This is a genomic window from Comamonas sp. 7D-2, assembly GCF_022749555.1.
Lineage (GTDB): Bacteria > Pseudomonadota > Gammaproteobacteria > Burkholderiales > Burkholderiaceae_C > Comamonas > Comamonas thiooxydans.
Genome location: NZ_CP094238.1, coordinates 2,973,415 through 3,200,629 on the forward strand (window position 1 = coordinate 2,973,415; position 227,215 = coordinate 3,200,629).

Annotated in this window: 206 protein-coding genes, 2 tRNA genes and 9 pseudogenes (1 of these 217 cut by a window edge); 120 read left to right on the forward strand and 97 right to left on the reverse strand. The window is 59.7% G+C overall.

Annotated elements, in window-relative coordinates:
- From MPZ60_RS13660 to MPZ60_RS13675, 4 genes are all read left to right on the forward strand, one after another.
- Positions 1 to 1,939 carry the 3' portion of a relaxase/mobilization nuclease and DUF3363 domain-containing protein gene (locus tag MPZ60_RS13660; RefSeq protein WP_242882075.1) on the forward strand. The gene continues 56 nt to the left of window position 1, outside the view, so the window shows 1,939 of its 1,995 coding nt (coding positions 57–1,995); its start codon lies beyond the left edge, outside the window; the stop codon is at positions 1,937 to 1,939.
- Between the two features lie 215 nt (positions 1,940 to 2,154).
- Positions 2,155 to 3,498, forward strand: a complete 1,344-nt coding sequence (locus MPZ60_RS13665; RefSeq protein WP_242882074.1) for a ferric reductase-like transmembrane domain-containing protein — start codon at positions 2,155 to 2,157, stop codon at positions 3,496 to 3,498.
- A gap of 14 nt (positions 3,499 to 3,512) precedes the next feature.
- A complete protein-coding gene (locus tag MPZ60_RS13670; RefSeq protein WP_242882073.1) occupies positions 3,513 to 4,178 on the forward strand; it encodes a response regulator transcription factor in 666 nt (221 codons plus the stop codon).
- Positions 4,179 to 4,181: 3 nt separating this feature from the next.
- Positions 4,182 to 5,594 (forward strand): HAMP domain-containing sensor histidine kinase, encoded by a 1,413-nt coding sequence (locus MPZ60_RS13675; RefSeq protein WP_242882072.1) that lies wholly within the window; start codon positions 4,182 to 4,184, stop codon positions 5,592 to 5,594.
- Between the two features lie 13 nt (positions 5,595 to 5,607).
- On the opposite strand, the gene MPZ60_RS13680 is transcribed toward MPZ60_RS13675, so the two are convergent.
- Together MPZ60_RS13680 and MPZ60_RS13685 are read right to left on the reverse strand one after the other, a co-directional pair.
- Complete coding sequence (locus tag MPZ60_RS13680; RefSeq protein WP_242882071.1) at positions 5,608 to 6,315, reverse strand: VIT family protein; 708 nt, start codon at positions 6,313 to 6,315, stop codon at positions 5,608 to 5,610.
- A gap of 41 nt (positions 6,316 to 6,356) precedes the next feature.
- On the reverse strand, positions 6,357 to 6,911 hold the full coding sequence (locus MPZ60_RS13685) for a cytochrome b (RefSeq protein WP_242882070.1): 555 nt from the start codon (positions 6,909 to 6,911) through the stop codon (positions 6,357 to 6,359).
- Positions 6,912 to 7,221: 310 nt separating this feature from the next.
- Between MPZ60_RS13685 and MPZ60_RS13690 the strand changes: the two genes are divergently transcribed.
- From MPZ60_RS13690 to MPZ60_RS13800, 23 genes and pseudogenes are all read left to right on the forward strand, one after another.
- Positions 7,222 to 8,445 (forward strand): efflux RND transporter periplasmic adaptor subunit, encoded by a 1,224-nt coding sequence (locus tag MPZ60_RS13690; RefSeq protein ID WP_370688575.1) that lies wholly within the window; start codon positions 7,222 to 7,224, stop codon positions 8,443 to 8,445.
- 13 nt (positions 8,446 to 8,458) lie between these two features.
- The gene (locus MPZ60_RS13695; protein WP_242882068.1) at positions 8,459 to 11,554 is read left to right on the forward strand and encodes an efflux RND transporter permease subunit; all 3,096 of its coding nucleotides are present in this window, start codon (positions 8,459 to 8,461) and stop codon (positions 11,552 to 11,554) included.
- Positions 11,551 to 11,871 (forward strand): DUF3240 family protein, encoded by a 321-nt coding sequence (locus MPZ60_RS13700; protein WP_003056157.1) that lies wholly within the window; start codon positions 11,551 to 11,553, stop codon positions 11,869 to 11,871. Before MPZ60_RS13695 ends, MPZ60_RS13700 begins: the two co-directional genes overlap by 4 nt.
- A 47-nt stretch (positions 11,872 to 11,918) precedes the next feature.
- The gene (locus MPZ60_RS13705) at positions 11,919 to 13,166 is read left to right on the forward strand and encodes a TolC family protein (protein ID WP_242882067.1); all 1,248 of its coding nucleotides are present in this window, start codon (positions 11,919 to 11,921) and stop codon (positions 13,164 to 13,166) included.
- Positions 13,147 to 13,935 (forward strand): phosphatase PAP2 family protein, encoded by a 789-nt coding sequence (locus MPZ60_RS13710; protein ID WP_227472611.1) that lies wholly within the window; start codon positions 13,147 to 13,149, stop codon positions 13,933 to 13,935. Before MPZ60_RS13705 ends, MPZ60_RS13710 begins: the two co-directional genes overlap by 20 nt.
- A gap of 26 nt (positions 13,936 to 13,961) precedes the next feature.
- Entirely contained in the window at positions 13,962 to 15,605 is a 1,644-nt protein-coding gene (locus MPZ60_RS13715) for a phosphoethanolamine transferase (RefSeq protein WP_046984619.1), read from the forward strand.
- A gap of 11 nt (positions 15,606 to 15,616) precedes the next feature.
- Entirely contained in the window at positions 15,617 to 16,039 is a 423-nt protein-coding gene (locus MPZ60_RS13720; RefSeq protein WP_012204569.1) for a diacylglycerol kinase, read from the forward strand.
- A 42-nt stretch (positions 16,040 to 16,081) separates the two neighbouring features.
- Entirely contained in the window at positions 16,082 to 16,996 is a 915-nt protein-coding gene (locus tag MPZ60_RS13725) for a LysR family transcriptional regulator (RefSeq protein ID WP_012204568.1), read from the forward strand.
- 25 nt (positions 16,997 to 17,021) lie between these two features.
- On the forward strand, positions 17,022 to 17,249 hold the full coding sequence (locus MPZ60_RS13730) for an EexN family lipoprotein (RefSeq protein WP_049405256.1): 228 nt from the start codon (positions 17,022 to 17,024) through the stop codon (positions 17,247 to 17,249).
- A 216-nt stretch (positions 17,250 to 17,465) separates the two neighbouring features.
- The gene (locus MPZ60_RS13735; protein WP_242882066.1) at positions 17,466 to 19,472 is read left to right on the forward strand and encodes a conjugal transfer protein TraG; all 2,007 of its coding nucleotides are present in this window, start codon (positions 17,466 to 17,468) and stop codon (positions 19,470 to 19,472) included.
- Positions 19,469 to 19,933 (forward strand): CopG family transcriptional regulator, encoded by a 465-nt coding sequence (locus MPZ60_RS13740; protein WP_242882065.1) that lies wholly within the window; start codon positions 19,469 to 19,471, stop codon positions 19,931 to 19,933. Before MPZ60_RS13735 ends, MPZ60_RS13740 begins: the two co-directional genes overlap by 4 nt.
- Complete coding sequence (trbB, locus tag MPZ60_RS13745; protein WP_242882064.1) at positions 19,930 to 20,964, forward strand: P-type conjugative transfer ATPase TrbB; 1,035 nt, start codon at positions 19,930 to 19,932, stop codon at positions 20,962 to 20,964. Before MPZ60_RS13740 ends, trbB begins: the two co-directional genes overlap by 4 nt.
- Positions 20,961 to 21,338, forward strand: coding sequence for a TrbC/VirB2 family protein (locus MPZ60_RS13750; RefSeq protein WP_087080991.1), 378 nt, complete (start codon positions 20,961 to 20,963; stop codon positions 21,336 to 21,338). The genes trbB and MPZ60_RS13750 overlap by 4 nt, the downstream gene beginning before the upstream one ends.
- Positions 21,335 to 21,607 carry a VirB3 family type IV secretion system protein gene (locus MPZ60_RS13755; RefSeq protein WP_020230337.1) on the forward strand — a complete coding sequence of 91 codons (273 nt, stop codon included), beginning with the start codon at positions 21,335 to 21,337 and terminating at the stop codon, positions 21,605 to 21,607. The genes MPZ60_RS13750 and MPZ60_RS13755 overlap by 4 nt, the downstream gene beginning before the upstream one ends.
- Positions 21,608 to 21,621: 14 nt before the next feature.
- Positions 21,622 to 24,093: a conjugal transfer protein TrbE gene (gene trbE / locus MPZ60_RS13760; protein WP_242882063.1), complete on the forward strand. Its 2,472-nt coding sequence runs from the start codon at positions 21,622 to 21,624 to the stop codon at positions 24,091 to 24,093.
- The gene (gene trbJ, locus MPZ60_RS13765; protein WP_242882062.1) at positions 24,090 to 24,845 is read left to right on the forward strand and encodes a P-type conjugative transfer protein TrbJ; all 756 of its coding nucleotides are present in this window, start codon (positions 24,090 to 24,092) and stop codon (positions 24,843 to 24,845) included. Before trbE ends, trbJ begins: the two co-directional genes overlap by 4 nt.
- Before the next feature lie 11 nt (positions 24,846 to 24,856).
- Complete coding sequence (locus MPZ60_RS13770; RefSeq protein WP_242882061.1) at positions 24,857 to 25,183, forward strand: hypothetical protein; 327 nt, start codon at positions 24,857 to 24,859, stop codon at positions 25,181 to 25,183.
- On the forward strand, positions 25,180 to 26,532 hold the full coding sequence (gene trbL / locus MPZ60_RS13775; RefSeq protein WP_242882060.1) for a P-type conjugative transfer protein TrbL: 1,353 nt from the start codon (positions 25,180 to 25,182) through the stop codon (positions 26,530 to 26,532). Before MPZ60_RS13770 ends, trbL begins: the two co-directional genes overlap by 4 nt.
- Before the next feature lie 30 nt (positions 26,533 to 26,562).
- Positions 26,563 to 27,267 (forward strand): conjugal transfer protein TrbF, encoded by a 705-nt coding sequence (gene trbF / locus MPZ60_RS13780; protein WP_242882059.1) that lies wholly within the window; start codon positions 26,563 to 26,565, stop codon positions 27,265 to 27,267.
- Positions 27,264 to 28,256: a P-type conjugative transfer protein TrbG gene (trbG, locus tag MPZ60_RS13785; protein ID WP_242882058.1), complete on the forward strand. Its 993-nt coding sequence runs from the start codon at positions 27,264 to 27,266 to the stop codon at positions 28,254 to 28,256. Before trbF ends, trbG begins: the two co-directional genes overlap by 4 nt.
- Before the next feature lie 2 nt (positions 28,257 to 28,258).
- Complete coding sequence (locus MPZ60_RS13790; protein WP_242882057.1) at positions 28,259 to 29,527, forward strand: TrbI/VirB10 family protein; 1,269 nt, start codon at positions 28,259 to 28,261, stop codon at positions 29,525 to 29,527.
- Entirely contained in the window at positions 29,524 to 29,769 is a 246-nt protein-coding gene (locus MPZ60_RS13795) for a DUF2274 domain-containing protein (RefSeq protein WP_189353467.1), read from the forward strand. Before MPZ60_RS13790 ends, MPZ60_RS13795 begins: the two co-directional genes overlap by 4 nt.
- Before the next feature lie 1,183 nt (positions 29,770 to 30,952).
- Positions 30,953 to 31,048 (forward strand): annotated as a pseudogene (locus MPZ60_RS13800) (thermonuclease family protein); the annotation flags it as partial.
- A gap of 159 nt (positions 31,049 to 31,207) precedes the next feature.
- On the opposite strand, the gene MPZ60_RS13805 reads toward MPZ60_RS13800, so the two are convergent.
- Entirely contained in the window at positions 31,208 to 31,894 is a 687-nt protein-coding gene (locus MPZ60_RS13805; protein WP_034355569.1) for a pyridoxal 5'-phosphate synthase, read from the reverse strand.
- Positions 31,895 to 31,961: 67 nt separating this feature from the next.
- Positions 31,962 to 32,315 (reverse strand): hypothetical protein, encoded by a 354-nt coding sequence (locus MPZ60_RS13810; RefSeq protein WP_034355572.1) that lies wholly within the window; start codon positions 32,313 to 32,315, stop codon positions 31,962 to 31,964.
- A gap of 349 nt (positions 32,316 to 32,664) precedes the next feature.
- Between MPZ60_RS13810 and MPZ60_RS13815 the strand changes: the two genes are divergently transcribed.
- Together MPZ60_RS13815 and MPZ60_RS13820 are read left to right on the forward strand one after the other, a co-directional pair.
- Positions 32,665 to 33,267, forward strand: coding sequence for a DUF1326 domain-containing protein (locus tag MPZ60_RS13815; protein ID WP_034355609.1), 603 nt, complete (start codon positions 32,665 to 32,667; stop codon positions 33,265 to 33,267).
- A gap of 57 nt (positions 33,268 to 33,324) precedes the next feature.
- Entirely contained in the window at positions 33,325 to 34,143 is an 819-nt protein-coding gene (locus tag MPZ60_RS13820) for a DUF2182 domain-containing protein (protein WP_034355575.1), read from the forward strand.
- A gap of 358 nt (positions 34,144 to 34,501) precedes the next feature.
- On the opposite strand, the gene MPZ60_RS13825 is transcribed toward MPZ60_RS13820, so the two are convergent.
- Positions 34,502 to 34,942, reverse strand: a complete 441-nt coding sequence (locus MPZ60_RS13825; protein ID WP_034355577.1) for a hypothetical protein — start codon at positions 34,940 to 34,942, stop codon at positions 34,502 to 34,504.
- 953 nt (positions 34,943 to 35,895) lie between these two features.
- Here MPZ60_RS13825 and MPZ60_RS13830 point away from each other — a divergent pair.
- From MPZ60_RS13830 to MPZ60_RS13840, 3 genes are all read left to right on the forward strand, one after another.
- A protein-coding gene (locus MPZ60_RS13830; RefSeq protein WP_122974783.1) for an IS3 family transposase occupies positions 35,896 to 36,983 on the forward strand; the annotation gives its coding sequence in 2 pieces (ribosomal slippage) (positions 35,896 to 36,148 and positions 36,148 to 36,983; 1,089 coding nt in all).
- A 39-nt stretch (positions 36,984 to 37,022) separates the two neighbouring features.
- Entirely contained in the window at positions 37,023 to 38,516 is a 1,494-nt protein-coding gene (locus tag MPZ60_RS13835) for an EAL domain-containing protein (protein WP_255777545.1), read from the forward strand.
- Positions 38,517 to 39,297: 781 nt separating this feature from the next.
- Positions 39,298 to 40,218 carry a DUF4010 domain-containing protein gene (locus MPZ60_RS13840; protein WP_242607086.1) on the forward strand — a complete coding sequence of 307 codons (921 nt, stop codon included), beginning with the start codon at positions 39,298 to 39,300 and terminating at the stop codon, positions 40,216 to 40,218.
- Between the two features lie 182 nt (positions 40,219 to 40,400).
- Here the strand turns inward: MPZ60_RS13840 and MPZ60_RS13845 are convergent, their stop codons facing one another.
- Together MPZ60_RS13845 and MPZ60_RS13850 are read right to left on the reverse strand one after the other, a co-directional pair.
- Positions 40,401 to 40,949 carry a hypothetical protein gene (locus MPZ60_RS13845; protein ID WP_165571926.1) on the reverse strand — a complete coding sequence of 183 codons (549 nt, stop codon included), beginning with the start codon at positions 40,947 to 40,949 and terminating at the stop codon, positions 40,401 to 40,403.
- A gap of 27 nt (positions 40,950 to 40,976) precedes the next feature.
- Positions 40,977 to 41,240 carry a hypothetical protein gene (locus tag MPZ60_RS13850; RefSeq protein WP_052087157.1) on the reverse strand — a complete coding sequence of 88 codons (264 nt, stop codon included), beginning with the start codon at positions 41,238 to 41,240 and terminating at the stop codon, positions 40,977 to 40,979.
- Positions 41,241 to 41,430: 190 nt separating this feature from the next.
- Between MPZ60_RS13850 and MPZ60_RS13855 the strand changes: the two genes are divergently transcribed.
- From MPZ60_RS13855 to MPZ60_RS13875, 5 genes are all read left to right on the forward strand, one after another.
- Positions 41,431 to 41,754, forward strand: a complete 324-nt coding sequence (locus tag MPZ60_RS13855; RefSeq protein WP_034360571.1) for a helix-turn-helix transcriptional regulator — start codon at positions 41,431 to 41,433, stop codon at positions 41,752 to 41,754.
- 27 nt (positions 41,755 to 41,781) lie between these two features.
- The gene (locus tag MPZ60_RS13860; RefSeq protein WP_034385278.1) at positions 41,782 to 43,071 is read left to right on the forward strand and encodes an arsenic transporter; all 1,290 of its coding nucleotides are present in this window, start codon (positions 41,782 to 41,784) and stop codon (positions 43,069 to 43,071) included.
- Positions 43,072 to 43,096: 25 nt separating this feature from the next.
- Positions 43,097 to 43,528: an arsenate reductase (glutaredoxin) gene (gene arsC / locus MPZ60_RS13865; RefSeq protein ID WP_034360082.1), complete on the forward strand. Its 432-nt coding sequence runs from the start codon at positions 43,097 to 43,099 to the stop codon at positions 43,526 to 43,528.
- Complete coding sequence (arsH, locus tag MPZ60_RS13870) at positions 43,515 to 44,231, forward strand: arsenical resistance protein ArsH (RefSeq protein ID WP_034360080.1); 717 nt, start codon at positions 43,515 to 43,517, stop codon at positions 44,229 to 44,231. Before arsC ends, arsH begins: the two co-directional genes overlap by 14 nt.
- A 201-nt stretch (positions 44,232 to 44,432) precedes the next feature.
- Positions 44,433 to 44,687 (forward strand): hypothetical protein, encoded by a 255-nt coding sequence (locus tag MPZ60_RS13875; RefSeq protein ID WP_034385280.1) that lies wholly within the window; start codon positions 44,433 to 44,435, stop codon positions 44,685 to 44,687.
- A gap of 123 nt (positions 44,688 to 44,810) precedes the next feature.
- Here MPZ60_RS13875 and MPZ60_RS13880 read toward each other — a convergent pair whose 3' ends face one another.
- Entirely contained in the window at positions 44,811 to 45,056 is a 246-nt protein-coding gene (locus MPZ60_RS13880; RefSeq protein ID WP_034359089.1) for a hypothetical protein, read from the reverse strand.
- Positions 45,057 to 45,068: 12 nt separating this feature from the next.
- On the opposite strand from MPZ60_RS13880, the gene MPZ60_RS13885 reads away from it, so the two are divergent.
- From MPZ60_RS13885 to MPZ60_RS13920, 8 genes and pseudogenes are all read left to right on the forward strand, one after another.
- Positions 45,069 to 45,425 carry a hypothetical protein gene (locus tag MPZ60_RS13885; protein WP_165571724.1) on the forward strand — a complete coding sequence of 119 codons (357 nt, stop codon included), beginning with the start codon at positions 45,069 to 45,071 and terminating at the stop codon, positions 45,423 to 45,425.
- Positions 45,426 to 46,729: 1,304 nt separating this feature from the next.
- Positions 46,730 to 47,817 (forward strand): IS3 family transposase gene (locus MPZ60_RS13890; RefSeq protein WP_122974783.1). Its coding sequence is split into 2 segments (ribosomal slippage): positions 46,730 to 46,982 and positions 46,982 to 47,817, totalling 1,089 coding nucleotides; the frame shifts between segments, so codons are not numbered across the junction.
- Between the two features lie 133 nt (positions 47,818 to 47,950).
- Positions 47,951 to 48,247, forward strand: coding sequence for a hypothetical protein (locus MPZ60_RS13895; RefSeq protein WP_034359091.1), 297 nt, complete (start codon positions 47,951 to 47,953; stop codon positions 48,245 to 48,247).
- Positions 48,248 to 48,523: 276 nt separating this feature from the next.
- On the forward strand, positions 48,524 to 49,009 hold the full coding sequence (locus MPZ60_RS13900) for a hypothetical protein (RefSeq protein WP_034359093.1): 486 nt from the start codon (positions 48,524 to 48,526) through the stop codon (positions 49,007 to 49,009).
- Between the two features lie 97 nt (positions 49,010 to 49,106).
- Complete coding sequence (locus MPZ60_RS13905; protein ID WP_242882055.1) at positions 49,107 to 49,349, forward strand: hypothetical protein; 243 nt, start codon at positions 49,107 to 49,109, stop codon at positions 49,347 to 49,349.
- Positions 49,350 to 49,380: 31 nt separating this feature from the next.
- Positions 49,381 to 50,933 (forward strand): annotated as a pseudogene (locus MPZ60_RS13910) (IS3 family transposase).
- Positions 50,934 to 51,008: 75 nt separating this feature from the next.
- A complete protein-coding gene (locus MPZ60_RS13915) occupies positions 51,009 to 51,695 on the forward strand; it encodes a hypothetical protein (RefSeq protein WP_255777544.1) in 687 nt (228 codons plus the stop codon).
- A gap of 69 nt (positions 51,696 to 51,764) precedes the next feature.
- A complete protein-coding gene (locus MPZ60_RS13920; RefSeq protein ID WP_034359098.1) occupies positions 51,765 to 52,487 on the forward strand; it encodes a HEPN domain-containing protein in 723 nt (240 codons plus the stop codon).
- 13 nt (positions 52,488 to 52,500) lie between these two features.
- Here MPZ60_RS13920 and MPZ60_RS13925 read toward each other — a convergent pair whose 3' ends face one another.
- Genes MPZ60_RS13925 through MPZ60_RS13940 form a run of 4 tightly spaced genes read right to left on the reverse strand, consistent with a single transcriptional unit; the run spans position 52,501 to position 66,181 of the window.
- Positions 52,501 to 52,671, reverse strand: coding sequence for a hypothetical protein (locus tag MPZ60_RS13925; RefSeq protein WP_165571725.1), 171 nt, complete (start codon positions 52,669 to 52,671; stop codon positions 52,501 to 52,503).
- Positions 52,668 to 53,252: a hypothetical protein gene (locus tag MPZ60_RS13930; RefSeq protein ID WP_034359100.1), complete on the reverse strand. Its 585-nt coding sequence runs from the start codon at positions 53,250 to 53,252 to the stop codon at positions 52,668 to 52,670. Before MPZ60_RS13930 ends, MPZ60_RS13925 begins: the two co-directional genes overlap by 4 nt.
- A gap of 2 nt (positions 53,253 to 53,254) precedes the next feature.
- Positions 53,255 to 64,528, reverse strand: a complete 11,274-nt coding sequence (locus MPZ60_RS13935) for a hemagglutinin repeat-containing protein (protein ID WP_242882053.1) — start codon at positions 64,526 to 64,528, stop codon at positions 53,255 to 53,257.
- 9 nt (positions 64,529 to 64,537) lie between these two features.
- Entirely contained in the window at positions 64,538 to 66,181 is a 1,644-nt protein-coding gene (locus MPZ60_RS13940) for a ShlB/FhaC/HecB family hemolysin secretion/activation protein (protein ID WP_316249330.1), read from the reverse strand.
- Between the two features lie 798 nt (positions 66,182 to 66,979).
- On the opposite strand from MPZ60_RS13940, the gene MPZ60_RS13945 reads away from it, so the two are divergent.
- Positions 66,980 to 67,516: an isoprenylcysteine carboxylmethyltransferase family protein gene (locus MPZ60_RS13945; RefSeq protein WP_034359106.1), complete on the forward strand. Its 537-nt coding sequence runs from the start codon at positions 66,980 to 66,982 to the stop codon at positions 67,514 to 67,516.
- 714 nt (positions 67,517 to 68,230) lie between these two features.
- Here the strand turns inward: MPZ60_RS13945 and MPZ60_RS13950 are convergent.
- Positions 68,231 to 68,449 (reverse strand): hypothetical protein, encoded by a 219-nt coding sequence (locus MPZ60_RS13950; protein ID WP_034359109.1) that lies wholly within the window; start codon positions 68,447 to 68,449, stop codon positions 68,231 to 68,233.
- A gap of 285 nt (positions 68,450 to 68,734) precedes the next feature.
- Here MPZ60_RS13950 and MPZ60_RS13955 point away from each other — a divergent pair, with 285 nt between their 5' ends.
- On the forward strand, positions 68,735 to 68,917 hold the full coding sequence (locus MPZ60_RS13955; protein WP_034359111.1) for a hypothetical protein: 183 nt from the start codon (positions 68,735 to 68,737) through the stop codon (positions 68,915 to 68,917).
- A gap of 202 nt (positions 68,918 to 69,119) precedes the next feature.
- Entirely contained in the window at positions 69,120 to 69,872 is a 753-nt protein-coding gene (locus MPZ60_RS13960; RefSeq protein WP_012838488.1) for an SDR family oxidoreductase, read from the forward strand.
- A gap of 115 nt (positions 69,873 to 69,987) precedes the next feature.
- Here the strand turns inward: MPZ60_RS13960 and MPZ60_RS13965 are convergent, their stop codons facing one another.
- The 3 genes from MPZ60_RS13965 to MPZ60_RS13975 all read right to left on the reverse strand — a co-directional run bounded on the left by MPZ60_RS13965 (position 69,988) and on the right by MPZ60_RS13975 (position 72,015).
- On the reverse strand, positions 69,988 to 70,155 hold the full coding sequence (locus MPZ60_RS13965; RefSeq protein WP_165571726.1) for a hypothetical protein: 168 nt from the start codon (positions 70,153 to 70,155) through the stop codon (positions 69,988 to 69,990).
- Positions 70,156 to 70,629: 474 nt separating this feature from the next.
- Positions 70,630 to 70,938 carry a hypothetical protein gene (locus tag MPZ60_RS13970; RefSeq protein ID WP_034395478.1) on the reverse strand — a complete coding sequence of 103 codons (309 nt, stop codon included), beginning with the start codon at positions 70,936 to 70,938 and terminating at the stop codon, positions 70,630 to 70,632.
- 213 nt (positions 70,939 to 71,151) lie between these two features.
- Complete coding sequence (locus MPZ60_RS13975) at positions 71,152 to 72,015, reverse strand: DMT family transporter (protein WP_034359139.1); 864 nt, start codon at positions 72,013 to 72,015, stop codon at positions 71,152 to 71,154.
- Positions 72,016 to 72,411: 396 nt separating this feature from the next.
- Here MPZ60_RS13975 and MPZ60_RS13980 point away from each other — a divergent pair, with 396 nt between their 5' ends.
- The gene (locus MPZ60_RS13980) at positions 72,412 to 72,663 is read left to right on the forward strand and encodes a hypothetical protein (protein ID WP_034359117.1); all 252 of its coding nucleotides are present in this window, start codon (positions 72,412 to 72,414) and stop codon (positions 72,661 to 72,663) included.
- A gap of 247 nt (positions 72,664 to 72,910) precedes the next feature.
- Here MPZ60_RS13980 and MPZ60_RS13985 read toward each other — a convergent pair whose 3' ends face one another.
- Both MPZ60_RS13985 and MPZ60_RS13990 read right to left on the reverse strand, forming a co-directional pair.
- A complete protein-coding gene (locus tag MPZ60_RS13985) occupies positions 72,911 to 73,648 on the reverse strand; it encodes a siderophore-interacting protein (RefSeq protein ID WP_034359119.1) in 738 nt (245 codons plus the stop codon).
- Entirely contained in the window at positions 73,641 to 73,877 is a 237-nt protein-coding gene (locus tag MPZ60_RS13990; protein WP_034359120.1) for a hypothetical protein, read from the reverse strand. The genes MPZ60_RS13985 and MPZ60_RS13990 overlap by 8 nt, the downstream gene beginning before the upstream one ends.
- An 86-nt stretch (positions 73,878 to 73,963) precedes the next feature.
- On the opposite strand from MPZ60_RS13990, the gene MPZ60_RS13995 reads away from it, so the two are divergent.
- Entirely contained in the window at positions 73,964 to 74,593 is a 630-nt protein-coding gene (locus MPZ60_RS13995; RefSeq protein WP_187771879.1) for a TetR/AcrR family transcriptional regulator, read from the forward strand.
- Positions 74,594 to 74,705: 112 nt separating this feature from the next.
- On the opposite strand, the gene MPZ60_RS14000 is transcribed toward MPZ60_RS13995, so the two are convergent.
- From MPZ60_RS14000 to MPZ60_RS14015, 4 genes are all read right to left on the reverse strand, one after another.
- Positions 74,706 to 76,223: a PepSY domain-containing protein gene (locus tag MPZ60_RS14000; RefSeq protein ID WP_034359125.1), complete on the reverse strand. Its 1,518-nt coding sequence runs from the start codon at positions 76,221 to 76,223 to the stop codon at positions 74,706 to 74,708.
- 11 nt (positions 76,224 to 76,234) lie between these two features.
- Positions 76,235 to 78,421: a TonB-dependent siderophore receptor gene (locus tag MPZ60_RS14005; protein WP_034359127.1), complete on the reverse strand. Its 2,187-nt coding sequence runs from the start codon at positions 78,419 to 78,421 to the stop codon at positions 76,235 to 76,237.
- 90 nt (positions 78,422 to 78,511) lie between these two features.
- The gene (locus MPZ60_RS14010) at positions 78,512 to 78,871 is read right to left on the reverse strand and encodes a DUF2946 family protein (protein ID WP_034398669.1); all 360 of its coding nucleotides are present in this window, start codon (positions 78,869 to 78,871) and stop codon (positions 78,512 to 78,514) included.
- 290 nt (positions 78,872 to 79,161) lie between these two features.
- Complete coding sequence (locus tag MPZ60_RS14015) at positions 79,162 to 80,121, reverse strand: alpha/beta hydrolase (protein WP_080746167.1); 960 nt, start codon at positions 80,119 to 80,121, stop codon at positions 79,162 to 79,164.
- Positions 80,122 to 80,253: 132 nt separating this feature from the next.
- On the opposite strand from MPZ60_RS14015, the gene MPZ60_RS14020 reads away from it, so the two are divergent.
- The 5 genes from MPZ60_RS14020 (at position 80,254) to MPZ60_RS14035 (ending at position 83,568) form a co-directional block, all read left to right on the forward strand.
- Positions 80,254 to 81,294, forward strand: a complete 1,041-nt coding sequence (locus MPZ60_RS14020; protein WP_034359132.1) for an AraC family transcriptional regulator — start codon at positions 80,254 to 80,256, stop codon at positions 81,292 to 81,294.
- A gap of 29 nt (positions 81,295 to 81,323) precedes the next feature.
- Positions 81,324 to 81,623, forward strand: a complete 300-nt coding sequence (locus MPZ60_RS25240) for a hypothetical protein (protein WP_370689381.1) — start codon at positions 81,324 to 81,326, stop codon at positions 81,621 to 81,623.
- A 168-nt stretch (positions 81,624 to 81,791) separates the two neighbouring features.
- Positions 81,792 to 81,959 carry a DUF6500 family protein gene (locus tag MPZ60_RS14025; RefSeq protein WP_231879666.1) on the forward strand — a complete coding sequence of 56 codons (168 nt, stop codon included), beginning with the start codon at positions 81,792 to 81,794 and terminating at the stop codon, positions 81,957 to 81,959.
- Positions 81,960 to 82,183: 224 nt separating this feature from the next.
- A complete protein-coding gene (locus tag MPZ60_RS14030) occupies positions 82,184 to 82,564 on the forward strand; it encodes a GNAT family N-acetyltransferase (RefSeq protein WP_242607087.1) in 381 nt (126 codons plus the stop codon).
- 92 nt (positions 82,565 to 82,656) lie between these two features.
- A complete protein-coding gene (locus MPZ60_RS14035) occupies positions 82,657 to 83,568 on the forward strand; it encodes a polysaccharide deacetylase family protein (RefSeq protein WP_052057679.1) in 912 nt (303 codons plus the stop codon).
- 78 nt (positions 83,569 to 83,646) lie between these two features.
- On the opposite strand, the gene MPZ60_RS14040 is transcribed toward MPZ60_RS14035, so the two are convergent.
- The gene (locus MPZ60_RS14040) at positions 83,647 to 83,955 is read right to left on the reverse strand and encodes a methyl-accepting chemotaxis protein (RefSeq protein WP_242882052.1); all 309 of its coding nucleotides are present in this window, start codon (positions 83,953 to 83,955) and stop codon (positions 83,647 to 83,649) included.
- A 40-nt stretch (positions 83,956 to 83,995) separates the two neighbouring features.
- Between MPZ60_RS14040 and MPZ60_RS14045 the strand changes: the two genes are divergently transcribed.
- A protein-coding gene (locus tag MPZ60_RS14045; protein WP_122974783.1) for an IS3 family transposase occupies positions 83,996 to 85,083 on the forward strand; the annotation gives its coding sequence in 2 pieces (ribosomal slippage) (positions 83,996 to 84,248 and positions 84,248 to 85,083; 1,089 coding nt in all).
- A gap of 22 nt (positions 85,084 to 85,105) precedes the next feature.
- On the opposite strand, the gene MPZ60_RS14050 is transcribed toward MPZ60_RS14045, so the two are convergent.
- Positions 85,106 to 86,383 (reverse strand): methyl-accepting chemotaxis protein, encoded by a 1,278-nt coding sequence (locus MPZ60_RS14050; RefSeq protein ID WP_370688571.1) that lies wholly within the window; start codon positions 86,381 to 86,383, stop codon positions 85,106 to 85,108.
- Positions 86,384 to 86,670: 287 nt separating this feature from the next.
- Here MPZ60_RS14050 and MPZ60_RS14055 point away from each other — a divergent pair, with 287 nt between their 5' ends.
- A complete protein-coding gene (locus tag MPZ60_RS14055) occupies positions 86,671 to 87,444 on the forward strand; it encodes an MHYT domain-containing protein (RefSeq protein ID WP_034359519.1) in 774 nt (257 codons plus the stop codon).
- Between the two features lie 226 nt (positions 87,445 to 87,670).
- A complete protein-coding gene (locus tag MPZ60_RS14060; RefSeq protein ID WP_034359506.1) occupies positions 87,671 to 88,069 on the forward strand; it encodes a BLUF domain-containing protein in 399 nt (132 codons plus the stop codon).
- Positions 88,070 to 88,152: 83 nt separating this feature from the next.
- Here MPZ60_RS14060 and MPZ60_RS14065 read toward each other — a convergent pair whose 3' ends face one another.
- Both MPZ60_RS14065 and MPZ60_RS14070 read right to left on the reverse strand, forming a co-directional pair.
- Positions 88,153 to 88,575: an Imm10 family immunity protein gene (locus tag MPZ60_RS14065; RefSeq protein ID WP_034359508.1), complete on the reverse strand. Its 423-nt coding sequence runs from the start codon at positions 88,573 to 88,575 to the stop codon at positions 88,153 to 88,155.
- 531 nt (positions 88,576 to 89,106) lie between these two features.
- Entirely contained in the window at positions 89,107 to 90,000 is an 894-nt protein-coding gene (locus tag MPZ60_RS14070) for a LysR family transcriptional regulator (protein WP_034359521.1), read from the reverse strand.
- Between the two features lie 90 nt (positions 90,001 to 90,090).
- Between MPZ60_RS14070 and MPZ60_RS14075 the strand changes: the two genes are divergently transcribed.
- Positions 90,091 to 91,383 (forward strand): Zn-dependent hydrolase, encoded by a 1,293-nt coding sequence (locus tag MPZ60_RS14075; RefSeq protein WP_034359509.1) that lies wholly within the window; start codon positions 90,091 to 90,093, stop codon positions 91,381 to 91,383.
- Between the two features lie 165 nt (positions 91,384 to 91,548).
- On the opposite strand, the gene MPZ60_RS14080 is transcribed toward MPZ60_RS14075, so the two are convergent.
- Complete coding sequence (locus tag MPZ60_RS14080) at positions 91,549 to 92,079, reverse strand: O-acetyl-ADP-ribose deacetylase (RefSeq protein ID WP_034359511.1); 531 nt, start codon at positions 92,077 to 92,079, stop codon at positions 91,549 to 91,551.
- A gap of 251 nt (positions 92,080 to 92,330) precedes the next feature.
- Between MPZ60_RS14080 and MPZ60_RS14085 the strand changes: the two genes are divergently transcribed.
- Positions 92,331 to 93,110 carry an alpha/beta fold hydrolase gene (locus MPZ60_RS14085; protein WP_080746194.1) on the forward strand — a complete coding sequence of 260 codons (780 nt, stop codon included), beginning with the start codon at positions 92,331 to 92,333 and terminating at the stop codon, positions 93,108 to 93,110.
- A 124-nt stretch (positions 93,111 to 93,234) separates the two neighbouring features.
- Here MPZ60_RS14085 and MPZ60_RS14090 read toward each other — a convergent pair whose 3' ends face one another.
- Positions 93,235 to 93,807, reverse strand: a complete 573-nt coding sequence (locus tag MPZ60_RS14090) for a DinB family protein (protein WP_052057699.1) — start codon at positions 93,805 to 93,807, stop codon at positions 93,235 to 93,237.
- Positions 93,808 to 94,052: 245 nt separating this feature from the next.
- Positions 94,053 to 94,457 carry a VOC family protein gene (locus MPZ60_RS14095; RefSeq protein ID WP_034359529.1) on the reverse strand — a complete coding sequence of 135 codons (405 nt, stop codon included), beginning with the start codon at positions 94,455 to 94,457 and terminating at the stop codon, positions 94,053 to 94,055.
- 139 nt (positions 94,458 to 94,596) lie between these two features.
- Here MPZ60_RS14095 and MPZ60_RS14100 point away from each other — a divergent pair, with 139 nt between their 5' ends.
- Positions 94,597 to 95,943 (forward strand): PLP-dependent aminotransferase family protein, encoded by a 1,347-nt coding sequence (locus MPZ60_RS14100; protein ID WP_034359513.1) that lies wholly within the window; start codon positions 94,597 to 94,599, stop codon positions 95,941 to 95,943.
- 143 nt (positions 95,944 to 96,086) lie between these two features.
- Here the strand turns inward: MPZ60_RS14100 and MPZ60_RS14105 are convergent, their stop codons facing one another.
- A complete protein-coding gene (locus MPZ60_RS14105; RefSeq protein WP_034359515.1) occupies positions 96,087 to 97,259 on the reverse strand; it encodes an MFS transporter in 1,173 nt (390 codons plus the stop codon).
- Complete coding sequence (locus MPZ60_RS14110; protein ID WP_034359518.1) at positions 97,256 to 98,449, reverse strand: serine hydrolase; 1,194 nt, start codon at positions 98,447 to 98,449, stop codon at positions 97,256 to 97,258. Before MPZ60_RS14110 ends, MPZ60_RS14105 begins: the two co-directional genes overlap by 4 nt.
- Positions 98,450 to 98,565: 116 nt before the next feature.
- Here MPZ60_RS14110 and MPZ60_RS14115 point away from each other — a divergent pair, with 116 nt between their 5' ends.
- Positions 98,566 to 99,456, forward strand: coding sequence for a LysR family transcriptional regulator (locus MPZ60_RS14115; protein ID WP_034385371.1), 891 nt, complete (start codon positions 98,566 to 98,568; stop codon positions 99,454 to 99,456).
- A 99-nt stretch (positions 99,457 to 99,555) separates the two neighbouring features.
- Here MPZ60_RS14115 and MPZ60_RS14120 read toward each other — a convergent pair whose 3' ends face one another.
- Positions 99,556 to 100,458 carry a LysR family transcriptional regulator gene (locus tag MPZ60_RS14120; protein WP_034359256.1) on the reverse strand — a complete coding sequence of 301 codons (903 nt, stop codon included), beginning with the start codon at positions 100,456 to 100,458 and terminating at the stop codon, positions 99,556 to 99,558.
- Between the two features lie 97 nt (positions 100,459 to 100,555).
- On the opposite strand from MPZ60_RS14120, the gene MPZ60_RS14125 reads away from it, so the two are divergent.
- The 3 genes from MPZ60_RS14125 to MPZ60_RS14135 all read left to right on the forward strand — a co-directional run bounded on the left by MPZ60_RS14125 (position 100,556) and on the right by MPZ60_RS14135 (position 103,263).
- Positions 100,556 to 101,539: an NAD-dependent epimerase/dehydratase family protein gene (locus tag MPZ60_RS14125; RefSeq protein ID WP_034359260.1), complete on the forward strand. Its 984-nt coding sequence runs from the start codon at positions 100,556 to 100,558 to the stop codon at positions 101,537 to 101,539.
- A 613-nt stretch (positions 101,540 to 102,152) separates the two neighbouring features.
- Positions 102,153 to 102,548: a YkvA family protein gene (locus tag MPZ60_RS14130; protein ID WP_034359273.1), complete on the forward strand. Its 396-nt coding sequence runs from the start codon at positions 102,153 to 102,155 to the stop codon at positions 102,546 to 102,548.
- Positions 102,549 to 102,660: 112 nt separating this feature from the next.
- Positions 102,661 to 103,263, forward strand: coding sequence for a histidine phosphatase family protein (locus tag MPZ60_RS14135; protein WP_052057689.1), 603 nt, complete (start codon positions 102,661 to 102,663; stop codon positions 103,261 to 103,263).
- A gap of 224 nt (positions 103,264 to 103,487) precedes the next feature.
- On the opposite strand, the gene MPZ60_RS14140 is transcribed toward MPZ60_RS14135, so the two are convergent.
- Complete coding sequence (locus MPZ60_RS14140) at positions 103,488 to 103,664, reverse strand: hypothetical protein (RefSeq protein WP_164091529.1); 177 nt, start codon at positions 103,662 to 103,664, stop codon at positions 103,488 to 103,490.
- 402 nt (positions 103,665 to 104,066) lie between these two features.
- Between MPZ60_RS14140 and MPZ60_RS14145 the strand changes: the two genes are divergently transcribed.
- Complete coding sequence (locus MPZ60_RS14145; protein WP_034359262.1) at positions 104,067 to 104,603, forward strand: toxin; 537 nt, start codon at positions 104,067 to 104,069, stop codon at positions 104,601 to 104,603.
- Positions 104,604 to 104,697: 94 nt separating this feature from the next.
- Here MPZ60_RS14145 and MPZ60_RS14150 read toward each other — a convergent pair whose 3' ends face one another.
- Together MPZ60_RS14150 and MPZ60_RS14155 are read right to left on the reverse strand one after the other, a co-directional pair.
- Positions 104,698 to 105,174 carry a GNAT family N-acetyltransferase gene (locus tag MPZ60_RS14150; protein WP_242607101.1) on the reverse strand — a complete coding sequence of 159 codons (477 nt, stop codon included), beginning with the start codon at positions 105,172 to 105,174 and terminating at the stop codon, positions 104,698 to 104,700.
- Between the two features lie 42 nt (positions 105,175 to 105,216).
- Positions 105,217 to 105,507, reverse strand: a pseudogene (locus MPZ60_RS14155) (LLM class flavin-dependent oxidoreductase); the annotation flags it as partial.
- On the opposite strand from MPZ60_RS14155, the pseudogene MPZ60_RS14160 reads away from it, so the two are divergent.
- From MPZ60_RS14160 to MPZ60_RS14170, 3 genes and pseudogenes are all read left to right on the forward strand, one after another.
- Positions 105,502 to 105,612 (forward strand): annotated as a pseudogene (locus MPZ60_RS14160) (transcriptional regulator); the annotation flags it as partial. The pseudogenes MPZ60_RS14155 and MPZ60_RS14160 overlap by 6 nt on opposite strands.
- 932 nt (positions 105,613 to 106,544) lie before the next feature.
- The gene (locus MPZ60_RS14165; protein ID WP_034359278.1) at positions 106,545 to 107,216 is read left to right on the forward strand and encodes a response regulator transcription factor; all 672 of its coding nucleotides are present in this window, start codon (positions 106,545 to 106,547) and stop codon (positions 107,214 to 107,216) included.
- Positions 107,217 to 107,401: 185 nt separating this feature from the next.
- The gene (locus MPZ60_RS14170) at positions 107,402 to 108,139 is read left to right on the forward strand and encodes a sensor histidine kinase (protein WP_242607102.1); all 738 of its coding nucleotides are present in this window, start codon (positions 107,402 to 107,404) and stop codon (positions 108,137 to 108,139) included.
- A 103-nt stretch (positions 108,140 to 108,242) separates the two neighbouring features.
- On the opposite strand, the gene MPZ60_RS14175 is transcribed toward MPZ60_RS14170, so the two are convergent.
- A complete protein-coding gene (locus tag MPZ60_RS14175) occupies positions 108,243 to 108,890 on the reverse strand; it encodes a response regulator transcription factor (RefSeq protein WP_034359270.1) in 648 nt (215 codons plus the stop codon).
- Between the two features lie 431 nt (positions 108,891 to 109,321).
- Between MPZ60_RS14175 and MPZ60_RS14180 the strand changes: the two genes are divergently transcribed.
- The 4 genes and pseudogenes from MPZ60_RS14180 to MPZ60_RS14195 all read left to right on the forward strand — a co-directional run.
- Complete coding sequence (locus MPZ60_RS14180; protein ID WP_187771883.1) at positions 109,322 to 109,810, forward strand: fimbrial protein; 489 nt, start codon at positions 109,322 to 109,324, stop codon at positions 109,808 to 109,810.
- 102 nt (positions 109,811 to 109,912) lie between these two features.
- Entirely contained in the window at positions 109,913 to 111,439 is a 1,527-nt protein-coding gene (gene istA / locus MPZ60_RS14185) for an IS21 family transposase (protein WP_034410946.1), read from the forward strand.
- Complete coding sequence (gene istB / locus MPZ60_RS14190) at positions 111,429 to 112,214, forward strand: IS21-like element helper ATPase IstB (protein ID WP_034359664.1); 786 nt, start codon at positions 111,429 to 111,431, stop codon at positions 112,212 to 112,214. Before istA ends, istB begins: the two co-directional genes overlap by 11 nt.
- Positions 112,215 to 112,301: 87 nt before the next feature.
- Positions 112,302 to 112,775: pseudogene (locus tag MPZ60_RS14195) on the forward strand (LysR family transcriptional regulator substrate-binding protein); the annotation flags it as partial.
- Positions 112,776 to 112,940: 165 nt separating this feature from the next.
- On the opposite strand, the gene MPZ60_RS14200 reads toward MPZ60_RS14195, so the two are convergent.
- Positions 112,941 to 113,174, reverse strand: a complete 234-nt coding sequence (locus tag MPZ60_RS14200; RefSeq protein WP_034359866.1) for a hypothetical protein — start codon at positions 113,172 to 113,174, stop codon at positions 112,941 to 112,943.
- Between the two features lie 169 nt (positions 113,175 to 113,343).
- On the opposite strand from MPZ60_RS14200, the gene MPZ60_RS14205 reads away from it, so the two are divergent.
- Both MPZ60_RS14205 and MPZ60_RS14210 read left to right on the forward strand, forming a co-directional pair.
- Positions 113,344 to 114,744 (forward strand): PLP-dependent aminotransferase family protein, encoded by a 1,401-nt coding sequence (locus MPZ60_RS14205; RefSeq protein ID WP_242882051.1) that lies wholly within the window; start codon positions 113,344 to 113,346, stop codon positions 114,742 to 114,744.
- 239 nt (positions 114,745 to 114,983) lie between these two features.
- Positions 114,984 to 115,331, forward strand: a pseudogene (locus MPZ60_RS14210) (GGDEF domain-containing protein); the annotation flags it as partial.
- Positions 115,332 to 115,621: 290 nt separating this feature from the next.
- Here the strand turns inward: MPZ60_RS14210 and MPZ60_RS14215 are convergent.
- Positions 115,622 to 116,653 (reverse strand): IS110 family transposase, encoded by a 1,032-nt coding sequence (locus MPZ60_RS14215; RefSeq protein WP_242899888.1) that lies wholly within the window; start codon positions 116,651 to 116,653, stop codon positions 115,622 to 115,624.
- 202 nt (positions 116,654 to 116,855) lie between these two features.
- On the opposite strand from MPZ60_RS14215, the pseudogene MPZ60_RS14220 reads away from it, so the two are divergent.
- From MPZ60_RS14220 to MPZ60_RS14230, 3 genes and pseudogenes are all read left to right on the forward strand, one after another.
- Positions 116,856 to 118,181, forward strand: a pseudogene (locus tag MPZ60_RS14220) (diguanylate cyclase domain-containing protein); the annotation flags it as partial.
- Between the two features lie 119 nt (positions 118,182 to 118,300).
- The gene (gene hchA, locus MPZ60_RS14225; protein WP_034354042.1) at positions 118,301 to 119,149 is read left to right on the forward strand and encodes a glyoxalase III HchA; all 849 of its coding nucleotides are present in this window, start codon (positions 118,301 to 118,303) and stop codon (positions 119,147 to 119,149) included.
- A gap of 1 nt (position 119,150) precedes the next feature.
- A complete protein-coding gene (locus MPZ60_RS14230; RefSeq protein WP_034354045.1) occupies positions 119,151 to 119,870 on the forward strand; it encodes a PA1136 family autoinducer-binding transcriptional regulator in 720 nt (239 codons plus the stop codon).
- 117 nt (positions 119,871 to 119,987) lie between these two features.
- Here MPZ60_RS14230 and blaOXA read toward each other — a convergent pair whose 3' ends face one another.
- From blaOXA to MPZ60_RS14245, 3 genes are all read right to left on the reverse strand, one after another.
- Positions 119,988 to 120,788, reverse strand: coding sequence for a class D beta-lactamase (gene blaOXA, locus MPZ60_RS14235; RefSeq protein WP_034354048.1), 801 nt, complete (start codon positions 120,786 to 120,788; stop codon positions 119,988 to 119,990).
- A 200-nt stretch (positions 120,789 to 120,988) separates the two neighbouring features.
- Positions 120,989 to 121,405 carry a VOC family protein gene (locus MPZ60_RS14240; protein ID WP_034354052.1) on the reverse strand — a complete coding sequence of 139 codons (417 nt, stop codon included), beginning with the start codon at positions 121,403 to 121,405 and terminating at the stop codon, positions 120,989 to 120,991.
- Positions 121,406 to 121,605: 200 nt separating this feature from the next.
- A complete protein-coding gene (locus tag MPZ60_RS14245; protein WP_034354055.1) occupies positions 121,606 to 122,127 on the reverse strand; it encodes a DMT family transporter in 522 nt (173 codons plus the stop codon).
- A 98-nt stretch (positions 122,128 to 122,225) separates the two neighbouring features.
- Between MPZ60_RS14245 and MPZ60_RS14250 the strand changes: the two genes are divergently transcribed.
- The 3 genes from MPZ60_RS14250 (at position 122,226) to MPZ60_RS14260 (ending at position 124,047) form a co-directional block, all read left to right on the forward strand.
- Complete coding sequence (locus MPZ60_RS14250) at positions 122,226 to 123,149, forward strand: LysR family transcriptional regulator (protein WP_034354058.1); 924 nt, start codon at positions 122,226 to 122,228, stop codon at positions 123,147 to 123,149.
- A gap of 75 nt (positions 123,150 to 123,224) precedes the next feature.
- A complete protein-coding gene (locus MPZ60_RS14255; protein WP_034354244.1) occupies positions 123,225 to 123,566 on the forward strand; it encodes a hypothetical protein in 342 nt (113 codons plus the stop codon).
- A gap of 148 nt (positions 123,567 to 123,714) precedes the next feature.
- Positions 123,715 to 124,047, forward strand: a complete 333-nt coding sequence (locus tag MPZ60_RS14260) for a hypothetical protein (RefSeq protein WP_034354061.1) — start codon at positions 123,715 to 123,717, stop codon at positions 124,045 to 124,047.
- Between the two features lie 221 nt (positions 124,048 to 124,268).
- On the opposite strand, the gene MPZ60_RS14265 is transcribed toward MPZ60_RS14260, so the two are convergent.
- Positions 124,269 to 124,517, reverse strand: a complete 249-nt coding sequence (locus MPZ60_RS14265) for a molybdopterin-binding protein (RefSeq protein WP_308487356.1) — start codon at positions 124,515 to 124,517, stop codon at positions 124,269 to 124,271.
- A 251-nt stretch (positions 124,518 to 124,768) separates the two neighbouring features.
- Between MPZ60_RS14265 and MPZ60_RS14270 the strand changes: the two genes are divergently transcribed.
- A complete protein-coding gene (locus tag MPZ60_RS14270) occupies positions 124,769 to 125,194 on the forward strand; it encodes a nuclear transport factor 2 family protein (protein WP_003062329.1) in 426 nt (141 codons plus the stop codon).
- 241 nt (positions 125,195 to 125,435) lie between these two features.
- Here MPZ60_RS14270 and MPZ60_RS14275 read toward each other — a convergent pair whose 3' ends face one another.
- On the reverse strand, positions 125,436 to 125,690 hold the full coding sequence (locus MPZ60_RS14275; protein WP_080745982.1) for a hypothetical protein: 255 nt from the start codon (positions 125,688 to 125,690) through the stop codon (positions 125,436 to 125,438).
- A gap of 565 nt (positions 125,691 to 126,255) precedes the next feature.
- Positions 126,256 to 126,732 (reverse strand): N-acetyltransferase, encoded by a 477-nt coding sequence (locus MPZ60_RS14280; RefSeq protein WP_034354065.1) that lies wholly within the window; start codon positions 126,730 to 126,732, stop codon positions 126,256 to 126,258.
- Positions 126,733 to 127,704: 972 nt separating this feature from the next.
- Here MPZ60_RS14280 and MPZ60_RS14285 point away from each other — a divergent pair.
- Complete coding sequence (locus MPZ60_RS14285) at positions 127,705 to 128,385, forward strand: hypothetical protein (RefSeq protein WP_034354072.1); 681 nt, start codon at positions 127,705 to 127,707, stop codon at positions 128,383 to 128,385.
- 60 nt (positions 128,386 to 128,445) lie between these two features.
- Here the strand turns inward: MPZ60_RS14285 and MPZ60_RS14290 are convergent, their stop codons facing one another.
- A complete protein-coding gene (locus tag MPZ60_RS14290; RefSeq protein ID WP_131324644.1) occupies positions 128,446 to 129,867 on the reverse strand; it encodes a PD-(D/E)XK nuclease family protein in 1,422 nt (473 codons plus the stop codon).
- Between the two features lie 642 nt (positions 129,868 to 130,509).
- On the opposite strand from MPZ60_RS14290, the gene MPZ60_RS14295 reads away from it, so the two are divergent.
- The 6 genes from MPZ60_RS14295 to MPZ60_RS14320 all read left to right on the forward strand — a co-directional run bounded on the left by MPZ60_RS14295 (position 130,510) and on the right by MPZ60_RS14320 (position 135,106).
- The gene (locus tag MPZ60_RS14295; RefSeq protein ID WP_034354075.1) at positions 130,510 to 131,004 is read left to right on the forward strand and encodes a MarR family winged helix-turn-helix transcriptional regulator; all 495 of its coding nucleotides are present in this window, start codon (positions 130,510 to 130,512) and stop codon (positions 131,002 to 131,004) included.
- Entirely contained in the window at positions 131,001 to 131,774 is a 774-nt protein-coding gene (locus tag MPZ60_RS14300) for a DNA alkylation repair protein (protein WP_034354078.1), read from the forward strand. Before MPZ60_RS14295 ends, MPZ60_RS14300 begins: the two co-directional genes overlap by 4 nt.
- A 10-nt stretch (positions 131,775 to 131,784) precedes the next feature.
- Positions 131,785 to 132,123: a DUF6616 family protein gene (locus MPZ60_RS14305; RefSeq protein WP_003062340.1), complete on the forward strand. Its 339-nt coding sequence runs from the start codon at positions 131,785 to 131,787 to the stop codon at positions 132,121 to 132,123.
- Positions 132,124 to 132,410: 287 nt separating this feature from the next.
- On the forward strand, positions 132,411 to 132,821 hold the full coding sequence (locus MPZ60_RS14310; protein ID WP_080746094.1) for a LexA family transcriptional regulator: 411 nt from the start codon (positions 132,411 to 132,413) through the stop codon (positions 132,819 to 132,821).
- A 248-nt stretch (positions 132,822 to 133,069) separates the two neighbouring features.
- Positions 133,070 to 133,558, forward strand: coding sequence for a hypothetical protein (locus MPZ60_RS14315; protein WP_242607034.1), 489 nt, complete (start codon positions 133,070 to 133,072; stop codon positions 133,556 to 133,558).
- Positions 133,559 to 133,585: 27 nt separating this feature from the next.
- The gene (locus tag MPZ60_RS14320) at positions 133,586 to 135,106 is read left to right on the forward strand and encodes an ATP-binding protein (protein WP_080746095.1); all 1,521 of its coding nucleotides are present in this window, start codon (positions 133,586 to 133,588) and stop codon (positions 135,104 to 135,106) included.
- Between the two features lie 353 nt (positions 135,107 to 135,459).
- Here MPZ60_RS14320 and MPZ60_RS14325 read toward each other — a convergent pair whose 3' ends face one another.
- Positions 135,460 to 135,885 (reverse strand): hypothetical protein, encoded by a 426-nt coding sequence (locus tag MPZ60_RS14325; RefSeq protein ID WP_034354087.1) that lies wholly within the window; start codon positions 135,883 to 135,885, stop codon positions 135,460 to 135,462.
- A 381-nt stretch (positions 135,886 to 136,266) separates the two neighbouring features.
- Between MPZ60_RS14325 and MPZ60_RS14330 the strand changes: the two genes are divergently transcribed.
- A complete protein-coding gene (locus MPZ60_RS14330) occupies positions 136,267 to 136,722 on the forward strand; it encodes a universal stress protein (RefSeq protein ID WP_034354090.1) in 456 nt (151 codons plus the stop codon).
- Between the two features lie 6 nt (positions 136,723 to 136,728).
- Here MPZ60_RS14330 and MPZ60_RS14335 read toward each other — a convergent pair whose 3' ends face one another.
- Together MPZ60_RS14335 and MPZ60_RS25245 are read right to left on the reverse strand one after the other, a co-directional pair.
- On the reverse strand, positions 136,729 to 136,881 hold the full coding sequence (locus MPZ60_RS14335; protein WP_165571701.1) for a hypothetical protein: 153 nt from the start codon (positions 136,879 to 136,881) through the stop codon (positions 136,729 to 136,731).
- A 91-nt stretch (positions 136,882 to 136,972) separates the two neighbouring features.
- Positions 136,973 to 137,245, reverse strand: a complete 273-nt coding sequence (locus MPZ60_RS25245; protein ID WP_034385024.1) for a hypothetical protein — start codon at positions 137,243 to 137,245, stop codon at positions 136,973 to 136,975.
- 535 nt (positions 137,246 to 137,780) lie between these two features.
- Here MPZ60_RS25245 and MPZ60_RS14345 point away from each other — a divergent pair.
- Positions 137,781 to 138,239 (forward strand): fimbrial protein, encoded by a 459-nt coding sequence (locus MPZ60_RS14345; protein ID WP_242607035.1) that lies wholly within the window; start codon positions 137,781 to 137,783, stop codon positions 138,237 to 138,239.
- Between the two features lie 124 nt (positions 138,240 to 138,363).
- Here MPZ60_RS14345 and MPZ60_RS14350 read toward each other — a convergent pair.
- Positions 138,364 to 138,559 (reverse strand): annotated as a pseudogene (locus tag MPZ60_RS14350) (IS3 family transposase); the annotation flags it as partial.
- Positions 138,560 to 138,886: 327 nt separating this feature from the next.
- Between MPZ60_RS14350 and MPZ60_RS14355 the strand changes: the two are divergent.
- On the forward strand, positions 138,887 to 139,705 hold the full coding sequence (locus MPZ60_RS14355) for a fimbrial protein (protein WP_242607036.1): 819 nt from the start codon (positions 138,887 to 138,889) through the stop codon (positions 139,703 to 139,705).
- 42 nt (positions 139,706 to 139,747) lie between these two features.
- Here the strand turns inward: MPZ60_RS14355 and MPZ60_RS14360 are convergent.
- Positions 139,748 to 140,017 (reverse strand): annotated as a pseudogene (locus tag MPZ60_RS14360) (IS3 family transposase); the annotation flags it as partial.
- 75 nt (positions 140,018 to 140,092) lie between these two features.
- Complete coding sequence (locus MPZ60_RS14365) at positions 140,093 to 140,965, reverse strand: LysR family transcriptional regulator (RefSeq protein WP_034354101.1); 873 nt, start codon at positions 140,963 to 140,965, stop codon at positions 140,093 to 140,095.
- A 108-nt stretch (positions 140,966 to 141,073) separates the two neighbouring features.
- Between MPZ60_RS14365 and speG the strand changes: the two genes are divergently transcribed.
- The 5 genes from speG to MPZ60_RS14390 all read left to right on the forward strand — a co-directional run bounded on the left by speG (position 141,074) and on the right by MPZ60_RS14390 (position 146,228).
- Positions 141,074 to 141,589 carry a spermidine N1-acetyltransferase gene (gene speG / locus MPZ60_RS14370; RefSeq protein ID WP_034354104.1) on the forward strand — a complete coding sequence of 172 codons (516 nt, stop codon included), beginning with the start codon at positions 141,074 to 141,076 and terminating at the stop codon, positions 141,587 to 141,589.
- Between the two features lie 518 nt (positions 141,590 to 142,107).
- On the forward strand, positions 142,108 to 142,635 hold the full coding sequence (locus tag MPZ60_RS14375) for a helix-turn-helix transcriptional regulator (RefSeq protein ID WP_034354108.1): 528 nt from the start codon (positions 142,108 to 142,110) through the stop codon (positions 142,633 to 142,635).
- The gene (locus MPZ60_RS14380) at positions 142,632 to 143,900 is read left to right on the forward strand and encodes a type II toxin-antitoxin system HipA family toxin (protein WP_034354110.1); all 1,269 of its coding nucleotides are present in this window, start codon (positions 142,632 to 142,634) and stop codon (positions 143,898 to 143,900) included. Before MPZ60_RS14375 ends, MPZ60_RS14380 begins: the two co-directional genes overlap by 4 nt.
- A gap of 241 nt (positions 143,901 to 144,141) precedes the next feature.
- The gene (locus MPZ60_RS14385; protein WP_034354250.1) at positions 144,142 to 145,626 is read left to right on the forward strand and encodes a Fic family protein; all 1,485 of its coding nucleotides are present in this window, start codon (positions 144,142 to 144,144) and stop codon (positions 145,624 to 145,626) included.
- A 56-nt stretch (positions 145,627 to 145,682) separates the two neighbouring features.
- Positions 145,683 to 146,228: a tyrosine-type recombinase/integrase gene (locus MPZ60_RS14390; protein WP_242608126.1), complete on the forward strand. Its 546-nt coding sequence runs from the start codon at positions 145,683 to 145,685 to the stop codon at positions 146,226 to 146,228.
- A 308-nt stretch (positions 146,229 to 146,536) separates the two neighbouring features.
- Here the strand turns inward: MPZ60_RS14390 and MPZ60_RS14395 are convergent.
- A tRNA-Gly gene (locus MPZ60_RS14395) sits at positions 146,537 to 146,610 on the reverse strand.
- 508 nt (positions 146,611 to 147,118) lie between these two features.
- Between MPZ60_RS14395 and MPZ60_RS14400 the strand changes: the two genes are divergently transcribed.
- Entirely contained in the window at positions 147,119 to 148,297 is a 1,179-nt protein-coding gene (locus MPZ60_RS14400) for a heme A synthase (RefSeq protein ID WP_034354253.1), read from the forward strand.
- 24 nt (positions 148,298 to 148,321) lie between these two features.
- Positions 148,322 to 149,227 (forward strand): heme o synthase, encoded by a 906-nt coding sequence (cyoE, locus tag MPZ60_RS14405; RefSeq protein ID WP_003062379.1) that lies wholly within the window; start codon positions 148,322 to 148,324, stop codon positions 149,225 to 149,227.
- A 287-nt stretch (positions 149,228 to 149,514) separates the two neighbouring features.
- Here the strand turns inward: cyoE and MPZ60_RS14410 are convergent, their stop codons facing one another.
- The 4 genes from MPZ60_RS14410 to MPZ60_RS14425 all read right to left on the reverse strand — a co-directional run bounded on the left by MPZ60_RS14410 (position 149,515) and on the right by MPZ60_RS14425 (position 153,903).
- Entirely contained in the window at positions 149,515 to 150,492 is a 978-nt protein-coding gene (locus tag MPZ60_RS14410) for a c-type cytochrome (RefSeq protein WP_012838687.1), read from the reverse strand.
- Between the two features lie 17 nt (positions 150,493 to 150,509).
- Positions 150,510 to 151,229, reverse strand: coding sequence for a c-type cytochrome (locus tag MPZ60_RS14415; RefSeq protein ID WP_034354112.1), 720 nt, complete (start codon positions 151,227 to 151,229; stop codon positions 150,510 to 150,512).
- Positions 151,230 to 151,411: 182 nt separating this feature from the next.
- Positions 151,412 to 153,229, reverse strand: a complete 1,818-nt coding sequence (locus tag MPZ60_RS14420; protein ID WP_080746097.1) for an ATP-binding protein — start codon at positions 153,227 to 153,229, stop codon at positions 151,412 to 151,414.
- Positions 153,229 to 153,903 carry a response regulator gene (locus tag MPZ60_RS14425; RefSeq protein WP_003062385.1) on the reverse strand — a complete coding sequence of 225 codons (675 nt, stop codon included), beginning with the start codon at positions 153,901 to 153,903 and terminating at the stop codon, positions 153,229 to 153,231. The genes MPZ60_RS14420 and MPZ60_RS14425 overlap by 1 nt, the downstream gene beginning before the upstream one ends.
- A gap of 238 nt (positions 153,904 to 154,141) precedes the next feature.
- Between MPZ60_RS14425 and MPZ60_RS14430 the strand changes: the two genes are divergently transcribed.
- The 3 genes from MPZ60_RS14430 to MPZ60_RS14440 all read left to right on the forward strand — a co-directional run bounded on the left by MPZ60_RS14430 (position 154,142) and on the right by MPZ60_RS14440 (position 156,838).
- Complete coding sequence (locus tag MPZ60_RS14430) at positions 154,142 to 155,509, forward strand: prolipoprotein diacylglyceryl transferase family protein (RefSeq protein WP_034354116.1); 1,368 nt, start codon at positions 154,142 to 154,144, stop codon at positions 155,507 to 155,509.
- 56 nt (positions 155,510 to 155,565) lie between these two features.
- Complete coding sequence (gene dsbG, locus MPZ60_RS14435) at positions 155,566 to 156,411, forward strand: thiol:disulfide interchange protein DsbG (RefSeq protein WP_034354118.1); 846 nt, start codon at positions 155,566 to 155,568, stop codon at positions 156,409 to 156,411.
- A 76-nt stretch (positions 156,412 to 156,487) separates the two neighbouring features.
- A complete protein-coding gene (locus tag MPZ60_RS14440) occupies positions 156,488 to 156,838 on the forward strand; it encodes a hypothetical protein (RefSeq protein ID WP_034354121.1) in 351 nt (116 codons plus the stop codon).
- A 41-nt stretch (positions 156,839 to 156,879) separates the two neighbouring features.
- Here MPZ60_RS14440 and MPZ60_RS14445 read toward each other — a convergent pair whose 3' ends face one another.
- The 6 genes from MPZ60_RS14445 to MPZ60_RS14470 form a co-directional block, all read right to left on the reverse strand.
- Positions 156,880 to 157,926, reverse strand: coding sequence for a patatin-like phospholipase family protein (locus tag MPZ60_RS14445; RefSeq protein ID WP_034354125.1), 1,047 nt, complete (start codon positions 157,924 to 157,926; stop codon positions 156,880 to 156,882).
- A 29-nt stretch (positions 157,927 to 157,955) separates the two neighbouring features.
- Positions 157,956 to 160,082, reverse strand: coding sequence for an NAD-dependent DNA ligase LigA (gene ligA / locus MPZ60_RS14450; protein ID WP_034354129.1), 2,127 nt, complete (start codon positions 160,080 to 160,082; stop codon positions 157,956 to 157,958).
- Positions 160,083 to 160,145: 63 nt separating this feature from the next.
- On the reverse strand, positions 160,146 to 161,495 hold the full coding sequence (locus MPZ60_RS14455; RefSeq protein WP_034354132.1) for a cell division protein FtsZ: 1,350 nt from the start codon (positions 161,493 to 161,495) through the stop codon (positions 160,146 to 160,148).
- A gap of 36 nt (positions 161,496 to 161,531) precedes the next feature.
- The gene (gene smc / locus MPZ60_RS14460) at positions 161,532 to 165,059 is read right to left on the reverse strand and encodes a chromosome segregation protein SMC (protein ID WP_034354136.1); all 3,528 of its coding nucleotides are present in this window, start codon (positions 165,057 to 165,059) and stop codon (positions 161,532 to 161,534) included.
- 252 nt (positions 165,060 to 165,311) lie between these two features.
- Positions 165,312 to 165,641 carry a YnfA family protein gene (locus tag MPZ60_RS14465; RefSeq protein ID WP_034354139.1) on the reverse strand — a complete coding sequence of 110 codons (330 nt, stop codon included), beginning with the start codon at positions 165,639 to 165,641 and terminating at the stop codon, positions 165,312 to 165,314.
- 51 nt (positions 165,642 to 165,692) lie between these two features.
- A complete protein-coding gene (locus tag MPZ60_RS14470) occupies positions 165,693 to 168,824 on the reverse strand; it encodes an EAL domain-containing protein (protein WP_034354258.1) in 3,132 nt (1,043 codons plus the stop codon).
- A gap of 552 nt (positions 168,825 to 169,376) precedes the next feature.
- Between MPZ60_RS14470 and MPZ60_RS14475 the strand changes: the two genes are divergently transcribed.
- Entirely contained in the window at positions 169,377 to 169,877 is a 501-nt protein-coding gene (locus MPZ60_RS14475) for a flavodoxin family protein (RefSeq protein WP_034354143.1), read from the forward strand.
- Between the two features lie 169 nt (positions 169,878 to 170,046).
- A complete protein-coding gene (locus MPZ60_RS14480; protein ID WP_034354146.1) occupies positions 170,047 to 170,685 on the forward strand; it encodes a TetR/AcrR family transcriptional regulator in 639 nt (212 codons plus the stop codon).
- A 125-nt stretch (positions 170,686 to 170,810) separates the two neighbouring features.
- Here MPZ60_RS14480 and MPZ60_RS14485 read toward each other — a convergent pair whose 3' ends face one another.
- From MPZ60_RS14485 to MPZ60_RS14505, 5 genes are all read right to left on the reverse strand, one after another.
- Complete coding sequence (locus tag MPZ60_RS14485; RefSeq protein ID WP_034354149.1) at positions 170,811 to 172,253, reverse strand: efflux transporter outer membrane subunit; 1,443 nt, start codon at positions 172,251 to 172,253, stop codon at positions 170,811 to 170,813.
- Positions 172,250 to 175,417 carry an efflux RND transporter permease subunit gene (locus tag MPZ60_RS14490; RefSeq protein WP_034354150.1) on the reverse strand — a complete coding sequence of 1,056 codons (3,168 nt, stop codon included), beginning with the start codon at positions 175,415 to 175,417 and terminating at the stop codon, positions 172,250 to 172,252. Before MPZ60_RS14490 ends, MPZ60_RS14485 begins: the two co-directional genes overlap by 4 nt.
- An 18-nt stretch (positions 175,418 to 175,435) precedes the next feature.
- On the reverse strand, positions 175,436 to 176,734 hold the full coding sequence (locus tag MPZ60_RS14495; RefSeq protein WP_034354154.1) for an efflux RND transporter periplasmic adaptor subunit: 1,299 nt from the start codon (positions 176,732 to 176,734) through the stop codon (positions 175,436 to 175,438).
- 288 nt (positions 176,735 to 177,022) lie between these two features.
- Positions 177,023 to 178,456 (reverse strand): MFS transporter, encoded by a 1,434-nt coding sequence (locus MPZ60_RS14500; protein WP_034354158.1) that lies wholly within the window; start codon positions 178,454 to 178,456, stop codon positions 177,023 to 177,025.
- Positions 178,449 to 179,648 (reverse strand): multidrug effflux MFS transporter, encoded by a 1,200-nt coding sequence (locus MPZ60_RS14505; RefSeq protein WP_034354161.1) that lies wholly within the window; start codon positions 179,646 to 179,648, stop codon positions 178,449 to 178,451. The genes MPZ60_RS14500 and MPZ60_RS14505 overlap by 8 nt, the downstream gene beginning before the upstream one ends.
- A 338-nt stretch (positions 179,649 to 179,986) precedes the next feature.
- Here MPZ60_RS14505 and MPZ60_RS14510 point away from each other — a divergent pair, with 338 nt between their 5' ends.
- Entirely contained in the window at positions 179,987 to 180,472 is a 486-nt protein-coding gene (locus MPZ60_RS14510; RefSeq protein ID WP_034354261.1) for a DUF1566 domain-containing protein, read from the forward strand.
- A gap of 45 nt (positions 180,473 to 180,517) precedes the next feature.
- Here MPZ60_RS14510 and MPZ60_RS14515 read toward each other — a convergent pair whose 3' ends face one another.
- From MPZ60_RS14515 to MPZ60_RS14535, 5 genes are all read right to left on the reverse strand, one after another.
- On the reverse strand, positions 180,518 to 181,423 hold the full coding sequence (locus tag MPZ60_RS14515; protein ID WP_034354164.1) for an SDR family oxidoreductase: 906 nt from the start codon (positions 181,421 to 181,423) through the stop codon (positions 180,518 to 180,520).
- A 198-nt stretch (positions 181,424 to 181,621) separates the two neighbouring features.
- Positions 181,622 to 182,638, reverse strand: a complete 1,017-nt coding sequence (locus tag MPZ60_RS14520) for an NADP-dependent oxidoreductase (RefSeq protein ID WP_012838707.1) — start codon at positions 182,636 to 182,638, stop codon at positions 181,622 to 181,624.
- A 135-nt stretch (positions 182,639 to 182,773) separates the two neighbouring features.
- A complete protein-coding gene (locus MPZ60_RS14525; RefSeq protein WP_034354168.1) occupies positions 182,774 to 183,196 on the reverse strand; it encodes a PaaI family thioesterase in 423 nt (140 codons plus the stop codon).
- A gap of 126 nt (positions 183,197 to 183,322) precedes the next feature.
- A complete protein-coding gene (locus MPZ60_RS14530) occupies positions 183,323 to 184,114 on the reverse strand; it encodes an SDR family oxidoreductase (RefSeq protein ID WP_003062433.1) in 792 nt (263 codons plus the stop codon).
- Positions 184,115 to 184,332: 218 nt separating this feature from the next.
- Positions 184,333 to 185,049: a methylated-DNA--[protein]-cysteine S-methyltransferase gene (locus MPZ60_RS14535; RefSeq protein WP_034354171.1), complete on the reverse strand. Its 717-nt coding sequence runs from the start codon at positions 185,047 to 185,049 to the stop codon at positions 184,333 to 184,335.
- Between the two features lie 117 nt (positions 185,050 to 185,166).
- Here MPZ60_RS14535 and MPZ60_RS14540 point away from each other — a divergent pair, with 117 nt between their 5' ends.
- From MPZ60_RS14540 to MPZ60_RS14560, 5 genes are all read left to right on the forward strand, one after another.
- The gene (locus tag MPZ60_RS14540; protein ID WP_034354174.1) at positions 185,167 to 185,472 is read left to right on the forward strand and encodes a hypothetical protein; all 306 of its coding nucleotides are present in this window, start codon (positions 185,167 to 185,169) and stop codon (positions 185,470 to 185,472) included.
- Between the two features lie 150 nt (positions 185,473 to 185,622).
- Positions 185,623 to 186,579, forward strand: coding sequence for a class I SAM-dependent methyltransferase (locus MPZ60_RS14545; RefSeq protein ID WP_034354177.1), 957 nt, complete (start codon positions 185,623 to 185,625; stop codon positions 186,577 to 186,579).
- Positions 186,576 to 187,577 carry an alpha/beta hydrolase fold domain-containing protein gene (locus tag MPZ60_RS14550; protein WP_034354179.1) on the forward strand — a complete coding sequence of 334 codons (1,002 nt, stop codon included), beginning with the start codon at positions 186,576 to 186,578 and terminating at the stop codon, positions 187,575 to 187,577. The genes MPZ60_RS14545 and MPZ60_RS14550 overlap by 4 nt, the downstream gene beginning before the upstream one ends.
- 175 nt (positions 187,578 to 187,752) lie before the next feature.
- Complete coding sequence (locus MPZ60_RS14555; protein ID WP_034354182.1) at positions 187,753 to 188,193, forward strand: nucleoside deaminase; 441 nt, start codon at positions 187,753 to 187,755, stop codon at positions 188,191 to 188,193.
- A gap of 96 nt (positions 188,194 to 188,289) precedes the next feature.
- Positions 188,290 to 189,522: a cyanate transporter gene (locus tag MPZ60_RS14560; protein ID WP_034354185.1), complete on the forward strand. Its 1,233-nt coding sequence runs from the start codon at positions 188,290 to 188,292 to the stop codon at positions 189,520 to 189,522.
- Positions 189,523 to 189,594: 72 nt separating this feature from the next.
- Here the strand turns inward: MPZ60_RS14560 and MPZ60_RS14565 are convergent, their stop codons facing one another.
- Complete coding sequence (locus MPZ60_RS14565) at positions 189,595 to 190,740, reverse strand: AAA family ATPase (RefSeq protein ID WP_034354188.1); 1,146 nt, start codon at positions 190,738 to 190,740, stop codon at positions 189,595 to 189,597.
- 73 nt (positions 190,741 to 190,813) lie between these two features.
- Entirely contained in the window at positions 190,814 to 191,650 is an 837-nt protein-coding gene (locus tag MPZ60_RS14570; protein WP_034354191.1) for an RNA ligase family protein, read from the reverse strand.
- Positions 191,651 to 192,138: 488 nt separating this feature from the next.
- Here MPZ60_RS14570 and MPZ60_RS14575 point away from each other — a divergent pair, with 488 nt between their 5' ends.
- The 4 genes from MPZ60_RS14575 to phnE all read left to right on the forward strand — a co-directional run bounded on the left by MPZ60_RS14575 (position 192,139) and on the right by phnE (position 197,704).
- Entirely contained in the window at positions 192,139 to 194,115 is a 1,977-nt protein-coding gene (locus tag MPZ60_RS14575) for a choice-of-anchor I family protein (RefSeq protein WP_034354194.1), read from the forward strand.
- Positions 194,116 to 194,339: 224 nt separating this feature from the next.
- Positions 194,340 to 195,221, forward strand: a complete 882-nt coding sequence (locus MPZ60_RS14580; RefSeq protein WP_034354197.1) for a putative selenate ABC transporter substrate-binding protein — start codon at positions 194,340 to 194,342, stop codon at positions 195,219 to 195,221.
- A gap of 75 nt (positions 195,222 to 195,296) precedes the next feature.
- On the forward strand, positions 195,297 to 196,139 hold the full coding sequence (locus MPZ60_RS14585; protein ID WP_034354201.1) for a phosphonate ABC transporter ATP-binding protein: 843 nt from the start codon (positions 195,297 to 195,299) through the stop codon (positions 196,137 to 196,139).
- Complete coding sequence (gene phnE, locus MPZ60_RS14590; protein WP_034354203.1) at positions 196,130 to 197,704, forward strand: phosphonate ABC transporter, permease protein PhnE; 1,575 nt, start codon at positions 196,130 to 196,132, stop codon at positions 197,702 to 197,704. The genes MPZ60_RS14585 and phnE overlap by 10 nt, the downstream gene beginning before the upstream one ends.
- 177 nt (positions 197,705 to 197,881) lie before the next feature.
- On the opposite strand, the gene MPZ60_RS14595 is transcribed toward phnE, so the two are convergent.
- The 6 genes from MPZ60_RS14595 to MPZ60_RS14620 all read right to left on the reverse strand — a co-directional run bounded on the left by MPZ60_RS14595 (position 197,882) and on the right by MPZ60_RS14620 (position 205,206).
- Complete coding sequence (locus MPZ60_RS14595) at positions 197,882 to 198,337, reverse strand: Lrp/AsnC family transcriptional regulator (RefSeq protein ID WP_003062481.1); 456 nt, start codon at positions 198,335 to 198,337, stop codon at positions 197,882 to 197,884.
- 370 nt (positions 198,338 to 198,707) lie between these two features.
- A complete protein-coding gene (locus tag MPZ60_RS14600; RefSeq protein ID WP_034354205.1) occupies positions 198,708 to 200,087 on the reverse strand; it encodes a cytochrome c in 1,380 nt (459 codons plus the stop codon).
- Between the two features lie 12 nt (positions 200,088 to 200,099).
- Positions 200,100 to 201,869, reverse strand: a complete 1,770-nt coding sequence (locus tag MPZ60_RS14605; protein ID WP_034354208.1) for a GMC family oxidoreductase — start codon at positions 201,867 to 201,869, stop codon at positions 200,100 to 200,102.
- Between the two features lie 3 nt (positions 201,870 to 201,872).
- Entirely contained in the window at positions 201,873 to 202,571 is a 699-nt protein-coding gene (locus MPZ60_RS14610; protein ID WP_034354211.1) for a gluconate 2-dehydrogenase subunit 3 family protein, read from the reverse strand.
- A gap of 455 nt (positions 202,572 to 203,026) precedes the next feature.
- Positions 203,027 to 204,493, reverse strand: coding sequence for a HAMP domain-containing sensor histidine kinase (locus MPZ60_RS14615; protein ID WP_034354214.1), 1,467 nt, complete (start codon positions 204,491 to 204,493; stop codon positions 203,027 to 203,029).
- On the reverse strand, positions 204,490 to 205,206 hold the full coding sequence (locus MPZ60_RS14620) for a response regulator transcription factor (protein WP_034354217.1): 717 nt from the start codon (positions 205,204 to 205,206) through the stop codon (positions 204,490 to 204,492). Before MPZ60_RS14620 ends, MPZ60_RS14615 begins: the two co-directional genes overlap by 4 nt.
- A 177-nt stretch (positions 205,207 to 205,383) precedes the next feature.
- Between MPZ60_RS14620 and msrB the strand changes: the two genes are divergently transcribed.
- From msrB to MPZ60_RS14640, 4 genes are all read left to right on the forward strand, one after another.
- Positions 205,384 to 205,875, forward strand: a complete 492-nt coding sequence (gene msrB / locus MPZ60_RS14625; RefSeq protein WP_034354221.1) for a peptide-methionine (R)-S-oxide reductase MsrB — start codon at positions 205,384 to 205,386, stop codon at positions 205,873 to 205,875.
- Between the two features lie 13 nt (positions 205,876 to 205,888).
- Positions 205,889 to 207,721, forward strand: coding sequence for a cytochrome c biogenesis protein DipZ (locus MPZ60_RS14630; protein WP_034354224.1), 1,833 nt, complete (start codon positions 205,889 to 205,891; stop codon positions 207,719 to 207,721).
- Positions 207,722 to 207,725: 4 nt separating this feature from the next.
- Positions 207,726 to 208,466, forward strand: a complete 741-nt coding sequence (gene msrA / locus MPZ60_RS14635) for a peptide-methionine (S)-S-oxide reductase MsrA (protein ID WP_052057593.1) — start codon at positions 207,726 to 207,728, stop codon at positions 208,464 to 208,466.
- A gap of 129 nt (positions 208,467 to 208,595) precedes the next feature.
- Complete coding sequence (locus MPZ60_RS14640) at positions 208,596 to 208,952, forward strand: hypothetical protein (protein WP_052057594.1); 357 nt, start codon at positions 208,596 to 208,598, stop codon at positions 208,950 to 208,952.
- A 27-nt stretch (positions 208,953 to 208,979) separates the two neighbouring features.
- Here MPZ60_RS14640 and MPZ60_RS14645 read toward each other — a convergent pair.
- From MPZ60_RS14645 to uvrB, 10 genes are all read right to left on the reverse strand, one after another.
- Positions 208,980 to 209,054: transfer RNA gene (locus tag MPZ60_RS14645), tRNA-Val, on the reverse strand.
- A gap of 16 nt (positions 209,055 to 209,070) precedes the next feature.
- Positions 209,071 to 209,802 (reverse strand): DNA polymerase III subunit epsilon, encoded by a 732-nt coding sequence (gene dnaQ / locus MPZ60_RS14650; RefSeq protein WP_003067586.1) that lies wholly within the window; start codon positions 209,800 to 209,802, stop codon positions 209,071 to 209,073.
- A 172-nt stretch (positions 209,803 to 209,974) separates the two neighbouring features.
- A complete protein-coding gene (gene fdx, locus MPZ60_RS14655) occupies positions 209,975 to 210,313 on the reverse strand; it encodes an ISC system 2Fe-2S type ferredoxin (RefSeq protein WP_003054218.1) in 339 nt (112 codons plus the stop codon).
- Between the two features lie 15 nt (positions 210,314 to 210,328).
- Positions 210,329 to 212,188, reverse strand: a complete 1,860-nt coding sequence (hscA, locus tag MPZ60_RS14660) for a Fe-S protein assembly chaperone HscA (RefSeq protein WP_003067582.1) — start codon at positions 212,186 to 212,188, stop codon at positions 210,329 to 210,331.
- Positions 212,189 to 212,282: 94 nt separating this feature from the next.
- Entirely contained in the window at positions 212,283 to 212,801 is a 519-nt protein-coding gene (gene hscB, locus MPZ60_RS14665; protein ID WP_034354228.1) for a Fe-S protein assembly co-chaperone HscB, read from the reverse strand.
- A gap of 147 nt (positions 212,802 to 212,948) precedes the next feature.
- A complete protein-coding gene (gene iscA, locus MPZ60_RS14670) occupies positions 212,949 to 213,272 on the reverse strand; it encodes an iron-sulfur cluster assembly protein IscA (RefSeq protein ID WP_003054214.1) in 324 nt (107 codons plus the stop codon).
- 4 nt (positions 213,273 to 213,276) lie between these two features.
- Positions 213,277 to 213,672, reverse strand: a complete 396-nt coding sequence (gene iscU / locus MPZ60_RS14675; RefSeq protein ID WP_003054213.1) for a Fe-S cluster assembly scaffold IscU — start codon at positions 213,670 to 213,672, stop codon at positions 213,277 to 213,279.
- A 34-nt stretch (positions 213,673 to 213,706) separates the two neighbouring features.
- The gene (locus tag MPZ60_RS14680; protein WP_034354231.1) at positions 213,707 to 214,927 is read right to left on the reverse strand and encodes an IscS subfamily cysteine desulfurase; all 1,221 of its coding nucleotides are present in this window, start codon (positions 214,925 to 214,927) and stop codon (positions 213,707 to 213,709) included.
- A 173-nt stretch (positions 214,928 to 215,100) separates the two neighbouring features.
- Complete coding sequence (iscR, locus tag MPZ60_RS14685) at positions 215,101 to 215,637, reverse strand: Fe-S cluster assembly transcriptional regulator IscR (RefSeq protein ID WP_003054211.1); 537 nt, start codon at positions 215,635 to 215,637, stop codon at positions 215,101 to 215,103.
- A gap of 228 nt (positions 215,638 to 215,865) precedes the next feature.
- On the reverse strand, positions 215,866 to 217,932 hold the full coding sequence (gene uvrB, locus MPZ60_RS14690; RefSeq protein ID WP_304654347.1) for an excinuclease ABC subunit UvrB: 2,067 nt from the start codon (positions 217,930 to 217,932) through the stop codon (positions 215,866 to 215,868).
- Positions 217,933 to 218,107: 175 nt separating this feature from the next.
- On the opposite strand from uvrB, the gene MPZ60_RS14695 reads away from it, so the two are divergent.
- Positions 218,108 to 219,304, forward strand: coding sequence for an amino acid aminotransferase (locus tag MPZ60_RS14695; RefSeq protein ID WP_003067573.1), 1,197 nt, complete (start codon positions 218,108 to 218,110; stop codon positions 219,302 to 219,304).
- A 190-nt stretch (positions 219,305 to 219,494) separates the two neighbouring features.
- On the opposite strand, the gene ygiD is transcribed toward MPZ60_RS14695, so the two are convergent.
- A complete protein-coding gene (ygiD, locus tag MPZ60_RS14700; protein ID WP_080746098.1) occupies positions 219,495 to 220,421 on the reverse strand; it encodes a 4,5-DOPA dioxygenase extradiol in 927 nt (308 codons plus the stop codon).
- Positions 220,422 to 220,696: 275 nt separating this feature from the next.
- Here ygiD and MPZ60_RS14705 point away from each other — a divergent pair, with 275 nt between their 5' ends.
- Positions 220,697 to 221,590 (forward strand): CoA transferase, encoded by an 894-nt coding sequence (locus MPZ60_RS14705; protein ID WP_034354234.1) that lies wholly within the window; start codon positions 220,697 to 220,699, stop codon positions 221,588 to 221,590.
- 174 nt (positions 221,591 to 221,764) lie between these two features.
- Here the strand turns inward: MPZ60_RS14705 and MPZ60_RS14710 are convergent, their stop codons facing one another.
- The 6 genes from MPZ60_RS14710 to ligK all read right to left on the reverse strand — a co-directional run bounded on the left by MPZ60_RS14710 (position 221,765) and on the right by ligK (position 227,158).
- Entirely contained in the window at positions 221,765 to 222,787 is a 1,023-nt protein-coding gene (locus MPZ60_RS14710; RefSeq protein WP_034354237.1) for an aldo/keto reductase, read from the reverse strand.
- 146 nt (positions 222,788 to 222,933) lie between these two features.
- A complete protein-coding gene (locus tag MPZ60_RS14715) occupies positions 222,934 to 223,893 on the reverse strand; it encodes a Gfo/Idh/MocA family oxidoreductase (protein ID WP_034354241.1) in 960 nt (319 codons plus the stop codon).
- Between the two features lie 88 nt (positions 223,894 to 223,981).
- A complete protein-coding gene (locus MPZ60_RS14720; RefSeq protein WP_149353966.1) occupies positions 223,982 to 224,851 on the reverse strand; it encodes a class III extradiol dioxygenase subunit beta in 870 nt (289 codons plus the stop codon).
- A gap of 3 nt (positions 224,852 to 224,854) precedes the next feature.
- A complete protein-coding gene (gene ligA, locus MPZ60_RS14725; RefSeq protein WP_012838737.1) occupies positions 224,855 to 225,304 on the reverse strand; it encodes a protocatechuate 4,5-dioxygenase subunit alpha in 450 nt (149 codons plus the stop codon).
- Between the two features lie 81 nt (positions 225,305 to 225,385).
- Positions 225,386 to 226,303, reverse strand: a complete 918-nt coding sequence (locus tag MPZ60_RS14730; protein ID WP_034358164.1) for an amidohydrolase family protein — start codon at positions 226,301 to 226,303, stop codon at positions 225,386 to 225,388.
- A gap of 171 nt (positions 226,304 to 226,474) precedes the next feature.
- Positions 226,475 to 227,158: a 4-carboxy-4-hydroxy-2-oxoadipate aldolase/oxaloacetate decarboxylase gene (ligK, locus tag MPZ60_RS14735; RefSeq protein WP_012838739.1), complete on the reverse strand. Its 684-nt coding sequence runs from the start codon at positions 227,156 to 227,158 to the stop codon at positions 226,475 to 226,477.
- Positions 227,159 to 227,215 lie beyond the last annotated feature (57 nt).

The following is a 227,215-nucleotide window of genomic DNA, read 5'->3' on the forward strand; positions in this document are numbered from 1 at the left end:
GGGCCAGGGCTTCATCGCCAAGGTACTCAAGCAGACTGGCAAGGCCAGCAGCGGCAAGTCCTCGGTGCGCCGTCCGGCATCAGCTAGAAGCGGCAAGACCGACAGCCAGCGGCCCGGCTCGCGCCTGGGGCGCGGCCATACGGCGGCGCGGTTCGCGGGGGCGAAGCTCACGCCCATGTCGCGGCGCGTGACCATCAAGACCTTGCTGGTCAACCAGCAGCGGGCCAGCCCGCAGTCGCTCGCCAAGCACCTGCGCTACATCGAGCGCGACGGCGTGGGTCGCGATGGCGAGCCGGGCCGGGCCTACGGGCCGCAGACCGATGAAGCCGACCTTGACGCCTTCAAGGAACGCTGCGCCGATGACCGGCATCATTTCCGATTCATCGTCTCACCCGAGGATGGGGCCGAGCTGGAAGACCTGCGCACCTACACGCGGCACCTCATGGGCCGCATGGAAGCCGACCTGGGCACGCGGCTGGAATGGGTGGCGGTCGATCACTGGAACACCGATAACCCGCACACGCACCTGATCGTGCGCGGGCGTGACGACACGGGCAAAGACCTCATCATCGCGGGCGATTACATCGCCGATGGCTTTCGCGACCGCGCTGCCGAGCTGGTGACCGAATGGCTGGGGCCGCGCACCGAGTTGGAGATCCAGCAGACCTTGACGCGCGAGGTGGATCAGGAACGGTGGACGAGCCTGGATCGCACTTTGAAGCGCGAGCTTGGCGACGACGGCCGGGTGCAGATCGAACGCTTCAACGAACCCCGGCTGCAACGCCAGCGCCTGCTGCTGATCGGCCGCCTGCAGCGTTTGCAGCGCCTGGGCCTGGCCGATGAAGTGCAGCCCGGCACCTGGACCGTTCATGCCGATGCCGAGAAGACCTTGCGCGCCCTGGGCGAGCGCGGCGACATCATCCGTACCATGCAGCGGGCCATGAGCGGCCAACCGCGTGAATTGGCGGTGTTCGAGCCGGGCCAGGATGCCGATGGAAGCGGCCGAACCATCCTCGGCCGCGTGGCCGCGAAGGGTCTGGCCGACGAACTGCACGACCGGGGCTATCTGGTCATCGACGACGTGGACGGCAAGGCCCACTATGTCGCACTCAATGCCCGCGACGAGCTGGCGAACTATCCGACCGGCGCCGTGGTGGAGGTCAAGGGTTCGGCCGACGTGCGCGCGGCTGACCGCAGTATCGCCGCACTGGCGAGCGGTGGCCTGTACCGCACCGACCACCACCTTGCCATCGCCCAGGGCCAGGCCGTGCCGGGCCGCGATCCGCAAGAGGTTGTAGCTGCCCACGTCCGCCGGCTGGAAGCTCTGCGCCGCGCCGGCATCGTGGAGCACGTGGCCGAAGGGCTATGGAAGGTGCCGAGCGACCTGCCCGAGCAGGGCCGTCAGTATGACGCGCAGCGCCTGGGCGGCGTGGCCGTGGAGCTGAAATCGCACCTGCCCATCGAGAGGCAGGCCCGCGTAATTGGCGCGACCTGGCTGGATCAGCAATTGATCGGCGGCGGCAAGGGGCTGGGCGACCTGGGCTTTGGCGGCGAGGCCAAACAGGCCATACAGCAGCGCGCCGACTTCCTGGCCGAACAGGGGTTGGCCGAGCGGCGCGGGCAGCGCGTGATCCTGGCGCGCAACCTGCTGGGCACGCTGCGCAACCGGGAGCTGGCGCAGGCCGCGAAGGACATTGCAGGCGAAACGGGCCTGGAGCATCGGCCCGTGGCCGACGGGCAGCGCGTGGCCGGCATCTACCGGCGCAGCGTCATGCTCGCCAGCGGGCGCTACGCGATGCTTGATGACGGCATGGGCTTCTCGCTGGTGCCGTGGAAGCCGGTGATCGAACAGCGATTGGGGCAGCAGCTTTCCGCGACGGTTCGCGGCGGCGGGGCGTCCTGGGAGATTGGGCGGCATCGGGGGCCAACCATTTCTTGAGTCAAGGTAAAGCCACAAGCCGGTGGGCAAAATTAGATTTTATCCATAGATGGGTGATCAATCCAAAGCGTTACCAAAGGTTGGGATGCCAAAATTAGAATTATCTGTAATTTCGGATACACGGCCACATTCAAAGGCACGCTATCGCGTATATGGATTGATGGTTTCCGACCAGTGCCGCATGCGCCTTCCGCAGAATTTGGGGCAAATCCACGATGAAGAGAATAATTTGGACGTTCTGGTTTTTTGCGCTGGCATTGAGCGCTTTATGGCTTTTTACCGATACGCTCTGGCCTGCACAGTCCAACTACTTCGCCCTGCGAACGGTATGGATTCAATACAGCGGCGTACTGGCCATCGGCGCGATGTCCGTGGCGATGATGTTGGCCACGCGCCCGGCGTGGCTGGAGCCCAGCTTGAACGGACTGGACAAGATATACCGCCTGCACAAGTGGCTCGGCATCGCTGCTCTGGCCGCTGCAACAGTACACTGGCTGTGGGCGCAGGGTACTAAATGGGCCGTAGGCTGGGGCTGGCTGACGCGCCCCGCGCGCAAGCCCCGCGCAACGGCTGATTCAATGGGCTCCATTGAATCGGCGCTGCGTGGCTGGCGTGGACTGGCCGAGGACTTGGGCGAATGGGCCTTCTACGCCGTCGCCGTGCTACTGGTGCTGGCTTTGGTTAAGCGCTTTCCCTACCGGCTGTTCGCCAAGACGCACCACTGGATGGCAGCGATCTACTTGGTGCTGGCCTTCCACACCTTGGTGTTGGTGCAGTTCTCCTACTGGGCCCAGCCCGTGGGCTGGGCTTTGGCTATGCTGCTGGCGAGCGGCACGGTATCGGCGGTGTGGGTGCTGCTGGGCCGAGTCGGTGCGCAGCGCACCGCGCACGGTGTCATCGAATCGCTGCAGACCTACCCTGCGCTGAACGTGCTGGAAACCACCCTGCGGATGGACCCGGGCTGGCCCGGCCACCGGCCCGGGCAGTTTGCCTTCGCCATGTCCAACCCGAAAGAAGGCCCGCACCCCTACACGCTAGCCTCAGCCTGGGTGCCGGAAGACCGGCGCATTACCTTCATCACCAAGGCGCTGGGCGACCACACCCGCCGGCTGCCTGAGCGCCTACGGGTAGGCGACCAGGTAACGGTCGAGGGGCCTTACGGCTGCTTCACTTTCGACGACGAGAAGGCCCGCCAGATCTGGATCGGCGCCGGCATCGGTATCACGCCATTCATTGCGCGCATGAAGTATTTGGCGCAGCATAAAGGCCAAGACGCACGCCCGGTCGATTTGTTTCATCCTACGAGCGACGTTGATCCGCAGGTCATCGAGAAACTGCGCGCCGACAGCCAGGCGGCCGGCGTTGTGCTGCACCTGCTCATCGACAAGCAGAACGGTCGCCTGACGGGTGAACGCCTGCGTGCCATGGTGCCGGGTTGGAAAGACGCCAGCGTCTGGTTCTGCGGCCCCACGGCCTTCGGCCGCGCGTTGCGCGCCGACCTGCTGGCCCAGGGGCTGGAGCCGGAGGCGTTCCACCAGGAGCTTTTCGAGATGCGCTGAATGGAAGAAAGCACATGCGCGTATTGATCGTGGAAGACTCGCAAACGCTGGCCGAAGCCCTGAGCCAGAGCCTTCAGTCGGAAGGCTATGCCTGCGATACAGCAGCCGATGGCGTGTCCGCGCTGAAGTTTCTTGCCAGCTACCGGTACGACGCCATCATTCTGGACTTGATGCTGCCCCGGCTGGACGGCTTTGGCGTGTTGCGCGCATTGGGCCGGGAGGCCCATGCCGCACCGGTGTTGGTGCTCTCCGCGCGCGAACTGCTCGACGACCGGGTGCGGGCCTTGGATGCGGGTGCCGATGACTACCTGACAAAACCCTTCGAGCTAGCCGAACTGCTGGCTCGCCTGCGGGCGCTGGTGCGGCGTCCTCCGCAACGGGACGCTCCAGTTCTGCGCCACGGCGATCTGGAGGTCGATCCGCGCTCGCTCACCGCGAGGTTCAAGGGCATTGATATTGGGCTCACGCCGAAGGAATTCGGACTGCTCGACTTGCTGCTGCGTCGGCGCGGCGCCACGCTGTCACGCCCGCAGATTTTTGAACATTTGTACGACAGCCGCAGCAATGCTTCGGACAAGGTGGTAGAGGTGATCGTTAGCACCTTGCGAACCAAGCTTGCCCAGTGCGGCCTGGAGGAACTGATCGTGACACGCCGTGGCTTCGGCTACATCCTGCCCTAAACGATGGTACGTCCCGATTCCGAAGCCCTTTCTGATGCGAGTCAAGGCGGATCCTGGTCCTTGCAGCGGCGGCTGGCTGCCAGCCTGGTGATTTGCATTGGAGGAACCTTCGCGATCCTGTTTCCCGTCCTCGACTACTGGATTGACCACGAAATCTACCGACGGATGGATACCACCCTGATGCAACGATCAGCGGCGGTGGGGCGCGTGCTGCAGGAGTTGGATGCGAAAAAGCTCGAAAGCCTCATGCCGGAATATGAGCCTGGCGGGCATACCGAGTTCTTCACGGTCTTCGATTCGCAGACCCACCGGGCCTTGCTACGCTCTCCCAGCAGTGCAGGCGCCGAGCTATCGCTTGGCCCGGTGGAGCAAGGCACCCCGCGCTTTTACGACGTGACACTCCCGGATGGCCACGCGGGCCGCGCGCTGGCGACGCGCGTGTCGGTAACTGGAGAGAGGTCTCAGCTATTAGTCGTCGCAACAGAACGCCGGGATTGGGATCAAACCGAGCGGCGCATCCACTTTGCGCTCTTGGGCGGTATTGTGCTGGCAACGCTGCTAGCGACGGGCCTGGCGCTGCTCATGGTTCGGCACATCGTGGTCATGCTGGAGCGGGTCGGCGAGCAACTGGCCGATCTGCGTTCGGATCAGCCAATTGCGCGGATCGGAGCGGACTTTCCCCGCGAACTGCGTCCGTTTGCCGAAGCCTTCAATCAGGGCTTGCATCACCTGTATGCGGCCATTGTCCGCGAGCGCCGCTTCTCCCGCGACGTGGCCCACGAGTTGCGCACGCCTCTGGCGGAAATCCGCATCAGCGCAGAAAACGCTTTGATCGATGCCGACCCGACCCGAATCCAGCGCGCCCTGAATGCAATGATCCAGGCCAGTTCGCGCATGCAGCGCAGTGTGGACACTCTGCTGTTGTTGGCGCGGCTTGAATCCGGCCAACACACAATGGCGCTGGATCCTCTGGATCTGACAGCTTTGCTACAAGAGTTGCTGGCGGGACTCAACGTCCAGCAAATGACACCCAAGTCACCCATCCGCGTGACTTTGCCTGAATCGGCATGGGTGCAAAGTGATCAGGGCGTGATCGAACGCATCGTCTCCAACCTCTTGCGCAATGCCATTGAATACGCGCCCGAATGCGACGACATTCAATGTAGATTGGAGCGCGAGGCTTCCGGCTGGATGTTGACCATCGTCAACACAGCTCCCAATTTGCAGGCATCCGATCTGGAGCAATTCGGCCTTCGCTTCTGGCGTAAGGATTCCGAAGGTGGCACGGCGCACCACGCTGGGCTGGGACTTGCACTGGCCCTGGCGCTCGCGCATGCCATAGACCTACCGCTGGCGTTCTCACTGGACAATGGTCGGCTGTCCGCGCGGCTTGGCCCTTGGCCACCGCTGCTCTGACATTGACACAGATCTACACCGCGGTGCCGAACATGGCTCCCACGCCCGCTGTCACCGCCATGGCAAATGTGCCCCAGAACGCGACGCGCAGCGCACTTTTGAACAGCGGCGTACCACCCACGGCAGCAGCCGCAGCGCCGAGCAGGGCCAGGAAGACAATCGCCGTCGCGACGATCCAATAGAGCAGGCTCTGCTCCGGCGCCAACAGAACCACGGCCAGCGGCATGGCCGCACCAACGGCGAAGCTTCCAGCAGACGCCATGGCGGCTTGCAGCGGGCGAGCGCTCAAGGTTTCAGAGATGCCCAATTCATCGCGCGCGTGCGCGCCTAGCGCATCATGCACCATCAATTGCGTGGCGACCTGATCCGCGAGTCGATGATCCAAGCCACGCCGAACATAGATGGCCGTGAGTTCGCGATGTTCGGCTTCCGGCCTGTTCTTCAGTTCATCACGCTCCCGCGCCAGATCTGCCTTTTCCGTATCAGCTTGTGAATAGACCGATACGAACTCGCCTGCAGCCATGGACATGGCGCCGGCTACCAACCCCGCGATGGCCGTGGTCATGATGCTGGCATGGCTTGCATGGGCAGCAGCCACGCCTGCAACTAGGCTGGCCGTGGAAATGATGCCATCATTGGCACCCAGAACAGCGGCGCGCAGCCATCCGATATGTTCAGTGCGGTGACTTTCAGGGTGGGCGCGGTGGTGAAATTTGGTCATTGGAGATTTGAATTCATGTAAAGCAGCCTGAGGCCAGTAGGTCAGGGGCGTCGACCGGGAAGCATGCGAACCAGTGTGTTGTCACGCATAACGTAGTGGTGCAACAGCGCCGCCATCGCATGCAATCCGATCAAGACATAGCCCAATGTCGCCAGCGCCTCATGGACATCCTTGAGTTGGCGCGACAAAGCAACGTCGGTGCCGATCAGAGAGTGAATGGGCAAGCCAAACAGAACAATCGGCTTGCCCGCCGCACTCAAGGTGAGCCATCCGAGCAGCGGCATGGCGAGCATGAAGCTGTAGAGCGCATAGTGCATGACATCGGCGAGCGTGGCCTGCCAGCGTGGCATGGGTGGTTGGATCGATGGCTTCACGCCCGCCAGGATGCGCACCCCGATACGGATCACGACGATCACCAGAACGCTGAGGCCCAGCAGGTAGTGCAAGGACTTCATGGTGTCTCTCAAGGCGCTGCCCTTCGGTGCCAGACCGCGCAGCTCCATGCTCGCATAGACCGCGATGATGAGAAGCGCGGTCAGCCAATGCAGTCCTATGACCAAAGGACTGAAACGATATTCGGAATTCCTGACATTCATGGTGTATGGCTCCGAAGTTTGAGGTAGCAAAGACGCACCGCTGGCATATCAGAGCAAGTTACTGAAAAATCAGTTTATCGATTGTTTGCTGCTCAAAGCAGGCGTTTCGTCGAAATACATCGTACTGAGAAAATTTCGCTTTCTCCAAAGCTTTCTCAAAGCTTCACCGAAGAACATGAGCAGATCTTTTACAAGAGATCGACCACATGTTTCGCCTCATTAACCTCGCGCACCGCTTCATATGCGACGAATTTTCAATTCGCGCTGTGTGCTCTCTACTCTGCTCTACATCATTTGGGGCGGCACAAGCATGAGCTTCCCGACCTTGAAAGCGGCGGGCACCTCCAGCCGAACCAAGACCTTGGCTCTGTCCGCCGTCGGTGTGGCAGTTCTGGCTGCCGTAGGGTACGGCTGGTGGGCTTGGGCAACGCAGCAGACAACCGTAGCCGATAAAGACGCTAGCGAAGCTGTCGCCCAACCGAACGCTGGCGGCGTTTACCTCAATGCCACTCAGCTTCGCGCGCAGGGTGTGGAAACCGCACTCGTCAAAGATGCTGCAGTGATACCGCTGGATAGCTTACCAGCGCAGACGGTGGCACCACTCTCGGCTAGCGCGCAGGTCGTGGCGCCATATGGCGGTGTGGTGACGCGCGTTCTGGTCGATGAAGGCGCCGCAGTGCGCCAAGGACATGCACTGGCGCGCATCCAGAGCAAGGACGTTCTGGCGTCTCAGGCTGATCTGGCGCGTGCCCGCACCGAAGCGGCGGTGGCTACGGCGCAGGCCCGGCGCGATGCCACGCTCTTGGCCGAGGGCATCATCCCAGCCACGCGCAACGAGCAAACCCAGGCGCGCGCGGCGGCTGCGCAAAGTACGTTGCAAGAGGCCAATGGCGCCCTCGCACGGCTTCGACCCGTTAGCGGCGGGCAGGCAGGCGAGTATGAATTGCTGGCGCCTTTGTCCGGGCGGGTGATGCGTCGTCACCTGAGCCTCGGGCAGGCGGTCGCGCCGCTCGACATCGCCTTCATAGTGGCTCAGCCTGGCCCGCTGGATGTCAGCGTCGCGGTTCCGCTGCGCTGGCGCTCGGATCTCCACCCAGGCTTGGAAATGCGTCTTCCCGATGGCACGATCGCTCGCGTGACGGCTGTTGGTGGCGACACTGATCTCAGTAGTCAGAGCCTGCGGGTACGTGCCCGCGTCGATGCAGATCAGGCAGGGGCAGACCGCTATGCGGCCGGGCAGCAGATCAGTGTCGCGCTGTTGCTGCCAGCACCGCAGGGCACCTTGAGCGTGCCATCGTCCGCACTGCTGCCAGCGGGCAGCGCCCACGTGGTCTACGTTGCTGAGCCGTCATCGCAAGACAAGCACGGCGACCTACGCGTCCGCGCTGTTCCGGTGCGACTGCTGGGGCAAGACGAATCAGAGGCGTCAAGCGCCGTGCGTGCCGTCTCGCCAGACACTGCGCCGCTTGCGGCAGGCATGCAGGTCGTCGTGCGCGGTACGGCACTGCTTAAATCCATGATTCCATTGCAATGAGGGGCGACCACGCATGTTGTCCCGTCTGATTGAATTTTCCCTGCGCCAACGTGCGCTGGTACTGCTTGGCGTGCTGGCTTTGGCGGGTGCGGGCCTGGTGGCCTTCCTGCAACTGCCGATCGACGCCTATCCGGATATTTCCCCCACGCAGGTCAAGCTGATTATCAAGGCCCCTGGCATGACGCCTGAGGAGGTGGAGTCGCGCGTGATCACGCCGCTGGAGATGGAGTTGCTCGGCGTGCCCCGGGGCGTGATGCTGCGCTCCACGGCCAAGTACGCCATCGCCGACATCACGGTGGACTTCGCCGAAGGCAGCGACATCTACTGGGCGCGTCAGCAGGTGGCTGAACGCTATGCCGGCGTTTCGGGCAGTCTGCCCGAAGGCGTCAGCGGCGGGCTGGCGCCGATTTCGACACCGCTGTCGGACGTGTTCATGTTCACCATCGAAGGCGGTGGCCTCACGTTGAGCGAGCGCCGCGCCCTACTGGACTGGACGCTGCGCCCGGCCCTGCGCACGCTGCCCGGTGTTGCTGATGTCAACGTGCTGGGTGGAGAAGCCAAGAGCTTTGCTGTGGTGCCGGATCGCGCACGGCTTTCCGCTGCGGGCCTCAGCTTCTCTGATGTCATCACGGCGATCGGCCGCAACAACCGCAATGACGGTGCGGGCCGCCTGGATGCAGGCGAAGACACGCTGATCGTGCGCGCCGAAGGCGCGATCCACACTTTGGACGATTTATCCCGTCTGATCCTGCGCGCGGGGGCCAATGGTACGGCCCCAGTTCGCCTGGGCGACGTGGCCCAGGTGCGCATCGAAGGCGTGACGCGATATGGCGCCGTCACCCGGGACGGCGCGGGCGAAGCGGTGGAAGGCATCGTGGTGGCGCTGCGCGGGGCCGATGCCTCGGCGCTGGTCAAAGCCATTCGAGCCCGGCTGGACGAGGTGACTCCCAGCCTGCCGCCCGGCGTCAAGGTGGTGCCGTTCTATGACCGCAGCACGCTGATCGAGCGCGCCGTGGGCACGGTGGAAAGCGCCTTGCTGGAAGCGACGGTACTGGTCGTTATCCTGCTGCTTCTGTTCCTCGGCGAGCTTCGCGCCGCGCTGGTTGTGGCGGTGATGGTGCCTTTGGCGGCACTGGGCACCTTCTTGCTGATGCGTCTGGTCGGCATGAGCGCCAACCTGATGAGCTTGGGGGGCCTCGCGATCGCCATCGGCATGCTGGTGGACGCTGCCGTAGTGGTGGTGGAAAACGCCGTCAGTCGGCTCGACCCGCACGCGCCCAGTGCGCACCAGCCGCGCCTGCACCGCATATTCGCCGCGGCGCGCGAGGTCGCCATGCCTGTGGCCTCGGGCATCCTCATCATCTGTCTGACCTTCATGCCCCTGCTCACTCTGCAAGGGTTGGAAGGCAAACTGTTTGTGCCGGTGGCGCTGACCATCGTATTCGCCCTGGGCGTCTCGCTGCTGCTGTCGCTCACGCTGGTGCCGGTGCTGGCCTCGCTGCTGCTCAAGGAACACGCTCACACCGAGCCGTGGGTGATGCGCTGGGCCACGCGCCTGTACCAACCGCTGCTGGAGGCTGCGCTTCACCACCCGCTACGCGCATCGGCGGTCGCCATCGCGGCCCTGGCATTGGGTGTGGTGGCCTACCTCGGCACGGGCAAGGCGTTCATGCCGACGATGGACGAGGGCGATATCCTGCTGCAACTGCAAAAGCCGCCGTCCATCGGGTTGCAGCGCTCGCTGGAGATTGACCTGGCAGTGCAGAAGGCCATCGGTGCGGCGGTGCCCGAGGTGCGGCACAGCATCGGGCGGGTGGGCTCCGACGAGCTGGGGCTCGACCCGATGGGCCTGAACGAAACCGACCTGTTCATGCAGCTCGCACCGCGCAAGGATTGGCATGCAGCCGACAAGGACGCGTTGAGTGCCGAGATACGCAAGGTGATGGATGCCTTCCCCGGCCTGGAATTCGGCTTTACCCAGCCCATCGAGATGCGCATCTCGGAAATGCTCACCGGCAGCCGGGGCGACGTGGCCGTCAAGCTATTCGGCCCTGATCTGCAAACGCTGGGCGATCTGGCGCAGCGCATGGCCGCTCGCATCGAGAAAGTGCCCGGTGCGCGCGACGTGCTCACCCAGGCCAGCGACAGCGTGGAATACCTGCAGGTGAAGGTGGATGCGCAGGCGGCGGGGCGCGCCGGACTGGCCGTGACGCAGGTTCAGGACGAGCTGCGCGCGCAGCTCGAAGGCGTGCCGGCCGGGCTGGTGATCGAGCCGGACAGGCGCACGCCCATCGTGGTGCGCGGGGATGCCCGGCTGCGCGGATCGGCTGAGCGGTTCAAGGACTTGCAGCTCGCCCGTGGCGATCAGGGCGAAATCCCCTTGACCTCGCTGGCGCGCATCGCCACCACTGATGGCCCCGTGCTGGTGCGGCGCGAGAACGGCTCGCGCTTCGCGCTGATCCAGTCCAGCGTGAGTGGGCGCGATCTGGTCGGCTTCGTGGATGAAGCGCGCGCCGCCGTGGTGCGCGACGTGCCGCTGCCGCCCGGCTACCGCGTCGAATGGGGTGGGCAGTTCGAGAACCAGCAACGCGCAGCGGCCCGCCTTGGCATGGTGGTGCCGGTGGCCCTGGGACTGATTTTCTTCGTGCTGTTCATGACCTTCGGCTCGGTGCGGCAGGCCGCGCTCATCCTCGGCAACGTGCCGTTTGCCATGGTCGGCGGCGTGGCGGCGCTGTGGCTGTCGGGGCAGTACCTGTCGGTGCCTGCTTCGGTCGGCTTCATCGCGCTGCTGGGCATCGCCGTGCTCAACGGATTGGTGCTGATGACGCACTTCAACCACCTGCACGCGCTAGGCCTGCCCATGGAACAGGTGGTGCGCGAAGGTTCGCTGCGACGGTTGCGCCCCGTGCTGATGACGGCTTCCATCACCGCCTTTGGCCTAGTGCCCCTGCTGCTGGCCAGTGGCCCTGGCTCTGAGATCCAGCGCCCACTCGCCATCGTGGTGATTGGCGGACTGGTCAGTTCCACTGCGCTGACCCTGGTCCTGCTGCCGGTGCTGTACCGGCGATTCGGCCAGGCCATCTCCTCACAACAAGGAGTCCACGCATGAACGGATTGAAAGAAGCGCAACTGGTGCGGCTGAATCTGGTGTTTCCACCCACGCTCGAAGACGCCGTCACCGATGCCCTGATGGCCGACCCGGTGCTGCCAGGGTTCACCCTGTTGCACGCCGAAGGGCATACCGGCGACTTCGCGCGCGCGTCCATTCGCGAGAAGGTTCGCGGCCGTGTGGATCGGCGCGTCATTTGGGTGTTGATCGAATATGAACAACTGGAACAGGTCCTGGCGCATCTGCGCCAGCGCATCGCGTCTAGCGATGTCCGCTGGTGGGTGGAGTCGGTGTTGGCAAGTGGAAGACTGGTATGACGAGTAAAAACAAAGGATGCAGCCTGGTACTACCGACTGGTGCCGTCATGGTGGCTATCGCGGCTTTGACATTTCATCCCGCACAAGCGCGCGCCGATGATCTTTCGTGGCTGCCTGCGCAGGCGCAAGTCGAAGCGGCGATGAAAATCCAGCCGGTCGTGAATGCCGCAGCCGCTCGCTTGGACGCGGCGGCCGCCACGCAAAGCGCCCTTGAAGCCGGTAGCCACGAATTTGAACTCAGTAGTGGCCTACAACGTCGCAACGTGACCAACGAAGCGCGTCGCTACAACGAATGGGAAATCCAGCTCAGCCGTGCTGTTCGCTTGCCAAACAAGGCGCGTATAGATCGGGACATCGGCAGCCGCACCCGTAGGGTGGCCGATATGCGCCTTGAAGATGCCGAGCACCAAATGGCAAGGCGACTGTTGGAAGTCTGGGCCGGATGGCTGCGCAGTTTCGTCGTAGCCGACGAGATGCAAGCTCAGGAAAAGTTGCTTAGACGTGAGCAGGAAGCAATGGCCCGCCGCGTGGCCCTGGGCGATGCAGCGCAGCGGGACAGCGACGTTCTGCAAGCCGAACGCGCGATGCTTGCAGCCCAGGTTAGCGCTGCGCGCGACGCAGAACGGGCAGCACGACAAACGATGGTGATCGAGTTCCCGGGCATTGAGATTCCCGCGCGGCCATCCACGCTGCCAGATCCCGATCCTTTGCCGGGCGGGGTACAGGAGTGGCTGGCGCGAATTGTGCGACAAAGCGTCGAAATCGGCATTGCCGATGGAGAGGCAGCGCGCCTTGCCAAGGTGGCCGAGCGAGCTCGCGCCAACCGCACGCCCGACCCCACAGTCGGGGTACGGATGATGTCTGAACGCGGTGGGACGGAACGTGTCATTGGCGTTGTCCTGACGGTGCCATTTGGCACTGACTATCGCAGTGCAATGGCTGCCACGGAAAGCGCCAACGCAGCTGCCGCAGAGGCAGAGGCGCTCGGCGTGCGGCGCGCGGTGGAGCAAAGTGCGTGGGTAGCCGCGCAGGCAGCTGAAAGTAAGCGCACGCAGTGGCAGTCATTCGCGCAGGCGCTGGCCGCGCAGACCACGGCCAGCAACCGCACGCGGCGAGCTTGGGAACTGGGAGAGGCCCCCTTGGCCGAATACCTCTTGACGTTGCGAAACCTGCGCCAGACACGCCTCGGTGAGGCACAGGCTCGCATCGATGCGCTGCAAGCGTCAGCACTGGTGCGTATCGATGCGCATGCGCTGTGGCATTCGAAGGGGGCACATGCCGATGCCCCTCAATGAATCCCGACTACTGGGCAACGCCCCACTATCCAACGCACCATTCGCACCTCGATTCTTAATCACTCATTTAGCGCTACCAGCGGGTGCGGCGCTGATCATCAGCAGTCTATTGATGGATGGCGGTGGGGACTTCTGGGTCGCCGATCATCTCTATCGCTTGCAGGGCAGCCGATGGGCTTTGCGGGATGCCTGGCTAACCAGCAACCTGCTGCATCGTGGTGGGAAGAATCTTTCCACCTTCCTGGCAATTGCGGTTGCAGCAACGTGCATCTGGGCTTGGAGAAAAAAACGTAGCAACAAATGCTCGGCATACCTACGCTGGCCGCTACTGTATCTTTTTTGTGCGTACTTGATCGGGGCACTGACGGTTTCGGCGCTGAAATCGTTCACTAACATGGATTGCCCCTGGAACTTGGTGCGCTATGGCGGAGCGCGAGTGTTTGTGGGCCTGTTTGAAACACGCCCGCCCGGTATGCCGCGCGGTGTGTGCTTTCCCGCAGGGCATGCAAGTGCCGGATATGCATGGGTCAGCCTATATTTCTTTACCTTGATGGTTCGTCCTGCCTGGCGTTGGATGGCCTTGGCTGCAAGTTTGATGATAGGTGCCATCTTTGGATGGACCCAGCAGGTGCGCGGAGCCCACTTCCTTTCCCATGACTTGTGGACGCTCCTGATTTGTTGGGTCGTTGCCTTGGGTCTTTTCATGGTCTGGCAACGCTGGTTTGTTGATGGCTCAGGCGATGTCTATTCATCGGGGTTCCAAGCATGAGAACTTTCAAACAGGCTCTCGGTCTGATGCCGCGATTCAGAACTGCAAACCTCAAGGACCTAAGCCATTGGCGACCACAATGCAGCGTCGAGTGGCTGATCTTGATGACCAGTATTTTCTTTGCACTAGCCTGCAATGGTCTATTTTGGAGTAGCGCCTTAGGCGTCCAGTCCAGCTTACGCATGGGTACATCCGTACTGCTGTTTCTGGTGGGAATTCACAGTCTGCTGTTGAGTTTGGTTGTGTGGCGCTGGAATGCCAAGGTTTTACTTGCGGTGCTTTTTGTTGCCTCTGCCCTCGCAACACATTACATGCGCAGCTTTCATATCTACCTCGATTCGAGCATGTTGCGCAATGTTCTAGCCACAGACTTCAAGGAAAGTCGCGAGCTACTGACGCCTGCATTGATTGCTCCACTAAGCCTACTGGCAGTAGTTCCGATTATTTTTCTTTGGCGAATCCGATTGCTCGGGCGTACTTGGCTGAAAGCAACCGTGTGGCGTATGGGATTGATGCTGTTTTCGACACTGATGATTTCGGGCGGTGTCATGCTGTCATTTCAGGACATGTCCGCACTGATGAGAAATCATCGCGAAGTGCGATACTTGATTACACCGGGAAACTATCTGGTGGGTTTGCCGAAGGCACTGACAGGTTCCTCTATCACGCAGTCCGCCGAAAAAATACCCATTGGAGCTGATGCCGTTGCAACAGTCAGGCCCGAAGGCAGTCGGCCACGTTTATTAGTCTTTGTCGTAGGCGAGACGGCTCGCGCCCAAAACTGGGGATTGAACGGCTATGCACGCGAAACAACGCCTCAATTGACTCAGATGGGTGTGATCAATTTCTCCGACATGCACTCCTGTGGAACTAATACCGAGGTTTCTGTGCCTTGCATGTTCTCGTCCTTTGGTCGCCGAAACTACGATGAAGACAAGATTCGCTCACACCAATCCTTACTGCATGTTCTGGAGCGCGCCGGTATTACCACCTTATGGAGAGATAACCAGTCAGGTTGCAAAGGGGTGTGCGATGGTCTCGAATATCAAAGCCTAGGGAATGCACAAAGTTCCTCTTTATGCGTTGATGGTCGGTGTTTCGATGAGATTTTGCTTGAAGACTTACCAGCTCAGGCTCGCAAAAATCCCGGTGATCGTGTGATTTTTTTGCACCAGCTTGGAAATCATGGCCCCAGCTACTTTCAACGATACCCAGCAGCGTATCGAAAATTCATCCCAACATGCGACACACCGGAAATGGGGAAATGCACCCGCGAACAGATTGTGAATAGCTACGACAACGCTATTCTCTACACAGATCATTTCCTAACCCAAGTCATTAAAAAATTGCAGGGCCTTTCCGACTACGACACAGCTATGATATTCGTCTCGGATCACGGCGAATCCCTGGGCGAGAAGGGACTTTTTCTGCACGGCATGCCTTATGCGATTGCTCCACAAGAGCAGACTCGTGTTCCTTTGGTTATGTGGTTCTCTTCAACGTTTACTCAAAGTCGAGGGCTGAATATTGGCTGTTTGAGTGAGCGAGCCCGCTCTTATGCGAATCACGACGCATTGTTTTCGTCTGTCTTGGGGCTAATGCAGGTTAAAACAAGTGAGTACGATAGGAATTTCGATTTTTTCTTTGGCTGTGATGATAAGAATATATAAGAGTTGTTCTCATGAAAGATAAAAAACACACAATCGCAGCTGATTCCATGTCCGCATTCGAAAATAAACAAAAATCTCGCCGAGGAATATTGAGAATTTGGCATGCGTCCCATTACTCAATTCAGGGATTGCGCGCTGGATGGAATGAGCCGGCCTTTAGACTTGAGTCAGTATTTTCCTTTGTATTGGTCCCATTGGCCTTCTGGTTGGGGCAGGGATGGGTCGAAGTCGCTCTTCTCTCAGGAAGTATCCTTATTTTGATGATTGTGGAGCTACTCAATACTGCTGTGGAATCGGCGATTGATCGTATTGGCCCTCAATGGCATGAGCTATCAAAGCGTGCAAAGGACATGGGAAGCGCTGCCGTGCTGTTAGCCACTTTGCTGACTGGGGGGGTTTGGCTGTCAGCACTCTGGCAAAGGCTGATTAATTAGCCGCGCAAATGAAATTAGACGAATTAAAGTGGAGTGAGCACAATGGAGCTTCGACATCTTCGCTGCTTTCTCATCGTTGCGGAGGAACTTCATTTCGCTCGCGCCGCTGAACGACTACATATCGACCAATCTCCACTTTCACGCACTATCAAAGAATTAGAAGAGGAACTTGGTGCTCGTTTATTCATTCGTACTACCCGAAGCACTCAACTAACCCGTGCCGGGCGACAGCTTTTGGAGCATGTCCCGCGCATTTTTACCGCATTGGATCAGGCCCGTGATGGCGTCAAGTCGGCCACCAACGGATTTTTAGGCCAGTTACGCATTGCCTTGTCTGATGGTGTAACACCCACACGATTGTCAACTTTGCTGGCGCGATGCCGTGAAGAGGACCCTGAAGTTGAGATGCGTCTGTTTGAGGTGCCGCTCGGGCTGCAGATCAAGGGTTTGCATGAAGATCTGTATGACGTAGGTTTTTCGATGGCAGAGGATGGAGGCGATGGTATCTTGGTCACACCTGCTTGGGAAGATGAACTGATGGTAGCGGTGCCAGCCCGCCATCCCGTGCTCGCCTTCAAACAGGTTCCGCTGAAAGAAGTGCTGCGCTATCCGTTGGCACTGGGCGACCCGGCGGTCTGCGAAGGCCACGCGCGGCAGATCGATCGTTTTCTGCGCAAGCTCGATCAGGAGCCGCTGATTGCGCAGCGCGTGGCAACCTTCGACGTGATGATGACGCTGGTTTCCGCTGGCCTGGCTTTGGGCCTAGCGGGCGAGGCGCATATCGCCTCCAGCCGCGAGCCGGGTGTCGTGGCCCGCCGCTTGGCAGGCAAGCCATACATGCTTACGACCTATCTGCTACGCCGCGATGCGGAGCCGTCCGAGATGCTGGCTCGGTTCATCGAGCGTGTGGCCTTCATTGATTCGGCAGACGGTATCGACGCTGCCGACGATGCCTGAACCATCCGACGAAAGGACTGGAATCATGAACAGAGTGATGCTACTGATGCTGACCGTCGCACTGACCGCATGTGGCTCGTCTCAACCTTCGGAAACCGTGGATTTCCTCGCGGCGCATCCCGAGCGCATCAAGGAGATTCAACGGCAATGCAAGGAGGATCGTGCGAAGGTCGGCGATGAACTTTGCCGCCGTGCGGCCGAAGCCGCCAATCGCCGCTTCTTCGGTGATCGACCTGAGCAGAAATCCAAATAACCTTGTTGTAGTCGCTTCGTAGCGACAAAGTTCTCGCCGTGACCTCGTCACGCCGCAACGTGCTCGCGCACGCTGCGTTCTTATGGCTTTCGACCCTGCAAGAAATCTGGCTTTTTCGGCCTAAATCACAGCCATAACGGCCTTTGACCGGCCTGTACGCACGCCTTGATCCTCAGTGCTGCGGCACCTCCGTGTGCCGTGATCGGAGGCGAGGTTATGCAAGGGACGAACGTGCTGTTCGGTCAGATCGCCGTGGTATTCGGCATCGTGATCGCCGGTGTGTGGAGCGCCACACAATGGACGGCAGCGGCCCTGGGCTATCAACTACGCCTTGGCTCGCCGTGGTTCGATTTTCTAGGCACGCCGGTCTATCACCCGTGGCGACTGTTCGAGTGGTGGTTCTTCTTCGATGCCTACGCGCCCCGCGTGTTCGACATCGGCGGCGCTATTGCGGGCGGCAGTGGTCTCGTCGCCGTGCTGGTGGCGATTGGCATGTCGATCTGGCGCTCGCGGCAATCGCGCCTGGTCACGACTTACGGCTCGGCCCGCTGGGCGAACGCGGATGACATTCGCAAGGCGGGACTCACGCAGCCGGCCGGCGTGTTCCTCGGCCAGCACGACCGTCAGTACCTGCGGCATGAAGGGCCGGAACACGTCCTGACCTTCGCACCCACGCGCAGCGGTAAAGGCGTTGGCCTGGTGGTGCCGACGCTGCTGTCCTGGCCGGCCTCGGCCGTCATCCACGACATCAAGGGCGAGAACTGGCAGATCACCGCAGGCTGGCGCAGTCGGTTCAGCCACTGCCTGCTGTTCAACCCGACCGATGCGAAGTCGGCGGCCTACAACCCGCTGCTGGAGGTGCGGCGCGGCGCGCATGAAGTGCGCGACGTGCAGAACATCGCGGACATTCTGGTCGATCCCGAAGGCGCGCTGGAGCGGCGCAACCATTGGGAAAAGACCTCGCACGCACTGCTGGTCGGGGCCATTCTGCATGTGCTCTACGCGGGTGCAGACAAGACGCTGCGCGGCGTCGCCAACTTCCTCAGCGACCCGGCCAGCCCGTTCGAGCTGACCTTGCATCGGATGATGACCACGCCGCATCTCGGCGATGGACCACATCCCGTGGTGGCATCCGCCGCACGCGAAGTCCTCAACAAGAGCGACAACGAACGCTCCGGCGTGTTGAGCACCGCCATGTCGTTCCTCGGCCTGTACCGTGATCCCACAGTGGCCGAAGTCACGTCGCGTTGCGATTGGCGCATCGCCGACCTGATCGCGGCCGAGCATCCGGTGTCGCTGTACCTCGTGGTGCCGCCTTCGGATATTTCGCGGACGAAGCCGCTGATCCGCCTGATCCTCAATCAGATCGGGCGGCGGCTGACGGAATCGCTCGATGGCTCCGACGGCATCGCGCGCCGCCACAAGCTGCTGCTGATGCTCGACGAGTTCCCGGCGCTTGGGCGCCTGGACTTCTTCGAGACGGCCTTGGCCTTCATGGCGGGCTATGGCATCCGCAGCTTCCTCATCGCCCAAAGCCTGAACCAGATCGACAAGGCGTATGGGCAGAACCATTCGATCCTCGACAACTGCCATGTGCGCGTGACGTTCGCCACGAACGACGAGCGCACCGCCAAACGGATTTCCGAGACGCTGGGTACGGCCACCGAGCTGCGCGCCCAGCGCAACTACGCGGGCCACCGGCTCGCGCCGTGGCTCGGCCACCTGATGGTGTCGCGCCAGGAAACCGCACGTCCGCTGCTGACGCCGGGCGAGGTGATGCAACTCCCGCCTGACGAGGCGGTGGTGATGGTGTCCAGCGTCGCGCCGATCAAGGCCAAGAAGCTGCGCTACTACGCGGACGCTAATTTCAAGCGCCGCGTGCTGTCGCCGCCTGTGCTCGCCGTCGGCTGCTATGCCGACGTGCCGCCCTCGCGTCCCGACGACTGGAGCGGGCTGGCGATTCCCTCCGTTCCAGCCGCGCCGGCCACGGCACCCGCTGATGGCTTGGAGAACCTGGGTTCGACCGACGACGGCGGCCCGCGCCGTCAGCCCGAACTCTCCGAAACCGTTGTCTACGACCCCGACCTGGCAGCGCCTGCAGCCGACCTCGGGCTGCTCGATGACGACGACATGCCGCTTCCCCTCCCGCGCCAGCTCGACCCGGCCCTGCAGCGCACGGCCCGGCTGGCATCCCTCGACCCTGACGACGGAATCGCGCTATGAGCCAGCACCGCTTGAATCTCTTCATCCAGCCCGAGCACGCCAAGCGGCTTGACGAGTTGGCCGCCACCAAAGGCGTGTCCAAGTCCAGCATTGTTGCGGCGGCGCTCGCATCCTGGCTGTCGCCCGACGCGGGCGATCAGCGCGAAGCGGCCATCGCCAAGCGGCTGGATCGCCTGTCGCGCCATGCCGAACGCCTGGAGCGCGACCAGAACATCCAGATCGAAACGCTGGCGCTGTTCATCCGCTACTTCCTCACGGTCAGCACGCCAGTTCCCGAGGCGCACCAAGACGCGGCGCGTGCCCAGGGCAAGGCGCGGTTCGAGCAGTTCGTGGAGCAGTTGGGCCGTCACCTGCTGCGCGGGCGCAGCCTGGTGCGCGACGTGGTGGAGGAACTGCACCCCGACCCGATACGGATGGATGACGCGGCGGCAGTTGCCGAAGCGCAGGAGCGTGCCTCATGAGCGCCGCGCCTTCGTCCTTCGCCACCTCGCTCGACCGCCGCATCCAGATGCTGCGCACGGCGATGGGGCCGCTGATCGCCGCCGCGCTCGAAGACCCGGACGTGGTGGAAGTGATGCTTAACCCCGACCGCACCCTTTGGGTGGATCGGCTGTCCTCGGGCCGCGCGCCGATGGGCGTGGAGCTGCCCGAGGACGATGGCGAACGCATCATCCGCCTTGTGGCCGCCCACGTCGGCGCGGAAGTGCATCGCGGCCAGCCGTTGCTGTCGGCCGAGCTGCCCGAAACCGGCGAACGCTTCGAGGGCATCTTGCCGCCGGCAGCGCCGGGGCCGGCCTTCGCGCTGCGCAAGCGCGCCATCGGCGTGATTCCGCTGGAGCGGTACGTCATCGACGGAATGATGACCAGCGCGCAGGCGGGCTTTCTCGTTCGCGCCGTGCGCGAGCGGCAGAACATCCTGATCGCCGGGGCCACCAGCAGCGGCAAGACCACGCTCGCCAATGCGCTACTGGCCGAGATCGCAGCCACCGGCGACCGCGTGCTGGTGCTCGAAGACACGGTGGAGCTGCAATGCGCGGCCCGCGACCACGTACCGCTGCGCACGCGCGCAGGCGTCGTATCTATGACCGACCTGGTGCGCTCGTCCATGCGCTTGCGCCCGGATCGCGTCGTGGTCGGCGAGGTGCGCGGCGCCGAGGCGCTGGATCTCATCAAGGTCTGGGGCACCGGCCATCCGGGTGGCATCGCCACCGTACACGCCGGCTCCGCGCTGGGCGCGCTGCTGCGCCTGGAGCAACTGATTCTCGAAGTGGCGGTGAACCCGCCCCGTGCGCTGATCGCGGAAGCGGTCAACGTGGTCATCCACATCGCCGGGCGCGGACGCAAGCGCCGCATCGAGAGCATCGCCCGCGTCGTCGGTTTCGACGGCGTGGGCTACCAACTGGCGGACGCGCTGGAAGCGCCGTTTCCCGAGCTGCTGCCGCAGTCCGACCTTTCCTCCCTGTCCCCTGACCACTCTGGAGAACTTCCATGACGCACGTTGATGCTTTCCGTATTTCCGTAAATCCGCTTGCCCGGCCCGCGCGCCTGGACGGTCTGGCTCGCCCGGCCATGCAAGGCTTGATGCTCGCTGCCTTCATGTTGCTGCTTGCGGGCACCGCGCAGGCTGCGGGTTCCTCGATGCCGTGGGAAGGCCCGCTGCAATCCATCCTCGAATCCATCCAGGGGCCGGTGGCGCGCATCGTCGCGGTCATCATCATCATCGCCACGGGCCTCGCGCTCGCGTTCGGCGACACGTCGGGCGGCTTCCGCAAGCTGATCCAGATCGTGTTCGGCTTGAGCATCGCCTTCGCCGCGTCCTCGTTCTTCCTGTCGTTCTTCAGCTTCTCGGGCGGGGCCGTCGTATGAGTGCCCCGGACACCTTCGCGGCCGGGTTCGAGGTGCCGCTGCATCGCTCGCTCACCGAGCCGATCCTGCTGGGCGGCGCACCGCGCACCGTGGCGATCGCCAACGGCACCTTGGCCGCCGCTGTCGGGCTGGGCCTGCAACTGTGGATTCCCGGTGTCGTGCTCTGGATCGTCGGCCATTCGCTGGCGATGTGGGGCGCGCGCGTCGATCCGCAGTTCATGGCCGTGTTCGCGCGGCACATCAAGCACCGCCCGCTGCTGGACGTGTAGGGGAGGACGCCGCGATGCTGAACCTCGCCGAATACCGCCAGCGCCCGGCCTTGCTCGCCGACTGGCTGCCCTGGGCCGGACTGGTGGCACCGGGCGTCGTCTTGAACAAGGACGGCAGCTTCCAGCGCACGGCGCGCTTTCGTGGCCCCGACCTCGACAGCGCGACGCAAGGCGAGCTGATCGCCACATCGGCGCGTTTGAACAACGCGCTGCGCCGCTTGGGTTCGGGCTGGGCGCTGTTCATCGAAGCCGAGCGCCGGCCAGCCGCCGACTACCCGCACTCGGAGTTTCCCGAGCCGCTGTCGTGGCTGGTCGATGAAGAACGCCGCGCCGCTTTCGAGGATTCGGGCAACCACTTCGAGAGCGGCTATCACCTGACGCTGGCCTACCTGCCGTCCGAGGAATCCCGTGCTCGCGCCGCGGGCCTGCTGTACGAAAACCGGCCGACCGAAGGCGTGGATTGGCGCGAACGGCTGCACGCATTCGTCGCTGAAACGGATCGCATCTTCGACCTGCTCGATGGCGTGATGCCGGAGATCGCGTGGCTCGATGACAGCCAGACGCTGACCTACCTGCACGCGACCGTCTCGACGCGACGCTACCGCGTCGGCGTTCCCGAAGTGCCGTTCCACATCGACGCGCTGCTGACGGACTCCGCACTGGTCGGCGGCCTGGCGCCGATGCTGGGCGACCAGCACCTGCGCGTAGTGTCGGTGCGGGGCTTCCCGACCTCGACCTGGCCGGGGATTCTGGACGACCTCAACCGCCTGGGCTTCGCGTATCGCTGGAGTACGCGCTTTCTGTGCCTCGACAAAGCCGAGGCGGAAAAAGAACTCGCCCGACTGCGCCGCCAGTGGTTTGCGAAAAGGAAGAACGTCATCGCGCTGCTGCGCGAGACGATCTTCCAGCAGGAAAGCCCGCTGGTCGATACCGACGCCAACAACAAGGCCGCCGACGCCGATGCTGCCTTGCAGGAGCTGGGCAGCGATCAAGTCGCCTTCGGCTACCTGACGGCGACCGTCACCGTCATGGACGCGGACGCCGCCGTGGCCGACGAGAAGCTGCGCATGGTGGAGCGCGTCATCCAGGGCCGGGGCTTCGTCACCATCCCCGAAACGCTCAATGCCGTGGATGCCTGGCTGTCGTCCATTCCGGGCAACGCATACGCCAATGTCCGCCAGCCCATCGTTTCGACGCTGAACCTGGCGCACATGATGCCGGTGTCGGCGGTGTGGGCCGGCCAGGAGCGCAACGCGCATCTCGATGGCCCGCCGCTGATCGTCACGCGCACCGACGGCGCGACGCCGTTCCGGCTGGTGACGCACATCGGCGACGTGGGCAACACGCTGGTGGTTGGCCCCATCGGCATGGGCAAGTCCGTACTGCTGGCGACGATCGCGATGCAGTTCCGCCGCTATCGCGGCTCGCGCATCTTCGCCTTCGACATGGGGCGCTCGATCCGTGCGGCCATCCTGGGAATGGGCGGCGAGCACTACGACCTGGGCGCGGATGCCGAAATCGCCTTCCAGCCGCTCGCGCGCATCGACCGCGAGGGCTACCGCACCTGGGCCAGCGAATGGGTGGAAGGCCGCCTGCTGCACGAAGGCGCGCCCGTCGGCCCGGACGAGAAGGCGGCCATCTGGTCTGCGCTGGGGAGCCTGGCCAGCGCGCCGGTGGAACAGCGCACGCTCACGGGCCTGACGGCCTTGCTGCAATCGAACACCTTGCGCCAGGCACTCGCGCCCTACGTCCTGGGCGGTGCGCACGGCAGGCTGCTGGATGCCGACCACGACCGCCTCGGCACGGCCGACGTGCAGGCGTTCGAGATGGAGGAGCTGATGCACAGCAAGGCCGCTGTGCTCGCGGTGCTGCGCTACTTGTTCGCGCGCTTCGAGGAGCGGCTGGATGGTGCGCCCACGCTGCTGATCCTTGATGAAGCGTGGTTGTTCCTCGATGACCCGGTGTTTGCCGCGCGCATCCGCCAGTGGCTCAAGACGCTGCGCAAGAAGAACGTCAGCGTCATCTTCGCCACGCAGTCGCTCGCAGACGTGAAGGACTCGGCCATCGCGCCGGCCATCATCGAAAGCTGCGCCAGCCGCATCTTCCTGCCGAACCCGCAGGCCACCGAGCCGCAGATTCGCACGATCTACGAGGGCTTCGGCCTCAACAGCCGGCAGATCGAGATTGTCGCCACCGCGCAGCCCAAGCGCGACTACTACTACCAATCCCGCCTCGGCAACCGCGTGTTCGACCTCGACCTGGGGCCGGCGACGCTGGCCTTCGCAGGTGCTTCCACGCCGCAAGACCAGCGCGCCATTGATGAGGTTCTTGGCCGCGTGTCGCAGGACGCCGGCGTGCCCGGCTTCGCGGGCGCCTGGCTGCGCCATCGCGGCCTCGATTGGGCGGCTGACCTGCTGCCCTCGTTCCCCGGCCTCGCGCCAGGTTCCCTCCATACCGCTGACCACCCCCAGGAGAACCAACCATGAAATTGCATACCCCCAAGCTCGCCGCGTTGACCGCCGCCTGCGTGCTCGCATTCGGCATCGCGCAACCCGCCCACGCCTTGTTCGGCGTCGGCGACATCGTGCTCGACCCGACCAATCTGGTGCAGAACACGCTCACCGCCGTTCGCACGCTGGAGCAGATCAACAACCAGATCCGCCAGCTCCAGAACGAAGCGCAGATGCTCATCAACCACGCGCGTAACCTGGCCAGCCTGCCGTCCAGCGTGGTGGGCCAGCTGCGCGCGAACCTGGCGACCACCCAGCGTCTCATCGCGCAGGCCAAGGGACTGGCCTACGACGTGACGAGCATCGACCGCGAGTTCGCGCGCCTGTATCCCGAGAAGTACGCGGCCACCGTGAGTGGCAATCAGATGTACCTCGACGCGCAGGAGCGCTGGAAGAACACGCTGGGCGGCTTGCAGACCACGATGCAGATGCAGGCCCAGGCGTCGCAGAACCTGAGCGACGACGAAAGCGTGCTGGCCGACCTCGTGGGCAAGAGCCAGTCGGCCGAGGGCGCGCTGCAAGCGATGCAGGCCATGAACCAGTTGCTGGCCTTGCAGGCCAAGCAGTCGATCCAGACGCAGCGGCTCCAGATCACGCAAGACCGCGCGGCCTCGCTGGAACTGGCGCGGCAGGCGGCGGCCACGGAGCGCGGGCGCGAAGTGACGCGCCGCTTCCTGGGCGAAGGCACGCCGTACACGCCGCAGCCCGTCAATTTCTACAACCGCTGACGGAGGCTGCCATGCAACGCACGCCCGTCGTGTTCGCCTTTGCCGCTCATGCGCTTGTGCTGGCCGGCTGTGACCGGCCGCAGCAGGTGCCGATGAATGCGCTTGCTGCCGACCCGGCCCGGCTGCACGCACTGCGCGCGCAGTGCCGCGCGGGCGCGCACGACGGCGCGTTTTGCGCGCAGGTGGTGCAGGCCGACCTGCGCCGCTTTCTCTCCGGCCAGGCCGGGCCGGGCGAGTACCAGACGCTGGCCGAGCTGCCACCGATCGCGCCCAGCTTCGATGAACCCACCGATGACAGTGGGGCAATCGCTCTACCCGGGCAGGAGTACTCGCCATGAACGACGTGACGGTCATCGACCGCTTCCTCGACACCTTCTCACGCTACATCGACTCGGGCTTCGGCCTGTTGCACGGTGAAGTGGCGTTTCTGACCGCCACGCTGATCGTCATCGACATGACGCTCGCCGGGCTGTTCTGGGCGATGAGTCATGCCACCGGCCAGGGTGAGGACGTGATCGCCAAGTTGATCCGCAAAGTGCTGTATGTGGGCGCCTTCGCCTACATCATCGGCAATTTCAACTGGTTGACGGGCATCGTTTTCCGCTCATTCGCGGGCCTGGGCCTGACGGCCAGTGGTTCGACCCTGAGCATGGAGAACTTCCTGCAACCGGGCCGGCTGGCGAAAGTCGGCATCGACGCCGGGGCCCCGATCCTGAAACAGATCGGCGACATGGCGGGCTTTCCCGAGGTATTCGTGAACATCACGCCCATCGTCGTGATGTTCCTTTCTTGGCTGATCGTCCTCCTGTGCTTCTTCGTGCTGGCGATCCAGCTTTTCATCACGCTGATCGAGTTCAAGCTGACCACGCTTGCCGGCTTCGTGCTGGTGCCGTTCGCGCTCTGGAACAAGACCGCATTTCTCGCCGAGAAGGTGCTGGGCAACGTGGTGTCGTCCGGCATCAAGGTGCTGGTGCTGGCGGTGATCGTGGGCATCGGCTCGGGCCTGTTCGCCGAGTTTCAGGTACAGCCCACCGAACCATCCATCGACCACTCCGTGGTCGTGATGCTGGCCTCGCTGACGCTGCTGGCCTTGGGCATCTTCGGGCCGGGCATTGCAACCGGGCTGGTGTCCGGCGGCCCGCAGCTCGGCGCAGGTGCGATGGCCGGTGCGGCGCTGGGCGCGGCCGGCGCTGCTGTTGCCGTGGGCGCTGCGGCTACGGGCGTCGGCGGCGCAGTCGCCGCCGGGGCGCGCATGGCGCCCGCAGCCGCCAAGCTGGCCGGTAGCGGAGCGCGTGCCGCCACTGGGGCCGCCAGCAGCGCCCGGTCAGCGTTTCAGGCGGGTTCTGCATCCGCCGGCGGCGGCCTCAAGGGCGCTGCCGCTGGTGTCGGCAATGTCGCCAAGACCGGCGCACAGGCGGCCGGGCAGAAGGTGGCTGAGGGCGCACGCTCGATGAAAGAGCGTGTCGCCGCTGCCTTCCGGCCCGACGACGACGGTTCGGCGTCGGGGGCCGGTGCCGCGCAGGCGGCAACCGAGTCAACCCCATCCGCTGCGCAACCCGCCTGGGCCAAGCGCCTGCACCGCAGGCAGCAGCTCACCCATGCCGCGACCACGGCCGCCCACACGTTGCGCGGCGGCGACGGCGGCAGCTCCAGCCAGGGGCCAAGCCTGCGCAACACCGATGAATGAAGCGATTCCTGATCCTCAAGGAGAACTCCCATGCGATTCAAACGACCGCAGGTGCGCTACGCCGACACGCCGCAGCCTGCTACTCCGTACCAATCCGCCGCCCAGGTTTGGGACGAGCGCATCGGCTCGGCCCGCGTGCAGGCCAAGAACTGGCGTTTCATGGCCTTCGGCTGCCTCACGCTGGCGGTGCTGATGGCGGGCGGCCTGGTGTGGCGTTCGGCGCAGTCCATCGTCACGCCTTACGTCATCGAGGTGGACAACGCGGGCCAGGTGCGCGCTGTTGGCGAAGCCGCCACGCCATACCGGCCCAGAGATGCGCAGATCGCCTACCACCTGGGCCGCTTCATCGGCCTGGTGCGCTCGCTGTCCATCGACCCCATCGTGGTGCGGCAGAACTGGCTCGATGCCTACGACTACACCACCGACAAAGGCGCAGTCGTGCTCAACGAATATGCCCGCGTGAACGATCCGTTCGCGCGCATCGGCAAGGAGTCGGTGACGGTGCAGATCACCAGTGTGACCCGCGCCACCGACCAGTCGTTCAACGTGCGTTGGACGGAGACGCGCTTCGTCAATGGAGCGCTGGATCGCACCGAACGCTGGAACGCGGTGATTTCCACAGTGCTGCAAGCCCCGCGTACCGAGCAGCGTGTGCGCAAGAACCCCCTGGGCATCTACGTCAACGGCCTGTCGTGGAGCCGCGAACTGGAAGCGAACGAAGGAGCAAAGCCATGAACGCACATTTCCGTAAATCCGCCTTGCCGGTGATCCTGCTGGTATCCACCGTCCTGTTTGCAGGCTGCGCTTCGCAGGGCAAGCCGCCGCCGTCCATTTCGCTTGATGAGCCGGTGCAGGCCCAGCCGCTGCCGGAGCCGCCTGCGCCTGTGGAGGTGGTGGCCGTGCCGCAGGTGCTGCCGATGCCTGCGCAGATGAAACCTGTGCCGGATGCCAAGCCCACGCCAGAACCCGCCGATGAAACCTTGCGCGTATCCCGCGCGAATGCCGAAGCGCGCATTGCACCGACGCGCGAGGGCTACGTCAACGCGATTCAAGTCTGGCCCTTCACGGACGGCGCGCTGTATCAGGTCTATGCGGCTGTGGGTCGCGTGACGGTGATCGCGCTCCAGCCGGGCGAGGAGCTGGTGACGGTGGCGGCGGGCGATACGGTGCGCTGGATCGTGGGCGACACATCGAGCGGCAGCGGTGATGCGCTGCGCGTGAATGTCATGGTCAAGCCCATCCGCTCGGGCCTCAAGACCAATCTGGTCATCACCACCAGCAGGCGTACCTATCTGCTGGAACTGACCTCGACCGAGAAGACGTGGATGGCGTCGGTGTCCTGGGAATATCCCAAGGACAAGATGCTGGCCTTGCAGCGCCAGGCGCAGGCGGCCAGCGCCGCCGCGCCGGTCGATAGCGGCCTGTCGTTGGAGAAGATCCGATTCCGCTACGCGGTCAGCGGGAGCAATCCGCCGTGGAAGCCGCTGCGCGCCTTTGACGATGGCGAGAAGGTCTACATCCAGTTCCCACCGGGCATTGCCCAGGGCGAGTTGCCGCCGCTGTTCGTCATCGGCGCGCAGGGCGACGGGCAACTGGTGAATTACCGCTTCCGCTCGCCGTACTACATCGTGGATCGCCTGTTCGGCGCGGCCGAGTTGCGCCTGGGCGGTGACAAGGGCGACGTGGTGCGGATCGAGCGCACGGACGGCACGCGGAGGAACTGACCATGAGCCAGGACGATTCCCCTGATCTTGCTCCGCAGACGGGCAAGGTCGCGCCCGAGGCGGTGGCGCTGCGCGCTCAACCGCGCCCGGTCACGCGCCTGAACCGGCGCACCTTGGCCATCCTCACCGGCGGCCTGTCGGTCGCCGTGCTCGGGGCTACGATCTGGTCATTGCAGCCGCATCGGCGCGGCGCGGGCGAGCAGACCGAGCTGTACAACGTCGATCGCGTGTCGAAGTCCGAAGGGCTGGATGGCCTGCCGACCGACTACTCGAAGCTGCCGCCTAAGGTGCCTGAGCTGGGGCCGCCGTTGCCGGGCGACCTCGGCCCGGCCATCGTGAAGTCGCAGCAGCCGGTGACGCCAGCCTACGCACCGCCGGGACATGATCCGGCGGATGCGTGGCGCAAGGAGGCCGATGCGGCGGCGAACTCGTCGGTGTTCTTCCGCTCGGGCAACCAAGGCAAGACCGCTGCGCCAGGTACGGCCCAAATCGCGGCGGCTACGCCCGGAAGCGCCTTGGCGGGCTTCGACCCGCTGGCTGCTGGCCCAGCCTCAACGGCGGCCCAGCCATCCGACCCGACCGCCGTGCAGAACCGGCAGGAGCAGAAGGAAGCCTTCCTGAAAGGCGGCTCTACGGAAACCCGCAATTCCGGCAATCTGCAAATGCCGTCCTCGCCGTATCAGGTCATGGCTGGAACGGTGATCGCCGGGGCGCTGGTGACGGGCATCAAGTCGGACTTGCCGGGTGACGTGATCGCCACGGTGACAGAGCCGGTCTATGACACGGCCACGGGTAAGTTCCTGCTGATCCCGCAGGGTTCGCGCATCCTGGGCAAGTACAACAGCCAGGTGAGCTACGGGCAGAGCCGGGTGCAGGTGGTGTGGAACCGCGTCATCCTGCCGGACACGTCATCGCTGAAGCTCGACAGCCTCGCGGGCACCGATCCGGCCGGCTATGCCGGGCTGGAGGATGGTGTCGATTGGCATTGGGATCGCGTTTTTGCCGGCGCGGCGCTGACGACCCTGCTGGGCGTGGGTGCCGAGTTGGCTGCGCCAGAAAACCGGCAGGACGGCAACCGCATCGTCATCGCTGGGCGCGACAGCACGCAGGACAGCATCAACCAAGTCGGCCAGGAGATGACCCGGCGCAACATGAACATCCAGCCGACGCTGACCGAGCGGCCGGGCCTGCCGGTGCGGATCATCGTCAACCGCGATCTTGTGTTGCGTCCCTACCAGCCGTTGTTCTTCAACCGTGGAGTTGCGAAATGAACACCACCAAGAAGCTGCGGCTTGGGCCTCTGCCCAAGACCGAAAGCGTCAAGCTGACCTTTGCGTGCCCGGTCAGCCTGAAAGCCGACCTCGACCGCTACGCCGCGCTGCACTCGCAGGCGTATGGCGAGGCGGTCGATGCAACGACGCTGATCCCGCACATGCTAGAGGCGTTCATGGCAGCGGATCGGGGATTCAGGAAGGGAGGTAGGGGCAAGGCCGCACCGCCCAAATCAGGCTGACGAAGCGAACGCACCCAACAGCCGCTCACAATGAAAGCGCAGCCTACGGGCTGCGCTTTCATCGTTCTGGGAGTCGGTCAGTTGGGCTATTATGGAAACGCAAGTCGGTCTGCTGTTGGGAAACGTGCCCGATGCAACGCGCTCCGGCTTTCTCTCCTGTCGCTCTTATGTGGCACCTGGCCACGTCGCCCGAGTCGCTTCAAGCGGCCCCAAACAGAGCTAACCTTGCGTCCCACATAGAGTTTTAGACCTCGTGCGATTTGCACAAATGGCTTGACACGAGCAGTTTTTTAGGTTCAGTGCGGCGGTGCAGCTCGGCCTTGCAACGGAAAACTATCGTGTTCTGATTTTGCTTCACCTGCCGGTCCATATCGCCTTTGCCTCGTCATCGCTTTCAGCTGTAAGAGTTTTGATCGATATATCCAATCGCTCGGCGCTCTTCTCAACGATCTGTCGGAACGGCTCGATCTTGAAGTCACCGGTGTAGCGCTTCGTGCTAATAGTCGCCTCAGCCTAAGCGATAGTTTTTATGGCAGCAAGGTGTCTACGGAATTCTGGGCGATTCAGTCGGCATAGACCTCTTGATCGCTGACCTGCAAAACTATTGGCCTCCTCGAATGTTCTTGACACAATTCTGCGTGGGTTCAAGCAGGCGGTCAGAACTCTGGGGCAGATGTTGTTGTAGACAGGAGAGGTAGAGAGTTCCCAGGCAATGCTAAGGCGCTAAAATATATCGTGAACGACGATAAGGTCGAAAGTGTCGACGCCGCGCAAATCGTCCCATCTTCCGCACCAGCAAAAGGTGCGAGATTCCGACGGTAAAAGCGACGGTATGGCCTTATGTCGATCACCGCTAAATCCTTTAACCATGCGGGTTTAGGCGATTTGTTGATGATGGAGTGGGAATAAAGCGCTGTCGTGAACTGACGCGCAAGCTTTAGACCTTTTCTCATGCAAGCCCGCGATATCGCGGGCTTTTTTCATTTCTATCTAGCTCTATCTGGAACTAGCCGGTCTTGCGAAGTCGGCGGTTTCGATGGCACTTTGCATGGCACCGAACGTCGCCAATACCATCCACCTCGTCGATACCATCAGCCCGCCTTCTGCAGTTGACGGCATCAAAATCACCTAAGCCTTTGATTTTAAAGACGGTAGCTTGCACAAAAACGCGCTTGCTTGCTGCTGGTATCGCGCATATGCCCGCGAACAGTCAACGCAGGAGCGCGGGCAACACGAGTTTGCAGAGCAAGAGGCCAAGGCTCGAAAAGTTGGACTTTGACGAGAGGCCGAGCCAATCGCGCCATGGGATTGGCGCAAAGCCTTATGCGAGCCTCGGCACAACCCAAGTCCGTAAACAACCCTATGCTGACCGTCGCCCTAGCGAATTGACCGCCGAAGAGCAGCCAGCCAACCGCTGCCGGCTCCGAGCTACGTAACATTACGGCCATAGGCGCTCGGTTGTCCAGACAGCGCCGTCGCGTCTGTAGCGAAGACGTATGTGGCGTCGCTGTTCATGACCTTGCCAGAACTCAATGGTGTCAGGCCGCACAGCATAGACAACCCATTCGGGCGAGATGAGTTGCGGGTTCTCTTCAAGCCGCTCCAGTTGTTTGGCCAACCCATCTTCAAATTCCCTATCAGAGTCCAGAACATCACTTTGCCGACCGAGTAGAGCTCCGGCGCGAGAGCCATGTGGTCGCGCCAAGAAATCGGCTGCTTGAGCTTGAGGACCCATGTCGTGCGCAACACCACGAATGCGGATTTGACGTCCAAGTGCAGGCCAATAAAAGGTCAGTGCCACATTGGACTTGTAGGAAATTTGGTGGCCCTTGGGGCTGCTGCGTGTGATGGCGAAGTGCCAACCGTGGTCATCTACATTTTTGAGGATTAAGACACGCGCATCGGGATGTCCGTCAGCATCCACGGTGGACAAGGTCATTGCGTGCGGCTCTCGGATTCCAGCGTCGATGGCCATCTGCAGCCATTCGACGAAAAGGACTTCGGGGTTGGCGGGCGCAAGCGTGATGTCGAAAGGCTTATATGGGCCGGGCAAGGATTTTAGGTTCCGCAGCAGCTCTCGTATGTTGGACACGGTGTTGTCTCTTTCACTAAGTAAACGATTCATGTTCGCAATGCGCAGATTCTCCGTCACCCGATAGCCGTCGTTAGTCGGGGTCCGCTTCTGGCCGTCTTCAGTTGTCGCGCCGAGTCTTCGCTTGCTTCTGAATCGAGAACGTCACCGTGAAGTCCGGGTTCACCACTACTTCGCCAGTGGTCCGAAGCCGGTACTCGCCGGGCTCAGCCTTTCGAAACGAACGCGTATCGGGAGGCAGGTGGAACTGCTCGCCGGCTCGCTGGCCTTCCAGTGATAAAAGAATTCCCTTGCGCTCATCGGCATGGACGACGCGACCGAACAGTTGTTGCTGCTCGAAAGGCTCCTCGGCACCCACGTCAAAGTAGGCAAGTCCAACGAGAACCAATTGCCCAGGGAGCGTGTTCGCAAGGGTCGCGTCCCATGGCAGCTCTTCATTAAAGTCGTTGCTCATGGCCGAAATTCTGCCCTTAAGTTAGAGGTCTGCTTCTGGCCGAGAGCACCGCTTCGTACTGGCCGCCGATAGTGGCCTGTCGAACGATTTCCTGATCACAAGTCGAATGACTGCTGTCAGGGCGCACACCAAGCTCACGTTGTCGCCCGCGGGCCGTCTTTCAATGACGCTGCAGATTGCCAACGCCGAAGTGCTCATTCGCCTCCGAGGTTGAATAACCCAATAACCTCGCAATTGGCACGTCATCGAGTTTGACCTGATCCGCCACGCTGCGCAGAATTATTGTTCATCTTGCCGCCGCGAGCCAAGACGACAAGTGCGTGTTCCTGTGGCTCCCATGGAGGTTCGTATGAGCTATCACTTGGAAGGTCGCCTGCTCGAGGTTTGTAACTGTAAGGTTCTGTGCCCCTGCTGGATTGGCGAGGACCCGGACTACGGCACTTGCGACACCATCGTCGCTTGGCGCATAGACAAGGGAAACGTCGATGGTGTTGACGTGGGCGGCAATACCATCGCTGCCGTAGCCCATGTTCCCGGCAATATCCTTGAAGGCAACTGGAGGGCCGCGATTTTTGTCGACGACCAGGCTTCCAAGGCACAAGAGGAAGCGCTGCTCAAGGTCTACACCGGCCAGGCCGGGGGGCCTGTCGCCGATCTCGCCAAGCTGATCGGCGAGGTGGTATCTGTGGAGCGAGCACCCATCCGCTTCACTGTCAAGGAGGGTAAGGGGCAGTTGGAGATCGGCAAGGACTACTTCGCTGAACTCGAGCCGTATCGTGGGGCCATGGATAGGCAGACCACGCTTTCCGATACCGTGTTCTCGACGGTACCCGGGGCACCGGTTTTTGTGGGCAAGGCTCCGACCTACCGATCAAAAAACGCCGCCCTCGCCATCGACCTCGATATCAAGAACCACAACGCCCTGCAGAGCACCTTTGTCTTCGACGCCTGAGCCGCCGGGTCAATCCAAGGCGAGTAGCGATCGGACCACAAGCGCGGAGATTTCCCAATGACGCCGCAGGCAAGCCCTACGCTGACCAGGGCCACCCGTCACCGTCGCGTGTTCTTGCCGGTCTTGGCAGCACTGGTGGTGCTTGCCTGGGTGACGTTGTGGGCTTGGGCGCGCAGCCCTTACGGTCGCTATCTCGAACACGGTGACTGGACGGCGGAAGGGCCGGCAGCGTTTCTGTGCCGTGTCGTTCCCGCCGGCGATGTGGTCGTACCCATGGCGCTTTACGCCGTTGCCTGGATCCTGATGACGGCGGCCATGATGCTACCCACCACCTTGCCGCTGTTCAACGCCTTTGATCGGTTGACGACCGGGCGCACGGACCATGGGCGCCTCTGCATGCTGCTCGGCCTGGGCTATATGGCGGTATGGGGGGGCTTCGGGCTGCTGGCACACGCACTTCACTCTGCGGTGCTGTCTTTGCTCTCCAGCGTACCCACGCTGGCTTGGCATGGCTGGCTGCTGGGTGCGGCGACCATTGCCTTGGCCGGTGTTTTTCAATTTAGCAAGCTCAAGTACCAATGCCTGGAAAAGTGTCGCACACCCTTGAGCTTCGTGATCGAGCACTGGCATGGGGGTGAGCATCCAGCGCGGCAGGCGTTCGCGCTTGGCGCTCACCACGGCCTGTTTTGCGTCGGCTGCTGCTGGGCGCTGATGCTGTTGATGTTTGCGCTCGGTACCGGCAGCCTCGGCTGGATGCTCCTGCTCGCGGCCATGATGGCGATCGAAAAGAACATCCCCTGGGGCCGGCGTCTCAGCAAGCCGCTAGGTATCGCGCTGCTGTCTTGGTCTGCCATCATCGTAATGAGCCATGGTTGACACGCGTGCTGGCCGCACCTCCTTGCAAACGCTCTCGCTGCGGTGGCGATGCTCGCCTTCGCGGCCAATTCATTGTTGTGCCGACTTGCACTGCAGAAAACAGGCATCGATCCGGCCAGCATCGACAGCATCCCCTGCGGGTCAGTTCTGCGTGGAAATTAACAAACAGTGAAATGTCCGCGTTGATATGTTCCGTCGTAGACCGAGCAGAGCCCTAACGACTGCAAAAGCTACTTCACACATCTACTTTCGCTATGCAGCGATTGCCGTCATTGATACAGCCAAGTCCGCCGGGCCACCTCATGACACTACTCGGCCGCTCGAGCCTGCGAGCAGGATCTCTGCGGAGGGCACGCGCTCATACCTTGGCTAGGAAAGCCGCCGCATCACCCGCTTCACACTTCCAGTCTGCGAAGACCCCAACCAGATTGCATTCCACGCAGTGGCAAGCGATGTAGTACCAGCGCACGTCATGTGTGCCCTCGTACACGGAGACGCCGGACATCAGCTCGAACACCTCGTTCTCGCACACGCACTCGTGCGCCTCGGGGGCGGCCTCTTCAACGTAGTCCGCGCTGTCGCCCATCAGGTGTCTCTGCCCGCAGTCGGTGCAGGTGCGGATTGCCACGCCTGCTTCTTCATCAGTCTGCAGCGCAAAAGTCCGGCACCCGCAATTGCATTTGGACGAGGCAAACCGGACGGCCTCATGGCGATTCGCAACGCTGTAGCTGCGCAGCTCGGCTTGGGTGTCGCCGGACGTCGTCCCGTACATGAACTCGCCCTTCTTCGTCAGTGCCATTGATGCTGTTCCATTCTTCAAGGTGGGCTTCCCGGCAGACCTGACGCCAGGCTTGCCCCGATCCTCTGGATTTTGCCTGAAGGCACGGTGATTCGTCGTCAAGGGGCCGGATCGGGGTGGTCGCCGACAAGGGCTGCGGAAATCCTTGAATGCCGATTCTTGGAGATTGCAGCCAGAGACCATCAAGTTCAGCTGTTGATCGCCGCCGACATTCGGTGTTGAAGCCCCTACGTCAGCTCTCAGCCTAGACCTGCCGTTCACGGCCACCTACCGGACGTCCGCTTCTGGCCGACTAGCGACGGCCTGCACCCGTTGACTGCCCGTCCTGAACCGGACGCTCAAGGCACAGCCCCGAAGGTCGGCTTTGCGGTGCTGTACTCACCAGTAGCTAGGCCCGGCTTCGGCCAGAAGCGGAATTCCAGCCAACGATTGCTAGTGTCGGCTTCAAACTACTTGCAGCTGCTGAGATCTGGCAAGCCTATGATCGCTGCCTCCGATTTCTGTTGGATCGGTTAGATGACGCATGCAGCAAAAAACAAAGACATTCCACTGATCATTTTTTTCCGATCCATGAGTTTCTTACACAAGAAATCTGAATTTTTGATCATGGAATTATGGAAAAAGCCATTACAAAATTCTTGTTCTAAAGGCAAGCGGGAAGATTTTTGAGTTTAAATGCTGGGAGCAACAACCATTAAAGCGCCCACTATGTGTGCATGTTAATAGTCATGCGCAGAGCATCAATGGGTTAATTTGGAACCCTCTGTATAGCTAGATCGCATGAGAAGATGGATAGTTATTAGTGCTGCCACCTTGTTTGCAATTCTCGCCAGCACCCTGCCGTTAGTCGCCATGTTCGCGATTGACCAAGACAACGCTAACGAGACGCTGGGTAATCCCCCCGTAAAACCAACGTCTTGAGAAGTAGAGACCTCCCAAGGAGAATCTCTACTATGAAGAAGTCACGTTTTACAGACAGCCAAATCATCGATGCGCTCAAGCGTGCAGAAGCTGGCTTGGCAGTGCCCGAGCTGTGCCGTGAGCTGGGCATCAGCGCAGCCACGTTCTACAAGTGGCGTGCCAAGTTTGGTGGCATGGATGCATCTTTGATGGCCCGCATGAAGGAGCTCGAAGAAGAGAACCGCCGGCTGCGCAAGATGTACATCGAAGAAAAGCTCAAGGCGGAGGTCGTCTCGGAGGCGCTCGCAAAAAAGTGGTGAGGCCATCTCGCAGACGCGAGATGGCTCAACAAGCAGTGCAACACCGGGGCCTGACGATTCGTGCAGCGTGTCAGGCGTTTCAAATTAGCCAAGCCTGCTACCGCTACAAGGCGCAACGCAACACAGACAATGATGAGATTGCCCAGTGGCTGCTGCGCCTGACGGATAACAATCGCAGTTGGGGCTTTGGGCTGTGCTTTCTTTATTTGCGTAACGTCAGAGGTTTCAAATGGAACCACAAACGGGTCTACCGGATTTACCGCGAGTTGGAGCTCAATCTGCGTATCAAGCCGCGAAAGCGTTTGGAGCGAGCAAAACCTCAGCCATTGGCCGTACCAGAGCGCCCTGGTGCAGTTTGGTCTGCGGACTTCATGCACGACCAGCTTGAAGACGGTCGCAGCTTCAGGCTGCTGAACATCATTGATGACTTCAACCGAGAGGCGCTGGGCATTGAAGTGGACTTCTCGCTGCCTGCGCTGCGTGTCATTAGGGCATTGGAGCAAATCATCCAGTGGCGTGGCAAACCCCAAGTCATTCGCTGTGACAACGGCCCCGAATACATCAGCGCAGTCCTGCAAAACTGGGCGATTGCCAAAGGCATCCGATTGGAATACATCCAGCCTGGCAAGCCTGCACAAAACGCCTATGTCGAACGTTTCAATAGAACGGTTCGCTATGAATGGCTGTCACAGTACCATTGGCGCAATCTTGATGAAGTTCGAGATTACGCCACGCAATGGATGTGGCGGTATAACCATGAACGCCCAAATATGGCATTGGGCGGCATCACCCCCAAACAGCGGCTTGCCATGGCCGCATAGCTCTACTTCTCAGAGCAATGGTTTAAGGGGGGATTACCGCTGCAACTCTACGTCAATGACCGCGCATCCTATACAGCACTCCGGGGTGAACGGACATTGGAGAATGCAAAGCAGGCACTCGTCCGCGCTCAAGCGATAGACGGGGCGGACTGCTCACCAGAGCACATGGGTCAAATGGGCCAGGTTGCCGTAGATGCACATAGCATTGAGGACGTTGGCTATTTCAGAAGCGGACAATTGGTCTGCACACGATTAGGCGTGATCTCCCCGCCCGCTAGGGCACACGCTGGAGATTTGGATCTCGGCGACGAATATTCACTTCACTTTGCCGAGCAGCCCATACTGTTTAAAGGCAAACCACGAATTGAACTGCGTCGCGGCGACTACGGGGTTCTCATCATGCCTGGGCGGTTTACCGACTTGGTTGGGCATCCCGACACGACGCTAGGTCTGGCGACCAACCAGGGGCATGTACTGGAAGTTTCTGGATCTGCTGATTCGCAAATCATCAAGGCACTGATCTCTGGCGAACCTTTCGTAACGAGCTCCCGATATGTGTATGCGACACATGCAGTCAATGATGACCTGGTTGCCTTTGCACTCATAGACCGTGAACATGCCCGATACAAAACCTCTGTGGACTGGCGTTACATCCTGCTAGTCGGCGGTGGAATTTCGTTCACTCTTATTGGATTTATCGTCTGGGTCTCAAGATTACAGCTTTCCCCTGCAAAGACACTGGAGCAGGCAATACGGAACCGCGAATTCGTTGTTCATTATCAGCCGATCATTGAACTCTCGACTCGGCGGTGCATCGCAGCTGAGGCGCTAGTGCGCTGGCAGCAGCAAGGTGGTCGGCTGGTGCCGCCCGATCAATTCATCCCTCTGGCAGAGGCGAGTGGCCTGATCTCTTCGTTGACTAATTTGGTGGTCGAGACCGTTACGAGCGAAATGGGGACATTGCTCCGCAGTAAGTCGGATCTACATGTCTCCATCAACATCTCGGTTCACGATATAGAGAGTGCGCAATTTCTGCTTGGACTTACCGCGGCCACCGCAAAGGCTGGAATTGATCCATCGCAGATCTGGCTTGAAGTGACGGAGCGTAGCTTTATGAATGTTCCAGCTGCAAGGAAGACAATCGCGGCCGCTAGAGACGCAGGGTTCAGGATTGCGGTCGACGATTTCGGAACAGGCTATTCAAGCCTTGCACTCCTTGACGGACTACCGTTAGATGCATTGAAAATCGACAAATCTTTCGTCGATGCAATTGGTCACGACGCTGCACAAAACATTGTCACGCGCCACATTATCGGCATGGCGCATGAATTGAAGTTGGCCATGATTGCAGAGGGCGTCGAGACACGTGAGCAGGAGACTTATCTCAAAAATGCAGGTGTCCAGTTTGGCCAAGGGTGGCTCTATGCGAAAGCGCTGCCTGCCGAGCAATTCATAGCTTTGTTGACTTGCTCTCCAAGCGATGAAGGTTTGGACAACCACGGAAATTTGAGGGTGCTCGAGCATGAAGCTTAGAGTTGCCTATCGCACTGGAGCAGTCCAAAGGTAGACCAAGGTTGTCTGCCTGTCCATTAACGAAATGAATGCATGACGGGCGTTAGCGGCAGCAGTCGCTGCATTGCTGACGTTCGGGCTCATGAAACGGATGTCGGCAGTTCAACATCGTCAACTCCTTCGGCAAGCCCAATGAGCTGTGGGGCGTCCCAATTGAAATAGACCCCAACACCGCGGGCGTGATGGTTGCGGTCGATGGGATGGAAATGCCTTTGGTCGAAGGCTATTGAGGGAGCGCGCAGACTTGACTTTTCCTCTGTCACGCTCCTTCACACAGGGTGCCTTAGATAGGTGAGATTTGAGCGTCTTACGTCCCAGCTCTTGTTGCTTGCGGCGTCATCTCATGCTCGACTATGCTGCGTAGTAGTAGCTAAGGCGAAGTCCCAACAATCGGACGAGCCTTATTCAGATCGAGGGGTTGAGACTTATGCAGCTAAGTTGGGCCGGTGTCGACCATTGGGTAGTCTCATTAGGCTGTGGTCTGCTTATCGGTCTCGTAAGCGAGCGTCGCGGGAGTGAGCGCGAGAGCATCGCAGGAACTCGTACCCACGCCATAGCAGCGTTGCTTGGCTGCGCGGCCTGGTGGTTAGGCGTGCTGCCCTTCACCGTTGTACTTCTGTTGGTCGGGGCACTGACCGTTGCAGCCTACTGGCACTCAGCCCCCAATGACCCAGGCCTGACCAGTGAAGTGACTCTACTTTTCTCACTAACTCTGGGCGCCCTATCGCACAAGAGCCCTACCTTGACGGCAGCTCTGGGCATTCTTTGTGCCTTGCTGGTGCATTCCAAAGGCCCCATACAACGCTGGAGTCGTGAGTTACTCAGAGAGAATGAATTGAGGGATGGCCTTCTGCTGGGCGCTGCGGCGCTGGTCGTGATGCCACTTCTGCCGCAAGCGCCTGTAGATCCATGGGGTGTGCTAAGCCTCCCAGCCCTTTGGAAAGTGGTCGTGCTGTTCATGGCTGTTGGCATGCTGGGACACATACTGACTCGAGTGCTGGGCCCGCACTGGGGCCTACCTGTGACCGGATTCTTTTCTGGATTTGTGTCATCTACCGCGGCTATAGCCAGTCTTGGCCAGCTGGCCAAGTCCGACGAACATCAGCAGGCGCAAGCCTTTGGCTGTGCCATGTTGGCTCAGTTGGCCTCGCTATGCCTGTTCATAGCAATTCTCTCGACAACATCCATAGCTCTGATGCTGTCTATGGCACTCCCTCTACTAGTTGCAGCTCTCTGCCTTGTGTTGGCTGCAGCCACAGGATTGCTGAATCGACAAAAAACTGCCACGCAAACTGAATTTGAGACCGAACGGATATTTAAGCTTTCCACTGCATTGCTGATTGCCGGCACCATTGCGTTGATGTTAGTTTTAGGCGCCTGGCTCCAGCATGTCTTTGGCAGCACTGGCGTGCTGGTCGCGGCGGCATTTGCAGCTTTGGCCGAACTGCATGCCGCTGCTGCGAGCTTAGGCCAGCTTTTTGCGTCAGGTAGTTTGCCCCTGTCCACCGCTCAATGGGGATTGGTTGTGATTCTTGCTTCCAGCGCAATCGCCAAATCCGTACTGGCGTTCACCACCGGGGGAGCCAAATATGGAACACGAATCAGTCTGGGACTAGCCTCTATGGTGACAGGAGCAGGCCTGTCACTGCTATGGATTGGCTAATACGAATTCCCCATCAGCGATGGGGTGCGTGATGCTTGCGGTCGATGAGACGGAAATGCCTCTCGCTGAAGGCGACTGAGAGACGAAGCCCACCCGGGATGGCTACTGGTGACCAGCCGTGAGGATGGCCTCGTGTATTTCGGGCTAGGCCCGGTAAGTGTGGTGCGCTCCCCGGTTCCTTGCTAGTCGTTCTGACCCAAGACGATCAGAACTGCACCGCTTAAGAGTAGCAGGACTGCCGAAGCTATCCAAAGCTCAAGGTTCGCGATGCTGCCCTGGGCATCCAGAGCAAATCCTGCCGCAAAAGAAAGTGCCGCACTGATCACTAGCAGTGTTCCCAATTTGCTGCGCAGCATGGCTTTTGTCTGTACTTCTCTATCAATGATTGCTCGATGGCGGCAATGCAGGCTTGGTATCCGAGCCTTCATGGACCCCATACCTGGATCACCTCGGCCATGTCCTATTTTCGTCGATGACTGGGGGATATGGAGGCAGGTTTCAATGGCCTTGTTACCGAAGGTAGATAAAGCACCATAGGCGGCAAGTGGCTCCTGGTATTCACCGCGGACATGGCAATACGCATGCCATCGGGCATATCGGGATCGGCGACGACTGCCTGGATGTACTGATTCTTTTGGACCTCGGCCGTCGCGGCCTGATCCACGTAGTAGCTGCCGCCACCAATGCCGGTCAAGACCAGCAAGGCACCAATGCTGGTGAATCTTGCTCATGGCGTGCCCCCTACGGCAGCCTTGGCCCTATCGCGCAGCTCCGCGCACCTGCTCATGCACATAGTCACGGCGCCATTTCCAGACCAGGTAGGCTGCCTGCAATGCCATAAAGGCAATCGATGCCAGGACCAGCCAGTCACTGAGGGGCAGGCCTGCGAGCCGGAAGCCCCCGGCTGTTACTGCCCCCGGCGTGGCTTGTGCGGCCGCGACCACAATGTCTTGTTTCTGCTCGGCACTCAGATGCTGGTGAATGCCCAGCAGCGCCAGCATTGATGCGAGAGCTTTTTTCATGCCCCGGAGTGTTCCGGGGCTGGACTCAATGGTCGAACCCTAGAGGGGTGTACGCCCTACTGCAGGCCGCTATCGACCACAAGCAGCCATTTGACGAGCATCCATAAAGCGGTCATCCCTTAGCCCGACAGCAATCCCGATCCCGCATCTCAATCGCACAATTATTCAATATTTCTTGTATTATTGATTAATGCAAGAAACCCAAGTTATCCGTTCCCTCTCAGCTTTGGCCCATGAAGCACGCCTGCGCGTTTTTCGTGCGTTGGTGGTTGCAGGACCTGAAGGCCTGACTCCCAGTGCATTGGCGGAACAGTTGGGTATTGCCCCCAATGCACTGTCGTTTCACCTAAAGGAACTGTTCCATGCTGAACTCGTGAGTCAAGAGAAGCAGGGCCGAAATGTGCTCTATCGCGCTGCATTTCCCGTCATGAATGGTCTGCTCGCATATCTCACCGAGAACTGCTGCCAGGGAGCTGCCTGCACGCCAGACGCCGCAGCTTTGTGCCAGTGCTGAAGCGCTCGTTGCTAGGAACAGTTCACCATGTTGACGGCCATCCTGATTTTCATCTTCACACTGACGTTGGTCATCTGGCAACCGCGCGGCCTTGGCATTGGCTGGAGCGCTTCAGTCGGGGCCGCTGTCGCTTTGCTGCTGGGGGTCGTGCACTTAGCTGATATTCCGGTGGTCTGGCATATCGTCTGGAATGCCACGGCGACCTTTGTCGCCATCATCATCACCAGCCTTTTACTGGATGAGGCTGGTTTCTTCGAGTGGGCTGCATTGCACTTTGCCCGCTGGGGTGGCGGCAGCGGAGTCAAGCTGTTTGCCTGCATCGTGCTGCTGGGTGCCGCCGTTTCGGCCCTGTTTGCCAATGACGGAGCCGCGCTGATTCTTACGCCCATCGTAATGGCCATGTTGGTGGCGCTGGGCTTTTCTCCGGCGACAACGCTGGCGTTCGTAATGGCCGCCGGGTTTATTGCCGACACTGCGAGCTTGCCGCTGATCGTCTCCAATCTGGTGAATATCGTCTCCGCCGATTTTTTCAAGATCGGCTTCAACGACTACGCATCGGTGATGGTGCCGGTCAACATCGCCTCGGTCCTGGCCAGCCTCGGTGTGCTGCTGCTGTTTTTCCGACGCGATATTCCTACCACCTACGACGTGGCCCAGCTCAAACAGCCTTCGGCTGCGATCAAAGACCGGGCCACATTCCGGGCCGGCTGGGTCGTGCTGGTCTTGCTTCTGATTGGCTTTTTTGTTCTGGAGCCTCTGGGCGTGCCCGTCAGTGCTGTGGCGACCGTGGGTGCAGCGATCTTGCTGGCTGTAGCCGCTCGTGGTCATGTCATCAGCACCAGGAAAGTGCTCCATGGCGCGCCTTGGCAGATCGTGGTGTTCTCGCTGGGTATGTATCTGGTGGTCTACGGGTTGCGCAACGCGGGCCTCACGGATTACATCGCCGTGTTGCTGAATCAGTTTGCAGCCGGCGGCGTGTGGACCGCATCGCTGGGCACGGGCGTGCTGTCCGCGGTGCTGTCCTCAATCATGAACAACATGCCCACGGTCTTGGTCGGGGCCTTGTCCATCGATGCGTCCACAGCCGGCGGTACTGTCAAGGAGGCCATGGTGTACGCCAATGTGATCGGCTGCGATCTGGGTCCCAAGATCACGCCGATTGGCAGCTTGGCCACCTTGCTGTGGCTGCATGTGCTCGGCAAGAAAGGCACAACGATTGACTGGGGCTACTACCTCAAAGTCGGCGCGGTACTGACTCTGCCCGTGCTGCTCATCACCCTTGCCGCCCTGGCCTTGCGGCTCAGCGTGGCGTCATGAATCTTTGCAACGGGAATCTAGCGCTATGAGCGACATCACGATCTACCACAACCCTGCTTGTGGCACCTCCCGCAATGTCCTGGCCCTGATCCGCAACAGCGGAGTGGAGCCCACGGTCATCGAATATCTCAAGACACCGCCTGATCGCGCCACGCTGGTGGGCCTGATTCAAGCCATGGGCCTACCAGTGCGCGATGTGTTGCGCCAAAAAGGTACGCCATATGACGAGCTTGGCTTGGGCGAGCCCAAATGGACGGACGAGCAATTGATTGATTTCATGCTCCAGCACCCCATTCTGATCAATCGCCCGATAGTGATCACCCCTCTGGGAGCCCGCTTGTGCCGTCCCTCGGAGGCCGTGCTGGACATCCTGCCGCAGCCTCAGCAGGCCGCCTTCTCCAAAGAGGATGGAGAAGCCGTCATTGACTCGAAAGGAAATCGAATTGGCAAGCACTGATCTACCGAACCTCGACGAGCAAGTCTTTGAAAAGCCCAGCCTGGAAGGCCTGCTGCCCGCACAGCGTGCCACGCACGCGCCGCGCATACTGCTGCTGTATGGCTCGGTTCGTGACCGCTCCTATAGCCGACTGCTGACCGAAGAGGCGGCGCGACTACTGCGCAAGATGGGTGCCGAGACCAGGATCTTCGATCCGCGTGGCCTGCCACAGCCCGATGGTGCCCCCGACGATCACCCGAGGGTCAAGGAACTGCGTGAGCTGGCTGTATGGGCCGAGGGTATGGTCTGGACGTCTCCAGAGCGTCATGGTGCCATGAGCAGCATCCTCAAAGCGCAGATAGACTGGATTCCTTTGTCCGCTGGTGCCGTGCGACCGACGCAAGGCAAGACATTGGCAGTAATGCAAGTCTCGGGTGGCTCACAGTCCTTCAATGCGGTCAACCAGATGCGGGTGCTGGGTCGCTGGATGCGCATGATCACCATCCCGAATCAGTCGTCTGTTGCCAAGGCATTTGCCGAGTTCGACGAGGCTGGCAGGATGAAGCTCTCTTCGTATTACGAACGGGTCGTGGACGTGATGGAAGAGTTGGTCAAGTTCACTCTGCTGACGCGAGACTGTTCGGACTACCTGGTGGATCGCTACAGCGAGCGCCGTGAAAGCGCCGAGGAACTGTCCAAACGGGTCAATCAGCGAAGTATCTAAGTGACGCGTGCAGGTGGGCTCTGCATTCCAAAACAAGTTCAGTGGCCGCTTCTTCGCTACTTGAGCGGCTGCAACGGGTCGATTGCTGGCCGACGCGAAAGACCGCTAACGGATACCTCAGGTTTGTGGCGCTGCCCCATCAAGTCTGCCGTTCCCAGTCAAACGCACCGGAGCAGCACCCTCCTCTGTGACAATCGCGCCATGACCGATGAATCACCGATCCACACAGTCCACAAGCGCGTTTGCCACACGTTCCTTCGGCACTGGAAGGCCCACAACAACGCCTACCCCAAGCTGATCAAGATGACGCCCGAAGAGCTGCGGCAGTTCAACATCATCAACTCCTTCGGCAAGCCCAATGAACTCTGGGGCGTCTCAATAGAAATCGACCCCAACACCACGGGCGTGATAATTGCAGTCGATGGGACGGAAATGCCTCTCGTTGAAGGCTACTGATCAAGCACCAGACGCAAAAAAGCCCCAGCACCAATCACGGCTCGGGGCTTTTTCTTTCTAAAGGCCCGATGCTAGCTACAAATTAAACCGTGAGCAGCGGGAGGTTAGGACACCTTCTCCTTCCTAACGCTTCCTGCTTGATTCATAGCTCCCCGAGGCCCTTGCCCACTTTGCATCCAAAAGATCCGGCCCCTTTTTCTTCTTTGCTCCTGGCTTATCTAGAAACTCCCCTGCCCTTGCGCGCTTCAGCATGATCTCGTTTGCGATCTCTCTCCCCCATTGCTGAACCAACTTGTTGTATTCAGCTTGAGCCCCCTTGTTGCGTTTCCTTTGGGCTTTGGGCACAGTCTTTGGGGTTAATGCGGTCATGTCGCATTCTATGTGCCCACCTATTTTGGCCACGCCTCACTGATCATTTGTGCATCAGCCTCCCAAGTAGAGTTCTATCTGCAACAACCTGCCTGCGCAGCAGATCTACTTGTGCATCTCGCTTTTGACCAGGCTGCCAAGCTCTCCGACCAGACCTGCGCCTTCTGCAGCAAAGGCTGCGAGTCGCTGGTGCTGATCTGCGAGATCTCTGCAGGCAGCGGCGTCACCGGCAAGCTGGGCGTTGCGGGTTGCTGCGGCGCGGATTTCGGGCATGCCAACACCAGACCTGCAGCAGCTCAAGGCCTGGATCGCGGAAAACCAACTTCCCTAACTCCCGCAAAATTGCTTTCAACCCTGCAGCCCCCATGACACAATCCGTCACACCGACGGGTTGAGGTAAGCGTGAACTCAAATTTTGAGCAGAGGCGTGTATGAAAATGCCGTACCAGATGTTTTTCTCATCGGTCATGGACCCACGAGGCAATGCACGACCGGAGTGGTCCCGGTGCATGTTCGGGGCAGCCATCTCCCTCGGCTTGCTATCCATCACTCAGGTGGTTTTCGGCCAAGCGATGCAGCCCGAAACCACGTTGAGATTTGATTTGCCACCTGTTCGACTCTCCGAAGGCGGTTGCAAGTCAAGGATGCAGATGATCGAAAGAACAAAGGTTCCGGCCAATGCCTCGGTGACTGCGGCCACTGAGACGACAATGTTCTTGCTCGTAAGCCGAATGGAAATCATTGAAGGAGGTTGCATCCCTGGAGCAACTCCTGACCAAATTCAAAGAGCGAAAAGGGAAATGCAAATTTCCTACTTGAAAGCTGAAGAAGCTTGCAATTCGGTGCAATCAGGCGGGCGTCGATGCAGCGCACAGGTACATACCGTCGTAGACGCTGCGCCTCCGCCACTTCCTAAGCCTTCTGTTCAGCAGCCATCAGAGCGAACCTATGACCCCGTGACCGGACGGTGCCTACCTCCAGGCTCTAACGCATGCCAGCAACTCCCGACCGATGCGACCAGGATTCCGATCTCACGGGAGCGCGGAATCGCAAGATAGGCACCTCTTGATCCTTTTCATTCGGCTGAACCTAGAGACGGGTCGTATAGCTGATCAACGCGGCGCACAAATAAGCTCATAGCCCTCGCGCCGCTCAATCTCCGCTTGCTCCACCCTCACGAACTGGTCCAGCGCCAAACTGGGCGCTCATACCTCCGCGAACATAGTCGAGCGCTCTAGCATGACTACTTGGCAGCGCCAGCGACTACATCACAGAAGCAGTCCACCCCGGATGGGTGCTTGTGGTCACCATCAAGGATGGCTTGGTGTATTTTGGGCCAGCCCCGACAAGCGTTGTGCGCTATCCAGCACTCTTTTGACTTCCGAGCACAGGTCCGCTAGCGACCCTGAGCAGCCATCCAGCAAGAACTTGAGATGCCTACGGCCACGAGCCGATTTCGGCAGAAAACACTGCTAAAAACAGTTCACATAGCGCATGAGCATCCTGCAGAATCTGCGAAACGTACTACTCTAGATTGCTTGAGCAGCATATGGCCTGTGTTATTCACTTTGTTGGCGACACCGTAGACGTCGAAGAACTGCAACGCCTTTGGGTAATCCCCCCGTAAAACCAACGTCTTGAGAAGTAGAGACCTCCCAAGGAGAATCTCTACTATGAAGAAGTCACGTTTTACAGACAGCCAAATCATCGATGCGCTCAAGCGTGCAGAAGCTGGCTTGGCAGTGCCCGAGCTGTGCCGTGAGCTGGGCATCAGCGCAGCCACGTTCTACAAGTGGCGTGCCAAGTTTGGTGGCATGGATGCATCTTTGATGGCCCGCATGAAGGAGCTCGAAGAAGAGAACCGCCGGCTGCGCAAGATGTACATCGAAGAAAAGCTCAAGGCGGAGGTCGTCTCGGAGGCGCTCGCAAAAAAGTGGTGAGGCCATCTCGCAGACGCGAGATGGCTCAACAAGCAGTGCAACACCGGGGCCTGACGATTCGTGCAGCGTGTCAGGCGTTTCAAATTAGCCAAGCCTGCTACCGCTACAAGGCGCAACGCAACACAGACAATGATGAGATTGCCCAGTGGCTGCTGCGCCTGACGGATAACAATCGCAGTTGGGGCTTTGGGCTGTGCTTTCTTTATTTGCGTAACGTCAGAGGTTTCAAATGGAACCACAAACGGGTCTACCGGATTTACCGCGAGTTGGAGCTCAATCTGCGTATCAAGCCGCGAAAGCGTTTGGAGCGAGCAAAACCTCAGCCATTGGCCGTACCAGAGCGCCCTGGTGCAGTTTGGTCTGCGGACTTCATGCACGACCAGCTTGAAGACGGTCGCAGCTTCAGGCTGCTGAACATCATTGATGACTTCAACCGAGAGGCGCTGGGCATTGAAGTGGACTTCTCGCTGCCTGCGCTGCGTGTCATTAGGGCATTGGAGCAAATCATCCAGTGGCGTGGCAAACCCCAAGTCATTCGCTGTGACAACGGCCCCGAATACATCAGCGCAGTCCTGCAAAACTGGGCGATTGCCAAAGGCATCCGATTGGAATACATCCAGCCTGGCAAGCCTGCACAAAACGCCTATGTCGAACGTTTCAATAGAACGGTTCGCTATGAATGGCTGTCACAGTACCATTGGCGCAATCTTGATGAAGTTCGAGATTACGCCACGCAATGGATGTGGCGGTATAACCATGAACGCCCAAATATGGCATTGGGCGGCATCACCCCCAAACAGCGGCTTGCCATGGCCGCATAGCTCTACTTCTCAGAGCAATGGTTTAAGGGGGGATTACCTTTGCCCAGCGCCGCCCTGTGCTGTGTTCAGAAAGGGATTGCCCCGAACAAATCGACCCACAGCGCGACCGGCGCGAACATCGGGATTGAGTGTCATGGCAAGTGAAGCAGACTTTGACTTTCTTGAAGAACAACAAAAGGAGGCTCTCGCTTTCCTCCAAAAACACCGTTCCGCGCTACTCGCAATGAGGCAAGTCTCTGGACTTGAGTCTGCCTCCATCGACTTCGGCATCTCGATGCGGAATGTAATCGCGCAGTCCGATGCCTTTGAACCCGATCTTCTAGCAGCGCTCGCTGATCTGAAGTTGTGCTTGGTTTTAAGTCAGTATCCAACCGCAAGGAAAAACAAGAAAATTAAGCAATATAGGCGCGCACAGAGAAGTGCGGCCTAACCCTTTTAGACAAGCCGAAATCGATTCGTGACACGATTTGGCTCAGGCCGTCCACTCGCGGCTGCGGGCAACTCAGGCTGGAGTAGCCAACGACCAAGGACTGCTCACGACCCTGAGCTGTCACCTAGGTCAACGCTTCAAAGCTGTCATTGAGTTTGGCGTCAGATACAAGGTAGAGTGTTGTTAAGTCCGAGTTGATCTGGCAACAACGCTTTTTTCAGCCTATGCAGATTCTTGACCAAGCTTAACCCGATTGATATATATAACAGAACACGTATGGGTCTATTCATCGACATCGTTTCTCTCATCGGTTCCACGGCTTCGATTGCTGGCGTCTCTCTACGGGATTTTCGTAAAAAACAGCCTCCCCCAGGAGATCAGAAGCAGGTTGAGCTATTTCTTCGGTTCTTGGAGAGTAGAGAAGTCCTATTTGCAGGGATGGACGACGAAGTTCAAGCAGCCGTTATCCGAAGCCTGGAAGAAATCAAGAGGGAAGCGGAAGCGATGCGTCAACGCTGCCAAGACGAGCATGTACAAACATTGCTTCTGAATTTGCTCTTGACTATGAGCAAGCAGTTGCAAAAGCAGCATGGAATCGACGCTTCAACGGCCCAGGGGCAGTACAGCATGTACTTGGCGCTTCAGAGCGTTCGCTTCGAACTGGCGCGCGTCTTGGCGATGCTCTGCGGTGCCTTTGCTATCGAACCAAGCAATCCACGGATGAAGAAGTTCGTCCTCAACTTCGCTGTTCGACCGCGGTAATGTCTCGTATGACGATCCATGCGGATGCCTTACGGTATCCGCTTTCCGTGTACTCATACCGATGCAAGGTGCGAGTAACTTCTATTTAAGGTCCCCAATGTCACTCATACATGGCATACAAGCCGCCTCAATTGAGCGTGACTCTGACATCCCGACGTTACTTCGGATGTGCAAACTCTTGGCAGCTCGGATTTCGCATCAGGAGTTAGCCGAATGGGTAGATCGAGAATTGAACGGCTACCCCAGCATCACTGACCTGCCTCCCTATCGCATAGTTCGAGTGGAGTCGTATGCCCCCGCTGTCAGAATAGTTGGAACCTCTACAGATGTTAGAGTTTGAATATCCAACCTGGGGCAGAGAGAAGGTTCCCATGAAGTATTCCCCCGAGCGGCGCGAAGCCATCTTGGCCAAGCTGGAAGCGCCGTATAACCGTACCGTCAATGATCTGGCTGGCGAGGAAGGTATCTCAGCTGCCACGATATACAACTGGCGAAAGCAAGCCCGTAGCACGGGCCGATTGCTTCCAAACGCCTCCCCCACCACGGAAGGCTGGACCTCGGCGCAGAAGTTCAATGCGGTACTGGAAACCGCTGCGTTGACCGAAGAAGAGCTGTCCGAGTACTGCCGTCGCCGTGGTCTATATCCTGAGCAGATTCGTCGCTGGCGCGCCAGTTGTGAACAGGCCAATGATCGGTCTGACCAAGCCGCCGCACGGCAATCAGAAGCGACCAAGGCCGAGCGCAAACGCATACGGGAGCTAGAGCGGGAGTTGCGTCGCAAGGACGCCGCCTTGGCTGAAACGGCAGCATTGCTGGCGCTGCGAAAAAAAGTCCAGGCGATCTGGGGGGACGAGGAAAAATGACCAATGCCACAGATCGCCGTCGGATTGTAGAGTTGGTCAACCAAGCCAGAGCGGCCGGTGCGCGCCTGCGTCATGCCTGTGGCGAGCTGGGAATCGGGCAGAACACCTACCGGCGTTGGTCGGCAGGTGGTGAAGACCAGCGGCCTCACGCGACACGGCCAAGGCCGGCTCATGCCCTGACGCACAAAGAACGCCAGGCGGTGCTGGATGTCTGCCACCGACCGCAGTTTGCCAGCTTGCCTCCGGCGCAGATTGTTGCGCGGCTGCTGGATGATGAGCAACGGTATCTTGCCTCGGAGTCGACCTTCTATCGCATCCTGCATGCGGCGGGAGAACAGCGCCGTCGTGGTCGCCAAGCCGCGCCCCAGCGCAAGGGCCCGCCACGGCGCCATCGTGCCGACCACGCCAACGCCGTGTGGAGCTGGGATGTGACTTATCTGCCGACCCGGGTTCGCGGCCAGTTCTTTTATCTGTACCTGATCGTCGACATCTACAGCCGCAAGATCGTGGGCCACGAAGTCTTTGAAGCCGAGAACATGGCCAACAGCGCGCAGGTCGTTCAACGAGCGGTACTGCGTGAGCAATGTGGTCACCGGCCGCTGGTCCTGCACGGCGATAACGGCTCGGCGATGAAGGGTTCGACCATCCATGCCAAGCTTGAAGAACTCGGCGTCACACCGTCGCACAGCCGTGCCCGCGTCTCGAACGATAACGCCTACTCTGAATCCTTGTTCCGTACCTGCAAATACCATCCCGCCTTCCCTGTGGCTGGCTTTGCCGACCTGACCGACGCCCGCAAGTGGGTGGGGCAATTCGTGTATTGGTACAACGAACAGCATCGCCATAGCGAGATCCGTTACGTCACGCCCGCTCAGCGCCACGCCGGCCAGGATCACGCCATTCTTGCCCGGCGCCATGCCCTTTATCAGATCGCTCGCGCTCAGCATCCTGCACGCTGGTCGGGCAATACTCGAAACTGGCAACCCGTAGGCAGCGTTTGGCTGAATCCAGAGAAGGAAACGACCGTTATCCATGTGCATAGTGAACTAGAAGCAGCATGACTCATGTTCCAACTACATTGACAGACGCCGTATGGATCATTCATCGGTTCCTTTTCACAAGCAGCAAAGTTACAAATACCAGTCTCTGTGCTACCTCAGGAGGTTCAAGAGCAGTACCGAAATGCCTATTTGGGAAGCAGCATTAGCGCCTATACAGAGCTTATCTCCGGCAACAAGTCTGGCAGTTTGCAAGAAGCTTGGCCAGTCGCACTCGCTATATACCATGCGTCAAAGCTAACGCCTCAAATGCAGTGCATTTCCGCCTGGAAGGAAATACCGATCGGAGCCATCGTTCGATTGATGGACTCAGTCAAAACGCGCATTCTTGGTTTCGCGATTGATCTTGAACGAGAAGCCCCAAACGCAGGAGAGCTGCCTATTGGCAGTCGCCCACCACTGAGTAACGAGAAAATGACACAAATTTTCAACACCAACATCACAGGCAACGTTGGCAATGTTGCAAATGCAAGTTCTAAATTTAGTCAGTCGTCAACAGCCGTAGTCGAGCTTGGCAACTGGCAATCTCTTCAAGCCCGCCTACTTGAAATTGGCCTGACCTCCGGAGACACTGAAGGGCTAAAGGTCGATCTCGAACGCGCACTTGCAGCGGGAACTCAAGAAGACAAAACGATTGCAGCGAGTACGTGGATAGGTCGTCTTGCGGGGAAGGCAGCCACAGGTGCCACAGGGGTAGGGATCGAGGTGGCGGCAGCCAGTATTGCAAAAGCGATCGCCTTGTACTTTGGTTTCGACGGGGCCTAAATAAAGCTGCCAAAGCCTCACCATTGGCCAAGAAACTCCATTCCGTGTGATTCGTTCGTTCTCAATAGCATGCAACTAGACAAAACTATATTCAATCACGGGCAACTACACTTCGAATTAATTGAAGCACTCGGAACCTACAGACAACTACAGCATTTTGCAGATGATCAAGACGCATTGCGTGCTCATTTAAACGGCAAAGGCCGCCCCAGAAAAATATCCGAAGAGGGTGGCATTGAAGACCTAGAGGACAAAGACATCGAGCGTTTTATTGAGCCTGTCGCCGAGTCAATTGAAACGGCAATTGCTAACTATCGACGCCAACTTTTAGTTGTCATAGTTTCAATTCTTGAGGCATCGATTTCAGACGCTTTTACAGTTCTCTTTACCTTTAAGCCAGAGGCGATTAAAGGCCTAACCAAGGACTCAAATGGTGATGGCTTTGTACCGTCAGTCTCCGTAGATGAACTGATGAAAGCGCGGCAGCTTGAAGAACTGCGCTCTAGCATAGTTGAACGTGCTGTGGCTTATGCATGCCAAGGCAAAAACAAGAAAACCGTTCTGCGTCGCATTTCACGACTATTTGGAAATGAGATTCCAACGACAAGTGCCAATGAGTTTCTTGCACTATCTGAACGCCGCAACAAAATTGTGCATGAGAATTCCCAAACGGAAGTCACTAGGTCGCAGGTAGAAGATGCTTTTGAAGTTGCGATGACCTTTATCCAAGAGCTCGGAAAGTTGGTGTCATCGCAAAGTCTCCCAATCTACGACCCCTTAGAAATTTGTTAGCCAAATTGGTCGTTCAAATTCCACTTTCACCAGCCGCTACTGACTGCTCTTGGCCGTTCCCAGTCATACGCACCGGAGCAGCACCCTCCTCTGAGAAAATCGCGTGATGACCGATGGAATCACCCACAAAATCAATTATTGATTTGACTATTTCTTGATATGCATTATCTATCTTTTCCATCATATCTCGTTCCAAGAAATATGATCCTCCTCTAAGTTATTTTTTGATGCATCCAATATGATGTCTATCAATTCTGACGGCCCTGCAATTGCAGTTCCTCCATCACCATCGTATGTTGACAACACCAAAAATCTCAGTGGCCATGAAAAATAAACATCATCTCTCCAGTCTGAGATCCTCTTCGAGGCGATATCTGGTAGGTCATCGCCAAACATCCACCCACCCTGTTGAACCTGATTTATCTCCCAAAAACTGGCGCAACTGAACCTCATTACAATAGTCGGCTCGTTTTTTCCATTTTTTAACCTTTGCAATGAGGTTGCATAGATTGGGGAAATACCTTCTTTTCGCCACCATTGAACTAACGCTTCAAGTTCAGAATAAATTTGCCCGGCACAATTATCACTTACAATTACCCTCCAATTAATAGCTTTGATATTTTCGATATTAAACTCCGCACTCCCTTTTACCAAGCTCTCTATCTCCTCGATTAAATCCAGTGGAAATTTTTCCAAAGTAAAGGACTTTCTAATAGAAGCAATTGCAACCTCTATGTTTTTCTTATTCTGACTTGATAAATTCATGATTATTTTTCTCCAAATCTAATTTCTTGAACCCTGCGCGTACCGCCAGGTCGATTTGTATCCTGAATTTCAATAGTTGGACGCCCATCTTTGCTTGGCCTAACTATCACCATAGTTCCATCCGGCAAAGTTCCATGACGCCCCCAGTTCCCATAATCAGATTTAATAGGAATAACATCCCGTAATGGCATGCTATTAAAAACTTTTTCCGCATCCTCTTGTGTTCCACCAGGATAGTGTGAAATATAATTTTTTCCCTTTACACCATCCAGGACCGGGGCGCCACCCATTACACCAGATAGAGTTGAATCTATAGCTTCTTTATCTCTTGGGGGTACAGCAAGCGTAATAATAGGCAGAGGGTCTGTGATAGGCGTAGTGATGATTCCCGCACTAGGCTTCTGGGTATCCAGAGGTTTACCACCTACTGTTGTTCCCTCTTTGGATCCTTCTGCAGGATATTCCGTCGATGACCCTCCTGGTATGGGGTTTGTGGTCTTGTCATTGCCCGTGTGACTCGGCCCCGGCTTCGGTCCGTAGCCTCCACCGTAGCCAGGTATTTGATCCGCCAGACTCGGTTGTTTCGCCTCAAACTCCTGGGTCAACTGTGCAGCCAACCATGCCGCCGCTGCCGCCGGCAGTAGATTCATGCACACGCTACTGCTCGCACACGTGCGCAATAGCGCTTGGCCGGCTTGGTCCAACAACCTCAGTCCTCCCGCCCCAAGGCGCTGCCCCTGTTGAACAGCAGCATTAACGGTATTAATAACAAGTAGGTTGTTCTGCGCGGCCTCATTGAGCGCACCGGCTCCTGCTGCCGCGCCACCAGCGGCGCTGCCAGTACCAAAGGCTAGCAAGCCCGTCAACGCCGCCGCCGTGCTTGGCTCGACCCCTTGCCCAACCAGATAGCCTGCGACATGCGGTGCAGCAACACTAGTGAGCCCTGCACCTGCCGCACCTGCCACTCCGCCACCTAATCCGCCAAGTAGTGCATGGCCACCAGCGCGGCATGCGCCATCCGGACCCCAGCAACGCACCTCTTCTTCATTCTTGGCGTTGGCAAATCGGTCGTTGGCATATTCACCCCATGACTTGGCCGCCTGCTTCCCAAACTCCGCCGTGATCGCCACCTGCGCATCGATCTCGCGCTGCACCTTGTCCTGATCAAATATCCGCTCGATGCCCGTGGCGTCGCCCGTGCGCACGCTCTGGTCGCCTGCGATGCCCGAGATACCCGCCGTGGTGGTGCCTTGGGCGCTGCCGCTGTCCTGGCCTACGCCGGCTCCCACGCCCTTGACGCCGAACTTGCCCGCATCGTTGCCCACACTGGCATTGACCCCCACGGCCTGGCCTTCGTAGCTAGCTTGGTTCTGCAGGTCGCTGGTGGTGAGTGCCCCGCCGGTGCTGAAACGGTTTTTGCCCTGCTCCAGCGCCGTCTGGTTGCTGGCGATGACGGCGCCCTTGAGGTCGGTGTCGCCCTTGACGCTGACCTGGAAGCCGCCGTCCCCTGCCTGTATGCCGCTTTGCTCGGTGACGCTTTGGTAGTTGCTGCTGACCTTGCTCCGGCCGGCATTCAATCCGCCGCCGATGGGCACGCCCACGGGGCTGATGGTGAGGCTGCCACCGGCCGACTGGCTACGGCTGGCGTAGCTGCTGCTGTCTTGCAGGCTTTCGATATTGAGATTGCCACCCACATCGGCGATGACCTGCTTGCCGCTGACCACGGCCCCCTTGAGGCTGGTGTCGCCGCCGGACTGGAGTGTGACGCTGTTGCCTGCGGCTATGTGGGTGTTGGTGTGGGTGAGGTCGTCGCCGGCCTGATTGCCACGGCCTTTGCTGGCACTGACGGTAATGCCGGTTTGCGCACCCACGCTCACGCCGATGCTGCCGGAGCTGGAGCTGCTGCTGCCGCCGAGGCTGGCCGTACTCTGAGCCGCCTGCAGACGGATATCGCCTTCTGCGGCCAAGGTGGCGTCCTGGCCGGCAGTGATATCCGAGCCGCGAACCAGGATGGAGCTGTCCGCCCCCGCCCCTTGGGCAAGGATGTTGACATTGCCGCCGGCTTTGACGGTGCTGCCACGTGCGCTGTCGCTGGTTTGTGCCGTGTTGCTCTGGCTTTTGCTGGAGCCCAGGCTGATGGAGATGGAGGCAGCCTTGGAGGGGTCGCCGCCAGCCAGCGCCTGGGCTGCGCCCTGCAGCTCGCCCGCAGAGTTCTTGACGTTCAACGCCGTCGCCGCTGCAGCCAGGGCCTGCATGCGGCCGCTGCCGGTGTTGCGGGCGGCATCCGCCATGTTGTCGGCTGTCTGTATGGCGCTAATGACGGGGCTGCCGATGCTGACGCTCAAGCCGCTTTGCTTGAAGCGTTGCTCGGTGGCGGTGTTGCCGGTTTCGCGGGCCTCGACGATCTGAACCTCTTTGGCCACGACGTTGACATCACCGCCCGGGGCCATGACATCGCTGCCGACTTGCTTGTAAGCATTGCCAGCAACGATGTTGACATCGCCGCCCACGCTGCCGACCGTAGATGCAGCGGCCGTGGTGCGGGTGCCCGTCTGATCGGCACTTTGCATACGGCTGCCGATGGTGAAACCGATGCCTCCGCCGCCGCCAAAGATGCCGCTCTTGGTTTCCTTGCGGTAGTGCTGTTCGCTGGAGGTTTCCTGGGCCGCGGCGATGGTGACGTCTCGGCCCGCCAGCAGGCTGGTTCCCGTGTCGGAGACCACATGGCTTGCCGTCACGGCAATATCGCGGCCGGCATTGATAGCAACCGTATCTCCGCCCAGATTGCTTCCAACTGCCGTGGTGCTGTGCAGTTGCTCCCGCGTGGTGACGGTCTTGCTTGAGAGGAAGCCTTTGGTGGTGTGCTGATGCGCCTCGTCCAGACTCTGGCTTGCCTGGCCTGCACTGATCTGGATATCGTTGCCGGCGGACAGGCTCAAGGCCTTGCCTGCGTCGATGGTGGCTGCCTTGGCATTGATATCCTGACCTGCGCTGAGGGTCACGCGGCCAGCGCCGGTGATCTGGGTGCCCACATCCAGCGCGCTCGACTGGCGCAAGTAGTTCTTGCTGTCCCAGTTGATATCCTGGCTGCTGCCGACCGCAACCGTGTTGAGGTTCAGCTTGTTGCCTGCGGTGAGCACGGTGGCGCCGGTGCCCGCATTCTGTATCTGCGCCGCCGTGAGATTGAGGTTGTTGCCCGCACTGGCCACAAGCACGCCGGCCGGCCCGGATACATAGATGCCCGCGACACGATCGATCCCTGTCTGGGTAAAGCGGTTGCCGCCTGCCTGGTTTTCGCTGCTTTGCGTGGTGGTTGTGAGGTTCAGGTCACGCCCTGCGGACACCGCGGCCGAGTCCACGCCCTTGATCATGCCTGCGAGGTTGTCAAAATCCTGCCGGGCTGCAAGCTTGACGTCGTTGCCAGACATCTGGCCGCCCAGATTCCGGATGTTCTCGGCCGTGATGTTCAAGGTGTTGCGGCCCGCAATGCTGCCGCTGTTGACGACATTGCCGGAAAGGTTCAGGTTCACATCCGAGCCTGCCAGCAAGGTGCCTGTGCCGTCCAGGTCGCCGGGTTTGACCCTTACATACACTTGCGGAACCAGAACGCTTTGCCTGGAGCCATCGGGTAGCGTCACTTCCTTGGTGACCAGCCAGACGATGTCGCTGGTCAGTTGCGCCACCTGTGCCGCACTGAGCTCTATACCTGGGCGCAAGCCTTGCGCCTGGGCGAAGGTTGCGCCGTTTTGCAGCAAGTCTTTGTATTGCTCGTCATTGCTGGTGTAGTTGCCCAGGAATCGGCGGCCCGTGAGTTGCCCGATTTGCTGCTGCACCAGTTGCTGCTCGTAGAACCCGTCGCCCAGTCGCTTTTGAACGGTGCCGGGGTCCATTTGCAGAGCCTGGAGCATGTAGTCCGAAGACAGCCAGTTTTTATATTGCGTGAACCTGGGGTCTGTCTCGACCAGGAATAGCGCGCCTGCTTCAGGGCGCTGGCGATACAGGGAAGTCCCAGGTATCCGGGTGTTGGGCTGGGCGGTGCGAATATTGAATTGAGAGGACGCTGATCTGGCATTGGATGCATCCGCCGCCGTGCTCTCGGGGATCGCGGCTGCACCAACCTTGGCAGAGGCCTGCGCTTGAGCGCTGCCCCCTTGCGCCGCCACGCCCGCTACGACATTGCTGGTGATCTGCCCCTGGGTCTGCGTTGCAGTGGCTGCACCGGCAGCCGGGCCGGCCTGCGTTCCCTGAACGGCACCAGGAGCCACGGAATGATGGATGGCATCCACCGCGCCCGCAGCAGATGCCTGGGCCTGCACCGCTGAAATGGCGCTGGCTCCAGGCGCTGCGCCGGTCGAGGGGTTCGCAGCGTGCTCCGTATATGTGTAGGAGGCCAGTGTCTGCGTCTTGATTGAGCCTGCAGGTGCATAGACCGAGCCGCTGTACTTGCGGTTTGGAGTGCTGGAGCCTCCATTCCATGTGCTGTAGACATAGCCTTGGACGACGGATTTGACATCCACGGTCGTAGCTCGGTTGTCGAGTGAGCCGCCCGTCGCGTTGATCGATCCACCCGCCAGAATGGTGCTGTCCTGATTCAGGAGCTTGCTGGATGGATTCGATCCATTCCATTGCAGATTGCCGCCTGCCACGATTTTTCCGGGGGCAGATTGCGTCACTTGCGCACTTTGCTCGGTGCTGCTGTAGTCGTAGAAGACAAAATCCCCAATCCAGCGATTGCGAATATCCTGGTAGAAGGCATCCAGCTTCGCGTCCAGGGCGGCATCCGCTGCATTGCGCGCGTCCAGCAGCGGTTTGTAGGCGTTGTATTCATCTACGTGAGCCTGGGTGACCTGGACATACCGGCTCCCGCTATCCCAGTTGTCGATGGTGTGATAGCCCACTGTGCAGCGTGCCAGAGCGGCGCAGGGATTGGTGCTGCTTAAAACAGGCGCTGGCCCGGTATAGGGCTGCACGCCAAAGTCGCTCCAGATTCGGTGGTCGGCCGCGTAGTGCGCCCCTTTGATGATCTGAGGCACGACGTTCATGAATCCAATGATTCGGTCGCCGCTGTATTGCATATAGCCCTGAACCCGCTGGCCGTTGTCATCGACATAGCTGGGGTTGTAGTAAGGCGCATATTTCTCGAACGGATATCGCTCAGAAGGCAGGAGCAAGCCTTTGTAATACTGATCGAAGGCTGTGGTTTCACCGGTAGTGAATGAGCAGGTTTCTCCGCCCATGCTGCACCGCCAGTCATTGCCGCTGACCACGAAACTAATGTCCTTCAACCCGGAACCTCCAACATTGCCATTGGAGATCAGCAGAACGTCGCTGCCCTTGTAGCGCTGACCATTGGGTGCTTGAAATTCAACAATCTTTTGAGGCTGGCCATCAACCAATGTCCACTGCAGATGCTCATTGGCATTGCGAACCTGGTCATGCCCCAGCACCATGCTGGCGGCAGACTCCAGCGTGGCGCTGTTGTTGTTGAGCGTCTGCCCTGCGCCTGTGGCATGCCAATTTGAATCAAGCGCCCCACCAGTGAAGAGATCTCCTGCGCTATAGATCAGCGCATTTTCCCGGTTGGTGATGTTTTGAACGCCCAGGTCGATCCGCTCTCGCGCAGCAATCGTGGCAGCCTGAGTGATGCCTGCAACCGTTTCTTCCTGGTTGGTCAGCGCGCTGGCTGCAATCGCTACCCGGTCACCATAGATGCGGCCGGTGCCAACGTTGTTGACATTGCCAGCCTGAATGCGGGTGTCCGCACCGTCGATCAGCCCGCGATTGGTCAAGGTGTCGGAGATCGTGAGCTGCGTTGTTTGCCCACTCAGCAGCTCGCCCGTGGCCTGGTTGTCCAGGTTGCTGGCGTTGACGGTCAGGTTCTTTCCGGCCTGGACAGTGACCGGGTTTGTCAATGTGCCCGTGGTTTGCAGCTGCAAGTTGCCACCAGCCTGCAAGGTGCCCGCCAGGGTATGGTCGCCTTGCAAATTCAGGCTCACGTCACCACGCGAGGCAATCTCTCCTGCGCCGTTCAGGCTGCCTGTGCGAAGGTCCACCTTGTGATCGGCAACGATTTGACCCGCGTTGTTGCTGATGTTCAGTGTGGGAGTGGCGGCCTGGTCGGCGGCAATCTTCAGTTGCTTGCCGGCGCTGAGCTCGCCCCGATCATTGATCAGTTGGCCATCGCTGGGAATCGTCAAGTCCTGGCCTGCACGCACAGCCCCTTGGCTGTTGTCCAGCTTGGCAGCGGTCACGGAAATCGTGCTAGCTTCCAGGCCCAGCGCTTGTGCGCTCCCATCGCCGTTGAAAGCCAGGGTGTTCTGGTTATCGATATTTGCGGCCTGAATCGTCAATGCCTGCCCTACCCGGACCAGCCCTGCCTGATTGGTCAGAGTGCCGCTACCGACGCTGATACCTGCTCCTTGCACCGCAAGAATCTGGCTGCCCGAGTTGTCGATACCTGTTGATTGCAGGTTGAGCTGTGCACCGCTGTATATCTGTGCAGCCTGAGCATTCTTCCCGGTGCTGTTGATCGCGCCGCTGCTCGTGATGTTCAGGTCGGTCTGGGCACTGATCAGGCCCCCTTGGTTGTTCAATGTGCCACTATTAATGTCCAGTTGCGCGCCGGCGACCAGGCCCAGAGAACCTGCGCTGCTGCGGCTTGCCTGGTTGCTCAGAGATTGCTGGTGGGTGTCAATGCCGAGATTGCGACCTGCGGCCACCAGGCCTGCATCGTTGTCCATCTGGCCGGTCGACAGGATGGCGTCTCGTCCCGACACGATCTTGCCTTGGCCGTTGTGCAGTTGATTGCCCGCGCCGTCCAATGTGAGCCGAATATCGTTTTCCGCCTGGATCAGGCCTGCAGCGTTCTTGACGGCATTCGTTGTGGTGTGAAGATTGAGGTCGCCCTGAATTGCAACCAAGCTGCCCTGGCTGTTGTCCCAAGCCGTGGCCGTTGCCGTCACGCTCTGCTGCCCTGCGACCATGCCGCCGGTGTTGTCGACATCCGCAGAGCTGGTGAGCGCGGTTGCTCCGTTGCCGATGATTTTTCCGCGTGTGTTGTGGAGTCCGCCCGTATCCACGCGAAGCTGGCCGGAGCCAGCATGACCGATCATCCCATCCGTGTTGTCAAGCACCCCACCGGAGACCACAGCGAAGTCCTGCGCATTGGCAACGATGCGCCCCGCACTATTGTTGATAGCGCCAGCACTGCGAATGCCTGCAACAGGGTTGGCGGCTGCGGAAGCCGTATCCGTCTGCTGGATGACGCCTTCGGTATTGTCTATCTCGCCGACATCGATGCTGAGCTGCCCACCACTGAGCTGCGCCTTGGAGCTGTCGAGTTTTTGCCCGGCGGTGGTGGAAATACTCAGCAATCCGGGTGTGCTGATCCTGGCCTGAGCAGCTTGAATATCTCCCGTCGTCGCGCTCAGCGTCACGTCTGCACCGGTGCTTCCAGTGGTGCTGCCTTGAAGATCGAGGCTGGCGGCTTTCAGGTTCAATGAGCCTGTCGCCAATGCCTGCCCATTGGTTTGCAGGCTGCCGGATGTCACTGCCATCAAAGCGCCGCTGCCCGTCAATTGCCCATTGGCAGCCATGCCGGCCGCCAGAACATTGGCAGCACTGCCGGCAAAGCTGTCTGCAGTGAGCGACAGATTCTTGGCCGCGGCAATGGTGCCTTGATTGCCAACCGCACCGGCCACATCCAAGGTCTGCTCACCAGCTGCGTACAGCGTTGCGCTGTTGTCCAAGCTGGTGGCCGTGGTTCTGAGATCCTTGGCAGCATAGAGGTTGCTGCTGTTGGTGATGGCTTGGGCATTGACCGTGAGATTGCCGCCTTGGCTTTGAATGCCTGTGGCGTTTCCCGAGGTGCCTGTACGGGTGTTGCCCAGGTCTGCGCTTGTCAGTTGCAGGTCGCCATTGGAGGAGATCAATCCATCGCTGTTGCTGACATTGCCGCTGCTGGCCAAAGACAAGGTTCCATTGCCAAGGATCTGTCCGCGGGCGTTGTCAAGGCTGGATGCCTGCAGTGCTCCGTGCCCTGAGCCGGCATGGCTGATCAGTCCATCTGTATTGTCCAGCGCACCAGATTGAAGCTTGAGATTTGCCGCATTGACAACAATGCGCCCGGCGTTGTTGTTCAGTGCGCCGCCCCTCAGATTGATGTCCAGATCAGCGCCCCCGGACTGTTCAATGTTTCCTTGATGGTTGTTTAACTGCCCAACCTGAATTTGCAATTGCTGGGCAGCCAGGCGGCCTGCGGTGTTGTCCAGCGTTTGGCCTGCAACCGTGTTGGCGGTAATGGACAGCTTGCCTGGCGTGCTGACTTTGGAACCCGCCGTGACAATGCTGCCCTGGGCGGCACTCAGATTCACATCTGCATTGGCACTGCCTGCCGTTGCACTTCCCAGATCCAGGCTGGCGCCGCCGAGGTTGACATTGTTTGCAGCCAATGCCTGGCCGGCTGTCTGCAATCCAGCCGAAGTGGTGACGTTCAAAGTCCCGGGATTGACGAGTTTTCCGTCCGCAGCCATGCCTGCAGCCAGCACATTGCTGCCAGCGCCTGCAAACGAGGCGGCTGTCACGTTCAGGTCCTGGGCAGCGGCAATCGTCCCGCTGCTCGTGATTGCACCGGTCGCATTCAGCGTCTGCGCGCGTCCTGCGTAGAGGGTGCCGCTATTGCTCAGACTTGAAGTTGCCGCAATCAGGTTCTTGGCGGCCTGGATACTCCCGCTGTTATCGAGTTGCTGAACGTTCAGATGAACATCGCCCGTCTGGCTTTGAATGCCTTTGGCTGTGCTTGCCGCAGGGGTGGCGCCATTGATCAATCGAGCACTGGTAATGTCGAGTTGCTCGATCGCAGAGATCAATCCATCTGTGTTGTCGAGCTTGCCCGCGTCGATGCTGAGCTGCGTTGCGCTGATCTGTCCGAGGGTGTTGTCCAGGCGCTGGCTGCTCGAGCCGTCGGCTCGGATGGCCAAAAGACCTGCGCTGCTGATGCGGGCGCCGCCCGTCTGGATGTCGCCGCTTCGAGCCGTCAGGCTCATATTGCCTGCTGTGCTTGCCGCGCTGCTCTGTCTGAGGTCCAGGCTTGCGGCATCAAGACTGACGTTGCCTGCTGCCAGAATTTGCCCGGCGCTCTGCAAATGTGCGGATGCAGTTGCGGTCAGGACACCGGCTCCGGCAAGCTTGCCATCAGCGGCCATGCCCGCAGCCAGTACATGAGTGGCTGCGCCATTGAAGCTGCCTGTTTTTACAGTCAGGTTCCGGGCTGCGCCAATCGTTGCGCTGCTGGTCATGCCGCCATCAACTGTCAGTGCCTGGCTGCCTGCCGAATACATGACTCCGCTGTTGTTCAGGGTCGAGGCATGTGTCTCAAGTGCCTGCGCCGCATGGACGCTGCCGCTATTGCTCAAGGCCTGGGCTTGCACATGCAGGGAGCCATTGCTCACAATGCGCGCGCCATCCGTGACAGCCGGTTGATTGCTGCGTCGGGAGTCATTGAGGAGCTGGCCTTGGCTGCTCAGGTTGAAGCTTCCGCCACCGGCATGCAGCAGCTGGCCCGCCGTGTTATCGATGCTCCGGGCAGCAATGTTCAGGTTACCGGCTGCTGTTTGAATCAGGCCAGCTCTGTTGTCCAGATCCCCTTGCAAAGCGATTGTCTGGTCACTGCCGCCGCTTTGGATGATCTGTCCACCGACATTGCTCAGAGCGTTGGCATGGATGCCGAGACTGGAGGCCTGCACTCGCGCGCAATCTGTCGCGAGTGTCTGGCCCGTTTGCAGAGTCATTGTCTCGGTTGCCAGCAACTGGCTGCCTTTGGCTTGCAAATCACCTGCTGTGGCATGCAGTTGCAAGGCTTTAGCCTGCTGGCGAGACGAAGTCAGGTCAAGGCTTGCAGCTCGCATCTGCACATTGCGGGTGGCCAGCGCCTGGCCTGAGGTCTGCAGCTGTGCATCTGCATGCACGCTCAGATTTCTATCCCCGAGCAACCGGCCATCCGTATGCAAGCCAGCCGCCCAGACTGTTGCATCTCGGGCCTGAATCTGCGCTCCAGCCCCTGCAGCCTGAATGGAGACATCACCCAATGCAGCCACTGTGCCGCTGTGTGCCTGGCTCGCCTGCGAACTCAATTGGACATTGCCGCCGCCATAGATGGCACCGCTTTGCTCTACCGCGCCACGCGTGTTCACGACAACATCGGAGCTGGTGGATTGGATGGAGCCGCTGTTGTTGAGCCAGCCTTCACTGTTCAAGGTGAGGCTGCCACTACCGGCTTGGAGCAGGCCGGAGTTTCGAACACCCAGGCCAGACTCGGTGCCTACGATAAAGATCTTGCCCGCATACATGCCGCCCAATTGAGCGACGTCCAGGGCAAACTGGGGTTTCGCAGGCTCTGCGCCTGTCGCACTGGGCTTGCTTTGCTGGACATTGCCATCGGCGGCAATCTGGTTGACGCCTGTGACGACCTTGAGGTCTTGAGCCCACAGCCCGGCGTTCAGCGAGATGGCTCTTGCAAGGATGTTGGCGTAATCTGCCTTGGTGGCATCAAGCCCATTGCCCTGGATGCTGATGAGACCGCCTTGCACATTCAAGCCGTCAACCGCTCCATTGGCTCCGTACAGCGGTCTGCCCGTCGTCAGGGTCACGCCTGCAGCATTGATGAAGGACAGGCCATCGACCACCAGACCCGAAGGGTTGGCGATGATGACGTCGGCCCGCCGGCCTGCCACTTCCAGCGCCCCCATCAGGCGGGATTGGGCAGCTGAATTGACTTCGTTGACGATGACTCTGGCGCCGCCGTTGGCAAGCCATGGATTGCCTTGCACCCAGCCACCAATCTGGGTTTGCACATTGCTGCGGCTGTTGTTGAGGATGGCGCCTTTTTGCCCGATATCGAACTGCTGGTAGGTGTTGCGGCTCACGCCAGCCGCGGAAGGGGTCTGGATGTTGACCGTGGGCGTGCCGTTGGCTGATTCCAGAACCGTGGGGCGCTGACGGTTGGGGGCCGAGGGATCGGCAATGATTTGCGCAAAACCGGCAGGAGCCCCCAGAGCCAAGGCCAGCATGCCTGCTGTTCTGGTTGCAGCAGAGAACGGGAAATCGCTGAGGAAGGATCTGGCAGTGCGCAAACTGCCCGCCGACGAGGCACCTGAGTCGGCAGCTCCTGTCTGTGTGCTGCCATTGCCGGCCTTGCCTTCGCTGGAGGCTGTTTCCTGCACCACGATCCGGATGCCACGCGCTTTGTTGAAGATAACGCGATGAAGATTCTTGTTCATGACGATGCCTCAGAAGCTGTAAGCCAGGCTCAGAGCCAGGTTGGTGTGGGAGGTTCGGAAGTGCTCCGGCTTTTTGACAGGCGTTGCCACAAAGACTTCATAGGAGAACTTGCGCCAGGCCCCACGCAGGCCTATGGCCGCGCCGGTCAATGAATGGCCCACCAGGTACTTCGCAGAGGGCCCGCTGACATGGCCGGTATCCAGGCCCAAAAAGGCTTCGGCATTGCCCGCAGCGCCCAGACTCAAGGAGGTGCTGAGTTCGTTGCGCCAGTACCAGCCACGCTCCGCCAGCAAGGTGCTTTCTCCGTCAAAGCCCCGCACCGTGTAACGGCCGCCGATACCGAGGCGGTCCTGTGGCGTCAGCGGCGTCTTGTTCCACTGGCCATGCCAGTTGCTGCTGAACCTGAGTTTGGTGCCGCCCAGCTCGAAGGGCTTGGACAATGCCAGATCGGCAATGAAGAGCTTCATGCGCGAAGTGCCTTCACCAAAGGGCTCCTCTGGCGCGTGCAAGGCCGCAAAAGCACCTGTGCCTCGCTTGTAGGCCAGATTGGCATCCAGGATGGCATTGCCCAGATAGCTGCGCTGATTCAGGCTCAGCTCAAAGCCCGAGGTGCGCCTGCGCTGGACATCGATTTCCACATCGTCGATGTAGTTGTTGGAGGTCCGCTGGAACGCCTTGATGCCAACCGTTGTCTTCGAGGAGGCATTGCGAAACACTACGCGGCTTAGCTTGAAATCCAGGTTGCTGGATTCGCCGCTGTAGGTGTAGTTTTGATAGGCACCGGCCACGCCTTGGTGGTACTTGTTATAGGAGCCGGACAGGGCTGCCAGCCAGTACCCCAAAGGCACGGAATACTGCGCTGCACGGGTCTCGGTGCCACGGTTGCCACCATTGCCGATACCACCGCCGAAGCTGAAATACATCAGATCATTCAGGCCCAGCGGGTTGTCCCAGGACACGGTGCCCGTGCCCTGGACTTTTCCTGTAGATTTGGTGCCACCATTATCCAAGGCGACGTTAAAGCGCAGCGGGCTTATTTTCTTATAGGTAATCATCAAATCACTTTGGCCGGGTTCGACATCCGGGCCTTCGGCGGGAGTGATTTGAATATCGGCATCTGCCGTTGGAACACGCTTGAGGTTTTCCAAGCCTTGCTCAATATCACGCAGTTGCAGCAGCTCGCCAGGTTTGGACGGCAGCGCTGCAATAAGTGAAGTGTCTCCTGTGCTGTCCGGGGTAAATCGGATGGACCTGAGAACGCCGGGAATGAAAGCAACGGTCAGCACCCCGCTTTGGAGGTTTTGCGGAGCCACCATGACCCGGGAGGTCACGTAGCCATGCTCAAGCACTGCCTGCTGCAGCCGAGCCAGGATGACTTCGACACCCTTCGCCCCAATGCAAGGCCTGGCACTCAGATCAATACCCGCTGCCGCCTTGAGCCACGGCACTTGATCAAGTTTTTCTCCTGTCAATTCAAGGGAGTGCAGCGCAAAGCAGGGAATCTCGCTCGTCGGCATCTCCAGCGCAATGGCCTTGGTCCGCGGCTGCAAGGTATCTGCATTGGGAGCCATGCGCTCACGCAGTTCCCGTTCACGCTCTTGCTGTCGTTGCAACTGCTGCTGTTCAATGGCTGACCCGGACAGTTGCGCCATAGCAGGAGCTGCAAAGCTGAGTACGGCAACAAATAGTGACGTCAATTGAAAACGCTTGCCAGGCGCTGTCTCCCCCATAAAAGACCTATTTATTTCTTGTGTCATTATTTCTCGCATGAAAGCAGCCATGTTTATGGCTGATGGCCGGCATACAAAAGCTACAACAGCAGCATATTTAATGAATAACAAGTTTCCTGCAGTGAATTACCTCCACAGCAGTAGAAAGAGCTTTCACTGTTTTCCGTGGCCAGGCCAGGTGTGAAATCCAATTTTCACTCGTGACTTTTTTATTTGATTGAGAAGTAGCTTCGCTAACGGCGAATTTTTTATTTCTCCACCGGCTGCCACCCTTGAAGCCAGGGTTCCGGACTGAAGCACTCAGCGGCCTCAGTGCCCGCCTACGCCAACGATGTCATGCAAGTCAATGCACTCTTGAATGAGTATGAAAACCGGCGTATCAATCGGTCCCCCATTGATCAAGACAAGCAAAAATATGAAGGCGCTCTCAGCGATCACTGACGAAATATGGAGATGGGCCCAAGAAAGCATCAGACGACAGAGAACATGCTAATCAAAGCAGTCGATGATTTAGATAAGAAAATTCTTATTTTTCGGAACTGAAAACTCAGCAATATCGTTCATATGCCACGAAAACTGAATGCCAGATTTGATGCATCCGTGCTTATCGTCCTGATCTGCCAACATCTGGGTAATGCAAGCCCGCAATAGTGCGGTATTTTTTGAGCATCAGAAGTCATAGCCCCGCTTGCATTCAATGGCGTGGCATGCAGCCAGGTCATGCTGCAGCACACAATTGACCATGAAGCCACTTTAAGCTTTAGGCTTGAATGCATGATTTCTCAATCCCCACCGCAGAACAAATCCTCTTTACTCATGCTGCGGGTGCCGCCGATGGCGCTGTTCGCTGTGTTTGCCGTGGCAATGTGGCTTCTGCCCGGTATCTTGCCGATCGGATTCACTGCTTCATGGATGGTGGCTCTCATGCTCGCCGCATTGGGCGGAGCGTTCTGCCTCGCCGGTGTTCGGGCATTTCAGCATGCCCGGACCACGGTGAACCCCATCACCCCGGCAGCATCGACGGCGCTGGTGGTCAGCGGGATCTATCGGGTGACACGCAATCCGATGTATCTGGGCTTTGCGCTTTTATTGCTGGCACTCGCCATGTATTTGGGCAAGCTATCAGGATTGCTGCTTGTGCCGCTGTTCATGGCCTACCTTCAGCACTTCCAGATACGACCAGAGGAAAGAGCGCTGCAGGCGAAATTTGGTGTTTTGTTCGTGGCCTATTGTCGGCAGGTACGACGCTGGCTATAGAAGGATTTGAGCCGGCCCGGGCCACGCCGGCTGGTATTGACTGCGCATCCGGCGCCATGCACCGCTGCCTTGCAAGCAGACAGACAAGGTCAGGCAAGCTACCAGGCTGCATCGATGCTGGCGCAGCCCAGAACTCCATTCAGCCCGGTCATCCAGAGATTGCAGGGCATCCATGCTTGCCACGGACAGATCAGCGGGGCACATAGGCCACTTGCCCACCTGACGCTTTGCGCTCGATCACCAGCAAGTGACTTGATCGAGCGGCAGAGGCTTGCTGCAGCCGGTTTTTACGTCCAATCGTCTCTGACCTCGTAAATGACCCAGGCCACCAGCAAGACGACCAGTTGCAGACCAATCAGTTGAATCATGAGAGTAGACATCGCCGCTCTCCTTGAGTGCATTGATGCAGTCATGGTCCCACTTCGGATGCTCGCCAGCAAATGAAGACAGCTTGCACTTCGCGGGCTTTAGCAGCTACACATTGGGCTGCTCTATCGGATCGCCCGGCAGCTCTGCAGGCGGCTGATCATTGGGCGGATCAATCGGATCCGGCTTGGGTTCCGGTTCTTTGAGCGGGTTCTTCTGAAGAGTCATGGCGGCCATCTCCTTGCAATGATGAAGTCGGTGCCGAACAGATTGGCGAATGAGTCACAGACACAATGGGGAGCAGCACCATAGATCTCTGACGAGTTGCGGGCAGCATCCGGATGAGGCTCAGGATATCTCGAAGATGTCGCCATCCGACAATGCCGCGCTCTCATGGTAGATGTCATAAAGGTACTGAGGCAGCTCCTCATAAGTGATCTCGGGAGGAACGACCAGATCCACCGGGCCAAGCTTTCCATCGAGCCCAACCGCAAAGCAGCGCCATCCCGAGTTGCTGCGCTCTATGGCCAGGATGTCGCCAAACACATTGAATCGGTACTTTTCCATTTCTGCTCCACTGTTGAGCCTTGCATGCTAGCCGCATCTGCTCGCCAGTCTCGGACAGCCTGTGGCACCTGAATTGCCGAACCCGTGCATCAAGAGCCATCAGCCCGAAGCCTTGTCAGAGCCGATGGAAACGAGGCATCGCTGCTTTTCCTGGCGTTCGCCCCCATCCTGTTTATGCATCAAAGCTGACGTTTTACTTAATGGATAGGGCTTCAAGGTTATTAAAAAGAGTACTGTGGAGCTCGGCGATCAATCTTGATTCGTCATCCAGGACTGGAGGTCTATATGCCAGATAGCCGTATTCCCCCGCCAATCCAGAAGTTCTGGGAAACCACCAAGGAGCTGTTCTCCATGGACAAGGATTTCCCTGCGCCGCCCCAACTAGACTCGCAAGAGCCCACAGACATGGAAAAAAAGCAGGAGGAAGAGAGACTGCTGCGCATGCGCCACAACTACCGATACTGGTAGCCCTGTCTCTTGAATCCAGCCTTGCGATTGGTTTTCAACCACCTCTACAGGTGGTTTTTTGTTGCCTTGAGATACAAAAGCATGAGCACTTGGACCGGATCAAGCCTAGGTCGCAGAGGAAATGCAGCGCTAAGATGAATCGAGAACCGTGAAGCTGGAGACGAGACTCGCGGCAGAATCAAATGGATCACCAAGGAGCCCCATGAAAAACAAAGTTGTGCTCATCACCGGAGGCAGCCGAGGCATTGGAGCAGCCACCGCCCTGCAAGCAGCAGCGGCAGGCTGGGATGTACTGCTCAGCTTCAATACAGATCAGACGGCAGCCGATGCGGTTGTCTCGCAAATCACGGAAATGGGCAGGCACGCCATGGCCATTCAGGCGGATATGGGCTGCGAAGAGCAGATTCGCCGTCTTTTTGCCGTGGCAGATGTACAGTTCGGGCGCCTGGACGCCCTGGTCAACAATGCAGGTATTGTGGACACGGCACAGACGCTGGCCGAGTTCAGTTTGCAGCGCCTTGAGCGAATGTTTCGCATCAACACCATAGGCGCTTTTCTATGCGCTCGCGAAGCGGTGCATCGCATGAGCACTGCCAATGGCGGCCATGGTGGAGCCATCGTGAATGTGTCCAGCATTGCGGCAAGACTTGGCGCGCCACGCCAGTACGTCGACTACGCGGCATCCAAGGGTGCTGTGGATGTGATGACTCTGGGGCTGGCCAAGGAAGTGGCTGCGGAAGGCATCCGCGTCAACGCTGTCCGTCCCGGCCTCATTGAAACGGATATTCATGCCAGCGGGGGACAGCCTGACCGGGTTCGGCGCCTGGCCGCCGGCGTTCCCATGAAGCGCGGAGGGACCGCTCTGGAGGTTGCCAATGCAATCGTATGGCTCATCTCGGACGAGTCGCCATACACCACAGGTAGCCTGATCGAGATTTCGGGCGGAAACCTCTAACCGGGCAGCCGCCCGACCACGGCAAGCCCTCTCGGCGAGCCCTCCGGTAGTCACACCAGGTGACACGGCGTTATCTGTTTCTCAGCCTTCGCTCGACCGCGCCAGTCGAGGCCTGTCATTCAGCGATGGCCGTGACCATGGCCGCCACCCGGGCGATGGCCTCCATGCGGTGGACGGTGATTTCCATGCCCTCCGTGGCCCGGGTGCGGTGGGCGGTGCGCGTGATGATGGTGGTAGTACCCAGGCCCATATGCAGGCCGCCCGTAGTAGTACGAGCCGCCATAAGGCTGATAGATGTAGGTATCGCTATACCCGTAGCTGTATCCAGGGCCCACCGCGTAGCATCCCGACAACAGCAAGACGAGGGCAGAGACTCCAAACAGTTTTTTCATGTACGAAGTTTAGACGGACCGAATTCGCGCGGTTTTTCAATGTGTAAGCCCGGCTTTGTGCAAACAACTGCCGGCATCTTGAGGAATTTTCTTTTGACATGCCCCGCAATGTCTGCCAGCTGGCGAAGGAGCTCCGTTTACATCCGGGGAATGCATGCAAATGGCCAAGTGGCCGTTTGACGGCAAGCCGGCCTGCTTTTTCATCTTCTGCCTGGGCGCCGCAGCTGTGTGGGATGGCAGCTATGTGGGATGGCAGCTGTGCCCTCCCCTCATCCCGGCCAAGGCGCCGCGCAATGGGTTCGCCCGACCAGGCATGCATGCCCGGCTGCCGGGTTGCAGCACTATGGTTGACGCGTGACGCTGCGCTAATAGCCCCAGCTTTGGCCTCCCGGATAGGTGCGCCCGCCACTCAATCCGGAGCCCGGCCACGGCCACAGGCTGCCTTGATTTTCACGGCCCTCGTTTCCGCGGTCACGAAAGTGATCCCGGTCCCAGTCGTTTTCAAAGTCGATCGGACGATCCCGCTGTTGAATATCGTTGTTTCTAAGATCCCGATCCGCATTCTTCTCAACCTGATGGGAGCCTGGATCCATTCCTTGCCCATTGACCGGCCTCTGCATCACGCATCCGGTCAATATCAAGGCGAACGCAGTCAGTGCAACTAGCTCTTTCATGGCAGCCCTTTCTACAAGTGGCACTGACAGCCTATTCCTGCCGGTGGATACCCGTGTAAAGCGATGTTCGTCGGCACGACGGCAGGCATGCGCATGGGAGCTGGTGCATCGACCACCCCGTGCATTCAAGCTCGTGACATTCGCAGCAGCGCAAAGATGCTGCAAGCACTGCTCTCCCGGCTCCTGAAGAGCGCTGGTGAAAGGGTTGCACAACTACTCTTTTGCCACAGCAGGCCTGCCGCCAGACCGGGTCACCACAACCAATGAGATACCGCCCAATATGGCGGCACCAGCCAGAGTCAGCCGCATGGTCCAGGGCTCTCCCAACAGGGAGACGGCACCGATGGCGGCCAGCAAGGGAACGCTCAGCTGTATTGATGCTGCAGCCCCCGCCTTCAGCTGAGGTAGCGCCGCATACCATGCGACGTAGCCCAATCCGGAAGTCAGCATTCCGGAGCACAGCGCATACATCAATCCTGCCGTGCTCCATGAGGCCTGCCCCTGCACCAACACGAGCATCAGCAGCGAAAGCGGCACCGTCCGCAAGAAATTTCCTGCCGTCACGCCGATCGGATCAGTTGCACCCTTGCCGAGCAAGGAATACAGCCCCCAGGCAACCCCTGCCAGGAGCATGAGCAAAGCCGCTCCCAGGGGCGGAGCCGAGAGTCCGGGTCGCAGCAACACCACCAGGCCGCCGAAAGCCAGCACCAATCCGCCCCATTGCCGGGGTGAAAGTGCCTCGCCGCGACAAAGGCCCACGCCCACCATCGTCGCCTGCACCGCGCCGAAAAGCAGCAAGGCACCGACACCGGCCGACAGACTCCCGTAGGCGAAGGAAAACAACGCCGCATAAGCGAACAACAAGCCCGCCGACGTCCAGTTGCCAACACCGGTAGAGGGAGCGCGTTTCAGGCTCACGACCAGCGCCAGCATGGCCGCGCCCGAAGCCAGGCGCACTGCCGTAAAGCTCGCGGCATCAATGGAGTGGGATTGGAGCGCAAGGCGGCACAGCAGCGAGTTGCCGGCAAAGGCCAGCATCGCCAGACCAGTCAACACAGTGGTGTGAAACAAGGGCATCACAACCTCGTAGATGGACCAACCCCGGTATTTTTCCATGTCATCCGTCCGTAACAAAGCAACTGCTGTCTTGATGGAGATAGCCCCGCCTTGCTGCCGGCGCCAGCCCTGTGCCGGAGGATCGGAGATTCAGCCCGGCAGGCTGGAAGAACGCGGCTGGCGCAGCAAGCGCCATCAGCTTCACGAGATGTCTAGAAGAGCAAAGCCCCGGTCGCCAAAACAGCAGGCCTGCGGTCCGGATTCAGGAATCAAGCCACACCACGGCCTCTGTGCATCAATTGCACACTTCCAGTCACTTTCTGTAGCTCGGAGAACGAGGGAGGTGAAATTTCCGCGACAGCTACAGTCACCATAATTCCTCAAACTTGACACACATCATGAAAGAGAAAGGGTTGGATGGAGTTCCTAGGCAATCAAAGCGCCCAGCTGAGGATGATGAAAGGCCAGATCATGGCGCAAGAAGCACTTCTCATTGCCCTGATCGAAACGCTGGATGACAACAAGAAAAGCAATCTGCAACACAACTTCAGCCAGCGCGCCGAAGAGATCAAGGCGGAGGTCTTGAACTCGATGGCGACAGATGAGCTCTACGAGCGCCTGCTGGAGCACCTCGACAGATATTCGAAGACCGTCAACTTGCGCCCTTGACTTGTTGCGCAACAAAGACCTGCCCGCCATGACGCGGGCTTTTTCTTTGGCGGCTTGCATGATGCCGGCTGGGTGGATCACGGCTCCAAACCATCTTCCCAGGCCCGATGGCAGCCGACGATTCCAAGGACAGGAGTTCAAACGCCGCCATCGCCTGAGCGGACTTGCCGGCTTGCTCACCGTCGAATCCGGGTGAGCGCAGCTACCCGTCATCAGCCCCGCCGACAGCAGGTACTCGAGAAACACATCACGCTTCCCGGTGGTCGGCCGCCCCGGACTTCCAGTATCCCTTCGCGCTCAAGCCGTGCCTGGGCAACTCTCGCTCTTGAAAGTAATGATGCTTCAGGCTACGGATGGCCGCAGACTCTCCCGCAATCCAGATGTAGCCAGGCCCTGTCGGCAAGGGGCGGTGCAGCAGTGCCTGACACAGGCTCAGGCCGGGCTCCGGCTGGGCATTGATCCATTGGACACGCAGCTTGGCCAGGCTGTCGATAGGCTGATGCTCACTTGGCGACAGCACTTCCGCATAGACCTTGGCATTGATGTCGGCGGGCAAACGGCTGGCAATGCTCTGGATGCCGGGCAAAGCGGTTGCATCGCCTGCCAGCATGACCCATTGTGTATTGCCGGGGAGCAGGAAACCGCCGCTGCGAGGCCCTGCGATTCCGATGTGTTCGCCAATCAAAGCCCGAGATGCCCACTCAGAGGCCGGACCGGAGCCGGATCCTGTTCCATGCAGAACAAAGTCCAGATCCAGCGTTCCGGCCTTGAAGTCGATACTTCGTATCGTGTACGCACGCCCTTCCCCGGTGGGAAGAAAGACTTTGACCCAGGCGGCTGGTTCATCGACGCCCTGCACTTGAAGAAATGCGGCAATCTCGTCACCGCCCACCGTGATTCGCCGCATATGTGGAGTGATGGAATGAACTGCCTGCACGACTCCCACGGCTCTTGCTGTGCGCGGCTTGTGGTCGATTTCATGCATGGCGCACTCCCTGGGGCAAGAAGGTCAGCAGCCGCACTGCGACCAGCAGGGATGGGGCGAAAAAGATGCCGAACCATGCCCGGGACAGCAAGGCCGCCACAGACTGCGTCCCGATGATCGGAAATCCGGTGAACACCGCCTGTGTGACTGGCAGCAGCTTGATTAATGCATTGATGGCGGGCGGCTGACAGGCCGCTGCTGCCACCGCTTCATGAGAACGAATGGACATCGATCACTCCAAATATGAGCATTTGCTCGATATGTGAAAGAATATGAGCCATTGCTCGCATTGAAAACTCGCGTTCGGACAAACCTATGCCGACCCTGCCACAACCACGACGAATCCCTCGCCAGAACCGCTCACGGGCCTTGGTCGATGCAATTCTTGAAGCTACGGCTCGCGTTTTGAGCGAGCGCGGCTATGCAGGAACCAATACCAATCTGGTTGCCGAACGCGCCGGGGTCAGCGTCGGCTCCGTCTACCAGTACTTTCCCAACAAGGATTCCCTGATCACGGCCCTGCATGAACGGCACGCGGTAGAAATGCACGCAGCCATGGAAACCGTCCTGGCGGCCACCACGTCGCCAGGATTGCTGGAGCGGCTGGCAGCCATCGTGCATGCATGGCTGGCGGCGCATCAGGTTGCTCCCGAGCTGCACCAGGTGCTGGAGAAAGAGTTTCCGTTCTTTGATGCTCCATCGGATCAGAGCGCGGCCGATCAAAGCATTCATTGCCGCATTCGTCAGCTGCTGGAGGAGCATCGGGATGAAGTCATTCAGGAAGACCTGAATCTCGCCACCTGGATTGTGTTGCGGACCATGGAGTCATTGATTCATGCCGCTGTCATTCCTCCCGGAACGCCCCACCCGATCCAGAAGACCGAGCAGGCCATCGTGGAGATGCTGATTGGCTATCTCTGTGGCGGCTCGCGGCGCACCACATGAAGGTCGTGCTTTAGGGACAACCAGCCTCGGCTGGCTTCAGTGCCTGGTACTCGCGGGAACAGCTAACGCCCTGGCATGAAGGCGACGCTCTTCGATTGCACCATCCCCAAGATCAAAATCGGCGTTTATGCCCGATGAGCAGCTTCAGTCGCCTGTATCCCAGCACGATGCCGGTCAGTGCCAGAGCCAACGTACCAATGCTCAGCAAAACGAGGATGGCATCACGCGGCCAGGCGTGGCGCAGCATCCACGGCAGATCCCAACTGTGCAGGAAATTGAACAGCCACCGTCCTGTACGCTGCCTTTGGTCCAGGCTCAGCACAACATCACCTGAGTACGGGCTGATGTATACGTTGGTGTTTCCCGGATCTTCAAATTGCATCCGGAGCACGGGCAGATCACGCGCCGCTGCTGAATACATCGAGGCCTCACCCCGACGGTAATAGTAGGCGTCGTACTCGTTCAGCAACGTGGTCGAGCGAATGGCAAAAGGGAACAGCTTCTTCGCGGCCTGTTCTAGTTTCGAACGGTCAAGTTCCCTCTCCATCTGGGGCGCAGCAAGGCTTGCGGACACGATGCGGGTCTCCCCTAGTCCATTGAAGGCCAGCAGATAGGGCTGCCCATCCAGTACTTTCCATTCGACCTCGCGCGTGTCAAACCCCTCGGCACCGAGCAGTGTCAGCGCTTCGTGCGTGGTGAACCTGAAGGGATTGCTTCCTGAACCTGCATGCTGATAGGCGCGCAGATCGGGACGAGGTCCTTGCGGGCTGAAGATCCCCAGCGGATTCATGGACATCAGGCCGCTGAAGATCCAGCAGATCATCATCGCTCCAAATACGAGGCCGGTGATGTGATGCCAGCGCATCTGGAACTCCCGATACGGCGTCTTGGCTCCGGATTTGTAGCGACCGTGGAAGCGCCATCGCCAGATGCCCACCAAGGCACCGGCAATGGCGGAGACGGTTCCCAATGCCGAGAGCCCGATGACCAGCCAGCTCCACACAGGGTCTTTGGAGCCTTCACGCACCATATACACCCAGTGAAGCCAGGCACCCACGTAGTTCCAGTAGCGTTGATGGCGCGGTACATCCATGACCACCTCGGCAGTGGTCGACGAGATGTACAACAGGCTTGATGCGGAATCGTCCATCAGGACCTTGATGAGAGGCCGATGGGGATCGAGCGATGCGGAGTGTGTCCAGCGGTCGTCCTGCGTGCGACCTTGCAGCACTCCATTTGCTTCGGACAGGAAGGCCTTGGCGCTGCGCAAGGCCGCTGCGTCGTCGGGCGGCTGCGCAACAACGCCCGTGTCGGCATCAACCACCCGCAGCGTGCCGTCCGCCTCCTTGAGGCGGTAGCTGGGGCGGCCCGCAATAGTGGTGAGCATAATCTGCTGCACCTTGTCGGCAGACTGGCTTTGCTTCAGAGCTGCCTCAACAGGCAGATAGCTCTGGTCAGTGCTCAGGGAAGGCAATGCCTGCAGGCGCTCCGTCGGCAACAGTTTGGGGTAGCCGACAAAGAGCATCACCACTCCGCTGAAGAGCCAGAGCGCCATCAGCACGCATGCACCCACCCCGGTCCATCGATGCACCAGAAACACAAGCCGCTTGGCTTGGGCGGAAGTCCACATCGGCGGCGCGCTCAGAAGCGATGGTTCAGTGTCAGCTCAACACGTCGCCCTTCCCCGACGAACCACTGCGTGTTGGTGTAGTAGGAGGTCGTGAAGTAGTGCTTGTCGAAGATGTTGAAGCCGCGCAGCGTGAACGTGGTGGCCTTGGTTGCCTTCCATTGCAGCGCCAGGTCTGCCGTGGTGTAGGCAGGCAGTTTCAAGGTGTTCGCATTGTCTGCATAGCGCTTGCCCACATGGCGAAGGCCGCCGGACAGCGTCCAGTCAGGCACGACTTTCCAGCTCACCCAAACATTGGCGACACGCTCCGGCACGTCGGTGGGAATATTGCCATTTCGTGAAACAGCGATGCCCCCCACGGACTCGCTGAAATCCTCATAGCGAGCCTTGAGCAGCGCAAAGTTGGCATCAATCTGCACGGCCTTGCTGACTTGCATCGACAGGGTGCCCTCGATGCCCTTGGAGGAGCGTTCGCCAACCTGTATGCGCAGAGCGGGGTTTGCTGGGTCTCGCGTCAATAAGTTGTTTTTGGTGATGGAATACGCCGCAAGCGTCCAGTCACCCTTGCCGTCCCAGAAGGATTGCTTGATACCGACCTCAAACTGTTTGCCGCTCGATACGTCGAAGGCGGAATTAGCCGCCGACAGCATCAGCAGGCCGCTCACCGGATCTGCGGCCTTGGATGCCTGCGCATACAGGGACAGTTGAGGACTTAGCTTGTAGACCGAGCCAAGTCGCCAACCGGTGTTGGAGTAGCTGCGTTTGAAAGCCTGATTGCCCGCCACCAGATCCTGGCGCGCCAGGTCCGCATGGTCGAAGCGCGTGCCCGCCACGACAGACCAGCGATCCGTCAGTTCAAGCCGGTCTTCCGCAAACAGCGCATATTGCTCGGCCTTGTTTTGATAGCGGGGAATGAAGGGTACGGAGCTGCTGTAGTAGCCCGGGACGGGGTTGTAGGGATCGACCGGACCGGAGCTGCCGGTGTAAGTGTTGTTGGTGTGCTGAAACGATGCGCGGTTCACGTCGAAGCCCAGGGAGAGTTGGTTTGGACGTCCGAGCAAGCTGCCATGGAAGCTCACATCCGTGGTGTTGCCTGTCTGCGTCTGGTCGTGACCGATCTCGGTGTTGTCCGAGCGGTCAATCAATCCCGTAGCGGCGTTGTACCGGTACGCTTCAGCATTGCGCCAATGGCGGTCGCTGCCAATGTGATAGAGCTTGCTTCGTATGACGACATTGCTGCCGGGGGCCCACTGGGCAGCCAGTTCGGTCCAGCGATCCTTGAACTGGATGCGGCTGTCGGCAACGTTGTAGTTGCGCTCTCGGAGCGCTGGGTCTTGTACTCCGTTGACCAGCGGTGTACCGAAGTAACGCATCGGCTTTTGCCGGCCCTGTGCGTGCGAGAGTTGCAAGTTGAAGTCAGGTGTCACATCCCAGCGCAGAGCGCCGGAGATCGTCCGATTGCTGGAATCGCCACGATCCACCCAGCCATCCGATTGGTCGCCGCTGACATCGAGTCGGTAGGACCATTGCTCATTGATCGCGCCTGCGCTGCCGAAGGCCAATGCACGTTTGCCTCTGGTTCCCACCGTGGCCTGGACTTCATTTTGAACAGGTCCGCGCGTGGGCTTTTTGGGGATCACGTTGACCACGCCGCCAATAGCGCCGTCACCGTAGATTACGGATGCAGGTCCGCGCAGCACTTCTATGCGGTCGATAGACCAGGTGTCGAAGGGAAAACTCACGCCGACTCCCCCGTATTGGCGCGTACCGTCGTATAGACGCATGACCGAGGTGGAGTCCGTGAAACCTCGTACCGAGAGCGCGCTGCCACTGTTGCCCGGATGTCCCAGACTGGTGATGCCGGTAGATCGCGTGATTGCGTCAACCAGAGAAGTGTCGCCGCGAGCTTCCAGTTGCTCGCGCGTGGTCACCTCGACACTGGCCGGAGTGTCGCGTGCATTGAGGTCGAGCCGGCTGCCGGTGCCCACTGGGCGCTCCAAAGGAGTGTCCCCCGATGAACGTACGGTAACCGTGTCCAGGGTGACGTCGGCTTGTGCCCAACTGGCAGAGCTCGCTACTGCAAGAGGAACAGCCAATGACAGATGGGCCACAGCCAGGGCCACGCTGTTGCGTTGAAAAAAGGCGGGCGAAGGAGAACTCGCGTTGCCATTGGGCATCGCGCCATAAGAGGGATGGGTCATGAACTATCTGCGTGCAAGTGAGATCGGCCGTGCAGGACTGGGCCCGACGGCGATAGGCTGTATCCGCCATCGATTGGCGGCACAGTGGACTTACACGAGCGTTGGCGGCCCTCGCGGGGGCAAAGGTGCCCCCACCAGCGCGGCAATACGCGCTGAAACTACAGGCTGTAGCGCCAAGCCGAGCGGCTGTGGCTGCTCAAGATGCGGTGATGAATAGCTCGGCGGTGTCGTAATGGTCAGACACAAGGGACAGTCCAACGAATGATGAAGCCCTGGCGCGGCCTGGCCGTCCTCATCAAGCATGATCACCTGCATGCTGCCACTTGAGGTACAGACCACCTCGATGGCTTTTGGATGCACTATGGGCGAAGCCATTGCAATACTCAACGTCAGCATGAACCACGCCAGAACCAGGCGGGTCAGTGACAGGGAGTTACGCAGCGCTTGCATGGTTGCGCATTATGAGGCCTCCGACGAAGGCCGAGACTTGTCGATTTATCGCTGCTTCGCGCTATCGAGGAGATGCAGCCGTGTACGGTCGCGACCCCGAGAGGGCTTGCAACGGAAAAATCGCAGTTTTGAGTGATGGTGACCGTTGCAAAGCTTCTGCTCCGCCAAGCAGTCGACTGTACCCTGCTCCCGGAGGCAGACATTCATGGGCTGAGCTTTACAGAGCGAGCACGCTTGCGTGCCCGTGACCGGCACGCCTGCGTGCTGCACTGCCTGAAAGGATGCCGAACTCAGCGCACCTTCTCGGTGCCGGTGACTTCACGGAAGAAATCATCGATTGCGTCGACCATTTGCGACAGACCCGGCTCCTCGAGCGGATAGTGCCCCGCGTTCTCCAGCATGATGGTCCGAACCGGCACCTTGCCGATTCGGCCGATTACAGGCTCGCTTAGCTCCAGAGGAGTCCAGCGATCATCGGCTGGCTGCGTCAGCAAGACAGGGCAGACATTGAAGTCAGCTGGTTCGACTTCGGGCACATGCGACATGTAGGAATCAAGGAATGCGATGGACACGGCGTTTGCAGCGGAGGTTTTATCGCGCATGAAAACTTTCATGGCCTCATCGCTGTTGCACAGCGCGCTCATTTTTCCTGCCTGGCTCATCGGCATCTTCATCTTTGCCAATGGCGTATTGGCCAACTTGCTCATGAGCGGAGCTCCTACGCGACTGACAATCAGATTTTTCGCTGTCTCGTCCCGCACCCGCCGGTCCCGGTTATCAAGAAACGTCATTCCAGCGATACCCTTGACCTTGCGGTTTCGGGACGCGACGTTATAGGTGAGCATGCCGCCGGCAGAGAGGCCATACAAAACGATGGGGCGACTGTCACGCGCCAGTTCTCTGTCAATCAGGTCGCTACCGCATTGGACCCAATCGTCGTAAGTGACGACGTGCCCCTCCCCTACTTCGGTCAAACCGTAGCCAGGCATATCCGCAGCGATGGTTTCGTAACCCCGTTGAGCCAGCGGACGACCAAGAATCGTCATCATCTGACGACCATTTGTCCCGACTCCGTGCATCAGAATAACCTTTACCGAGGCGTTCGGATTGCGGTACGCATCGATGTGAATTCGATCACTGTTCCAGTCCCAGAAAGACTCGGAAGGCTCCTCGCTCAAGGGGATCCGATAGCGCTCAGGAAGGAAAGACTGGATTTCTCGCCAGATGGGTTGGTCAGCGTACATACTCATGGAAGTCTCCGTGATCGATACGCGCTGCGGATTGCGTCGCGTTGTTTTCACTTTAGGAGTTGCGATCCCTTGGCAGAAGGTTGAATCGGGCCAACTGCTTTATCCTTCAGGCCAATAGTCTGGGGAAGATTCATGCAGTTCTGGGATTTCACGCGCAGTCCGGCAAGTGTTCAGTTGCTGCTCGAAGCAGGAGCAAAGCGCGGTCTGAGAGCGCGGGACCTGCTCCAGGGCTCCGGTTTGACCCAGGAACGGCTGGCTGACGCAGAGATCAGCATCGATCCGGCACAAGAAGTGGCCGTCATTCGAAACCTGCTCACTCTCATCCCAAACGAGCCAGGCCTTGGGCTGCTTGTCGGCATGCGCTACCACGCTACGGCCTATGGAATTCTTGGCCTTGGAATGCTTAGTGCGGCAAGCGGTCTGGATGCCCTCCTGCTTGCGCACCGTTTCCTCTCCTTGACCTTTGCGCTCGCTATGCTAGAGCATGAGCGCTCAGACGGGATGCATCGGCTGAAATTCGTTGCATCGCCTGCGCTTGAGCCAGCATTGCGCGAGTTTGCAGTGCAACGCGCCGTAGGTGCGACCTGCCGTCTAATGCTGGATGTCCTGGGGGCAGACACGCAGCTGGAAGCTCTCAGTCTCAGCATGAAACGGTCGCCGCATATGCCGTACGCAATCGGCAGCGTGCGGATCGAGTGGGGATCGCAAAGCAACGAACTACGCGTAACACAGGCAACTATGGCTCAAGCCCTGCCTCAAGCCAGTGCGGCAACGTATGCCATGTGTGTCCGCATGTGCGAAGACCTCATGACCAAACGTCGCACATCGCTTTCGACTGGAACGCTACTTCGAGAAATGCTGGCGGCACAACCTGATGGATCGTCGGCAAACCTGCAGCAAGTTGCCGGCTGGCTTCACGTAAGCGAGAGATCGCTCAAACGCCGGCTTCATGACGAAGGACTCTCGTTTCGGAAACTACACGAAGAGGTTCGCAGAGCACGAGCCGACAAGCTGCTGATTGGCTCCGAGCTATCCGTTGCAGAAATTGCCGCGAGGCTTGGCTACAGTGATGTATCCGCGTTCTCGCAAGCATATAAACGATGGACGGGCTTTTCCCCCACGAATGCAATCGAGCAAATGCGCGGCCAAGAAATCTCAAGTAGCAAGCATTGATAGCGCGCATGAATGCCGACGCAGAGACCATGCGCTTTTTTCCCGCCACACTTTCGGTGGAGCAGAACAATGCCATGGCGCAATACTGTCGCGAACTCATCAAGCAGCAAGGTTGGGGAGTTTGGGCAGTGGACGAAAAAGCTACCGCAACATTCATTGGACTCACCGGCTTGCATAGACCGACCGATGAGCCGCCATTTTCCCCATGCATCGAAGTAGCCTGGCCCATCAGAGGCTGGTGTTCTTTGTTGATTGGATGCAAGGGCTCAAGTGCTCATCTGCCTAGAGCTGAACAGCGACGGCGGCAACCGGCCAGAAGCCGACTTTGAGATCCTGTGTAATACGGTGATGCTGATCTCCAAGATAGACAGAGGCAGGGAAATTGATGTTGAAGTCTCTAGCCTAGATGACAATTCTTTTTTGAAAAGTTGAGGATAAAAATTGGTATGAGATCGAGCTTAAGAGCCAAGGCTATTGCTGTCTGCGATGAGAAAATCATGAAGAAAGGGGAAACTGTAGGCCTTTCGTTTTACGCTTTCTTCGCCAATAAAAATGATGATCCAGACCTGCTGATGGAGGCGGCTGAATGGTGGATCAAGCAACACAAGCTTGATCACTTTGAAAAAGCGACAAAGATTCGCCGCATGATTTCTTCTGGCGAATAGCTTCTCACTCATATGGCTCGAAATGGGAAGTGCCGGCATGGGTCGAACAGAGACAGCGGCTCCCGGCCACAAGCAGTCCACGTGTTTCAAGCGAGAATGTGCTCTCGCCTTTGGACTGCCAGAAATTGGAGACAGCAGTGAGAACACGCCACTGCCCTAGCACCGTGGATCAAGTATCTATCCGACCAATGAGCATTGGGGACTACGACAGCGTCACCGCAATGATGAAGAAAACAGATGGGGTTACTTTTCGGGATGCCGATTCACGGGAAGCTACCCAGCGCTACTTGTTGCGCAACCCTGGTTTGAGCTTCGTTGCGTTAGAAGGCGAGCATATCGTTGGATGCATCATGTCAGGCCACGATGGCCGCCGCGGCTACTTGCAGCACCTTGTCGTCCTGCCTACACACCGAAAACGCGGCATTGCCTCCCGCTTGGTGGAGCTGTGCTTGGACGGACTTGAAAGACTCGGCATTCATAAGAGTCACATTGATGTTCTTCAGGAGAACCATTCTGCCCACACTTATTGGGAAGGCAGAGGATGGAAGCTGAGGACGGACATTCGCCGGTATTCTTTCGTGCGCTCTGGCAGTGATAACGCCTAGGGACAACCGGCAGACATCCTCGGACGTCTGCAATGGGTCAATCCACAGTCAACGACTTGCAGGCTCACTGCATGCGTATTTCATAAGCTCTCATGACAACCATTCTTCGCGCTATTGCATCGCTGACCGCTCTGCTTTTTTCATCCCTGGGCTTTGCCCAGACGTTGAGTCTGACCTTTGATGATGGACTGAACCCCGACAAGCAGGCCCAAGCGCAGGTTTGGAATCAGCAGATCATTTCCAGCCTCAGAGACTCTGGCATCACAGCGATGGTGTTCCCCTCGCTGATTCGCATAGGCGGTGATCAAGGAATGGGGCTCATCATGGATTGGGCCAGGGCAGGTCATGCGGTAGGCAACCATACGGCGACACACCGCAGTCTTGCATCCGCCGAGACGACACTGAACGAATTCATTGCGGACGTGAGAAAGGCCGATACAGCTCTGCGTCACATTCCGACTTGGGCGCCGATGCTTCGCTTTCCTTACCTGAAAGAAGGTGATACGGAGGAAAAGCGTGACGGCATCCGGTCCTGGATGAAATCAAATGGCTATAGACCTGCTCCAGTCTCCATTGATGCCAGCGATTGGTACTACAACCAGATCTATTCCTCTCTTCTACGAGCTGGTTCACACGACAAGGCTGTCCGGGTCAAGATGGCCTACATTGAACACCTGCTTGACCGGGCTACTTACTATGAAGGCCTGGCCAAGCAGGTACTTGGTCGAAGCCCTGCGCATGTGATGCTGCTGCACACCAATGAGATCAATGCGGCAGCCTTGCCTGATATCGTTTCGGCTTTTCGCAAGCAAGGCTGGACGTTCGTATCAGCAACAACCGCATTCAAAGATCCCATCTACTCTTCGCAGCCTGACACATTGCCTGCTGGCGAAAGCGTCGTATGGGCAAGCGCGAAAGCTCGCGGCATTTCTGGCCTGCGCTATCCCGCCGAGGACTCGGTCTATGAAGAACCCAAGCTCCGCCTGGAGTCACTAGTACCCTAGCAGTCCTCCTAGGGTCGTTCCGAGACAGTCGCCTGCCGGTCAGAAGCAGTCGTCAGGATTGTTCGCTGGCGTGGCCGCTCACCGGAACACGCCAATCGCTTCCACAAGATTTTTCACCTGCCATTGCATGCTGCTGGAAGCCTGCGCCCCCTGGGTCACCAGCTGCGCGTTCTGCTGCGTCAGATAGTCCATGTCCGCCACCGACTTCCCTACCTGGCTGATCTCCTCGCTTTGTTCTCGCGTGGCCTTGCTGATCTCGGCAATGAAGTCCGCCACGCTGCGCGCCTGGGAGACAATGTCGCCGATATTGCTCCCCGCATCGCTGACCACCAGAGAGCCGGCCTCGATGGTGGCCGTGCTGGCCTGGTAATCCCCCCGTAAAACCAACGTCTTGAGAAGTAGAGACCTCCCAAGGAGAATCTCTACTATGAAGAAGTCACGTTTTACAGACAGCCAAATCATCGATGCGCTCAAGCGTGCAGAAGCTGGCTTGGCAGTGCCCGAGCTGTGCCGTGAGCTGGGCATCAGCGCAGCCACGTTCTACAAGTGGCGTGCCAAGTTTGGTGGCATGGATGCATCTTTGATGGCCCGCATGAAGGAGCTCGAAGAAGAGAACCGCCGGCTGCGCAAGATGTACATCGAAGAAAAGCTCAAGGCGGAGGTCGTCTCGGAGGCGCTCGCAAAAAAGTGGTGAGGCCATCTCGCAGACGCGAGATGGCTCAACAAGCAGTGCAACACCGGGGCCTGACGATTCGTGCAGCGTGTCAGGCGTTTCAAATTAGCCAAGCCTGCTACCGCTACAAGGCGCAACGCAACACAGACAATGATGAGATTGCCCAGTGGCTGCTGCGCCTGACGGATAACAATCGCAGTTGGGGCTTTGGGCTGTGCTTTCTTTATTTGCGTAACGTCAGAGGTTTCAAATGGAACCACAAACGGGTCTACCGGATTTACCGCGAGTTGGAGCTCAATCTGCGTATCAAGCCGCGAAAGCGTTTGGAGCGAGCAAAACCTCAGCCATTGGCCGTACCAGAGCGCCCTGGTGCAGTTTGGTCTGCGGACTTCATGCACGACCAGCTTGAAGACGGTCGCAGCTTCAGGCTGCTGAACATCATTGATGACTTCAACCGAGAGGCGCTGGGCATTGAAGTGGACTTCTCGCTGCCTGCGCTGCGTGTCATTAGGGCATTGGAGCAAATCATCCAGTGGCGTGGCAAACCCCAAGTCATTCGCTGTGACAACGGCCCCGAATACATCAGCGCAGTCCTGCAAAACTGGGCGATTGCCAAAGGCATCCGATTGGAATACATCCAGCCTGGCAAGCCTGCACAAAACGCCTATGTCGAACGTTTCAATAGAACGGTTCGCTATGAATGGCTGTCACAGTACCATTGGCGCAATCTTGATGAAGTTCGAGATTACGCCACGCAATGGATGTGGCGGTATAACCATGAACGCCCAAATATGGCATTGGGCGGCATCACCCCCAAACAGCGGCTTGCCATGGCCGCATAGCTCTACTTCTCAGAGCAATGGTTTAAGGGGGGATTACCGCCTGAATCAGCGCCTTGATCTCCTTGGCCGCATCGGCGCTGCGCTGCGCCAGGGCCCTCACCTCGCCGGCAACGACGGCAAACCCCCTGCCATGCTCGCCCGCGCGTGCGGCCTCCACGGCCGCATTCAGCGCCAGCAAATTGGTCTGAAAGGCTATGCTGTCAATCACGCCGACGATGTCGGCAATGCGGCGGGAGTTGGCCGTAATCGACTCCATGGTGGAGACGATCTGATCCATGGACTGCCCCCCGCGCAAGGCCGCCGCGCTGGCCTCACTGGCCAGCACACCGGCTTTTTGGGCCGTATCGGCGCTGGATTGAACCCTGGCCGTGATCTGCTCCATGGAGGCCGAGGTCTGGGCCACATTCACCGCCAGTTGCTCCGTCTGCCCGTGCAGATAGCTGTTGCCCTGCTCGATCTCGTTACAGGCCTGCTGAACATTGAGCGCCTGCTGGTTCACATCGTCCACCAGCCAGCGGAACATGAGACCGATCTGGTTGACCGTGCGCAGCGTGGTGCCGATTTCATCCGTGCGCTGCAGATATTCCGTCTGCCGGTTGTTGCCGGTTGCCACGTTCAGCGACTGACGCTTGAGCAGCTCCAGCGGCTTGGCGAACTGACTCTCGAGCAACAGCGTCATCACCATCAGGGCCACCGTCATGAAGGCCGCCATCGACAAAAACTGCATCTGGCTTTGACCCAGCAGCCAGGCCCCAAGCACCAGGGCGCCCCACAAGGCCAGCGAGTTCAGGCGAATGCGCCGGCGCACCCCCATGTGCCGCCAGATCGACAGCAGCTTCCCCAGCCCTTTCTTGGAGACTATGCCTTTGTGCAGCTCAGGCGCGGAACCGCCCTTGTCGTGCATGGACTCATACAGCTTTTGCGCCGCCTCGACCTCTTTGCGCTCGGGCTGGGTGCGCACCGACATATAGCCCTTGGCCTTGTCATTGCGGATGATGGGAATGGCATTGGCCCGAACCCAGTAGTGGTCCCCGTTCTTGCGCCGGTTCTTGACCAGTGCGCTCCAGGGCTCGCCGCTTTTGAGGGTGGCCCACATGTCGGCAAAAGCGGCCGGTGGCATGTCCGGGTGGCGCACCAGATTGTGCGTCTGGCCGAGGATCTCTTGCGGCTCGAAGCCGCTGACCTCCATGAACGCCTGATTGGCATATTTGATGTAGCTCTCCGTGTCCGTGGTGGACATCAGAGTCGCGTGCTCATCAAAGCTGTACTCCCGCTGAGTTACCGGTGCGTTCACTCTCATATGTGCCTTCTGTAGTCAATGGCCTGACAAAACGGGATGCCGCCCAGTTGGAGTGAAGCCGGTACGCCTTGGGCCCCCCTGCGATCGCTCCTTGAGCGCTTGCTTGTGTCAAGTGCTCACATATTCATTGACTTGTTTCAATTTTTAAATAGATATCAGATCTGATGTATCTAACTAGCATCTAATCAGATCTGATTCATCAAATCATCTTGATGACTCTGAATTAATTTGATACAAGTCAATTTACAAATTCTGGATTCTTCTTGTTCGGCAACCAGGAGAGGCTCATGGATGCAATGGTCAGCACCAGCTACAGCATGGAATTGGTTGTACTGTCGTACGCGATTTCAATGATTGGCGCCTTCATTGCGCTGATCTCCGCCAAGCGACTTGAGCCGGAGGTTGATGACCGCCAGACCTATCTGATGAGCCTCGGCAGCACAGGGATTGCTCTTGGCGGCATTGGCGTATGGTCGATGCATTTCATTGCCATGCTTGCGCTGCGCATGGATCTTGGGACCGGCTACTCGATATGGGAGACCGGCGTGTCGCTCATTGCCGCAGTGGCAATCTCGGCTCTGGCTTTTCATATCGTGGCTCGCAATCCGCGCAGCATTGGTCGCTTGCTGTTGGCCGGATCCATGCTTGGGCTGGGTGCCGTTGTCATGCACTACCTAGGCATGTATGGCATGCGTTTTGGAGGCCACCTGGAGTGGGACTATGAGCGAATCGCCATATCTGTGCTTATTGCTCTCGTGGCTGCAACTGCGGCGCTGTGGCTGGCATTTCATACCGAGCAGACAAGCATGCGCCTGCTTGCCGCGGCGATCATGGCCCTTGCCGTTTGTGCCATGCACTACACGGGCATGAGCGCGGCCGAATTCATTTGCACGACGGAGAATCGCCTTGCGATTCCTTCGGGAAGGTATGTGCTTAGCGCACTTGGACTGCCGATGGTAGTGGCTGTACTGGCCCTGGGCATGTCGATGGTTCTGCTGATGGACCTGGCGCTGGTATCTTTCCAAAAGAGCAGCACAAGAGCAGACATCCCTCGCAAATGAATTGCGGCAGCAGACTGGTGCCCCTTGTTATGGAGCTTACTTCGCATTGCGCCACCATCAATCTCGACCTGTCTCGTTGGCACATGTCGCCCGGTGACAAGCAATCGGCCCGTTGATCACCACTCCGGCTCTGTCTGCAAGGAATAGGTTCTGGGTACCTGGCTTGAGACAAACACGATACCGGCACGAACCGCATCTACGCAACGCTGAAAAGTAAGAGGCAATCTTGAAACACCTGCTCGGATGTTTTCTCTACCACAGTGAAATCGCCAGTGACGCCAGTACGAGCTGTGTCGCAGATATCACCAGAGTCTCACGCCGCTTCAATGAGGCCCATGGGATCACAGGGATCCTGATTTTTGACGGTCAGCGCTTCGTCCAATACATGGAGGGCCCTCAGCAGCAGGTGATTGCATTGGCCAAAAAGATATCCCTGGACAATCGCCATACCAATTTCACTCCGCAGCACGAGGCAAGAGGTATAACGAGTCGCCTTTTCTCCGGCTGGACCATGGCTTACCTCTCGGTAGATGATGCCGAGCCGTTGGCCCAAATGTGGGTTGTCGACGGAGACGCCGCAATGAGTTGTCTGCAGCAACTATTGCCAATGCTGGATGCTGCCTAGCAGCTTCCATGACCATCACGGCTGCGTCGCATCCGTCCTTCCCTTGGTAGTGCACCCTGGCCGAAGGGCTGCGTTCGTCACGCCTATGCGCCCCCGATGGCCTGGCCGTCGCTCATCTCAAAGCAGCTCTCCCCGGCAAAGATATTCGTCAAGGCGGCCTTCAGTTCCTCGTACTCGCCGGCTGAAAGATCAAAGGCGATGGACATTTGCTTCGGCTCATCCATGCCCTCCTCCGCCTCGCGTTTGAACGTGAGCTCCGCACCGCTACGCTTCAGCACAAACCGCTCAATGCCGCCATAGCGAGGTCTCTGCTGCCCACACCACTCGACATGGTAGGTATCCATGCCCAGTTCTTCATCCTGCTCGTCTTCATCCTCTTCGAAGGAGCGCTGGAGCATCAGGTAATGCTCGGTGTCGTGCTTCTTGTCGGCAAAGCCGACAAGGTGGCAGAAGTCCTCCGGGTCTTTTGTGACGATGCAGGCTGCGCGAAAGGAGAAAGTGTTCATTTGGGTGTTCTTGAGGACTCAGGGCAGCGACAGGTTTGGAATCCGGATCCTATGGCGGGAAGGCCCTGATCACGAGCTTCGTGGATCGACCGGCAGCAGCCTCCTGGCGTTTGCAGAACCTGTGCTGCAACGGATTCATTGCTGCTTGATGTTTGACTTACTCGGTTGATGAGCCTCGACGCACCGGCTCGACTACTGGCTGCTCCAAGATGGATGCTGGTTATTGACGGAGCAGCCGTGATGTTCTGCGGACAGATTATCCTGGGCCTTCTTGCTACATGGTCCACAGGGCCGAGCCGCCGGACTCAAACCCGATTGTCTTCAGCCTTCAGTCCCTCTGACGGAGGTCAGCTCAAGGTCATGTACCTACGCTGCTTTCGTCCGGCAGCGGCTGCCCACACTGGAGACTTGGCAACAGAAGAGCCAGTGTGCACCAACTGATGACCCCGATGCAAAAGGCAGTGAGTTCCTGTCTCGCCGATGGCAGACATCGGTACTGGCGCAGCAAGGATAGATTCGATCAAACTACTTTCAAACCTCTGGTCGCTGCATCCAGGCTGCACAATGAGCCTGAATACCCTGGCAAACCAACGACAAGGAACGGCTCAATGGCTTGTCCTTGCGCAGTACCATCGCCAGTGTTCGCTGCAATCCAGGTGTTAACGGGCGTGAGACCAGGTCATCGCGAGCGCCTCGCCCCTGCATGGCCATGCGCGGAACCACGGCATAACCCAGGCCTATGGCCGCCATCTCCTTGAGCGCTTCGACGCTGTCAAGCTCCATCTGAGGATGCGGCAGTTCACCGGCACGGCGCAGCCAGGCATCGACCACGCCGCGCGTGCTGGCTGATTTCTGCAAGGCAAGCAGAGGCAGGGATCTCAGCTCTGGCGCAGCAACCGCATCGCCCGGCATCAGCATCTCCGGGCGAGCTACGGCCACCAGCTCGTCGTGCAGCACGGGAGTGGCCAGCAAGGCGCGGCGGTTTACCGGCAAGGTGACCAGGGCAAGATCCAGACTGTTGTCCTCCACGCGCTTGACGCACTCCTCGGTATTGCCCGTGACCACCACGATGTCGATGCCTGGATGGCTGGCCCGTATCTGGCGCAACACGGCAGGCAGAAGATAGAGACACACGGTCAGACCCGTACCTATACGCACCTGCCCATTCACCTCGCGCGCATGCGCACTCAGCGCATGGGCCAGGCCTTCCAGCGCCACGCTCACGGCAGGCAGTTGCTCCAGCAAGGCCTTCCCGGCAGCCGTCGGCACAGCACGCCGCCCCACGCGTTCTATGAGGCGCGTGCCGAGATGGCGTTCCAGTTGACGCACTTGCAGGCTGACCGCCGGCTGGGACAGCTGCAACAGCTCCGCAGCCTGCGAAAAGCTGCCCTCCTGAACGACCAGACAAAAACTCCTCAACAGCATCAAACCAGGGGCATTAGCCAAAGTTTCACTAATACCTTGCATAAACATCAAAAGATTCCTTATTGGTAAATCTCGGGCGAAGATTACTCCATGCAGAACGCTTCCACTTGCTCCCCCCTTCTTTCCCCGGCTCTGCCACCGATCGACGGCGACCGCCTGTGGCGCCGCCTCGAAGACCTCGCCCAATTCACCCGGGCCGACATGCCCTGGACCCGCCGCGCCTTCAGCGCGGAGTACCAGGCCGCACGCGTCTGGCTGCGCGAAGCTTTCGAAGCCGCGGGCCTGCAGGTGCGCCTGGATGCCGCAGGCAACCTCATCGGCCGCCGTCCCGGCCGGTGCGATGACCTGAAGCCCCTGGCCACGGGCTCGCACACCGATACGGTGAACGCCGGAGGACGCTTCGACGGCATTCTGGGTGTGCTGGCTGGCCTGGAAGTAGCCCATGCCCTGCAGGACGCGGACATCACACTGAAGCACCCTTTCGAGGTCATAGACTTTCTCTGCGAAGAGCCCAGTGACTACGGCATCTCCTGTGTGGGCAGCCGCGCCATGGCCGGCCAGCTCAGCGCCGACATGCTGGCCGCCCGCGACGATCAGGGCGACACACTGTGCCAGGCCCTGCAGCGCCTGGGCGCCCGCCCCGAAGCTCTGGCCGAGGCCGACCGCCGGCAGGACGGCTTTGCGGCCTTTGTGGAACTGCACATCGAACAAGGGCCCATGCTGGAGCGCGAAGGCCTGGACATAGGCGCCGTGACCGACATCGTGGGCATACGCCGTGCTCAGCTGTTCTTCGAAGGCCGGCCCGATCATGCGGGCACCACCCCCATGAATGAACGTAGCGATGCTCTCGTGGCTGCAGCAATAGTCATACGCCAGGCCCAGCGCCTGGCGCTGCAATGGAGCCGCAGCACACCTCACTACGTGGTTGCCACGGTAGGTCGCATGAACGTCTCCCCCAACGCCAGCAACACCGTGCCCGGCCAGGTGGACCTGACGCTGGAGGTGCGAAGCAACCATGCCCCCCTGCTGCAGGAGTTCTGGGAAATTCTGGCGCGGCGCTGCGGCCCGGCTATCGGGCGATTGGGCGTGAATTGGCGTGTGGAGCCTCGCACCCATGTGGACCCCGTTGCCTGTGCGCCGCTGATTGCTGCTGCCGTGGAGCAATCCGCCCAGCGCCTGGGCCTGGGCTGTCGACGCATGCCCAGCGGTGCCGGCCACGATGCCATGTACCTGGCTCATACCGGACTCTCGGGGATGATCTTCATCCCGTGTCTTGATGGACGCAGCCATAGCGCGGTGGAATGGGCTTCACCGGGTCAGGTTCTGGCAGGCACCCAGGTGCTGGCCGCTACCCTGCTGAACCTGGACGAGCAAATGGACTAGCAGCAATCACGAATGCGAACGGACCAGGCTAGCCCTGCCCCCTGCCAGTCATGCGTGAATGGGCTCTTGGGTATCTTCTGGGCTTGCTATGCAGCAATGCTCGGCTTTTCACGCCCTCACTGCAGTTCAGGAGCAGTCATGAAAGCTGGACCCCAGGCTCAAGTGCTACTCGGATTCTGATGGCGCAAGTCGATTCAAAATCAATTCATACTGAATCAAGTCGGCAGGTGAGAAGCAACAGAAGACAACCTCTTCAATTGGCGAATGTTCCGACAGGCTTTCCTGGACGGTCCTGACCGCCACTTGCGCAGCCAATTCCACCGGGTACCCGTATATGCCGGTGCTGATGCTCGGGAAAGCAATCGAGGTAACGGACTTCTCCTGCGCCAACTCTATGCATCGGCGATAGCAGCCAGCGAGCAGCTCTGCTTCTCCGCTTTCCCCGCCTCTCCACACAGGTCCGACGGTGTGGATGATGTAGTGGGCAGATAGGCGATAAGCCTTGGTCACCTTTGCATTGCCAGTCTTGCAGCCCCCGAGCAGCCGACATTCATGCACAAGGTCCGGACCTGCCGCACGATGGATTGCACCATCGACGCCACCACCGCCAAGCAGAGACGAATTTGCTGCATTGACAATAGCTCCCACATGAAGCTTTGTGATGTCAGAGCAGATGGCATGAAGGCGTGTGGGCATATGTGTAAGGCGAAAGAGCGGGAAGGCCGCTAATGCTGCAATGGCGAGCCAGATTTGTAAACGCGTTGCCTGCGCAAGTGCCGATCTCAGTCCGATTTCCTGGTCGCATGCGCAGGACCCGCAAGGCACATCCGTCCTCCCCGCAAGCCGAAACTGCCCTGTTCCGGCCGCCCTGAAACAAGTTCCTTTGACCTTTAAATTAGACTATTCAAAGTGCTGTAATGGACCGGGTTGCAACTACCGCCCCGGCCATGAACAGCCTTTCAGCAGGACTCTCTGATTTGCAGTTGCCATCTCTTGCCGAGGTAGGGCCCGTTGTCCTTGTTCTCCTTCCTGGAATGGATGGCACGGGTGAGCTTTTCGCACCGTTCGTTGCCGCATTGGGGAAGACGACGCCCGTCGTCGTGGTGAGCTATCCAGCTTCCGGTACGCGACAGACCTATACCGATCTGACGGAACTTACCACATCGGCCTTGCCGCCCAATGGCCGTTTGGTCTTGTTGGGAGAGTCTTTCTCAGGACCTATTGCCATTTCGCTGGCAGCGGCATACCCGGAGCGCGTTGTGGGCCTTGTTCTGTGCTGCTCGTTCGTTCGCAATCCAAGGCCGGGTCTTCGATGGCTCGGCGGCCTGGCGACCATGCCCGTTCCGCTTCCTCCTGCTCCAATACTGAACCTGATGCTTCTGGGCCGGTTTGCGACGCCGGGTCTGCGGGTTATGCTGCGGTCCGCCTTGGCCAAGGTGCAAACGGCGGTTCTACGTTCAAGGCTGAGAGCGGTGGTATCCGTAGATGCGCGAGCACATGCCAAAGCCATTGATGCTCCGGTTCTCTACTTGCAAGGGATACGTGACCGCCTGGTGCCGCAATCTTCCGTGGCTGATGCAAAGCAGTGTTTTCGGAAGATAAGAGTTCAGGCGTTTGATGCTCCACACTGCCTACTGCAAGCCATTCCGCAAGAGGCCGCTGCGGCGGTGGCTGACTTCGTTCGGGACGTTGCAACACCACGAGAGAGTTCGGCGGTACATGAATAGGGATTCAAGAGCGTAGGCCTGGTGCCGGACGCCATGTCGCTGTGGCCCGCATTGGCACGGTCCAATGCCCTCCCCTATGGTCGATACCACACGATTTCAGAGCACCCCGTCGAAATTGAACGCCTCACCGAGTGTTGCGATAGTGATCTCGGATGAATACGGGCAGATCATTCGATGGCGGCGTAAAAGGTATCTGATACATCATGTCGCCGACAAAACCTCGGTGATAAGTGCTGTGATTCACAATATGCAGCACGATTTGCTCACGCGTCATGGCGCCTTGTCCTCCTCCTACAAACTCGAAATGGACGACTTTCACAAGGTCTTCGTCCGACCAGGAATCGACAAGCCCGGTGTACCAGGAATCCATTTCCTGAACCGCCTTCCATAGATCGTCAACCGCAGGCGTATCGTCCGTATTGCGTGCGGTGTAGCCGTGCCTCCTGCCTTGTAGGTGGTGCCTGAAGATATCGTCCACCACATAGACGTGGTTCAACGTATGCACCATGTTCCCGAACCGCGTCGGTCTTTGTCGAAGAGCCTCGCCTTCCGGTAGCTCCATCACGTTCTTGAACGTCAGGCCATTCGCCCAGGCCTTGTAGCGCACCAGCATTCTCAATGTGTCCACGGCCGATGCGGACAGCGCGGCGCGCTCTTCGAGTGGTGGGCGGTATGGGTGCTGAAGGGTTGTGGACATACTCGAGAGTTCCTTGGAGGTCTTCAAAAACTGTGCAGCTCGCCTTGGACATGCGTGTGCGTCTCGCCGCCGACCCGGACCTGGCCGGCGTCGTCACGTATCAGATAAATGCGGCCTTTCGACCAGGGCGGTTCCCTGAGCGACAACACAGCTGCTCTCGGCCTGAGGCCCAATCGCGCCGATAGACGAGTGCGATCTGGCTATCGGTCATGCCAGCGCCTCCAGAAATACGCACATCTCTTGCATCAGGGCTGGAGGTCGGCGCGATGCACGATATGGATTTTGTTGCCATCGGGATCGCGCAGATAGGCGCCGTAGTAGCCGTCCCCATAATGAGGACGTGGCCCGGGAGCCCCTGCATCCCTGCCACCTTGCGCCAGACCATCGGCGTAGGCGGAGTCCACTGCTGCTGCCGACGGCGCCAGAAAGGCCGCCATGCTGCCATTGCCGACAGTCGCTGGTTCTCCGTTGTACGGACTGTAGACATAGAAACGAGGCAGACTCGCATGTGCGCTTACCCAGCAAAGCGCCGCCGGCCCACCATCGGGCAGCACGACCCGGCGCTTCAGACCAAGCGGTACAAGCACCGCGTCGTAAAAGCGGCCTGACCGTTCAAGGTCACGCGTTCCAACAGTCACGTGGCTAAACATCTCGCTCTCCTTGCTTTCCGTCATCGCCGCTGGGCACTTTTCACCAAGAGGCAGCCATGCAAAGGCATTTGCGAGAACGTTACACTATCAAATAATCAAATAGTGTCACGAGACACTATTTTTTATCGAGACTGCAAACATGCTCCTCCAATCCCCTTGGCAGCCTCGCCTTGCAGACATTGAAGCCAACGCGGCCGAACGGCTTGCACTTGCCCTGGCCGACGACATCGTCGAGGGCCGGCTGGCGGGGGGCGACCGCCTGCCGGCGCATCGAGATCTTGCAGAGAAGCTGCAAATCGGTCTTGGCTCGGTGACGAAGGCCTATGCCGCTCTGGAGCGCAGAGGTCTGACGCGCAGTGTCAAAGGGCGGGGAACATTTGTCGCGATTCAGCAGGCGCATGGTGATCGCCTGATTGACCTGTCGTCCAATGCGCCGCCGGCCGCGCTCAACGCACGCATCCTGGCACGGGCATTGACGGGGATCGCTCGCAAAATCGACGCCGACCATTTCAATTTTTATGCACCTCCCGGCGGACATCTGGAACATCGTCGTGTTCTCGCACGCTGGCTGATGACACTTGGTCTGGCCGTCGATCCGTCGCTTCTGCTTTTGACGAACGGCGCGCGCCAGGCACTGTCATTGGCCTTTGACCTGGCTTGCGGCCCGCAAGGATTGCTTGTGACCGAGCGGATCACCTATCCCGGCGCTATTGCCCTGGCCCGGCGCAAAGGCTATCGGATGCAAGGTGTCGAGATCGATGCCGAAGGGATGGTGCCGCAAGCGCTCGCGGACGCACTCGGCAGTGTCGCGCCAACCGATGGCAAGGCCGTCTACCTCACCCCGACGCTGCACAACCCGACAACTGCCACGATGGGCCTTGAGCGAAGGCAAGCCATTGTGGATATTTGCCGGAAAGCGGGAGCATGGATCATCGAAGACGGGGTCTATGCCGCCGCTTTCCCTGATTTACCCCAGCTGTCGGCATTGGCGCCCGATATCTCATTGCATGTGAACGGGCTCTCCAAGTCGCTTGGGCCAGGGCTGCAGATCGGCATGTTGCTGCTCCCAACCGAGCTGGGCGGCGCCGCGCAAGAACTGATGCAGGATGTGCCGATGGCACCATCGGCATTCTCATGTGCGGTAGTCGATGAATGGCTTGCCACCGGCGTGATCGCCTCGATCCAGCGAGATCTGCGCCATGAGTCACAGCGGCGTGCCAGGCTTGCCGCCTCGCTTCTGGGGACTAGCGAGCCTGTCTGGCATCCCCATGCCTACAACGTCTGGCTGCCGATGAAGCGCGAGGCCGCCAATGGTCTTGTCGCCGCGGCCGCAGAAATCGGTTTGAAGCTGACCCAGCCGGAAGCCATGATGGTGGACCCGCAGGATGAGAGGAGCGGTCTTCGGATTTGCCTGGGCGCTCCCGGCTTCGAAGACCTGGGCGACGCGCTGAAGCTGCTGGCAGAGCTGCTCAGGTCGCAAGCTTGAGTGCGGCGCCAGCGCGGGACTGCCGGGCAAGACCAATGAGAGATGCCCGGCAATCCATCTAACCAGTCGCTGCAGGTACGGCTGAAGCGGGAGTTCTTCGAGCTGCGCAAGGAATGGAGCAGATACCGAAGAACTCCCCAGCCTTATCTTTGTACAACAGGAAAGCCGTGACGCCTGGCTGCCCACACAACGGCCAGCGTTACAGCCAGCAGCACCAGAAGTACCGGAGGGAATGCTGCGACACCGAGATAATCCAGCAACGCACCGCCAATCAGCCCGCCACTTGCAATCGCGATGTTCCAAGCTGTGACCAGCATGGACTGCGCAACGTCAGCCGCGTTGCCCGCAGCCTTGGCGATAGCTGTTTGAAGCAATGTCGCCACGCCGCCAAAGGCCAGGCCCCAGGCGGCCACTGCCGCATACACCACGGCAGGCGCATCGCCCATCAGGCCGAGTGCCAACGCCGACAGGCCGAACAAGAGCGTACTCCCCAGCGTCAGGGCGCGCAGATGGTGATCGATCAGCACTCCGATGACCCAGATGCCCAGCAGCGAAGTGATGCCGAACATGAGCAGGACCAGGTCTGTTCGTTCCGCCATGTCTGCCGCCGCGAGAAATGGCGCGATATAGGTATAGAGGATGTTGTGTGCCAGAACGAAGGCCAGCACCACGAACAGCACCGGACGTACACCGGGGAAAGTGAACACATGCCCCAGAGACAAGCGTTTGCTCGCCGCCTGCCCCGCGAAATCTGGCAGCTTGACCTGCACCCATGCCATGAGCGCCAATGCCAGTCCGCTCATGATGCCGAAGCACATCCGCCAACCCAGCAAATTGCCCAGGAAGGTGCCCGCCGGCACGCCAAGTGACAATGCCAGTGGTGTGCCCACCATTGCAATGGCGATGGCCCGGCCCTGCTGGTGCTCGGGCACCATGCGCGCGGCATAGCCTGCCAGCATTGCCCATAGCAGACCGGCCGACACTCCCGCCAGGAAGCGCGCGATCATCGTCAGGACATAGTTGCTGGACAGGGCCGTGACAGTGTTGGCGATGGCAAAGCCTGCGATGGCCGCCAGCAACAGCGGACGGCGGCGCACGCCCTGGGTGGCAGCGGTCAGCGGGATGGCTGCTGCCAGCGAGCCCATGGCATAGATCGTGACCGTTTGTCCTGTCCAGGCTTCGGACACCCTCAAGCCCCTCGCCATCTGAGGCAGCAGCCCTGCCGGCAGCGCTTCGGTCAGGATGGTGATGAACGCGGCCATTGCCAGCGCCAGCAATGAGGCAATTGGCATGCGGCCCTGATGTGCTGCGGTCATTGCACGGCCTCCAGCGCACCATAGACTGCGTCGCGCAGCTCGGTGACGAAGCGACCGGACATGCCCTCGTACAGCGTATTGGTGAACGCGACCACGCTCAGGCCGCGCGCCCTATCCACAAACCAGGCATGGCCGTAGGCGCCACCCCAGCGCCAGGTACCTACCGACTCTGGCGACGCGGCACGCAGCGGGTCCCGCAAGACTGAAAAGCCGAGGCCAAAACCAAAGCCCGGTGCATCCGGCAGCTCCAGTCCGCCGGTTTGATCGCGCCCCATCTCGTTGATCAGCTCATCGGGAAGCAATGCACCCCTACCCTGCCGCAAGGCCTCCAGCAGGCGCAGAAAGTCTCCGGCCGTGCCAGCCATTCCGGCTCCGCCCGAAGGGAAAGCCAGGGCGTCGAAGATACGGCCCGGGCTGTATCTGATGCCGACTGCGCCCTCGAATGGCGAAACCACCTCACCTTCGGCGAGCAGGTGTGGCTGGGACGTATCGCTTACGTAAGCAGTGGCCACGCGCTGCGGATCGTGCACCAGGAAACCGGTATCGATCATGCCCAAGGGAGCTGTTACCCATTGGTTGACTGCTTCGTCCAGTGACGTGCCATGGATGCGTTCGATCAATGCCCCCAACACATCGGTTGCCAGCGAATAGCCCCAGGAGGTCCCCGGCACATACTGCAGCGGCACGCTGGCGATACGACGCAGGTTCTCGGCCAGACTGAAGTTGACGCTGTCCATGCCGTCCGAGGCACCAGCCCGGGCGTAAGGGCCATCGGCATCGGTCTCGAAAAAGCGATAGCCCAGCCCTGCGGTGTGGCTAAGCAGCTGCCTGGCAGTGATGCGTGCAGGGCTGCCATCAATCAACCGGAGCTGGAACTGCGGGAGCCAGCGGCCGATGTCCTCATCCAGATCGAGGCGACCTTGCGCTACTAACGCAAGCGCAGCGGTCGAAACGATGGGTTTGCTCACCGATGCCAACCGGAAGATGGTTGTCAGCTCCATCGGGCGCGCGCTCTCGCGGTCGGCATAGCCGGCGGCCTGTTGGTGGATCAATTCACCGTTGTGTGCCACCAGCACGACGGCACCGACCAATCGCCGCTCATCCAGAGCCTGCTGAACGGCGGCATGGATTCGGGTGGACTGATGTACGGGCGAAATGCCCGGGTGTATAGAAAAGACGGGATAAGTCACGGAAGAGTCCTTGCTTCAATGGATCACGCCGTGACGATAGAAAGTCTGAGATTAAAGAAAAAGTAGGCTACAGTTCCTTTTTATGCGGACAAACATGTCTTTAATCTAAGTGCGTTATGGACAGCTTGAATGGTTTCGCCGTGTTTGTGCAGGTTGCCGAGACGCGAAGTTTTGTTGCCGCCGGCCGGCTGTTGGGCGTATCGGCCTCCGCCGTCGGCAAGAGCGTGGCGCGGCTGGAAGATCGGCTGGGCGTGCGCCTGTTCCACCGCAGCACGCGCAGTGTCACGTTGACAGCCGAGGGCATGCTGTTCCTGGAGCGCAGCCGACGTATCCTGGCCGAGATCGAAGCGGCAGAGCTCGAACTGGCGCAAGCCAGCAGTGCACCACGCGGTCGCTTGAGAGTGAGTTTGCCGCTGGTTAGCTCGCTGGTGCTGCCGGTGCTCGGCGAGTTCATGCGCAAGTACCCCGAGATCGAACTGGACCTGGACTTCACCGACCAGATGGTTGACGTGATCGAGGACGGCTTCGACGCCGTGGTGCGCACGGGTGAGCCCAATGACTCTCGCCTCACGGCACGCAGGCTCGGGGCTTTCCGTTCGCTGCTGGTGGCTTCGCCAGATTATCTGGCTCGACGAGGGACACCTCGGGAGCCTGCGGATCTGATGCAACACCATTGTCTGCACTACCGCTTCCCTCATAGCGGCAAGCTGGAGCCATGGACTCTGCGAACCATGTCCGGCGAAACCGAGTTGCAGCTGCCCACTTCGATGATCTGCAACAACATCGAGACGCGCGTGTGCTTTGCCTTGCAGGGACTGGGGATTGCCTACCTGCCGGAATTTTCCATTCGTGAACAACTGGCCGATGGCCGGCTGCTACCGCTACTTCCCGACCATATGGAGCGCAGAGGCGTTTTTTATGTGCTGTGGCCTGCAAGCAAGTACCCGTCGCCGAAGGTACGGGCTCTGGTTGATTTCTTGTGCGCGCACGTGTTCCCTGCTGCCTGAGCTGCCCATGATTCACGTCGGTTCCGGGGGCCGATAGCAAAGTGAGGTTCTCAGGTCATTGGCAAGCAACCGCATCTGGCCCACAGACGTGTCGACCTGCTAGGCAAGCATGTAGTCCTGCAGCCCCTTCAACAGGGCATCAAATGTCACCTTGCAGCTCGGATTGTTGCGCAGATCTTCGTGCATGGTGAGCCAGGTCTCCAGGCTCAGCGGAATGCTTCCAGGCAATATGTTCACCAGATTCGGGTCGCGCGCCGCCAGATTCACTTGGCACACACCAATACCGCAGCCAGCCCGGATCAACGCCATCTGTGCCATGTCGTTGTCGGTGCGCACCGCAAAGTTTTCGCGGCTCCAGATCGGGAATGCCTTGCGTGCGGCACGCACGAACGAAGCCTCTTCATCAAAGCCAATCAGCGCGTGCTGCGCCAGATCGGCCAGCGAGGCTGGCGTCCCATGCTTGTCCAGATAGCGCTTGTGCGCATGCAGGCCAAGTGGCATCACCCCAACGCGCCGGGCAATCAGTTGCTCCTGCCTGGGTTGTGTCATGCGCACGGCGATGTCGGCCTCGCGCTGCAGCAGGTCCTGTACGCGGCTGGTCAGCACCAGCTCCACCGTCAGGCCCGGGTGTGTGTCCTGCAGTTGCGCCAGGATGGGTGGCAATACCTCTTGCCCTATCACCTCGCTGGCCGTCACGCGCACTGTGCCCTGGATGCCCGAGCCTTGGCTTTCGGCCACCCGTCTTAGCGCAGCGGCAGCGCTGTGCATGGTCTGGGCAAACGGCTTCAGCGCAAGCGCCGCCTCGGTGGGTAGAAGCCCCATTTGCGAACGTGTAAACAGCGTCACACCCAGCGCTTTTTCCAGCGCGTCCACATGCCGCCCCACGGTGGGCTGGGCAATTCCCATGGCGCGCGCCGCACCGGACAGTGAGCCCTCTTCCAGCACGCCCAAATAGGAGCGGTACAGCTCCCAGCCGATCTCGGTAGTGTTGTCCTTGGTCATACAAAAATGTATGGCGGCTACCATATGTTGGTCAATTGCTTAATAGCGGCGCCCGCCCGAAACTTCCTCTCATCGCAACAAATTCAGGGGTAACGGGATGGAAAGCAACACGGTCTTGGTTCTAGGCGCCACCGGTGGTATCGGTGGCGAAGTGGCCCGGCAACTACGCGACGCTGGATGGACAGTGCGCGCATTGCGCCGCAACTGCGAGCAGCAAATTGAGCAGCGCGACGGTATGGTCTGGGTGCGCGGCGACGCGATGAGCCGCGCCGATGTGCTGGCCGCGGCCGAAGGCTGCTCCGTCATTGTGCACGCCGTCAACCCGCCCGGCTACCGTCGCTGGGGTGAGCTGGTGCTGCCCATGCTGGACAACACCATTGTCGCCGCGCAGGCCAACGGCGCCACCATCGTGCTGCCTGGCACGGTCTACAACTACGGCCCCAGCGCCTTTCCCACGTTACATGAAGATTCGCCGCAGCAACCCCTCACCCCCAAGGGTGCCATCCGTGTGGAGATGGAGCGGCGCCTGCAGCAGGCCAGCAGCCGGGGCTGCCGAGTGATCGTGGTGCGCGCGGGGGACTTCTTCGGACCCAAGCCGGGCAATAGCTGGTTCTCACAGGGCATGCTAAAGCCCGGCCAGTCGGTCAAGTCCATCAGCATGCCCAACACGCCCGGCGTGGGCCACCAATGGGCTTACCTGCCCGACGTAGCCCGCGCTATGGTGGAGCTGGTGCAGCGGCGCGACACGCTGGCCCCCTTTGCTGCCTTCCACATGACAGGCCAATGCGACGCCGACGGCACCCAGTTGGCCGCGGCGATCTGCCGCGTGGTCGTCAAGCGCGGCGGAGTCCAGCCCAAAGTGAGAGCCTTTCCCTGGTGGCTTACCGCGCTTGCAGCGCCCTTTGTACCGACCTTGCGTGAGCTACGTGAGATGCGCTATTTGTGGAGCACGCGGATAGAGATGAGCAACGCCAAGCTGGTCTCGACGCTCGGGCATGAGCCGCATACGCCGCTGGATGAGGCGGTGGAGGCTGCTTTGGAAGGTATGGGGTGCTTGCCGGCGACACCTGTGCGCAAGTAAGCCCCGTTAAAAAAGCCGTCACCCTGGACCCGCCGTTCGCGGCCACGCAGAGATCAAATACCGACGTCTGGCGTCGCCATCAATCTTCGTCGTCATCCTCACGCCAGCCTCGATGATGGTGTCTTTGCCACCTATTCCAACGTCGGCCATCTTCCTGCCAGCGCCATCCCGGAACCGCTTCAGGCGGCGGCGCGACTATCACGGGTCGAGGGGCATAGACTGGCCTCGGAACGTACTGAACAGCCGGTGGTCCGTATTGAACGGGCGGTGCCGCGTAATAGTACGAAGGGGAAGGCGCAACGACGTAGGGAGCCGGAGCACCATAGCCTATACCCAGGTAGACCTCTGCATGACCAGGTGCTGCAGCCATGGCGAGGGCGGCAAACAGCGAGAGTGACGTGTAGTTCATCAAGCGACTTTCAAGGCAATGGCGCTCGCCATGCTTGGTCTCTTTAACGAGGGGAATTGAGGAGCGTTGACCAAGCATTTGTAACTTGATGCTCATAGATGCTTTGTATTTTTCCGACTGCCGAAAATGGCATCGACAGCTTTCGGAACATGCGTGGCCGTCATCGATAAGAAGCGAAAATTCCGACTCGTCTTCGGAATTTCTATGAATCTCAATGGCAACCTAAAGGCTTGGGCAAAGCGGATCAAGCGCGATGGCGTGACACTCTGGTTCGCCGGAAAGCAACCCGACACGCCTTGGTATGCAAAAGCTCTGGGACTTCTTGTCGTGGCTTATGCGCTCAGCCCGATTGATTTGATTCCTGATTTCATCCCGGTTCTTGGATATGTGGACGATATCCTCTTGCTTCCAGCGTTGATCTGGCTGACTGTCAAGCTACTGCCCCAATCAGTGCTTGCGAAGTGCCGTGTTCAGGCCGACGCGTGGATGGCCGAAAAAGGGTCTAAGCCAAGTAGTCGCGCAGGCGCGATCATGATCATCGTGTTGTGGGTCGCCACGGGGGTCGCGGCATGGCTCTGGTTGAATCCTCAGTCGGTCTGAGACGGTCGCCTTCCGGCCATAAGCGGACATCGACATTCCGGTTTGCCCCAAGAGATTTGTCACGCTCCGCTCTGACATATAGTTCAGGCAAGGCTCGCCATACTTCAAAGTCATGAAACTACTAGTCATAAGACATGGACAGACCCAAGCCAATGCAGAGCACAGATATTTGGGTGCGTTGGATCTTCCATTGAATGAGCTTGGAATTCTTCAAGCAGAGAGTATTGCGCGTCAGTTCTCATCGCCAATTGATGCTTTGTATTGCTCTCCATTGCTGCGTGCGCGTCAGACAAGTGCCTGCATCAGTGATGCTCTGGGAATTCCTTCACTAGTTGCGCCTGCATTTCGGGAGCGAAACGTTGGGGTTTTTGAGGGCCTGACACAAACGGAGGCAGCTACAGAATTTCCAGAGCTTTGGGCCAAAAACATAACAAGACACTGGCAGGATGCTCCAGATGGGGGCGAGAGCATCCAAGAAGTTTTCGAGCGAGTTGCGCAAGGGATTGCTGAATTACATGCCAACCATAAGAACCACAACGTATTACTTGTAGCCCATGGATTTGTAGCGAAGGTTTCAAGGGCCCTTGTGCTGGGCTTCACCTCGGATTTTTTTGATTGGCAGCTTGGGAATGGAGAGACACTGGAGTTGCAGATGCCCGAGCAGTGGACAGCTAGTGCGGCTTTTATAAGTAGCGATGCTGCACTTGGAGCCTGACAGACTGCTTAGGGTCGTTCTGAGACACTCGCCTACCGGCCAATAACAGTCGCTCTCGGCAGATGAAAGCAGACCCTCAACGCCCCAGCTAAACAGGCGAAAACGTCAGGCCACCAGGCCGGTGACCACGGTGCCGTTATGCATCCGACGGAATGAAGAATTGGGTCGGAGGATCCAGTGATGTGACAGGCATATGGCGCGGAACGCCTTATTGCAGGCCAACGTCAAAAGAGATTTACAAAGCCGAGAATCGTCGACCAGGCCAGCTCAAGCAAAGCCCACGCAGAAAATAATCCGTTCACCACAAGAAAAAGCGCGCCAACGACAAGCACTACAACGATGAGTTGCACAGCCTTCATACGGTGAAGTCTCCCGAAAAAACCAATTTTTTCATTGGGCATGCATGGCTCCTACCGATATGCCGTATCGTGTATCTTTGATCAATTTTAGGTGGGTTATGCACTGTCTCCTCTGGGTCGTTCAGAGGCTCTCGCCTACCAGCCAGACGCAGTCGCTGGACTAGAATCCAGCCGGAAACAGTGAGCGATTTGCAACGGTCACAGCCTGGTCAGCAGCGGCCGTACTGCGTGATTTGCTGCGTGATTCGCGTACATTGAAATTCGTCGCTTCCCTCACCTACGGTCAGCATGGCCGACAGTCATTGAGAGCCGTTAACAAGCCTTGATACGTCGTTGCATCGCCTTGTCGTACTTCCGCACTACCCGCGGCTTCGCGCCTCGTCTCAAGCGCAAACCTTGGGTTTGCCGGGTCGTGCCAGCCACTATCAGCAACACAGGACTCGGATGCGCTATTTAGTGATCGGCACCAGTGGCGCGGGCAAATCCACCTTTGCAAAAAAGCTGGCGCGCAAGATCCGAGCCTCATATATCGAACTGGATTCGCACTACTGGGGGCCAAACTGGCAAGCAGTACCGCCTGAGCAGTTCAAGCATTCGGTTGTTGAAGCTACTCAAGGAATATGCTGGGTAGCCGATGGGAACTACAGTGCTGTTCGAGACCTGCTTTGGTCACGAGCTACGCACGTCGTTTGGCTCAACTACGGTCGCTTCACCGTATTTTCTCGCCTGCTCCGGCGCACTCTTGGCGATGGCATCACCCGCAAGCGTCTGTCGCACGGAAACCGGGAGTCATTGCGGATGGCGTTTTTCTCGAAAGACTCAGTCCTGCTCTGGTCGCTATCTACTTATGCAAAAAACCAGTCGAAGTTCGCCGCTCTGCGCGAGCATGGCGAGTTCGCGCATCTGCAGTGGATTGAATTTTCCGAGCCTTCAGAGGCCTCGATGTTCCTCAAGGCGATCGCTGCCTCACAAGAGCGCTGACACGGGTTCACCTCCACAGCGCTGCTACAGCCCGGCATTTCAATGACTACCTTGCAGTCACTCGGATGCAGGTTCGGGCCGCCGAATATGCCCGCTATCGCTGCACATCGAGGTCGTAAGTGACCCAGTCGGTCGCCGACGCAAGCTTGTCGTAGAGCTGGCGCGCCCGGGCATTGCTGCCAGCGGTAATCCACCGCACCACAGGCCAGCCGCGTTCCTGGGCTTTGGCAGTCACGCCCATGATCAAGCTGCGGCCTATGCCTGAGCCTCGCTGGTCTTGAGCCGCAAACAGGTCGTCGAGAAAGCCGACGTCCTGCGCGATCAGCGGGTCAGGACATGCACGAAAATGCGCCAGTCCCAGCAACTGGCGGTCCTCCGACTCTGCGACCAGCCCTTCCATCGGATGGCGCGGGTCCATCAGCCATGACCAGCTTCGATCCAGGATCGCATCGGTCATGGGCGACTGGTAGAAATGGGCGTACTGGCGGTAGAGATCGCACCATGGCGTTCGGTCACTCATTTCCAGGGGGCGAATTGTCACTGCACTCAGCATTGGGGTTCTCTTGTCCATGGTTGCTCCGGCTTGGTCATTCCCAAGCCGGTTCTGTGTTTTTCACCAGACTGCGGACGCCGCCGACGGTCCTTCGTGCGAGGGAAAGTGCGGCAGCACCTCCCTGGCCAGCTCCTCCAGCACCTCGACTGGCGGGCGCTGTGAAAACTGAATGCCAAACGCGGCATGGTTCACCCCTGCCGCCTGCCACTCTTCAAGCAAGGCCATCAGCCCTCTTCGCCCGGTGCGCAGAACATAGCCACCGTGCAAGGGGGTCCGAGGATAGCCGGGATCATCCACCAGATCGATCCACTCGTTCGTCATGTGCGGCCTGAACGCCCCTCCGGGGACAAGTCCTGGCCTGCAAGATTTGCCTGCTACGCCGTGACCCGGCCTGGAGCGGCTGACCGCTCCGAAGTGCGCGCCTTCCTGGACTGGATTCGCGCAGAAGCGGCCTAGTAAGGCCGCAAGCAGATACCCCGCTGCCCTGCAGGCTGCTCGAATTGAATCAACCGACATTCCCAGCTAGCGCGAAGCCTCTGGCCCCTGCTCAGCGCACTCGCCTTGCCCAAGCCTTCTACCCTCAAGCGAGGCAGATGCAGCATCTCGACATCGTGCTTGCGACAGCCATGCCGCATGTGTCTCAGCGCATCAAAGGCAATACGGGACGACGCAATAACCGCCAGGGCAATCAGCGATTATTCATGCCATTTCTGAATCGCAGTTTCCAAGCTACTGAAGGTATTTCATCAATAGTCCCGGCATGCCACGGCATGCGACGGCAATGACCCGAAACAGCCACCTTCAAGCCTTGAATATCGTCCACCTCGTTTATAACCATATTTTTTAGAAATGAAATATCAAAAAAAACGACATTCAATATTTAATTTCAATCGAGCAATAATAAATGAGGTGTATAGAAAATCATTTGAATGATTTCAATAGCCAAAAAAAAATAATCAACTAAATTTCTAAAAAACATCTACTAAAAATAGAAAAATGGCTTATTTAAATACGCTATCAATAACCAAAAACAGAACTCAGATAGCACAAAATTAACGACGAATTATTTCAGTTTTATATATATTGAAAAATTAAATAAACATAGTTAGTTAAATTAATTATATCTATAGATTAACTCATTAAACACAACACAAGCATCTACCCAATTCCAAGGATTCATTTTGTAAGTTCAGTAAAATTTGACATTATTTGACATTTTCTATGGATTTCCCAATGAGCACTAATTAATTTCTTAAAGTATTCAAGCCCCCTGGTTTTTTCATCGGGAGCCATCTATGCCAGCCGTCCAGACTTCGTCTTGCCCGCCCTTGTTTAGCAATCACAATGACCCTCCTCCATCGCTTAGCCACTCGATGTGGCCTGGGCACATGGTGGGCCAGCGAGAGCAGCCCGTTCGCGTCTTCCTGGTAGACGACGACAGCCATATCCGCAGAGTGATTGCCCAGGATCTGATGGGCGACTCAAGAACACTGCTGGTTGGCCATGCCTGCAGCTTGCGTGAGGCACGCAAGAGCATTCAACAGCACGACTTCGACGTTCTGATGATAGACCTCAACCTGGGCGACGGCGAAGGTCTGGATCTGCTTGAACTTGTCCAAGGCACACACCCGCATGTGCAAAGCATTATCGTTTCAGTAACTGAAAGAGATGAAAAGGTCTTTCAGGCTTTTGAGAAAGGTGCTGTAGGCTATTTGCTGAAAAACTCCTGGTTTGGCGACTACGCACAAGCAGTATTGCAAGTTGCCAATGGTGGCGCATCCATTACTCCGTCTCTTGCCAAGAAAATTCTGTCGCTGGTTAGCAGATCACAAACTTATGTCGTTCCAGCATCAAACCTCACCAAAGAAGAGAAACTTTCTGAGCGAGAAATAGAAATACTCAAGCTCATTGCCTGCGGTTACAGCTCTCCTGAAATATCCACGCAGCTCAAGATAAGCACATTGACAGTATCCACGCATGTCAAGAACATGTACCGAAAGCTGCAGGCCAAGACAAGAGCCCATGCTGTAAAAGCAGCCTCCTTGCGTGGGTTGATATAAATTTGAAGGCATTTTCTTTATTCATGGCCAGAGGTGGCAAGCGTATGGAATCGCTGAGAAATCTTGGCTGGAAGGCAACAACCATTTTCCTTCAGACCATTACCATACTCAGCTGGTGTTTTCTCACGCCACTGCGAGATCAGAATTGGTTTTTTGTCTTCAGTATTTTGGTGGCCTTGAGCGGATTGCTTATCTCGCTTCGCTACATTCCCGGAATCTATCGTGGCCTCAAGGCCAGACTGCGCTCCAGCTCCCAGCCCTCCAAGGAAGTCCAGGAAGAGCGCAAGCGCATCGCCTCAGACCTGCATGACACTTTGGGCAGCCAGTTGGTAGAAGCCTTGAGCCTGATGAACTCACAGCCCTCGGTTGAAGATGGTCCTGCCAGAAAAGTACTGGAGCAATCGCTGCTGGACCTGCGCCTGATCGTCGACTCCATGGATGCCCAAGCCGACAATCTGGCCATGCGCCTGGCGCGATTGCGCTATCGGCTGGAGCCCGCGCTTCAACGCAAAGGCCTTGTACTGCACTGGCAGTTGACCGACCCTGAGCTCGGGGTCGGCCAGCAGACCACGCTGCCGCTTCCCAAAGACCGCGTTGCGCATGAAATCCTGGCCGTCGTTCAGGCCAGCCTCAGCAACGCCATCGAGCATGCCGATGCGACCGAGATGTGGCTGACACTGGAGCCCTATCAACAGGGCGACCTGCAAAGCTTCGGCTGGGAGTGGTATCTGAGCATTGAGGACAACGGCAAGGGCTTCGATCTTCAAGCCGTGCTCGACAACCCCAGCAAGTCCGGGCACGGCGTCAACAACATGTTTCATCGCATGCGAAGCATCGGCGGCGACCTTCACATCCACCCCCGCCATGGCGGAGGCACGCAGGTATTGATGCGATGGCGGTCTGAACCGCCCAGCCTTTGCTAGAGAAGCCTGAATTCACGGCGTTCTTATTGTGGACACCGCGCGTCATGTCGATCTCATGCCCACCTCATGCCCGGTTGAGGGCCCCCGGGCAGGCGATCTCATCTCATTGATGGAACACGCCGCTATTCAGACAGAACGCCATCAGCTCCTGATTGGACTTCGCCTCAAGCTTGCGCATCGCGGTCATCTTCTGCGAGCTGACTGTCTTGATGCTGCGGTTAAGACGTTCGGCAATCTCGGCAAGGCTGCCTCCCCGCACGTAGTAGCGCAGGACCTCGAACTCGCGCGGAGTCAATGACTTGAAGCGCTCCTGCAGCATCTGATGCTGAAGCGAAACATTCGTCTCCAGAAAGGATGGCGGGGTGTAGATGTTTCCCAGCGACACCAGGCGTATGGCCTTGAAAACCTCGGAGGGGTCGTCCTGCTTGAAGACCACGCCCTTGACGCCGGCCTTGTAGAGCGCCTTCACGATCATCGGGTTCGACAGCATCGTCAGCACGATGACCTTCAGGCCCTCGAACTGGCGCAGCAGATAGCCGATGAACTTGATGCCGTCACCGTACTGCGAATCAGGCATGTGATAGTCGACGATGACGATGTCGGGAAGAGACTTCGTCAGCGCCGCCACAAGTTCCGTCGAGGAACTGGCAGTGGCGGTCAGCGTGAGATGGAGGTTTTGCTTGAGCAGGTCGCCAAGCCCCATCAGCACTAGTGGGTGATCATCTGCCAGGACTATTCGTAGTTTCGTCATGCTTTTCTCAATTCGACCCCAATTCTGACGGCACAAACCCCGGCCTATCGAGATGTGTCTCAAGACGGCATTGACTTTCAGGAGCGCGCTGCACGGCCTCTTGAAGTCAATCAAGACCGATTAGAAAAGATAATCCCGAAACACAATAGTTAAAAATCTACAACTGCCGGACTGTGGGCTGCGACAGAAAAACTTCTGACATATATCGCGCCCGGCATCCCCTCTCAAAATCAGAAATACAGGCTTGCACAAAGCGACTTTGAGAATTTTCTGAGAATTTCCGGCCCTTCATTTTCATATCCTTGCCTGGCACCTAAACAAAAGGCGCGCAAGCAAATCGCAATGCAAATGCATTGCGATTTGAAGGAGTTTCCGCACCCGCACTCCAACGCCCGGAAACGCTTTTTAAATCTTCAATCACAGAGTCAATTATGAAAAAACTCGTTCTGAGCTTGGCCGTTCTGTCTGCACTCGGTGCTGCGAGCATTGCTCAAGCTGCCCCGGCCGAAGGCGCCAAAGGCCTTATCAAGTTCACCGGCGTGATCAATGCAGACACATGTGTCCTGAGCAGCCCCAGTGGCACGATCGCCGGCAAGACCCTGACCGTGGACATGGATGAAGTCCCCGCCGCCTCGCTGGGCAGCGAGGAGTCGCCCACAACGACTGGTAACGGTCTGACGGCCGAGGCAAAGGACCTGGATCTGGACATCCAATGCGCCACCGGTACCAAGGTTTCGATGACGCTCACCCCGTCCGCGCCCTCGGGCAAGGGCATTGCAGTGCAAGGCGGAGCCAAAAACGTGCAAATCATGCTGACGCGTGACGGCAGTGTGGTGGACTTCACATCCGGCTCTGCTGATATCGCTGCCAACGCCGCAGTGGAAGGCAAGTTCCGCGTGCCTCTGAAGGCCTACTGTTGATTTCCACCCAGAAGTGACCCACTAGCCCCCGGTTTTTCCATCTCAATCTGACCCACGCATTAACCCTAGCCTGCTGCTTTCTTGTGCAGCAGGAGACCAGGAGTGATTGACGTGGCCACTTTGAGTGTCATCCGGCGCTGGGCTCTGCGTGAGCACCTGTCCATCCGAGAGATCGCCCGCAGAACTGGGCTTTCTCGCAATACCATCCGCAAGTATTTGCGCTCCGACGTTGTGCAACCTCAACTTGCACAGCGCACCATCGCCACCAAGCTCGACCCCTTCGCCAGCAAGCTGTCAGGCTGGCTGCGTACAGAAGTCAACCGCTCTCGCAAGCAGCGGCGCACGATCAAGCAGATGTTTCTGGACTTGCAGGCGTTGGGCTACACCGGCTCCTACAACCGAGTCGCTGCCTTTGCCAGAGTATGGAAGGCTCAGTGTCATGCGGTGGAGCAGACATCAGGGCGAGGCGTTTTTGTGCCCCTGGTCTTCGGCGCTGGAGAAGCCTTCCAGTTTGATTGGAGCGAGGATTGGGCTGTCATTGCGGGTGTACGCACCAAGCTGCAAGTGGCTCACTTCAAGCTCAGCCACAGCCGAGCCTTCTATCTGCGGGCCTATCCCCTGCAAACCCATGAGATGCTGTTCGATGCCCACAACCGTGCCTTTGCGGTGTTTGGAGGCGTCCCTAGGCGGGGGATCTACGACAACATGCGCACAGCCGTCGATCGTGTCGGCCGTGGCAAGCTCAGAGAGGTCAACGCCCGCTTCAGTGCTATGGCCAGCCATTTCCTGTTCGAGGCACAGTTTTGCAATCCGGCCTCGGGATGGGAGAAGGGACAGGTCGAGAAGAATGTTCGGGACGCTCGCCATCGTATCTGGCAATCTGTACCAGCGTTTCCGACACTCAGTGCCCTCAACGATTGGCTAGAGCAACGGTGTCAGCAGTTATGGCAAGAGATTGCGCATGGCCAATTGCCTGGCTCACTTGCTGATGTGTGGGAGCAAGAACGCTCAACCCTGATGCCCATGCCTCGGCCGTTTGACGGCTTTGTCGAGCATGCCAAACGAGTCTCTCCCACCTGCCTAGTTCACTTCGAGCGCAATCGCTACAGCGTGCCGGCCTCTTATGCCAACAGGCCCGTGAGCTTGCAGGTTTATGCCGACCGTCTGGTTGTCGTGGCCGAAGGTCAGTTCGTCTGTGAACACCCGCGCATCATTGAGCGCAATCACCAAGGTTCTGGGCGTACGGTCTATGACTGGCGCCATTACCTGGCCGTATTGCAGCGCAAGCCTGGCGCATTGCGCAACGGTGCGCCGTTTGCCGAGTTGCCAGACGCATTCAAACGACTGCAAGCTTTGCTCCTGAAGCAACCTGGCGGCGATCGCGAGATGGTGGAAGTTCTTGCCTTGGTGTTGCAGCACGATGAGCAAGCCGTCCTGGCCGCTGTCGAGTTGGCACTGGAGGATGGCGTACCTCGCAAGACCCACATCATCAATATCTTGCACCGCCTCATTGATGGAACACCGGAACCTGAGCCCATCCATTCACCCCAAGCCTTGGCCTTGATCGTTGAGCCACAAGCCAACGTCGTGCGCTATGACCAACTCCGACAGGTGCGCCATGCGTCATGACCCCGCCATTGCTGCGATCATCATCATGCTGCGCCAACTCAAGATGTTTGGCATGGCCCAGGCCGTGACAGAACTTGCAGAGCAAGGCTCACCAGCATTTGAAGCAGCACACCCCATACTGTCGCAACTGCTCAAGGCCGAGAGTGCTGAGCGAGAAGTGCGCTCCATTGCCTATCAACTCAAGGTCGCCAGGTTCCCGGTCTACAGAGATCTGGCAGGCTTTGACTTCGCACACAGTGAAGTCAATGAAGCCTTGGTACGCAGCCTTCATCGCTGTGAGTTCATCGAGAAGGCTAACAACGTGGTGCTTGTCGGTGGGCCTGGCACGGGCAAGACGCACATTGCTACAGCACTGGGTATTCAGGCCATTGAGCACCACCGTCAAAGGGTGCGCTTCTTCTCTACTGTTGAGTTGGTTAATGCGCTGGAGCAAGAGAAAGTGCAAGGCAAAGCCGGACAGCTCGCCCACAGGCTGGTGCATACGGATCTGGTGATACTCGATGAGCTGGGCTATCTGCCCTTCAGCTCATCTGGCGGTGCGCTACTGTTTCATCTACTCTCGACGCTTTACGAACGCACCAGCGTAGTAATCACCACCAACCTGAGCTTCAGCGAATGGGCCCGCGTGTTTGGTGATGCCAAGATGACCACGGCTCTGCTGGACCGCCTAACCCACCACTGCCATATTCTGGAAACAGGCAACGACAGCTACCGCTTCAAGCACAGCAGTGCAGTCCAACAACCGTCCATGAAGAAGGAGAGAAACAAAACCTGATCCACATCTTGAGCCTTGCGGCTCAAGTCAAAGGGTGGGTCAGTTTGAGATGGAAATCGCGGGTCAGTTTTGCGTGGAAATTAACAGCTGCTGGAGCGGCGCGTGGAACTGGGCTTTGTCGTCTTGCCCGACGAGCGCTTTGACACCCTGACCCTGGCCGAAGACGAGCTGGTGGCGGTGCTGCCTGCTGCACACCCCCTGGCGTCCCAATCGGCCATTGCTGCCATGAGCTTTCATGGACAGCCCTTTATCCGTACCAGCGCAGGCTCAGGCCCCCATATCGATGCTTTCTTGGCCAGCCAGGGCGTCTCACCCAGAACTCTGTTCAAGTTTGAGCAGCTCACCTCGATGATGGGCTTTGTAGCGCAAGGCGAGGCAGTCACCATTGCCGCACGCCTGGCTCTGCCCGAGCCCCCGGCAGGGGTTGTCTACCGCCCGCTAGAGCCCCGTTGTCGCCGGAAAATCGCGCTGGCCGCGCTGAGCTTTGACAAGCTCTCGCCCGCTGCTTTGGCTTTTGTCGAGCTGGCCCGGAAAAGCAGAGGCAGCCTGGCGATTGAATAAACCTCGTCATCCGAAGCAAGTGGTCTCCCGAGTGCCTGGAGCCAAAGGTAGTCTGCAAAGGCCATGCAAGGCAGATTGCCATCTTCGATAAGGCAGCCAGTCATGGCTGAGCGATGAATGCAAGGTTCATTGCATGACTGGATATCGGCCAAGCAGTCTTCGCCGTCATGGCAGGCTCAAGTCCATGCCGAGCATATTGGCAAGGCCGAAGGTGAACAGCAGAACAAACAGCAGCGCCAGCATGAAGGCGGCAGCCACCTTGCCGCCCGTGCGCAGCAGCGCGCGCCTGTCCATCCCCTTCTTACCTTGGTCGTAATGCCACTTGATGGCAAAGAACATGCACGCGCCGAAGATGAGAACCTTGAACGTAACAAAGATTACAGGGACCCAATCGATCATTTTGAAAATTTCCAGCCTATGACTTGACACTGTCTACCGTGAGGAACACCGCTTCCCCAAGGAGAGAGGCGAAAACGTCGGCGATTGCCATACAAGAATGGAATCGCTACACGCTCTGAGGCATATTACTTAAAAGCAATTTCCATACATTGAGACAAAATGTCTGCGTATGAAAACCATACAAGATGACAGTTTGCCCGTTTGGCTGCCGCGATTGGCCGTGCATGGCGGGCCACGCTTCTTGCAGATTGCGGATGCCTTGCAGGCGGCAATGGCAGACGGTTCGCTGAAACCGGGTGATCGTCTGCCCCCGCAGCGCCAGTTGGCAGCACAGCTGAACCTCGACCTGACAACGGTCACGCGCGCATACGACGAAGCCAGACGCCGCCATCTGCTCGAAGGCCGCGGCGCGCGAGGCACCTATGTCGCGGCACCGAGAATTGAACTGACCTCGGTCCTCGACCTCAGCATGAACACTCCTCCCCCACCCGCTGGCGTGGACTTCGACGACCTGCTGAAACAAGGCCTTTCTCAGGTAATGATGGGGGCAGACACCGCATTGCTGATGACTTACCACCTGGGCGGAGGAAGCGACTCCGACCGCAAGGCAGGAGCCAGATGGCTGGAGCCGATGTTTGGATCTCTGGATTCAGCACAGGTTGTTGTCTGTCCGGGCGCTCAAGCTGCAATTGCCGCATTGATCCTGGCGCTGACGAAGCCTGGCGATGTGATACTGACAGAGCCAGCAAGTTATCCGGGCCTGCGTACTGCTGCGACCCAGTTCGGCCGGCGCATCGTTGCGGTGGAAGCGGACCAGCACGGGATGGTGCCCGAGATGCTGGAGCAGGCCTGCCATCAGCACCAGCCTGGGCTGCTCTACCTCAACCCTACATTGCAGAACCCGACCGCCATCACCATTCCGGAGCGCCGGCGCAAGGAGCTCGCCAACATCGCGAAGCGCTGCAATGTACGCATTGTCGAAGATGATCCCTACTGGCTGCTTGCCGATGCACCGCCACCACCTATTGCCACGTTTGCCCCGGAACAGGTGTCCTACATCTCGACCCTGTCGAAATGCCTGACGCCCGGCTTGCGTGTCGCCTTCGTGCTCATACGTGACCCGCATGAACGCGAACGTTTCCTGGTCGCGCTCAGGTCATTTGCGCTGATGGTCGCTCCTCTGACGGCCGCACTGGCCACACAGTGGATTCTCGACGGTTCGGCTGCTGCTTTGATGGAGGGCGTACGCAAGGAGGCGCGTCTGCGCCACTGGATGGCCAGGGATATTCTTGCGGGGAGGTACAGCGGCACTGGAGACGGCCTGCATGTATGGCTGGAGTTGCCAGGGTATTGGAACTCCTCACAGCTTGCGCGTGCGGCCGACAGCGAGGGCATCGCCGTCACGCCGGCGGAGGCATTCGCAACCAGCGCCACCGGCAGCGGCTCCGTCAATGCCATTCGCATCTCGCTGGGCAGCATCAAGGACCGTGGACGCTTGCAGACGGGCCTTCAAAAGCTGTCTCATCTGCTTGCACGAAGGCCAGAGCCGTTCAGCGCTGCGGTGGTTTAAGTGCCCGGGAAAGACGGTGCACCATTCAGGAGCACCCTCAATGCGGTCGCATCCAGGCCGGCTCAACCATCGACTGCGCCAGCTTTTTTCGCAGAGGACTCATACGGCCGCGACACCGGCTTCGCCGATGACCTTTCCTGACTTTTCGCTCCAGACGTACTTGCTACCATGCTTTCAAAACAGTCTGGAGGGTGTACGTGGGCAAGGCATTACCGCTGCAAGCTCAGCACAAACAGTCAATGCGCCCCACCGTGCGCATGGCGACACTGGGAATGGCCGTTGCGTGGCTGACCTTGGTGACTGGTCTGGGCTGGTGGATGTCACAGCGAGTCGAGGGTGCAGAGCTGGATCGCCTGGCGGCCAGCGCCGAATATGAAGCCAAGACGACCGCACGCATCATGGATCGGCTGTTCACGGAAATGTCGAGTGTGGCCAATATGGTGGCGCGCCAGGGCTCGGTGATCCAGCTGGCCACCCGGTATCGCGACGATCCGCCAAGTCTGGCCAGGCTCACGCGCCAGCAGCGCGCGGCGCAATTCACGCAGGATCCGTTGGTGCGCAAAGTCGGCAACTTCATGCATGAACTCTTGTATGGATGCCTCCCAGCTATGAGTAGTAACCCGCAATGCTTTGTGAAGAAGTCGGCTGCTGCCTTGTATCCGGCCTGTGATGTGGACGCTGGGTTGCCCCTTGTCCGCTGGCCCCGATGTAATCCGCTGACGAGCGCCTCATCTCCTAGGACGGACTTTTGAAGTCCGGTAGTTCATCCAGGTTTAGCTCGTCCCGGTCTGACCTGTTTCACATCACGCTGCTTTGTTGCTGCCTCATCGCCTTCAAAGGTTCACATCCTCCTTTCTCGGGTTGATCTGCTATCCGTTCAAGCCCCAAGCGGCCTGGTGCTCTGGTGGCCTCGTTGGTAGTCCTGCTGTCGGGCCGTAACGGCCCAGATCGTTCGCGCCATCTTGGCCGCCTGTGCCACGATCACAACGTTCGTTGGCCTCCTGGCTTGAAGCTGTTCCAGCCATGGGCCGGGCTCTTTCGCATGTCTCAGTACCGCACGCGCACCGTGAATAAGCAAAGTCCGCAGGTAGGTGTCGCCCCGTTTGGAGATCCCCAGAAGATTTACCCGGCCACCTGTGCCTCGTTGCTTGGGTACCAGACCCAGCCAGGCACAGAATTCGCGCCCCGACTTGAATGCCTTGGCTTCTCCCATAGTGGCGATGGCCGCTGTAGCCGAGAGCAGGCCTACCCCGGGTATCGCCGCCACACGCTTCATGTCCACGTCAATGCGCAGGACCTCTGCAAGCCTCACCTCGATGGCCTTAATGTCTATCGCCAGTTGCTTGATGCGCTGGGCCTGCTCGCGCAGGCTATCGACGACATACTGTGGAATGCTGTTGGCAAGCGCCTCCAGTGCGAGTTCCAACTCGCCCAACAACGCCTTCTTGCCTCGCGCTAAGGTGGCTCCAAACTCATAGAGTAGTCCCCGCAACGCATTGATCTGCATGATCTTCATCCGCATCAACATCTCGCGCTGACGATGCAAGGTGAGCGTGGCTTGTTGCGCCAGCGTCTTCACGCCCACGAATTTGGTACCCGGCTGCTGGATCGCCAGCCAGATGGCGCGTGCATCTGTAGCGTCGGTCTTGTTGCCGTTCACGAATGGGCGCACGGCTTTGGCATGAATCAGCCGCACGGCATGGCCCTGCGCCGTCAACTCACGGGCCCAGTGGTGCGCTCCGCCGCAGGCTTCGATGCCGATCAAGCAAGGTGCACGGTTGGCGAAGTGCCCTAAAACCTTGGCCCGCTTGAGCTGCACGTTGACAATCTCGCCTGTGCTCATGTCCACGGTGTGAAGTTGGAACACGCTTTTGGCGATGTCCAGTCCAATGACCTGCAGGCCGGCCATCTGACCGATGATTTGCCCCGCGCTTTGGGTAGTACGACGATGCATGACGGAACCTCGCTGGTGTTTGTGAAGACATTGGTCTATCAAGCCACGGGCACTTTGATACCGTATCCATTCAAGAGTCCAGCTCGTCTAGCGAACAAGCACACTCCCAAAACGGTCACGCTGTTCATCTTTATGCTTCTGCGGCCTTTGAGCTGCCCGTAGGCAGGGAGACATCCATTACATCTCCAGTGATCTGCGCTATGCCCGCATCTACATGAACAACATGTCGGACGACACGGTGACGGCCAGCAACTGGAACGAGCCTGACAGCATCGTGGGCATGATCTACTCTGGCCGTCCCTATCTGATCGATGCATTGCGTGACGGCAATGGCCATTCGTTCGGTATCGCCCGGCTGAACAAGACACCATCCTATTTTGTAGCCAGCCGCATTGAGAACGAAGACGACATGCCTCTGGGCTCCGTCACGGTGAAGTTCGATACCCCGGAAATAGCGCTCTACCTGACTGGACACCACATTGCACTGATCGTGGATCGCCAGGGAAGAGTGACCACCGCTTCGTCCGCTCCATTCATGCTGCGCAATGCGGCAGGGCTTCTTTCGCCGGGTACTGCGCAGTCTTCCAGCATGCCCTCTTCGCCAGACAATGGAGAAGATCCAGGAATAGCTCTGGATGTGCAAGCCATGGCCAGCTCCGGCCATGCTGATCAGTGGCTCATCGATGGCAAACCCTATCTGCTGCAGCGTGAGCCGCTATCCAAAACACAGTACCAGCTGATCACGATGGCGGCCCTGGATCACCTGCCTGCCATGCGTCGACAGCACTATTGGATGGCAGGGCTGGTGGCGGCGATCGGCTTGCTTTTCATCCTGCTCTCCAGCCACGTGATCGGGCAAATGGTGGCGCGGCGGCAGGACGAGCGACATGCGGCGAACCATGATGCACTGACCAATCTGCCGAACCGGCGCAATGTGATGGCCCAACTGGATCGGCTGTTCGCTTTAGCGGGCCGCACGCAGCAATGGGTCCTGGTGGCCTTCATCGATCTGGATGGGTTCAAGGCGATCAACGACACCTACGGACATGTGGTCGGTGACCAATTCCTCGTCGAAGTCGGCCGGCGCATGTCTGCAGGTTTGCGCAAGAGTGACATGCTGGGGCGACTAGGTGGTGATGAATTTGTCGTCATCGGGCTGATTGCTCCGCCTGACCCAATGGATCAGGACAAGGCTCTTGAAGCCATGCGCAGTCGATTGGCACCGCTGCTGATCGGAAGCTATAAATTTGCCGAGTGCAGCTTCGACTACCCAGGAGCAAGCTTTGGCATTGTGAGTGCCGATCCATCCGCCAGCTCTCCGCAGGCTGTGCTCAAGGAGGCTGACCAGTGCATGTATGCGGACAAACAGGCGCGGCGAGCATCGCAAATACAGTCGGCCCAAAGTGACTCAACCATTGAGACACGCGAATTGGCGGAGCGCCTCCAGGCTTCTGCTCCCGACTTTGGCTCTGTGCGAGCCTGAAACAGAGCAAGAGCAAAATTCCGGCTTCGCCCGACCCGCGTTGACGGAAATCCCTCATTGCCACAGGTTTCTTGCCGCCGCATTGTTGTGCCCTCCGCAAACTACCTCAGAGGTGCCCCATGGCTGAACCATCGACTCCCGACAAGCAACCGCAACCCGATCCGGCCGAACTCAATGCGTTCTTCCCCTCCCCCTACTCGCTCAGCCAGTTCACGTCGCCCAAGTCCGACCTGAGCGGCGCCGACTACGCGAAAACCTATCAAGGCAGCAAGAAGATCCTGATGATCGGCGCAGACGAGCGCTACCTGCTGACGGACAACGGCAGCTTCTTCTCCACCGGCAACCACCCGGTCGAGACACTGCTGCCCATGTACCACCTGGACAAGGCGGGCTTCGCGTTCGATGTGGCAACGGTGTCGGGAAATCCCGTCAAGTTCGAGTTCTGGGCAATGCCTTCCGAAGACGAGACGGTCAAGGGCTTTTTCAACAAGTACCACTCGCAATTCAAGGAGCCGCTGCGCCTGTCGACGGTGCTTGAGCAAGGGCTGGAGCAGTACGCAGCCATCTTCGTCCCCGGCGGGCATGGCGCGCTGATCGGCATCCCCGACAGCAGTGACGTAGGTGCGGTGCTGGAATGGGCTGCGGCCAACAACCGGTTCGTCATCTCCCTGTGCCACGGACCTGCTGCCTTCCTCGCGGTTGGCGACAGCGACATCTACCGAGGCTACAAGATCTGCGCCTTCCCCGACGCACTTGATGCGCAGACCCCGGCCATCGGCTACATGCCGGGTCACCTGACCTGGAAGTTCGGCGAAAGGCTCAAGACCCTGGGTTTCGAGATCGTCAACGACGGCATCTCGGGTGCCGTGCACCGGGACCGTCAGCTGATCACCGGCGACAGCCCTCTGGCTGGCAATGCGCTTGGCAAGCTCGCGGCCGAAACCTTGCTCAAGGAAGTCACGGCCTGAGATGAGCACTGCAATCGCGCAGGCGGCATTGCACGGAGCCCTCGCCATCGAGGGCGCCCGCAGCCTCGCCGCAATCCAGGATACGGTGCGTGCTGTCGGCGCGCCGCTGGGGTACGACCGTTTTGTGCTGTTCTCGGCTTCCAGCGCTCGGGACGATGCGGTGGAGCGCATCTACTGGATCGAAGGCGACTGGTTCGGCACGGGCGCGCCTGTCGATGCTGAAACCTACGTGCGGCACTGCCCGGTGACGCGCCATATCCTGGAGACGAACCAGCCCTTCTTCTGGACCAAGACGAACGGCGCTCAGGGCGAGCGTTACAGCGTCGTCCGCGCGCCGCAAGGCCCGGGTATCCACGGTCTGCAAGTGCCTGTATTCGGCCTCCTGGGGCTGGAAGGCGCAATGAGCCTGGGCGGCGAGCGCATCGATGCCTCGCCGCAGGCCCGGCTGGCGCTGGAGCTGATCGCCCAAACCGCATTCCGCACGGCGCGCAGGCTGCTGGAGCTGCCCGCGCAAGAGGAGCTCGGCCCCTTGTCCGATCGCGAACGTGAGGTGCTCGCATGGACGGCCGCCGGCCGGCGGCAGACGGAGATTGCCGCAACCCTCGGCCTGTCCGAACGCACTGTGGAAAACCACCTGCGCCGCATCCGCAAGCGCCTGGGCGTCGCCACGACGGCGCAGGCCATTCGCGTAGCGATCCGCAACGGAGAGATCGTCGCCTGACTATCCATGTCGGCTCACATCTCAAGTATCCCTTTGGAACATGCAAACGGGAGGCAGGAACCGGCCGCAGGAGCTCTTCAAGACACAGCCCTGCCGGCTTCTGCTCCCGGTCCAGATCTATGCTGAAGTGGGTAGCGCTTTAATGGAGCGCAGAACATTGCGTGTGATGCTTTGCCGTTTGGCAAGGTCGGCAAGTCTGTTGGGAGTGTCCATGTTCAAGGCGAAGAAGACGGGGCCGCTGGGCCACTCTACCCAGCCCACCCACCAGCCGATTTTTCCGGTCCAGCCCGTTTTTGCACGCAGTATCCAGTCAGGCCCCGCTTCATTGACCATCACGTCCTTCACAAGCCGCTGGTGCTCGACCTGGAAAGGCAGTTGATTGCGGTAAAGCCGTTGCAAGAAAGCAATCTGCTCGAAGGACGAGATGGCGAGGTCGCCCTCAACCCAGAATGGCTTGTCGCCAGTGGCGACCGCATTGCCATACCCAATCTTTCGCATATAGGCGCTCTCGCGTGCATCGCCGAGTTCCCTGGCGAAGCGCTCATACACCCAGACGGTGGAGTTCCTCATCGCGGAGCGCAAATTCTGATCCACGTTCCAGGCCTCCACAGGTCGTTTCACACCATCCCATTGAATGAGCTGAAATTCGTCACGCAGCAGCCCTGCATCAAGCGCAAACAGGCTGTGCGGAATCTTGAAGGTAGAGGCTGGCGAGTAACGCCGAGCGGAACGCGACACGTTGTAGACGTGGGTAGTTTCAGAGTTATCGCGTGCATCGAGAACAACGATGCTGCCTTGCGCATCGGCTTCTGCGAAAAACCGAGACCACTCGGCCATTTCTTGAGGCTGGGGGCCAGCCGCCGTCACTTGAGCAAACCCTGCGGCCAGGGCGGATAAGACCAGACTACGTCGATTCATGCGGCTAGTTTAAGGGTCAAACGAACCCGTCCTGAGGTGACAGGGACAGTGGCGGTGACACCTTGCCGCGATGGGGAGCGTCTCTTGCGGGCCGGACAGCGACAGCCGCAATCGCTTGAATCCACAGCCAGAGGCTGTCTTTCGAGCAACCAGATCGGGCATAGCGAGCACTCTGGGAGTTCGGACTGCCGCCTGAGTTGTCAATCGGCGCTCGCTGGCCCTTTAAGTTCAAGCTGATTGCCGTCCGGGTCTTTGCAGTAAATGGACAGGCCCATGCCGTCAGCGCCAAAGCGCCGCACCGCCCTATCCGCCTCAAGACCATGGCCAGCCAAATGGGTGAGTATGGCTTGCTCGTCAAAAGGCTCGATACGCAGGCAAAAATGATCGACATTTCTGCGCTCGCTTGAGGCCGCAGCTCCGCCCGCACGGCCTAAAGGGCCCTCAACATCCACCAGGTCAATCATGGATGCACCAGCTCGCAGATGAACCATACCCAAATCCTCGCGACGCTTCACCAAGGTACAGCCCAGGACCGCTTGGTAAAAGCGGATGCTGCGCTCCAGGTCGGTGACGCGCAACACGATGTGATCAATGTGCTGAATATTGAATTTGCTCATGGCGATCTCCTGCTCCAGGCATGCACACTCCTAATCGTATGCACTTGGTGTGATGGAACCCCAGACGTTCGGCGAGCGTCAGGGACATTTTTTCGATCCTCGCATTGAGTATTTCGGCGTGAGGCGCTGATTTCCATTTCCTTTCGAGAAGTGCTCAGCGCACTGGCGCCGCGCCAGTGGGGCCATCACTATTTTTGTGCTCAAGCCAAGCCCACGCTGGAGGTGGCGGGGATCGCTGTGGCGGCAGGCCTGGCTGCTCCTGCTCCCTGGATCAGGAACACCCCGCCAAGAATCAGGAGCACACCCAGCACACGCATGACGTTGATGGGCTTGGGTTCCAGCCCCATGACACCGAAGTGATCGATCAATACAGCCACGACCATCTGTCCTGCGACCACGGCGACCAGAAATCCGCCGGCACCCAGTTTGGGGATCAGGGCTGCAGCACTGGCGACGTAAACAGCCCCCAGGACACCGCCGATCCACAACCACCAGGGACCGTGAAACGCATTGCTGAAATTCGGCATGGGGGCTTTGACCAGAATCAGCATGGGCACCATCACGGCCAGGCTGATCACCAGCGATGTGGCAGCCCCCCAGAAAGGGTGACCAAGAGCACGGCCTACGTTGGCATTTGCAGCGGCCTGAAAAGGCAGGATGGCCCCCGCCAGCAAGGCCATGCCCAGTGAGGCGACCGTCATCAATGCCATCTTGCTGTTCATATCTGCCACTCCTTCAAACGTCTACAAGCAATGCTTGGATGGTCTCGCATACGGATTAATTATGGAAATCGTTTATATGCACATGTACTATTCTTCGCATGGATGATCTGCGTCGTATCGACCTCAATCTGCTGCTGGCACTTCACGCGTTGCTGACCGAGAAGCACGTGACCAGGGCTGCCATGCGCCTGCACAAGAGCCAACCGGCAGTGAGTCATTCGCTAGCTCAGCTGCGCGAACATTTCAATGACCCATTGCTGGTGCGCAAACAGGGAAAGCTGGAGCTGACGGCCCGAGGCAATGCGCTGCTGCAACCACTCTCGGAGGCTTTGGGCAGCCTCAATACTCTGCTGGGAACACCTCAGTTCGATCCACTGCAGGCACAACGACGATTCAGACTGTCACTGTCCGACTATGCGGCTCGTCTGGTACTTCCGGACCTGATGCGATACGTCCGCAAACATGCGCCCGGCTTTGACTTCGCCATCAGTCAGGCCAGCCGTGATGCCATGCTGGTACAGCTGGCAGACGGTGAACTGGACCTGGCTCTGGGGATCTTTCCCGATCTTGCACAAGACATCCAGGTCGAAACACTGTTCGAAGAGGATTTCATCTGTCTCGCAGACAAGGCCGTCAGTCCGGAAAAAGGAGGACTGTCGCTAGAGGAATGGCTGACGCGCCCTCATGTCATGCTGGCATTGAGGCCGGACGCGAACGACGAGATCGAGCGCGCACTCGCCGCCAAGGGACTCAAAAGGAGGATTGCGGTGGCCTTGCCACACTGGAGCGCTGCGGTTGAATTGCTGCCAGGTACCGATCTGGTTCTGACGATTGCCCGTCGTGCTGTCGGACCGCTGCGCTCATTCAAGAATCTGCGGCAGTTTGCGCCTCCACGCCAATTGCAACTACCGAAAATGGCATACCAACAGGCCTGGCATGCGCGAAAGCACAATGATCCTGCGCTGGCCTGGCTCAGGCTTGCTGTGATGAACAGCTGCAAACCGAATGCTGGCCAGCAGTGAGTTGCCACAAGTTGCGACTTTTGCGGTAATTTTTCTTCAGTCTCCTGGACGCTGCCGATGACTGCGCATGTAACGATGAACGCCAAACAATTTGCTGAAAACTGGGTCAAGCTCAAATCAGAACTTCTTTTGTCTTTCATGAATGCTCATGAGGAGTCGGAGGTCGCAGCGCGGATCGCAGCTCTAGAGCTCACGCCCAAGCAGCACGAGCAACTTCGAGCGATTCTGGATGCGGTGCTGAGAGACACCATGTATACCTTGCTGCTGGGACTTGATGGCGCCGCGAGCATTGGAGGTGAGCAACAAACGTATACGCTGCATGATGAGGACGGCAATCTCATCTCTGATTGCGGTGAGCTGGAAGCAGCTGCATGGGAAGCCTTTCACGGGCAGGATCAGGCACCTGAGGGCGATTGACAAACCATGCCCAGCAGCTGGTCTGCGTCGTTTGCAGTCCTGAATTCATTGGTGAAGTAGGCGTAACTACGCGCTCTTGGTGCTTGCATCTCTTCAATGCGCTCGACTATGCTGGTTACATTGAGTCACGCAGCGCTAGGAGGGAACTTTGCCAAGCATTGAAGTTTTTGAAAAGCTCACTGGTCGCAAATTTTCGGATGCAGAGCTCTTGCATACAAAGGTGCTCGCTTTCCCCGAAGAGAGAAAAAAGAGAGTTGTCTATGGACTGCTGGCCGAGGCTATCGACATTGACTACTCTCAAAAGTCACTTTCTGAGCTTGGCGAGCAAATAAGGCTGGCCCTGTCCAATATTGAGCGCCTTGCACCCAGAGCCTTTGTTGGTCAGAACATTCGCCTGTACGAGGGCGGCAACCACCTGGACATCATCAATGATGGGGTTGGGAGCATGGGCTGGTTGATTGTGGAAGACCACCTGACCTGATTGGACCTCAGACGCCCCCGGAATTCAGAAGCGCAGCAATCCCTTGTCCGGCTTCTGATGCCTGTTGGCTGTCTGCGCAAACGTCGCCGTGCTATCCGCTGCGCCGGTCTGGAGGTCGTTGCTTGCGAAAGAAGTCTTTAACTTAGCGCATCCAATTGATCTGAACTGGCTGAATCAGAAAGGCTCCTCTAGGAGCCTCTTTGCTTAGACAGAAGAGCTGTTTAATCCACAGCGACCATTACCGACGACGCTTTAATGACGGCATATGCGTTGTCGCCCTCTTTCAACCCCAGGGACTGCGCCGACGTCGAGGTAATAGAGGACGTGACTCTCACACCAGGGGCAACTTCCAGTGTCAATTCCGTGCTGACTGGGCCCGTGACAATCGAGATAACCTTGCCTTGCAAGACATTGCGAGCACTGATTTTCATAGTATCTGTATCTGAAGAAGTGACGACGGACAAGAGCATATATTCAGCGACTTGATGTCAGTAGAAGCTCTGCCATATAGAGGACCTATCAGCCGCTATATGACTGCAATGGGTCGAGCAGCGACAGCCGCAATCGGTTGTCGGCTGCGGACATTCGCCAGCCTTTGTGAGTCAAATGCTCCTCAAAAATTACCGCTACATGCGCGATAGTCGATACAGACGATGCCCAAGCGGCAGATACACGTATTGTCCTGACTGGTTCAAATCATGACTTCCAAACGGAGCCAGTAATGACACTTCAGGACATCTCGGACAAGGTAGAAATCAACGAACTCCTGGCACGGTACTGTCATGCCTTAGACGAAAAAGACTGGCACTCGTTTCAAGCGATATTTCTTCCTGATGCGATTTTGGACTTCACTGCTTTTGGTGGACCCAAAGGCTCTCCTGCCGAGCTGCAAGAGTTTTTTGTACCAATCCTTGGCAGCCTGGCCTCGACACAGCACACAGTCTCTACCGTCAAAATTGATCTGGCAGGAAATAGCGCCACCGCCCGATCTGCGGCCATCGTCCCCATGACGGGCAAGACACCTGAAGGCAAAGAAACCACTTTTGTGAGCGGCCTTTGGTATGAAGACAGCCTTGAGCGCACAAAGGATGGCTGGAAAATCAAATCACGAAAGCAAGTTCGCAGTTGGGCCGCAAATATGGCCTGATCCACACGGTCTGAGGCATCGGTATCTATGCGATGGGAATCGAACCGATCAGGCCGGGGTTTAAGGGGGGTGCAGCGGGGCTATCTCCCTCTGAGCGCCATCATTTCAATTCCCGTCGCGCCCCCTAAACTCCCCAGAAAACTCCCCTGGCGCTTTAGTGCTCGCAGCCACCCTACTCTGCCTAGTTGTCGACACGGTTCTCAGCAAAGCCAGCCTGTGATCGACCCGTTATAAAAGCTCACTACTTCGAAAATAACCAAAAAAGGATGAAGGTAAGAAGCACATAAAACAGTACGCCAATTAACAGCAAGCCAGTAACAGTGACTACTCGCTGTCCATCACGTTTAAACCATAGAGATCCTGCTGCACTATAAGTGCGCCCTTCGTCGGCCCTTAGCGATTCGCCGCGCCACTGACCAAAACTTCCAACGATTACGACAATTTTCCCCGTCAATACCAGTAATAATCCAACGAAGCCAGATAGAAGTTCATCCACTGAGAATCCTTAATCACCGTTTAGTGAAAATCTTATACCTTGTCATCAGGCAAGGCAATTAGCGTGCATTCTTTAGAGTCATGAACCGAGCGCCATATGTCTGCTTTTGGCCGATCTAAGGCTGTCGCTGACCGCCCCATAGAATAATGATTAAATTTTGTCCACAATTAAGTCTCTCACTAAATTTATACGACTTCTTCTATTTTATAAAGGAAGATATAGCAAATACAATTAAAATTAAATACAAATTCAAAAAAGATAAAGCAAGAGCAAGCGATCCTTTTGTTTTATTTTTTAAGCATCGTCTCAACCCAACAATAAAAGACTCCGAAGAGTCTAAATTCTTATTCATAGAGAAAAATATTGGAACAGAAATAATTGCAGAAAAATAAAATAACAAATTAAATAAAATTCTGTGTCATCTGACATGTAGGTAGCTCTCCTCTAAAACACCCCCTGCGGCAGGCATAAACACTATGACATATCGGGCGCTTATGGCCGTACCGCGACACTCGCAGCTCAACCAGAAGCCACTGCCCCATCGCCCCAGCATGGCCGCAACAGGCTACAACTCATGGCTGTAAACGATAAATCCGCTATGTCTGGCCAACTTGTCGTAGAGCGCACGGCCGACTGCATTGGTTGCTTGCGTTTGCCAGTAGACGCGGCTCGCGCCAGCCAGCGTGGCTTGCTCGTAGACGTTGTTAATGAGGGCCTTGCCAATTCCGAGCTTGCGCCGTGTGGGGGCTGTGAAAAGATCCTGCAGGTAGCAGACCGGGCCAAGTCTGGTGGTGCTGCGGTGAAGCAGGTAATGAGCCAGGCCGACCACTTCTTCTTCATGTTCCGCGACTACCGCAAAAACTGGCTCGACGGGATTGAAGAAGCGTCCCCAGGTTGTCTCGGTAATTTCTCTGGCCAGTGCGGTAGTCCCTGCCCGTCCGTAGAAAGCGTTATAGCCGTCCCAGAGCGAGAGCCACTGATCAAAGTCTTTGGGTTGAATGGCTCTTACCACGACACCAGCTACAACGGCACTTTCAGGCATAGGACAGACTTTCTTGGCATGTGTCAGATTGATATTCGATTGCCTTTGCCGGTAGAGCCGGCTCTGCTCGGCCCACCGCGGCCGTTCACGACTACACCCTCTGCCGATCTCTCAGCACCTGGTAGCCCACCAAAGCCAAGCATGAGCCTAATAGCAAGTAGATCGCTCCCGCCGCGACGTCCCCAATCGCCGGCGTAAAAAGCTCGGCAAGCAAGAGCGAGATCCCACATATTGCCTTGCAGCTGGTTCCTTCTGCATGGACAGCACCGCGTATCAAAATGGCGCTTCCATTCGCAATACCCAACACACCCAGAATCAAAATACACCAACCAAAGACTGTCGCCTCACGATGCATGTCTGTCCTTCGAAGATTCTGATGGAAGGGTAATTGCTGCTGAGTGTAGCTGGTAGCACTAAAGGACAGCTATTGGCCGAATGAAACGGCAGCGCACAAGCCCAAAGAGACATTGGTTAGCGAAGGCAGATGGCACTTTTTCAGACCTCTGCCAAATTTCTTAAGGATTGAGCCAATAATCAAGTGCTCTCCATAACAACCGAGGCCTTGGATGTCACCACTTTGGCTCTTTGCGCTCGCCACCTTTTTTGGCTACTTAGCCTACGACGCATTTCAGTTTCGCCATTCGGCGAATCATCGGGTTTGGGCGGTTCCCCCCGTGTCAGGCAGAGCTGTGGGCGCCGACCCCTTGTCGGTACGAGAACAAGGGACTTCGCGCTCTCACAAGTACACCGGGGCGGAAGGCATTCCAGGCTTGCACTGGGTCTTCTTGATGATGGCTTTGGCATGTGCCGTTGCGGGTGCTTATTTCTGGATATTTGATTGAAGCAGTGCTAGTCCACTGCCTCATCTGTGGGCAGCCCGCTGCGCCTGGCCCAGCTCACAGCCGTCCCCATATTGCCGCTGACACAAGCTTGCGTTAGCCTGCGGGCTCCACCATTGCTCAGGAGCCTGCCATGTCCCGTCGTTTGGTTCTTTCTGCCAGCACCGCCCTTGCGGCTGCCGCACTGATTGTTGGTTGCGGCGCCATGGGGGTGTCGGGCGGCAACCCCATGAGCTTCTTTATCACAAGCGCCAACCCCGGCAAGGGCGGCGACCTGGGCGGGCTGTCCGGGGCCGACCGCTACTGCCAGTCGCTGGCCGCAAGCGTGGGCGCAGGCAACAAGACCTGGCGCGCCTACCTGAGCAATGCGGCGCTGAATGGCCAACCGGCTGTCAATGCGCGCGACCGCATCGGCAACGGCCCGTGGCGCAACGCCAAGGGCATGGTCATTGCCACCAGCGTGGCCGACCTGCACAGCGCCAATGCCAAGGTCGGCAAGGACACCTCGCTGACTGAAAAGGGCGAAATCGTCTCGGGCTTTGGAGATGAGGTCAACCGCCACGACATCCTCACCGGCTCGCGCCCTGACGGCACACTGGCCGTGCCCGAGCCCGGCAAGGACACCACCTGCGGCAACTGGACCAAGAGCGACGGCGGCTCTGCCATCGTTGGCCACCACGACCACAAGGGTACCAACCCCGACCCTGTGGCCAATGCCTCGTGGAACTCGTCGCACGGCACGCGCGGCTGCAGCGTTGAGCAGTTGCAGCAGAGCGGCAGCGCCGGGCTGATGTACTGCTTTGCGACCAACTGACCGATGTGACAGGGCGGGCATCGGCCCGCCCAATTCTTAGCAAGTCTTAGGCCTAGACTGTTATTGCTCCTGCTTCAGCCTCACCTGCACCGCATCGGACTGAAGTGCCGCCTTCAACTCGCGATAGCGCTGCAGCACCAAAGTCACAAAATCGTTTTCATGCCGGTCTACAGACAGCCAAGGGTGCAGCGCTGTCGCACCAGTTTGCTTGGCATCAGGCGTAAACAATGGGTCATCAGTGAGATACACCCAAAACGGCCACATCTCCTCAACGTCATCTGAGGCAGGCAATTGAGGTGCTGCTTGTATCAGTGCCTCCCCCAAGCCTTTTGCGGCTTCCTTGTCAAAGCTCGGGATATGCAGGCCCCAGTAAAAATTCTCCTCATCAGCAAAGCCAAAATACCACTCGAAGCGCAAAGTAACGTCTGGGCTACTTGTGAAAGGCAAAGCGAAATACGCCTTTCTTTTATGAGGAGATTCTGTGTTGATGCCCCATTGGGGCTTAACCCCTTCTTCAACGAAACGCTTATTGAGTTGTTCTTTCAACAGCTCTAACCGACTCGATTGCCACTGCAGCAGGGTATCGCGCAGCAATAGCGCTTGCGCTAAAGCCTGAGGGCTATTGTTGAAGGCTTGAGCAACATGTGCCAACTCTTTCTCGTCTACATAACCCATCGTTTCCTCCTCCAGCATGTCAATAAAGTCCTCTACAAACCAGCGCACTTTGGATGCCTGAATCTTCGGTACGCATTGCCTAAACATCTGGAGCATCTGTGACCAAGAAACACATACCAAATGCCCCTGGTTGGTCAACTCTGTACGCTCAGCAAGCGATATGCTTTGCACGCCAGGTGCCCCGCGCCCCAAGTACACCAATAGCCAAGGCCTTCCCTTTGCCAACTGAGACAAGTGCTTTGCGTAGTCGGCTAATTGGCCTTCCTCATCTACGGATGAATACCAAGGCTTGTTTTCAATCGCCAACATGCCGTTTGGCGCTTGCAAGTGAACGCACAAATCGATGTATCTACGCTTATCCAACGAGCTAGTGGAATGCTCTGTTTCCACATTGCCGACAACGCTTTGACGAAGCCAAGCACTGTTCGGCCGTGGCATATCTGCAGCCTCGCCGTCGCCTGCCCTAAGGTCTTGCTCTGTTGCAGCCGCTTTATCATCTTCACCGTCAACAGACAGCAAATGTTGCTTGCCCTGGGCATCGAGCACCAGGTCTACCCACGCATCCCAAAACAAACTGCCTTGGCCATGTGTTTCGTTGGGATCCAGTAACAGTGCAAGGTGACGCGACACATCCACTTCATGACTACGGTACACGCTAAAGGGCGAAAAATCGGGTGCCAACTGTGCAGCCATGAGTTGTTGGGCTTGCTGCCAGCCAGCCTGCCGGGCTTGCAGATTGCCCAGCAGGGCTTTCAAAGCATCCACACCTGGCAGAGTTGATAAGTGATGGGTTGGTGTCGCGCTCACGTATGCCTCCCTCAGACAAGCAGCATGCGTTTGTGCTGCTGCCTTTGACTATTTGAATAGCTAACTGCGCCTGATTTTCTTGACTTTCAGATAGAAAACAACCTGAAACTCAACAAATGCTGGCGCCTACAGCTATGAATTTTAGAACAACGTCAGATCGCTCTATTCTCTAGCGAGCAGATTCAATCTCAATGCCTTGTCTTATTTATATGGCAGGCGCCCCCACCTATTCCGACATCGTGCCGCAGGAAGGACAGATGCAGGAGATATGGGGTGTCATCTCCAGCTGCATCAAACGCTTTGCAAGATGTAATTTGCCCTGATGGCACGCGCGGCTGCAGCGTCGACCAGCTCAAACAGAGCGGCAGCGCCGGGCTGATGTACTGCTTTGCGACCAACTGATCGGGATGAAGGCGCGGGCCTCGGCCCGCCCCAGTTGATCGCAAGCAAGCGCCGTCCCTGAGCGCCCCTGACGATTCAGTGCTCACCGCCACCCTACTTTGCCTGGTCATCGAATCGGTGCTCAGCGAAGCCAACGTCTGCAATCGACAAGCTGGCATCTGATGAGGTGATGCTCGGTCCACTATCCATGAAGTGATCTTGCTCATATAATTAGCCACCATATTATATTTTGGCTAACTAATGAAGCTTGAACAGAAGTACCAGGCGCTAATTGAAGAAGCACAACGACGCAAACTTCCTGATGTGGACGGCATCCGGCTGTGTTTTCAAGTGCTGTCGATGGCTGCAAACATCGACCGCGACTGCGCTGCTTTGCTGGCCCCTCATGGTTTGTCTGAGGGGCGCTTTGTGCTGTTGTTCCTTCTCGATGTGGCGCCTGACGGACTCGCACCCAACGCGCTGGCCGAGCAAGCTGGCGTGACCCGCGCCACGGTGACCGGTCTATTAGACGGACTGGAGCGCGAGGGTCTGATTGAACGTCACGCCAACGCCGAAGACCGCCGCGCACTTTGCATTCGGCTGACCTCAAAAGGAAAACAACTTGCCGGTACCGTTATCGACCAGCATGGTCGGTGGATTGCAGGCTTGTTTGGCAACCTGTCTGCACATGAGCGAAAGCAGCTGGCAGCGTTGCTGGAGAAAGTACGAGGCCCTGAATCGGACGTTGAATCATGAGGGATCAAGTCCGCAAGGGTGCGACACGCACCATTGACATCCCTCGGGACGTTCTGCATGCGCTATCGCGCGGGGAGTTGCAATGCGCGACGCTGGCTGAATGCCTGGCAGTCGACCAGGCCGTACTGGCACGAACACTCTTTCCGGCACTTACGGCTCAAGCACTGAGCACGATCGATGAAGCCTGCCAACTGGGCGTGCTCAAACGCATGGCCCGTATCGGCTCAGTCTTGCTGGATGCCCTGGGTACTGAGGGCATCGCACAATGCCAAACGCACCGCGCCGATATGGCACGAGGCTGGGCATGTTTCATGATCGGTGCCCGGCCTAACCTGGATCTCGGTGTACGGCTGGCCGCAATGCGCCCGTTGGCAGACGATGCCCATTTTGGTGTGCGTGAATGGGCTTGGATGGCAATGCGGCCGCACCTGGTGCAAGACCTGGCTGCGGCTATCGCTCAGCTGATGCCATGGACACAAGATCCTTCTGAACGTGTCCGACGATTCGCGTGCGAGGTTTTGCGTCCCCGCGGTGTGTGGAGCACGCATATCTCACAGCTCAAACGCTCGCCCGAGCAAGCACTGCCTTTGCTCTCAGCTTTGAAGAGCGACCCTTCGGTCTACGTGCAGGATTCGGTCGCCAATTGGCTCAATGATGCCGCCAAGGACCAGCCAAGCTGGGTGCGTGATATCTGCGCCCAATGGCTTCAAAGCACCCAAGCTGCCGCCACACATCGTATATGTCAACGCGCACTGCGCAATCTCAAGTGAAAGTGGAACCATGTCTCATTACCTTGTAGAGCTCTACACCCCCAATTCGGCTTGGCTCGCACTGTCCGCCGAACAAAGGCAACATTTTCTTGGCGGCATCGGACTCGCATTGAATCAACTCTCCAGCCTCGGTGTCGAAGTCCTCTCCCTGGCAGAAACGGACTCCAGCATTGACCAGGGAACCGCGCATACATTCCTTGGTATTTGGCGCTTTCCTGACCAGGCCGCTCGTGACGCCCTGCTGGCGGGCATCAAAGCCAGCGGCTGGTACGACTACTTTGACCATGTGAATGCAGCCAGCACTCAAGGGGCGGCGGATATTCACTTGGCTGCTCTAGCTGCCGCGTAGCTCAGTCTTTCGGACAATGCCGCTGTGCTCTGGTAATACATGCGGCTAGTCATTTCTAGCGCCCGCTGATGCCCACTAATGCCCGCTAATGGCCGCCCGCCACAGTCACCACTGCGGGCTGGCCAGCTTTCGGCACAGCACATGCAACTCAACATGGCCCCCCGGATTCGCACAGAACCGGGTGCAGGATCGAGTGGAAAGCATGCGACATCAACGTGGATTCATGACACCTGAGTCGCATCAATCGCTACACTGTACATATGCACAGTCATCGTCTCATGAGTGGTATGCCCGTCCAACTGATTGCGTCCCCGGTTACTTTGCCGCTGGCTGATCGCAGCGCACGCGCAGGCTCGCCCGCGAATGACTTCGCTGGCAAGCGACTGGATATTACTGACCTGCTGGTCACGCACCCCAAAGCCACGTTCCTGCTGCGCGTGACCGGCCCGTCCATGCAGGAACACGGCATCGATGACGGCGATATCGTCGTGGTGGACAGGGAGTTGCGTGCTCGCGATGGGAGCATCGTCGTGGCGGTTGTCGAGCGCGAACTCGTCATCAGAGCGCTGGACAGCGATGGCGACACTTGCAAGCTCAGGGCAGGCGCCCCCACCTACCCCGACATCGTGCCGCCAGAAGGACAGACGCTGGAAATCTGGGGTGTCGTCACCAGTTGCATCAAGCGCTTTGCAAAATGAATACATGCGCGCGCCAGCACAACACAGGCTGCCGTTGAAATCTGATTAGCGCCCCAAAAAAAGCACCTGCTAACGAAGAAAGGCAATGTAGTTCTCTACATTGCCTTTCTCTTTGGTTTATTACAGTTGTCCAACATCGCACTGCGGGCCGGGGTTAATTTTTTAGTAACTAATTTTTACAGATAATGCTTTGCATGCATTTTCTGCCTGCCTTGGCTGCCGCAGCATTTTTGCTGCCAGCCACAGCTATGAATCAAGCCATAGCGCAGCCCATCTATCGCTGCGGCAATACCTATTCTCAAGAGGCATGCAAAGGCGGCAAAGTGGTGGAAGACAAAACCACCACCCTGCACAGCGGGCATTCAGGCAGCACCGTTTATCTGTGCAAAGGCCATGGCGGCGGGCTTTTCTGGAGCAGCGCGCAATGCGGCCAGCACAACGCTTTTCTCGAACGTACTGAAACCGTGCCCTCCGGCCTGCCATGGGATCAAAAGGTCGCCCAGGCCGAAGCCCAATGGCGCAAGACCCAACGCAATACCGCTGCCCCTGCGGTTGTCTACCAAAACCGCCCTGCCCAGCCTGCCGAGCCCGGCAAAAAACAAGTCTGTGATGCACTGGAAGAACGCGTCAAAGCGTTGGACAGCATGGGACGTGCAGGCAGCCAGTATTACGACCTGGATTGGGTGCGAAGGGAGCGCAAGATCGCGAGAGATGAGCAGTTCCGACTAAGGTGTTAATTATTTTTCTACTTGGAGGAGATAGATATGAAAATCAAATCTGTAACAATAAATAGATTTAGAGGGTACAGTTCACCCGTATCAATCGACTTCGATAATCTTTTAGTTTTCGTTGGGAAAAATGATATAGGAAAATCTACAATCCTTGAAGCGCTAGATATTTTCTTTAATGAAGGAAAAGGGTGCGTCAAAATAGACAAAGATGACATAAATAAAAAATGCCTTTCAGAAGGAAACTCTGATATTGAAATATCAGTTGAATTCACAAATCTTCCGGCACAAATATATATTGATACAACTAACCCTACAACACTGAAGGATGAATATCTTTTATCAAAAAATGGAACACTTAAGGTTCTAAAACGTTACCCTAATGCAGGAAAAGAGAAGGTCTTTATAGAGGCACTGCACCCGACCAATACTGCATGTAAAGACCTGCTTTTCAAGAAAATTTCAGAACTACAAAAGATAGTTGACACTCAAGAATTTGCCTGCGCAGACAAGACAAAGAATGCTGAGCTAAGAAAGGCCATTTGGGGTGCACAGAGTGACCTAGAGCTAAAATCCTGCGAAATTGAAATCGCAAAGATTGAATCCAAAGATCTGTGGGATAAGTTAAAGGCATATATGCCGCTTTTCACTTTATTCCAATCTGATCGAAAAAATAGTGACGGCGATGGTGAAATTCAAGACCCTATGAAGCTTGCTGTCAGAGAAATTCTAAGCGACAAATCTATAAGAGATGATTTTGAAAGAATTTCCAATCTAGTCAAGCAGCGATTAGAGGACGTGGCAGAAAGGACTCGCGAAAAATTGAGCGAAATGAATCCGACTATCGCTTCAACACTAGACCCTCAATTACCCGACTCTCAAGATTTAAAGTGGACTGATGTCTTCAAAAGCGTTTCCATTACCGCAGATGAAGGAATACCTATAAATAAGCGAGGCAGTGGCGTTAAGAGATTGATATTAATTAGTTTCTTCCGAGCAGAAGCAGAAAGACGTCATCAAGAATCAAAGCTTCCCAGCATTATTTATGCTATTGAAGAACCAGAGACGGCACAACACCCCGATCATCAAAGAGCACTTCTCGATGCTTTAGTAAAACTATCAAAAACCGGTAATACTCAAGTAATACTAACAACTCATAGTCCAGAGATTGTAAAACAATTAAGGTTTGAAGACCTATTGATAATATCTGACCAACAAGATAACAGAATACAAAAAATAAGGGAGCATGAGCTGCCATATCCGAGCCTCAATGAAGTGAACTTCTCTACCTTCGGTGAAGCCAGTCAAGAGTATCACAATGAACTTTACGGACACATTGAGGCTATTGGAAAACTACAAGATTATAAAATTGGTAAACAGCAAATTCCTTATATAAAGATATATAAAGGCAACCCACAAAACACAACCACTACTTTAACTGAGTACATACGCCATCAAATCCATCATCCAGAAAATACTTTAAACGTGAGGTTTAATAGTGATCAACTTTCCGAATCAATTGAGCATATGCGCAACTTCATTCAGGCAAACCGATGATCACGCCATTCAATCACTAAACGTTGCTATACGCACCTTCCTCTTGTTAGGGCCTCGCAAGAGGTGGAGCGTAAGAACTCCTAAGATCACGCGGAAGAACCACATCCGATAACTGGCGGTTTTTTTGTGCCCTGACATTGCACGCCAGCACTCTTGCAGACGCTTGATTTATGGCCGGGAGGGCGACGAATACAAGACCCGCAAGGGGAAAAAGTCCGCAGGGCAATACCGACGCGTCGCAGCACAGCCGCTATCTGCTGAACCTGAACTACGACAGCCAGGGCCGCTCTACCCAGCCCCATGCCCAGCCAATTGCCCTGGCCATGCAAAAAGCCCCTCGCAGGGGCTTTTGTTCAGTCCTCTGACTTGGAAGGCCAGAACATCTCTCGCACTTCGGGTGCGTAGTACGGCAAGGCAAGCACTGCGCCAAATAGTGCAAAGCCCAAGGCCGATGTCGCGTTCCCCAGGCCGGACAGCACAAGCGGTGGGCTGAAACAGGCGACGACCCAGGTCGCAGCAGAAGACCACAGGGTAAACCGGGGTGCCCATGCTCTGAACCGCAGCAGGCCGTAGAAGGAAATGAGGCCGAGCACCACCAGCACCGAGAGCGCCAGCAAGAAAATCCAGTCCGTGGGGCCGACCTCTGACTGCATCAAAAGGCTCTGGGAAAGATCGGTCAGCTCATGGGGCACCAGATCGAAGCCATATTCCGCCAGCATTCCGAATAACGGGATGCCCAGCGAAGCAATCACCAATGCGCGATAAGTCGATTTGCCCATACCCTCTCCAAGTTGCTATGGGTGAATCGTACTACCGCCCTTCCCGCCCTACCTGTTCTTAATGATCTGCACCGCGGATGCGGCAGCCCATGTGGCACCGGCGAGGAGCCGGAAAGCGCCCCATATGCCCAGGATCGCGCCCGTGCAAGGCATGCTGCGCATAAGCTTGGCTAGTATGCTTTTGATAGCTGCAAGCGCTTGATTGGCATGTGCCAGAGCCGGGTTCTATTGAATTTCAGGCCTTTTCTTGGCCATCAAAAAAACCGCTCGAATACCTACTTCTGGGTGTTGCATCAGTTGCCCCGGAGTGTGAGTATGGGCTTGGCAATCGTTCGGATTGCGTGGCAACCCCACAGGCGCTGGCGCGCAAGGAGGCTGAAAATGTTCATGCACATTCTGATTCCTACGGACGGCTCGAAACTCTCCGAAGCCGCGCTGCGCGCCGGCATGCAGCTGGCCAAGGAGCAAGACTCCCAGGTGACGGTGCTGTATGTGATGCCGGACTATGCCGCCTTGATGTACAGCGGCGAGGCGATGATGACCTACAACACCAACGACCTGAACAAGGACGCCGAGAGAACGGCCGACAGGGTGTTGCAGGAGGTGCAGGACATTGCCAGGGCCGAGGGGGTGTATTGCAAGACTGCGCGAGCCATGAATGCCTCGGTGCACAAGGCCATCATCCGGCAGGCCGAGGAAAGCCACTGCGACCTGATCTGCATGGCATCGCACGGCCGCAAGGGCATTGCCGGCATTTTGCTGGGCAGCGAAACCCAGCGCGTGCTGGTGAACAGCCACATTCCGGTGCTGGTGCACAGGCCTGTGGTCAAAGAGTAAAACTGCTCACCACCCGCGGATAGCTGCGATCAAGCCGCCCAAGCCTGTGGCGGTGATGCCCAATGCGGCCAGCACATAGGCCACTGCGATGCTGCGCGCATGGCGTTCTGCCGCTGCGACATTCAATGGTGCGATGACGGTCACTTTGGAAAGCATCATCAGCGCTCTGATCCTTGGGCTTTCAAGGGTTGGGAACGAAAGCCTCAGGCGGTCTGAACGCCTGGGGCTTTCGCCTTTTCTGGGGGCTTGGTCAGTGGGTCGCCAGCAGTTGCCTGTCCACCTGTACCTGCCCTATCAAGGCATTGACCTGCGCGTCTCGGCATTCGACCAGGCTGACCAGCACTCCAACCACGCCCGCGCTTGAAGCAGCAGGGCTGGCGCCACTCCCAAGCCATGTCGCAGTACCAGTTGGGGCACTTGTGCGGGCATTCAAACGGAGCGCCATCGTGCAGGCGCCGGGCAGGACGGCGCACGAAAAGGTCTTGGTAAAAATAAGATTTTTCTTATTTTTCAGCATAGCCATTGATTACATACTTCACGCAGCTTTGACTGGATTTTTAATCGCCTCGGATATTCACTGATAGGATGCCAAATGCCAAATGCCAAATGCCAAATGCCAAATGCCAAATGCCAAATGCCAAATGCCAAATGCCAAATGCCAAATGCGCCGAATAATGTTGTGTTGGCTGGTGGTGGTGGCCTTTATGGGAATCTCGTCTCAGGCAGAGGCGAGGTGTGATGTGATTGAGGGGGGGCGCCAAACGGTGACGTTCGATAGCCCGGGAGAACTAACGGTGCCTCGTGACATCCCGAAAGAGACTCCGATCTTTACTGATAGGAAGTCACTCTTCCCCCAGGGCATCCACTTCGACTGCTACGCCCAAACAAGTCTGTATGGGATCGTCGCCGCCCCTGCACGAGGACCAACTCCAGTAGATTCGTCTTACTTTCCTACCGGCATACCTGGACTGTCGTTTCGAATAAAGATGGTAATCGGGGGCATCCTACCTCCTCCGATCACTGCGTACCCAGTTGGTCAATTTATGATAGCCGGCCCCATGATACTGGAACTTTTCAAGACTTCGGCATTTGAGCCTAGTGGCCAGATTAAAGCAGGCGATATCGGAACCCTAATGCTTGGACCCGATATCCTCGTCACATTGAGACTGGCTCGACCCATAAACTTTACCGTTGGCTCCTGCGAGAGTCCGGACGTGAACGTTGACATGGGGGATGACTATATTTCGTCTGATTTTGATGGTCCATACTCCCGTACCAGACCGGTCTCCTTCAGCCTGAAAATAAATAAATGTCCGCCAGGACTCAACAAGATCAACTACACGTTTGTTCCGTTGACACCAATCATTGACCCCAATCAGGGAATTGTCGAGCTTAATAAAGGATCAGATGCCATTGGAATCGGACTTCAAATCAGAGACGGCAATGACAGACCTCTTGCTTTGAATAAGCCCCATACATCTACAGGCTACGACTCCCGCCAAGGTGGTAGTTTTTAGATCCCGCTGAAGGCGAACTATTATCATTATAAAGTATTTAGCGGACCTAAATACAAGCCTGGAACCGCAAATACAGAGCTGATATTCATCATGAGCTACTTGTAAGCTACCGGCTCCAAGATTTGAAGTCCTTCAGGGCTTGAACCGGCGACCGAGCTCCACCTGGGCAAAAAACGCGCTGGCCAGCTTCAATATCTCGTTGGCCCGGCGCAGTTCCTTGACTCGCGCTCCAGTTCCTTCCTGCGCTGAAGCTCGCCGGTCGCTGTGCCTTCGCGTACGCAGGCATCGACCTCGGCACGTCGCAGTACCAGTTGGGGCACTTGTGCGGGCATTCAAACGGAGTGCCATCGTGCAGGCGCCGGGCAGGACGGCTCATGAAAAGGTCTTGGTAAAAATAAGATTTTTCTTATTCTTTCGCCTAGCCATTGATTACATACTTCACGCAACTTTGACTGAATTTTTAATCTCCTCGGGCATCAGCAAGCGGGGACGATTCACTGATAGGAGGCTAAATGCCAATTGGCCGAATAACGATGTATTGGTTAGTGGCGGCCTTGATGGGAATTTCATCTCAGGCAGAGGCACAGACGTCGTGTACTGTGACTGGGGGGCGCCAAACGTTGACGTTCGATGGCCCGGGAGAGATCATGGTGCCCCGTGATGTACCGAATGAGACTCTGGTCTTTACTGACACCAAGCCACTCGCTAAGGACATCCGCTTCACCTGCAACAATGGTGCAACCCTGTTTGGAATGCTCGCCGCTCCTGCGCGAGGACCGACTCCAGTAGATTCGTCTTACTTTCCTACTGGCACACCTGGACTGTCGTTTCGAATAAGGACGCGAAGCGGGGGCATCGTAACTCCTCCGATAGCGCATGATGCCGGTCAATGGATACTGCCCGGCCACATGGTACTGGAACTTTTCAAGACTTCGGCATTTGAGCCCAGCGGCCAGATTAAAGCAGGCGAGATCGGAACCTTAAAGCTTGGACCCGATATCCTCATCACATATAGACTGGCTCAACCCATAAACTTTATCGCTGGCTCCTGCGAGAGTCCGGACGTGAACGTTGCCATGGGGGATGACTATATTTCGTCCGATTTTGATGGACCAGGTACCCGTACCATACCGGTCTCCTTCAACCTGAATCTAAACCGATGCCCACCTGGAATAGGCAAGGTCAATTACACCTTTGTTGCGTTGACAAAGGTCATTGACGCCAGTCAGGGAATCGTCGGGCTTAATGATGGATCAGGCGCCATTGGAGTCGGGCTTCAAATCAGAGACGGCAATGACGTACCTCTTGCTTTGGATACTCCCCATACATTTACAGGCTACGACTCCCGCCAAGGCGGTAGTTTTCAGATCCCGCTGAAGGCGAACTATTACCGATTAACAAACGAGCCTAGATACAAGCCTGGAACTGCAAATACAGAGCTGATATTCATCATGAGCTACTTGTAGGCTACGGGTTCCAAGATTTGAAGTCCTTCAGGGCTTGAGCCGCGGCGGCCGAGCTCCACCTGGGCAAAAAACGCGCTGGCCAGCTTCAATATCTCGCTGGGCCGGCGCCGTTCCTTGACCCGCGCTCCAGCTCCTTCATGCGCTGAAGCTCGCCGGTCGTGGTGCCTTCGCGTACGCAGGCATCGACCTCGGCACGCTTGACCCATTCGTTCAAGGTCTGCGACACGCAGTCAATCCTGGAAGCGATGGACTCGATACTTGCCCACAATGATGTGGCCCTCCCCCACGGGGCTCCCGCACCAGCCTCACCACGCGCTCGCGAACCTCGGGGGAGAACTTGTTCTACCTGTTCATGGCTTCATCTTCCCAAGTGCTGAAGCCTCCTTGTTAGCTCGAACGCAGCAGCGTTGCCAGCCGTTGCTCGATCCACAAGGCCGTAGCGCCCAGCTCTGCACCTTGCAAATTGAGCATACGCACGGCTAACGGCGGGAGCTGCAGTTCCGCGCAGTCCAGTGCCACGATGCGGGGCTCTATATCGGGTGCTTGCGCGATATTGCGCGGCAGAATTCCCCAGCCTATGCCGTCGGCCAGCATGTCGGCAAGCACGTAGAAGCTCTCCGAGCGCCAGATGCTCGGACTGATCACGAGGTCTTCAACACCCTCGATGTGCATCACCAACTGCCGGTGAGAGGCCAGGTCCTCGCGCTTGATGCCATTGCACTTGGCCAGCTCGTGGTCGCGCGATACGAACACCATCTGAGGTACGCCAGCCACATAAGTTTGAGCAAACTGAGCGCCTGCCGGGCCTCGGTCAAACTGGAAGGCAAGCTCAGCTCGACCTGATTGCACCTGGCGTGCGACTTCTGCCGCCGTGCCATTGAGCAGGGTCAACTCCAAAGCCGGGAACTGGTGCGCCAGCTCCTGCAGCAACCTGGCAATCGGCGGATAGGGCAAGGCTTCGTCGATAGCCACGCAAAGCTTGGCTGTCTGGCCATGTGACAGCTTGCGCGCGCGCAGGTCTAGCGCCTGGGCCTGATTGAGCAAGGCCCGTGCCTCCAGCAGGATGACTTCGCCAGCCTGCGTGAGTCGCACCGACCGGCCTACACGATGAAACAACTCCAGCCCGAGATCCGCCTCCAGCAGTCCCATGGCCATGCTCACTGAAGATTGAGTTCGGCCCTGGCGCCGAGCGGCCTGGGTCATCGAGCCACAGTCCGCCACGGCAACGAATTGGCTCAAACGTTCTAGTGTCCATTCCATAGATCAATTTTACTGATTGATCTGAACTTTTCTCAAACAAAAAATTGATTGATCATTGGCAACACGGTCGCTTCAAGCGGCCTCTCCAACCATTGAACGAAAGAATCCATGACGACATCCATTCAGCTAAGACCATTGGAGCGCGACGATTTGCGCTTTGTGCACCACCTGGATAACAACGCCAGCATCATGCGGTACTGGTTTGAAGAGCCTTATGCAACCTTTGATGAACTGACCAGCCTCTACGACTCACACGTTCACGACCAAACTGAACGTCGCTTTGTAGTCGAGCATGAAGGGGCCCGAGGGGGGCTGGTTGAGTTGGTGGAAATCGACCTGGTACACCGCCGAGCGGAGTTCCAGATCATTGTTGCTCCTGATCAGCAGGGCAAGGGGATTGCCACTCGTGCCACTCGTCTGGCGCTTGACTATGGCTTCAAGGTTCTCAATCTGCACAAGATCTTTTTGCATGTGGACAAGGAGAATGCCAAGGCTATCCATGTCTATACGAAGCTTGGCTTTCAGCCGGAAGGTGAACTGGTCGATGAATTCTTTGCCAACGGCCAATATCGAAGCGTGTTGCGCATGTATTTGCTGCAGAAAAGTTACCTCAACAAGGAATGAATCATTGAGGAGCCTCTGGGCTCAGTAGTTCATTGCGCCGGTAGTTCATTGCGCCGGTAGTTCATTGCATCAGTTGTACTGGCGTCTTGCGGCACATGCCAACGTCGCTGGCAATGGCTTGACCATGGCTTTGCCGCGCCGGGCCACCTGGGCTTGAGGATCTCCTGCCGATGCATCCGATAGACACAGTGCTGCACGAGCTGCAGCACCGCGACCGCCAGCGCAGCCGCCTGCCACGCGCTATGAAAAGCAAAGCAGCCACCGCCAGCCCAGCAAAACTATCGGCATCAAACTGCTTTCAAATCCAGTCAGATCAAGCGCAACGTGCTCACAAATTCATATATGAAAAGCACAGAATTATTCATAGATGAATCAAAAATAGATATTTAAATACATCTATGTATTGAATAAGCATACAGACAACAATGAAGTCGCCTGCTGTCGCATGCAAGCAATGCTTTAGAGACAAAAATAATTCATAGATTTACATGTTTTGACCAAAACACTAATATCTATGCATGCCACGCCAGAACACATCGCCCGCAGACTACCCGCAAGCCGTACTCCAGCAGATCGAGCAGCTTGCGCAGAACATCGTCATCGCCCGTAAACGGCGCGGCGAGTCGCAGGCGCAGTGGGCCAAGAAGCTGGGCATATCGCAGCCCACCATGGCGCGCATAGAGCGCGGCGACCCGTCCGTTGCCATGGCCTCGTATGTGATGTGCATGTGGCTGATCAATCAGGCCGGCGGCCTGGCCGACCTGATCGCGCCGCAGAACGACCATGCGGCGCTGGAGAAGGAGGTCGCGAAGATTGACAGCAAGCGCAAGAGCAGCGCTCCCAAAAAGAACAAGCCATCAACGGCGGCAACGAAAGCTGCATCGCCTCAGCCATCGACTTCAGAAACGAAAGGCTTGGCTGGACTGATTGAACGGATGGCCAGGTACGCTTTAGAGCAAGAGATGCAAGCTCAGGGCGACAAAAAGACAGCTGCAGCAGCAGGACTAGCCGCTCTCATGAACAAATCAACGCCTCAAAAGCTATGAGCCTGCCCATCAACGCCGTCTCGCCACGCACCTACGTGCCGCAAGACCAGCTCTATGTGTGGGCCATGGTCAACCCTGCTGCGCCCACGCTGGTGGGCGAGCTCAGCCTCTCGCAGCTGGTGGCAGACTGCGCCACTTTTACCTACACGCCGGACTGGTGGAACTTTGCGCTCAGCGAGGACATGCCCATCGTCCAGGGGCAGATCTTCAGCACTGGCGAGAGGAACACGGCCCCCGGCGCAATCGACGACGCCCGCCCCGACCGCTGGGGCGAGCGCATCATTCGCCACATCGACCGGCCTGTCCGCCTGTCCATTCTGGAAATGCTGCTCTTCGCGGGCGACGACCGCTTTGGCGCGCTGGGCGTGTCGACCTCGGCAGAGCAGTACATTCCGCGCTACCTCGGGCCCTATCCGCAGTTGAAGGATCTGGCCCAACTCGCCGCCGCGGTAGAAGACGTGCAGACCCAGGCCCCGATCACCGCAGAGATACAGCGCCTTATCCAGCCCGGCGTCACCCTCGGCGGCGCGCGGCCCAAGGCATTGCTGCAGACGGATAACGGCCCCTGCGTCATCAAGTTCAGCGAGCTCGACGACCCCGTGGACACCCCGCTCATCGAGCACGCCACCATGACGCTGGCCGCACAGGCCGGCATGTATGTGGCCGACACCGCCGTGCTGCCACTGCCGCCACGCTATGGCAAGGCGCGCCACGCCCTCACCATCGAGCGCTTCGACCGCCTGGGCCCCTACCGGGTGCACTGCCAGTCCGCCCACACCGCCCTGCGCGCTGCGGGGCTGGAGCAAAGCTACAGCAATCTGGCCACCATCCTGCTGCGCCTGGGCCACCCGGACCGGCAGGCCGCCATGCGCGAGGAGCTGTTCAAACGCATGGTCTTCAACATTCTCATGGACAACACCGACGACCACGAGCGCAACCACAGCATCAGCCTCAATCTGGCAGACGGCTACTACGACCTCACGCCCGCCTATGACGTGGTGCCCAGCCTGCAGAACCTTGGCTATCAGGCACTCGTGGTGGGTACCGCAGGCTCCGAATCCAGCCTGGAAAACGCACTCACCCAGATCAACGAGTACGGCATCAAAATGCCCCGCGCCATCGAACTGATACGGCAGATGGCCGCTGCCGTCGATCGCTGGGCCGCGCACTTTACTGCGCTGGGGGTCAGCAAGTCCGACATGGAGCTGCTCGCCGCCAGCATCGACCGCGACGCGCTCAGATCGCAAAGACAGGCCTTTCTGTAAAAGCTAAGCACCTCCCACCCCAACAAAAAGCCCGCAACGTTCCAGAATTGGCGGGCTTTCTTGATTCCCAAGGGATCTTGATGACCGACAGCTCAGACCGCGAACAATTGCTTCGCAGCTAAGCAGAGGCATCAGAGATAAGAAAAATCCTCAAAAAGACAAAGAAAGTAATTTTTTCTTCAGTGAAGTCGGAAAAATTTTGTTTAGCATTTGCCAAATAACTTTTTTCCTCGAGGAGCAGATGGCACATCACCGTAAAGTTGGTTATGCACATCTACGTGAGCGCCTGAGCACAGGGGCATTCGAGCCGTCACAACCTGCCAAAGTCTACCCTGTCCAGAAATTTGTGCGACTGTCTGACTGCGTGCAAGTACCTGAACACGCCGCTCCTGCCTCCGATGCCAGTGCATTGGAGCATCTGCTCTTCGCCCTCAAGCATGAAGAGCTGGATCTGCAAGCCGCGATACTAGCCCTCAAAAAAATCGACCCAATACCACTGGTGGAGCAGTTTTCACAGGCCACCAGCAGCAGCTATCTCCAGCAAGCCTGCTTCCTCTGGGAAATAGCCAACCAGCAAACTTTGAATGCACCACCAGCCAAAGGTGCGACCAAGCCGCTATTTGACCCCAATCTATTTCTCACCGGCCCATCGAGCAAATACACCCGATGGCGCGTGGACTTCAACGGCATAGGTTCCATACAGTACAGCCCCACCGTCAGACTCACCCCTGAAATCAAGGCTCTGCTGGCCGAAGATATCCTTGGTCAGGCCCGCGAGTTCATCCAATCCATGGACCCCGACATGGTCGAGCGCGCGGTGCGCTGGGCGTATCTCAGCGAGACCGAAGGTTCATACGCGATTGAGCGCGAAGCGCCTACAGGCAACCGCACAGAAGCATTTGCCAAGCTTCTTGCTCGCGCTCATGAAGAGATCCTTCTCACTGAAGAATATCTGGTCGAGCTTCAAAATCTCACCGTGCAATCGGCCATGGATCAGGCAGTGGAGTACCGCAACCAGCAAAACTGGCTGCGACGCGACAGCAGCATCACCTACGTACCGCCAGCACCTGAGCACCTCCTCCCCGTAATGGAAGGCCTGCTCACACTGGCCAACCAAAAAGACAACGGCATCCATCCACTGGTTCTGGGATCGCTGGTCAGCTTTGGATTTGTATTCGCCCACCCCTTCATGGACGGAAACGGTCGCCTATCGCGTTTCTTGTTCCACAAAATTGCCTGCCGCAATGCCAATTTACCCAACGGTCTGGTACTCCCCATCTCTACAGCGATGGCACGCCATGAAGGCCACTACCTGAGGGCCCTCAAGTCCTTCTCTGCCCCCGCGCGCGACCTATGGACAGTGGCCAAAGTCTCAGACCTGGAGTACGACTGCGCCTTTGAGGGCTCACCCGAGATCTACCATTTCTGGGACGCCACACAGTGCGTGCAGTTTGGCCTGGAGATGGCCAAAGAGGCACTCCAGCGTGACCTGCATGAAGAAGTTCATTTCCTCGGCCGATTTGATCGTGTGTATTCACGGCTCAATAAAGCCATTGACATGAACAACAACCTCATGAACCTGATCACAAGACTACTCGTGCAAAACGATGGCGCTCTGTCAATCAGCAAGCGAAAAATGTTCATAGCCAAAGGCTGCACAGAGGTGCTACTGAACGAAGCCGAACAGATTGCTCAAGAAGCGTTAAACGAAGAAAGCCCAGATTAAGGATGCAATCAATGGAACAGCCCGCACACGCGGGCTTTTTTAATCACCAAGGAGTCTTGACGACCGATACCTCAGACCGCGACGAACTGGGGCGACTGGCGGGCGAGCACAACTATGTATCGGCCCTCAGGTCCGCGATGGACCTGGCCGTGCTCGACAAGCTGCTGACCGAAAACCCGGTCGCGACGATCCCCTGCGCCAAGTGGCAGCGAGAACCGCCAGACCCGTTCGACTGTGAGGAAGTGGAGAAGATCATTGACCACGCGCGCACCAACTTTGCGCCCACGGTCGCCAACTTGATCGCGTTTCGATTCTTCTCAGGTCTGCGCACCAGCGAGATGGTGACCCTGCGCTGGCAAAGCATCGACTGGAACAAAATGCAGGTGCTGATCCCACAAGGCGGCCTGCGCAAGCAGGCCAAGACGAACAAGGCCCGCCTCGTCAGCTTGAACAGCCGGGCCCTGGATGCATTGGAAAGACAAAAGGAGCAGACCCCCGAGGGCGCAACTCGGCAACGTGGCCGGGGACGTCATGCGCCAAACCACACCCAAGGACTCACAGACGGTCTTTGTGGAACCGACGCATGGAGATCCGTGGGCTGACGAGAAGCGGTTTCGCAACCCTTTCTGGGTGCCGGTGCTCAAGGCCCTGGGCATTCGTTACCGGCTGCCCAACCATATGCGCAACACCTATGCGACGATGCTGCTCATGGCAGGTGCCACGCCGGCCTATGCGGCCAAGCAGATGGGGCATTCTGTGGAGATGTTTTGGAGCGTCTATTCCAAGTGGCTGGACGACGGTCAGGGGAATATAGAGCAGGCGAAGCTGGAGTCCTTCATCGGACAAAACTCCCCAGGAACTCCCCTGAAAACAAAGATCGCGATACGTCTTTGTTTTATAAAGGCAAAGCTGGAGCGGGTGATGGGAATCGAACCCACGTTATTTGCTTGGGAAGCAAGAGTCCTACCATTGAACGACACCCGCGTCTGCGACGAAGCCACGACTGCAGCTGTCTTCGACACGCTCACAGTTCCAGGCTGCGAGCTTGGGCTATCGTACATCAAGGCTGTGTAGCCTCCGTTCAAAATCGGAGCATTTGGGCAATTTTTTGCCTCGGAGTTTCCCCGAAAGCAGGGTTTTGAGGACAGGCCTTTCTTCCTCGTTGTTAGGGACACTCCGGTCACGACTGCCTAGCCTCAAATCACATGGGTAAAATTGTGCGGGATCAAAGAGCCTGCATTCAACTGCTGCTCCAAGCGTCGAGCAAAGTCCTGGTCCTGGAGCACGCAAGTCTCGCTACGGGCAAGCAGGTTCCTCGCGTTTTACGCTTGACCAAGATCTTCAATAATTTCTGTAAATACTGGCCAAGTACTGACCGCCCCTGCCGAATCATGCCGCTTTGCTTCTGCGATTTTTTCCTGCCCGCTGACCGCCGTGCCTTGTCTGAAGCACAGGCGGCTGGACGATGGAAGCCGGCCCGCGGAGCTGCGGCATGACGGAGCAGCAGCTTTATGACCTGGCTCCTGCGCTGGAGCTGATGGCTTTCGGTCTGGTGCTGGCCCTGGGGCCCTTGTGCTGGGTCTGGTGGCGCAGTCGCGGAACCGGCCCCAGCAAACGTCTGCAGGCCCTTTGCGTGCTGACGCTGTTCCTGACCTTCGATCTGGTCTTGTTCGGCGCCTTCACACGGCTGACGGACTCGGGCCTGGGTTGCCCTGATTGGCCTGGCTGCTATGGCACGGCCAGCCCTATCGCAGCACATGCCCAGATCTCCGAGGCGCAAGCTGCCATGCCGACCGGCCCGGTCACCCATGGCAAGGCCTGGGTGGAAATGATTCACCGCTATCTGGCGACCACGGTCGGCGTGCTCATCATTGCCATGACGGTCATGAGCTGGAAGCAGGCGCGGGCCGCCAGGCGCAAGGGTCAGCATGCGTCTTTCAGCGGTGCGGCCAACCCCTGGTGGCCAACTCTGGCTCTGGTATGGGTCTGCATACAGGGCGCTTTCGGCGCCTTGACGGTCACCATGAAACTGTTTCCGGCCATCGTCACCCTGCATCTGCTGGGCGGTACCGGCTTGCTGGCCTTGCTGGCCATTCCTGCATCGGGACTGAGCCAGCAGCAGGCCGGTCGCTCTGCGGTCCCGATTGCCGGACGCTTGCGCATCGCGCTATGGCTGTGTCTGGCGCTGCTCATCGTCCAGGTCAGCCTGGGCGGCTGGGTCAGCACCAATTACGCCGTGCTGGCCTGCACGAGCTTCCCTGGCTGCCAGGGCAGTTGGTGGCCGGCCATGAATTTCGCCGAAGCGCTGCAGATCTGGCGCCCTCTGGGCATGCTCAAGGACGGCAGCCACATCAGCTTCGAAGCGCTGACCGCGATCCACTACACCCACAGGCTGGCAGCCTATGTGGTGGTTCTGGCACTGGCCAGCCTGTGGTGGGCATTGCGCCATGCCCCTGCACTGGCCAAGCAGCGCCGGCTGCTGGGATTTTTTGCGGTGCTGCAAGTTCTGACGGGTCTGTCCAACGTGGTGTTGGACTGGCCCCTAGTGGCGGCCGTGCTCCACACCGGTGGAGCCGCGGCCCTGGTAACGATTGTGGTCTGGAGCCTGGCCGTGACGCGTAGCCATGCCGTCACCGCCCCCGACCCTGAAATGGCGCACCGCCCTGCCTGAGGCATAGCGCAAAAGAGTGATTGCATGAGTCAAAGTGAAGCCTTGTTGAACAACACCTCGCGAATCAGCCAGTTCTATGCGCTGACCAAGCCGCGCGTGGTGCAGCTCATCGTGTTCTGCGCCCTGATCGGCATGGTGCTGGCCGTGCCCGGATGGCCCACGGCCAATCAGTGGATACATATGGGCGTCGCCTGCGTCGGCATCTGGCTGGTGGCGGCTGCCGCTGCGGCCTTCAACTGCCTGGTGGAACGTCATATCGATGCCAAGATGAAGCGCACCTCCTGGCGTCCCACGGCGCGCGGCGAACTCTCCAGTCAGCAGGCACTGGCCTTCTCGGCCATTCTCTGCATGATTGGCGCCACGATCTTGCTGGTCTGGACCAATGCGCTGACGATGTGGCTGACACTGGCCACCTTTGTCGGCTATGCGGTGATCTACACCGTGGTTCTCAAGCCCGCCACGCCACAGAACATCGTGATCGGCGGAGCTTCAGGCGCCATGCCACCCGTGCTGGGCTGGGCCGCCATGACGGGCAATGTCGGCCCCGAGGCGCTGATTCTGTTCCTCATCATCTTCCTCTGGACCCCTCCCCACTTCTGGGCACTGGCCCTGTACCGCGTGGAGGACTACCGCCAATCCGGCCTGCCCATGCTGCCCGTGACCCACGGCAGCGAATACACGCGCCTGCAGATTCTGCTCTACACCGTTGTGCTGTTTGCGGCCGGTCTGCTGCCCTTCATGTACGGCATGAGCAGCTGGCTGTATCTGTTCGCGGCCGTCGTTCTGGGTGCAGGCTTCATCGCCTATGCCGTGGCCCTGTACCGCAATTACTCGGACGAGCTGTCGCGCCGCACCTTCCGTTTTTCACTGCTTCACCTGAGCCTGCTGTTTCTCGCCCTGCTCGTGGATCACTACCTGTTCATGGCCTGATCTTTCAAGCCCTGCCATTGCAAAAGCCCGGCTCGCCGGGCTTTTCTACGTCTGTCGGAAAGTGATCTTCCCGTGCGTTCCGAGTCTAGGTTTGAGTGCGGATTCAATGGATCTTGTGCAGCCCTGCCAAACCCCGGGCTCCGTGCCCAGGGCGCAACGTACCGCCGACGGCTCAACGGCGGCCTGGCCGGACACCCACTCTGATCACCCCGATCACCAAAAAAGGCCAGCCCCGACTACAGGGCTGGCCTTGAGCCTGCATCCGGCAGACCTAATCAAGCGTCCATTTACAGACCCTTGAGCAGCTTGCCGTTCACTTCCTTGCCGTACATGGAGTATTGGCCATGGTGCTTTTCGGCCGTGGCCTGCAGATTGCCGTTGAAGCGCGGATCCTGGCCACGCTCCTGGCTGTTGATGAAGGTCGCCACATCCCAGGCTTCCTGATCGCTCAGCGTTGCATTGCCGTAGGGCATGTTGTTCTTGATGAAGTTGGCCGCCTTGTCGATGTCATGCATGCCGGCACCCCAGTTATAGGAGTCCTTGCCCCACAGCGGCGGGAACACGGCCACATCGCCGACAAACTGGCCTTTGCCGTCTGCTGCGTGGCATAGCGCGCACTTGGCTTCATAAACCTTGGCACCGGCTTCATAGGTGGGAGTCTCTTCGGGCTTGCCCGCCTTCTTGAAACCTGCACCGGGCAGCTTCTCGCCCGTGGGGGCCTTCTGTGCCATCCAGTAGGCATAGGACTCCAGTGCCACCAGAACGTCATGACCGTCGTCCGGTGCCTTGCCGTTCATGGAGTACATGAAGCAGCCGCGCACGCGCTCGGCAAAGGTGTCCACATGGTCGGTCTTCTTGCGATAGGCCGGGTACATGGGGTAGGCCCCCCACATGGGGGCTGCGCCCTTCAAGCGACCCGCGTCGAGGTGGCAATTGGTGCAGCTCAGCGGGTTGCCCGAGAAGCCTACGGCATTGACCGGCGTGCGTGTGAAGATCGCTTCGCCACGGCGCACCCATTCGCCCATGGGGCCTTCCGGATAGTCGCTGACACCGGGAGGTGTGAATTCGCCGGGCTTGGCTGCCACTGTCACGGCCTTGGCGTCTGCAGCAGGCGCAGCCACCTTGGCTGGTTCTTCAGCCTTCTTGGGGCTGCTGATGCTCATGCCATACCAGAGCGCGCCGCCCAGACCGGCGAACAGGCAGGCCACCACGGCGTATTCAGCGAGATTGGAGCTTTTGGAAGCAGTTTGTTGTTTGTCCGACATTGTCAACTCCCGAACTCTTAAGGCTTGGCGGTTGCTGCTGCAGCAGCGGGGTTGTGCAGGCGCTGGTAATACGCAGCAACGGCCTTGACGTCATCGGCCGTGAGCTTCTTGGCCACAGCCCCCATCAGACCCAGTGGGCCGGCCTCGCGCTGCCCCTTGTTCCAGGCATCGATCTGACTTTGCATATAGTCGGCTGTCAGATGGCCGATGGCCGGAAAGTCCTTGCCCACGCCCACGCCACCGGGGCCGTGGCACTGCGCACAGGCAGGAATGCCGTCAGCCCAGCGACCACGCTCGACCAACCAGGCACCGCTATCGTCGCTCTTGCCGGGCAAGGCACCACGCACGCTCTTGATAGGCAGTTGCAGGCTGGCGTAATAGGCGGCCACATCGGCGCGTTCCTGCTCGCTCAAGGCCTTGGCCATGGGAGCCATGACAGCGGACTGACGGGCTCCAGCCGCCAGCTGGTTCAGCTGACGCTCCAGGTAACCGGCGTGCTGGCCCGCCAGTGCAGGGAAGCCAGGCTGGCCCTCGCCCTTGGCACCATGGCAGGTGACACAGGCAGCCGCACCGCCGGCCGAGCCGGACTGAGCTATCTTTGCACCGGCAGCGACATTGCCGTTCAATGCAGCCTTGGCGGCAGCAGGTTCTTGCGCCCAGGCGCTGGTCGCCATCAGCATGGAAATGCCGACAGCCACCCACGACCGGGGCAGAGTCTTTGTGTTCAAGCGATTCATCTTGGGAATGGAGGTTTAAGCGGCTCAGATCTGCCGCACATCAGGCGTGTGCTGAACGCCGACGTCTGACCTGGAATGTCACGAGCCAAAGCAGCCCAATGACAGCAAGCACATTGCCCGAAGATACCTATGGAAGATTAAGAGCCAATTAATGCTGCAAACAATTGGCTCCCCCAATCTGACTAATCAGGCAGCGCAGCACAGGACTTCACCGGCAGGCATAAACGCACCACCAGCCCTGTCGCCGCTTCTGGCGCCAGGCCGTTGTGCACCTGCTCGAATGCATAGCCCTTATGCTGCTGCCACTGGGCCAAGGGCAGCAGCTCCAGCTCACCGTCGCTGCACTGTGCAATGCGCTGCACAATCGCCAGCCCCAGACCGCTGCCATGGGCCTGATGCTGCTTGCGCCAGAAGCGCTGGGTCGCCACGGCACAGTCCTCGCTGCTCAGCCCGGGCCCATGATCAATCACCGTGAACTCCACATAACCGGCAGGATTGACAGGCATCGCCTGCGGCTTGTCGCCGCCGACCTGCGCCAGCTGCGGAATGTGGCGCAGGCCGAGCAGCACCGCAGAGTCGCCCGGCTCGCCACTTGCCTGCTGCCCATAGCGCAAGGCGTTTTCCATCAGATTGCGCAATGCCGACACCAGCAGGGGCTGAGGCACGGCCACACGCAAGTCCTGCAGCCTGGCGTCATTCAGGGCTTGCCGAGGCAACCAGCGCAGGCGCAGCGAGCCCGAAGGAATGGCCGTGGCGGCCAATCCCCAGGCTTTTTCCAGAGCCTCCCAAGCACAGGCGGGCTCGCTACCGCAGGCCATGGCGCGAGAGCCTCCTGCATCTTCGCTCACCGGCTGGCAATCCAGCCTGGCCAAGAGCAGCAATTGCTCCAGCGTGTGCTGCAAATGCTCCACGCCCTCCCCCGCCTGCTCCAGCGCCTGCCGGGTCATCTGCCACTGTGCGGTCTCCGAAATCGGCCTGGGCGCAGCATCCTCTTTGCCAGCGCAGGGCTGATCCCTCAAAGCCACCATCTGAGACCCCGCATTGGCCACCGCCATCTGCGCCACCTGTACATGGGTTTTGACGGCAGTCAGCGGAGTGCGCAGCTCATGGGCGGCATCGTCGCTCCAGCGACGTTCGCGCTCAATGGCTTTGTGCACGCGCTGCAGCAGGTGATTGATGGTCTGCACCAGTGGCGCCAGCTCCTTGACCTGCCTGCCTTGCGCCACGGGCGAATCATCTCCGGGCGGACGCTCGCTCAACTCCTGGCGCAGCGACTCAAGGGGGCGCAGGCCGCGTGTCACCCCCCACCACATCAACACCATGCTGGCCAGCAGAGCCAGCACAAAGGGCAGGATGATGGTGTAGGCGAAACCATGTATCAGCCCCTCGCGCACATCGATGCGGTCGGCCGTGGCAATGCGCACGCCATGCTCCTCAAGCACATAGGTACGCCAGGGCTTGCCGCCTTTGGTGATGCTCGAGAAGCCCAGCGGCAGCGGCCCCTGGAAGCTGGGCGCACCCGCAGTGCGAGCCAGCACCTGAGAATCGGTAGGCTCGGCCGCCTGCTCGGAAGCCGTATCTGTGGAGTCCTCGGCGCGGCCGGTCTTTGCAGTTTTGGCGCGCGGTGCATCCAGCGGAGATGCAGGAATCAGTGCCGGGCGAGCCGCCTTGCCGCTCGCCTCGTCCGACACAGCATCTGCATCCATAGCATCATGCGTAGGTGCAGTCTGCACTTCGCTGCGAATCATGCTGACCTCGCAAGCCACACCATCACGCGCCACCACATTGAGCATGGGCCCCCAGTCCTCGGGACTGGTGTTGTGCGGCTTGAACTGGTGAACAATGCCCGCCACCATGCGGGCCGATGCAATCAGCCGGTCGTCGAGCACGGAGCGCAGCTCATGTCTCATGCCGGCAAACATCCAGGCGGCCACACCGCCCCACAAAGTGCACAGCGCCAGACACAGCCAGACCAGCAAACGGACCCGCAGGCTGCGCATCAGCAACTGCCTCCCTGCACGCGCCCTAACCTGAAACCCACACCACGCACGGTCTCCACCATGTCCGAGCCCAGCTTGCGACGCAGATGGTGCACATGCACATTGACCGCGTTGCTCTCCACATCAAGGCTGTAGCCATAGAGGCTGTCGCGCAGTTGCTCCAGGCTCAGCACTCGCCCGGGCGACTGCAGCAGCGCGCGCAGCAACGCCCATTCACGACGCGACAGGTCCACGATGCTGCCCTCCCGTATGGCCTGGCCGGCGGCCAGATCCACTTTGACATCGCCCAGCACAATCCAGTCCACGGTACGCCCCGCCGCCCGTCGCAGCAGCGCATGCAGCCGTGCCGCCAGCTCGTGCAGATCGAAGGGCTTGACCAGATAGTCGTCAGCCCCGGTCTGCAAGCCTTCGATGCGCTGGTCCACTGCATCACGTGCGGTCAGCACCAGCACCGGCAGCTCCAGCCCCTGACGGCGCCACCGCGCAAGCAGATGCAGACCGTCCTCATCGGGCAGACCCAGATCCAGCACACATACATCGAAGTGGGAGGATTTGAGCGCCGCATCAGCCTGGCTGGCACAACCCACCACGTCCACGCCAAAGCCCTGTAGCTGCAGGCCCGCCTTCACCCCGCTGGCGACCAAAGCGTTATCTTCCACTAACAGCACATGCATTTTTTCACTGCGCAACCGCCACCCGCACCATCACATCCGGAGATGTGAGCACCCGTTACGCGCCTTGTTTATCCGAAGCGGTCGAGCATCGCAGATTTGTCTTTTCGCAGCGTTAACCCCTGCTTAATCCCTTGCGCCCAAGATGCGGGGCTGCCTCATCCAAGACACCCAGCCACCACCATTCATGTCTCTTCGCTCTGCCGCAGCCCTCGTTCTGCTTTCAGTCCTGCTGACGGGGATGACTGCCTGGGCACAGCCGCTGACCCTGCCCAGCCTGAATGCCGACAAGCCCGCAGCGCAACCCGAAGTCCTGACTGCCGAACAGGCTTTCGAGCTGGTCCACGCCGAGCAAAGCGCCATCAAGACAGAGGCTGATGGCCGCCGCCTGCTGGAGCTGCGCTGGAACATTGCTCCTGGTCACTATCTCTACCGCGACCAGTTGCGCCTGCTCGATGCTCAGGGTCAGCCAATACCACTGCAGATTCCTGAAGGACGGACCCTGAGCGATGCCTTTTTTGGCCATGTGCAGGTCTTTCACCGGGAGTTGCGCATTCAGGCCACGCTGCCTGAACGGTCGGCGCAATGGCCGCTGGTGCTGCAATGGCAGGGCTGTGCCGAGATAGGCATCTGCTACCCGGTACAGCAGCAGAGCATCAGCGCCGCTCAAGCAGGCATGGACGGGAATGCGGATGCCCCGACTCCAGCCCTTGGCGAAGGCAATACCGAAACAGCTCAGCCCGGCTTGTTGCAGGCACTGGCCTTGCCCGCCAGTGTGCGGATAGGCCCTCTCGCTCTGCCCACCATGGCTCTTGCCGCATTTCTGGCATTGTTTGCCAGCCAGTGGTGGGCGCGACTCAGGCAGCGGCAAAGCGATCAGCCCGTAGAGACTCTGCTGCTTCAGGCCACGCTTGCTGGACTGGTGGCGGCGCGCGCGGCCTACGTCGTGCAATGGTGGCCCGAGTACTGGGCGCCCGTGAGCGCATCTCCCGCCAGCGTGCTGCAGATTCTGGATATTCGCGACGGTGGCTGGAACCTCTGGGCCGGACTGCTGGTGGCGGTTCTCTGGGCAGCCTGGAGCTGCCGCAGCCATGCACTCCTGAAACGTGGCGTGCTGCAGTCCCTGGGTGTGGGTGCGTTCATTCTGACGGCAGCTTACACATTGCGAAATTGGGTTGAGCCTCCAGAGGCTTCACTCCCCTCTCTGACGCTGGTCAGCGCTGCCGCTCAGCCCACGGATCTGCGCAGCTACGGCGGTCAACCGCTGGTCATCAACCTCTGGGCCAGTTGGTGCCCGCCCTGCAAGCGCGAGATGCCGGTACTGGCCCAAGCGCAAAAAGACCATCCAGGTGTGCGTTTCATCTGGATCAACCAGGGTGAAGACGCCGCTGCAGTGCTGCGCTATTTGCAGTCCATGCCTCTACCCCCTGCCCAGGTGCTCCTGGACCCTGAGCAGCTCGCCGGTCAGCACTGGCAGCAACGCGCCCTGCCATCCACCTATTTCTATGACGCGAACGGACGCCTGCGGTCCACGCGTATGGGGGAGCTCTCCCGCGCCAGTCTGAGCGAGCAGCTGCGCATCATTGCGCCCCCGACACAGGCCCCATGACTCAAGATGGACAAAGGTTTATCGTGCCACGTTTACAGCCCCTGTCACGCCAATTGATGGCGCTGACCCTCCCCATCTTCGCTGCAGCCGCAGCCACCGTGGTGGCCGTGGCATACACCCGCGACGTGATTGCCGCCAGCGGCGCTGCAGCAAGCAGTGCGGCAAGCAGCGACCTGCCCTCAGCGCAGTTTCTCGCCGAGCAAGGCCTGCAGATCGTGGGCCCCATGCAAAGCTCCGGTGGCCTCAAGGCCTGGGCCGCCTACCGCGACCAGCAGCCCATCCCCATCTACCGCATGCCTGACGGCAAGCACTGGGTGATTGGCACCGTCATCGATGCCCAGGGCAAGGATGTCAACGCCAAAGCCTTGCACAACGCCGTGCAAAAGCCCATGGGCCAGGAGTTCTGGACCGATCTGGAGCGTACACACTGGATTGGCGACGGCAAGCCCGATGCCGCCCGCATCGCCTATGTGTTCACCGATCCCAACTGCCCTTATTGCAACCAGCTCTGGCGCGATGCCAGGCCACTGGTGCAAGCTGGCCAGCTGCAGTTGCGCCATATTCTGGTGGGCATGCTGCGCCCCAGCAGCGAAGGCAAGGCCGCCGCCATTCTGGCCTCCAAGGCACCCGAGCAGGCTCTTGCCAGCCATGCCATGGCCTATGCCGACGCTCATGGCAAGAATCCCGATGTCCTAGGTATTGCACCGCTGCAGCGCATCCCCCTTTCGGCCCGCGATGCACTAGCCAACAACGCCGCGCTGATGAGCAACGCAGGCCTGCGTGCCACACCCGCGACGATCTGGAAGAATGCCCAGGGGCTGGTGCAGATCCGCACCGGCATGCCGCCCGGGCTGCTGGACGAGTTGATGGACAAAGCTCCCGCCAAGTCGCCCGCACATTAGGATTCCAGTCACCGCATAGCCCCTGCACAGAATTTGCAAGCGGCTATCATCGCGCTAGCAAATCTGCCCCAACACCATGAGCCGACCTGACTGGAACACCCTGCTGCCCGCCCTGCGCCCCAGCACCCGCATCGTGCTGCACGCACCCAGCACGCAAGCACTGGTCCGCGCACGCGGCAACTTCAAGAACCTGAAAGCCGCCAACCCCGAGTTGGAAGTCTGGATTGTCGTCAATGCCCAGGCCGTGCAAGCCGTGCTGGACCAGCCGGACGACATGGGCCCTGCTCTGGCACATGTGCTGCTGTGCCCCAACACGCTCAGGAACGCCGGCATCAGCGCACCGGACAATATTCAGGTGCTGCCCATGGGCGCCGTCGAAGCCATCGCCCGCATGCAGCAGGATGGCTGGACCTATATCCGCAGCTGAGCAGGCTGCGCTCGGCACTCCAGAGCCGTGCGCACTCCGGGCTAAAGACCCCAGTCCTTGAGCGCGGGCAACGCCAACTGGGTTGCGGCATAGCCTTCATCGATGGACTCGCGCCCCCGGTAGAAGTCCATCAGCCCGACATGCGAGAGGCGCGGAGCAATCAGCACCTCGGCCGGGTCACCCGCCATGCGGCTGCGGGTGATGCGCATCTGCATGATGTTGACACTGGCCATGACCACATTGACCAGCGAGGGCACAGGCACAGAAGCATCGTCCTCGGCATCGCCCTCCCCCTTGCGGCCCCTGCGCATGACGGATGAGGACAATGTCTTCACGCTCGTCATGCTGCGCATCCATGCGCCCGCCCAACCGAGCGGTGAGCCATTCGCCGCCAGCGCTTCAGGAATCTGGCCCAGCGGCACCGGAGGCTCTTCCTCATCCAGATGCAGTTGCGAGACCCTGAGCTCGCGGGAATGCAGGTTGATCTCGCTCTCGCTCATGTCAACGGGCTTCATATGCCTGCGCATGATGTCGGCATTCAAATCGACGGCGATGACGATGTCCGCACCCATGGCGCGCGCCAGCGACACCGGCACCGGGTTGACCAGACCGCCATCGACCAGCAGCCGCCCCTCTCGCATCACCGGAGTGAACAGGCCGGGCAAGGCGATGGATGCGCGCACGGCTTCGGCAATCGAGCCCTTGCGCAGCCAGACCTCGGCACCTGTCTGCAGATCGGTGGCCACGCAGCCGAATGGCGTGCCCAGTTGCTCCACGGTTTCCTGGACGAAATTCTCGCGCCAGAACTCGATGATCTTCTCGCCCTTGAGCAATCCGCCGCCCAGATTGAAGTCCATGAAGCCGAAGACCTTGCGCTTGCCCAGGCCCAGCACCCAGCTCTCGAAGGCATCCATTTCGCCGGCGGCATAGGTTGCACCGACCAATGAGCCAATGGAAGTGCCGCAGATGATGTCGGGGCTGACACCGGCCTCGCGCAGCGCGCGCAGCACGCCAAAATGCGCCCAGCCTCTTGCGGAGCCGCTGCCCAGGGCCAGGCCCACAACGGGTTTGCGTCGCAATTTGTTCATGTAGCCCCCTTGCTGCTTCTACAGTCGACTCAACCGGGCTGCTCGCCCCTTAGCAGTGCCAGCATGCCAGCTTCGTCCAGCACGGGCACGCCCAGTTCCTCGGCCTTGGCCAGCTTGCTGCCCGCCTCGGCCCCAGCCACCACATAGCTGGTCTTTTTGCTGACCGAACCCGAGACCTTGGCACCCGCCGCCTCCAGCATATCCTTGGCGGCGTCGCGGCCCAGCGTGGGCAAGGTGCCGGTCAGCACCACGGTCAGGCCGGCCAGAATCTGAGGCGCCTTCTCGGCTGGCTCGCCTTCCTCCCAATGCACGCCGCAGGCGCGCAACTGTTCCACCACCTCGCGGTTATGGGGCTGGGCAAAAAAGGTGTGAATGCTGTCGGCCACCACGGGCCCGACATCCTTGACTTGCAGCAACTCCTCCACGCTGGCATCCATGATGGCATCGAGCTTGCCGAAATGCTTGGCCAGATCCCTGGCCGTGGATTCGCCCACATTGCGAATGCCCAAGCCAAACAGAAAGCGCTGCAGCGTGGTGCTCTTGGATTTTTCCAGGGCTGCCAGCACGTTCTGGGCCGATTTCTCGGCCATGCGATCCAGCGCTGCCAGCGAGCTCAGGCCCAGCCTGTAAAGGTCAGGCAGCACGCGCACCACCTGGGCATCCACGAGCTGATCGACCAGCTTGTCGCCCAGACCTTCGATGTCCATGGCTCGGCGGTGAGCAAAGTGCAAGATTGCTTCCTTGCGCTGTGCGCCACAGAACAGGCCGCCCGTGCAGCGGTGGTTGGCCTCGCCTTTTTCACGCACCACCTCACTGCCGCAGATGGGACAGGTCTTGGGCATGCGGAAGTTGGGCACATAAGCAGGCCGCTCGCCCGGCACCCGTCCCACCACCTCGGGGATCACGTCGCCCGCACGGCGCACTATGACCTGATCGCCCACGCGCACACCCTTCTTGCGGATGTCGAACAGATTGGACAGCGTGGCATTGGTCACCACCACACCGCCCACCTGCACAGGAGCCAGGCGGGCCACGGGCGTCAGCTTGCCCGTGCGCCCCACCTGCACATCAATGGCTTCCATGAGCGTAGGCATCTCCTGCGCCGGGTATTTGTGCGCCACGGCCCAGCGCGGCTCGCGCGACTTGAAGCCCAGCTGACGCTGCAGTGCCAGGCTGTTGACCTTGTAGACCACGCCGTCGATTTCATAGGGCAGATTGGCACGCTCGGCACCGATGCGTTCGTGAAACGCTACCAGTTCAGAAGCGCCCAGCGCAATACTGACTTGCGGTGCAATCGGGAAGCCCCAGGATTTCAAAGTCTGCAGCATGGCGTAGTGCGTGCCGAAGTCCGGCCCGCCCTGCTGCGGCGGCGTGATCTCGCCCAGACCATAGGCGAAGAACGACAGCGGACGCTGGGCCGCGATATTCGAGTCGAGCTGACGGACCGATCCGGCCGCCGCATTGCGCGGATTGGCAAAGGTCTTGGCACCTGCGGCCTGCTGGCGCGCGTTGAGCTTGTCCAGATCGGCCTTGGCCATATGCACCTCGCCTCGCACCTCCACCACGGGGGGTACATCGCGGCCTGCGGACAGGGTCAGTGGAATCTGGCGAATGGTACGGATATTGTGCGTGACGTCTTCCCCCACCTCGCCATCGCCGCGCGTGGTGGCCTGCACCAGGCGACCGTTTTCATAACGCAGATTCATGGCCAGGCCGTCGAACTTGGGCTCGGCCACATATTCGATGGCTGCAGCGGACTCATCCAGCCCCAGCTCCTTGCGCACACGCTGGTCGAAGGCAATGGCACCCGTGGCCTCGTTATCGGTCTCTGTCTGGATGCTCAGCATGGGCACGGCATGGCGAACCGGAGTCAAACCGTCCAGCACCGCACCGATCACGCGCTGCGTGGGAGAGTCCGGCGTAACGAGTGCGGGGTAAGCCCCCTCCAGTGCTTCGAGTTGCTGATAGACGCGGTCATATTCCCCGTCGGGAACCGTTGGCGTATCGAGCACATAGTATTCATGTGCCCACTGGTTGAGCTGGGAGCGCAACGCGGCGGCCTTGGCCATCACGCTTTCAGGAACCCCATTTTTGACAACTGCTGGCGCTTTCTGGCCCTGGGGTTCAGCGGAAAAAAGGTCTAAATTCTCGGTCATGCTCTGCCCGCTGGATATTCAAGGTCCGGGATAAAAAAGGCCAACATTGTTGGCCTGTTTGTTTTAGCTGAAAAGCCTTCTAGCAAGAAGTGAGCCGGCCGACAGCTCTGCGCTGTCGAGCTTGTCGTAGAGCAGCTCCAGGTCATGCTGAATCGGGTCCAGTGCCGAAACCGGCAGCAGATAGCCGTTCTGGTCGCAGAGCACGCCATCCATGGTCTGGCACAGTTGCTCCGCCACCTGACGCAGGCGCGCAAACGGCTGCTGTCCACGCGGCACCTGGGCCACATCCAGGCTGAGCAGGAATTCGCGCACGACGGACTGATCCAGATCATCGCCCATGGCGGCCTGGGGGTCGTAGTTCAGCACCAGCACCGGAGGCAGGCCCTGGATGGGGGAGGCAAGCACCATGCGGCCCGGCATGGGCGTGATGACAAAGCCCAGGCGCTGGGCATTTTGCTGGACATAACCAGCACTCCAGGACGCCTGACGCGCACGCAGCATAAAGCTCAGCTGCGCATCGTGCTCGCTGGCGAACTGATCGAGCTCGCGTGCACGCGAGACCTCGTTGAGCATATTGGGCACGTCGGCCATGGCGCCCAGCGCATCGGCGAAGCGCTGCACCTTGGTGACGAACTCCGAAAACTCGATCTCGTTGAGTGCACCGGTACGGTTGGCCAGCTGAACACCGGCCTGAAAGCCCAGATAGCGCTGGCCGGTCTGCAACGGCTCCCACTGCTTGCTGTCCTGGTTCATGCCTTCAATGGCAAAGGGCTTGTTGCCAGCACGGCGGGTACTGGGCTGGGCCTGCAAGGCCACTTCACCAGGAACAATCTGGGCCACGGTGATCGGAGCAATCGCATCGATCAGCGCATCCAGATGGCCGCGTCGCTCCACTGACGGCGCGGGAGGAATCGAAGCGGCCAGAGGAGCATCCGTCAACACGGGCTCCACAGCCTGCGCGGCCTGCTCGGTCACTGCTGCAATGGCTGCATCCGTGCCCTGAGCGTTCACCTCCTCCACAGCATGCGCAGCCTCGGTCGTCTCGGCTTTGTGCTGGGCGGCCGCCAGGGCTTCCTGACGCTGCGCTTCCTCATGGGCTTCGCGCGCCACCAGGCGGGCCAGTTCGGCATCGGCTTCGGCAAAGCGACCTGCGGATTCGGGCATCTGCAGGGGCTCGGTACCGGGAATGGCCTTGCCGAAATCCCCCAGCACGGGCTCATGCTGATATTTGGTCAGGTCCGCACCATGACCGACGGTGTTCATTCCGGGCTCAAGGCGCTGAGGATCTGTGCTTTCTTCCTCAGGCTCGGCCCGCTTGGGCGCATTGCGACGCGCAGTCCAGGAGTTGTAGGCAACGATCAGCGCCAACAGCACCACACCCAGGACGGCCAGACTGATTTGCAAGTTACTCATGTGAGAAAACGGTTCTTCAATAGGGGATGACCGGGCTCAGGATAGCTCAGCCATGGAGAGGGCGGACTCCATGTCCACCGCAACAATTCGTGAAACGCCCTGCTCCTGCATGGTCACACCAATCAGCTGCTCGGCCATCTCCATGGCGATCTTGTTGTGACTGATGAACAGGAACTGGGTTCCCTTGCTCATGCTGTAAACCAGCTTGGCATAACGTTCGGTATTGGCGTCGTCCAGCGGCGCATCCACCTCGTCCAGCAGACAGAATGGCGCCGGGTTGAGCTGGAAGATGGCAAACACCAGCGCAATCGCGGTCAGCGCCTTCTCGCCGCCCGAGAGCAGGTGAATGGTCTGGTTCTTCTTGCCGGGCGGCTGGGCAATCACCTGTACCCCGGCATCGAGAATCTCGTCGCCGGTGATCACCAGCTTGGCCTGACCGCCACCGAACAGCTCGGGAAACATGCGGCCAAAATGGCGATTGACGATGTCGAAGGTACCGGTCAGCAAATCCCGCGTCTCGGCATCGATCTTGCGAATGGCTTCTTCCAAGGTGTTCATGGCCTTGGTCAGATCATCCATCTGCGCATCAAGGAAGGTCTTGCGCTCACGCGCCAGGGTCAACTCATCCAGCGCGGCCAGATTCACGGCCCCCAGAGCCTGGATTTCGCGGTGCAGGCGGTCGATCTCACCCTGCAGGCCGTGCATGCGCACATTGCCTTCGGCAATCGACTGAGCCACAGCAGCCAGATCGGCCTCGGCTTCGGTCAGCAGATTGCTGTACTGCTCCAGACCCAGGCGCGCGGCCTGCTCCTTGAGCTGGAATTCGGTGATGCGCTGACGCAGCGGGTCCAGTGCCTTTTCCAGGCTCTGGCGGCGCTCGTCGCTGGCACGCAGCTTGTTGGTCAGATCCTCATATTCGCTGCGGCGCTCGGCGACGTCTTTTTCGCGCTGCATCTTCAGATCCAGCGCATCCTGCAGACCGCCCTGCGCTGCAGCATCAGACAGTCTTGCCAGTTCGTCCTGAGCGCGTTGCTGCTCCTCGGCCAGGGACTTGGCCTGCTGGCTGGCGGTTTCGATGGTGCGCGACAGCTCGGCGCGACGCGCGTGCAGCGTGCGCTGCGAGAAGGTCGCCTCCTGGGCCTGACGCTCCAGGCTGCGCAACTGCTCGCGGGATTCGTTCAGGCGGCGCTCGGCCTCCAGCACGCGATCTCCCAGCTGGGCATGGCGCTCCTGGCTGTCGGCCAGTTGCATGTCCAGCTCTTCAAAGCGGGCCTCGGCGGCGACCTTGCGCTCTTCGATATCGGAGAGCTGGGTTTCGACTTCGGACAGATCCGCCGAAATTTGCGCATTGCGTGCGCGCGCCTGCTCGGCCAGTTGAGACAGGCGCAAGGTCTCGACCTGCAGCTCATGGGCACGGCTTTGCGACTCGCTCGCTTCGCGGCGTGCGGACACAAGACGCTGCGAGGCATCGGCGTAAGCGCTTTCGGCGCGCACCAAGGCCGAACGCGATTCATCGGCGATCAGCGCCTGGGCGCGGACCTCCTTTTCCAGGTGCTCGATTTCCTGCGCCCGCGCCAGCAGCCCCGATTGCTCGGAGTCCTGCGCATAAAAGGTCACGCTGTGCGCGGTCACCGCATGGCCGGTGGGCACATAAATGGTCTCGCCAGCCTGCAGATCGGCACGCTTGGCCAGGGCCTCGTCGAGCGTGGGCGCGGTATAGCAGCCCGTCAGCCAGTCCACCAGCACGGTGCGCAGGCCGGCGTCATTGATCTTGAGCAGATCGCTGAGACGCGCAAAGCGGGCAGCCGCAGGTGCGCCCGCGGCCTGAGCCTGGCTGAAGAAGGCCAGCCGGGCCGGCGGAGCGTCCAGCCCCCCCGAGCCCAGAAAACCGCGCACCATGTCGAGGCGACCGACTTCCAGCGCACCCAGACGTTCGCGCAGTGCGGCTTCCAGCGCATTTTCCCAGCCCGACTCGATGGCTATGCGGCTCCACAGGCCTTGCATGCCGTCCAACCCATGCTTGGCCAGCCAGGGCTGAAGCTTGCCATCGGTCTTGACCTTTTCCTGCAAGGCCTTGAGCGCATCGAGCCGCGCCGACAGATCGGCGTGACGACTGTTTTCGGCATTCACGGCCTGCTGACGTGCGCGCCTATCCTCATCGAGTTGCGGCACGCTGTCCTGCAACTCATTGAGGACGGCATCGGCCATCTCGGCCAGCTCCTGCGCCTCGGCCAGTTGCGCCTGCAAATTGTTCAGGCGCGCTTCGTCCGGCGTTTCCAGTGCATTGCGGTCGGCCCGCAAACGTTCGTAACGGGTTTCAAACTGGCGACGCTGCTCATCGAGACTGCGCTGCTCGGCGGCCAGCACCTGAATCTGCTGCTGCACCTGCACCACAGAGTTGCGCTGGTCTGCATCGGCTTTCTGCGCCTTATGCAGAGAATCTTCCAAATCGGGCAGGCGGGTGCTTTGCTCCTCGAGCTGGGCAGCCAGCATCTCGGCCTGCTCTTCGGCATCCATGCCCGCACCCTCGATGTTCTCGATCTCGCCCTGGGCCTCTTCGCTGCGGCTGCTCCACAGCAGCAGTTGCTCGGCCAGTTGCTGCAGACGCAGTTGCACGCGCTGGCGGCCTTCGACCACATAGCGGATTTCGGCCTCCAGCTTGCCGACCTCGGCCGTGGCTTCGTAGAGCTTGCTCTGAGCCTGATTGACCTGATCGCTGGCGTCGTAGTGCGACTGGCGCAGGGTCTCGAGTCCGCTCTCGTTGTTGCGGATATCGGCCATGCGCTCTTCGAGCTCGTTGACGACCTTGAGGCCTTCGACACGCACGCGGTCCTGCTCGGCCTCGGCATCGGCCCGCTTCATGAACCACAGTTGGTGCTGCTTGAGCGTGACCTGGGCGTTCAGGCCGTTGTACTTGGCCGCAACTTCGGCCTGCTTTTCCAGCTTGTCCAGATTGGCATTGAGCTCGCGCAGAATGTCTTCCACACGGGTGAGATTCTCGGTCGTGGCCGAGAGGCGGTTTTCCGTCTCACGACGACGCTCCTTGTACTTGGAAACCCCGGCCGCTTCTTCGAGGAACAGGCGCAGCTCTTCGGGACGCGACTCGATGATGCGGCTGATCGTGCCCTGACCGATGATGGCGTAGGCACGCGGTCCCAGACCCGTTCCCAGAAACACGTCCTGAACGTCGCGACGACGCACGGGCTGGTTGTTGATGAAGTAGCTGCTGTTGCCCTCGCGCGTGAGCACGCGCTTGACGGCGATTTCGCCGAACTGCCCCCACTGACCGCCGGCGCGGTGGTCGCTGTTGTCGAAGGTCAGCTCCACACTGGCACGGCTGGACGGCTTGCGATGCGTGGTGCCGTTGAAGATCACGTCCTGCATGGACTCGCCACGCAGCTCGCTGGCCTTGCTCTCCCCCAGCACCCAGCGCACCGCATCCATGATGTTGGACTTGCCGCAACCGTTGGGCCCTACCACGCCGACCATCTGCCCCGGCAGAATGAAATTGGTGGGCTCGGCAAAGGATTTGAAGCCGGAGAGCTTGATGGAGTTCAGGCGCACGGTGTCGGTGTCGGTCTAGAGGCTGGCCAGCAAAGGCTTGTGATTGGGAAAGAAAAACGGCAAAAGCGGTTGCACAAACGCAAAACTTGAAAAAGCCCTGTTCTTGCTCGCAACCGTCAACAGACGGGAATCATAACGCGGCCTGCCCCCTCGTCAGCCAAGATTGCTGCATACACGCAAACCATAGCTGCCTGCGCAGGATCGGCAAGGGATTGGGGCAGATTTTGATCGAGTAAGAGAGCAGCGGACGCCTCAGGTGCGCGGCTGAAAAGCAATCAGACCCGCACCCAGCAGACAGACGGCCACCCCTGCCATATCCCAGGCGCTGGGTTTGATGCCATCCACCAGCCACAGCCACAGAAGCGCCACGCTGATGTAGATGCCGCCGTAGGCCGCGTAGATACGACCCGATGCCGAGGGATGCAAAGTCAGCAGCCAGACAAACAAGGCCAGGCTGACCGCAGCGGGCAGCAGCAGCCAGGCGCTGCCGCCCTGCTTGAGCCAGAGCCAGGGCAGGTAGCAGCCCACAATCTCCGCCACTGCGGTCAAAACAAATAGCAACAGGGTCTTGATCTCAGGCAATTCAATCTCTCACACAGCGAAATGCGGGCATTGTAGAGAGCATGGACTGCCTCAACGCATGGACACCGGACTGAGAGCCGGCGTCAGAGATCCCGGCACATTGCCATTGGTGACCAGGCTCTCGAACTCGCTGACGGGCACGGGCGGACTCATCAGATAGCCCTGCCAGGCATAGCAGCGTATGCCTTCGAGAAAACGACACTGCGCCTGGGTCTCCACGCCTTCGGCGATCACATGCAGACTCAGGCTCTTGGCCAGAGCCACAATGGTGCGGGCAATGGCCGCGTCATTGGGATCGGTCAGCACGTCACGCACAAAACTGCGGTCGATCTTGAGCTGGTCCAGCGGCAGCCGTTTCAGATAGGACAGCGAGGAATAGCCGGTACCAAAATCGTCCAGCGAAAATCCGATGCCGTAGGACTTCAGACGCATCATCTTGGCGATGGTGTCGTCTACGTCGGAGACCAGCATGCCTTCGGTCAGCTCCAGCTTGAGCCGACGCGCATCGGCCCCATGCTCGGCCAGCGCCTTGAGCACCTGTTCGACAAATCCGCTCTGATGGAACTGCTTGGGGCTGACGTTAACCGAGAGCACCAGTTGCGCATAACGGGGGTGTTTGGCCCACGTCGCCAGTTGCTGGCAGGCGGCCTGCAGCACCCAGTCGCCCAGGGGCAGGATGACGCCTGTTTCCTCGGCCAGCGGAATGAAATGCGCAGGAGGGACAAAGCCTTTTTCAGGATGCTTCCAGCGCAGCAGACCTTCGGCGCCAATCACCTTGCCCATCTCCACCTGGGGTTGATAGAACAGCTCGAATTCACCGGCCTGCAGACCGGCACGCATGTCCTGCTCAAGCGTACGACGCTCCTGCAGCGCCGATTGCAGCTGGGGATCGAAGAAGCAACTGACATTGCGCCCCTGGCTCTTGGCCTGGTACATGGCCATTTCAGCGCGGCGCTGCACTTCTTCACCCGTCAGTTCTGGCTCGCCAAACAGGCTCAGGCCCATGCTGACGGTGATGGAGCGCGAAATGCCGCCGATTTCTATGGGCTCACGCAAACGGCTCAGCCACTGGTCGGCCTGCTGCTCCAGCCTGGCGGCAGCCGCCACGGAATCGCTGCCAAGGTCCTCGATCAGCAGCACAAAATCATCGCCGCCCTGACGAGCAATCGTGGCCCCTGAAGGAAGCAGACCACGGATGCGCTGACTCATCGACTGCAGCAGCAAATCGCCCTGATCCAGGCCATAGGTCTCGTTGAAGGCTTTGAAGTTGTCGATATCCAGCAGCACCACACCGCCAAAATGGGCCTTGCGTTGCGCCACAGCCAGAGCCTGTTGCAGCCGATCAGCCAGCAGGCGCCGGTTGGGCAGGCCAGTCAAGGCGTCGTAGAAGGCCAGACGGCGGACCTCCTGCTCGGCCGCCATGCGCTGGCTCTGATCCTGCAGCACCATCAAGCACCCTTCGGCTTGCAACACGGCACTGACCGCAACCGGGCGGCGCAGACCGTCTACCCCACTGAGCATCAACGTCTGCGCAGACACCGTGCAGGCCGACGCCTCGGTGGCGAGCTCGTCCCACTGGGCCTGCACATCGTCGACACGCTCGGATTGACGCAGCAGCAACGTCCGGCGGGCCTGAGCCTTGGCGACTTCCCAGCGCTGGATGACGCGCTCACGCTCAGCGGCATCGGGGAACATGCGCTCCCACCACTGCTGGGTTGATACGCCGGGCTTGCCCCCATGGCCGGCCAGACGCAGAAACTCTTCGTTCCAGTAGACCAGGCGCCCATCCAGATCCTCCATGACCAGACCCACCGGAAGTCTTTGCATGAGATTGCGCAACTGCTGATGACCCAGCCGCTCCATCTGCTCGAGGCGCTTGCGCCCGCCGATGTCCTGCACCAGCACCTGCAGGCGCCGCGATTCATGACGTCCGGTCAGAAACGCATTGAGTTCAACCCAGACTGGCGCACCCTCCCTGGAACGCAGACAGAACTCGCCCGCGTTGTGCTGGAACTGCTGCAAGTCCAGCCCTTCAAGCAGTTGCGCACAGTGCGCCTGGTCTTCGGGCATGACCAGCTCCAGCACGCTGCGTCTGTGAATCTCCTGGGCCTCATAGCCCAGCAACTGACAGAAATGCTGGTTGACCTTGAGTACGCTGCGCGTGGCGATATCAAGCTCGAGCACGCCCATGGCAGCCTGCTCGCACATGGCATGAAAACGCGCATCACTATCCTGCCTTGCCTGAGCACTGAACTTGAGGCGCCGGCTCCAGCTCCAGCGGCTTTGCCACCAGCCCGAGACCCAGGCTGCCAGCACCAGCCCCGCCAGCAGACCCAGGCCCAATACCAGCCAGGGCAGATACCTCTCAAACCTTCTCTGAGTGCTGAGTGCTGGCTTGAACTGCAGCGACCAGATGCGGTCATACACCTGTATCTGCCGCTCCAGCGGCTTGATCAAGGCAAATTCAGGATGGGTTTCCGCCTCCGCCCACAGCGAGCCAGTGAACAAGATCTCCGAGCCGCCAGCAAGCATCGACAGCGGCGTGGTCAGTCTCCTGTGGTCCCCACCGGCCTTTGGCGATGGGTCGGCTGGGCTGAGATCCACCAGCTTGAAGGCGACCTGAGGGTAGAGGTTGGCCGGAACCAGCCCCCTCGCAAATTCGCCCAGACGGATCCGGGCATTGAGCGTCCCGAGCGGCTTTACTGAAGATTTGGCGGCGCCGCCCTCCTCTGCTGCAGCCCACAACGGAGCCCGCAACACCACGCCCTTGGGACTATCGGGCAGTTGCAGAAAGCGAAATGGAGCCGACATCGACATCTGGCGAGAGTTCCACGCCTGCATCAAGGAATGAAATGCCGCCGCCGGCTGACGCGCGTTGCTTCCCGCCAGTGCCTCGTTGCCTATCAGCGGCCAGACGTAGGAAACCTCGAAGGCCTGTGAATCACGCGCAAGATCGGTGTGCTGCTCCGCAGTCAGCGCACGGGTCAGACTCAGGGCCTGCAGCCCCACCAGACTATCCTGACTGAGCAGAGCATGGGCATGCTGGGCAAACACCTGCTGGCCCGCATCCGCATTGCTGGCCATTTGCTCGGCGAGCTTGACGAGCAGACGGTCATAGCTGCCCAGGCGTTGCTCCAGAGCTCGCGTCGCCATATCGGCACTGAGCTGCAAGCGCTGTTGCATGCGCGACTCCTGGCGTTGATGGAGCATCCAGCCCCCCAAACTGCCACAGGAAATTCCAAAACCCAATGCCAGCAGCGCCAACCAAGGTTTACGCACTTTCATCACTGGCTGCGTTGCGAATTGCGACATGCAAAAGACACAAGATTCCTGAGTTGCGAGGCGGCTCCAGTCGACAGTGGCACCTTGCAGCAAAGGCTGCAGCACCATGAGTCAACATGAGGAGCGACATAGTTTGTAGGAGCAAACCTACATCTAAAGAACATTCACACCAAGTGATTACCCTGAAAGCCTTGGCATGATTGCGTCTAGATTTAGATCAAATCATAGGCATAAGCTTGTATATCCATTACAAAGCGCTGCAAAATCAAGAGCAACCTCAGGTCGCAAAATTGACAAATGTCAATATTTGTCGGAGCTTAGTCCCATTCAGGCCGCATCACAAACCACGACAGCCCGTATCTTTTTAGCAACATTCAAGCAGAACCACAGCGCTGTACCCGGTTATTCCCGCCTGCAAGCGCCTGCGGTTTGTCCACCGGCAATAAAGCAACCATGTCACAACGCACGACCCTGCTGATCGTCTACCACTCACTGACTGGCGGCACGCTCCAGATGGTTGAAGCGGCCAGCACCGGCGCCCGGCAGGAGGAATCCGTCGAGGTCCGCGTGCTGCACGCCTCCCAGGCCGGCCCGCAAGACCTGCTGCAAGCTCAGGGCTATCTGTTTGCCACGCCGGAGAATCTGGCCGCCATCAGCGGTCTGATGAAGGATTTCTTCGATCGAAGCTATTACGGCGTGCTCGACCGGATACAGGGCCGCCCCTATGCCAGTTTGGTCTGCGCCGGCAGCGACGGTCATAACGCAGCAAGGCAGATGGAACGCATTGCCACTGGCTGGCGTCTGAAGGCCGTGGCAGAACCGCTCATCATCTGCACCCATGCCCAGACGCAGGAGGCCATACTCGCCCCCAAACAGATACCGGCCGCCGATTTGCAGCGCTGCGAAGAATTGGGGCAATCGCTGGCCACGGGACTGGCCTTGGGCATTTTTTAGAAAAACAAGGGTTTGCCCGCATCATTCCGGGCAGGACAGGCTCGATACAAAGGCAAGAATGGAGCCTTCGAATCGAGTTGTATAAATGTGCCATCATTGCTTGCGCATGCTTTGCCCCGAAGCGCGCTCCCAGCAGGCATAGTCTGCGACTTCACCAGCTCTTGCGTCCATGATTGAACCAGACACCGAACGCCCCAAGCGCACGCCACGCGGCCCCAGTCCGCAAAAGACCCAGGCCACACGCCGCTCCATCGTGGCGGCTGCGTTTGCAGAATTTCTGGAACACGGCTATGCGCGTGGCACCACGGCGTCGGTTGCACAGCGCGCAGGACTGTCCAAGGTCACGCTGTTTCGCTATTTCGACAGCAAGGAAGCCCTGTTCGAGGCCGTGATCCAGACACATATCGCCTCGGCCGCCGTGGCCTTGCAATCCAGCCCCATGCACGAGCATGAATCCGTGGGCGAGTATCTGCTGCGCACAGTGGGGGCCGCGGCGGAAGTCATAGACAGCAGCGGCCGCTCCGCAACGGCCAGGCTGGTCGTCGCCGAAGGCCTGGAATTTCCACTGCTGGCGCAGATGTATCGTCGTTACGTGCACGATGCCTTGCTCGAGCACTTCACCCGGCTCGCGCAGCTGGCCGCCAAACGCGGCGAACTCAAGGCTCCGGAGCTGGTGCAGCACCCCGAATTGCTGCTTGCGCCGCTGTGGCTGGCCATGATGAACAACACCGTCATCCATCCCGAAGTGCCCATGAATGCCGGAACCCTGTTCCGGCTTCAGGTGGCTCTGCTGTTCAAGATGCCTTGAGTGTTGGCGCGTTGAAAATTCAATGAAATCCGGCTCAATCGCTTACTGGTAAAGCGTGAGCAGCTATCAAAAACAAAGCCGCAGTTCGAAAGACTGCGGCTTTGTTCATCGGGCAAGTTCGTCCATCAACCCTGCTGTGCGGCCTCTTCTTCTCCACCCAGTGCCTTCCACAAGGTCACGCGGTTGAGCTGCTCCGACAGGCGCAGGCCTATCAAGGTCTGCTGCGCGGCATAGAGGCTGCGCTGCGCATCCAGCACCGTCAGATAGTTATCCACGCCGGCCTTGAAGCGAGCGTTCGACAAATCGAAGGCTTTCTGCGTATTGGCCACCATGCTGGTCTGGGCCGCCAGCCGCTCACCCCACTGGGCTCGGTCGGCCAGCACATCCGCCACCTCCTTGAAGGCTGTCTGCACGGACTTCTCGTACTGACTCAGTGCAATGCGCTGATTGCTTTCGGCCACCTGTACATTGGCGCGGTTGCGCCCGCCATCAAAAATCGGCAGCTTGACCAGAGGGATGAAACTCCAGGTGCTGTTGTTGTTGCCGAACAAACGGTCCAGCTCGTTGCTGCCGGTACCGACACTGCCGGTGAGCGTGATGCTGGGAAACAGCGCCGCTCTGGCTGCGCCGATATTCGCATTCATGGCCTGCAGATTGCGCTCGGCGGCCTGCACATCGGGACGTTTGAGCAGTACCGATGATGGCAGGGGTACGGGAACGGCCTTGAGAGCCGCCGTGTCTGCCGCGCCCGCCAGGGTCTGCGCAGTGGGCAGCAGTTGCACGGGCACCGCGCCCCCCACCAGCAGTTGCAGGGCATTGCGGTCCCTGTCGACCTGGGAGGTGTAGCTGGCCACATCGCCGCGCGCCGTATCGACCGTGGTCTGGTTCTGGGCCAGCACCAGGCCGGAGGTCGAGCCCAGCTCATACATGCGCCGTGTCAGCTCGAAAGCCTTGATGCGGCTGTCCAACGTGTCCCTGGCCAGCTGCAGGCGCGCCTGATCGGCCGCCAGCGTCAGCCAGGCATTGGCGACATCGGCCACCAGGCCGATCTGCACATTGCGCCGGTTATCCTGGCTTTGCAAAAACTGCTGCAGCGAGGCTTCGCTCAGATTGCGGATGCGCCCCCACAGGTCCAGCTCGTAGCTGGCGAAACCCAGCTGGGCCGTGTATTGCTCGGTGATGCTGGAGCGCCCTGCCGTCGTCAGATCCCCTGCGGTGCGCGTGCGATTGCTCTGTGCCTGAGCCGTGATGCCCGGCAGCAGATCGGCTCTGGTGATGCCGTACTGGGCCCGGGCCTTCTCGATGTTTTCCAGCGCGACACGTAGATCGCGATTGTTGCTCAGCGCCAGCGCCACCACCTCGCGCAGCTGCGGCGACTGCAACCATTGCAGCGCCTGGGCCTGTTGCAGCGCCGCTTCGCTGGCCTGGGCCGGCGCGGCGTTGCCGGACACGGTCTCTGGCACGGGCAGATCAGGTGTTTTATAGGCCGGAGCCAGGTTGCAGCCCGCCAGCAAGGCCGTCACTGCGGCGGCCGCCATGGTCGAAAATTTCATGCTCGGGCGCCTCATGCTGCGCTTTCCTTGTTGACGTCAGCCGCCTCATCGCTGCGCGAGCGGCTCTTGAACCAGCTGCGCACCAGCAGGAAGAACACCGGCACGAGGAAGATACCCAGCACCGTCGATGCCACCATGCCGCCCAGCACGGCCGTGCCGATGGCATTGCGACCACCAGCGCCAGCGCCGGTGCCGATGGCCAGCGGAATCACACCGAAACCAAAGGCCAGAGAAGTCATCAGGATGGGACGCAGACGCAGACGCACGGCTTCCACCGTCGCATCGAACAGTTTCTTGCCCTGCTCCTGCAACTGCACGGCAAACTCCACAATCAGGATCGCGTTCTTTGCCGCAAGACCCACGGTGGTGAGCAGACCGACCTGGAAATACACATCGTTGGTCAGGCCACGGGTATAGGTCGCCAGCAGCGCGCCCACCACACCCAGCGGCACGGCCAGCATCACCGACAGCGGCACCGTCCAGCTTTCATAGAGTGCGGCCAGGCACAGGAAGACGAACAGAATCGAGATGGCATACAGCATGGGCGCCTGCGCACCGGACTGGCGCTCCTGCAAAGAAGCGCCCGTCCATTCGTAAGCAATGCCGTTGGGCAGCTTCTTCAAGATATCTTCCACCGTCTCCATGGCTGTGCCCGAGCTGATGCCCGCTGCGGCACGGCCTTCGAACTCATAGGCCGGGCTGCCGTTGTAGCGCAGCAGCTGGGGCGAGCCGTAGGCCCAGTAGCTTTTGGAGAAAGCTCCGAAAGGAACCATCTCGCCCTTGTTGTTGCGCACCGTCCATTTGGCGATATCGGTGGGCAGCATGCGGTACTGGGCATCGCCCATGATGTAGACACGCTTGACGCGACCATTGTTCAAGAAGTCGTTCACATAGGTGCCACCCATGGCGCTGGAGAGCACGCTGTTGATGTCGCTGTACGCCAGCCCCAGCGCGGCGGCCTTGCGGTCATCCACATCCACGCGCAGCTCGCTGGCGTCTTCCAGATTGGTGGTGCGCACGGCAGTCAGCAGATTGTTGGCGCGCATTTCACCAAGCACCTGATCACGCGCGGCGAGCAGTGCTTCATGGCCCACACCATTGATGTCCTTGATCATGAAGTTGTAGCCCGAACTCGAACCCAGGCCACGCACTGCAGGCGGCAGCACCACTTGCACGCGCGCATCACGGATGCTGGCCAGCTCCCTGGTCGCCTTGTTCGCAATGGCCGCGGCCGATTGAGAAGGCAGCGGACGCATGCTCCAGGGTTTCAGACGGATGAAGCCGCGCGCCGAACTCTGGTCGCCGTTGAGACCAGACACCTGGTTGAAGCTGATCACATCCGGCTGCTTGGCCAGGTACTCGCGCACCTCGTCCAGCACTTCCTGAAGACGGGCATTTGAAGCACCGGAAGGCAGGTTCACGTTGACGTAGACAAACCCCTGGTCCTCATCGGGCAGAAAGGAAGTGGGCAGCTTGGCCATCAGCAGCCAGACCGCGGCCAGCACGGCCAGGAAGATCAGCATCATGCGCTTGGCCCGGCCCAGGCTGAAGGCCACGGTGCTTTGGTAGCGATTGGCGGCGGCATCGAAATTGCGGTTGAACCAGCGGAAGAACCGGTCGTTGATGCCCAGCACCCCAGAGCGTATGGGACGCTCATGACCGTCGCCATGGCTGCGATCCGGTGCCTTGAGAAGCGTCGCGCACAGCGCCGGTGTCAGCGTCAGGGCCACAAACACGGACAGCGCCATGGCCGCCACGATGGTGATGGAGAACTGGCGATAGATCACACCCGTGGAGCCGCCAAAGAAGGCCATGGGCACAAACACCGCCGACAGCGTGACCCCGATGCCGACCAGCGCAGGCGTGATTTCCTTCATGGACTGGCGCGTCGCCTCCTTGGGAGACTTGCCCGTCTCGTGCATCACCCGCTCCACGTTTTCGACCACCACGATGGCATCGTCCACCAGCAGGCCGATGGCCAGCACCATGGCAAACATGGTCAGGGTATTGATGGAGAAGCCCGCGACGGACAGCACGCCGAAGGTGCCCAGCAGCACCACCGGCACGGCAATGGCGGGAATCAGCGTGGCGCGGAAGTTCTGCAGGAACACGAACATCACGATCACCACCAGCACCATGGCCTCGCCCAGCGCATGCACCACTTCGCTGATCGAGGCCCGCACGAAGGGCGTGGAGTCCGAACTCACGAAATAGTCGATCTGATTGGGAAAGAAGGGCTTGAGCTCGGCCAGCTTGGCCGCCACGGCATCCGACACCGCCATGGCGTTGGCACCATCGGCCAGGATGATGCCCATGCCTGCGCCCGGCATGCCATTGAGTTTGGCCTGGATGGACAGATTGTCGGCCCCCAGTTCCACCCGGGCCACGTCCTTGATGGTGACGACAGAGCCGTCATTCGAGGATTTGAGCACGATGCCCTCGAACTGCTCCACGGTCTTGAGCTTGGTGCGCGCCGTGATGGTGGCGTTCAGCTGCTGGTTCTGCACCGCAGGCAAGGCCCCCAGCTGGCCCGCCGAGACCTGGGCATTCTGCGCGTTGAGCGCGCTGCTCAGATCGGAGGGGATCAGCCCGTACTTCTCCATCTTGGCGGGGTCCATCCAGATGCGCATGGCATAGGGCGTGCCGAAGACGTTGATGTCGCCGACGCCTTCGATGCGACCGATGATGTCCACCAGATTGCTGTTGATGTAGTCGCCGATGTCCACTGCGGTCACATCTTCATCGGGCGAATAGAAGCTGTAGGTGACCAGAAAATCCTGGCCGCCCTTGTTGATGAATACGCCACGCGTCTTCACGGAGTCCGGCAGGCGGTTGACCGCGCCCTGGATCTTGTTTTGCACCTGCACCTGGGCCACGTCGACATTGGTGCCCGGAGCAAAGGTCAGCGTGATGCGAGCCTGACCGGAGGCATTGCTGGTCGAGCTCATATAGAGCATGTTGTCGATGCCCTTGATCTGCTGCTCGATGATCTGCGTCACCGAGTTTTCGACCGTCTCGGCCGAAGCGCCCGTGTACTGGGCGCCGATGGTCACGCGGGGAGGAGCGATCTCGGGGTACTGCTCCAGCGGCAGCAGCTTGATCGACAAAGCCCCGGCCAGCATGATGATGATGGCGATGACCCACGCAAAGATGGGCCGGTTGATGAAGAACTGAGCCATGTGTGTCGCCTGCCTTGCTTACTTCTTGGCAGGTGCATCGGCAGCGGCCTGCACGGGCGGCTCGCCCCGCTGGCTCTTGCGCTCGGCCTTGGCCTTCAGATCCACCTCCACGGTCTGAACCTTGTCGCCGGGCTTGATGCGCTGAAAGCCATCCACCATCACACGCTCGCCTGCTTTCAGGCCCGTCTTGAGCAACCAGAAAGCGCCCACGGCGCGGTCCAGTTCCACATCGCGCTTTTCAACCACATCGCCGTCCTTGACGACCATGACGTTGGCACGCCCGGTCAGATCGCGGGTCACCGACTGCTGCGGCACCAGCAATGCATCGGGTGCCAGAGCCGTTGGCAGCAAGGCCTTCACATACATGCCGGGCATGAGCATGCCGTCGGGATTGGGCACCTCGGCGCGCAAGGTCAGTGTGCCGGTCGTGTCGTTGACGATCACGCCCGCAAAGGCCAGCTTGCCCTGATGCGGGTAGTCGCTGCCGTCATCGAGCTGGATGCGCACGGGAATCTTGTTGCCTTCCACTTTCTGGTAGCGGCCGGAATCCAGATCGCGCTTGAGCTGCATCAGATCGGTGCTGGACTGGGTGAAGTCCACATACATGGGGTCCAGCCGCACGATGGTGGTGAGCGCCGTGGCCTGATTGGCCGTGACCAGCGCACCGGGCGTGACGGCAGACAGCGCGATGCGACCGCCGATAGGGGCTTCGATTCGGCTGTACTTGAGATTGATGCGTGCGGTTTCCAGATTCGCCTTGGCCACGGCCACATCCGATGCGGACTGGGCCGCCGCCGCCTGGCTTTCGTCAAACGCCTGTTTGCTGATCGCGTCGATCTTGACCAGCTCGGCATTGCGCCGTGCCGTTGCAGCCAGCGTACGCTGGCTGGCTTCGGCCTTGGCCACGGCAGCCGCAGCGCTGGCCTCGGCAGCCTTCAACGATGCGGCGTCGATCTGATAGAGCTGCTGGCCCTGTTTGACCAGCGCACCTTCGGTGAACAAGCGCTGCTGAATGATGCCCGAGACCTGGGGACGCACTTCGGCCGTCATGAAGGCACGGGTGCGCCCCGGCAGGCTGGCATCCAGCTGCTGGCTTTGCGACTGCAAGGTAACCACGCCGACCTTGGGCTCGGACTTGGGCGGGCCTTTTTGCTCCGCCTCGGGCTTGGAGCAGCCCGCCAGCGCAGCGGCAATCAGCATGGCTCCCACAGCCAGAGTCCAGCGCTGCTGGCGATGACCTTGCTGGCTTGCTCTGGGAAGGCAAGAAAAATGCGCCTCTCGGCGCGGGCTCAGCGAAGCGGGCTGGTCAATCTTCATACGTGGAGCGGTCTGAACTAAAGAACTTGTCAACATTGTGCGCCGACAATATTAATAAAATGTAAAGCAGCCAAAGGCGCAATGACATGCCGGCAATCACCCGCTTGCCATTCTCCTGTCATGCGGGCATGCGGCGTCGCAGCGGTCTCTGGCTTGAGACACCACTGTAGAAAACCTTGGCAGCAAGGCTCCTCGTCATAACGGACTAGAGCCAGAACCCGCAAAACCCCGGAATCGGCAACTGGCTGCGCTCTCTATATCAGGACAGAAACCGCTTTTGCTGCCAAATCAATGCTGCTGCTTGCCCGGACGTACGCGCAAGATGCTGAAAACTCCGGCCAGCGCTGCAAAACAGCCGGCCACAGCCAGCGCCAGCAGTTCAGCATTGCCACCATGCCCGCCCGAGATGGCAAAGATGGTGGCCAACACCACCGCTCCCAGTGTCTGACCTGTCATGCGGGCAGAACTCAGCATGCCGCCCGCCGCGCCGCTGCGCGACATGGGAGCCGAGGTGACGATGGTGTGATTGTTGGGCGACTGATAAAGCGCGAAACCGCTGCCCGCCAGCAGCATGCGCCAGACCATGTCCCAGTGCGCCACATCGACCGGCATGGCCGCCAGCAGCCACAGCCCGCAGGCAAACATGGCCATGCCGATGCCGCCCAGCAGCCCGTCGGGATACTTGCCGATCAGGCGCCCGGCCACCGGCGCCGTCAGCACGGTGGCCAGCGGCCAGGCCGTGATCAGCATGCCTGCCTCCATGGGTGACAGACCGCGCGCCTCCAGCAGCAGGAATGGCAGGGCCAGATAGGACAGCATCTGCGCGCAGAAGGCAGAGACCGAGCCGCACATCGACAGCCGGAACACGGGAATGCGCATCAGATCGACCGGAAACAAGGGAGCCGCCTTGTGCCACTGACGGCGCAGATAGACGTAGCCGACCACCAGCCCGGCGCCCAGCAGCCACCAGCCCGAAGGCATCAGCGGGCTGCCCGCAGCGCCCTGATCCTGCCCCATGCGCACGCCCAGTTGCTCACCGCCCAGAAAAAGCAGGGTGAACATCAGAATATTGAGCAAAACGTCAAGCGCCGCTATCGGCTCGCCATCCTTGCGCACCACGGGGTTGGCCGGCAGCGCCTTGCGCCCCATCCACAAGGTCATCAAGCCCAGCGGCACATTGATGGCAAACAGCCAGGGCCAGCTGGCAACCGACAGGATGGCAGCGGCCACCGAAGGCCCGGCCATGGACGAGGTCGCCACCACCAGCGAGTTGATGGCCATGCCGCGCCCCAGCATGGCGCGCGGATAGGTCAAGCGCACCAGCGCTGCATTCACGCTCATGATGCCCGCCGCACCCATGCCTTGAAACACGCGCGCTGCAATCAACGTGCTCAGCGAGCTGGCCAGCGTGGCCGCCACCGAGGCAATGACAAACACCGTCATGCCCAGCAGATAGATGCGCCGATAACCCAGGCGCTCGCCCAGGGCTGCCAGCGGCAGCAGCAGCACCAGGCCGGCGAGCTGATAGGCGTTGACCACCCATAGCGTCAGGGCCGAGCTGGCCTGCAGCTCGCGCGCAATGGCGGGCAAGGCCAGATTGACGATGCTGCTGTCCAGCACCGACAGCGTCAGTCCCAGAATGATGACCAGCATGGCGCGGCCACGCGCACCGTCAGGCAGGCCATCGTAGGCAGGGGAAGCTTGAGCAGTGCTCTCAGTCATGGGCGACCCGGTGCACACGGCCCAGCGTGATCCAGGTCAGCGCCACGCCCACCAGTGCCCCTGTCGCCATGCCCACCACCATGGGCAGAGGCTTGCCGTTGGAAAAATGCCCCACGATCTGCATGGCGGCCGCGCCGCTCAGCATCTGCAGCGTTCCCAGCAAGGCAGAGGCCGTGCCCGCAATCTCGCCATGCTCTTCCAGGGCCAGCACCGAGGTCGTGGGAATCACCAGGCCCATGAAGGCGCTGGCAATGAAGTACAGCACGATCAGCACCGCCAGCTTCTCACCGCCCAGCAGGTAATAGAGCAGCAATGCGGCCATGGTCAGGCCCGAAGCAGAAGCCGCAGCCTTGACCACATTGACCAGGCCAAAGCGCTGGCCCAGCCGCCCCGTCAGCTGCGCCGCGCCGATAAAGGCGATGGAGTTCAGCGCGAACGCCATGCTGTACTGGGTGGACGAGAGACCGTAGTAGTTGATGAGCACAAAGGGCGAGCCCGCCAGATAGACGAAAAAGCCCGCCATGGCGCAGCCGCCGATGAACACCAGGCCCAGGTAGTGCCAGTCACGCAACAGGACCAGATAGGCCTTGAGCGCACCGCCAAGGCTGCTGTCCAGCCGCGCCTCGGCCGTGCGGGTCTCTTCCACGCCACGCCACGTGGCAACCAGGCCCAGCACGGCTGCGCCCGCCACCACCCAGAACACGGCACGCCAGCCAGCCAGGGCAATCACGCCGCTGCCGGCCAGAGGCGCCAGAATCGGCGAGACGCTGAACACCAGCATCAGCAGCGACATCATGCGCGCGGCAGCATGGCCGGTATGTAGATCACGCACCACGGCACGCGGCACGGCCATGCAGGCCGCAGCGCCCAGGCCCTGCACAAAGCGAAACGCCACCAGTGTCTCGATATTCGGAGCCAGCGCACATCCCACGCTGGCGACGGCAAAGACCGTCAGACCAAAGTACAGCGGCGGCTTGCGGCCCAGCATGTCGGAGACCGGCCCATAGAGCAGCTGGCCCACACCAATGGAGAGAAAGAACGCGGTCAGACTGGCCTGCACGGCCCCGACCTGGGCATCCAGGCTGGCGCCGATCTGGGGCAAGGCCGGCAGATACATATCGATGGCGAAAGGCCCGATGGCCGACAACAGGCCCAGGATCAGAACCAGACGCAGGGAGACAGAAGCTTGCATAGGGGTGTGATTGTCGTGGTAACTTGATTTATGTGCTGAACAGCTGCCGGTTTCCTGCATGACCTTGCAGGCTCACGCCAGTCCGCCGGGCAGCGCCTGTGCCTAAGCCCTCAATTACAAGGCTTTAGACCCGGTCATGCAGGCCATGACCGCATGGACAACAAGCACAATGGGCTCAACCATCATTCCCTGCTCTCGCCGTGATTGCTGCAAGCTCCTTCCCACGTCTGCCCTTTTCACTCCTGACCACACTCGCTGCGCTATGTCTGGCGTCTCAGTCGGCCGGCGCACAGCCCGCGCCTGCTGCCCCGGCCTTTCAGCTCTCGCCCGATGCCAGCATGGTGATAGACACGCGCGCCAGGCTGGCCTGGTCACGCTGCGCCGAGGGCATGAGCTGGAATGGCAAGGCCTGCGGCGGTCAGGCCGAGGTCTTCAGCTACAAGCAGGCCGTAACCCATGCCGCAGAACGCAGCAAGGCCGAAAACCTGCGCTGGCGCCTGCCACGCGTCAATGAACTCAAGCGCCTGCTGGACCGCAGCAGCAAACCCCAGGGCCTGAACCCGGAACTCTTTCCCAATGCGCCACGCGACTGGCACTGGACGGGCACGGCCGCCGTAAATGCCCAGCGCCTGAACACCTACAACTACGCCCAGGTGGACAAATCCAGCAGCCTCTCCGGCCTCTCGGCCCAGCAGGCCTGGGCGGTCAACACCGAGACACTGCAGGCCGTGCCCGATATGGGCAAAGGCAATGCCTTGCTGCTGCGCCTGGTGCGCCCTGCCACCGAGGCCGAGCTCGGCCCCCAAACTTCGGCCACACCATGAAAAAAGCCTTGCCGCTTTGGCAAGGCTTTTTCAACTCCCGCCGGCTCAGCCAGCGCGCAGTGCGGCCTTGAGGCTCTCGCCCAGTTCGGGCTTGTGCGCAAACGGATCCGTCGGGTTGCGGCCCCGAACCACATCTTCCAGGCGCACCTGCACCGAACCCAGGGCCTGCGGATGGCTGTAGATATAGAACTGGCCCGAGGCCATGGCATCGAACACCTTCTGCGCCACCTCGGTCGCCGTGACCTTGCCCGAGCCCACGGCCTTGTCGGTCATGGCCTGACCGATTTTCTGGCTGGCCGTCAAAGGCTGCGCCTCCAGGCCCTGGGGACGGTTGCGCTCGCTATGGCCTATGCCCGTGGGCACGAAGAAGGGGCAGAGCAGACTGGCACTGACCTGGTCCGAGACCAGGGCCAGGTCCTGGTACAGCGTCTCGGTCAGCGACACCACCGCGTGCTTGCTGACGTTGTAGATGCCCATGTTCGGCGGCGCCAGCAGACCCGCCATGCTGGCGGTGTTGACGATATGGCCTTCATAGGCGGGATCGGCCTTGGCGGCCTCCAGCATCATGGGCGTGAACAGGCGCACGCCATGGATTACGCCCCAGACATTGACGCCCAGCACCCATTGCCAGTCGGCAACGGTGTTTTCCCAGACCAGGCCGCCCGCGCCGACGCCCGCGTTGTTGAAGACAAAGTGCGGCGCACCAAAGGTCTCCTTGACTTCGGCGGCCAGTCTTTCCATCTGCGCCGCATCCGAGACATCGACCCTGCGCGCCAGCACCTTGGCACCGGCAGCCTTGAGCTCGGCCTCGGCCTTGTCCAGCGCCTCCTGCTGCACATCGACCAGCACCAGATTCATGCCTCTGGCGGCTCCGATGCGCGCGCACTCCAGCCCGAAGCCCGAGCCCGCACCTGTCAGAACCGCCGTCTTTCCCGCGAAATTCGTGATCATTCTTGTCTCCGGATATTTTTTTATATGGGAATTGCGCCTGCAACTGGCGCACTCCAGCTTAGAGATGCCAAGCAAGGGCCGCCTCGCTGCGGGGCCGGGTGAAGGCATCGTCCCCCTCCCGCGAAGCGAGAGAGGGGGAAGGCGCGGGGCCGCCCAGGCAAAGCGCCTCAGGGGGTGATTTTTTTCAGCCTCAGTGGGTTAAATCAGCTTCACCAGCTGCTTGCCGAAGTTCTTGCCCTTGAGCAGGCCCAGGAACGCGCCGGGCGCCGAGGCCAGACCTTGGGAAATCGTCTCGCGCGGCTTGAGCTTGCCGGCTGCCACCAGGCCGCCCAGCTCGGTCAGGGCCTCGCCCCAGACTTCCATGTGCTCGCTGACGATAAAGCCTTCGAGCTTGATGCGGTTGACCAGCAGCAGCGCCGGATTGGCCAGCGGCAGGGGCTGGCCGTCATAGCCGGCAATCATTCCGCACAGGGCCACACGCGCAAAGGCATTGGTGCGCAGCAGCACGGCGTCGAAGATATAGCCGCCCACGTTCTCGAAATAGCCGTCGATGCCGTTGGGGCAGGCATCCTTCAAGGCCTTGGCCATGGTCTTGACATCGGGGTGCTCGCGGTAATCGATGCAGGCATCAAAGCCCAGCTCATGCACGGCGTAGCGGCATTTCTCGGCACCGCCCGCAATGCCCACCACGCGACAGCCACGTGCCTTGGCCAGCGCCACAAAGGCGCTGCCCACGGCACCAGTGGCAGCGCTGACGACCATGGTTTCACCGGCCTTGGGGTTGATGATCTTGACCAGGCCATACCAGGCCGTCACGCCCGGCATGCCCACGGCGCCCAGATAGTAGGACAGCGGCACATGGGTGGTGTCGACCTTGCGCAGCGCACCGGGCACGCTGGGGTCGAGCAGCGAATATTCCTGCCAGCCGCCCATGCCGACCACCTTGTCGCCAGCCTTGAACTTGGGGTGGCGGCTCTCGACGATCTCGCCTACCGTGCCGCCCTGCATGACCTCGCCCAGCGGCTGGGGCTGGGCATAGCTCTTGGAGTCGTTCATGCGGCCGCGCATATAGGGGTCCAGGCTCAGATAGTGGTGGCGCACCAGCACCTGGCCCTCGCCCACCGTGGGCAGCGGCGACTGCACCAGCTTGAAATTGCTCTCCACCGCCTCGCCCTGGGGGCGGTTGTCCAGAAGGATTTGCTGATTGACCGTCATGTTTCGTCTCCTGTTTGAACTTCAGATTTCATAGCTTCAAGCACTTGATATACCTCGCACTTGGAGCTGATAACACACAAAACAACGATAGGTAAAGCGGTGGCCGCTCATAAAAACAGAGCAACCGATCCGTACTCAATCCGTGGGCAGGGCTTGCAATCCGCCTTCGGCCGCAGGTCTGCGCTTCATGTACTTGAAGGTGCCCGTGGCATGTACGCAGAGTCGACCCTGCGCGTCATAGATGCGGCCTTCGGTAAAAGCCATGGTGCCGGTGCGATGCAGCAGCGCGCCCTTGCCGACCAGCGGGCCATTGGCTGCCTGCATGAACGAGGTTTTCATCTCGATGGTGACCACGCCCAGATCGAAATCCACACTGCGCGCAGCCACGGCCATGGTCACATCCATCAACGTCATCGAGGCTCCGCCATGGGTGATGCCAAAGGAATTCAGATGTTCGGGACGCGGTGTGAAGTGCAGCTCGGACTCACCGTTCTCCATCTTGTGGAGGGTGAAGCCCAGCTCATGCACAAAGGGAATTTCAGGACCAAATGACAACACCGCGAAACCTTTCAGAAGAGTGATGCGCCGCAGACCGCAGCAGCTGAACCGTGAATGTAAGCGCGGCGGACAGCCTCAGAATGCTGCGCCGCACAAAAAACATGACTCACCCTTCATCCGCCACTATCAACCACCGACCAGAGCGCTCACGCCGCCATCCACGGCCATCCACTGGCCGGTGATGTGCTTGCCCGCATCGCTGGCATAGAGCAGCGTCAGGCCCTTGAGATCCTCATCGTCGCCCAGACGGCGCAGCGGCGCATGGGAGCGCATTTCGTCCTCGCCCAATGTCTCGATCAGCACGGCGGCCATCTTGGTCTTGAAAAAGCCCGGGCAGATGGCGTTGACGGTGATGCCGTGCTCGCCCCACTCGCCGGCCAGCGCGCGCGTGAAATTGATGACCGCGCCCTTGGAGGTGTTGTAGGCAATGGTCTTCATGCCCGTGGGATTGCCGCCCAGGCCGGCGATCGACGCCAGATTGATGATGCGGCCGCTCTTGCGCTCCAGCATGGACAGGCGGGCGATCTGCTGGCTCAGCAGAAAATAGCCGCGCACATTCAGGTTCATCACCTTGTCCCAGGCCGCTGTCGGGTGGTCCTCGGCCGGCGCGCCCCAGCTGGCTCCGGCATTGTTGATCAGAATGTCCACATGGCCGAGACGCTGCACGGCCTCCTTGGCCAGGCGCGTGATATCGGCCTCGTCCGAGCAGTCGGCAGCAATCCAGTCGGCCTCTATGCCAGCGGCCTTGAGCTCGGCTGCGGCCTCTTCCAGGTCCTTGGCCTTGCGCGAGCTCAGCAGAATCTTCGCGCCGGCCTCGCCCAGCGCATGCGCCATCTGCAGACCCAGGCCACGCGAGCCGCCGGTCACCAGGGCCGTCTTGCCCGAGAGGTCGAAAAGTTGCTGCACCGTACGTGTCATTCTCATGTCTCCTGTTTGTTTTCAAGGTTCAAACCGGGTGCGCAGTGCCTTGCAAGGCCTGCTCGTCAAAAGCTGCATGAATTGTGCGGGCGCCTCAGGCCCGGTGTTGTCACCTGCGTGTCGGCGCTGTCCCGCAGGTGGCAGAGCCCGCCCTGACGCGGCTTGCAGGGTCTGCCGGCAGCAGCCAGGCAAAGCGCATCCGGCGCCTTCAATCGGCATCAATCGGCAAACAGCGACTGCGTGCCGCCCCAGGCCCCGCCTTCGATCTCCAGCATGCGCAGCTTGGTCAAAGCGCCTTGACCACCCGAGAAGCCTCCCGGTGCCCGCCCTGCGGCCAGCACGCGATGGCAGGGAACAATCGGCGCAAACGGATTGGCTCCCAACGCTTGGCCCACGGCGCGCGCTGCACCAGCCTCACCCAGCGCTGCTGCAACTTCGCCATAGGTGCTGGTCCGCCCTGGCGCCAGGGCGCGCGTGAAGGCATAGACCTGGCTGTGAAATGCAGGCACGGCGAACTCGTCGAGTGCAATCTCCTGCAGGTCAGGCAGAACACCAACCGGGCCTTGCACTCTGTCCTGCCGCATATCTCCCAGCACGCCGGCAGCCACGGCCTCTGCGCTGGGCTGCGCCCAGCACGGCTCGATCTGCGCATTCACTCCGGCCAGCAGACACTGCACCCCGGCCATGGCCTGCACGGCAAAGCCCGGAACAGCGGAGATGGAGGTCACGGCACCATATGCCGCAGGCCCGCGCTGCGGCTGCAGCGCATGGCGTTTGGACAGACCCAGCAGCATGCGCTCCCGGGTCTCGCCCCAGCTGGCCTCGGGCAGTTGCACGGCGCAGATGGCAGCGGCATTCCAGGCCAGACCACAGGCACCGATGCGCGTGACAAACAGGGCATGCCCTGGCAAGGGCAATGAAGCAGCAGGATTCATTGCCACAGTCTACAAAACGCAGTCCATTTGTTTTTGCAAAAATTTCCAGAAAGACTGGATGCAAAAACAGTTAATTACTGTATATTTAAACAGTCAAAACACTGTGGATATACGGACATGCAAGAAGCCCATTTCACCGTCTCTCTTTGCGACTACCCCGAGCTGCCCGAGGACAAACGCCAGCAGGCCGAGGCACGCTATGCGCGTGTGCTGGCCCGCCAGCTCGGCGGAGAGGAACAGGTCGGCGAAGCCCTGTCGCTGGTGCAAGGCCTGGAAGACACCCCTGCCGAAGAAATCACCGACGACGCCAAGCTCACCTTCCAGCGCTGGATGAAAGCCGCCCGCGCCGCTGCCGAAGCCGGCCTGCAAGGCATTGGCGGCACCGAAAGCTGTTTTTTCGATGTGCGGCGCATCTACCACTGAGTGAACGGGCGCGGGCGGCGCGAGTCCCGAGGCCGTCAGCACCGGCCCGGGCCGCCAACCATTGCAAGGGACATGTGCCGCCCTGGCCACCGGAGCTCGCTGCAATGCCTACACTGGCGGCTTGTTTGACCGTGTGACTGTTCTCTTTCCATGCAAGCCCTGCTAGCCGCCATTGCCCAGATGCCCTTCCCCACTGATGCCCAGCGCATCTTTCATGGCCGCGGCGGGCGGTATCCGGGCTGCGAGCAGATCTCGCTGGATGCTTTTGCGCCCGTCATCGTGCTGACCAGCTTTGCTCCCATGGAGGAAGCCCAGCTGAGCCAGATCGGTCAGGCGCTGGAGCAGCGCTGGCAGCAGATCGCCCCGGCCGGACTGCCTCTGACCTGGGCCTTCCAGACCCGCGAAAGCGGCGGCAAGGTCGAAACCCGCGTCATGGCCGGCGAGCTGCCCGAGCCGCATGTGGTCACAGAGAACGGCGCCCGCTATCTGATCCATATCGCACGCGGGCAGAACCACGGCCTGTTCCTCGACATGGCCGCCGGCCGCGACTGGGTGCGCCGGCAGGTGCTGGCCCATGAGCGGCCCGAGCGCATGAAGGTGCTCAATCTGTTTGCCTATACCTGCGCGTTCTCGGTCGTGGCCAAGCTGGCCGGCGCGGGCCAGGTTCTCAATATGGACATGAGCAAGGGCGCTCTGGCCACGGGTCAGCACAACCATCAGCTCAACGGCGTCAAGGCCGGCGCCAGCTTCGCCGCCCACGATATTTTCAGCAGCTGGGGCAAGATCAACCGCAGCGGACCGTACGACCTGATCGTCGTGGACCCGCCCAGCTACCAAAAAGGCAGCTTCATCGCCACCAAGGACTATGCGCGCCTGATGCGCCGCCTGCCCGATCTGCTGGTGCCGGGCGGCCAGGTCCTGCTGTGCCTGAACGCCCCCGAACTCGGCACCGACTTTCTGCGCGAGCAGATGGCGGAAATCGCACCCGAGCTGCAGTTCGTCGAGCGCCTGGCAAACCCGGCCGTATTTGCCGATGTGGACGAGGAGCGCAGCCTCAAGGTCATGGTCTATCGCGCTCCTGCACTGGCTGCGGACCAGCAGCCATGAGCGAGGGCACAGATCAGGGCCGCAGCCTGCCTCCGCAGCCCGTGGACCCGGCTCTGGCACGCACGCTGCAGCGCTTTGCCCGGCTCGATGCGGAGACGCCGACCCCGCAGCTCGACTATGTGCAACGCCGGCGTCTGCTCAGCGAGCTGCAGGCCGGGCTGATTCGCTCGGCCCTGCCCGGTATTTCCAGGGCCGAGCATTTCGTGGCGGCCGAGGGCCGCGAGATCTGCGTGCGCAGCTATCGCAAGCAAGGTGCGGGCAGCGGCCGGACGCTGGTCTGGCTGCATGGCGGCGGCTGGATGGTGGGCGATCTCAACACCCATGACGACCTGTGCGAGCATCTGGCCCAGTTCACCGGCCATGTGGTGCTGTCCGTACATTACCGCCGCACGCCGGAGAGCCGCTTTCCCGCGCCGCTGGACGATGTGATGGCCGTGCTGCAGTGGCTGAGCGATATGCGCGAACTGCTGCCTTTCGCGGCAGAGCAGGTCCTGCTCGGAGGCGATAGCGCTGGCGCCCATCTGGCGCTGGCAGCAGCCGTACGCCAGATTCAGCAACCCACCGATGCGGCCCGCATTGCGGGCCTGCTGCTGCTCTACCCGCCGCTTGAGCCCGATCAGGACAATGACAGCATGCGCCAATTTGCCACGGGCTTCGGGCTCACGCCCGCCGCCATGCAGCGCTACTGGCAGGAACTGGGCCGGCCCGAGGGCCAGGCCTCGCAATGGCTGACGCCGGGCTGCTGCAGCGCAGCCATCGCTGCTTTGCCGCCCACGCTTTTGATGACGGCCAGCCACGATATTCTGCGCGACGAGGCCGAAGCCTTTGCCCATGCAGCCCAGGCCCTGGGCGCACCGCTGCAGCTTTTGCGCGCGCCGGCCATGGTCCACGGCTTTGCGCGAATGCTGGCTGCCAGCCCGGCGGCACGCCAGCAGGTCGAGCTCGTCTGCTCGGCCTGGGCGGAACTAATAGGCCGCCAACGTCCTCAGAGTAAATAAGCTTTGCTCTGAGGACGGGTAGCGGCATGGCCGTGCAGGTGTACGCTGCACGGCGCCGGGCGCCGCCCCGCCCCTTTCAAACACAGTACCTCGACGCCGATGCATCAAGCATCCGGCGCTCGCCGCCATATCTTTCTTAGTCATGAGCCCAACTTCCGCCACCCCACAACAACTGATGCGCCTGGCCGTGGACCTGGCCCATGCCAACCGCCTCAAGGGCGGCCGCCCGTTCGGCGCCGTGCTCGCCCAGGGAATTGAAGTCGTTGCCACCGGCGTCAACGAGATCATTGCCAGCCACGACCCCAGCACCCATGCCGAAATGCAGGCCATACGCGCGGGCACGCAAAAACGCGCCAACCCCAGCCTGGCAGGCCTGTCCATCTATGCCAGCGGCCACCCCTGCCCCATGTGCCTGGCAGCCCTGGTCATGAATGGTGCCGAGCAGGTATTCTTCGCCTTCGACAACCAAGACGCCGCGCCCTATGGCCTGTCCAGCGAGAGGACCTACCAGCGCCTGCGCCTGTCGCTGACGCCGCAGCCGCTGCCCATCACCCGCATCGACACCGGCATCCGCGCGGCCCAGCTCTATGGGGATGAGGCCTGGCCCGCCGCCTGATCCTCGTTGCCGCCAAAACCATAACAACAAACCGGGCTGCCCAGGACGAGCGGCGCGCACACCGGCGCGCCGCAGCGCAGCCAGCCCCCGAGCTTCATGACATCGACATCTTCCCGAACACATCGCGTGCCGCCATTGCTGTGGCTGGCCGTGGTGATACTGGTCACCATCAATCTGCGTCCCTTTCTGACGGCTCCGGGTCCCTTGGCACCGACCATACAGCAGGCCACGGGCATGGATTTGCGCAGCTTTTCCTGGCTCACGCTGCTGCCCATGGCGCTGATGGGCATTGGTGGCTGGCTCGCTCCCACGGCATTGCGACGCTGGGGCGCGCGCGCCGCCATCTGCGCCTCGCTGCTGCTGATTGCGCTGGGCTGCGCCCTGCGCCTGACGCCTGCTGGCGCCGCCACCGGCAGTCTGCTGATCGTCACGGCCGGCCTGTGCGGTGCGGGCGTGGCGCTGGCACAAAGCATTCTGCCGGGGCTGATCAAGCGCCAGTCTCCCCACAACGTGGCACCCATGATGGGACTTTACTCGGCCGCACTCATGGGCGGCGGCGCACTCAGCGCCCAGCTCTCGCCCGTGGCCATGCAACTGGGTCTGAGCTGGCAGGCTTCGCTGGCCATCTGGGCCATCCCAGTGCTGCTGGCATTGCCGCTGGCCTGGCATGCGCTGACGCTGATGCGCGAGCCCGTTGCCCCTGCACCCTCCGTGCCGCTGGTACAAGCCGATAGCGACACCGGCTGGCTGCTGCGCCGGGGCCGCACCTGGCTGCTGCTGATCAGCTTCGGCCTGATGAACGGCGGTTATGGCTCAACCGTTGCCTGGCTCGCTCCGTTCTATCAAACCCATGGCTGGACGGCCACGCAAAGCGGCTCGCTGCTGGCCATCTTGTCGATTGCGCAGGCCGCATCGGCGCTGGCCATGCCCGCTCTCGCGCGCCGCAGCCTGGACCGTCGCTGCTGGCTCATGCTGGCCTTGCTGCTGCAGATCATCGGCTTTGCCGGCCTCGGGCTCTGGCCCGATGCCATGCCCACACTCAATGCCATCGTGCTGGGTCTGGGTCTGGGCGGCTGCTTTTCGCTCTTCATGCTGGTGGCGCTGGACCATCTGCCATCGCCCACACAGGCCGGTGCCCTAAACTCGCTGATGCAGGGCGGCGGCTTCATCCTCGCCGCACTGGCCCCTCTGGTCATGGCACAGCTGCACCAGATCAGCGACAGCTGGATGACGGGCTGGCTTTATCAGGCCGGCGTCGCCGCGCTGGTCTGTCTGCTGGTGACACGCTTCAACCCCCAGGGCTACCCGCAAGCCATGCAGCAGCCTTGAGCACGGCATTGCGATCCCCAAAAAAGGGCCTGGAAACTTCCAGGCCCTTTTTCCTTTTCGTTTTTGTGCGGACTACTCGTTGACCAGCAGTTGCAGCCCATGCGCCTCGGTCGGCAAGGGTACCTCCCATCGGTGCAACATGCCCAGCAATGCGGCATTGCCGAGCGTGGTGTCGCGCTTGCTGTTGCGCGCCAGCAAGGTGGACCTGCTTGCCTCCAGATGCACCAGCTCCACCTGCGCGCCATAGGCCAGGCACAGGTCCAGCGTCTTGCCGCGCATCTGCCTGGACATATGCGTGGCATTCCAGACAAAAGCGGCCTTGGCGCGCAGCAGGCTCTTGGCCTTGTCCACCACATGATGGGCCGCAGCGCCCTCGTTCTCGCCGTGGCGCAGACCCAGTTCGGTGCGCGCATCGTCAAACGACACCACGGGCAGGCCCGCATGATGCTGGGCCACCCAGTGGTTCTTGCCCGATGCAGGCAGACCGCACATGACGATGACGCGCGAGCCCGGCTCTTCGTGCAAGGCGTAGTCCGGGTGCAACTCGGCACCGCGGAAATAGCGCACTGCCGTCTCGGCCGAAGCAAAGCTGCGCGGCTTGCGCAAACAGCCCTCTTCCAGCGCAAGCTCCCTGAACAGCTCGATATTCACCAGCACATTGCCCACATCGGGGCAGATGCGGCCGCGAATATCGGCACGGGCCAGCAGCACCAGCAAATGCAGATCGACCTGCCAGGACAGCTCTCTGACCATGAACTCGGGCGAGACGCCTCGGCGCGAATCGGCAAAGGCAAAAAACGGCACCTGATGCACTGCAATCAGGCGGCAGACCGCCTCGCGCCGGGCCACCGGCGCGCCCGCCTCCCAGAGCATGAGCCGCGCATCGAGTGCACCCCGACGCGAATGGCCAGGCTGCGAGATGCGGCCGTCGTCGGCTATCTGCGTGGTCGAGCACTTGGCAACATCGTGCAGCAGCGCGGCCAGAAAGACCGTCTCGCGCTCTTCGTTGGTGAGCCCTGCATAGTCGCTGTCCTGCAGCAGCTCGGTCACCACCATCTGCGTATGCGTCCAGACATCGCCTTCTGCATGGTAGATCGGGTCTTGCGGCGTGGTCTTGGCCAGCTCCAGTTGCGGAAAAGCCTCCAGGCAGGCCGCCCAGTCCACCGCATGGTGAGCGGAATGCGGCACCAGGGCCGCGATCTGTTTCCAGCTCCACATAAATTCTCCTTTCACCGCAGCCTCCTCATGAAAACCACGGTTTTGATAGCTATCAACGCTTGTTGGACAGGCCTCACCAGCTTTTTTGAATCTTGTTGGCAAAGATATCGACGCCTGTGCGCAGACCGTTGGCGACAATGGGCCGCTCGCTGTGGTGCGAGCCCGACTCCAGGATCACCTGCACGAAGTCGGAGCGCACGAACTTGTAGCGCTCCACGGTCTGGCCGTTTTCCTCGACCTTGATGTACAGACCTTCGGCCAGCTCGGATCTGTCGGTCTGGCGCCAGGCCAGCGGCAGATCCAGCTTCTGTCTTTGCACCTGATCCTCGAACACAGCCTGCCAGCGCGCACTACGCCCCAGAGACGGTGTCAGCAATGCCAGCAAATCCTGCATGCGCCTCGGTGCGATGCCCGCGTAGAGCACGGGCACGGACACCACGGGCACACCGTCCAGCAGCGCGTGGCGCCGTGGCGTGTCCAGAAACTGCTGCGCCGAGCGATCCCAGATATCGAACTCGCAAAACCAGTGCGGCAAGGCGTCGTAGTACAGAGAGTGCTTGGCATACAGCCATTCGCCATACATCACATAGCGATCGTCCAGCAGGGCCATCAGCGCGCTTTCATGGGCTCGGGCCCATTGCTTGTAGGCGTTGAACTGACGCTCGCGCCCGCCCATCTGATCGGCTTGCAGATAGTGGCCGCGCGACTGCAGCAGCAAGCTGCCGTCGGCACCAAAGCTCAGCGCCGCATTGGCGCCGTCCAGCTTCTCCTCGACCACGATATGGCGGCCGGCCAGCGCTTCATAAGGCACGGCATCTGCCTGATCGCCGACCTGCAGCCGCGAGCCACGCAGATGCGGCGTGCGCGGATATTTGAGGATCTCCAGATTGAATAGATGTGGTGAAGTCATGTTGTGCTTTCCTAAAAGGGAATAAGCCACGCGCAAAAAAGGCGCGGCAGACAAATCAAGGACATGGACAGCGCCGCTCTCCGCTGCCATCGGAAAAAGACAGAACCCAAGCCGCCAAGAAAAGGGCCGGCCTGGAGTTCAGGGAGTGGGAGGAGCTTGGAGCCCGAATGCAATTCAGGCCAGAGACGCCAAGCAGGAAGATTGCCGCCCTTCACAGAGCGGGAGTTCCACACCGCAGCGCACACGCGAGAAAGATCAGCGTGTGACGAAGTCGTTTAGCTCAAACGAATACGGCGGGACATGGTGCACCTCGAAAATGAGAGCGAATAGCGCAGGTGGAGCAAGGCTGGCGAGTGTATTTGCTTGCAAGCCCAACTGCCAAGCGCTTGACCGAAACTTGTTGCGCAAAGAACACGAAACGGTTTCACAGAGATGAAACAGAGGCTGGTTACAAATCGTATTTTCTTCCTGCACCTGCCAAACTCTCAATGACATCTGCACAGACCTTGCGCCAACCTCTTCTGATTTCCCTGATCGCAGCCGCTGCCCTGGCCGCCTGTGGTGGCGGTGACAACAACACTAACACCACCACACCAGCGCCTGCTCCGGTTCCTGAAGTCCCGGCGCCGGCACCCGAGCCCGAGAAGACGCCCACCTCGCTCAGGCTGGAGAAAATCGGCAGCTATCAGTCGGGCATTTTTTTGCAGAGCGCCGCCGAAATTACGGCTTTCGATCCCGCCACCAAGCGCGGCTTTGTGGTCAACGCCCAAAGGGGTGCGCTCGACGTGCTGGACATGAGCAACCCCGCCGCACCGCGCATGCTGGCCAGCCTGGATGCCACAAAGCTCTCGCTGGGTGCGGGGGCCTCCATCAACAGCGTGGCCGTGCATGGCGGCCTGGTGGCTGCAGCCGTGCAGGCATCGGTCAAGACGGACAAGGGCATGGTCGTCATCTATGACGCCGACAAGCTCGGCGTGATCGCCGAAGTGCCCGTGGGCGCCCTGCCCGATATGCTGACCTTCACCCCCGACGGCAAGACCATTCTGGTCGCCAACGAGGGCGAGCCCAGCGATGACTACCAGATCGACCCCGAAGGCTCGATCAGCGTGATCGATGTGAGCACGCCCGCCAAGCCCGTGGCGCGCACTGCCGACTTCAAGGCCTTCAACAGCCAGAAGGCGCAGTTGCTGGCCAAGGGCGTGCGCATCTTCGGCCCGACCGCAGACGGCCTGGGAACGGCCGCCGTGGCCAATGACCTGGAGCCCGAATACATTGCCGTGGCCCCGGACGGCAAGACGGCCTGGGTGACGCTGCAGGAAAACAATGCGCTGGCCATCGTGGACATCGCCAGCGCCACCGTGACCGATGTGGTGGCTCTGGGCTTCAAGGATCATGGCGCGGCCGGCAACGAGCTGGACTTCGCCGACAGCGACGGCAAGAGCCCGGTCATCAACATCACCCAGGCCGCCAATGTGTTTGGCATGTACCAGCCCGACTCCATCGCCGCCTATAAGGCCGCCGACGGTGCGACCTATCTGGTCACTGCCAACGAAGGCGATGCACGTGCCTGGGGCGAGGGCAACAAGAGCTACTTCGGTACGGCCGCCGACAAGACGGCTGGCACTCCGGCCACGGCGGGCGATATGAGCAAGGGCTTTGTGGAAGAGTGGCGCATCAAGCACCTGGTGCACAAGGACGGCTTTTTGCGCCGTGCGGGCGACGATCTGCCTGCCCATCTGGCTCAGTTGGCCAGCGGCGCCTATCTGAATGCCAGCAACTTTGCCTGGTGCGGTGCGTTCGGCACAGACCCCAAGACCTGCCGCGACGATGACAAACTGGGCCGCCTCAAGGTCACCTGGACCATGGGCTACCAGACCGACAGCAGCGGCAACCCCGTCAAGGATGGCAAGGGCTATCTGACCTATGACAGGCTATACGCCTATGGCGGCCGCTCCATCTCCATCTGGGATGCCAGGGGCAAGCAGGTCTGGGACTCTGGCGCGGCCATTGAAAAATTCATCGCCGGCCCCGAATGCAAGCTGGGCGCCAGACGTGACATTGCCTGCGCCACCTACTTCAACACCGGTCATGACGAAACGGCCAGGCTCGATGCGCGCAGCAGCGCCAAGGGTCCCGAGCCCGAAGGCCTGACCGTGGGCCAGATCGGCACCAAGACCTTTGTCTTTGTGGGCCTGGAACGCATGGGCGGCATTCTGGTGTTCGACATCACCGACCCCAAGGCACCCAAGCAGATCGACTATCTGAACACTCGCGAGAACTGGACCGCCAGCTTTGACGGCAAGTCCGCGCCGGCAGGTACCGCACTCAGCGATGTGGGCGATCTGGGCCCCGAAGGCCTGCACTTCATTTCTGCCGCCAAGTCACCCAACGGCAAGCCCTTGCTGATGGTGGGCAACGAGGTCAGCGGCACCACGGCCATCTACCAGCTCAATCTGCAATATTGAAACCTGCAGACAAGCAATCGCTTTCATGCCAGGCCCTGTCCCCACGGGGCTTTTTGCTATTCAAATCAAGCAAAGACTGCGCCGAGGGTTTCTCAATTACGTAACAATAAGCGCCAGCGGTCGGTGTACCGCCTATGGGTTCCCATTCGCCGCAAGCCAGACGCTTGCGACCTACTAAACCGCCGTGTATCCGGACGGCGGTGGCTTTTTGAACGGAGCACTTAATGACGCACTCTTTCGCTCGCCGCCAGGCGCTGCGCGGCTTGGCCGTGGCAGCTCTCGCCTCCTCCTCCCTGCTGTCCGCAGCGCATGCAGACACCCCCGCCGTGCTGCGCGTTTCGGCCATTCCTGACGAGGCACCGACCGAGCTGCAGCGCAAGTTCAAGCCCCTGGGCGAATACCTCTCGCAAGCCACCGGCATGAAGGTGGTGTTCACCCCCGTATCCGACTACGCAGCCGTGGTCGAGTCCCTGGCCACCAAAAAGCTGGACCTGGCCTGGCTGGGCGGTTTCACCTATGTGCAGGCCAAGATTCGCACCAACGGCACGGCCATCCCCATCGTGCAACGGGCCGAAGATGCGGTCTTCACCAGCAAGTTCATCACGGCCGACCCCGCCATCAAGACGCTGGCCGACCTCAAGGGCAAGACCTTTGCCTTCGGTGCACCTTCGTCCACCTCGGGCAGCCTGATGCCGCGCTTCTTCCTGCAGCAGGACGGCCTGAATCCCGAAAAAGATTTCAAGACCGTGGCCTACTCGGGCGCGCATGACGCCACCGTGGCCTTTGTGGCCGCAGGCAAGGCCGAGGCCGGCGTGCTCAACACTTCGGTGTGGGACAAGCTGGTCGAATCCAAGAAGGTGGACATCAGCAAGGTGCGTGTGTTCGCCACGACACCCACCTACTTTGACTACAACTGGACGGTGCGCGGCGACCTGGACCCGGCCATCGTCAAGAAGCTGACCGCGGCCTTCCTGGCACTGGACCCCAGCAAGCCAGAGCACAAGGCCATCATGGACCTGCAGCGCGCCTCCAAGTTCATCGCCACCGACTCCAAGAACTACGACGGCATCGAAGCTGCCGCCAAGTCCGCCGGTCTGCTGAAGTAAGAAATTCAGCTTTTTTTGACTGCCAACGCTTATCTATCAGGCGTTGGCAGCTATTGTTTTCAGAGTATTCGTCTCATGAGCTTCATGCTGGACGATGTGGGCCTGACCCACAGCAACGGCTTTACCGCCCTGTCCCATATCTCCTTGTCCGCCATCCAGGGCGAGAGCATTGCGCTCATCGGCCCCTCGGGTGCCGGCAAGACTTCGCTGCTCAGCACCATAGGCACAGCCTACCTGCCCACGGCAGGTCGCATGCAGGTGCTGGGCCGGACCGCGTCTGCGCAATCCGCCGCCCGCGAACTCAAGGCTTTGCGCAGCCGCATCGGCACCGTGCACCAGGCCGCGCCCATTCCGCTGCGCCAGCGCGTGGTCACGGCCGTGCTGGCCGGCAAGCTCGGCCATTGGCCGCTGTGGAAGGCCCTGGCATCGCTGGCCTATCCGCAGGACATTGCGGGCGCGCGCGAAGCCCTGGCTCGCGTGCAGCTCGAGGACAAGCTGTTTGCACGCTGCGACCAGCTCTCCGGCGGCCAGCTGCAGCGTGTGGGCATTGCCCGCGTGCTCTACCAGCAGGCCGAGCTGATTCTGGCCGACGAGCCGGTCTCGGCCCTGGACCCGGCACTCTCGCAGGCCACGGTGCAGTTGCTGGTGCGGGAAGCCGCCGCGCGCAAGGCCACGCTGGTGGCCAGCCTGCATGCCGTCGATCTGGCGCTGGCCAACTTTGCCCGCATCGTGGGCGTGCGCGATGGCCGCCTGGCCTTTGACCTGCCAGCCGCCCAGGTCAGCGATGCGCAGTTGCAAGCCCTCTATGCCCATGCCGATGGCAGAGCGGCCGACCTGCCCATGCTGCACAACCGCCTGGCTCAGCGCGATCCCGCCAGCGCCACGCCCACTCCCATTCAGGTGAACGCATGCCGGTAGACATGGTCGAGCAAGCCCGGCCATCACGCCGCGACCCCTCTGCTCGCGGCCGCCTGAGCGGGCTGATCCTGGCACTGGTCGTGCTCTGGCCCATGCTGCAGACCTCGGGCTTTTCGCTCAAGCCGCTTTTCGATGCCGACAATCTCAAGGTCATAGGCGGCTTTCTCGCGCAGTTTCTGCCGCCCGAAACCAGTGGGGAGTTCCTGGCCTATCTGGCTCAGGCCACGCTGGAGACCCTGGCCATCGCCACGGCCGGCATGGCGCTCGCCTTTGTGATTGCCGAACCCATGGCCTACCTGTCCACGGGTGCGGCACGCGAGAGAGTCACGCTCAACCCCATCGCCCGCAGCGTGCTCACCATCCTGCGCGGCATTCCCGAGCTGGTCTGGGCTCTGGTGTTCGTGCGTGTCTTCGGCCTGGGTCCTGCAGCCGGCGTGCTGGCCCTGGGCCTGACCTATGGCGGCATGCTGGCCAAGGTCTATGCAGAAATTCTCGAATCCACCGATCCCGCCCCGGCCCGTGCCCTGCGTGCCAGCGGCACCGGCCGTATTCAGGCCTTGCTCTATGGCCTGCTTCCGCAGGCGGCCAAGGAGCTGACCTCCTACACCGTCTACCGCTGGGAATGCGCGGTCCGCGCCTCGGTGGTCATGGGCTTTGTCGGGGCGGGAGGCCTGGGCCAGCTCATGGATCAGGCCATGAAGATGCTCAACGGCGGCGAAGCCGCCAGCATTCTGCTGGCCTTCATGCTGCTGGTGGCTGCGGCCGATCTGCTTTCCTGGTGGCTGCGTCGCGCGCTCGACGCCGCGCCTGCCACGCGCGCCCTGCCCTTCGGCTGGCGAACCGGCACATTTGTGCTGGCGGCCTGCGCGGCGCTATGGGCCAGTCTGCGGCTTCTGGATATTGATTTCTCGGCGCTGTTCACGGCGGATGCCGCCGCCAGCATGGGCGACTTCGTGCGTGGCTTTTTCCCGCCCGACCTGAGCCAGCCCTGGCTGCTCAAGGTGCTGCAAGGCATCTGGGAGACCCTGGCCATCTCCATAGTCGGCACCTTGCTGGCCGCGATCGCGGGCCTGCTGCTGGCCCTGCCGCGCTGGCGTGCGCCATGGAATGTGGTGCTCAACGTGCTGCGCTCCGTGCCCGAACTGGTCTGGGCCACGATTACCGCGCTGGCCGTGGGCCTGGGCCCGTTTGCCGGTGCGCTGGCCCTGGCCCTGCATACCACCGGCGTGCTGGGCCGCCTGTTTGCCGAGGCCTTGCAGAATGCTCCGGCCGCTCCCGCGAATGCGCTCAAGCTCAACGGCAGCAATCGCCTGCTGGCATTTTGCTATGGCACCCTCCCTGGCGCAGCGCCGCAGTTGCTGGCATACACGCTGTACCGCTGGGAAATGAATATCCGCATGGCCGCGATTCTGGGCTTTGTGGGTGCCGGCGGTCTGGGCCAGCTGCTGTACTTCGAGCTTTCGCTGTTCCACTATGCCCAGGCCAGCACCGTGATCATGGCCATGCTTTTGCTGAGCATTGCCGTGGACTGGAGCAGCGCCGGCCTGCGCCGCGCCATGCGTTGAGACAGTTGACGCGGCGCCCTAGCACCGAATCAGCTTCATCCGTTCCTCCATCACATCCGCCGCGCAGCCCCCCCAGATGGGCCAACGCGGCCGGCGATCCGGTCTGCATCCAGGTCTCGATGAAAGTTGAAACCTGAATGACTTCAGCCACACCTGGCACCGCTTAGCGATGCTGCTTCACACTCCCAGGGGCAGGTCGGCCTTCTTCAGCGTGCGCAGCACAAAGCTGGACTGGCTATGGCGTATGCCCTTGATCTTGTAGAGCTTCTCGCGCAGCAGGCGCTCGTAATCGCGCGTGTCCTTGACAACGATACGCAGCAGATAGTCGTACTCGCCCGAAACCAGATGCGCCTCCACTACCTCGGGAATGGTGGCCAGCACCTCACCGAACTTTTCCAGGGTGTTGTCCGAGTGGCTGTCCAGCGTGACCATGACCAGAACCGAATCGGCCAGTCCCAGCGCCTGCGGGTTCAGACGCACGGTATAGCCCTCGATCACGCCGGCCTCCTCCATCTTCTTGATGCGTGCCCAGCATGGTGATGCACTCAGACCCACGGCCGCGCCAATCTCCTGCAGACTGGCGCGCGCGTTAGCCTGCAATGCAGCAAGAATCTTTTTATCCAGAGTATCCATATCTTGGAATTTACTGCCAAAAATTCAAAAACAGAAAAATTTTCTGTAGCAACACTGTATTTACAGAATTTGAAGCAACATTTTCTGCACTGCAACATGCACACTTGAGTCCATGGAAGCACGTTTACCGACGCAGCAAAACCATTCAACATACCGCGCCGTTTACCGTCAGCATCCGGTTGGTTGATCCGCAATACGCATATGCAACAGGCCGCATCACTTAAGCACAGTGATGCGGCCTGTTGATATTTGGACTGCTCAGTCACTCCGGCAAACGACAGCGGCATGAAAAAACCCGGCCGGATTTCCATCGGGCCGGGTTTCGGGAGCCGGCCCGGCGCACAAGGCACCTGGCGGACGCTCATGCTGTCTACAGGGCTAGCTGCGGAGCAGCATCGGCTTGCACATGCTTGCGCACCTTGCTGACCAGGCTTTCGCTCACATCCGAAGCCTGGTTGCCCCAGCCCGTGCGCAGGAAGGTGGCCAGTGCGGCCACTTCGCCGTCGGTCAGGCGGTCGGCATAGCCCTGCATCACCAGATGCATGGGACGGCGCTCCGTAGCGGGCGATGAAGCGCCCTTGAGAATCACCGACACCAGCGGGCTGGCATCCTTGCCCAGCACCATGGCATTGCCTTGCAGCTCGGGGAAGATCCCGGGAGCGCCCTTGCCGCTGACAAAGTGGCAGGCTGCGCAGTTGTCGAGATACAGACGAGCACCCAAAGGCATGTCGGGCGCTGCGGACTTCAACAGCTTGGCCGTGACTTCACCAGCTTCGTCAGCCCTGGCAACCGCAGTGCTGCGAGGGCCTGGCGTGGCCACTTTTTCAGGGGCTGCATCTGCGGCTTGGCCGTCCATGGTCTTGAGGAACTTGGCCATGGCGTTCAGGTCCGCGTCGGTCATGTACTGCATGGAGTGTTCGACCACCAGCGCCATTTCTCCGTTGGCCACCGCATGGGCGTTGCGGCCGGTTGCCAGATAGGCGGCCAGTTGCTCGGTGCTCCATTTCTGGGCACGCGCGTCCTTGCCGCGCAGCGCTGGAGCAGACCAGTCATCCACCATGCCACCGGTAAGAAAGCCGGAGTCGGACAGGCGTGTGCCGTTCTGCGCCATGAAGGCAGTGCGGGGGCTGTGGCAGGCTGCGCAGTGACCGGCGCCTTCGACCAGGTACTGACCACGAATCTGCTGATCGTCACCAGCCATGGGCTTGAAGTCTGCGTCACCCGACAGCGCAAGCCAGTTCCAGGCACGGATGCCGAAGCGCATATTGAACGGGAAGCTCAGGCTGGTGGCCTGTACCTCGTTCCTGACGGGCTTCACCTCGGCCTGGAGGTAGTCGAACAGCGCGCGAATATCGCTTTCCTTCATGAAGCGATAGTTCTCGTAGGGCATGGCCGGATACAGCTGCTGGCCATGACCACCGATACCGTCCACCATCGCGGCACGGAACTGCTCCAGAGTCCAGTTGCCGATGCCGGTTTCCTTGTCCGGCGTGATGTTGGAGGACCAGATCGTGCCCATGGGGCTGTCAATGCCGCGACCGCCAGCCATGGGCTCGCCCCCCTTGGCAGTGTGACAGGCCATGCAATCACTGGCGCGCATGACATATTCGCCGCGGCCTGCTTCGGCTTTCCAGTCGGCGGCCAGCGCTTCATTCGCGGGTGTGGGCTTGAAAGGGACGTAGATCAGCGCCAGCGCCGCAACAGCGCCCAGAACGATCAGCGCAATCAGAATGCTGAGGATTTTCTTCATGTCTTGCTCTCCTCAGACCAGCGGACGTGGGTTTTTCAGATACATGGTGCGAATCGCATGCAGCGTCCAGTACGCCAGGCCGCCGACCATGCCGGTAGGGTTGTACTGGGTGTTCTGCACGAAGTTGCCAGCACCGAAGACGAACACGTTGTGCTTGTCCCAGGCCTGGCAGTAGCGATTGACCACGCCGTCCGTGGGCTTGTCGGACATGATGTGACCGCCGGTGTTGTGCGTGGTCTGGTAGGGACGCACGTCGAACTTGGCACCGATATTCTTGAAACCCGACTGCAGCAGATCCGGTTTCAAGGCGTTGCCCACCTCCTCGGCCTTGATCTTCTGGTACTGGGTCATCCGGATGTCGTTGTCCTGCCAGTTGAAGGTCATGCGCATCAAGGGGCGACCATGTGGATCCTTGTAGGTGGGGTCCAGATCCAGATGGTTGTTGCGGTAGGACATGTGCGAGCCATGCGTGCCGATCGACATGGAATGGCCATACCACTCGCCAATACCCTTCTTCCAGCCTGCGCCCCAGCCCGGCGTGCCTTTGGGCAGCGGCATGGAACGGATGGGCTGGCCATTCATGGTGCCCACGCGCCAGTAGGCGCCGCCAATGAAGCCCAGCTTGCCGAAGTCGTTCTGGTTGATACCGTAGTCGTCGATACACATGCCGTTGGAGCCGTGACCGATGAAGGGATTGAAGTTCTCCTCCTTGAAGAACAGGGTCACGCCACCATTCATCTGGTAGGCGTAGTTCTTGCCTGTCACCCCGGTGTTGGTCTTGGGGTCGTAAGGTTTGCCGATGCCGGAGACCAGCAGCAGGTGCACGTTGTTGAGCTGATAGGACGACAGAATCACCAGGTCGGCGGGCTGGAACACTTCCTCGTTCGTGTTGGAGTCGAAGTAGGTCACGCCGGTTGCGGTCTTGCCGTCTTCCGAGCTCTCCACACTCAGCACTTCGCAGTGCGTGCGATAGGAGAAATTCTTCTTGCGCTTGAGCGCATCCAGCACCGCCGTCTGGGGCGAGGACTTGGAATACTGGTAGCAACCAAAACGCTCGCAGAAGCCGCAGAAGTTGCAGGGAGCCATCTGCATGCCGTAAGGGTTCACGTAGGACGTGGACGCAATGCCGGCAGGCGCCGGGAAGGGATGCAGGCCCATGCTCCTGGCACAGGCTTCGAACTTGCTCGCGTCGTAGGTCGATGGCAGAGCAGGCATGGGGTACTCTTTCGAGCGCCAGCCTTCAAACGGATTGCCGCCGGCCTGGATCTGGCCCTTGATATTGCCGGCCTTGCCCGAGACGCCGGCCACTTCGTCAAACCGGGTGAAGAAAGGCTCCAGCTCGTCGTAACTGACGGGGTAATCCATCAGGTTCATGCCTTCCGGAATGATGGACTCGCCCCATTTTTCCCTCACATAGCTGCGCAGCTTGATTTCCTCGGGCTGAGGGCGCCACAGCAAGCCATTCCAGTGCGTGCCGGCACCGCCCACGCCATTCGCTGGCAGGAAGGAGCCCATCGAACGGTAAGGCAAAGCGATTTCGCTGTCGTCGCGGCGCACCGTCACGGTCGCCTGACGGGGATGCTGCATATTCTTCAGGCGCACGCCATAGGTCAGCTCGTCGATCTGATTGGGGTACTTGAATTCGGGCACCGTGTTCTGGTCGCCGCCGCGCTCCAGCGCCACGATTTCCAGGCCCTCAGCGGCCAGTTCCATGCCGGCGATGGAGCCTGTCCAGCCCAGGCCAACGATGACCACGTCTTTTTTCTTTTCAATGCGTGCCATGACTCAAGCCCTTTCGCCCTTGATGGATACCGGCCCCAGCGGGTACTTCACGTTGTGCTGATCGACCCATTCGGCATAGCTGGCGCGGGCGCCAGGGAAGCCGATGTATTTCCAGGACTGCATGCCGTGGTTGCCGCCATGCAAGGGGTCGGCGAAATAGCCTTCCTTGGTATTGGCCAGCAAGGTGGTAAAGAAAAAGCTCAGTTCAGGGTCTAGCTTGATTTCGCCCTTTTGCAACGCGGTCAGAGCTTCGTCCTGCTGCTCTGCGGCAAGGCTTTTGAACTCCTTGCCAAAGCGCTCCGTGCAAGCCGCATTGAAGGCGGGAATGGCCTTGCGATAGAGCTGCGCAGGGTTCAGAGGCGATTGCCAGCCGCGATCGGGCGTGGCGGCCGGGTCGTGCGGGCCTTCCATGTACCAGATCTCGGCATTGCCGTAGTAGCCCTTGAGCTGGCGATCGATGAACACCGGCACATGAGCTTCGATCGCTCCAGGTCCATCCCCTTCGGACGGGATCAGGCGAGCTGTTGCCGCCAGAACAAAAGCCCACTCGTCCGCATTGAAGTACTCGGGCTTGTATGCATCCAGTTTGAGCGCAGGCTCTTTGGAGTTGGCACGCATTGCCACGGCCGTTCCAGCCAGTGCGACGCCAGCACCGGAGGCGAACAGAAAGGATCTGCGGCTTGGTGGGGAAAAGTTGGACATTGTGCGATTCCTACATCGTGCGAACCTCGGCCATGCACAGCCAGTTGCGCGATGACCGAGTGTTCAGGTTTTTTGAATCAGCGGTGGGTTTGAGGTCGGGCAGAAAGAAGCACACACCCCAAAGAAAATGCCCGCAAAGCGGGCACTCATACGCAGAGCCAAAGTCTTTTTTCAAGCCGGCCCATACCGCCTTAACAATTTGATAATAGTTGCGCTGGCAAGTATCTGTACCGGGCAAGCTACTTGCCTGCCAGCAGGTCGTGGTTTTTCATTGGAGTGCGCAACTGGGGTTTTCACTTAGATATAAGACATAAGACCGCCTACCTACTACTCTGCGGCCCAAGACGCTGCCAGGCAGTGATGCCAGACTCAAGACGATGGAGAAGCCCAGACTCGCCCTTCACTGCTTACTCATACGGCCAAAAGAGGGAAGGTGACGGCGCACTTTGTCGACACTAAGCTGGAGTCCGTGGCAATGAAAACCGGAACGTGGTGCCCTGTCCGCCACTCTCGACAAGATGAATGGAGACTCCGTGCAGCTCCAGCATCTGATGCACGATTCTCAAGCCCAGGCCACCGTCACGGCGGGCACCACCTACGGTAAATGGACGCCTGAACAGGCCTTCGCGCAACTCTTGCGGGATGCCCAGGCCGGAGTCACTGATCGTCACCTCCAGCTCTTGGCCCACTGCTCTTATGGCGATCCTGATCACCCCGCCTTCGGGGGTATAGCGCAAGGCGTTATCCAGCAGATTGCTCAGGACGCGCTCTATCATTCCCAGATCTGCACGAACTGCCGGAAGTTGAGGAGCAAGGTCCGCCTGCAAGGCGATATGGCGCGACTCTGCCGCAAGCTCGAATTTCTGGAAAACGTCCTGCACCAGATCAACCAGAGAGAATGATTCGAGCTCCGGTTGCACAAAGCCGTATTCCAGTCTGGCCAGCTCGAACAGGCTTTGGGACAGGGCCCCCACCCTTCGACTCTGGTCGAGCGCAATGCCAAGGTAGCGCCTGCGCTCTGCAGGCTCCAGGCTTGCATCCTTGAGCAGCATGGTCTCCAGATATCCATGCAAGGATGACAGCGGTGTGCGCAGATCGTGGGAAATATTCGCGATCAATTCCCGGCGCTCCTGATCCTGCCGCGTGAGAGCTTCCCATTGCTCGCTGATGCGCAGCACCATCTGCCGATAGGCAGCGTCCAGTACTGCAATCTCGTCACGGCTGTGATCGGCCACATCCGGGGAGCGTTCCGGCATCTCGGGAGGAGCGCCATGCATATCAAACTGCCGAACCGACTCGGTCAGACGCCGCAAGGGACGCGTGATCAAGGTGAAGGCGACAAGGCCCGCAGCGAGACAGAGCAGCCCGACCATGCCAATCGACAGCAGTGCCGTCTTCAACACCGCATCTGCCGAGCCTCTGGCTGCAAGAAGATCATGGGCCTCGCCAAGCAGCACCACATAGATGAAGCCGACTTGCCGCCCGTTCACGCTCAAAGGGGCCGCACTGAAGACCTTGCGGCCATCGCGGCTGCGCGGATCATCGCCCAGAATCGGCAGCATCTGTCCATCGATGAATCGATGCACCGGCTCAAGATCGACCCGGTCGCGACGCAAACGCCCCTCGGGTGCCGCGTGGCCGGCGATGCGGCCGTCAGGCTCCAGCAGATAGACCTCCACACTCGGGTTCACCATCATCAGCTGGTTGAAAAGATTTCGCACCGCGTTAGGCATCAAGCCATTCGCATCGGTCAGCTGGGCATCGCGGGCAATACTCTCGGCGACGTCCCGGGACAAGGCTTGCACCACCTCCAGTTCATGCATGCGGTTGGAGCGAAGCTGCAGCCAGGCCGAGGTACCGCTGCAGACCAGTAGCAACACGGCAAACACGATCGCCAGCCGCTGGGTCAGAGTCAGGTTCATTCGCCCTCTCCAGTTTCAGCGAACTTGTAGCCGCGCCCCCAAACCGTGAGGATCCGCGTCGGCTGTGCTGGATTGAGCTCCACCTTGGCACGAAGCCGGTTGATATGGGTGTTGACGGTGTGCTCGTAGCCCTCGTGCTGATAGCCCCAGACCGCATTGAGCAAGTCCATGCGCGAAAACACCTTGCCCGACTGGCGAGCAAAGAAATACAGAAGATCGAACTCACGGGGCGTGAGATCGAGACGGCGTCCGTTCAGGCATGCATCTCTTGCCACCGGATCCATGACCAGCCCATTGACCGACAGGCTGCCTGATTCCAGGCGCGCACTCAGAGCCAGAGCATCGACCCGGCGCAGCAGAGCCTTCACCCGTGCCACGAGCTCCAGAACGGAAAACGGCTTGGCCAGATAGTCGTCCGCGCCGATCTCCAGCCCCAGAATGCGATGCACCTCACTGGAGCGGGCACTGATGATGATGATCGGCGTGTAGCGGGTCATGGCACGCGCACGCCTGCATATCTCCAAGCCGTCCACGCCAGGCAACATCAGATCCAGCACCAGCGCATCCCAGCCACCGCGCTCCAGATGCGCCAGCCCGTCATCGCCGCGGGCGCAATGCACCACCTCCAGCCCTTCGTCCCGAAGGTGGAGCGAAAGCAGATCGGCGATGTGGGCATCGTCCTCGACCAGCAGAATGCGACGGGCGAGAGTCATGGGTAATCAGGTCTCCGGCAGGGGGTGGTTGATGCTGCACCGTGGAGCACAGCCACATGATTTCACATTGTGCTCAAACTGCTCGCGGGGAGTTATCACGTTTTTTTAACTTTGCGTGAGGACTTCGGGATCGCCACTCCATAAGCTCAATGTCATCGAACCCAGAAAGCCGATGCCATGACCACCCGACGCCATATGCTGCTGGGCGCAGCAGCCTCCGCCGCAGCGCTTGCCACCGGAGTCTTCCAGCGCCACGCGACTGCAGCGACAGAGACCTTCGAAATCAGCTATACCGACGCCCAGTGGCGTGCCCGGCTCAGCCCTCAGCAATATGCCGTGCTGCGCCAGGAGGCCACGGAGCCGCCCGGCAGCAGCCCGCTCAACAAGGAGCATCGTCCTGGAACATTTTCCTGCGCAGGCTGTTCCTTGCCCTTGTTTGCCTCCTCCACCAAGTTCGACAGCGGCACCGGCTGGCCCAGTTTCTGGAAGCCGCTGGACAACGCCGTCGCCACCCGCAAGGACCGAAGCTACGGCATGGTGCGTGTCGAAGCGCACTGCCGGCGCTGCGGCGGCCATCTCGGCCATGTCTTCGAAGACGGACCGCCTCCCACAGGTCTGCGCTATTGCATGAACGGCCTGGCCTTGGCTTTCACACCCAAACCTGCCTGAGGAGAAACAGGCCATGCTGCTGATCGTCCTTGCCTATCTGGGCGGTGTGCTGACCATCGTCAGTCCCTGCATCCTGCCCGTGCTGCCGTTTGTGTTCTCTCGCGCGAACCAGCCCTTTGTGCGCAACGGCCTGCCACTGCTGGCAGGCATGGCATTGACCTTTGCGATCGTTGCCTCTCTCGCCGCCGTCGGCGGCGGCTGGGTGGTGGCGGCCAATCAGTATGGCCGCTGGCTGGCACTCGCTCTGGTGGCGGTTTTCGGGCTGACACTGCTGCTGCCGCATCTGTCGGAGCGGCTGACCCGCCCATTGGTGGCAGTCGGCGCACGCCTGTCGGAATCGGCACAGACCGGCGGTGCACCGCAAACAGGATCCTCTGTCTTGCTGGGAGTCGCAACGGGGCTGCTATGGGCCCCATGTGCCGGGCCCATCCTGGGACTGATATTGACCGGTGCCGCCCTGCAGGGCGCCAACACCGCCTCGACCCTGCTGCTTCTGGCCTATGCCGCCGGGGCTGCGACTTCCATGGCTGCGGCTTTGCTGCTGGGGGGGCGGGTATTTGCCGCGCTCAAGCGTTCGCTGGGTGCCGGTGAATGGGTACGTCGCGGCCTCGGTGCAGCCATGCTCGCGGGCGTGGCCGCCATTGCCCTGGGGATCGATACTGGCGTGCTGGCTCGACTGTCAACGGCATCCACCGGCGGCCTGGAGCAGAAACTGGTCGAGCGCCTGAACCAGCCTCATGGAGAAGACCCCACGACCATGCGCGGCAATCCGGGCACGATGATGCAGGGACCATCCCCGGCACCCGCCGAAGGGGGCGCCATGATGGCTGCAGGAGCCGCAATGCGCATGAGCGGACCACCGAATAAAGCCCCTGCACTGCCCGATGAAGGCATCGCACCATCGCTGGGCGGGGCAACCCAATGGCTCAACTCCAAGCCTCTGAGCGGGCAAGACCTGCGTGGCAAGGTGGTGCTGGTGGATTTCTGGACCTACTCCTGCATCAACTGCCTGCGCACTCTTCCCTATGTGAAGGCATGGGCAGAAAAATACCGTGATCAAGGCCTGATCGTGGTCGGTGTGCACGCCCCCGAGTTTGCTTTTGAGCGCGACATCGGCAACGTGAGCAAGGCCATGAAAGACCTGGGCATCAACTATCCGGTGGCCGTTGACAACCAGTATGCAATCTGGCGTGCATTCAAGAACCAGTATTGGCCTGCTCACTACTTCATCGATGCCACGGGACGCATCCGCCATCACCACTTTGGCGAAGGCGGCTACGCAGAGTCGGAGCGGGTGATACAACAGCTTCTCCAAGAGGCAGGCAGCTCCCAGTCAACCATGGGCCTGACGGAGGTAGATGCCGGGGGCGTTCAACTGGCCGCCAACATGGATGAGGTCGCGTCCCCCGAGACCTATCTGGGTTATGAGCGTGCCGAGAACTTTCTCTCCACACCCAAAGCCGTTCCCGACAGGACGGCAACGTATCGGGAACCGGAACAGCCCAGGCTGAACACCTGGGGCCTTGCCGGGCAATGGATGGTTGGAGCGGAAAGCGCCTTGCTGACCGGTCCATCAGGCAGCATCGTCTACCGGTTCAAGGCACGTGACCTGCACCTGGTGTTGAGCCCTGGCCCTGACGGAAAGCCCGTGCGCTTCAAGGTCCGCATTGACGGCAAACCACCCGGCACCGCCCACGGCGTGGACGTGGCCGCCGACGGCAGCGGCACTGTCTCCGGCCAGCGGCTTTACCAGCTGGTGCGCCAATCCGGAGTCATTACCGAGCACACCTTCAGCATCGAGTTCCTGGACAGCGGCGTTTCTGCCTATGCCTTCACTTTCGGATAGCCATATGAACACACGCATCATCTCAGGGGCCGCCTTGAACCGGCGCGGCCTGCTCCAGACACTGGCCGGCAGCATCGTTTTGCTGGGCGGCGGACTGTTCTGGCAACCAATGGCCTTCTCGGCCGAAGAAGCGGTTCGCCTTCCTGTCCCTGTCCTGGACCTCCCGGCCACCGGACCCTCCCCGCAGCGTGCAATCTTTGCCGGCGGCTGCTTCTGGGGAGTACAGGGCGTATTCCAGCACGTCAAGGGCGTGCAACGCGCGGTCTCCGGCTATAGCGGAGGTGCTGCATCCACCGCCTCCTACGAGCTGGTCAGCCGCGGCAACACCGGCCATGCAGAATCGGTCGAGATCACCTTCGATCCGACCCAGGTGAGCTATGGAAAGCTGCTGCAGATATTTTTCTCTGTCGTCCACGATCCCACCCAGCTCAACCGACAGGGTCCGGACACAGGAACGCAGTATCGCTCGGCAATTTTCACGACCAGCCCGGCCCAGCTCAAGACAGCGCAGGCTTACGTCGCGCAGCTCGATGCAGCGCGCCTGTATCCCAAACCCATAGTCACCCGCCTCGAGGACAAGGCCAGTTTCTATCCGGCCGAGCTCTACCACCAGGACTTCATGACCGAAAACCCGCGCCACCCCTATATCGTCTTCAACGATATTCCCAAGGTGAACAGCCTCAAGCGCCTCTTCCCCGACAGCTACCGCAGCGAACCGGTTCTGGTAAAGAAAACGCGCCCATAGCGACTCCATCTCAGCGATGCTGCGGCAGAGCAGCAATTGTCGGCGCAGCTGATGGCCTGCAGCACGCCCTGACGATCCTGCCGCATCAAGGGCGCCCTATGAATACCATCCTGCCCATCGGCTTCGGTCATGTCCGGCACCACCGCCAGCAGCCTGTGCAGCATGTCTTCGCTCCCCCTCTGCCTCCTCATGCAGCCACCGCTTAGCCAGCGCACGCAGCAGGACGAGGTACTCAGGCACAGCCGGCGCGGCTGGATCAGCGTCCACGATTGCCACCACGGCAAGGTCGGGATCAATGCGCTGGCCTGGCTCGAACAACTTCCGCACGGCGAAGTCTGGTTGCACGCCTTCCGCGCGGTCATCCAAGAATCATCAGGGCTGAGCTTGCTCCGGCCGGAAGGGCTGCTGCCACGCCGTCCACTTCAAGCTGCAAAGCCCGTGCCAACGGGATGTACGCAGTACGCACACAAACAAAAAACCTCTTAGGTCAATGACCTAAGAGGTTTTCGTATTTGGTGGGTGATACATGGATCGAACATGTGACCCCTGCCGTGTGAAGGCAGTGCTCTACCGCTGAGCTAATCACCCGATAGGCGTGATTATATCAAGGATTGGCGCTCACATTTTCAAAGTTGCGCCAGGCAGTCTTGCCACCGCTGGATTTATCCATCTGCTTGAGCACATCGTCGTGGGATTGCTGCTCCTGCTCATTGGCGCGCAGCACTGGCAACTTGAAGCTGCTCAGGTCCACCGAGGGAACGACAATCGCTCCAGCCGCCGGAGCATCTGCCGGCTCCTCGGTCATGAGCAAGGCATCTTGCCCGCGCGTGAGATTGATGTAGACATCCGCCAGCAGCTCCGCATCCAGCAAAGCGCCGTGCAGCGTGCGGTTGGAATTGTCGACACCCAGGCGATCGCAGAGCGAGTCCAGCGAGTTGCGCTTGCCCGGATACATCTCCTTGGCCATGACCAGGGTGTCGAGGACTCCGCCCACGCATTGCTTGAGCGGCGGGCGCTTGGCCAGTTTGAGCTCGTTGTTCAGAAAGCCCAGGTCGAACGGCGCATTGTGGATGATGAGCTCTGCGCCCTGCAGATACTCCCAGATCTCGTCGATCTTTTCCTCAAAGCGCGGCTTGTCCTTGAGGAACTCCGTGGTGATGCCGTGCACGCGCAAGGCATCTGGATGGCTGTCCCGACCCGCATTGAAGTACAGATGCAGATTGTTGCCGGTGAGCTTGCGGTTGACCAGCTCCACGCAGCCCAGCTCGATCAGACGATCGCCATCGATGGCCGACAGGCCGGTCGTTTCCGTATCCAGAACAATTTGGCGCGACATTCAATTTCTCCCAATTACCTGCGGCGCTCACATCGCCCAACAATTTCTAAAACAAGCGCGCACCAAAGCCAGGACACCGAGGAAGCGCCGCCGCGCACCGAGGGTGTCGTCCCCTCCCCTGGCGCGAAGCGCGTAGAGAGAGTGGGAAGGCGCAAAGCGCCTCAGGGGGTGCTCAGTGATTTTCCTTAGCGTGATTGATGGAGTACTTGGGGATCTCCACCGTCACATTCTCGCGCGCCAGAATCGCCTGGCAGGACAGGCGCGACTGAGGCTGCAGACCCCAGGCCTTGTCGAGCAGGTCTTCTTCCTCTTCCTCCGCCTCGTTCAGGGAGTTGAAGCCCTCCTTGACGATGACATGGCAGGTCGTGCAGGCGCAGCTCATATCACAGGCATGCTCGATATTGATGCCGTTGTCCAGCATGGCTTCACAGATCGAAGTGCCGACGGGAGCTTCGATTTCCGTGCCATTGGGACAGTACTCGGCGTGAGGAAGAATTTTGATGATGGGCATTGTTCTGTTTATGAATTAAATGGTGTTGACACTCTTGCCGGCCAGCGCCTGCTGGATGCTGCGATTCATGCGTTCGGCCGCAAACGACTCGGTTCCCTTGGCCAGGGCCTGTGTTGCGCCCTCCACGACGGCCGGATCATCGCTGGCGACGGCCGCGCGTAGCGCGGTCATCAGACCGTCAATGCTGTCGCGCTGCTCGGCGCTGAGCACATCCCCATCCACGTCCAGCGCGCTCTGCGTGGCCAGCAACATGCGATCGGCATCCACGCGGGCCTCGACCAGCGCGCGGGCTTTCATGTCTTCCTGGGCCGTGGCAAAACCGTCCTGCAGCATCTGGGCGATCTGGTCGTCGGAAATGCCGTAGGAGGGCTTGACGTTGATATGCGCTTCGACGCCGCTGGTCTGCTCCTTGGCGCTGACGGACAGCAGGCCGTCGGCATCGACCGTGAAGGTCACGCGGATGCGCGCCGCACCGGCAGCCATGGGCGGAATGCCGCGCAACTCGAAACGCGCCAGACTGCGACAGTCCGCCACCAGATCACGCTCGCCTTGCACCACGTGAATGGCCAGAGCGGTCTGGCCGTCCTTGTACGTCGTGAAGTCCTGTGCGCGGGCCGTGGGGATGGTCTCGTTGCGCGTGATGATGCGCTCGGACAGGCCGCCCATGGTTTCCACGCCCAGCGACAGCGGGATCACATCCAGCAGCAGCAGGTCGCCGGCGGTATTGTTGCCGGCCAGCTGATTGGCCTGAATGGCAGCGCCCAAGGCTACCACTTCGTCAGGGTTGAGATTGGTCAGCGGCTCGCTGCCGAAGAAGTCGGCCACGGCCTGGCGAATCTGGGGCATGCGGGTGGAGCCGCCGACCATGACCACGCCCTGCACCTCATCGCGGCCCAGGTCTGCATCCTTGAGCGCGCGGCGCACGGCAGCAAGGCTCTTGCTGGTTAAGTGAGCAGTCAGCGCAATGAATTCCTCACGCTTGACATCAAAAGACACTGAACCCGAGGAAATATCAGCGGTAAACGCTACAACTTCTGATTCAGTCAGGGCCTGCTTGCAATGGCGCGCGGCAATGCGCCAGGCGGTCTTGTCTGCTGCCGACTCCAGCTGCGTGCCGGTCTTTTCCGCCACCCAGGCCGCCAGCGCGTCATCGTAGTCATCGCCGCCCAATGCCGAGTCACCACCTGTGGCGATCACCTCGAACACACCCTGTGCAAGACGCAGCACAGAGATGTCGAAGGTGCCGCCACCCAGATCGTAGACGGCGTAGACGCCCTCTGCCGCGTTGTCCAGGCCGTAGGCAATGGCTGCCGCAGTGGGCTCGTTGATCAGGCGCAGCAAGTTGATGCCTGCCAGCTTGGCTGCATCCTTGGTGGCCTGGCGCTGGGCATCGTCAAAGTACGCAGGCACTGTGATGACTGCACCATACAGATCGTTGTCGAACGTGTCTTCGGCACGGAAACGCAAGGTCGCCAGAATTTCGGCACTGATTTCCACGGCCGTCTTGGCGCCGTCCACGGTTTCGACGGAGATGACGCTGCTGTCATCGGTCTTGAAGCGATAAGGCAGCTTCTCGGGCGATTCGATATCAGCCAGGCTTCGACCCATGAAGCGCTTGGCCGAGCTGATAGTGTTGGCAGCATCCTGCGCCTGCGCGGCCTTGGCATCAAAACCGATCTGCCGGCGGCCCATTTCCATGTAACGCACCACCGATGGCAGCAGCACACGCCCCTGATCGTCGGGCAGGCATTCGGCCACGCCGTTGCGCACTGCAGCGACCAGAGAATGCGTGGTGCCCAGGTCGATACCTACAGCAATGCGTCGCTGGTGGGGATCGGGGGATTGGCCGGGCTCGGAAATCTGCAAAAGCGCCATGAAATTCTTCTTTTGAAACATCAGAGGCCAGCGTGGCTGGCCCGCTCAAGGTGGATACGCTGCGTGCCTAGGGCACAGCGCGTTGCTCTGGCTCTTATTGTCCCAGTTGATCGCGACGGCGATCCACATCTTGCGCAAATCGCGCAACAAACATGAGGGCTCTCACCTGCTGCACGGCAGCGGCGGCATCTCCAGCCTCGTCCAGCAGACGACCGCAGTCGCCAAGCATCTGCTTTTTGGCGGCGAGCATCTCGCCCTCCAGAGCATCCAGCTCCTGCTCGCTGGCAGCGTCTTCCAGCGCTTCGCGCCACTCCATCTGCTGCATCAGAAATGCCGCAGGCATGGCCGTGTTGTCTTCAGCCCGCACTGGCGCTCCCGCCAGCTCGCACAAATTGGCCGCGCGCTTGAGCGGGTCCTTGAGGCGCTGATAGGCCTCGTTGATGCGCACCGACCATTGCATGGCCACGCGCTGCGCGGCTGCGCCCTGGGCGGCAAAACGGTCGGGGTGCGCTTCGCGCTGCAGCTCTTTCCAGCGTGCGTCGATCTGGCTGCGCTCCTGCGCAAACTTGCGCGGCAGGCCAAACAATTCAAAGTCGTCAGATTGCAGATTCATGGCATTAAAAAAACCGCCTGCAGCAGCGCTGAGGCGGTTCTGTTCTTACGCTTGGGCGCTACACACGCCAGGGACACCGAGCAAGAGCCGCCTCGCAGCGAAGGTGTCGTCCCCTTGGGGGGAAGGCGCGAAGCGACTCAGGGAAAATCAAATCCTGAAGCTCTCGCCACAACCGCAGCGATCACGCTCATTGGGGTTGTGGAACTTGAAGCCCTCGTTCAGGCCTTCGCGCACAAAATCCAGTTCCGTGCCGTCGATATAGGCCAGGCTCTTGGGGTCGATCAACACCTTGATGCCGTGGTCTTCAAACACCACATCATCGGGCTGGACTTCGTCCACATATTCCAGCTTGTAGGCCAAGCCGGAACAGCCCGTGGTCTTCACTCCGAGGCGCACGCCAATCCCCTTGCCGCGACGCGAAAGGTAGCGGTTCACATGACGGGCAGCCGCCTCGGTCATTGAGATGGCCATGGCCTTAGGCTTCCGTCGCCGTGCGCTTTGCGCGGTAGTCGTTCACAGCAGCCTTGATGGCGTCTTCAGCCAGGATGGAGCAATGAACCTTGACCGGTGGCAGCGCCAGTTCTTCGGCGATCTGGCTGTTCTTCAGGGCGGCAGCCTCATCCAGCGTCTTGCCCTTGACCCATTCGGTCACCAGCGAAGACGAGGCGATGGCAGAGCCGCAGCCATAGGTCTTGAAGCGTGCATCTTCGATCACGCCGGTGGCAGGATTGACCTTGATCTGCAGCTTCATCACGTCGCCGCAAGCGGGCGCACCCACCATACCCGTGCCCACGGAGTCATCGCTCTTGTCGAACGAGCCCACGTTGCGGGGGTTTTCATAGTGGTCAACAACTTTTTCGGAGTAAGCCATGGTGTCTACCTCTTGAACTCTTTGTAATCTATGCTTAGTGTGCAGCCCATTGAATAGTGCTGAGGTCGATGCCGTCTTTGTACATCTCCCACAGAGGGCTCAGCTCGCGCAGCTTCAGCACGTTTTCGCGGATCGACTTGATCGCGTAGTCAATTTCTTCTTCCGTCGTGAAGCGACCAAAGGTCATGCGCAAGGAGCTGTGTGCCAGCTCATCGCTGCGGCCCAGGGCACGCAGCACATAGCTGGGCTCCAGGCTGGCGGATGTGCAGGCGGACCCCGAGGACACGGCCAGACCCTTGATGCCCATGATCAGCGACTCGCCTTCGACGAAGTTGAAGCTCATGTTCAGGTAATGGGGAACGCCGTTCTCCATATCGCCGTTCACGAACACCTGCTCCAGATCCTTCAGACCATCGAGCAGACGCTTGCGCAGTGCACGTGCGTGCTCCATATCCTTGGCCATCTCTTCCTTGGCAATGCGGAAGGCTTCGCCCATGCCCACGATCTGGTGGGTTGCCAGCGTGCCGGAACGCATGCCGCGTTCATGACCGCCGCCGTGCATCTGAGCTTCCAGGCGCACGCGCGGCTTGCGGCGCACGTACAGCGCACCGATGCCCTTGGGGCCGTAGGTCTTGTGCGAAGCCAGGCTCATCAGGTCGATGGGCATGGTCTGCATGTTCAGATCCATCTTGCCCGAGGCCTGAGCGGCGTCGACGTGGAAGATGATGCCCTTCTCACGGCACAGGGCGCCAATGGTGTTCAGATCCTGAACCACACCGATCTCGTTGTTCACGGCCATCACGCTGGCGAGGATGGTGTCGGGGCGGATCGCGGCTTTGAACACTTCGATGTCCAGCAGACCGTTTTCCTGCACGTCCAGATAGCTGACTTCAAAGCCCTGGCGCTCCAGTTCACGCATGGTGTCCAGCACGGCCTTGTGCTCGGTCTTCACGGTGATCAGGTGCTTGCCCTTGCCCTGGTAGAAATGCGCTGCACCCTTGATGGCCAGGTTGTCGGACTCGGTCGCACCGCTGGTCCAGACGATTTCACGCGGGTCGGCGCCAATCAGATCGGCGACCTGCTTGCGGGCCTTCTCGACGGCTTCTTCGGCTTCCCAGCCCCAGGCATGGCTGCGCGATGCGGCATTGCCAAAATGTTCACGCAGCCAGGGAATCATGGCGTCCGCCACGCGGGGGTCCACCGGAGTGGTTGCACCGTAGTCGAGATAAATGGGAAAGTGCGGGGTCATGTCCATGACTGGCTCGTCTTGTTTTTGGCTGACAAATCGTGAGGAATCGATGCACCTTGTGGTGCCATCAAGGCGAAGAAACATGCCGCACAGCCATGCATGCATCCAGGCCCTGACTATCGGAGTCGGGCTTCATGCCGATCTGGTTGCCGCCCGAGCACTGCTCGAGCGGCCCCGGATCAGGATTTCGCGAAGGCGTTACCCAGGGCGAACACCGAGTTCGGTGCGTTCACACGGATGGGCTTGACCACGGGTGCTGTGGAGATGGCGCGGCGCACCACGGGCTTGTCCTCGATCTGGATGCCCTTGGCCAGTTGCTCGTCCACCAGCTTTTGCAGAGTGACGGAGTCCAGGAATTCCACCATGCGCTGATTCAGTGCAGCCCACAGTTCGTGGGTCATGCAGCGGCCGGCTTCGCCCAGACAGTTTTCCTTGCCACCGCACTGGGTCGCATCAATAGGTTCATCCACCGAGACGATGATGTCAGCCACGGTGATGTCCGTTGCCTTACGGGCCAGGGTGTAGCCGCCGCCGGGGCCACGGGTGGATTCCACCAGTTCGTGGCGACGCAGCTTGCCAAACAACTGTTCCAGATAGGACAGCGAAATCTGCTGACGCTGGCTGATGGCAGCCAGAGTCACAGGGCCATTGTTCTGGCGCAGTGCCAGGTCGATCATCGCGGTGACCGCAAAGCGGCCTTTGGTCGTAAGACGCATACGAGCTCCTTCAGTCAGGATTGTTCGTTACAGAAACGCACGCCCGGTCACAGTACCTAGACGAGCACAGTCTCCGCCCTTACTCCGTCCTGTGATTAGGTTCAGAGCCCTTCTGTGAGGGAAGTTTGTTGTTGAGTGTTTGAGGCGAGTATATCACATTCCCCATCAATTTTGTCGGGTAACAGCGTGCACTCACGTAATAACCCCGAGATTTGCGAAGAAATATTCCTACGGTGCCGCCCCGAACAATTGCTGTTTGAGAAGCGAAAGCTGGTCTCGCACACGCGCTGCCTGCTCGAATTCCAGGTTCCTGGCGTGCTCCAGCATTTGCTTCTCCAGACGCTTGATCTCCTTGGCGATGTCTTTCTCCGACATATCCTCGACACGTGCCTGTTGTAGAGCCTGCTCCTGCAGACGTTCGGCCTCTTTGCCGCTTTTTTCGCTGTAGACACCATCAATCAGGTCTTTCACCCTCTTGACAATCTGTTTTGGCACGATTCCGTTGACTTCATTGAAAGCCATCTGTTTTTCGCGGCGTCTCTCGGTTTCGCCGATGGCTTTCTTCATGGACTCCGTGATGCGGTCCGCGTACAGAATCGCCTTGCCGTTGACGTTGCGCGCCGCACGACCGATGGTCTGGATCAGGCTGCGCTCGGCACGCAGAAAACCCTCCTTGTCGGCATCCAGAATCGCCACCAGCGAGACCTCGGGAATATCCAGGCCTTCACGCAGCAGGTTGATGCCGACCAGCACATCGAAGGCTCCCAGACGCAGGTCGCGGATGATTTCCACGCGCTCCACCGTATCCACGTCGGAGTGCAGATAGCGCACCTTCACGCCGTTGTCGGTCAGATATTCGGTCAACTGCTCGGCCATGCGCTTGGTCAGCGTGGTGATGAGCACGCGCTCCTCCAGCTCCACGCGCTGGCGGATCTCCTGCAGCACGTCGTCGACCTGATGAATGGCCGGCCGCACTTCGATCTCGGGATCGACCAGGCCCGTGGGGCGCACCACCTGCTCCACCACCTGCCCGGCATGAGTCTTTTCATATTCGGCGGGCGTGGCCGAGACGAACACCACCTGGCGCATGCGCTGCTCGAACTCCTCGAACTTGAGCGGCCGGTTGTCCAGCGCCGAAGGCAGGCGGAAGCCATATTCCACCAGTGTGGTCTTGCGCGCCCGGTCGCCGTTGTACATGGCGTTGAGCTGGCCGATCATCTGATGGCTCTCGTCGAGGAACATGATGGCGTCGCGCGGCAGATAGTCCGTCAGCGTGCTGGGCGGATCGCCAGGCTTGGAGGCCGAGAGATGGCGCGTGTAGTTCTCGATGCCCTTGCAGTGCCCCACTTCGCTGAGCATTTCCAGATCGAAGCGCGTGCGCTGCTCCAGGCGCTGCGCCTCCACCAGCTTGCCCATGCCCACGAGCTGCTTGAGGCGCTCGGCCAGCTCTTCCTTGATGGTCTCCACGGCCGCCAGCACCTTGTCGCGCGGCGTCACATAGTGGCTGCTGGGATAGATGGTGAAGCGCGGAATGTTCTGGCGCACCCGGCCCGTGAGCGGATCGAACAGTTGCAGGCTCTCGACCTCATCGTCGAACAGCTCGATGCGCACGGCCAGCTCCGAATGCTCGGCCGGGAACACATCGATGGTGTCACCGCGCACGCGGAAGGTGCCGCGCGAGAAATCCTGGTCGTTGCGTTGGTACTGCATGCGGATCAGCTGCGCGATCGCGTCGCGCTGGTTGAGCGTGTCGCCCGCGCGCAGCGTCATGATCATGCGGTGATAACTCTCGGGCTCGCCGATGCCGTAGATGGCAGAGACGGTGGCCACGATCACCACATCGCGCCGCTCCATGATGCTCTTGGTGCAGGACAGGCGCATCTGCTCGATGTGCTCGTTGATGGCGCTGTCCTTTTCGATGAACAGGTCGCGCTGGGGCACATAGGCTTCGGGCTGGTAGTAGTCGTAGTAGCTGACGAAGTACTCGACCGCGTTTTTCGGGAAAAACTCCCTGAACTCGGAGTACAACTGTGCCGCCAGCGTCTTGTTGGGCGCAAACACGATGGCGGGCTTGCCCAGACGCGCGATCACGTTGGCCATGGTGAAGGTCTTGCCCGAACCCGTCACGCCCAGCAGCGTCTGGAAGGACTCGCCGTCATTGACGCCTTCGACCAGTTTTTCGATGGCCGCAGGCTGATCGCCCGCCGGTGGATAGGGCTGGAACAGCTCGAACGGCGAGTCCGGGTATTGCACGAAACGGCCTTGCGGCTCGGCATTCATATTTTGTTCTTGCATGATCTCATGTCCATGACGCATAGGGTAAGCGCGGAGTAGAATGGCAGCCCAACCCTCAAGCCTAACCTAGGCTGATGCGTTTTTTCGAGCACCGGGCAATGCCCTGCCCGTATAACGCGCTCGGAGCAGTAGCTGGGGGTGACCTGACTTATTTCCATCCCTCAAGGATTTTTTCATGTCTCTGTTTACCGCCGTCGAAATGGCCCCCCGCGACCCCATCCTGGGTCTGAACGAGCAATTCAACGCTGACTCCAACCCCAACAAAGTGAACCTGGGCGTGGGCGTGTACTTCGACGACAACGGCAAGCTGCCCCTGCTGGAGTGCGTGCAGGCCGCCGAGAAGGCCATGATGGAAAAGCCCACCGCCCGTGGCTATCTGCCCATCGACGGTATTGCCGCCTATGACAACGGCGTCAAGGCCCTGGTGTTCGGAGCCGAGTCCGACGTGGTCAAGTCCGGCCGCGTGGCCACCGTGCAAGCCATCGGCGGCACCGGCGGCCTGAAGATCGGCGCCGACTTCCTCAAGAAGCTCAACCCCAACGCCAAGGTCCTGATCTCCAACCCCAGCTGGGAAAACCACAAGGCCATCTTCACCAACGCTGGTTTTGAAGTCGGCACCTACGCTTACTACGATGCAGCCACCCGCTCCATCGACTTCGCCGGCATGCTGGCCGACCTGAACGCTGCCGCTGCCGGCACCGTGGTCGTGCTGCACGCCTGCTGCCACAACCCCACCGGCTACGACATCACTGCCGCCCAGTGGGATGAAGTGATCGCCGTCGTCAAGGCCAAGGGCCTGGTCGCCTTCCTGGACATGGCCTACCAGGGCTTTGGCCACGGCATCGCCGAAGACGGCGCCGTGATCGGCAAGTTCGTGGCTGCCGGCCTGAACATCTTTGTCTCGACTTCCTTCTCCAAGAGCTTCAGCCTGTACGGCGAGCGCGTGGGCGCCCTGTCCGTGGTGGCCTCCGACAAGGAAGAAGCCGCTCGCGTGCTGTCGCAGCTGAAGATCGTCATCCGCACCAACTACTCCAACCCTCCCACCCATGGCGGCGCCGTCGTGGCAGCCGTGCTGAACAACCCTGAGCTGCACGCTCTGTGGGAGAAGGAGCTGGGCGAGATGCGCGTGCGCATCAAGGCCATGCGCCAGAAGCTGGTTGACGGCCTGAAGGCTGCCGGCGTGACCCAGGACATGTCCTTCATCACCACCCAGATCGGCATGTTCTCGTACTCCGGCCTGTCCAAGGACCAGATGGTGCGCCTGCGCTCCGAGTTCGGCGTGTACGGCACCGACACCGGCCGCATGTGCGTGGCTGCGCTGAACAGCAAGAACATCGACTATGTCTGCAAGGCCATCGCCGCCGTGATCTAAGCTCACGATTCGGGGCTTCGGCCCTGAAGACCAAAGAGCAACGGACTTTTAATCCGTTGCTCTTTTTTTATGGCTGCTTCAGTGTCCACCTATTAATTGATAGCTGCCAGCGCTCTTCCCATATCGCTTTCAGGCAGAAAATTATCTAAAAACCTTGTAAACCAAGCGCAGCAAGCTATCAAAATCTTTATCAGGCGCTCAGTCCCCAGATGGCCGAGCGCATGGACAGCGCCGCATACTGGTAGGCCGTGTTGAACACGCGCGGCGCTTCGCCCTCCTGCACGGCACCTGCCGCATACAGCAGAGGCAGATAGTGGTCGTGCGTGGGATGGGCCAGACGGGCCTGCGGACCCCAGTCCAGAAAGGTGCTCAAATCAGCCAGATTGCCGCTGTCCAGACGCTGCTGCACTTCGGTGTCGAACTGTATCGTCCAGTCATAGGCCTGGTTGTCGCTGGCACTGCGCTGCATGGCGCGCAGGTTGTGCACGATATTGCCGCTGCCCACGATCAGCACGCCGCGGTCGCGCAGCGCGCGCAGTTGCCGGCCCATCTCGAAATGCTTTTCGGGCGCCAGCCCATAAGGCATGCTCAGCTGCATGACGGGAATGCTGGCCTCGGGGAACATGGGCAGCAGCACCGACCAGGTGCCATGGTCAAAACCCCATTTCTGGTCCACCAGCAAGGCCGATCCGTCCAGCGGCGAATGCAGCTCGGCCGCCAGTTGCCTGGCCACCTCGGGCGCACCGGGGGCCGGATATTGCTGGTCGAACAGCTCTTGCGGAAAGCCGCCGAAGTCATGAATCGTGCGCGGCTGGGCCATGCCGGTCAGCGCCCAGTCGGACTCGGTCAGCCAGTGGGCCGAGACGCAGAGAATCAGCTGCGGCGCAATGCCCTTGGCCGTCAGCTCCTGACCCAGCGCCTTCCAGCTCTGGCGCCAGTGCGTGTCCTCGATCACATTCATGGGGCTGCCGTGGCCCAGGAACATCACCGGCATGCGCGGCGAAGGCTTGAGCTGCTGCAACAGTTGCTCGGGCAACAAGGAAGAAGAAGTGGAGTTCATGGAAAAAGCCTTCCAGCCCCCGCCGGCGGCCAGCACGGAGGCAGCGCCCAGGGACAAAAGCGTACGTCTACGCATCTCGGTCAATCGAACACGCCCCTAGGGGCATTTTTTTACAGATAGGACAAGCTTGCCACAGCGCGACAGCGCCTGAAAGCACCGCCTCCGCAACAGACTGTCCTGAAAGTGCCAGGGTCAGGGCCCGGCTTGCACTACAACAGCAGTTGTACAAGCACGACTCACGCCAAACAGGCTCAGGCAAGGGCTTCGCTTCAAGCAAGCCATCCTGATGCCACCCTGGCTTGCACAAGTCCAGACAAGGAATACTCCCACTCATGCCCAGAACCGCCATTCAACCCCTGCAAGGAATTCGCATACTGAGCCTGGCTCTGAACCTGCCCGGCCCCGCCGCACTGTGGCGCTGCGCCGGCATGGGAGCCGATTGCCGCAAGCTCGAGCCTCTGGCACCCGGCGCAAGCCGCAGCGCCGACCCCATGGGCCTCTACTGCCCCGATGCCTACGCGCAGATGCATGACAGGGTGCAAACCCTGCAGGCCGATCTCAAGACCGCCGAAGGCCAGGCCAGTCTGCATGCGCAATTGGCGCAAACCGATGTGCTGCTGACCTCGTTCCGTCCCTCGGCCCTGAGCAAGCTGGGCCTGGGCTGGGAAGCCCTGCAGCAGCGCTACCCCGGGCTGTCGCTGGTGCGCGTGGTCGGCAGCGCGGGCGAGCTGGCCGATGTCCCCGGCCATGACCTCACCTATCAGGCCGAAGCGGGCCTCGTGCACAGCACCGCCCTGCCCCCCAGCCTGTTTGCCGATATGGCGGGGGCGCTGATGGCCAGCGAAGCCGTGCTCCAGGCCGTGCTGGTCAGCAGCCGCAGCGGGCGCGGCATACTGCGCGAGGTCGGACTGGCCCAGGCCGCGCAATGGCTGGCCCTGCCCTGGCACTGGGGCCTGACCCAGCCCGCAGGCGATGTCGGCGGCGCCCATGCGGGCTACCGCATCTATCCCTGTGCCGACGGCATCGTGGCCGTGGCCGCGCTGGAGCCTCACTTTGCCCAGCGCCTGTGTGAAGCGGCAGACCTGCTGTTCAGCAACCCAACCGATATGCGCAAGCCCGAGATCCATCAGGGCGTGGCCCGGTTTCTGGCCGCACGCAGCTGCGCGCAACTGATGCAGCTGGCACAGGAGAAGGATATTCCCCTGCACGCCCTGCCCCAAACCTGAAGCAAACCAGAACCTGTTTACGCTCCCCCTCCGCGCCAGGGCCTTCGCGGAATGGGATGCTAGGGGGCGGCCCCCCGCGCGCGATACCGCAGCAATAGTGGTGCTATTGCGAGGATTTGCGCGGCCGGCGAGGCAACGCCGCAGACGGCCCCTGACCGGGCGTCCGCAAAGGCACTAGCCTGGGCGCTTTTCAAACGCGTATTTCTCGGTATCGACCTCGCCCTGGCCTTGCAGCGCATAGCGGTCGCCCGCAATGGCTTCGGGCTTGAAGATGTCATCGAGCTCGGCCAGCAGCTCGGCGTCGAGTTGGACGCTGCCGCCGCGAATGTTTTCGTGCAAATGCTCCACGCTGGTGGTGCCGGGCAAGGCAATCACATGTTCGCCCTGGTGCAGCACCCAGGCGATGGCCAGCTCGGCCAGCGTGCAGCCGGCTTTTTCCGCCACGGCCTGCATGGGCGCCAGCAGGCGCAGGTTCTGCGCGTAGGCATCGCCTGCAAAGCGCGGCATGGTGGCGCGGATATCGCCCTTGACCAGGTTGTCCACCTGCTGCAGCTTGCCGCTGAAGAAGGCGCGGCCCATGGGGCTGAAGGCCACATAGGCAATGCCCAGCTCCTTGCAGGCGGCGAGCGTGCCCAGCTCCGCATTGCGCGACCACAGCGAATATTCGCTTTGCAGCGCGGCAATCGGGTGCTCCTTGTGCGCGCGGCGCAGCGCATCGACGCCCACTTCCGACAGACCCAGAGCGCGAACCTTGCCCTCTTCCTTCAGGCGTGCCATCTCGCCCACCGACTCCTCGATGGGCACGTTCCTGTCCCAGCGATGCAGATAGTAGAGATCGATCACATCGGTGCCCAGGCGCTTGAGGCTGTCTTCGCAGTTCTGGCGCAGGGTTTTAGGACGACCGTCGATGACGCGGCGCATCACGCCGTCTTCGCCACGTACGCCCGCCATGCCGCATTTGCTGGCCAGGGTGATGTGGTTGCGGTGGGGCTTGAGCACGGGGCCGATCAGCGATTCGCTGGCGCCAAAGCCATAGAGCGCGGCAGTGTCGAACAGCGTGACGCCCGCGTCCAGTGCCGCATGCAGCACGGCGTGCGACTGCTCGGTAGAGACGGGGTTGCCGTAGGCATGGCAGAAATTCATGCAGCCCAGCGCGACATTGGCGACGCTGAATGGGCCTAGTGGTCGGTTTTGCACGGATGCTCCTTGAGGATGGCAAAGTTAAGGCATTTATAGCCTATAGCCCATATGAACAGAGCGTTTAAAGCTATAAATTTCAAAGCAAAAACAGCAAAGGCCGGAGCATGCCCCGGCCTTTGTCTGTCTCAATCGATCACCGGGACTTATTCGGCGTTCAGTTGCTGCTCCAGATCGTGCAAGACCTTGTAGCAGTTGAACACCTGCTGCACGCTGGAGTTGGGCTCGCGGCCTTCACGGATGGCGGCGAAGAATTCGCGGTCCTGCAGCTCGATGCCGTTCATGGACACATCGACCTGGGACACGTCGATCTTCTCGTCCTTGCCGTTGAACAGATCGTCGTAGCGGGCCAGATAGGTGCCGGTGTCGCCGATGTAGCGGAAGAAGGTACCCAGAGGGCCGTCATTGTTGAACGACAGGCTCAGCGTGCAGATCGCACCGTTGGCGGCCTTGAGCTGGATGCTCATGTCCATGGCGATGCCCAGATCCTTGTGGATGGGGCCTTGCACGGCGTTGGCCTTGACGATGGGGCTGCCGGCCTGGTAGGCGAACAGGTCCACGGTGTGGGCGGCATGGTGCCACAGCAGGTGGTCGGTCCAGCTGCGAGCCTGGCCCAGCGCGTTCATATTGGTGCGGCGGAAGAAGTAGGTTTGCACATCCATCTGCTGGATGTTGAACTCGCCGGCTGCTATCTTCTTGTGCACCCACTGGTGGCTGGGGTTGAAACGGCGGGTATGACCCACCATGGCCACCAGACCGGTCTGCTTTTGCAGCTCGGCCACTTCCTGCGCGTCCTTCAGGGCATCGGCCAGAGGAATCTCGACCTGCACATGCTTGCCGGCCTTCATGCAGGCAATGGCCTGTTCGGCGTGCATCTGCGTGGGCGTGCACAGGATCACGGCATCGACTTCGGGCAGCGCCAGGCTTTCGGCCAGATCGGTTGCCACATGCTTGATGCCGTATTTGTCGGCCACTTCCTTGGTCTGGTCAAAGCGGCGACCGACCAGGGAGACGACTTCCACGCCGTCGATGTTCTTGATGCCGTCCAGGTGCTTGATGCCGAAGGCACCTGCGCCAGCCAGCGCTACTTTGATGGTCTTGCTCATGATTGGGATCTCCGTAGAGCCGCCTCAAGGAGGCGAAGCCCCCCACAGGGGGCAGTGAATACGCGAAGCAGCGAACGTGGTGAAACGTTTACTGATTCTCGAGGATCAGATGGCCCACTGCGGTGTTCGATGCAGGCACATGGTAGAAGCGGTGCGCCACCTTGGGCAGCGGTGCGGGGCCGTCCACATCGGACATGGCGCCGCGCGCGATCAGCCACATCACCAGCTCGATGCCTTCCGAGCCGGCTTCGCGCACGTAGTCGATGTGCGGCATCTGCGCCAGACCGTGGGGGTTCTCGATCAGCAGGTCCAGGAACTGGTTGTCCCATTCCTTGTTGATCAGGCCTGCGCGCGCGCCCTGCAGCTGGTGGCTCATGCCGCCCGTGCCCCAGATATGGACGTTGATGTCCTGGTCGTAGCTCTCCACGGCCTTGCGGATGGCGCGGCCCAGGTTGAAGCAGCGCTGGCCGGTGGGCACGGGATACTGCACCACGTTCACGGCGAAGGGGATCACCGGGCAGGGCCAGGAGCCGGTCTTGGGGTCCTGCTCGCCGCACATCAGCGACAGCGGCACCGTGAGGCCATGGTCCACGTCCATCTTGTTGACGATGGTCAGATCGAAGTCCTGCTGGATCACGGACTGGGCAATGTGGCTGCCCAGATCGGGATGGCCGACCACCTTGGGCACGGGACGCGGGCCCCAGCCTTCGTCGGCGGGCTGGAATTCCGCAGCCGTGCCGATGGCGAAGGTGGGAATGCAGTCCAGACTGAAGGCCGTGGCGTGGTCGTTGTAGACCAGGAAGATCACATCGGGCTTGTTGTCCTTCATCCACTGACGGGAGAAGTCATAACCTTTGAACAAGGGCGCCCAATAGGCTTCCTGGGTCTTGCCCATGTCCATGGCGGCGCCGATGGCAGGCACGTGCGAGGTGAAAACGGATGCGGTGATGCGTGCCATGTCTTAGTTGCCTTCCTTGTTCTGGTTGCCTGCGCTGCCCTGGGGCTGGCGATGCGCCTGCGCATCACCGTCCTCGCCCACATAGCGATTGCCATCGGCAGAGCGGCCGCCGCCCATCATCATGGCGCGGTATTCCTCTTCGGTCATGCCGGTCATGGAGCCCGCCATCTGCTGGAAGCTCTTGCCGTCGGTGGCGCCGATCTTGGCTAGGAAGTAGATATTGCCGCCGGTGCGCATGCACCAGTTCAGATCACGCGCCAGCACGGCCTGCTTCTGCTCCTCGGTCATCGCCCACTCGTCCAGATAGGCACGCTCGTTGGCGCGAAAGCGCTCGCGGTTCTCGGCCTTCATCAGGCTCATGCAGAACTGGTTGAGCCAGTAGCCCTTGCGGGACTGCTCGGCATCGAAAATGATGGTGCCGGGCACGTCCAGATACGGTTTTTCCAAAGCCATAAATTCTCCTCGTTGCGGATGACGCAGCCCATGCGACAAGGCTGCGACCTGTTTCCGGGTGTATGTGTCGCCGGAACTCCGTCAGACCTCTTCGGGCCAGTACAGACGCATGGGGTTGTCCACCAGCAGCTTTTGCTGCAGCTCTGCGGTGGGAGCGATATGAGGAATGAAGTCCACCAGCAGGCCGTCGTCGGGCATGTGGTCCTTCAGGTTGGGGTGCGGCCAGTCGGTGCCCCAGAGCACGCGCTCGGGGAACTCCTCGACCACGCGGCGCGCGAAAGGCACCACGTCCTGGTAGGCGTTCTGCTCACCATGAAGGGCCTTGGGGCCGGAGACGGAAAGGCGCTCGGGGCAGGACACCTTGCTCCATACGTTCTGGTGCTCGCGCATGAACTTCAGGAACAGGGCGAACTCCTCGCTGTCCACGCCCTTGGTGACGTCGGGGCGGCCCATGTGGTCAACCACCACAGTGGTGGGCAGCGCGGTGAAGAAGTCCCACAGCTCGGGCAGATCCACGGCTTCGAAATAGATCACCACATGCCAGCCCAGCTTGGCGATACGGCCCGCGATCTCCATCAGCTCGTCCTTGGGCGTGAAGTCCACCAGGCGCTTGACGAAGTTGAAGCGCACGCCGCGCACGCCGGCGTCGTGCAGCTCCTGCAGCTCGGCATCGCTGATGGAGCGCTTGACCGTGGCCACGCCGCGGGCCTTGCCGCCCGAGGACTTGCAGGCATCGACCATGGCGCGGTTGTCCGCACCGTGGCAGGTGGCCTGCACCACCACATTGCGCGCAAAACCCAGATGGTCGCGCAGCGCATACAGCTGGGCCTTGCTGGCATCGCAGGGCGTGTACTTGCGCTCGGGGGCGAAGGGGAACTCGTTGCCGGGACCGAACACGTGGCAGTGCGCATCCACAGCGCCGGCAGGCAGCTTGAACTGGGGCTTGCTGGGGTTGGCGTACCAGTCCAGCCAGCCGGGGGTTTTTTCAAAGGCGCTCATCTGTTTGCTCCTCAATTGTTGATTGCACCGTGCGCTGCGCACTTCCCACCATCCATGAAACTGGCGCTGCCACATCTCAGAGACACCGAGGAAAGGCCGCCCCGCACCGAGGGTGTCGTCCCCTTCCCGCGCAGCGAGAGAGAGGGAAGCGGCGCAGCCGCTCAGGGGGAGTTAATCCACATAGCGCAAGCCGGCCTTTTCCAGGGGCTCGCGCATCTTGTACATATCCAGGCCCAGGACGCCCGAGGCCAGCTTGGCGCGCTTTTCGCCCTCGAAGCTTTCGCGCTTCTGGGCAGCAGCCAGTACTTCCACGGCACGCGCGGCGGGCACGCAGACCACACCGTCATCGTCGGCGACGATCACGTCACCGGGCGTGACCAGCATGCCGGCGCAGACGATGGGGATGTTGACCGAGCCCAGGGTGGCCTTGATCGTGCCCTTGGAAGAGATGGCCTTGCTCCAGACCGGGAAGTCCATCTCCTGCAGCGTCTTCACGTCGCGCACGCCGGCATCAATGATCAGCGCGCGTGCGCCGCGCGCCTGGAAGCTGGTGGCCAGCAGGTCGCCGAAGTAGCCGTCGGAGCACTCGGCGGTGACGGCAGCGACCACGATGTCGCCGGGCTGAATCTGCTCAGCAGCCACATGCATCATCCAGTTGTCGCCGGGCTGCAGCAGCACCGTGACTGCCGTGCCGGAGACTTGCTTGCCGGCATAGATGGGGCGCATATAGGGCTTGAGCAGACCGACGCGGCCCATGGCCTCGTGCACGGTAGCAGAGCCCAGGGCGGCCAGGCCGTCAGCAGCAGCGCGGTCGGCGCGCTGGATATTGCGGTAGACAACTCCCAGTTCGTACATGGAAATACCTCTTTGCTTTGACGTTATTGAATCCAAAAAGTGAGCTGGTAGCGCTTG

Bases quoted from the DNA above. Each gene is read 5' to 3' on its own strand.
- MPZ60_RS13665 (WP_242882074.1), top strand. From the start codon at position 2,155: ATGAAGAGAATAATTTGGACGTTCTGGTTTTTTGCGCTGGCATTGAGC.
- MPZ60_RS13670 (WP_242882073.1), top strand. From the start codon at position 3,513: ATGCGCGTATTGATCGTGGAAGACTCGCAAACGCTGGCCGAAGCCCTG.
- MPZ60_RS13675 (WP_242882072.1), top strand. From the start codon at position 4,182: ATGGTACGTCCCGATTCCGAAGCCCTTTCTGATGCGAGTCAAGGCGGA.
- MPZ60_RS13680 (WP_242882071.1), bottom strand. From the start codon at position 6,315: ATGACCAAATTTCACCACCGCGCCCACCCTGAAAGTCACCGCACTGAA.
- MPZ60_RS13685 (WP_242882070.1), bottom strand. From the start codon at position 6,911: ATGAATGTCAGGAATTCCGAATATCGTTTCAGTCCTTTGGTCATAGGA.
- MPZ60_RS13690 (WP_370688575.1), top strand. From the start codon at position 7,222: ATGAGCTTCCCGACCTTGAAAGCGGCGGGCACCTCCAGCCGAACCAAG.
- MPZ60_RS13695 (WP_242882068.1), top strand. From the start codon at position 8,459: ATGTTGTCCCGTCTGATTGAATTTTCCCTGCGCCAACGTGCGCTGGTA.
- MPZ60_RS13700 (WP_003056157.1), top strand. From the start codon at position 11,551: ATGAACGGATTGAAAGAAGCGCAACTGGTGCGGCTGAATCTGGTGTTT.
- MPZ60_RS13705 (WP_242882067.1), top strand. From the start codon at position 11,919: ATGGTGGCTATCGCGGCTTTGACATTTCATCCCGCACAAGCGCGCGCC.
- MPZ60_RS13710 (WP_227472611.1), top strand. From the start codon at position 13,147: ATGCCGATGCCCCTCAATGAATCCCGACTACTGGGCAACGCCCCACTA.
- MPZ60_RS13715 (WP_046984619.1), top strand. From the start codon at position 13,962: ATGCCGCGATTCAGAACTGCAAACCTCAAGGACCTAAGCCATTGGCGA.
- MPZ60_RS13720 (WP_012204569.1), top strand. From the start codon at position 15,617: ATGAAAGATAAAAAACACACAATCGCAGCTGATTCCATGTCCGCATTC.
- MPZ60_RS13725 (WP_012204568.1), top strand. From the start codon at position 16,082: ATGGAGCTTCGACATCTTCGCTGCTTTCTCATCGTTGCGGAGGAACTT.
- MPZ60_RS13730 (WP_049405256.1), top strand. From the start codon at position 17,022: ATGAACAGAGTGATGCTACTGATGCTGACCGTCGCACTGACCGCATGT.
- MPZ60_RS13735 (WP_242882066.1), top strand. From the start codon at position 17,466: ATGCAAGGGACGAACGTGCTGTTCGGTCAGATCGCCGTGGTATTCGGC.
- MPZ60_RS13740 (WP_242882065.1), top strand. From the start codon at position 19,469: ATGAGCCAGCACCGCTTGAATCTCTTCATCCAGCCCGAGCACGCCAAG.
- trbB (WP_242882064.1), top strand. From the start codon at position 19,930: ATGAGCGCCGCGCCTTCGTCCTTCGCCACCTCGCTCGACCGCCGCATC.
- MPZ60_RS13750 (WP_087080991.1), top strand. From the start codon at position 20,961: ATGACGCACGTTGATGCTTTCCGTATTTCCGTAAATCCGCTTGCCCGG.
- MPZ60_RS13755 (WP_020230337.1), top strand. From the start codon at position 21,335: ATGAGTGCCCCGGACACCTTCGCGGCCGGGTTCGAGGTGCCGCTGCAT.
- trbE (WP_242882063.1), top strand. From the start codon at position 21,622: ATGCTGAACCTCGCCGAATACCGCCAGCGCCCGGCCTTGCTCGCCGAC.
- trbJ (WP_242882062.1), top strand. From the start codon at position 24,090: ATGAAATTGCATACCCCCAAGCTCGCCGCGTTGACCGCCGCCTGCGTG.
- MPZ60_RS13770 (WP_242882061.1), top strand. From the start codon at position 24,857: ATGCAACGCACGCCCGTCGTGTTCGCCTTTGCCGCTCATGCGCTTGTG.
- trbL (WP_242882060.1), top strand. From the start codon at position 25,180: ATGAACGACGTGACGGTCATCGACCGCTTCCTCGACACCTTCTCACGC.
- trbF (WP_242882059.1), top strand. From the start codon at position 26,563: ATGCGATTCAAACGACCGCAGGTGCGCTACGCCGACACGCCGCAGCCT.
- trbG (WP_242882058.1), top strand. From the start codon at position 27,264: ATGAACGCACATTTCCGTAAATCCGCCTTGCCGGTGATCCTGCTGGTA.
- MPZ60_RS13790 (WP_242882057.1), top strand. From the start codon at position 28,259: ATGAGCCAGGACGATTCCCCTGATCTTGCTCCGCAGACGGGCAAGGTC.
- MPZ60_RS13795 (WP_189353467.1), top strand. From the start codon at position 29,524: ATGAACACCACCAAGAAGCTGCGGCTTGGGCCTCTGCCCAAGACCGAA.
- MPZ60_RS13805 (WP_034355569.1), bottom strand. From the start codon at position 31,894: ATGAATCGTTTACTTAGTGAAAGAGACAACACCGTGTCCAACATACGA.
- MPZ60_RS13810 (WP_034355572.1), bottom strand. From the start codon at position 32,315: ATGAGCAACGACTTTAATGAAGAGCTGCCATGGGACGCGACCCTTGCG.
- MPZ60_RS13815 (WP_034355609.1), top strand. From the start codon at position 32,665: ATGAGCTATCACTTGGAAGGTCGCCTGCTCGAGGTTTGTAACTGTAAG.
- MPZ60_RS13820 (WP_034355575.1), top strand. From the start codon at position 33,325: ATGACGCCGCAGGCAAGCCCTACGCTGACCAGGGCCACCCGTCACCGT.
- MPZ60_RS13825 (WP_034355577.1), bottom strand. From the start codon at position 34,942: ATGGCACTGACGAAGAAGGGCGAGTTCATGTACGGGACGACGTCCGGC.
- MPZ60_RS13845 (WP_165571926.1), bottom strand. From the start codon at position 40,949: ATGAGCAAGATTCACCAGCATTGGTGCCTTGCTGGTCTTGACCGGCAT.
- MPZ60_RS13850 (WP_052087157.1), bottom strand. From the start codon at position 41,240: ATGAAAAAAGCTCTCGCATCAATGCTGGCGCTGCTGGGCATTCACCAG.
- MPZ60_RS13855 (WP_034360571.1), top strand. From the start codon at position 41,431: ATGCAAGAAACCCAAGTTATCCGTTCCCTCTCAGCTTTGGCCCATGAA.
- MPZ60_RS13860 (WP_034385278.1), top strand. From the start codon at position 41,782: ATGTTGACGGCCATCCTGATTTTCATCTTCACACTGACGTTGGTCATC.
- arsC (WP_034360082.1), top strand. From the start codon at position 43,097: ATGAGCGACATCACGATCTACCACAACCCTGCTTGTGGCACCTCCCGC.
- MPZ60_RS13875 (WP_034385280.1), top strand. From the start codon at position 44,433: ATGACCGATGAATCACCGATCCACACAGTCCACAAGCGCGTTTGCCAC.
- MPZ60_RS13880 (WP_034359089.1), bottom strand. From the start codon at position 45,056: ATGACCGCATTAACCCCAAAGACTGTGCCCAAAGCCCAAAGGAAACGC.
- MPZ60_RS13895 (WP_034359091.1), top strand. From the start codon at position 47,951: ATGGCAAGTGAAGCAGACTTTGACTTTCTTGAAGAACAACAAAAGGAG.
- MPZ60_RS13900 (WP_034359093.1), top strand. From the start codon at position 48,524: ATGGGTCTATTCATCGACATCGTTTCTCTCATCGGTTCCACGGCTTCG.
- MPZ60_RS13905 (WP_242882055.1), top strand. From the start codon at position 49,107: ATGTCACTCATACATGGCATACAAGCCGCCTCAATTGAGCGTGACTCT.
- MPZ60_RS13920 (WP_034359098.1), top strand. From the start codon at position 51,765: ATGCAACTAGACAAAACTATATTCAATCACGGGCAACTACACTTCGAA.
- MPZ60_RS13925 (WP_165571725.1), bottom strand. From the start codon at position 52,671: ATGATGGAAAAGATAGATAATGCATATCAAGAAATAGTCAAATCAATA.
- MPZ60_RS13930 (WP_034359100.1), bottom strand. From the start codon at position 53,252: ATGAATTTATCAAGTCAGAATAAGAAAAACATAGAGGTTGCAATTGCT.
- MPZ60_RS13935 (WP_242882053.1), bottom strand. From the start codon at position 64,528: ATGAACAAGAATCTTCATCGCGTTATCTTCAACAAAGCGCGTGGCATC.
- MPZ60_RS13940 (WP_316249330.1), bottom strand. From the start codon at position 66,181: ATGGCGCAACTGTCCGGGTCAGCCATTGAACAGCAGCAGTTGCAACGA.
- MPZ60_RS13945 (WP_034359106.1), top strand. From the start codon at position 66,980: ATGCTGCAGCACACAATTGACCATGAAGCCACTTTAAGCTTTAGGCTT.
- MPZ60_RS13950 (WP_034359109.1), bottom strand. From the start codon at position 68,449: ATGGAAAAGTACCGATTCAATGTGTTTGGCGACATCCTGGCCATAGAG.
- MPZ60_RS13955 (WP_034359111.1), top strand. From the start codon at position 68,735: ATGCCAGATAGCCGTATTCCCCCGCCAATCCAGAAGTTCTGGGAAACC.
- MPZ60_RS13960 (WP_012838488.1), top strand. From the start codon at position 69,120: ATGAAAAACAAAGTTGTGCTCATCACCGGAGGCAGCCGAGGCATTGGA.
- MPZ60_RS13965 (WP_165571726.1), bottom strand. From the start codon at position 70,155: ATGGCGGCTCGTACTACTACGGGCGGCCTGCATATGGGCCTGGGTACT.
- MPZ60_RS13970 (WP_034395478.1), bottom strand. From the start codon at position 70,938: ATGAAAGAGCTAGTTGCACTGACTGCGTTCGCCTTGATATTGACCGGA.
- MPZ60_RS13975 (WP_034359139.1), bottom strand. From the start codon at position 72,015: ATGCCCTTGTTTCACACCACTGTGTTGACTGGTCTGGCGATGCTGGCC.
- MPZ60_RS13980 (WP_034359117.1), top strand. From the start codon at position 72,412: ATGGAGTTCCTAGGCAATCAAAGCGCCCAGCTGAGGATGATGAAAGGC.
- MPZ60_RS13985 (WP_034359119.1), bottom strand. From the start codon at position 73,648: ATGCATGAAATCGACCACAAGCCGCGCACAGCAAGAGCCGTGGGAGTC.
- MPZ60_RS13990 (WP_034359120.1), bottom strand. From the start codon at position 73,877: ATGTCCATTCGTTCTCATGAAGCGGTGGCAGCAGCGGCCTGTCAGCCG.
- MPZ60_RS13995 (WP_187771879.1), top strand. From the start codon at position 73,964: ATGCCGACCCTGCCACAACCACGACGAATCCCTCGCCAGAACCGCTCA.
- MPZ60_RS14000 (WP_034359125.1), bottom strand. From the start codon at position 76,223: ATGTGGACTTCCGCCCAAGCCAAGCGGCTTGTGTTTCTGGTGCATCGA.
- MPZ60_RS14005 (WP_034359127.1), bottom strand. From the start codon at position 78,421: ATGACCCATCCCTCTTATGGCGCGATGCCCAATGGCAACGCGAGTTCT.
- MPZ60_RS14010 (WP_034398669.1), bottom strand. From the start codon at position 78,871: ATGCAAGCGCTGCGTAACTCCCTGTCACTGACCCGCCTGGTTCTGGCG.
- MPZ60_RS14015 (WP_080746167.1), bottom strand. From the start codon at position 80,121: ATGAGTATGTACGCTGACCAACCCATCTGGCGAGAAATCCAGTCTTTC.
- MPZ60_RS14020 (WP_034359132.1), top strand. From the start codon at position 80,254: ATGCAGTTCTGGGATTTCACGCGCAGTCCGGCAAGTGTTCAGTTGCTG.
- MPZ60_RS25240 (WP_370689381.1), top strand. From the start codon at position 81,324: ATGCGCTTTTTTCCCGCCACACTTTCGGTGGAGCAGAACAATGCCATG.
- MPZ60_RS14025 (WP_231879666.1), top strand. From the start codon at position 81,792: ATGAAGAAAGGGGAAACTGTAGGCCTTTCGTTTTACGCTTTCTTCGCC.
- MPZ60_RS14030 (WP_242607087.1), top strand. From the start codon at position 82,184: ATGAAGAAAACAGATGGGGTTACTTTTCGGGATGCCGATTCACGGGAA.
- MPZ60_RS14035 (WP_052057679.1), top strand. From the start codon at position 82,657: ATGACAACCATTCTTCGCGCTATTGCATCGCTGACCGCTCTGCTTTTT.
- MPZ60_RS14050 (WP_370688571.1), bottom strand. From the start codon at position 86,383: ATGAGAGTGAACGCACCGGTAACTCAGCGGGAGTACAGCTTTGATGAG.
- MPZ60_RS14055 (WP_034359519.1), top strand. From the start codon at position 86,671: ATGGATGCAATGGTCAGCACCAGCTACAGCATGGAATTGGTTGTACTG.
- MPZ60_RS14065 (WP_034359508.1), bottom strand. From the start codon at position 88,575: ATGAACACTTTCTCCTTTCGCGCAGCCTGCATCGTCACAAAAGACCCG.
- MPZ60_RS14070 (WP_034359521.1), bottom strand. From the start codon at position 90,000: ATGCTGTTGAGGAGTTTTTGTCTGGTCGTTCAGGAGGGCAGCTTTTCG.
- MPZ60_RS14075 (WP_034359509.1), top strand. From the start codon at position 90,091: ATGCAGAACGCTTCCACTTGCTCCCCCCTTCTTTCCCCGGCTCTGCCA.
- MPZ60_RS14080 (WP_034359511.1), bottom strand. From the start codon at position 92,079: ATGCCCACACGCCTTCATGCCATCTGCTCTGACATCACAAAGCTTCAT.
- MPZ60_RS14085 (WP_080746194.1), top strand. From the start codon at position 92,331: ATGAACAGCCTTTCAGCAGGACTCTCTGATTTGCAGTTGCCATCTCTT.
- MPZ60_RS14090 (WP_052057699.1), bottom strand. From the start codon at position 93,807: ATGTCCACAACCCTTCAGCACCCATACCGCCCACCACTCGAAGAGCGC.
- MPZ60_RS14095 (WP_034359529.1), bottom strand. From the start codon at position 94,457: ATGTTTAGCCACGTGACTGTTGGAACGCGTGACCTTGAACGGTCAGGC.
- MPZ60_RS14100 (WP_034359513.1), top strand. From the start codon at position 94,597: ATGCTCCTCCAATCCCCTTGGCAGCCTCGCCTTGCAGACATTGAAGCC.
- MPZ60_RS14105 (WP_034359515.1), bottom strand. From the start codon at position 97,259: ATGACCGCAGCACATCAGGGCCGCATGCCAATTGCCTCATTGCTGGCG.
- MPZ60_RS14115 (WP_034385371.1), top strand. From the start codon at position 98,566: ATGGACAGCTTGAATGGTTTCGCCGTGTTTGTGCAGGTTGCCGAGACG.
- MPZ60_RS14120 (WP_034359256.1), bottom strand. From the start codon at position 100,458: ATGACCAAGGACAACACTACCGAGATCGGCTGGGAGCTGTACCGCTCC.
- MPZ60_RS14125 (WP_034359260.1), top strand. From the start codon at position 100,556: ATGGAAAGCAACACGGTCTTGGTTCTAGGCGCCACCGGTGGTATCGGT.
- MPZ60_RS14130 (WP_034359273.1), top strand. From the start codon at position 102,153: ATGAATCTCAATGGCAACCTAAAGGCTTGGGCAAAGCGGATCAAGCGC.
- MPZ60_RS14135 (WP_052057689.1), top strand. From the start codon at position 102,661: ATGAAACTACTAGTCATAAGACATGGACAGACCCAAGCCAATGCAGAG.
- MPZ60_RS14140 (WP_164091529.1), bottom strand. From the start codon at position 103,664: ATGCCCAATGAAAAAATTGGTTTTTTCGGGAGACTTCACCGTATGAAG.
- MPZ60_RS14145 (WP_034359262.1), top strand. From the start codon at position 104,067: ATGCGCTATTTAGTGATCGGCACCAGTGGCGCGGGCAAATCCACCTTT.
- MPZ60_RS14150 (WP_242607101.1), bottom strand. From the start codon at position 105,174: ATGGACAAGAGAACCCCAATGCTGAGTGCAGTGACAATTCGCCCCCTG.
- MPZ60_RS14165 (WP_034359278.1), top strand. From the start codon at position 106,545: ATGGTGGGCCAGCGAGAGCAGCCCGTTCGCGTCTTCCTGGTAGACGAC.
- MPZ60_RS14175 (WP_034359270.1), bottom strand. From the start codon at position 108,890: ATGACGAAACTACGAATAGTCCTGGCAGATGATCACCCACTAGTGCTG.
- MPZ60_RS14180 (WP_187771883.1), top strand. From the start codon at position 109,322: ATGAAAAAACTCGTTCTGAGCTTGGCCGTTCTGTCTGCACTCGGTGCT.
- istB (WP_034359664.1), top strand. From the start codon at position 111,429: ATGCGTCATGACCCCGCCATTGCTGCGATCATCATCATGCTGCGCCAA.
- MPZ60_RS14200 (WP_034359866.1), bottom strand. From the start codon at position 113,174: ATGATCGATTGGGTCCCTGTAATCTTTGTTACGTTCAAGGTTCTCATC.
- MPZ60_RS14205 (WP_242882051.1), top strand. From the start codon at position 113,344: ATGAAAACCATACAAGATGACAGTTTGCCCGTTTGGCTGCCGCGATTG.
- MPZ60_RS14215 (WP_242899888.1), bottom strand. From the start codon at position 116,653: ATGGCCGGCCTGCAGGTCATTGGACTGGACATCGCCAAAAGCGTGTTC.
- hchA (WP_034354042.1), top strand. From the start codon at position 118,301: ATGGCTGAACCATCGACTCCCGACAAGCAACCGCAACCCGATCCGGCC.
- MPZ60_RS14230 (WP_034354045.1), top strand. From the start codon at position 119,151: ATGAGCACTGCAATCGCGCAGGCGGCATTGCACGGAGCCCTCGCCATC.
- blaOXA (WP_034354048.1), bottom strand. From the start codon at position 120,788: ATGAATCGACGTAGTCTGGTCTTATCCGCCCTGGCCGCAGGGTTTGCT.
- MPZ60_RS14240 (WP_034354052.1), bottom strand. From the start codon at position 121,405: ATGAGCAAATTCAATATTCAGCACATTGATCACATCGTGTTGCGCGTC.
- MPZ60_RS14245 (WP_034354055.1), bottom strand. From the start codon at position 122,127: ATGAACAGCAAGATGGCATTGATGACGGTCGCCTCACTGGGCATGGCC.
- MPZ60_RS14250 (WP_034354058.1), top strand. From the start codon at position 122,226: ATGGATGATCTGCGTCGTATCGACCTCAATCTGCTGCTGGCACTTCAC.
- MPZ60_RS14255 (WP_034354244.1), top strand. From the start codon at position 123,225: ATGAACGCCAAACAATTTGCTGAAAACTGGGTCAAGCTCAAATCAGAA.
- MPZ60_RS14265 (WP_308487356.1), bottom strand. From the start codon at position 124,517: ATGCTCTTGTCCGTCGTCACTTCTTCAGATACAGATACTATGAAAATC.
- MPZ60_RS14270 (WP_003062329.1), top strand. From the start codon at position 124,769: ATGACACTTCAGGACATCTCGGACAAGGTAGAAATCAACGAACTCCTG.
- MPZ60_RS14280 (WP_034354065.1), bottom strand. From the start codon at position 126,732: ATGCCTGAAAGTGCCGTTGTAGCTGGTGTCGTGGTAAGAGCCATTCAA.
- MPZ60_RS14285 (WP_034354072.1), top strand. From the start codon at position 127,705: ATGTCCCGTCGTTTGGTTCTTTCTGCCAGCACCGCCCTTGCGGCTGCC.
- MPZ60_RS14295 (WP_034354075.1), top strand. From the start codon at position 130,510: ATGAAGCTTGAACAGAAGTACCAGGCGCTAATTGAAGAAGCACAACGA.
- MPZ60_RS14300 (WP_034354078.1), top strand. From the start codon at position 131,001: ATGAGGGATCAAGTCCGCAAGGGTGCGACACGCACCATTGACATCCCT.
- MPZ60_RS14305 (WP_003062340.1), top strand. From the start codon at position 131,785: ATGTCTCATTACCTTGTAGAGCTCTACACCCCCAATTCGGCTTGGCTC.
- MPZ60_RS14310 (WP_080746094.1), top strand. From the start codon at position 132,411: ATGCCCGTCCAACTGATTGCGTCCCCGGTTACTTTGCCGCTGGCTGAT.
- MPZ60_RS14315 (WP_242607034.1), top strand. From the start codon at position 133,070: ATGAATCAAGCCATAGCGCAGCCCATCTATCGCTGCGGCAATACCTAT.
- MPZ60_RS14320 (WP_080746095.1), top strand. From the start codon at position 133,586: ATGAAAATCAAATCTGTAACAATAAATAGATTTAGAGGGTACAGTTCA.
- MPZ60_RS14325 (WP_034354087.1), bottom strand. From the start codon at position 135,885: ATGGGCAAATCGACTTATCGCGCATTGGTGATTGCTTCGCTGGGCATC.
- MPZ60_RS14330 (WP_034354090.1), top strand. From the start codon at position 136,267: ATGTTCATGCACATTCTGATTCCTACGGACGGCTCGAAACTCTCCGAA.
- MPZ60_RS14335 (WP_165571701.1), bottom strand. From the start codon at position 136,881: ATGATGCTTTCCAAAGTGACCGTCATCGCACCATTGAATGTCGCAGCG.
- MPZ60_RS25245 (WP_034385024.1), bottom strand. From the start codon at position 137,245: ATGGCTATGCTGAAAAATAAGAAAAATCTTATTTTTACCAAGACCTTT.
- MPZ60_RS14345 (WP_242607035.1), top strand. From the start codon at position 137,781: ATGATACTGGAACTTTTCAAGACTTCGGCATTTGAGCCTAGTGGCCAG.
- MPZ60_RS14355 (WP_242607036.1), top strand. From the start codon at position 138,887: ATGGTGCCCCGTGATGTACCGAATGAGACTCTGGTCTTTACTGACACC.
- MPZ60_RS14365 (WP_034354101.1), bottom strand. From the start codon at position 140,965: ATGGAATGGACACTAGAACGTTTGAGCCAATTCGTTGCCGTGGCGGAC.
- speG (WP_034354104.1), top strand. From the start codon at position 141,074: ATGACGACATCCATTCAGCTAAGACCATTGGAGCGCGACGATTTGCGC.
- MPZ60_RS14375 (WP_034354108.1), top strand. From the start codon at position 142,108: ATGCCACGCCAGAACACATCGCCCGCAGACTACCCGCAAGCCGTACTC.
- MPZ60_RS14380 (WP_034354110.1), top strand. From the start codon at position 142,632: ATGAGCCTGCCCATCAACGCCGTCTCGCCACGCACCTACGTGCCGCAA.
- MPZ60_RS14385 (WP_034354250.1), top strand. From the start codon at position 144,142: ATGGCACATCACCGTAAAGTTGGTTATGCACATCTACGTGAGCGCCTG.
- MPZ60_RS14400 (WP_034354253.1), top strand. From the start codon at position 147,119: ATGACGGAGCAGCAGCTTTATGACCTGGCTCCTGCGCTGGAGCTGATG.
- cyoE (WP_003062379.1), top strand. From the start codon at position 148,322: ATGAGTCAAAGTGAAGCCTTGTTGAACAACACCTCGCGAATCAGCCAG.
- MPZ60_RS14410 (WP_012838687.1), bottom strand. From the start codon at position 150,492: ATGTCGGACAAACAACAAACTGCTTCCAAAAGCTCCAATCTCGCTGAA.
- MPZ60_RS14415 (WP_034354112.1), bottom strand. From the start codon at position 151,229: ATGAATCGCTTGAACACAAAGACTCTGCCCCGGTCGTGGGTGGCTGTC.
- MPZ60_RS14420 (WP_080746097.1), bottom strand. From the start codon at position 153,229: ATGCGCAGCCTGCGGGTCCGTTTGCTGGTCTGGCTGTGTCTGGCGCTG.
- MPZ60_RS14425 (WP_003062385.1), bottom strand. From the start codon at position 153,903: ATGCATGTGCTGTTAGTGGAAGATAACGCTTTGGTCGCCAGCGGGGTG.
- MPZ60_RS14430 (WP_034354116.1), top strand. From the start codon at position 154,142: ATGACTGCCTGGGCACAGCCGCTGACCCTGCCCAGCCTGAATGCCGAC.
- dsbG (WP_034354118.1), top strand. From the start codon at position 155,566: ATGGCGCTGACCCTCCCCATCTTCGCTGCAGCCGCAGCCACCGTGGTG.
- MPZ60_RS14440 (WP_034354121.1), top strand. From the start codon at position 156,488: ATGAGCCGACCTGACTGGAACACCCTGCTGCCCGCCCTGCGCCCCAGC.
- MPZ60_RS14445 (WP_034354125.1), bottom strand. From the start codon at position 157,926: ATGAACAAATTGCGACGCAAACCCGTTGTGGGCCTGGCCCTGGGCAGC.
- ligA (WP_034354129.1), bottom strand. From the start codon at position 160,082: ATGACCGAGAATTTAGACCTTTTTTCCGCTGAACCCCAGGGCCAGAAA.
- MPZ60_RS14455 (WP_034354132.1), bottom strand. From the start codon at position 161,495: ATGAGTAACTTGCAAATCAGTCTGGCCGTCCTGGGTGTGGTGCTGTTG.
- MPZ60_RS14470 (WP_034354258.1), bottom strand. From the start codon at position 168,824: ATGCAACAGCGCTTGCAGCTCAGTGCCGATATGGCGACGCGAGCTCTG.
- MPZ60_RS14475 (WP_034354143.1), top strand. From the start codon at position 169,377: ATGTCACAACGCACGACCCTGCTGATCGTCTACCACTCACTGACTGGC.
- MPZ60_RS14480 (WP_034354146.1), top strand. From the start codon at position 170,047: ATGATTGAACCAGACACCGAACGCCCCAAGCGCACGCCACGCGGCCCC.
- MPZ60_RS14485 (WP_034354149.1), bottom strand. From the start codon at position 172,253: ATGAGGCGCCCGAGCATGAAATTTTCGACCATGGCGGCCGCCGCAGTG.
- MPZ60_RS14490 (WP_034354150.1), bottom strand. From the start codon at position 175,417: ATGGCTCAGTTCTTCATCAACCGGCCCATCTTTGCGTGGGTCATCGCC.
- MPZ60_RS14495 (WP_034354154.1), bottom strand. From the start codon at position 176,734: ATGAAGATTGACCAGCCCGCTTCGCTGAGCCCGCGCCGAGAGGCGCAT.
- MPZ60_RS14500 (WP_034354158.1), bottom strand. From the start codon at position 178,456: ATGACTGAGAGCACTGCTCAAGCTTCCCCTGCCTACGATGGCCTGCCT.
- MPZ60_RS14505 (WP_034354161.1), bottom strand. From the start codon at position 179,648: ATGCAAGCTTCTGTCTCCCTGCGTCTGGTTCTGATCCTGGGCCTGTTG.
- MPZ60_RS14510 (WP_034354261.1), top strand. From the start codon at position 179,987: ATGGTGATAGACACGCGCGCCAGGCTGGCCTGGTCACGCTGCGCCGAG.
- MPZ60_RS14515 (WP_034354164.1), bottom strand. From the start codon at position 181,423: ATGATCACGAATTTCGCGGGAAAGACGGCGGTTCTGACAGGTGCGGGC.
- MPZ60_RS14520 (WP_012838707.1), bottom strand. From the start codon at position 182,638: ATGACGGTCAATCAGCAAATCCTTCTGGACAACCGCCCCCAGGGCGAG.
- MPZ60_RS14530 (WP_003062433.1), bottom strand. From the start codon at position 184,114: ATGACACGTACGGTGCAGCAACTTTTCGACCTCTCGGGCAAGACGGCC.
- MPZ60_RS14535 (WP_034354171.1), bottom strand. From the start codon at position 185,049: ATGAATCCTGCTGCTTCATTGCCCTTGCCAGGGCATGCCCTGTTTGTC.
- MPZ60_RS14540 (WP_034354174.1), top strand. From the start codon at position 185,167: ATGCAAGAAGCCCATTTCACCGTCTCTCTTTGCGACTACCCCGAGCTG.
- MPZ60_RS14545 (WP_034354177.1), top strand. From the start codon at position 185,623: ATGCAAGCCCTGCTAGCCGCCATTGCCCAGATGCCCTTCCCCACTGAT.
- MPZ60_RS14550 (WP_034354179.1), top strand. From the start codon at position 186,576: ATGAGCGAGGGCACAGATCAGGGCCGCAGCCTGCCTCCGCAGCCCGTG.
- MPZ60_RS14555 (WP_034354182.1), top strand. From the start codon at position 187,753: ATGCGCCTGGCCGTGGACCTGGCCCATGCCAACCGCCTCAAGGGCGGC.
- MPZ60_RS14560 (WP_034354185.1), top strand. From the start codon at position 188,290: ATGACATCGACATCTTCCCGAACACATCGCGTGCCGCCATTGCTGTGG.
- MPZ60_RS14565 (WP_034354188.1), bottom strand. From the start codon at position 190,740: ATGTGGAGCTGGAAACAGATCGCGGCCCTGGTGCCGCATTCCGCTCAC.
- MPZ60_RS14570 (WP_034354191.1), bottom strand. From the start codon at position 191,650: ATGACTTCACCACATCTATTCAATCTGGAGATCCTCAAATATCCGCGC.
- MPZ60_RS14575 (WP_034354194.1), top strand. From the start codon at position 192,139: ATGACATCTGCACAGACCTTGCGCCAACCTCTTCTGATTTCCCTGATC.
- MPZ60_RS14580 (WP_034354197.1), top strand. From the start codon at position 194,340: ATGACGCACTCTTTCGCTCGCCGCCAGGCGCTGCGCGGCTTGGCCGTG.
- MPZ60_RS14585 (WP_034354201.1), top strand. From the start codon at position 195,297: ATGAGCTTCATGCTGGACGATGTGGGCCTGACCCACAGCAACGGCTTT.
- phnE (WP_034354203.1), top strand. From the start codon at position 196,130: ATGCCGGTAGACATGGTCGAGCAAGCCCGGCCATCACGCCGCGACCCC.
- MPZ60_RS14595 (WP_003062481.1), bottom strand. From the start codon at position 198,337: ATGGATACTCTGGATAAAAAGATTCTTGCTGCATTGCAGGCTAACGCG.
- MPZ60_RS14600 (WP_034354205.1), bottom strand. From the start codon at position 200,087: ATGAAGAAAATCCTCAGCATTCTGATTGCGCTGATCGTTCTGGGCGCT.
- MPZ60_RS14605 (WP_034354208.1), bottom strand. From the start codon at position 201,869: ATGGCACGCATTGAAAAGAAAAAAGACGTGGTCATCGTTGGCCTGGGC.
- MPZ60_RS14610 (WP_034354211.1), bottom strand. From the start codon at position 202,571: ATGTCCAACTTTTCCCCACCAAGCCGCAGATCCTTTCTGTTCGCCTCC.
- MPZ60_RS14615 (WP_034354214.1), bottom strand. From the start codon at position 204,493: ATGAACCTGACTCTGACCCAGCGGCTGGCGATCGTGTTTGCCGTGTTG.
- MPZ60_RS14620 (WP_034354217.1), bottom strand. From the start codon at position 205,206: ATGACTCTCGCCCGTCGCATTCTGCTGGTCGAGGACGATGCCCACATC.
- msrB (WP_034354221.1), top strand. From the start codon at position 205,384: ATGACCACCCGACGCCATATGCTGCTGGGCGCAGCAGCCTCCGCCGCA.
- MPZ60_RS14630 (WP_034354224.1), top strand. From the start codon at position 205,889: ATGCTGCTGATCGTCCTTGCCTATCTGGGCGGTGTGCTGACCATCGTC.
- msrA (WP_052057593.1), top strand. From the start codon at position 207,726: ATGAACACACGCATCATCTCAGGGGCCGCCTTGAACCGGCGCGGCCTG.
- MPZ60_RS14640 (WP_052057594.1), top strand. From the start codon at position 208,596: ATGTCCGGCACCACCGCCAGCAGCCTGTGCAGCATGTCTTCGCTCCCC.
- dnaQ (WP_003067586.1), bottom strand. From the start codon at position 209,802: ATGTCGCGCCAAATTGTTCTGGATACGGAAACGACCGGCCTGTCGGCC.
- fdx (WP_003054218.1), bottom strand. From the start codon at position 210,313: ATGCCCATCATCAAAATTCTTCCTCACGCCGAGTACTGTCCCAATGGC.
- hscA (WP_003067582.1), bottom strand. From the start codon at position 212,188: ATGGCGCTTTTGCAGATTTCCGAGCCCGGCCAATCCCCCGATCCCCAC.
- hscB (WP_034354228.1), bottom strand. From the start codon at position 212,801: ATGAATCTGCAATCTGACGACTTTGAATTGTTTGGCCTGCCGCGCAAG.
- iscA (WP_003054214.1), bottom strand. From the start codon at position 213,272: ATGGCCATCTCAATGACCGAGGCGGCTGCCCGTCATGTGAACCGCTAC.
- iscU (WP_003054213.1), bottom strand. From the start codon at position 213,672: ATGGCTTACTCCGAAAAAGTTGTTGACCACTATGAAAACCCCCGCAAC.
- MPZ60_RS14680 (WP_034354231.1), bottom strand. From the start codon at position 214,927: ATGGACATGACCCCGCACTTTCCCATTTATCTCGACTACGGTGCAACC.
- iscR (WP_003054211.1), bottom strand. From the start codon at position 215,637: ATGCGTCTTACGACCAAAGGCCGCTTTGCGGTCACCGCGATGATCGAC.
- uvrB (WP_304654347.1), bottom strand. From the start codon at position 217,932: ATGCAAGAACAAAATATGAATGCCGAGCCGCAAGGCCGTTTCGTGCAA.
- MPZ60_RS14695 (WP_003067573.1), top strand. From the start codon at position 218,108: ATGTCTCTGTTTACCGCCGTCGAAATGGCCCCCCGCGACCCCATCCTG.
- MPZ60_RS14705 (WP_034354234.1), top strand. From the start codon at position 220,697: ATGCCCAGAACCGCCATTCAACCCCTGCAAGGAATTCGCATACTGAGC.
- MPZ60_RS14715 (WP_034354241.1), bottom strand. From the start codon at position 223,893: ATGAGCAAGACCATCAAAGTAGCGCTGGCTGGCGCAGGTGCCTTCGGC.
- MPZ60_RS14720 (WP_149353966.1), bottom strand. From the start codon at position 224,851: ATGGCACGCATCACCGCATCCGTTTTCACCTCGCACGTGCCTGCCATC.
- ligA (WP_012838737.1), bottom strand. From the start codon at position 225,304: ATGGCTTTGGAAAAACCGTATCTGGACGTGCCCGGCACCATCATTTTC.
- MPZ60_RS14730 (WP_034358164.1), bottom strand. From the start codon at position 226,303: ATGAGCGCCTTTGAAAAAACCCCCGGCTGGCTGGACTGGTACGCCAAC.
- ligK (WP_012838739.1), bottom strand. From the start codon at position 227,158: ATGTACGAACTGGGAGTTGTCTACCGCAATATCCAGCGCGCCGACCGC.